The sequence below is a fragment of the Paenibacillus salivarius genome (genome assembly GCF_051307165.1).
In the GTDB taxonomy this organism is placed as follows: domain Bacteria; phylum Bacillota; class Bacilli; order Paenibacillales; family Paenibacillaceae; genus Fontibacillus.
The window spans coordinates 1418020-1615000 of record NZ_CP195592.1; the positions used below are offsets into that span (position 1 = coordinate 1418020).

158 protein-coding genes, 3 tRNA genes, 2 pseudogenes and 2 other annotated features (2 of these 165 running past the window's edge) are annotated in these 196981 nt (G+C 46.8%); of the genes and pseudogenes, 136 read left to right on the forward strand and 27 right to left on the reverse strand.

The annotated features are described in order from the left end of the window. Positions 1-559: the 5' portion of a glucosamine-6-phosphate deaminase gene (gene nagB, locus ACSFXJ_RS06305; protein WP_435924353.1), read on the reverse strand. It extends 170 nt beyond the left edge of the window; 559 of the gene's 729 nt are visible here — the first part of the coding sequence; the start codon lies at positions 557-559; its stop codon lies beyond the left edge, outside the window. Continuing rightward, positions 552-1436 (reverse strand): MurR/RpiR family transcriptional regulator, encoded by an 885-nt coding sequence (locus tag ACSFXJ_RS06310; RefSeq protein ID WP_435924354.1) that lies wholly within the window; start codon positions 1434-1436, stop codon positions 552-554. Before ACSFXJ_RS06310 ends, nagB begins: the two co-directional genes overlap by 8 nt. 184 nt (positions 1437-1620) lie before the next feature. On the opposite strand from ACSFXJ_RS06310, the gene ACSFXJ_RS06315 reads away from it, so the two are divergent. From ACSFXJ_RS06315 to ACSFXJ_RS06325, 3 genes are all read left to right on the forward strand, one after another. Then, a complete protein-coding gene (locus ACSFXJ_RS06315; protein ID WP_435924355.1) occupies positions 1621-2067 on the forward strand; it encodes a MarR family winged helix-turn-helix transcriptional regulator in 447 nt (148 codons plus the stop codon). Positions 2068-2207: 140 nt separating this feature from the next. Beyond that, complete coding sequence (gene glpK / locus ACSFXJ_RS06320; RefSeq protein ID WP_435924356.1) at positions 2208-3698, forward strand: glycerol kinase GlpK; 1491 nt, start codon at positions 2208-2210, stop codon at positions 3696-3698. Positions 3699-3814: 116 nt separating this feature from the next. Then, positions 3815-4039: a helix-turn-helix domain-containing protein gene (locus ACSFXJ_RS06325; RefSeq protein ID WP_009225122.1), complete on the forward strand. Its 225-nt coding sequence runs from the start codon at positions 3815-3817 to the stop codon at positions 4037-4039. A gap of 153 nt (positions 4040-4192) precedes the next feature. Here the strand turns inward: ACSFXJ_RS06325 and ACSFXJ_RS06330 are convergent. The 3 genes and pseudogenes from ACSFXJ_RS06330 to ACSFXJ_RS06340 form a co-directional block, all read right to left on the reverse strand. Then, positions 4193-4405, reverse strand: a pseudogene (locus ACSFXJ_RS06330) (TM2 domain-containing protein); the annotation flags it as partial. A 244-nt stretch (positions 4406-4649) separates the two neighbouring features. Further along, positions 4650-5390: a hypothetical protein gene (locus ACSFXJ_RS06335; protein ID WP_435924357.1), complete on the reverse strand. Its 741-nt coding sequence runs from the start codon at positions 5388-5390 to the stop codon at positions 4650-4652. Positions 5391-5392: 2 nt separating this feature from the next. Beyond that, positions 5393-6571 carry an SPFH domain-containing protein gene (locus ACSFXJ_RS06340; RefSeq protein WP_435924358.1) on the reverse strand — a complete coding sequence of 393 codons (1179 nt, stop codon included), beginning with the start codon at positions 6569-6571 and terminating at the stop codon, positions 5393-5395. A gap of 202 nt (positions 6572-6773) precedes the next feature. Here ACSFXJ_RS06340 and ACSFXJ_RS06345 point away from each other — a divergent pair, with 202 nt between their 5' ends. Genes ACSFXJ_RS06345 through rbsB form a run of 6 tightly spaced genes read left to right on the forward strand, consistent with a single transcriptional unit; the run spans position 6774 to position 12432 of the window. Beyond that, on the forward strand, positions 6774-7754 hold the full coding sequence (locus tag ACSFXJ_RS06345; protein WP_435924359.1) for a LacI family DNA-binding transcriptional regulator: 981 nt from the start codon (positions 6774-6776) through the stop codon (positions 7752-7754). Between the two features lies 1 nt (position 7755). After that, on the forward strand, positions 7756-8634 hold the full coding sequence (rbsK, locus tag ACSFXJ_RS06350) for a ribokinase (protein WP_435924360.1): 879 nt from the start codon (positions 7756-7758) through the stop codon (positions 8632-8634). Then, on the forward strand, positions 8635-9036 hold the full coding sequence (gene rbsD, locus ACSFXJ_RS06355; RefSeq protein ID WP_435924361.1) for a D-ribose pyranase: 402 nt from the start codon (positions 8635-8637) through the stop codon (positions 9034-9036). A gap of 12 nt (positions 9037-9048) precedes the next feature. Further along, positions 9049-10530, forward strand: a complete 1482-nt coding sequence (locus ACSFXJ_RS06360) for a sugar ABC transporter ATP-binding protein (protein WP_435924362.1) — start codon at positions 9049-9051, stop codon at positions 10528-10530. A 1-nt stretch (position 10531) separates the two neighbouring features. Continuing rightward, a complete protein-coding gene (locus tag ACSFXJ_RS06365) occupies positions 10532-11500 on the forward strand; it encodes an ABC transporter permease subunit (protein WP_435924363.1) in 969 nt (322 codons plus the stop codon). A 14-nt stretch (positions 11501-11514) separates the two neighbouring features. Next, entirely contained in the window at positions 11515-12432 is a 918-nt protein-coding gene (rbsB, locus tag ACSFXJ_RS06370) for a ribose ABC transporter substrate-binding protein RbsB (protein ID WP_435925689.1), read from the forward strand. Between the two features lie 2044 nt (positions 12433-14476). Here the strand turns inward: rbsB and ACSFXJ_RS06375 are convergent. Then, positions 14477-15832 (reverse strand): dipeptidase, encoded by a 1356-nt coding sequence (locus tag ACSFXJ_RS06375; RefSeq protein ID WP_435924364.1) that lies wholly within the window; start codon positions 15830-15832, stop codon positions 14477-14479. A 168-nt stretch (positions 15833-16000) separates the two neighbouring features. Between ACSFXJ_RS06375 and ACSFXJ_RS06380 the strand changes: the two genes are divergently transcribed. From ACSFXJ_RS06380 to ACSFXJ_RS06420, 9 genes are all read left to right on the forward strand, one after another. Further along, a complete protein-coding gene (locus ACSFXJ_RS06380) occupies positions 16001-17188 on the forward strand; it encodes a peptidylprolyl isomerase (protein ID WP_435924365.1) in 1188 nt (395 codons plus the stop codon). Positions 17189-17328: 140 nt separating this feature from the next. Beyond that, complete coding sequence (locus ACSFXJ_RS06385) at positions 17329-18900, forward strand: response regulator transcription factor (protein WP_435924366.1); 1572 nt, start codon at positions 17329-17331, stop codon at positions 18898-18900. Then, positions 18900-20693 carry a sensor histidine kinase gene (locus ACSFXJ_RS06390; protein WP_435925690.1) on the forward strand — a complete coding sequence of 598 codons (1794 nt, stop codon included), beginning with the start codon at positions 18900-18902 and terminating at the stop codon, positions 20691-20693. Before ACSFXJ_RS06385 ends, ACSFXJ_RS06390 begins: the two co-directional genes overlap by 1 nt. A 187-nt stretch (positions 20694-20880) precedes the next feature. Next, complete coding sequence (locus ACSFXJ_RS06395) at positions 20881-22176, forward strand: ABC transporter substrate-binding protein (RefSeq protein ID WP_435924367.1); 1296 nt, start codon at positions 20881-20883, stop codon at positions 22174-22176. 202 nt (positions 22177-22378) lie between these two features. Next, a complete protein-coding gene (locus ACSFXJ_RS06400; RefSeq protein ID WP_435925691.1) occupies positions 22379-23233 on the forward strand; it encodes a carbohydrate ABC transporter permease in 855 nt (284 codons plus the stop codon). Beyond that, positions 23230-24054 (forward strand): carbohydrate ABC transporter permease, encoded by an 825-nt coding sequence (locus tag ACSFXJ_RS06405; RefSeq protein ID WP_435924368.1) that lies wholly within the window; start codon positions 23230-23232, stop codon positions 24052-24054. Before ACSFXJ_RS06400 ends, ACSFXJ_RS06405 begins: the two co-directional genes overlap by 4 nt. A 60-nt stretch (positions 24055-24114) precedes the next feature. Beyond that, positions 24115-27177 (forward strand): glycoside hydrolase family 2 TIM barrel-domain containing protein, encoded by a 3063-nt coding sequence (locus tag ACSFXJ_RS06410; protein WP_435924369.1) that lies wholly within the window; start codon positions 24115-24117, stop codon positions 27175-27177. 157 nt (positions 27178-27334) lie between these two features. Continuing rightward, positions 27335-28087 carry a class I SAM-dependent methyltransferase gene (locus ACSFXJ_RS06415; protein ID WP_435924370.1) on the forward strand — a complete coding sequence of 251 codons (753 nt, stop codon included), beginning with the start codon at positions 27335-27337 and terminating at the stop codon, positions 28085-28087. Next, complete coding sequence (locus ACSFXJ_RS06420; protein ID WP_435924371.1) at positions 28084-29076, forward strand: MBL fold metallo-hydrolase; 993 nt, start codon at positions 28084-28086, stop codon at positions 29074-29076. The genes ACSFXJ_RS06415 and ACSFXJ_RS06420 overlap by 4 nt, the downstream gene beginning before the upstream one ends. Positions 29077-29150: 74 nt before the next feature. Here the strand turns inward: ACSFXJ_RS06420 and ACSFXJ_RS06425 are convergent, their stop codons facing one another. After that, positions 29151-29723, reverse strand: a complete 573-nt coding sequence (locus ACSFXJ_RS06425) for a phosphatidylglycerophosphatase A family protein (protein WP_435924372.1) — start codon at positions 29721-29723, stop codon at positions 29151-29153. 172 nt (positions 29724-29895) lie between these two features. On the opposite strand from ACSFXJ_RS06425, the gene ACSFXJ_RS06430 reads away from it, so the two are divergent. From ACSFXJ_RS06430 to ACSFXJ_RS06440, 3 genes are all read left to right on the forward strand, one after another. Continuing rightward, positions 29896-30954, forward strand: a complete 1059-nt coding sequence (locus tag ACSFXJ_RS06430; RefSeq protein ID WP_435925692.1) for a GerMN domain-containing protein — start codon at positions 29896-29898, stop codon at positions 30952-30954. Positions 30955-31040: 86 nt separating this feature from the next. Then, positions 31041-31802 (forward strand): ribonuclease PH, encoded by a 762-nt coding sequence (gene rph / locus ACSFXJ_RS06435; RefSeq protein WP_435924373.1) that lies wholly within the window; start codon positions 31041-31043, stop codon positions 31800-31802. Beyond that, entirely contained in the window at positions 31802-32437 is a 636-nt protein-coding gene (locus ACSFXJ_RS06440; RefSeq protein WP_435925693.1) for an XTP/dITP diphosphatase, read from the forward strand. Before rph ends, ACSFXJ_RS06440 begins: the two co-directional genes overlap by 1 nt. A gap of 298 nt (positions 32438-32735) precedes the next feature. Here the strand turns inward: ACSFXJ_RS06440 and asnB are convergent, their stop codons facing one another. Then, entirely contained in the window at positions 32736-34586 is a 1851-nt protein-coding gene (asnB, locus tag ACSFXJ_RS06445) for an asparagine synthase (glutamine-hydrolyzing) (protein ID WP_435924374.1), read from the reverse strand. 131 nt (positions 34587-34717) lie between these two features. On the opposite strand from asnB, the gene ACSFXJ_RS06450 reads away from it, so the two are divergent. From ACSFXJ_RS06450 to ACSFXJ_RS06475, 6 genes are all read left to right on the forward strand, one after another. Beyond that, on the forward strand, positions 34718-35038 hold the full coding sequence (locus ACSFXJ_RS06450) for a hypothetical protein (protein WP_435924375.1): 321 nt from the start codon (positions 34718-34720) through the stop codon (positions 35036-35038). Positions 35039-35058: 20 nt separating this feature from the next. Next, positions 35059-35409, forward strand: a complete 351-nt coding sequence (locus tag ACSFXJ_RS06455; RefSeq protein ID WP_435924376.1) for a hypothetical protein — start codon at positions 35059-35061, stop codon at positions 35407-35409. 82 nt (positions 35410-35491) lie between these two features. After that, positions 35492-35565, forward strand: a tRNA-Arg gene (locus tag ACSFXJ_RS06460). 492 nt (positions 35566-36057) lie between these two features. Continuing rightward, positions 36058-36468, forward strand: a complete 411-nt coding sequence (locus ACSFXJ_RS06465; protein ID WP_435924377.1) for a hypothetical protein — start codon at positions 36058-36060, stop codon at positions 36466-36468. Between the two features lie 178 nt (positions 36469-36646). Beyond that, positions 36647-37051 carry a hypothetical protein gene (locus ACSFXJ_RS06470; RefSeq protein WP_435924378.1) on the forward strand — a complete coding sequence of 135 codons (405 nt, stop codon included), beginning with the start codon at positions 36647-36649 and terminating at the stop codon, positions 37049-37051. Between the two features lie 168 nt (positions 37052-37219). Next, entirely contained in the window at positions 37220-39289 is a 2070-nt protein-coding gene (locus ACSFXJ_RS06475) for a hypothetical protein (RefSeq protein ID WP_435924379.1), read from the forward strand. Positions 39290-39868: 579 nt separating this feature from the next. Here the strand turns inward: ACSFXJ_RS06475 and ACSFXJ_RS06480 are convergent. Then, the gene (locus ACSFXJ_RS06480) at positions 39869-41023 is read right to left on the reverse strand and encodes a tyrosine-type recombinase/integrase (RefSeq protein WP_435924380.1); all 1155 of its coding nucleotides are present in this window, start codon (positions 41021-41023) and stop codon (positions 39869-39871) included. A 1204-nt stretch (positions 41024-42227) separates the two neighbouring features. On the opposite strand from ACSFXJ_RS06480, the gene ACSFXJ_RS06485 reads away from it, so the two are divergent. After that, a complete protein-coding gene (locus tag ACSFXJ_RS06485) occupies positions 42228-42461 on the forward strand; it encodes a hypothetical protein (protein ID WP_435924381.1) in 234 nt (77 codons plus the stop codon). Between the two features lie 160 nt (positions 42462-42621). Here the strand turns inward: ACSFXJ_RS06485 and ACSFXJ_RS06490 are convergent, their stop codons facing one another. Continuing rightward, positions 42622-43362, reverse strand: coding sequence for a Crp/Fnr family transcriptional regulator (locus ACSFXJ_RS06490; protein WP_406879771.1), 741 nt, complete (start codon positions 43360-43362; stop codon positions 42622-42624). Between the two features lie 143 nt (positions 43363-43505). Between ACSFXJ_RS06490 and ACSFXJ_RS06495 the strand changes: the two genes are divergently transcribed. From ACSFXJ_RS06495 to ACSFXJ_RS06510, 4 genes are all read left to right on the forward strand, one after another. Next, entirely contained in the window at positions 43506-44561 is a 1056-nt protein-coding gene (locus ACSFXJ_RS06495) for an S-layer homology domain-containing protein (RefSeq protein WP_435924382.1), read from the forward strand. Between the two features lie 1186 nt (positions 44562-45747). Continuing rightward, positions 45748-46803 carry an S-layer homology domain-containing protein gene (locus ACSFXJ_RS06500; RefSeq protein WP_435924383.1) on the forward strand — a complete coding sequence of 352 codons (1056 nt, stop codon included), beginning with the start codon at positions 45748-45750 and terminating at the stop codon, positions 46801-46803. Between the two features lie 14 nt (positions 46804-46817). Further along, positions 46818-49151 (forward strand): fibronectin type III domain-containing protein, encoded by a 2334-nt coding sequence (locus tag ACSFXJ_RS06505; RefSeq protein ID WP_435924384.1) that lies wholly within the window; start codon positions 46818-46820, stop codon positions 49149-49151. 71 nt (positions 49152-49222) lie between these two features. Beyond that, positions 49223-50260 (forward strand): hypothetical protein, encoded by a 1038-nt coding sequence (locus ACSFXJ_RS06510; RefSeq protein ID WP_406879775.1) that lies wholly within the window; start codon positions 49223-49225, stop codon positions 50258-50260. A gap of 529 nt (positions 50261-50789) precedes the next feature. On the opposite strand, the gene ACSFXJ_RS06515 is transcribed toward ACSFXJ_RS06510, so the two are convergent. The 5 genes from ACSFXJ_RS06515 to ilvB all read right to left on the reverse strand — a co-directional run bounded on the left by ACSFXJ_RS06515 (position 50790) and on the right by ilvB (position 56620). After that, positions 50790-52121, reverse strand: coding sequence for an IS1380 family transposase (locus ACSFXJ_RS06515; RefSeq protein ID WP_028540286.1), 1332 nt, complete (start codon positions 52119-52121; stop codon positions 50790-50792). 123 nt (positions 52122-52244) lie between these two features. Further along, positions 52245-52838, reverse strand: coding sequence for a RadC family protein (locus ACSFXJ_RS06520; protein ID WP_406879776.1), 594 nt, complete (start codon positions 52836-52838; stop codon positions 52245-52247). 321 nt (positions 52839-53159) lie between these two features. Next, positions 53160-53369 carry a hypothetical protein gene (locus ACSFXJ_RS06525; protein WP_435924385.1) on the reverse strand — a complete coding sequence of 70 codons (210 nt, stop codon included), beginning with the start codon at positions 53367-53369 and terminating at the stop codon, positions 53160-53162. Positions 53370-54399: 1030 nt separating this feature from the next. Then, on the reverse strand, positions 54400-54876 hold the full coding sequence (ilvN, locus tag ACSFXJ_RS06530; RefSeq protein WP_435924386.1) for an acetolactate synthase small subunit: 477 nt from the start codon (positions 54874-54876) through the stop codon (positions 54400-54402). Beyond that, the gene (gene ilvB, locus ACSFXJ_RS06535; protein WP_435924387.1) at positions 54788-56620 is read right to left on the reverse strand and encodes a biosynthetic-type acetolactate synthase large subunit; all 1833 of its coding nucleotides are present in this window, start codon (positions 56618-56620) and stop codon (positions 54788-54790) included. Before ilvB ends, ilvN begins: the two co-directional genes overlap by 89 nt. Positions 56621-56736: 116 nt before the next feature. Here ilvB and ACSFXJ_RS06540 point away from each other — a divergent pair, with 116 nt between their 5' ends. Then, positions 56737-58791: a LuxR C-terminal-related transcriptional regulator gene (locus tag ACSFXJ_RS06540; protein WP_435924388.1), complete on the forward strand. Its 2055-nt coding sequence runs from the start codon at positions 56737-56739 to the stop codon at positions 58789-58791. A 25-nt stretch (positions 58792-58816) separates the two neighbouring features. Here ACSFXJ_RS06540 and ACSFXJ_RS06545 read toward each other — a convergent pair whose 3' ends face one another. The 4 genes from ACSFXJ_RS06545 to ACSFXJ_RS06560 all read right to left on the reverse strand — a co-directional run bounded on the left by ACSFXJ_RS06545 (position 58817) and on the right by ACSFXJ_RS06560 (position 60442). Further along, the gene (locus ACSFXJ_RS06545; RefSeq protein ID WP_435924389.1) at positions 58817-59245 is read right to left on the reverse strand and encodes an EamA family transporter; all 429 of its coding nucleotides are present in this window, start codon (positions 59243-59245) and stop codon (positions 58817-58819) included. Positions 59246-59318: 73 nt separating this feature from the next. After that, positions 59319-59392 (reverse strand) — tRNA-Gly (locus ACSFXJ_RS06550). A gap of 63 nt (positions 59393-59455) precedes the next feature. Then, positions 59456-59833, reverse strand: coding sequence for a PilZ domain-containing protein (locus ACSFXJ_RS06555; protein WP_435924390.1), 378 nt, complete (start codon positions 59831-59833; stop codon positions 59456-59458). A gap of 129 nt (positions 59834-59962) precedes the next feature. After that, positions 59963-60442 carry a glutathione peroxidase gene (locus ACSFXJ_RS06560; protein ID WP_435924391.1) on the reverse strand — a complete coding sequence of 160 codons (480 nt, stop codon included), beginning with the start codon at positions 60440-60442 and terminating at the stop codon, positions 59963-59965. Positions 60443-60674: 232 nt separating this feature from the next. Between ACSFXJ_RS06560 and ACSFXJ_RS06565 the strand changes: the two genes are divergently transcribed. Next, entirely contained in the window at positions 60675-61631 is a 957-nt protein-coding gene (locus ACSFXJ_RS06565; RefSeq protein ID WP_435924392.1) for an L-lactate dehydrogenase, read from the forward strand. Positions 61632-62180: 549 nt separating this feature from the next. Here the strand turns inward: ACSFXJ_RS06565 and ACSFXJ_RS06570 are convergent. Continuing rightward, positions 62181-62254 (reverse strand) — tRNA-Arg (locus ACSFXJ_RS06570). 148 nt (positions 62255-62402) lie between these two features. On the opposite strand from ACSFXJ_RS06570, the gene ACSFXJ_RS06575 reads away from it, so the two are divergent. From ACSFXJ_RS06575 to ACSFXJ_RS06845, 55 genes are all read left to right on the forward strand, one after another. Continuing rightward, positions 62403-63326 (forward strand): hypothetical protein, encoded by a 924-nt coding sequence (locus ACSFXJ_RS06575; protein ID WP_435924393.1) that lies wholly within the window; start codon positions 62403-62405, stop codon positions 63324-63326. 153 nt (positions 63327-63479) lie between these two features. Continuing rightward, complete coding sequence (tig, locus tag ACSFXJ_RS06580; protein ID WP_435924394.1) at positions 63480-64874, forward strand: trigger factor; 1395 nt, start codon at positions 63480-63482, stop codon at positions 64872-64874. 327 nt (positions 64875-65201) lie between these two features. Continuing rightward, a complete protein-coding gene (gene clpP / locus ACSFXJ_RS06585; protein WP_435924395.1) occupies positions 65202-65792 on the forward strand; it encodes an ATP-dependent Clp endopeptidase proteolytic subunit ClpP in 591 nt (196 codons plus the stop codon). A gap of 12 nt (positions 65793-65804) precedes the next feature. Then, entirely contained in the window at positions 65805-67061 is a 1257-nt protein-coding gene (gene clpX / locus ACSFXJ_RS06590; RefSeq protein WP_435924396.1) for an ATP-dependent protease ATP-binding subunit ClpX, read from the forward strand. A 90-nt stretch (positions 67062-67151) separates the two neighbouring features. Next, on the forward strand, positions 67152-68264 hold the full coding sequence (ispG, locus tag ACSFXJ_RS06595; RefSeq protein ID WP_435924397.1) for a flavodoxin-dependent (E)-4-hydroxy-3-methylbut-2-enyl-diphosphate synthase: 1113 nt from the start codon (positions 67152-67154) through the stop codon (positions 68262-68264). Between the two features lie 595 nt (positions 68265-68859). Beyond that, positions 68860-70578 (forward strand): ATP-dependent protease LonB, encoded by a 1719-nt coding sequence (gene lonB / locus ACSFXJ_RS06600; RefSeq protein WP_435924398.1) that lies wholly within the window; start codon positions 68860-68862, stop codon positions 70576-70578. A 114-nt stretch (positions 70579-70692) separates the two neighbouring features. Beyond that, a complete protein-coding gene (gene lon, locus ACSFXJ_RS06605; protein WP_435924399.1) occupies positions 70693-73029 on the forward strand; it encodes an endopeptidase La in 2337 nt (778 codons plus the stop codon). Between the two features lie 14 nt (positions 73030-73043). Beyond that, positions 73044-73670 carry a ribosome biogenesis GTP-binding protein YihA/YsxC gene (yihA, locus tag ACSFXJ_RS06610; protein ID WP_435924400.1) on the forward strand — a complete coding sequence of 209 codons (627 nt, stop codon included), beginning with the start codon at positions 73044-73046 and terminating at the stop codon, positions 73668-73670. 173 nt (positions 73671-73843) lie between these two features. Further along, complete coding sequence (locus ACSFXJ_RS06615) at positions 73844-74431, forward strand: non-ribosomal peptide synthetase module (RefSeq protein WP_435924401.1); 588 nt, start codon at positions 73844-73846, stop codon at positions 74429-74431. Positions 74432-74751: 320 nt separating this feature from the next. Then, the gene (gene speD / locus ACSFXJ_RS06620; RefSeq protein WP_435924402.1) at positions 74752-75153 is read left to right on the forward strand and encodes an adenosylmethionine decarboxylase; all 402 of its coding nucleotides are present in this window, start codon (positions 74752-74754) and stop codon (positions 75151-75153) included. Between the two features lie 203 nt (positions 75154-75356). Further along, positions 75357-76724 carry a glutamyl-tRNA reductase gene (gene hemA / locus ACSFXJ_RS06625; protein ID WP_435924403.1) on the forward strand — a complete coding sequence of 456 codons (1368 nt, stop codon included), beginning with the start codon at positions 75357-75359 and terminating at the stop codon, positions 76722-76724. Between the two features lie 171 nt (positions 76725-76895). Then, on the forward strand, positions 76896-77543 hold the full coding sequence (locus ACSFXJ_RS06630; protein WP_435924404.1) for a precorrin-2 dehydrogenase/sirohydrochlorin ferrochelatase family protein: 648 nt from the start codon (positions 76896-76898) through the stop codon (positions 77541-77543). Between the two features lie 5 nt (positions 77544-77548). After that, a complete protein-coding gene (hemC, locus tag ACSFXJ_RS06635) occupies positions 77549-78514 on the forward strand; it encodes a hydroxymethylbilane synthase (protein ID WP_435924405.1) in 966 nt (321 codons plus the stop codon). 5 nt (positions 78515-78519) lie between these two features. Further along, positions 78520-80067 (forward strand): uroporphyrinogen-III C-methyltransferase, encoded by a 1548-nt coding sequence (cobA, locus tag ACSFXJ_RS06640; protein WP_435924406.1) that lies wholly within the window; start codon positions 78520-78522, stop codon positions 80065-80067. Between the two features lie 47 nt (positions 80068-80114). Next, positions 80115-81119, forward strand: a complete 1005-nt coding sequence (hemB, locus tag ACSFXJ_RS06645; protein WP_435924407.1) for a porphobilinogen synthase — start codon at positions 80115-80117, stop codon at positions 81117-81119. 31 nt (positions 81120-81150) lie between these two features. Then, entirely contained in the window at positions 81151-82452 is a 1302-nt protein-coding gene (gene hemL / locus ACSFXJ_RS06650) for a glutamate-1-semialdehyde 2,1-aminomutase (RefSeq protein ID WP_435924408.1), read from the forward strand. Between the two features lie 47 nt (positions 82453-82499). Beyond that, positions 82500-83360, forward strand: a complete 861-nt coding sequence (locus tag ACSFXJ_RS06655; protein WP_435925694.1) for an RluA family pseudouridine synthase — start codon at positions 82500-82502, stop codon at positions 83358-83360. Positions 83361-83571: 211 nt separating this feature from the next. Next, on the forward strand, positions 83572-84954 hold the full coding sequence (locus tag ACSFXJ_RS06660) for a LysM peptidoglycan-binding domain-containing protein (protein ID WP_435924409.1): 1383 nt from the start codon (positions 83572-83574) through the stop codon (positions 84952-84954). A 180-nt stretch (positions 84955-85134) separates the two neighbouring features. Further along, positions 85135-85403: a binding site (T-box leader), on the forward strand. Positions 85404-85462: 59 nt separating this feature from the next. Further along, complete coding sequence (locus tag ACSFXJ_RS06665; RefSeq protein ID WP_435924410.1) at positions 85463-88135, forward strand: valine--tRNA ligase; 2673 nt, start codon at positions 85463-85465, stop codon at positions 88133-88135. Between the two features lie 131 nt (positions 88136-88266). Then, positions 88267-89640 carry a bifunctional folylpolyglutamate synthase/dihydrofolate synthase gene (locus ACSFXJ_RS06670; protein WP_435924412.1) on the forward strand — a complete coding sequence of 458 codons (1374 nt, stop codon included), beginning with the start codon at positions 88267-88269 and terminating at the stop codon, positions 89638-89640. Continuing rightward, a complete protein-coding gene (murC, locus tag ACSFXJ_RS06675; RefSeq protein ID WP_435924414.1) occupies positions 89591-91024 on the forward strand; it encodes a UDP-N-acetylmuramate--L-alanine ligase in 1434 nt (477 codons plus the stop codon). Before ACSFXJ_RS06670 ends, murC begins: the two co-directional genes overlap by 50 nt. Before the next feature lie 188 nt (positions 91025-91212). Beyond that, positions 91213-92340: an SPOR domain-containing protein gene (locus ACSFXJ_RS06680; RefSeq protein WP_435924416.1), complete on the forward strand. Its 1128-nt coding sequence runs from the start codon at positions 91213-91215 to the stop codon at positions 92338-92340. 140 nt (positions 92341-92480) lie between these two features. Further along, positions 92481-93272, forward strand: coding sequence for a Maf family protein (locus ACSFXJ_RS06685; protein WP_435924417.1), 792 nt, complete (start codon positions 92481-92483; stop codon positions 93270-93272). 185 nt (positions 93273-93457) lie between these two features. Beyond that, positions 93458-93898 (forward strand): hypothetical protein, encoded by a 441-nt coding sequence (locus ACSFXJ_RS06690; RefSeq protein ID WP_213468892.1) that lies wholly within the window; start codon positions 93458-93460, stop codon positions 93896-93898. Between the two features lie 198 nt (positions 93899-94096). Further along, entirely contained in the window at positions 94097-97582 is a 3486-nt protein-coding gene (locus tag ACSFXJ_RS06695) for a hypothetical protein (RefSeq protein WP_435924418.1), read from the forward strand. 169 nt (positions 97583-97751) lie between these two features. Continuing rightward, positions 97752-99344, forward strand: coding sequence for a copper amine oxidase N-terminal domain-containing protein (locus ACSFXJ_RS06700; protein ID WP_435924420.1), 1593 nt, complete (start codon positions 97752-97754; stop codon positions 99342-99344). Between the two features lie 178 nt (positions 99345-99522). Continuing rightward, positions 99523-104535: a hypothetical protein gene (locus ACSFXJ_RS06705; RefSeq protein ID WP_435924421.1), complete on the forward strand. Its 5013-nt coding sequence runs from the start codon at positions 99523-99525 to the stop codon at positions 104533-104535. Between the two features lie 125 nt (positions 104536-104660). Then, positions 104661-104975, forward strand: coding sequence for a hypothetical protein (locus ACSFXJ_RS06710; protein WP_435924422.1), 315 nt, complete (start codon positions 104661-104663; stop codon positions 104973-104975). A gap of 311 nt (positions 104976-105286) precedes the next feature. Next, positions 105287-106054: a hypothetical protein gene (locus ACSFXJ_RS06715; protein ID WP_435924424.1), complete on the forward strand. Its 768-nt coding sequence runs from the start codon at positions 105287-105289 to the stop codon at positions 106052-106054. Continuing rightward, positions 106054-106950 (forward strand): DNA adenine methylase, encoded by an 897-nt coding sequence (locus ACSFXJ_RS06720; protein WP_435924425.1) that lies wholly within the window; start codon positions 106054-106056, stop codon positions 106948-106950. Before ACSFXJ_RS06715 ends, ACSFXJ_RS06720 begins: the two co-directional genes overlap by 1 nt. A gap of 873 nt (positions 106951-107823) precedes the next feature. Further along, positions 107824-108006, forward strand: coding sequence for a hypothetical protein (locus ACSFXJ_RS06725; protein WP_213468899.1), 183 nt, complete (start codon positions 107824-107826; stop codon positions 108004-108006). Positions 108007-108066: 60 nt separating this feature from the next. Then, the gene (locus ACSFXJ_RS06730) at positions 108067-108288 is read left to right on the forward strand and encodes a DUF5348 domain-containing protein (protein WP_213468900.1); all 222 of its coding nucleotides are present in this window, start codon (positions 108067-108069) and stop codon (positions 108286-108288) included. A 15-nt stretch (positions 108289-108303) separates the two neighbouring features. Beyond that, positions 108304-108831, forward strand: coding sequence for a hypothetical protein (locus ACSFXJ_RS06735; RefSeq protein WP_435924426.1), 528 nt, complete (start codon positions 108304-108306; stop codon positions 108829-108831). Positions 108832-108868: 37 nt separating this feature from the next. Then, the gene (locus tag ACSFXJ_RS06740; protein WP_435924427.1) at positions 108869-109519 is read left to right on the forward strand and encodes a hypothetical protein; all 651 of its coding nucleotides are present in this window, start codon (positions 108869-108871) and stop codon (positions 109517-109519) included. Between the two features lie 33 nt (positions 109520-109552). Next, positions 109553-110242, forward strand: a complete 690-nt coding sequence (locus tag ACSFXJ_RS06745; RefSeq protein ID WP_120463234.1) for an HNH endonuclease — start codon at positions 109553-109555, stop codon at positions 110240-110242. Positions 110243-111337: 1095 nt separating this feature from the next. Continuing rightward, the gene (locus ACSFXJ_RS06750) at positions 111338-111763 is read left to right on the forward strand and encodes a hypothetical protein (RefSeq protein ID WP_120463233.1); all 426 of its coding nucleotides are present in this window, start codon (positions 111338-111340) and stop codon (positions 111761-111763) included. Continuing rightward, on the forward strand, positions 111760-112590 hold the full coding sequence (locus ACSFXJ_RS06755) for a hypothetical protein (RefSeq protein ID WP_435924428.1): 831 nt from the start codon (positions 111760-111762) through the stop codon (positions 112588-112590). Before ACSFXJ_RS06750 ends, ACSFXJ_RS06755 begins: the two co-directional genes overlap by 4 nt. Positions 112591-112594: 4 nt before the next feature. Beyond that, the gene (locus ACSFXJ_RS06760; protein ID WP_435924429.1) at positions 112595-113284 is read left to right on the forward strand and encodes a hypothetical protein; all 690 of its coding nucleotides are present in this window, start codon (positions 112595-112597) and stop codon (positions 113282-113284) included. 995 nt (positions 113285-114279) lie between these two features. Next, positions 114280-115122 (forward strand): hypothetical protein, encoded by an 843-nt coding sequence (locus ACSFXJ_RS06765; RefSeq protein ID WP_435924430.1) that lies wholly within the window; start codon positions 114280-114282, stop codon positions 115120-115122. A gap of 233 nt (positions 115123-115355) precedes the next feature. After that, positions 115356-115577: a hypothetical protein gene (locus ACSFXJ_RS06770; protein WP_293654496.1), complete on the forward strand. Its 222-nt coding sequence runs from the start codon at positions 115356-115358 to the stop codon at positions 115575-115577. A gap of 31 nt (positions 115578-115608) precedes the next feature. Beyond that, a complete protein-coding gene (locus ACSFXJ_RS06775) occupies positions 115609-120735 on the forward strand; it encodes a hypothetical protein (protein WP_435924431.1) in 5127 nt (1708 codons plus the stop codon). Between the two features lie 789 nt (positions 120736-121524). Further along, positions 121525-122496, forward strand: coding sequence for an amidoligase family protein (locus ACSFXJ_RS06780; protein WP_435924433.1), 972 nt, complete (start codon positions 121525-121527; stop codon positions 122494-122496). Between the two features lie 110 nt (positions 122497-122606). Then, positions 122607-123119: a gamma-glutamylcyclotransferase family protein gene (locus tag ACSFXJ_RS06785; protein ID WP_435924434.1), complete on the forward strand. Its 513-nt coding sequence runs from the start codon at positions 122607-122609 to the stop codon at positions 123117-123119. A gap of 4 nt (positions 123120-123123) precedes the next feature. After that, positions 123124-123396, forward strand: a complete 273-nt coding sequence (locus ACSFXJ_RS06790) for a hypothetical protein (RefSeq protein ID WP_120463222.1) — start codon at positions 123124-123126, stop codon at positions 123394-123396. A gap of 180 nt (positions 123397-123576) precedes the next feature. Continuing rightward, entirely contained in the window at positions 123577-125709 is a 2133-nt protein-coding gene (locus ACSFXJ_RS06795) for a stalk domain-containing protein (protein ID WP_435924435.1), read from the forward strand. 238 nt (positions 125710-125947) lie between these two features. After that, positions 125948-130225 carry an InlB B-repeat-containing protein gene (locus ACSFXJ_RS06800; RefSeq protein WP_435924436.1) on the forward strand — a complete coding sequence of 1426 codons (4278 nt, stop codon included), beginning with the start codon at positions 125948-125950 and terminating at the stop codon, positions 130223-130225. A gap of 271 nt (positions 130226-130496) precedes the next feature. Beyond that, positions 130497-131408, forward strand: a complete 912-nt coding sequence (locus ACSFXJ_RS06805) for a hypothetical protein (protein ID WP_435924437.1) — start codon at positions 130497-130499, stop codon at positions 131406-131408. A gap of 302 nt (positions 131409-131710) precedes the next feature. After that, the gene (locus tag ACSFXJ_RS06810) at positions 131711-132337 is read left to right on the forward strand and encodes a hypothetical protein (RefSeq protein ID WP_435924439.1); all 627 of its coding nucleotides are present in this window, start codon (positions 131711-131713) and stop codon (positions 132335-132337) included. Positions 132338-132363: 26 nt separating this feature from the next. Next, positions 132364-133140 (forward strand): hypothetical protein, encoded by a 777-nt coding sequence (locus ACSFXJ_RS06815; protein ID WP_435924440.1) that lies wholly within the window; start codon positions 132364-132366, stop codon positions 133138-133140. A 62-nt stretch (positions 133141-133202) separates the two neighbouring features. Continuing rightward, positions 133203-133931, forward strand: coding sequence for a hypothetical protein (locus tag ACSFXJ_RS06820; protein ID WP_435924441.1), 729 nt, complete (start codon positions 133203-133205; stop codon positions 133929-133931). Positions 133932-134119: 188 nt separating this feature from the next. Beyond that, entirely contained in the window at positions 134120-135172 is a 1053-nt protein-coding gene (locus ACSFXJ_RS06825) for a phospholipase D family protein (protein WP_435924442.1), read from the forward strand. A 580-nt stretch (positions 135173-135752) separates the two neighbouring features. Continuing rightward, positions 135753-135965, forward strand: coding sequence for a hypothetical protein (locus tag ACSFXJ_RS06830; protein ID WP_162944282.1), 213 nt, complete (start codon positions 135753-135755; stop codon positions 135963-135965). Between the two features lie 155 nt (positions 135966-136120). Continuing rightward, positions 136121-136531: a hypothetical protein gene (locus ACSFXJ_RS06835; protein ID WP_120463212.1), complete on the forward strand. Its 411-nt coding sequence runs from the start codon at positions 136121-136123 to the stop codon at positions 136529-136531. A gap of 1050 nt (positions 136532-137581) precedes the next feature. Continuing rightward, positions 137582-138490: a tyrosine-type recombinase/integrase gene (locus ACSFXJ_RS06840; protein ID WP_435924443.1), complete on the forward strand. Its 909-nt coding sequence runs from the start codon at positions 137582-137584 to the stop codon at positions 138488-138490. Next, positions 138483-139940 carry a hypothetical protein gene (locus ACSFXJ_RS06845; RefSeq protein WP_435924444.1) on the forward strand — a complete coding sequence of 486 codons (1458 nt, stop codon included), beginning with the start codon at positions 138483-138485 and terminating at the stop codon, positions 139938-139940. Before ACSFXJ_RS06840 ends, ACSFXJ_RS06845 begins: the two co-directional genes overlap by 8 nt. Here ACSFXJ_RS06845 and ACSFXJ_RS06850 read toward each other — a convergent pair. Next, entirely contained in the window at positions 139909-140163 is a 255-nt protein-coding gene (locus ACSFXJ_RS06850; protein ID WP_435924445.1) for a hypothetical protein, read from the reverse strand. The two genes, ACSFXJ_RS06845 and ACSFXJ_RS06850, sit on opposite strands and share 32 nt — an antisense overlap. 440 nt (positions 140164-140603) lie before the next feature. On the opposite strand from ACSFXJ_RS06850, the gene ACSFXJ_RS06855 reads away from it, so the two are divergent. The 12 genes from ACSFXJ_RS06855 (at position 140604) to ACSFXJ_RS06910 (ending at position 154462) form a co-directional block, all read left to right on the forward strand. Continuing rightward, entirely contained in the window at positions 140604-141095 is a 492-nt protein-coding gene (locus ACSFXJ_RS06855; RefSeq protein ID WP_435924446.1) for a hypothetical protein, read from the forward strand. 544 nt (positions 141096-141639) lie between these two features. Beyond that, positions 141640-142452 (forward strand): WG repeat-containing protein, encoded by an 813-nt coding sequence (locus ACSFXJ_RS06860; protein ID WP_435924447.1) that lies wholly within the window; start codon positions 141640-141642, stop codon positions 142450-142452. 229 nt (positions 142453-142681) lie between these two features. Next, positions 142682-145240 (forward strand): UvrD-helicase domain-containing protein, encoded by a 2559-nt coding sequence (locus ACSFXJ_RS06865; RefSeq protein WP_435924449.1) that lies wholly within the window; start codon positions 142682-142684, stop codon positions 145238-145240. 114 nt (positions 145241-145354) lie between these two features. After that, on the forward strand, positions 145355-146884 hold the full coding sequence (locus ACSFXJ_RS06870) for a PIN domain-containing protein (RefSeq protein WP_435924450.1): 1530 nt from the start codon (positions 145355-145357) through the stop codon (positions 146882-146884). Between the two features lie 261 nt (positions 146885-147145). Further along, entirely contained in the window at positions 147146-147862 is a 717-nt protein-coding gene (locus ACSFXJ_RS06875) for a hypothetical protein (protein ID WP_435924451.1), read from the forward strand. An 89-nt stretch (positions 147863-147951) separates the two neighbouring features. Further along, complete coding sequence (locus ACSFXJ_RS06880; RefSeq protein WP_435924452.1) at positions 147952-148356, forward strand: recombinase family protein; 405 nt, start codon at positions 147952-147954, stop codon at positions 148354-148356. Positions 148357-148600: 244 nt separating this feature from the next. Continuing rightward, entirely contained in the window at positions 148601-149278 is a 678-nt protein-coding gene (locus ACSFXJ_RS06885; RefSeq protein ID WP_435924453.1) for a hypothetical protein, read from the forward strand. Between the two features lie 27 nt (positions 149279-149305). Next, positions 149306-150664 carry a hypothetical protein gene (locus ACSFXJ_RS06890; protein ID WP_435924454.1) on the forward strand — a complete coding sequence of 453 codons (1359 nt, stop codon included), beginning with the start codon at positions 149306-149308 and terminating at the stop codon, positions 150662-150664. 239 nt (positions 150665-150903) lie between these two features. Then, the gene (locus ACSFXJ_RS06895; protein WP_435924456.1) at positions 150904-152514 is read left to right on the forward strand and encodes a TIGR02391 family protein; all 1611 of its coding nucleotides are present in this window, start codon (positions 150904-150906) and stop codon (positions 152512-152514) included. A 237-nt stretch (positions 152515-152751) separates the two neighbouring features. Continuing rightward, positions 152752-152937 (forward strand): hypothetical protein, encoded by a 186-nt coding sequence (locus ACSFXJ_RS06900; RefSeq protein WP_068786871.1) that lies wholly within the window; start codon positions 152752-152754, stop codon positions 152935-152937. Between the two features lie 115 nt (positions 152938-153052). Next, positions 153053-153469, forward strand: coding sequence for a hypothetical protein (locus ACSFXJ_RS06905; RefSeq protein ID WP_435924457.1), 417 nt, complete (start codon positions 153053-153055; stop codon positions 153467-153469). 18 nt (positions 153470-153487) lie between these two features. Further along, entirely contained in the window at positions 153488-154462 is a 975-nt protein-coding gene (locus ACSFXJ_RS06910) for a hypothetical protein (RefSeq protein ID WP_435924458.1), read from the forward strand. A 99-nt stretch (positions 154463-154561) separates the two neighbouring features. Here ACSFXJ_RS06910 and ACSFXJ_RS06915 read toward each other — a convergent pair whose 3' ends face one another. Beyond that, a complete protein-coding gene (locus ACSFXJ_RS06915) occupies positions 154562-154813 on the reverse strand; it encodes a single-stranded DNA-binding protein (protein ID WP_435924459.1) in 252 nt (83 codons plus the stop codon). A 239-nt stretch (positions 154814-155052) separates the two neighbouring features. Here ACSFXJ_RS06915 and ACSFXJ_RS06920 point away from each other — a divergent pair, with 239 nt between their 5' ends. Beyond that, positions 155053-155874, forward strand: coding sequence for a hypothetical protein (locus tag ACSFXJ_RS06920; RefSeq protein WP_435924460.1), 822 nt, complete (start codon positions 155053-155055; stop codon positions 155872-155874). Between the two features lie 262 nt (positions 155875-156136). Here ACSFXJ_RS06920 and ACSFXJ_RS06925 read toward each other — a convergent pair whose 3' ends face one another. Then, positions 156137-158302, reverse strand: a complete 2166-nt coding sequence (locus ACSFXJ_RS06925) for a hypothetical protein (RefSeq protein WP_435924461.1) — start codon at positions 158300-158302, stop codon at positions 156137-156139. A 240-nt stretch (positions 158303-158542) separates the two neighbouring features. Here ACSFXJ_RS06925 and ACSFXJ_RS06930 point away from each other — a divergent pair, with 240 nt between their 5' ends. The 4 genes from ACSFXJ_RS06930 to ACSFXJ_RS06945 all read left to right on the forward strand — a co-directional run bounded on the left by ACSFXJ_RS06930 (position 158543) and on the right by ACSFXJ_RS06945 (position 164811). Further along, complete coding sequence (locus ACSFXJ_RS06930) at positions 158543-161296, forward strand: type I restriction endonuclease subunit R (RefSeq protein ID WP_435924462.1); 2754 nt, start codon at positions 158543-158545, stop codon at positions 161294-161296. 111 nt (positions 161297-161407) lie between these two features. Further along, positions 161408-162010: a restriction endonuclease subunit S gene (locus ACSFXJ_RS06935; RefSeq protein WP_293654519.1), complete on the forward strand. Its 603-nt coding sequence runs from the start codon at positions 161408-161410 to the stop codon at positions 162008-162010. Continuing rightward, positions 162007-163560, forward strand: coding sequence for a type I restriction-modification system subunit M (locus ACSFXJ_RS06940; protein WP_293654520.1), 1554 nt, complete (start codon positions 162007-162009; stop codon positions 163558-163560). Before ACSFXJ_RS06935 ends, ACSFXJ_RS06940 begins: the two co-directional genes overlap by 4 nt. Before the next feature lie 3 nt (positions 163561-163563). Then, positions 163564-164811 (forward strand): restriction endonuclease subunit S, encoded by a 1248-nt coding sequence (locus ACSFXJ_RS06945; RefSeq protein ID WP_435924463.1) that lies wholly within the window; start codon positions 163564-163566, stop codon positions 164809-164811. 32 nt (positions 164812-164843) lie between these two features. Here the strand turns inward: ACSFXJ_RS06945 and ACSFXJ_RS06950 are convergent, their stop codons facing one another. From ACSFXJ_RS06950 to ACSFXJ_RS06965, 4 genes are all read right to left on the reverse strand, one after another. Beyond that, the gene (locus ACSFXJ_RS06950) at positions 164844-165194 is read right to left on the reverse strand and encodes a hypothetical protein (protein ID WP_435924464.1); all 351 of its coding nucleotides are present in this window, start codon (positions 165192-165194) and stop codon (positions 164844-164846) included. 76 nt (positions 165195-165270) lie between these two features. Further along, entirely contained in the window at positions 165271-165963 is a 693-nt protein-coding gene (locus tag ACSFXJ_RS06955; RefSeq protein ID WP_435924466.1) for a helix-turn-helix domain-containing protein, read from the reverse strand. A gap of 15 nt (positions 165964-165978) precedes the next feature. Continuing rightward, on the reverse strand, positions 165979-166662 hold the full coding sequence (locus tag ACSFXJ_RS06960) for a helix-turn-helix domain-containing protein (RefSeq protein ID WP_435924467.1): 684 nt from the start codon (positions 166660-166662) through the stop codon (positions 165979-165981). A gap of 167 nt (positions 166663-166829) precedes the next feature. Further along, a complete protein-coding gene (locus ACSFXJ_RS06965; RefSeq protein ID WP_127505973.1) occupies positions 166830-167033 on the reverse strand; it encodes a helix-turn-helix domain-containing protein in 204 nt (67 codons plus the stop codon). A 339-nt stretch (positions 167034-167372) separates the two neighbouring features. On the opposite strand from ACSFXJ_RS06965, the gene ACSFXJ_RS06970 reads away from it, so the two are divergent. The 30 genes and pseudogenes from ACSFXJ_RS06970 to ilvE form a co-directional block, all read left to right on the forward strand. Further along, positions 167373-168761: a stalk domain-containing protein gene (locus ACSFXJ_RS06970; RefSeq protein WP_435924468.1), complete on the forward strand. Its 1389-nt coding sequence runs from the start codon at positions 167373-167375 to the stop codon at positions 168759-168761. 242 nt (positions 168762-169003) lie between these two features. Beyond that, complete coding sequence (locus ACSFXJ_RS06975; protein WP_435925695.1) at positions 169004-171289, forward strand: S-layer homology domain-containing protein; 2286 nt, start codon at positions 169004-169006, stop codon at positions 171287-171289. A gap of 236 nt (positions 171290-171525) precedes the next feature. Beyond that, a complete protein-coding gene (locus tag ACSFXJ_RS06980) occupies positions 171526-172131 on the forward strand; it encodes a hypothetical protein (protein ID WP_435924469.1) in 606 nt (201 codons plus the stop codon). 130 nt (positions 172132-172261) lie between these two features. Further along, complete coding sequence (locus ACSFXJ_RS06985; RefSeq protein ID WP_435924470.1) at positions 172262-173599, forward strand: hypothetical protein; 1338 nt, start codon at positions 172262-172264, stop codon at positions 173597-173599. Positions 173600-173619: 20 nt separating this feature from the next. Then, positions 173620-174351 carry a hypothetical protein gene (locus ACSFXJ_RS06990; RefSeq protein WP_435924471.1) on the forward strand — a complete coding sequence of 244 codons (732 nt, stop codon included), beginning with the start codon at positions 173620-173622 and terminating at the stop codon, positions 174349-174351. Between the two features lie 174 nt (positions 174352-174525). Further along, complete coding sequence (locus ACSFXJ_RS06995; protein ID WP_435924472.1) at positions 174526-175944, forward strand: DNA primase family protein; 1419 nt, start codon at positions 174526-174528, stop codon at positions 175942-175944. A gap of 76 nt (positions 175945-176020) precedes the next feature. Further along, positions 176021-176329: a hypothetical protein gene (locus ACSFXJ_RS07000; RefSeq protein WP_435924473.1), complete on the forward strand. Its 309-nt coding sequence runs from the start codon at positions 176021-176023 to the stop codon at positions 176327-176329. A 293-nt stretch (positions 176330-176622) separates the two neighbouring features. Continuing rightward, positions 176623-176865, forward strand: coding sequence for a hypothetical protein (locus ACSFXJ_RS07005; protein ID WP_435924474.1), 243 nt, complete (start codon positions 176623-176625; stop codon positions 176863-176865). Between the two features lie 38 nt (positions 176866-176903). Then, on the forward strand, positions 176904-178742 hold the full coding sequence (locus tag ACSFXJ_RS07010; RefSeq protein ID WP_435924475.1) for a recombinase family protein: 1839 nt from the start codon (positions 176904-176906) through the stop codon (positions 178740-178742). Further along, a pseudogene (locus tag ACSFXJ_RS07015) lies at positions 178697-178834 on the forward strand (Maf family protein); the annotation flags it as partial. The gene ACSFXJ_RS07010 and the pseudogene ACSFXJ_RS07015, both read left to right, overlap by 46 nt. Positions 178835-178909: 75 nt before the next feature. Then, positions 178910-179581: a RadC family protein gene (radC, locus tag ACSFXJ_RS07020; protein ID WP_435925696.1), complete on the forward strand. Its 672-nt coding sequence runs from the start codon at positions 178910-178912 to the stop codon at positions 179579-179581. Between the two features lie 38 nt (positions 179582-179619). Beyond that, positions 179620-180654 carry a rod shape-determining protein gene (locus ACSFXJ_RS07025; RefSeq protein ID WP_435924476.1) on the forward strand — a complete coding sequence of 345 codons (1035 nt, stop codon included), beginning with the start codon at positions 179620-179622 and terminating at the stop codon, positions 180652-180654. A gap of 106 nt (positions 180655-180760) precedes the next feature. Next, entirely contained in the window at positions 180761-181630 is an 870-nt protein-coding gene (gene mreC / locus ACSFXJ_RS07030) for a rod shape-determining protein MreC (RefSeq protein WP_435925697.1), read from the forward strand. Further along, on the forward strand, positions 181627-182157 hold the full coding sequence (gene mreD, locus ACSFXJ_RS07035; RefSeq protein ID WP_435924477.1) for a rod shape-determining protein MreD: 531 nt from the start codon (positions 181627-181629) through the stop codon (positions 182155-182157). The genes mreC and mreD overlap by 4 nt, the downstream gene beginning before the upstream one ends. A 77-nt stretch (positions 182158-182234) precedes the next feature. Then, entirely contained in the window at positions 182235-182897 is a 663-nt protein-coding gene (gene minC, locus ACSFXJ_RS07040; RefSeq protein WP_435924478.1) for a septum site-determining protein MinC, read from the forward strand. A 3-nt stretch (positions 182898-182900) separates the two neighbouring features. Beyond that, a complete protein-coding gene (gene minD / locus ACSFXJ_RS07045; RefSeq protein ID WP_435924479.1) occupies positions 182901-183695 on the forward strand; it encodes a septum site-determining protein MinD in 795 nt (264 codons plus the stop codon). 6 nt (positions 183696-183701) lie between these two features. Then, the gene (locus tag ACSFXJ_RS07050; RefSeq protein WP_435924480.1) at positions 183702-184853 is read left to right on the forward strand and encodes an FtsW/RodA/SpoVE family cell cycle protein; all 1152 of its coding nucleotides are present in this window, start codon (positions 183702-183704) and stop codon (positions 184851-184853) included. Between the two features lie 105 nt (positions 184854-184958). Next, a complete protein-coding gene (locus tag ACSFXJ_RS07055) occupies positions 184959-185843 on the forward strand; it encodes a peptidoglycan DD-metalloendopeptidase family protein (RefSeq protein ID WP_435924481.1) in 885 nt (294 codons plus the stop codon). After that, positions 185836-186693, forward strand: coding sequence for a M50 family metallopeptidase (locus tag ACSFXJ_RS07060; RefSeq protein ID WP_435924482.1), 858 nt, complete (start codon positions 185836-185838; stop codon positions 186691-186693). Before ACSFXJ_RS07055 ends, ACSFXJ_RS07060 begins: the two co-directional genes overlap by 8 nt. 68 nt (positions 186694-186761) lie before the next feature. Next, positions 186762-187955: an Rne/Rng family ribonuclease gene (locus tag ACSFXJ_RS07065; RefSeq protein WP_435924483.1), complete on the forward strand. Its 1194-nt coding sequence runs from the start codon at positions 186762-186764 to the stop codon at positions 187953-187955. A 55-nt stretch (positions 187956-188010) separates the two neighbouring features. Continuing rightward, positions 188011-188098 (forward strand) — a sequence feature (ribosomal protein L21 leader region). 13 nt (positions 188099-188111) lie between these two features. Further along, positions 188112-188423: a 50S ribosomal protein L21 gene (gene rplU, locus ACSFXJ_RS07070; RefSeq protein WP_044481735.1), complete on the forward strand. Its 312-nt coding sequence runs from the start codon at positions 188112-188114 to the stop codon at positions 188421-188423. A gap of 14 nt (positions 188424-188437) precedes the next feature. Then, positions 188438-188770: a ribosomal-processing cysteine protease Prp gene (locus ACSFXJ_RS07075; RefSeq protein ID WP_435924484.1), complete on the forward strand. Its 333-nt coding sequence runs from the start codon at positions 188438-188440 to the stop codon at positions 188768-188770. 19 nt (positions 188771-188789) lie between these two features. Next, on the forward strand, positions 188790-189101 hold the full coding sequence (gene rpmA, locus ACSFXJ_RS07080) for a 50S ribosomal protein L27 (protein WP_435924485.1): 312 nt from the start codon (positions 188790-188792) through the stop codon (positions 189099-189101). Between the two features lie 177 nt (positions 189102-189278). Next, positions 189279-190022 (forward strand): Spo0B domain-containing protein, encoded by a 744-nt coding sequence (locus ACSFXJ_RS07085; protein ID WP_435924486.1) that lies wholly within the window; start codon positions 189279-189281, stop codon positions 190020-190022. A gap of 14 nt (positions 190023-190036) precedes the next feature. Further along, the gene (gene obgE, locus ACSFXJ_RS07090; protein WP_435924487.1) at positions 190037-191353 is read left to right on the forward strand and encodes a GTPase ObgE; all 1317 of its coding nucleotides are present in this window, start codon (positions 190037-190039) and stop codon (positions 191351-191353) included. Positions 191354-191532: 179 nt separating this feature from the next. Beyond that, on the forward strand, positions 191533-191970 hold the full coding sequence (locus ACSFXJ_RS07095) for an ACT domain-containing protein (RefSeq protein ID WP_435924488.1): 438 nt from the start codon (positions 191533-191535) through the stop codon (positions 191968-191970). A gap of 1039 nt (positions 191971-193009) precedes the next feature. Beyond that, positions 193010-194296: a homoserine dehydrogenase gene (locus ACSFXJ_RS07100; protein ID WP_435924489.1), complete on the forward strand. Its 1287-nt coding sequence runs from the start codon at positions 193010-193012 to the stop codon at positions 194294-194296. A gap of 17 nt (positions 194297-194313) precedes the next feature. Beyond that, positions 194314-195282, forward strand: a complete 969-nt coding sequence (thrB, locus tag ACSFXJ_RS07105) for a homoserine kinase (RefSeq protein ID WP_435924490.1) — start codon at positions 194314-194316, stop codon at positions 195280-195282. Next, entirely contained in the window at positions 195279-196175 is an 897-nt protein-coding gene (pheA, locus tag ACSFXJ_RS07110; RefSeq protein ID WP_435924491.1) for a prephenate dehydratase, read from the forward strand. The genes thrB and pheA overlap by 4 nt, the downstream gene beginning before the upstream one ends. Continuing rightward, positions 196175-196981 carry the 5' portion of a branched-chain-amino-acid transaminase gene (gene ilvE / locus ACSFXJ_RS07115; RefSeq protein ID WP_435924492.1) on the forward strand. The gene runs 72 nt beyond the window's last position, so 807 of the gene's 879 nt are visible here — the first part of the coding sequence; the start codon lies at positions 196175-196177; the stop codon falls past the right edge of the window. The genes pheA and ilvE overlap by 1 nt, the downstream gene beginning before the upstream one ends.

Genomic DNA, 196981 nt, shown 5'->3' on the forward strand with positions numbered 1-196981 from the left:
AACCGATTCCCATCGTTATCGCATGGGTAGGGACATCGTCCAGGGACGGGAAAAACCGCGCGTTCGCTTGTCTTGTCCGTGCATCCAGTTCCACGATGTGAGTGGGCCCCTGCAACACGTCGCCCGGCTCGTTAAAGCCGATATGCCCGTTATGGCCGAGCCCGAGCAGCTGCAGATCGATTTGCCCCGCAGCTTCGAGAAGCTTGTTGTAATCGTCTGCGGCCTTCGCCGGATTTTCAGCGTTGCCGGAAGGAACATGCGTATTTTCCGGAAGAATGTCGATATGATTGAACAGCTGCTCGTTCATGAACGTTCGGTAGCTCTTCGGATGGTTCTCGGCTAGTCCGATATATTCATCCAAATTGTAGCTGCTGGCTTGCTTGAAGCTGACGACACCTTCGCGGTACAGTTCGATCAGCTTTCCGTAAACGCCGACAGGCGTGCTTCCGGTGGCGAGCCCCAGGTTAGCCTTGGGATTCGATTGGAGCAGGCTGGCGATCAGGCCGGCGCCGGTCTCGTTAAACAGCTGTTCGTCCTTCACTTTGATAATGTTAAGCATGAGTATTGCCCTCCCTGCGTTTTCTGTATATTTGAACGTTTTGATAAGAGCTTTCCAGTTTGGGAATGAAATCCTCGAAATTCATACTTACCATTCCCGTAAACAGGATATCGATTACATGCAGCTGCGCGATTCTGGAGGCCATGTCTCCGCGGCGCATGCCTTCCTCCAGGGAAGAAGAAAATAAAGCGATATCTGCCAATGAAGCAAGCGTGCTGCTACCGTATTGGGTCAGCGAAATCGTAATGGCTCCGCTGTCTTTGGCGCATCTTAACGCGTCGATCGTTTCCGGGGTTTCCCCGCCGTAAGAAATCGCAAAGGCGACATCTCCCGGGCCGAGCGCGGATGCGGAGGTAATCTGCATGTGGGAATCGGCAAAAGCGGTGCTGTTTTTTCCGATTCGAATCAGCTTTTGGTAGAAATCCTGAGCGATCATGGAGGATGTCGCCACGCCGTAGAGGTCGATGCGGCCTGCTTGGCACAATGCTTCGACAGCCCGGCGGAGTTCATTCATATCCAACAGGCGCGTCGTGTCCGTGATGGATGCCAGATGATTGGCTTCCATAGCCTGGACGATTTTATGGAGATCATTCCCCGCAATGACGTCCTGGTATTGGGCTTCCTGCGGTTTATGGGCAAGCTCGCCGGCCAGCTTCATTTTGAAATCGGGAAAACCTTTAAAGTGAAACGTTTTGCAGAAACGCGTCACGGTCGAAGGGCTGATCCCGCAAATGTTCGCCAGTTCGGTAATTCCGAGGTGGACGACATTGGCAGGCGCTTCGATTATATATTCGCCAAGCCGCCGCTCTTGGGGCGGAAGCGTATCCAAGTTCATGGCGAGTGCGTGTAGGATCGGTGTCGACAAATGATTCACCATCCATTCGAATTGAAAATAATTTTTATTAATAACGATAAAATCATGAAAATGATTTTGATTTCATCATAAGACATTCGTTTTATAAATACAAGAGGAGTTTTCCCCATCCATGCAACAATCCTTGTCATTTCGACGGGGAAATAATACACTGATGGTAAGCATCTTACTAAAAGGTGGGCATGTCGTGGATTCAAATTTTGATCCTTACATTGATCGGCTTCTGAATGCCTGGTCGAAAACGTTCCGCAAAATGCAAAGTGAAATTATGCACCATACTGAGCTCGGATTAACGGGGCCTCAGTACCATATGCTCGCCTTAATCGCAAGAAACGGGTCGTGCAATGTCAGTTATTTGGCGGACAAACTGGATGTAAAACCTAGCGCGATAACGGTAATGACGGACCGCCTGGTTCAAAGCGGTTATGTGGCAAGGCGCCATGATGAGCAGGACCGCCGGTCGGTGTTGCTTTCGGTAACCGAAATGGGGGCCGAAGTTTATAAGAAGGCAGGAGAGCGTTCGCGTAAGGTTCTGCGCTCCTATCTCGAGGATTTGACGCCCCACGAACTGGATGTGCTGATCGGCGTGATCGAAAAGTTCGCGCGGACGGAGCACAACCACGCCAAACCGTAAACAAAAGGAGCTTGCCGCAGGCAGGCTTCTTTTATTATTGAAGAAAACTTCTTTACGAAGAGAAGTAGCGCTTACATCTTGCCCGGAGGTATGATAGAAACATTAAGCATACCAATACAATGGAAAGGGAGGAATCCGGTTTGGAAAAATACATTCTTGCTTTGGATCAAGGGACGACGAGCTCCAGGGCGATCTTGTTCAACCGGGAAGGTGCGGTCGTACACTCGGCCCAGCGCGAGTTCCCGCAATATTTTCCCAAGCCCGGATGGGTGGAACAACAGCCCAATGAGATATGGGGCTCGATTCTGGCCGTCATCGCTTCATGCTTGTCGGAATCCGGCGTGAAGCCAAAGCAGATCGCAGGCATCGGCATCACGAACCAGCGGGAGACGACGGTGATTTGGGATAAAGAGACAGGGGCTCCGATTTACCCGGCGATCGTGTGGCAATCGCGGCAGACGGCGGAAATTTGCGAGGAACTAAGAGCGGCCGGACTGGACGGCACATTCCGGTCGAAAACCGGACTCCTGATCGACCCTTATTTTTCCGGGACTAAGGTGAAATGGATTCTGGATCACGTCCCGGGTTCGAGGGAGCGGGCCGAAAATGGCGAGCTGCTGTTCGGAACGATCGATACTTGGCTGATTTGGAAGCTGTCCGGAGGCGCGTTGCACGTCACCGATTTTTCCAATGCTTCGCGGACGCTGATGTTCAATATCCACGAATTGGCATGGGATGACGAACTGCTAAAGCTGCTTGACGTACCAAAGGCAATGCTTCCGGAAGTCCGTCCGTCATCGGAAGTTTACGGAACGACCGTCCCGTACCATTTCTTCGGCGAGCGGATCCCGATTGCCGGAGCGGCGGGCGATCAGCAAGCGGCCTTGTTCGGCCAAACCTGCTTTGAGCCGGGGATGGTCAAAACGACGTACGGCACCGGATGCTTCATGCTGATGAACACGGGAGAGAAGCCGGTCGCTTCCGAGCACGGCCTGATTACATCCATCGCCTGGGGAATCGACGGCAAGGCGGAGTATGCGCTGGAAGGAAGCATCTTTGTCTCCGGATCGGCGATCCAGTGGCTTAGGGACGGTTTGCGCATGTTCCGGGACGCCAAAGACAGCGAAGCTTATGCTTCCCGCGTGAGTTCCACCGAAGGCGTGTACGTGGTGCCCGCATTCGTTGGCTTGGGCAGCCCTTATTGGGACAGCGATGTACGCGGAGCCGTGTTCGGTTTGACCCGCGGGACGACGAAGGAGCATTTTATCCGGGCAACGCTTGAATCGCTGGCCTATCAGACGAAGGATATTCTCGGAGCGATGGAGCGGGATTCGGGATATGCGGTCCGGAAAATGAGAGTAGACGGCGGTGCCGTTTCTAACGGCTTCCTGATGGAGTTTCAGAGCGATATCCTGGATGTGCCGGTGGAGCGTCCGGTCGTTAGGGAAACGACGGCGCTGGGAGCCGCGTTTTTGGCGGGGCTTGCGGTAGGATACTGGCAAGATCGTGAGGAAATTTCCCGGACCTGGAGCCTTGACCGCCGCTTTGAACCAAAGATGGAGACCAATGTCCGGGAAGCGCTTTACGGAGGATGGAAGAAGGCGGTCCGTGCGGCGATGGCCTTCAAATAAAGCCGCCCATTTTGGTGCGTTACGGCACCATTGCCCCTGTATCTTCATAAAATGTGTTGACTGTATCCCTTAACCTTGTTAAACCACAAAACCCGAGCAAGGAGGGGTGACGCATTTTGAAGAGCAGCGATCGTAACAGTAAATTTCTGTTGACACATCGTGAACGGGAAGTTTTCGAACTCCTCGTGCAGGATAAAACGACGCGCGACATTGCGGGCCAGCTGTTTATCAGCGAGAAAACCGTCAGGAACCACATATCCAATGTTATGCAGAAGTTAAATGTAAAGGGTCGTGCGCAAGCGGTTGTCGAGCTGATCAAGCTTGGGGAGTTGAAAATCTGACGGTTTCTCAAGGGCAGAAAACCGCAAACCTTCTTTCTGTTCCGCCTCACCCGCGGAGCGGAAAGAAGGTTTTTTGTGTCACGAAAAAAAACAAGGAGCCGAGCGGGAAAAGCCCTCGTTAGCTCCTTGGTTAAACCGTTGATAAGTTTATGATCAGGAATATCGTCTGCTGTATTTTGCATGAAAATTCTCTTCATTAGAAGCCAAGTAAACAATACCTTCGATAAATCCGACAATAGCCGGGATATACGTCCAGCAGAAAATTAGATAGACGATTCCCCAGCCGATGCGGCCTAAGTAAAACTTATGAATACCGAGACCGCCTAAAAATATGCCCAGCAACCCGGCAACGACTTTACTCTTGCGAACGGTATATACCGGCTGAGGCTGCCCATATGGAGGCTGCGGCTGGTAATAAGGCTGTCCTTGTCCGTACGGCGGCGCTTGCGGCTGGCCATACATCGGTTGCTGCGGAGGTTGGGCATACTGTGGTTGCTGCTGCGGGATAGGAGTTAATTCCCCGCCGCAATATTGGCATTCCTTGGCGTGTGCAGCGACTTGCGCTCCACAGGATGGACATTGATTCGTATTCATATTCACATCTCCTCGATTATTTAATATTCAATAATTCTCTGTTCTTGATTAACCTGTGCGTATCGTCAAGCGTCCTTTTCATTTGTTCAGGATCCGAATCGGCATCGTCCAGCTTGCTTTGCAGAAAAATAAACTGCAGGTTATTGCGAACGGTCTGTTCGATTTCAATAATGCTATGATTATCAACAATTCTGCCAAAAGGAGTGGAAGCCTGGATACGTTCTTTCAACTCTTTAAACGATTGAAGTACTTGCGAGAAATCCGGGTTCCCCCGTTTGCTGTGCAATACATTTTCAATATCCATTAATTGAGCAAGGATCGACTGGCTGTGTCCGCGTTCGAACGTGTCTCTCTCGCGTTCCAGCGACGTCCGTTTGGCAAAGAAGCCAATTATGGAAATTGAGAATATAAACAGCGAGAAAATAATAAGTTCCCATACGATAAACCAGAAGATACTTCCTGCGATGAGGAAGCCCGATAAGAGATTGGCGATGATCGCATATAAGAACGACAAAAGGATGACTGAAGATGTATGTACAATTCCGAAGCGTCTGGCAAACTTCTCCGGCACAAGAATTGCCGCGTTGATAATTCCCAACCCGAGGATCAGGGTGAATAGCATCGCTATTGACTTGCCGGGTTCAAGGATGGCAAATAAAGAAAATCCATGGTAGAAAGCGAGCAGTATGGCGATGTCAAACAGGAAACAACCGGCGATTTTCAACAGTTTGGTAATTGAAAAGTCATTGTTGTTCATCTTCACCCCTCCAAATTCGTGCCGCATTGAGCGCAGAACTTTGCTTCGGGCGCATTTTCGTGATTACAACCAGGGCAACTCTTTGTCATCATGGATGTGCCGCATTCGGAGCAGAATTTAGCGTTTTTATCAAGCAAAGCATGGCAGGAGCGGCATTCGACTTTTTCCGCGGCCAGCTGATGCCCGCAGCTGTTGCAGAACTTGGCGTTTGTTTCATTCGCTGCCCCACAATTTTGGCAAGACGTCTTAGGGACTTGGGTATTGATTACATTCCCGGCCGTACCCGCAAATGAACTGCCGACAGCCAATCCGGCGCCTGCCCCGAGACCTAATCCGATTCCGGCTGCCGCGACATTCCCTCCGCCTTCATTCCCGGCTGCCGTTTCCATGACGTCGAACGATCGTTTCACTTGATAGCGATTATCGCCAATAATATCAAAGGCGGCCTTCTCGCCAAGAATTTTATTGATCGTATCGAAATCTTCATCAGGAAAATTCACCGAGGACAGAAAGAAGTTAACGATCGATATTCCGAATCGTTCGAATTCGCTGGAAACGCTGAACTCCGCAGAGCTTGATAATTCTTCAAGAAGCGGTGCAATTTCGAGTACGGATATTTTCCGGTTAATAATCGTATCGGAGATTAAAGTCTTTACACGTGTTACGGTGATCCCTTTGAAAAAATTAGTGACGACGTTGTATTTAACAATATCGCGGTCACCCAAAGCACCGATCAGCTCGGTTAAAAATACCCGGTAATCCGAAATTTTGATCCCGAATTGACCGAACGCACGCACTCTAAGCCGTATATTATATTTAGGATCAATTAAGCTGATGGGATCGCTCGTCCCCCATAGAAGATCCAGTTTGACCGTTCGGTTGATAAAGAAAACTTCTGCCGTGAACGGCGTTCTCTTGCCGAACGGAAGATTAATCAACGGTTGAAGCAACGGAATATTGTCGGCGTTAAGCGTATGCGTGCCCGCTCCGAAATAATCGAGTGCTTTGCCGCCCTTCACAAATACGGCGATTTGACCTTCAGCTACGATGAGCTGAGTACCATAAACAAAGCTATCACCCGGGTATCGATAGACAAGCCAATCACGATTGGCAATACCGTTAAATTTGATGACATCGATAATAGCCAGAATTTCTCCCCCCCAAGGACCTAAAATCGACAAATTTCTCTATCCTATTGTAGTACAAATATCCTTATTTGGGCAATGATTCTTCTATAAATAGAGTCGATGGTCGTGCTTCCGAAACGTGTTGTCCTCAATCTTGATTGGTAATAAGCCCCTGGACTTTTCGTCTTGCTAAAGCGGATTCAATATGCTATCTTATATGTGTAACCGGTTCCACACTAAGGAGAGAAGAGCTGGAATGGCAACCATTAAAGATGTAGCAAAACACGCAGGCGTGTCGGTAGCGACCGTTTCGCGGGTGATCAATGAGACGGGTTACGTTCATGAAGATACCCGAAAGAAAGTTGAAACCGCTATCAGGGAACTGCGCTATGCGCCGAACGAGGTCGCAAGATCTCTTTATAAACGAAAATCAAGGCTCATCGGCCTGCTTTTGCCGGACATTACGAACCCGTTCTTTCCCGAGCTTGCTCGCGGGGTAGAGGATGAGATGCAGGAGAACGATTTTCGGATTATATTCGGCAACAGTGACGAGAAATTACACAAAGAACGGGAATATATTCAGACCTTTGTACAAAATAACGTGGTAGGCGTTATTGCATCCACGAATTATCCGGATAGCGATACGTACCGGAAGCTGGACATTCCGGCCGTGTTTTTGGACCGGACGATGGATAACCGGCCCTCGGTTTACTCGGACGGCCGGGAAGGCGGCAAATTGGCCGCCAGCGAAATCGTCGCCCGGGGCAGCGGCAAGGTGACGGTGATTCAGGGCCCCAAGCATATCCGGCCGGCACAGGATCGGTTTCAAGGCGCGGTGGACCAGCTGAGCGATTTGGGGTTGCGCTTTAATGTCATCGAAACTTCGTCCTTTTCATTTACGGAGGCGGAAACCTGGGCCAAGGAATTGTTCGGCCGATATCCCGACACCGACGGCGTGATCGCGAGTAACGACATCATCGCCGCGGCCGTATTGCATGAAGCGCTCCGCCTTGGAAAAAGGGTTCCGGAGGACGTGCAGATTATCGGGTTTGACGATATTCCGTTAAGCAGCCTGGTGACGCCGTCGCTGTCGACGATCCGGCAGCCCGCTTACGATATGGGAAGAGCAGCGGCAAGGCTGCTCATTCAATTGATAGAACATGAAAAAATCGAAGAACATACCATTCAAATGCCCGTTTCGTTCACGGAGCGGGATACGACCAGAAAGGGTGATTGATATGGCTAAAATCGTGGTGGTAGGAAGCTCTTCCATCGATCTAGTCGTGACTTCTTCAAAGCGTCCGGGAGCCGGTGAAACGGTTCTCGGGGAGAGCTTTAAAACGGTGCCCGGCGGCAAAGGAGCCAATCAGGCGGTCGCCGCCGCCAGACTTGGAGCCTCGGTGACAATGATCGGCCGCGTGGGAGACGACAGCTTCGGCCAAGATATTTTGAACAATTTTAAAAGCAACGGTGTTTCCACCGACTATGTGGAACCGGTTACACATATGGAAAGCGGAACCGCCCACATCATTCTGGCGGAGGGAGACAATAGCATTGTCGTGGTCAAAGCGGCGAACAATGAAGTATCACCGGAATATATCGACCGCTCCATAAATGCTTTCGAAGGAGCCGATATGGTGCTGATCCAGCAGGAAATTCCGGAGGAAACCGTAACTCATGTCAGCCGGATCTGCCGAAAGAACGGCATTCCTTTGCTTCTTAATCCTGCACCGGCCCGGGCCTTGGATGACGAAGTGATCGAAAACGCGGCTTACATTACTCCCAACGAGCATGAAGCGAACATTTTATTCCCGGGTCTTCATGTATCCGAGGCGCTTCGCAAGTATCCGAACAAGCTGTTTGTCACGGAAGGCAGCCGGGGGGTCCGTTACTTTGACGGAAACGAAGAGGTGCTCGTCCCTGCTTATAAGGTGGAGGCCGTGGATACGACAGGGGCAGGGGATACGTTTAATGCGGCTTTTGCCGTTGCCCTGGCCGAAGGAAAGCCGGTTCGCGAAAGCGTGCGATTTGCCAACAGGGCCGCTTCCTTATCGGTAACGAAGTTCGGTGCGCAGGGCGGAATGCCGACGCGCGAGGAAGTGGAGGTGCAGATGTAAATGAAAAAATACGGAATCCTAAATAGCCATATTTCCAAAGTGCTGGCCGATCTGGGTCATACCGATACGATCGTGATCGGGGACGTCGGTCTGCCGGTACCGGAAGGAGTGCCGAAGATCGACCTGGCGCTTACGCTTGGTTCGCCGAGTTTCGAGGATACGGTGAATGCGATCGCATCCGACATGGAGATCGAAAAAGCCGTCGTTGCGGAAGAAATGCGAAGCGACAATCCGGAAGCTTTCCGATATATCCAGGAAAAATTTGCAGGCCGTCCCGTGGAAAAGTATCCACATGAAAAGTTTAAGGAATTGACGCGGAAAGCGAAAGTCGTTATCCGCACGGGTGAAGCCAAACCGTATGCCAACATTATTTTGCAATCAGGAGTTTATTTCGGTTCATAAGGAGGGCCCGTTATGCAGATTCAAATGAAAGGGATCCACAAAGCGTTCGGATCCAACCAGGTGCTGTCGGGGGTGGATTTTGAGCTGCGGGAAGGCGAAGTCCACGCCCTGATGGGAGAAAACGGTGCAGGTAAGTCCACATTAATGAATATTTTGACGGGGATGCATGCCAGGGACGAAGGCGTCATTCTCATCGATGGCGAGGAAACGTATTTTGCGAATCCGAAAGAAGCGGAGCGAAGAGGCATCGCCTTTATTCACCAGGAGCTTAATGTATGGCCTGATATGACCGTACTGGAGAACCTGTTCATCGGGAGGGAAATTTCTTCCAGGTGGGGGCTGCTAAAGACCGACGAAATGAAGGCGCTTGCAGAAGCGCAATTCCAAAGACTATCCGTCGACATCCCGCTGAATTCGGAAGCGGGCGAATGCTCCGTGGGCCAGCAGCAAATGATTGAAATCGCCAAGGCCCTGCTGACCGACACGAAAGTGATCATCATGGACGAGCCTACATCGGCTTTGACGGAAAGGGAAATCCAGAAGCTGTTTGAAGTCATCGAGTCGCTGAAAAAAGACGGTGTTTCGATTGTGTATATTTCGCACCGGATGGAGGAGATTTTTACGATCTGCGACCGGATTACCGTCATGCGGGACGGCAGGACGGTAGATACGAAGGATATTCCGGAGACTAGCTTTGACGAAGTCGTCAAAAAGATGGTCGGCAGAGAGCTGACCGAACGGTATCCTGCCCGCAATCCGTCCCCGGGCAAGGTAGTGCTCGAGGTGAAGCATGCCTCCCGCAAAGGCTTGTTCCAGGACATCAGCTTCCAGGTCCGGTCGGGCGAGATCGTCGGATTTTCGGGATTGATGGGTTCCGGCCGTACGGAAATCATGAGAGCTTTGTTCGGTCTCGACCGGCTGGATAGCGGCGAAGTTTCCGTATTCGGCAAGCCTGCCGTGATCCGGAAGCCGGCCGACGCGGTGAAACTCGGCATCGGTTTCATTACCGAAGACCGCAAGGATGAAGGACTCGTGCTCGATTTCTCCGTTCGGGAAAATATGGTGCTTCCGAGCTTGAAGAGCTTCACATCCAAGGGGCTGATTTCGGCGCAAAGCGAAAAATCCTTCGTGGAATCGCTGATCAAGCGGCTGCACATCAAAACCCATTCATCGGAAACGGCGGCCGGCAATTTATCCGGCGGCAACCAGCAGAAGGTGGTCATCGCCAAGTGGGTGGGGATCGGCCCGAAACTTCTGATCCTGGACGAACCGACCCGCGGCGTCGATGTCGGGGCCAAACGGGAAATCTATCAACTGATGAATGAACTGACCGGCCACGGCGTAGCCATCATCATGGTTTCCTCCGAGCTGCCGGAAGTGCTTGGCATGAGCGATCGGATCGTCGTGGTTCACGAAGGCCGCATCACGGGGGAACTGAGTAAAGAAGAAGCGACGCAGGAAAAAATTATGACGCTTGCGACAGGGGGACAGTAACATGACAACAAAGAATGCAGTAAGCACAGCCAAAGGCTTTCAACTCTCGCAATTCACGCAAAAATTGGGGCCGCTGGTCGGACTGGTGATTTTGATCGTCATCGTTTCGATTTTGAATCCAAGCTTTTTGGAACCGCTGAATATTTTAAATCTGTTTCGGCAAGTATCGATCAATGCCTTGATCGCATTCGGAATGACCTTCGTCATTTTGACCGGGGGCATCGATTTGTCCGTCGGCTCCATCCTGGCGTTATCCAGCGCCTTCGTGGCCAATATGATGGTTGCCGGCTTTGATCCGATTCTGGCGATCATCATCGGTTGTTTGCTTGGCGGCGTGATGGGGATGGTCAACGGTCTATTGATTACGCAAGGGAAAATGGCCCCGTTTATCGCGACCCTGGCCACAATGACGATTTTCCGGGGACTGACTCTCGTATACACCGAGGGGAATCCGATCACCGGGCTCGGAGACAGCTTAACGTTCCAATTGTTCGGCCGGGGCTATCAGTTCGGCATTCCGGTACCGGCGATTACGATGATTATTACATTTGCCATACTGTGGGTCGTACTGCACAAAACATCTTTCGGGCGCAAAACTTACGCCATCGGCGGCAATGAAAAAGCGGCGACCGTATCCGGGATTAAAGTATCCCGCGTGAAAATCATGATTTATACGCTGGCGGGCTTACTGTCCGCACTGGCCGGCGCCATCCTCACCTCCCGTTTGAACTCGGCGCAGCCTACGGCGGGAACTTCCTACGAACTTGACGCGATCGCGGCGGTCGTCCTGGGCGGAACGAGCCTTTCCGGCGGCCGGGGACGGATCGTGGGCACACTTATCGGCGCGCTGATTATCGGTACGCTGAACAACGGTTTGAACATGCTCGGCGTATCCTCCTTCTACCAAATGGTCGTCAAAGGGATCGTCATCCTGATCGCCGTGCTCATTGACCGGAAAAAATCCGCATAAGGAGGAAACGAATGATGAAAAAGCTAACGATATTACTTGCGGCGTTTCTGTTGATCCTGACCACGGGTTGCTCCCTTGAACCTCCGGGTTGGGCCAAGCCGAAAACGGGCGGGGATCTGAAAGATATGAAAATCGGCTTGTCCGTTTCAACCTTGAACAATCCGTTCTTCGTTTCCCTGAAGGACGGCGTAGTAAATGAAGCGAAAAAGCTCGGGATCGAAACGATCGTCGTCGACGCGCAAAACGACTCGGCGAAGCAGAGCAACGACGTGGACGATTTGATGCAGAAAGGCGTCAACGTGCTGCTGATCAACCCGACCGATTCGGCCGCCATCTCGACGGTCGTGCAATCGGCGAATAGTTTGGGCATTCCGGTCATCACCCTGGACCGCTCGGCGGATCAAGGGAAAGTGGAAGCGCTCGTCGCCTCGGATAATGCCAAAGGCGGAAAAATGGCGGCGGAATATATCGTAGAAATGCTGGGCAAAGGCGCGAAGGTCGTTGAGCTCGAGGGCGTTGCCGGAGCATCGGCTACTCGTGAACGCGGCAAGGGCTTCCATGAAGTCGCGGACAGCGAGTTGAACGTCATCGCCAAGCAAACCGCGGATTTTGACCGTGTGAAGGGCCTCAATGTGATGGAGAACCTGCTACAGGCGAATCCCGACGTACAGGCGGTATTTGCCCACAATGACGAAATGGCGCTGGGTGCGATCGAAGCGATCCGCAGTTCCGGGAAAAACATCCCGGTCATCGGTTTTGACGGCAACGAAGACGCGCTGAAGTCGATTCAAGCGGGCCAAATGACAGCCACCGTGGCGCAGCAGCCGGAACTGATCGGACAACTGGCCGTGCAAGCCGCCTACGACGTGCTGCAAGGCAAGACGGTAGAACCGTCCATTCCTGCTCCGTTGAAACTGGTGACAAAGGAATAGGCTGAGAATATAAGGGCAACCAGAATAGCAAACCGTCATTCTAAGATCGCTTAAAGCGGGCGGATTAGAATGGCGGTTTTTTTATTGAATTTGGAAAGTATTCTGTAAAAAGTGCCAAATGGCGTATCCCATACTTAAAGAATGCCCTGCACGATTTGATGCGTCTATCAGGAAAGGTTCCATCGTAAGTCGATCGATTGCTTGTCGCTAACGGAACTCAGCGCCGTTATTTGAGTAAAATCGCCTTGTTTGGGGGCGTAACGGAACCCAGAGCCCTTATTTGTGCGAATTTGGGCCGGGGCGAGTGGTTTTAGACAAAATAACGGCTCTCAGTTCCGTTGCGAACGAAAACGGCCCGTTTGCCACGGAATAGAGTCGCTGAGTTCCGTTACGGATGGGGAAATACTAGATTCCGTGGAACCGAGACAGAAGTAGTTTTGATGTGTCCATACGGATGGGGTAACGCTCGATTCCGTGGGGTCGAGACATAACGGATTGGGTAATGCCCGATTCTGTGGAACCGAGACATAAGTAGATTTGATGCGTCTATCCGGAAAAAGTCCGTCGTATGTGCCGATCCCTTGCCTAACGGAACTTAGCGCCGTTATTTGAGTAAAATTGCCTTGATTGGTAGCGTAACGGAACCCAGAGATCTTATTGGTCCGAGATTGAGCCGAGACGAGTGGTTTTAGGCAAAATAACGGCTCTCAGTTCCGTTGCGAACGAAAAACGGCCCGTTTGCCTCGGAATAGAGTCGCTGAGTTCCGTTACGGATGGGGGAGCGGTTAATTCCGTGGGCCGAGATAGAAGTAGATCTGGTGCGTCCACCCGGATGGGGTATTGCTCGATTTCGCGGAACCGAGACAGAACTAGAATTGATGCGTTGCTGAAAAGGTCAGTCCTATGTGCCGATCCCTTGCCTAACGGAACTAAGCGCCGTTATTTGAGTAAAATTGCCTTGATTGGTAGCGTAACGGAACCCAGAGCCCTTATTTGTCCGAATTTGAGCCGAGACGAGTGGTTTTAGGCAAAATAACGGCTCTCAGTTCCGTTGCGAACGAAAAACGGCCCGTTTGCCACGGAATAGAGTCGCTGAGTTCCGTTACGGATGGGGGAGCGGTTAATTCCGTGGGCCGAGATAGAAGTAGATCTGGTGCGTCCACCCGGATGGGGTATTGCTCGATTTCGCGGAACCGAGACAGAACTAGAATTGATGCGTTGCTGAAAAGGTCAGTCCTATGTGCCGATCCCTTGCCTAACGGAACTAAGCGCCGTTATTTGAGTAAAATTGCCTTGATTGGTAGCGTAACGGAACCCAGAGCCCTTATTTGTGCGAATTTGGGCCTGGGTGAGTGGTTTTAGGCAAAATAACGGCTCCCAGTTCCGTTGCGCACGAAAAACGGCCCGTTTGCCTCGGAATAGAGTCGCTGAGTTCCGTTACGGATGGGGGAGCGGTTAATTCCGTGGGCCGAGATAGAAGTAGATCTGGTGCGTCCACCCGGATGGGGTATTGCTCGATTTCGCGGAACCGAGACAGAACTAGAATTGATGCGTTGCTGAAAAGGTCAGTCCTATGTGCCGATCCCTTGCCTAACGGAACTCAGCGCCGTTATTTGAGTAAAATTGCCTTGATTGGTAGCGTAACGGAACCCAGAGCCCTTATTTGTCCGAATTTGAGCCGAGACGAGTGGTTTTAGGCAAAATAACGGCTCTCAGTTCCGTTGCGAACGAAAAACGGCCCGTTTGCCACAGAATAACGTCGCTGAGTTCCGTTACGGATGGGGAAGTGCTAGATTTCGTGGGGGCGAGACAGAAGTAGTTTTGATGTGTCCATCCGGATGGGTAGCGCTCGATTCCGTGGAACCGAGACAGAAGTAGTATTGATGTGTCCATCCGAATGGTCAACGCTCGAATCCATGGAACCGAGACAGAAGCAGAAGGCGCATCCAAGCAGAAGGCAGAACGGCAGAAAAAATGGGTACGGGGGAAGGCTCTCCCCTATACCCAATACTCTAGAAGTTGAAAAGTTGAAGTTACAGCCGGCCTACAGCGATTTCAGATACTCCACAATCGTGAGCAGCCCTTTGTCGAAATTCTCCAAATTGAAGTGTTCGTTCGGCGCATGCAGGTTTTCGTCCGGCAGCCCGAAGCCCATCATGACGGACGGAGCCGACAGGACGCGGGATAAAGTTTCCACGATCGGAATGGAGCCTCCGTCCTTCGTAAACAAGGCGCGGGTTCCGTATACGCGCTCGTAGGCGTCGGCCGCTTTTTGCAGCATCGGCTCGGAAGGATCGATCGTGAACGCCCGGGCTTTCTCGGTCGCCTTCACTTGGATGGTAGCGCCCTTTTGCAGATTTTCGCGAAGATGCTTATCGATTTTGTCGATGATATCCTGCGGGTCTTGGTCACCGACCAAACGGCAGGTGATTTTGGCGTGGGCTTCCTTCGGGAGTACCGTTTTGGTGCCTTCTCCCTGGAATCCGCCGTACACGCCATTCAATTCGAGCGTCGGACGCGCGCCGGTCCGCTCTACGAAGGAATAACCTTCCTCCCCATAAAGATCCGTCAACGCCAGCGTCTTCTTCAGTTGTTCCTCATCAAACTGCTGCTTGACGAATTCTTCGCGCAGCTCCGGAGTCAGGTCGGGAACGCCTTTGTAAAAGCCTTCGACCGCAACGCGTCCCTGTTCATCATGAAGGGAAGCAAGCAGGGAGACGAGCGCATGCAGCGCGTTCGGAACTCCTCCGCCATAGGTACCCGAGTGAAGATCCGTATTGGCGGTATATACGGACACCTCCATGGCGCACAAGCCGCGAAGCCCGATGCAAATGGCCGGCTTGCCCGGCGCGAGCAGCGCGGTGTCCGAGATCAGGACGACGTCGGCCGCCAGTTTGTCCTGATGGGATTCCAGGAAGGACGGGAGATTCGGGCTTGTGATTTCTTCCTCGCCTTCGATGCAGAACTTGATGTTGACCGGAAGCTCTTTTTCCTCTTTCAAGATAGCCTCGACGGCCTTAATATGCATGAACACTTGTCCTTTGTCATCGGTCGCCCCGCGGGCATACAGCTTGTTGTCCCGGATGGTCGCCTCGAACGGCGGCGATTCCCACAATTCGAGCGGATCGACCGGCTGCACGTCATAATGGCCGTACACCAGGACCGTCGGTTTTCCGGGGGCATGCAAATGCTCGGCGTAGACGACGGGGTGTCCGTTTGTCGGATGAATCTCGACGTTCTCCATTCCTGCACGGCGCAGGGAATCGGCAATCCATTCGGCCGCTTTCAATACATCTTGTTTATGCTCCGACAAAGCGGAGATACTGGGTATCGCAAGCAGTTCGCCTAATTCTTTCAAATGAGCTTCTCTGTTGTTTTGAAAATAGGTTTGATAATCCATGTGGTCAGTTCCTCCCGAACTTATTCTCCCCATTATTTTACACCACATTAAAATAAACTTAAAATTATTTGAGGTTTTTTTATATTTCATTAAGGTAAGAAGGGAATAATTCTGTTATTGTCAAATAGAAGAAGAGAAAGCGAGATAAGGAAGGGAGTCATTCGAATAATGGACGAAAAGGAAAACAAGGGTTTGGACTCAACACGGGAACCGGAGGATCAGCAGGAACCGGCTGAACAGGAAACGGTAACCGGGGAAGGAGCGGCGGAAGCCGGACAAGCCCCTGTTGAGGATACAGAAGAAGATACACAAAAAGATACGGACAACGACGGGATCATTCCGAATCTCCAAGAAGGTGAGGCGCTTGCGCTCATGACGCCGATTGGCGAGAATCCATCTGCCCATTCGGGAGACGGAGACGGAGGCGGAGGCGGAGGGAAATCCCGCAACCTCGTTTGGCCGATCGTTTCCGCGGTACTTGCCATTTTGCTGGTGGTTGTGCTGATCAAACCGCCGTTTGCCTCGAACAAGGCGGAAGCGGTAGCGACCGTCAACGGAAAGGAAATCACCAAGGATCAACTTTATGAAGAAGTGTCGAAGGCCGGCGGTGGCGAAGCCGCTCTGGATACGCTGATCACCAAGGAATTGATTTTCCAGGAAGCGGATAAGAGTCAAGTTGCTTTTACGGAAGCCGATATCGATAAGGAAATCCAAGACTACATCACGCAATTCGGTTCCGCCGAAAACTTGGATCAGGCGCTTGCGGCAAACGGAATGTCGATGGAGCAACTGCGCGAGAACATTCAAATGAACGGTTTGTTGACCAAGCTCCTGGAACCGCAAGTGAAGGTGACGGATGAAGATATCAAGAAGACGTTTGATGAAAACAAGGCGTCTTTCGATACGCCGGAACAAGTCCGTGCTTCCGTCATCCTGGTTAAAACCGAAGCGGAAGCCAACGAAATCATCAAAGAGCTGAATGCAGGGCAAGATTTCGCCGAACTGGCCAAGAGCAAATCGCTGGACGAATATACGAAGGCGAACGGCGGAGATCTGGACTTCTTTGCCCGGGGCGAGCAGGAGGAAGCGGTTGAAGAAGCGGCCTTCAAGCTGGCGAAAGGCGAAATCAGCAGCGCGGTGAAGACCAGCCAAGGATATGAAGTCATCAAAGTAACCGACCGTAAAGAGGCACACTCGGCAACACTGGAAGAGAAGAAGGACGAGATCAAAAAACAATTGGTCTCCCAAAAAGTGTCCGAGCTGACGGGCACCTGGCTCCAGGATGTCCGCAGCAAAGCGAAGATCACGAACACCTTGACGGATCAACCGGAGAGTGGAGCCGCAAAGGCTGAATAAGAAAAATATGCTTTTAGCAAAAGCCCGAATAGAGCCTTATCTGTTCGGGATTTTTGTCTTTCCCTGAAAAGTTCCAATGGTGCGTGCGAAATGTCAGTGATATTATTTGAGGGAAAACGTTGTTCAAAGGGGGCATGAACATGGGATCGGTATGGAGAGTGATCATTGTCGACGACGAGCTCCTGGTCAGACAGGGTATCAAGCATCTTTTGAACTGGGAGAAGGAAGGATATCGGATCGTCGGCGAAGCATCCAACGGATTGGAAGCGCTTGATTTAGTCCGTGAGGCTAGACCGCATCTGATTTTGACGGACATCGTGATGCCGGTCATGGGCGGCGAGGAGTTCGTCAGAATCGTGAAGGAGCGCTATCCGGAAATTGAAGTGATCGTCCTCAGCAGCTTTAGCGAGTTCGATTATGTCCGCTCCACCTTTCAGAGCGGGGTGGCAGATTATATCCTGAAGCCGAAGCTTGAAGCGGATGCTCTCCTGGCGGTTCTGAACCGGACGACGGTCAAGATGGCGGCTTTGCATGAAGCAGCGGCGGAAGATACGTCAGAGAACGGATGGCTGGATCAAGCCGTAGAGAAGCTGTTGACCGGCTACGGGACGGACTTGGACCCGGAACGGGTTCGCGTGAAGTTTCCGTTTGAGCGGTTTATCCTTTTTGGATCAGAGATGAAGAATGTGAAAAATAAAGAGGCGCGGAAGCGGTTTGTTGCCGAGCTGGAAACAAGAATGGGGCGGCTTGACGCAGGCAATACCGTCGCGCTAAATCTGAAACAGGCTCCGGAAGAGGTGCTGTATCTTTTGAATGTTGAACCTGCAGAGGGAGAGGAACTACTGCTAGCCCTTCGGCGGGTCGCAGAGGATCTCGTGATGCAAACGGAGCGGGGCGCCCGTTTTTTGATCAGTCAAAGCTTCACGGATTTTTTTCGGCTTGGCGAAATTTACCGGGAGCATTATTTGAAGCTGGTTCGTTACGGCTTTTATTTGCCCGATCGCATCGTTCTAGAGCACGATCGTCTGCCGATCAGGCCGGCGGCCTCCGCCGGGTTCGATATGGGGGATCTGACGGAAAAGCTGAGAACGAGACAGTTTGCCAAGGCGTTCGCCGACTTTCGGGCCTATATGACCCAGCAGGCAAAAGACTACACCGCGGATATTTTTGAATTTAAGTCATTGCTCGGCAATTTCATATTCAATGTAACGACGACGCTCGGAAAAATGAAGTTCGAAATCTCCCGCCTGGAGAAGGCCAAATACGATTATTTCCGGGCAATCGATGAAGCGGCGTACGCTACCGACACGATCTCCGTGGTCGAGCAATTTTTGGAGGAAGCCGGGGCCATCGTCGCCGACCAGCCGCATCAGGCGAACTCGAACATGGCGAGCCTGCTGGAATACATCCATGAGCATTACGCCGAGCCGATCACTTTGACGGAGGTTGCCAAGCATTTTCATTTTAACGCCTCCTACTTATCGAGCAGCTTTGCTTTGCATAACCAGGAAGGATTTAATGAATATTTGAACCGCATTCGTATGGAAAAAGCGATAGAGCGACTGTTGATGACGGATGACGCTATTTCTGAAATCAGCGAAGGCGTGGGATATTCGGATCAAAGCTATTTTACGAAGGTATTCAAAAAGCTGACCGGGATGTCGCCCAGCCGGTATCGGCGTCATTATGCGGCGGAGATGCGCAAACCATGATGAAACGATGGTCGGATCAATTAAAGAAACAAGGCATGTTCCCGAAGCTGTTTTTGGTGACGCTCGTCAGTATCGTAACGGTTTCGCTTCTTACATTGACGATTACGATCAATATGTCGGAAAAGCTGTTTATTCGAACGTTCAGCATCACGAACGGAAAACTGCTGAACCAGATGAAATCGAATCTGGAGACCTACAACAGTGCCGTCGCGACCAGTGCTACGATGATGGCGCAAAACGCGGCGATCCGCAGTTATTTGTCCGGAGGGGAGACGGATGCCGTGGATTTGGCTATAAAGACGTACAATATGACGCAGGGGATGAAAACCATCCGCTCCAATTTCAGCGCTTACGATGTGGGCATCATGATCGTCGGGATTAACGGCAGGAGCTACACCACGAATCCCTGGTATTGGCCGGTAACCGCCGAAGACCTTAAAAATCATCCCATTACGAGAATTACGAAGGAGAATCCCAAACAAATCATGTACCAGCTATACCGGGATGATGCGGGAAAGGAAGATCCCGATGCTCCTGTTCTCGTGGCGACGAAGGCGCTGTACGAACCGTCGAATGGAAGCGTTTACGGGGTGATGTACGTTGCGATTCACGACCGGAGCTTCCAGCCGTTTTACGCCAACTTTACGAGCGAAGGAAATGACGTCCTTTTGTTGAACGAAGAAGGGCTCATCGTTTCAAGCAATCGTGAAGACCTGATCGGATTGGAGGATCGGGGACTGTTGAAGAAGGCGTCCGAGAAGCCGGCCGCCGACGGAAGCGAATACGGAGAGACGGCTTGGGTCAACGGGAACGAAGTGGTCGTGCTTTCCGAGTATCTGCCGGAGTTCCGTTTTTACCTGGTGAATCTGATCGATAAGCAGGCGGCGATCGGACAAATGGTGAACGCAAAAGCCGTGTTCCTCACGACCCTGGCGATAGTGGCCATTTCCCTGGTCATCGTCTTCCTGATCACCCGCAAGATGACCAGGTCACTACGCTTGCTGGTAGAAGAAATGTCGGGTGTGCCGATGCACGGTTTCGATCGGCGCATCGACGTAGCCGCCAGCGGCTATGAGGTCAGGGAGCTTGGAAATGCATTTAATTTTATGCTTGATGAATTGAATGATTACGTCAGCCGGCTGGTGGAAACCCAAAAGCAGCAAAGAAACGCGGAGCTGGCGGCGCTGCAGATGCAAATCAACCCGCATTTTCTGTACAATACGCTGGCATCGATCAAGTTTCTGGTGCGGCAGGGCCATAAGGAGAGGGCGGCCGATACGATCAACGCGCTGATCTCCCTGCTCCAAAATACGATCAGCGATGTAGAATCCACCATTCCGGTCCGGCAGGAACTCGAGACGCTGAAGCATTATGTTTTCATCAATCATGTGCGATATGGCGAGAAGATCCGGGTCCATTACTATGCGGAGCCGGAAAGCCTCGACTATCACATGCCCAAGCTGGTCCTTCAGCCTTTCATAGAGAATTCATTTTTTCACGCCTTCAATCAAAAAGAAGAGGGAAGCATCATCATTATGATTGCCGTTCAAGAGGATCGCCTGGTTTGCGAAGTGGCGGACAACGGGGATGGGATGGACTTGGAAAATCCGGAGGCCGTGGACGAGCCGTTGCCCGCGCCGAAGAGAAAGCGGCAGTTGTTTTCAGGCATCGGCATCCGGAACGTGGACGAGCGTATAAAATATCTGTATGGCGAAGACTATGGAGTAAACATTGCGGGTAGGCCGGGCGAAGGAACCACGGTCACCATTACGCTGCCGTTAATTAAAATCTAAAATATTTACAAAAATACAAAGATAGTGCCAGCAGGCGGGACCGCCACTACAGCAGGACCCAAGAAAAGCACAAAAGTGAACAAAGATAGTGCCAAAGAAAGCGGATACAAAAGTGCTAAGATGGAAGCGTATTGAGGAAGCGCTTCCATTTTGTTTTTATTCAACGAACATGAAGGGGGTTTATGCATTGAAAAAGTTACTCTCCATTCTGTTAGCCAGTGCCGTTGTATTGTCCGCCTGCTCCTCGGGAGCCAAAGATTCGGGCTCGGGAGGCGAAGATGCCGCTTCGAAAACGAAGGAAATTACCGTATGGGCCTGGGACCCGGCGTTTAATATCGCCGCGATGAACGTAGCCAAAGAAACGTACGCGAAAATCAATCCTGACGTAAAAATCAACATCGTAGAGAACGCTCAGGCGGATATCGTTCAAAAGCTCAATACGGGGCTCAATTCCGGCTCCACCAAAGGGCTTCCCAACATCGTGCTGATCGAGGACTATCGTGCGCAAAGCTTTTTGCAGGCCTACCCCGACGCCTTCCATGAACTGACGGATGTCGTGAAAGCCGCGGATTTCGCGGACTACAAGATCGGGCCTACCAGCGTGGACGGCAAGCAATACGGCGTTCCGTTCGACTCGGGGGTAACCGGGATGTACGTGAGGACGGATTATCTGGAGCAAGCGGGCCACAAGCTGGAAGATCTCCAGAATATCGATTGGAAGAGATACATTGAAATCGGCAAGGCCGTGAAAGAGAAAACCGGCAAAAGCATGATTACGCTGGATCCGAACGACTTGGGATTGATCCGGATGATGATTCAGTCCGCAGGCGCCTGGTATACGGCGGAAGACGGGCAGAAGCCTACGATTGCGGATAACGCGGCGTTGAAGGAGGCGTTCGCGCTTTACAAAGAAATGATGGACGCGGGCATCGTGAAGATAAACTCCGACTGGAGCCAATTCGTCGGGTTTATAAACAGCGGCGAGGTCGCCACGGTACCGACGGGGAACTGGATTACGCCTTCCGTTAAAGCCGAGGCTTCCCAATCGGGCAAGTGGGCGGTCGCTCCGCTTCCGAAGCTTGCCGAGACGCAAGGTTCCGTAAATGCGTCCAACTTGGGCGGCAGCTCCTGGTACGTGGTGAACATGGACGGCAAAGAGGCCGCAGCCGAATTCTTGGCAAAAACCTTCGCCTCCAACGTGGAAATGTATCAGACGCTGAACTCGAAAATCGGGGTCATCGGTACGCTGAAGGCAGCGGCAAGCGGTGAAGCTTACGCGGCGGCGGACGAATTTTTCCAGGGGCAAAAAGTGGTTTCCGATTTTGCGGCTTGGACCGAACAAATTCCGAATGTCAATTACGGCATGAACACGTACGCGATCGAGGACATTATGGTTGTGGCCATGCAGAACTACCTGGGCGGCAAGGATCTGGACACCGTGTTGAAAGACGCTCAAGCGCAGGCGGATACCCAAATTCGGTAACGAACCTTTGAATCGACTTCTCTGCCGTCCTTCTCCTTGCGGATTGCGGACATTTCCGCCACGCACGGGGAAGGGCGGGGGGGAGCCATCCTCCGATGATACGAAGGAAGACGTTAAACATAGAAGGGTGTGGAGCGATGTGAAAACGGTCAGTGCCGAAATCAACCCGCGGCGTCGCAGCCGCTATCATGCACAGAGGCGGATGAGCTTGACGGGATGGATGTTCGTTCTGATTCCGATCCTTATGATCAGCGTTTTTTATTTTTATCCGATGGTTCAAGCCTTTATCTTATCCCTGAAATCCGGAAAAGGCAGCAATCTGAGTTTCGTAGGCTTTGACAATTATATCCGGCTGTTCAGTGATGCAAATTTCATTACGGCTGTAAAAAATACATTCCTTTATTTAATCGTGCAGGTCCCGATCATGCTGGTGCTCGCGATAATCATCGCCGTCCTGCTCAATGACGACCGGCTGAAGTTCAAAGGCTTTTTCCGCACAGCGATCTTTTTGCCCACCGTGACATCGCTGGTCGCTTACTCGGTCGTCTTTAAATACATGTTCGGTCCCGACGGCATCGTCAACAAATCATTGCTTAACCTGCAGCTCATTCCAGATCCGATCCAGTGGATCACCGATCCCTTTTGGGCCAAAGCGACGATTATCATAGCGATCACCTGGCGGTTTACAGGCTACAACATGATTTTTTATTTGTCTTCCTTGCAAAATATTGATAAATCCGTATATGAAGCTGCAAGAATCGATGGGGCTGGAGCGGTTACCCAATTTTTCAGAATTACGATTCCGCTCTTGAAGCCGATTATTTTGTTTACGACAATCACATCGACAATCGGAACGCTGCAGTTGTTTGACGAGGTGGTCAACATTACCAAAGGCGGTCCGGGCAATGCGACCATGTCGATTTCCCAGTATATTTACAACCTTTCTTTTGAATACACGCCGGATTTTGGCTATGCCGCCACCGTTTCCTATTCGATCGTTTTGATGGTGGTCATTTTAACGATGCTGCAGAACAAGATTGGAGGCGATAAGCGATGAACCGGACCAAACGCGGATTTACGTATCTCTTCCTGGGAATCACCGCCCTGATCTCGGTCTTTCCGTTTATCTGGATGGTGGTCAGCGCAACGAATCCTTCCGTTGAAGTGACAAAAGGAACGCTGATCCCCGGGTCGCATTTAATGGTAAATTTAAAAAATCTGTTCGGTACCGTGGATATGTGGGGAGCGCTTTGGAATTCCGCGAAGATTTCGATCGTGACGACCGTGCTGGCCCTGCTGGTCGCTTCCGCTGCGGGCTACGGATTTGAAATGTACCGCAGCCGCAGCAAGGACATCGTGTTCAACATTCTGCTCGCTTCCATGATGATTCCGTTTGCCGCGATCATGATACCGCTGTTCCGGATGTTTGCCAAGCTGTCTTCCGTCGTGCCTTTTCTCGGCATCGATACGGCGGCTTCCGTCATTTTGCCGACATTTACGACCGCGTTTCTCATTTTCTTTTTCCGGCAGAGCACGAAGATGTTCCCCAAGGATATGATGGAGGCCGGGCGGATCGACGGCCTGTCCGAGCTGGGCTTGTTCTTCCGCATCTATATGCCGACGATGAAATCGACTTACGCGGCCGCAGCGATCATCACCTTTTTGAGCAACTGGAACAATTATCTATGGCCGCTCATCGTGCTGCAATCCCCGGAGAGCATGACCGTACCTTTGCTGATCTCTAACCTGGGCTCCGGGTATGCACCGGACTACGGCCTGATCATGTCCGCGATCGTCATCACCACGCTGCCGACGGCCATCGTCTTCTTCGTCATGCAAAAGCAATTCGTCGCGGGGATGACAGGTTCCGTGAAATAATGATATGAATGGATATGAATGAATTATTCTAATACCACTTATGGATGGGGGATGCACGAGATGAACCAGAAGTCCGCGCCCATACAGCCTTCTACCGAATGGCTGTCGGATGTCAGCGTATTTGCCGTAGGCCGGGTACCGGCCCATTCGGACCATCGCTATTACGAATCGATGGCGGAGGCGGAGCGATACGGCGAAATGAAGCTTCGGCACAGCCTGAACGGTAGCTGGAAGTTCAGTTACGCCAATAATCCCCGGCAGCGCCAAGCCGATTTTTATAAGCCTGAGATTTCCTGTGCAGGCTGGGACTCGATTGAAGTGCCGGGACATATTCAGCTTCAGGGGTACGGACGCCCGCAGTATGTGAATACGATGTATCCTTGGGACGGGTACGAGCTTCTTCGGCCTCCGGCAGTTTCGGAGGAGCATAACCCTGTGGGAAGCTATGTCAAGCATTTCTCGGTCCCGCCGGCATGGAGAAATCAGCCCGTGCATATCTCCTTTCAGGGTGTGGAAACCGCCTTTTTCGTTTGGCTGAACGGAGAGTTCGTCGGATATGGCGAAGACAGCTTCACTCCGACGGAATTCGACTTGACCCCTTTTCTCGCCGAGGGAGATAACAAGCTGGCGGTCGAGGTGTATCAGCGAAGCACCGGAAGCTGGCTGGAGGACCAGGACTTCTGGCGGTTCTCGGGCATTTTCCGCGACGTTTATCTGTATACCGTGCCGTCGGTGCATCTACGGGATCTTTTTGTCCGCACGGAGTTGGACGAGAGCTACGAGCAAGGCACGTTGAAGGCCGAGCTTCAGCTTGAAGGCGGGCCGGCATCCAAAGTAGCCTATGTGCTGAGAGATCCGTCGGGAGCCTCCGTGGCTCAGGGCGAGACTCCGGTCTCTGGCAGCCTGGTACAGTTTGAGCTGGCAACCGGGAGAGTCCGTCTATGGAGTGCTGAGGAACCGAATTTATACACCCTTTACGTTTCCGTTTATGACGCATCGGGCCTGCTGACCGAAGTCGTACCGCAGCGCGTCGGGTTTCGCAAATTTGAAATGATCGGCAATATCATGCATCTGAACGGAAAACGGGTCGTTTTCAAGGGCGTGAACCGCCATGAATTCAATCCGCGACGCGGGCGGAGCATCACCAAAGAGGATATGCTATGGGACATCCGGACGCTGAAGCGGGCGAACATTAATGCGGTACGGACCTCACATTACCCGAACCAGACGCTTTGGTACGAACTGTGCGATGAATACGGCATATACGTTATCGATGAAATGAATTTGGAAACCCATGGTTCCTGGCAGAAAATGGGGGCGGTCGAGCCCTCCTGGAACATTCCCGGCAATTTGCCGGAATGGCGGGACATCGTTATGGACCGGGCCATCTCCATGGTCGAACGCGACAAGAACCATCCATCCGTCCTGATCTGGTCTTGCGGCAATGAATCCTATGCCGGCGAGGTAATCGTCGATGTGGCGAATTACTTCCGTAAGAAGGATCCGACGCGTCTGGTCCATTACGAAGGGGTATTCCATAACCGCGATTACGATGCCGCGAGCGATATGGAGAGCCGGATGTACGCCAAGGCCGCGGATATCGAGGCGTATTTGAACAACGATCCGCCCAAGCCTTACATCAGCTGCGAGTATATGCACGCAATGGGCAACTCCGTCGGGGGATTGCACAAATACACGGAGCTGGAAGGCAAATATCCGATGTACCAGGGAGGTTTCATTTGGGACTACATGGACCAGGTGCTGGTGAAAAAAGACCGTTACGGTAAAGAGTTTCTGGCTTATGGCGGGGATTTCGACGACCGGTCCACGGACTATAACTTTTCCGGAAACGGGATTGTGTACGCTGACCGTCGTTGGTCGCCGAAGATGCAGGAAGTGAAATATCTTTACCAAAACGTCAAACTGCTGCCGGACCGCAACGGCGTCTTGATCCGCAACGAGAATTTGTTTATCGGGACGGAGAAATACGAACTCGTTTATAGTCTGAAGCATGAGGGAGCAGAGGTTTGCCGGGGTACATTGTCCGACATGCGGGTTGGTCCCGGGGAGGAGCGTTATATTAGGCTTGAGCTCCCCGAAACTGAAGACCGGCCGGGAGAATACACGGTGGACGCCTCCCTCGTGTTGAAGGAAGATACGCTTTGGGCCGAGGCCGGTTATGAAACGGCTTTCGGGCAGGTCGCGTTCCTGGTGGAAGATGAAGGGGAGCCGCAATGGGCAATTTCGGAAGCGGAGATCCGGCAATTCCGCGTGGTCGAGGGGGATGTGAACATCGGCATGCACGGGCTGGATTTTTCGATTCTGTTCTCGAAGCAGGCCGGTACCTTGATTTCGGTAAACTATTCGGGCCGGGAAATGATCGCCGCGCCTCCGGCTCCGTTGTTTTGGCGAGCCATGACCGATAACGACAAAGGAGCGGGGCTTCCGTTCTCCTCCGCGGCCTGGTATGCCGCAAGCCTGTCGCGGCGGCTGATCGGCTGGGAACTGGAGCAAGGCAGGGACTTTGCCGCGGTTACTTATACCTACGGACTCAACATTTCCGAAAAAGTGCGGGTTGCTGTAACTTATACGGTGCTTGCGAATGGCATCATCCGGGTGAAGGCCAGATATTTCGGGACTTCCGGGCTGCCGAAACTGCCTATTTTCGCACTGTCCTTGAAGATGCCGGCCGATTATTCAAATTTGGATTGGTATGCGATGGGGCCGGAGGAGAATTATATCGACCGCCGTCATGGCGCCAGATTGGGATGTTTCCGGAATCGTGCGGCGGACAACGTCTCAGATTATCCGGTGCCGCAGGAATCCGGCAATCGTACCGGGGTTCGCCGCGTGACGATAACGAATGCCTTGGGGCAGGGGCTTACGGTATCCGCGTCCCCGTCCGCGCCGGTGGAGGCGAACATTTCGCCGTATACGGCTTTTGAGCTGGAACAGGCGAGCCATCATCATGAACTGCCGAACGTGCATTATACCGTGCTTACGATTGCCGGACGCCAGATGGGCGTCGGCGGGGACGACAGCTGGGGGGCTCCCGTCCTGGACGAATATGTCATCGATCCTTCCGGTGACCTTTCTTTCGAATTTACGATTTCCCGCGTTTAACCGGACAAAAATAGGCATGTTGGCCGCTCCGAACAGATTCTGTTCCGGGCGGTCTTTTTTGATTTTTGTCCTTTGTTTCGGAGGGGGTCAGGAGGTACAATGAAAGCTATAGATCAAATAGACAGCGAAGCATGGTTATGGACGGGAGGAGAAAAGGTTGGCGGAATGGTACGAAGAAAGCTTCGGCGAGGATTATTTGCTGGTGTATAAGCACCGGGACATACAAGGTGCAAAGCGGGAAGTACATAAAATGATCGCCTGGCTCGGGCTTGGGCAAGGAGCGAAAGTACTTGATCTTTGCTGCGGCATGGGCCGGCATTCCATGGCGTTGCATGAAGCGGGATTTGAGGTCACCGGCGTCGATCTTTCTCCGGTTTTGCTCCGGGAGGCGAAGAAGAACGACCCGGAAGGCAAGGTAACCTGGCTCCGGGCGGATATGCGGGATTTGCCGCTCGAGGGCGGCTTTGACGCGGTCGTGAATCTGTTCAGCTCCTTCGGCTATTTTGAGCGGGATGAAGAGCATGTCCGGGTACTGAAAGAAATTGCCCGGGTGCTGAAGCCGGACGGCCGGTTCATTATCGATTATCTCAATCCAAGATACATCGCGGACCATTTGGTTCCGGCTTCGGAACGGACGGCTGAGGGCCAGCTGATTTCCGAAAGGCGAGCCATCGAAGAGGGCTACGTCAAAAAATGGATCACCATCACTTCGATGGACGGTCGGGACGCTTCCCCGGACAATCCCAGAAAATATATGGAACGGATCAAGCTCTACGAGCGCGAGGACTTTGCGGCGATGCTGAGTGAAGCGGGCCTGACGCTGGATCACGTTCACGGGGATTACGACGAGGGGGAGTTTGATCCCGATCAATCCCCGCGGATGATTATGGTAGGGCGGGTGAGCGCATGAGCAGGCCGGAGATTGAAGTATACGCCGAGGAGGAACTAATCCGGGTCCGGATTTCCATGGCTCCGCCGCTCCGCTGGGTCAACGGCTACCTTCTGCGGGACGGCGAAGGCGTAACGCTGGTGGATCCGGGGCCGAGAACGGACGTCACCGAAGCCGAATGGCGAGCAGCCTGGGAAGAGCTTGGGATTTCTCCCGCGCGGGATATCAAAAAGATTGTGCTGACGCATCACCATCCGGACCATTATGGGCTTGCCGGGTATTTACAATCGATGACCGGCGCCCGGGTATACATGTCGCGCAGAGCCCATGAAGAGACAATCCGGATGTGGGGCGAAGGCAGTAACGTAAACGGCGAATTGCTAGACCTTTTCCGTAAGCATGGGATGCCCGGCTCCTGGTACGGACAGCTTCCCGCCCATATGGAGAGCTTCGTTTCCCAGGTAACGCCCGCGCCCGACGTAAACTATCTTACCGACGGCGACATCATATCCATGGGCGGACACGGTTGGACGGCGGTAGAGACTTACGGGCATGCGCCTGGACATCTGTCCTTTTATGATCCTTCACGTAAAATCATGCTTTGCGGGGATGCGATCCTGCCGCAAATTTCACCGAATGTCAGCTTGCTTCCGGGCAGTGATCCCCAGCCGCTTCAGTCCTTCATCGAATCGCTGGCCAGGCTGGAAAAATACGAGGTGAACAAAGCGTTCCCGGGCCATCGGAATCCTTTCACGCATTTTACGGAGCGGGCAAAAGCCCTTATCCTCCATCATGAAGAGCGGCTCGCCAAAATCGAAGCCCTTCTCGCGGAGCGCGATCAGAGCGGTTTTGACGTCTGTAAGGCGCTTTTCGGCACGGAGCTCGGCATTCACCAGATGCGGTTCGCCATGTCGGAGGCGCTGGCGCATTTGTACGAATTGGTCCGCCGGAATGCGGCCGAAATGATTCCCGCGGCGGGCGAAGCGGAGGTACTGTTTCGCAAACGCTGATACCTAACGAAAAAGGGCTCGTCCCCCCAGTCGGCAAACCGGTTCGGGACAGCCCTTTTTTGCATCATTTGTTTTTAGCGAACGATGTCCTTGCCAATCGTATCTTCGCCTTGCTCGAGCTCCCGCTCCGTCTGTTTGCGGTGCGCGATGCGGCTGGCTGCGGAAGCGGCGACCGCCCCGACGATATCGTCCAGGAACGTGTTGCACGGTCCGAGCGTTTTGTCGTTCAGCCGTTCCAGCACGCCGGGCTTCAGCTTATCGATATAACCGTAGTTGGTAAAACCGATGCTCCCATACACATTTACGATGGAAAAGGCCAGTATCTCATCGACCCCGTATAATCCTTCATCATTTGAAATCATATCCTGCAATTCCGGAATAAGCAGTTCCTGTTCCGCGAGAATGTCGAGCTGGATACCGGTAAGCACCGCGTTTTGGACTTCCCGCTTGCTCAGTACCTGCTCCACATTGTGCACGCATTCTTCCATCGTCAAATTCGGGTAGTATTTTTTCTGCAGCAGCAAAACCAATTCCGCAATTTCCTCGAGCTTGATGCCCCGTTTTTCCATCCAGAATTTCGTGGCCTCCGCCACCTTTTTACTGTTCAGGCTATATGGCGCTTTCGCTTTCCGTTGTTCCATTTCCATTCTCCGTCACCTACTCCTCAAACATAGCTTCCAGCTATGATGCAGTTTGTCCACCTTGCTCAAAAATATAGTTATTTTTCGAAAAGGGGGCTCGTATACATCTTAATAGAGGTTGTTCAAAAAGTCATCTTTTGGACAGAACCCAAGACTAGGTTTAGGAGGATATCCGGTGATGAGATGGAATCTTCGATTACGTAATACAGCCGTTTCGGGGGCGCTTGCGATCCCGCTGTTGTTGTCGGGCTGCAGTCTGCTCGGGGCGGGCGCGCCAACGCAAATCGATCCGCCCCCCGGGGAGACGGAGCTCCAAATGCTGCAGTCCCTGGAATCAGAAAGCCAGACAAGCCTGCAGACGGAGGAAGCATTGACGACCGTGTATCTGAAAAACGAGCAAGGCTGGTTGGCCCCGGTTTCGCTGCATTTGCCGAAAGGGGAGGCGGAGACGAAACTAACCCGCATGCTTGAGATGTTGGTGGTCGGGGGGCCTTACGGCTCAGCGGTTCCGGCCGGATTTGACGGTGTGCTTCCGGAAGGAACGGAGGTCGAAGCGGTAACGTTGAAAAAAGACGAGAAGCTTGCGATCGTGGAATTCAACAAATCGTTCGGGAGCTATCAAGCTGCCGATGAGCGGAAAATTCTTGAAGCCGTGACCTGGACGCTTCTCGGAGATCCGGAAATCGAAAGCGTTCAGCTATGGATGGATGGAGCCAAGCTTAATGAAATGCCGGTAGACGGGACGCCGTTGGATCGTCCGCTTAGCCGCTCCTTCGGGATCAACCTGGATCCGGGAGACAACCTGACGTCGCAAACCCGCCCGGTTACGGTGTACTTTTCGGCTTCTACGCCGGATGGGGTCCCATATTATGTTCCGGTGACCCGGTTTGTTTCCGCCGACAAGGATGCCGTACATGGGGCGCTGGGAGAGTTGATCGAGGGGCCATCCCGAGGAGACGGTCTCGAACAGGTGCTTACCGGCAATACGGTCGTGAAATCGGTGGAGCAAACGGAGGACGGGGTCATTACCGTATCCATTGAAGACGATATGTTCGAGCCCGGCGAAAAACCGCCTGCGCAAATGCTCCAATCGCTTGTGCTTACCGTGACGGAAAACGCCCCGGACAAAAAGGTCCGGATCTGGCTTAACGGGCAGAAGGACGTTATCGGCATGGACAATCAGAAGTACGGCGAACCGGTGCTCCGGCCGGAGATGATCAACGAAATTCCGCTGTGACTCCCATGAATGGAAAGATGCTTTTATGCCTACACTTTGGTAGAATAGGGAAAGCATGTAGACAGCATGAAACGTAGGAGGCAGTAATGATGAGAATAAACGGGCGTGAGGCGAACGAGCGGCGGCCGATGAAATTGACCGTGGACATAAACAAATATGCGGAAGGCTCCGTATTTATCGAGGTTGGCGACACGAAGGTGCTGTGTACGGCCACGGTGGAGGAGAAGGTTCCGATGTTTATGAAAGGCCAGGGGAAAGGCTGGGTAACCGCCGAGTACTCGATGCTCCCGCGGGCGACGCAGACCCGTAACCAGCGCGAATCGGCCCGGGGCAAGCTCAGCGGCAGAACGATGGAAATCCAACGGCTGATCGGACGGGCGCTCCGCTCGGTCGTCGATCTTCAGGCGCTTGGAGAACGGTCCATCACGATCGATTGCGATGTGATCCAGGCGGACGGAGGAACCCGGACGACCTCGATCACGGGGGCGTTCATTGCGCTCGCTTTTGCCGTGAACAAGCTGGCGGTAAAGCATTCTCTCCCTGTATTTCCGATTACGGATTATCTGGCGTCCGTCAGCGTAGGCGTCGTCGGGGAGCAGAAGCTGCTGGATCTCAATTATGAGGAAGACTCCAAAGCCAAGGTCGACATGAACGTGGTCATGACCGGCCGGGGCCAATTCGTGGAAATCCAGGGAACCGGGGAAGAAAAGCCGTTTTCACGGCAAGAGCTGGACGGACTGCTTGAGCTTGCCGAGAAGGGAATCCGGGAAATGATCGAGCAGCAGCGCGAAGCGTTGGGGCCGGTCGCCCTTAAAATCCGGAATGGTGAATCAGGAGCGAGCGTATGATGCAGGCAAAAGAGTCCGTCATTATCGTCGCTACCCGAAATCAGGGCAAAGTTCGCGAGTTTGCCCATGCGCTGGAATTTCTCGGAAAACCGGTCAAAAGCATGTACGATTATCCCGAGGTGCCCGAGATCGTAGAAGATGGAGAAACGTTCGCCGACAATGCCCGCAAAAAGGCCAAAACCGCCGGCGATCTGCTCGGCCAACCGGTGCTGGCGGATGATTCCGGACTTTGCGTGGATGCATTGGACGGGGATCCGGGCGTGTATTCGGCCAGATATGCCGGAGAAGGGGCGGCGGACGAGGACAACAACGAAAAGCTGCTGGCAGAGCTGGAAAAGCGCCGGCAGGGCGAGGATACGCAGCAGCCGCTGTTGAGCCCGGCGCGATTCGTCTGTCATCTCGCCTTGTATGATCCGGCGACGGGCCGGTTCACGGAGGCTTCCGGTGAAGTAGAAGGCTGGATCACATCCGAGCCGGCCGGAGGCGGAGGATTCGGCTATGACCCATTGTTTTATTTGCCCGAATACGAAAAAACGATGGCCGAGCTGACGCTGGAGGAAAAGCAGGCGATCAGCCATCGCGGCGCCGCGCTTCGGAAGCTTGCAGACAAGCTGAGCCAGGCCGCTCGTTTATAAAGAGAAAGAACCTTGGTTCCGGAGGGAACCAAGGTTCTTTTTTTGCTGGTGTATGCCGGATTTGAGGCGGGTCGGGTCGGGTCGTATTAACGGGAAAATGTCCCGATAATTAAGCAGTAAATTCAATATTTCAATAATTAGCCGGAAAATCTCCCGTTATTTTGGTTAATGATCCCTCTTTGCAGTCAATCCGGTTTATTTAGCAGGAGGATTTCCTGTTATTGATTGCAAAACCTTTCGCTGATTAAAAATAGCTGGAGAAATTCCCGCTAGCGCGTTGGAATCATTCCGATCCGAATCATCTAATCGCAACCTTATACGTCTCAAGCCAGAAATTGACCTGAGTGAGATATGCGAACAATTGCGGGCCGGACATCAGTTGTCCAAACCAGGGCAGGTTGGACGACGATTCCGGGGAGGCTGCAATTTCACGGATCCGGGCAGCATCGATTAGCGGAAGAATCGGCGAGGCCGGATTGTCGAGGATGTCGAGCATCCGGTTTTTGACGGCGTCCAGATAGGCAGGATTATGCGTTTTGGGATAAGGGCTTTTTTTGCGGTACAGTACATCATGAGGCAGAACGCCTTCCAATGCTTTGCGCAAAATGCCTTTTTCCCTGCCGCCGGTCGTTTTGATTTCCCATGGGATATTCCAGACATATTGGACCAGCCGGTGATCGCAATAAGGAACGCGGACTTCAAGCCCTGCCCCCATGCTCATCCGGTCTTTGCGGTCAAGCAGGGTTGGCATGAACCGCGTGATGTTCAAGTACGACATGTTTCTCATTCGCGCCTCTCCGGGCGTTTCGCCTTTGAGATGGGGCACTTCCCCCAGCGCTTCGTTATATCGGTCCGCCACATACTGTTCGGGGGTGATCCACTCGCGAATTTCCGGGGACAGCAGACCGGCACGAAGCCCGGTGGCTACCGACCAAGGGAATGTGCCTGAGCCCAGCAGCTCTTCCCGGTGAAACCACGGGTATCCGCCGAACACCTCGTCCGCGGCTTCTCCTGAAATGGCGACGGTAGCTCCTTTTTTGATTTCCCGGCAAAACAGCAATAGTGACGCGTCGACATCCGCCATTCCGGGCAAGTCGCGGGCCAAGGTCGAGTCTTCGAGCGCGGCGATCAGCTCGGGCGTGTCAAAGGTGATCGGGTGATGCTCCGTGCCGAGCTCCTCCACCATCCGTTTAATCCAGGGGGCGTCCGCTCCCGGCTGGTAGCTGTGCTCCTGAAAATACTTATCGTTATCCGTATAATCCACCGAATACGTATGCACCTGACCCTGCCCGGTCCTGCGGTAATAATCGACCGCCAGGGCGGTAAGGGCGCTTGAATCGAGACCGCCCGACAGCAGGGTGCATACGGGAACGTCGGAAAGCAGCTGGCGCTCCATCGTATCCTGCAGCAGCCGGCGGATCGCCGCGGCGGTTTCGTCGACAGGGTCAAGATGCGGCTCGGCTTCCAGCTTCCAGTAGGTGTAGGATCGAAGCCCTGAGCGATTGAAAATCATCGCGCTGCCTGGCCGCAGTTCCTTCATGTTTCGATATACCCCATGCCCCGGCGTTCTCGCGGGTCCGATCACGAAAATTTCGGCAAGTCCTTCCGGTCCGACAATGGCCTCCACTTTGGGATGCTTCAGGATAGACTTCGGTTCGGAAGCGAAAATAAGCGTCTCCCCGGCTTCGCTGTAGAACAAAGGCTTTACGCCGAGCCGGTCTCTCGCAAAAAACACATGCTCCCTCGCGCTATCCCATACGGCAAAGGCGAAAATGCCGTTTAGCCTGTATACGCAGTCCGGCCCCCATTCCATATAAGCCTGCAGCAGCACTTCCGTATCGCATTGGGTCCGGAAGGTCTTGCCTCTGGTTTGCAGTTCCTTTTTCAGTTCCGGAGCATTGTAAATCTCTCCGTTATAAACAATGGTATATGTGGCCTCGTTCTCCTGAATGATCATCGGTTGGGCCCCGTTCGCGGGATCCATGACACTAAGACGCCGATGACCGAAAGCCACGGGGCCGGATATCCATGTTCCCTGGGCGTCGGGCCCTCTTTTTTCCAGGCAGGAAGTCATCGACACGACCAATTCGAGCTCCGATTCCGTCGACAAATTCCGGTTCCATTCGATAAATCCGGTGATTCCGCACATGTTTGGTTTCTCCTCTCTTTTCCGGGTGAAAAGTAATAACAAATTATGCCCGCCCAAAGCATAAAATGTCTGTCCTAAAAGGAAAACTACAAGCAAATGAGGGACTTTGCCCCAGAATGGGAGGGTTGAATGTGGTAAAAAATACGTACTATGTTTCCTTGCAAGGCCGGTCGTTGCTGGATGATGAAGGTGCATCGAGTTACGAATGGGCCATCCTAGCAACACCGGAAGAAGCTGACATGATAAGTCACATGTTGGAGCAAATTGATGAAAAAGAAGTCAGCACGTTTTTAGCGTACACCTATCCGTGGCCGGATTCCCCGGAGGACGATGTCAATGCAAGTTACCAGAGCAACATTGATGCCCTGTATAAGGAGATATACCGGCTTGGAACCCCGGAAACCCGGGAGCAGCTGGAACGCGGGATGGGTTTCGGAGATGGCGGAGAATAGCGGGAGGAGTTGGGTAGCGGATGTACTATATTAAAGATGCGGCATTTCGGCGAGTAACCGAGCTCGAAGGAACCCCCTGCGCGGAAATTCAGGTACGGCCGGGAGCGGTCGACGATCCGGATCTCTTTGTGTATATTGCCCGTTCGGAGGAGGGGCCCCGCTCGGAATTCGAAATCATCCGCATGATCCGCAGCGATGCCAGCCTTGAGACGGACTGGTTTGATAACAACATGCACCAGGCCACCGCCACCGTCGCCGAGGAGGAATTCTGCAATACAGGGTGGCCGGCTCCCGAAAAACAACGGAAAGAATTCCTTCAACGTCTGCTTGCCCATGAAGGCATTTCCGACCGATTGAACAAGGAACTCTAATTTTCAAAAGATAACCCTTTGAAAAAATCAAAGGATGCGCTATAATAAATAACGCATCCTTTTTTACATAGTTCATTTTCATGTCCCAGTAGCTCAGCTGGATAGAGCAACGGCCTTCTAAGCCGTCGGTCGGGGGTTCGAATCCCTCCTGGGACGTTTTCCGTGCATGCTTCGGGGCCCGTGTCTACGGGCCTCTTTTAGTACTAATCGAATGTTTAAAGCGCTAAAGCGTTTTGTCTCTGGCGTCCAGAGAGGGGTATTTGGACAGCCGATGGACAGCTGAAAGACAATGGGCCATCTTCTTCGGAAGGTGGCTTTTTTGCGTTTGTACAAAGGGCTGCAAAAGGTCCAGCCACCAAGGGCGTGTGGCGAGAAGCAGCAGTTCCAAGATGAAAGAAACCCCTTGACTGGCTCGGGCCATATGTAAAAATACTGAATGTTTATTCATTATCGTGAATAAAGGGGCGCGAGAACCCATGTTCCTATTGCGGAAGAGCGCGGCCTGGGGTGCTCGTCGCCTACTTCCCAGGCTAGCATTGCATAGGGTCTAATAGGGAAGAAAGTCGAAAGGAGTGATCCAAGTGCCAGAAGTCTAGAGTAAAGTTAACTGCACAACCAAATCAAATTAAAGTATAGGAGGAAGATTCAATGAAAAATCAATTTAAGGTTACTTATCGTCAGCAAGTGGGGAAGGTTTATTGGATGCACGAAGAAATCACTCAAGCCGATCAGGTGTTTCCATTGAAAACTAAACTTAGTGGTATGGGTGTTTTGACAGAAAACGATCTGGCCTTTGAAGTGGATTGTCCTGAACTTGAGGAACGCTTGCTTAACAATCGATTTTATGAATTGGATAGTCAAGGAATCCCGGACGAATCTTCTGAAGACTACCCGTTTTATTTGATGCAAGTGCATATTGACGATCAAACCTTTGAGATTGACCCGCAAGAGATCATCCATCACCCGATTTATGAGTTTTACAAGGAACTCCAACGGCATTTCCTAAATCCGAAGGTCATGTTCGATAGGGGGATTATATTTACCGCTACTCTTTACTAAACGAGGGGGAGGCACCCTCTCCCTTTCATTAAAACAAGTCTTTTGTTGACGGATGCCGCTGGTAGTATTCTGTGACCCCCTTGCTCTATGACAACCGAATAGATAACTTCCATGCCTGAAATCCTTGATGGTAAAATATGGATATAAAAACGAGTAATCCATTCAGGAGGTAGACGGGATGAAGGTTAAAGGAATTCTTAAAATGTCCGTAGTTCTCGGTGTCTCAGCTACAACGCTTCGTAAAATGATGCAGCGTGAAGACTTTCCGGTAGATAAATCCGAAGCAGGTTGCTGGGAGTTTGACACTGACGAAGTGTTGCCTTGGTTTAAAAGCCACTACGGATATTTGGAGGGGTTTCAGAATGGAAGTATGGTCACGGCGAGTGGTTTAAAGAAGAAGCTCAAAATAAACCATAAAACGGTTACCCGATGGCTATATGAAGGAATGCCGCACCAAAAGGTTAATCCCAGTTTGGTCGTGATCGACCTAAAAGAAGCGGCAAAGTGGCTAGCAAAACATTCAGAATCGACAAAAATCTACAGTGAACGACTGGAACAGATTATATCCAGCCATGAACACTAAAAACGTACGGTTACAAAAAAAGCGGCCCACGAGGGGCCACTTCAAGGTGATGGACATTCGGTGCTACGAATACCATCGGTGTTGCAATTAGGAGGCGATATTCTGACGCCCCTATTGTAACACCTCCTTGTAGGGCCAACAAGATATATACACAAGGAGGAAACAAGCATGAATAAAGAAGATTTATATGCTCTGGATGAAAATGAACAACATGAACTAGATAACTTTAACATCTGTGACCGGGCAACATTTCAAGCGCTTTTAGATGAGTACGGTGACAAGCTTGATGATGAACGTATAATCAATGCGGTTGTAACCACTGGAAAATGGGATCGTAAAAAAGACCTTAAAACACTTGGAATTATATTTGCTAAATTTAAGGCTAAGCAGGGATTGATCGAGTCTAGTAAAGAGGCAAAAGAGCAAGAGGCAGATCGATTTGTGGATGAAGTCGTTAAAAAAGCTAAAAGAGCATACCATGATCTTCCAACTGGTGTTGTAGAGAGACCTGATGGGTACGAAATTTTAGATATTACTAAAGACGGGCGAGTTATTTCTAGACGATTGACAAACTTTGTATTCAAAAACATTCGCAAAGTACAGATGGATTCGGAAGAAAAAGTGCTTCTCGTTGATATTAAATGCGAAACACAAGCTGTAGGGAAAAACATTATTCTCGATGCGGATAGAACTGTTGAGCGAAAAAAGCTGCTCGCTACGCTCAGAAAGCAGGTTCCTGAAGCTAATATCATTACTACCAAAACAGAAGAAATAGATGAATTGATGACTCACGTAGCTAAGCAAGCTCAGGGAACTGCTATTATTGAGGATTATATGGGAATGTTCTATCACAAAGAAAGTGAAAAATATTATTATGTTGTCAATAAAGTAGGCGGAGGATACACATACATTAAACCCTCCACTATGAACGTTCCAGACAGTGATTTAGTTCTAATCAAGGGTCGTCGGCATGAATCCAACCAAGTGTCTGTACGAAACGTACTGTCTGACACATCTTGGTACAATGCAGCAACGGAACTCCTTTCCATCGTTCCTGCTTCATTGAAGAATCATAAGTCCCTGCTTATGCTCTCTTGGTTCTTTGCTGCACTGGTAAGTCCATGGATGCATAGGGAGCTCGGGCTAAAACTCCCCATCCTATTTATCTATGGAGAGCCCGGAAGTGGGAAATCTACTAACCTGAACCTAATCACTACCTTCTTTGGAAACCCCAATAACGATAGTGTTTCAATGAGTTCCACAAACCAGCCTATCCGGGATGCTATGAGTTGCACCAATGCCTTTGCAATGCTCACAACAGAGTATAATGATAAGGCGAACAATATTACATCGATCATTTTTATGCTGAAGACACTATATGATCGTAGCTCCTATTCAAGAGGTCAAGTGGATCGAAATGATAACTACCCACTACAAGCCCCATGGATCATGCAAGGGAATATGAGAGTCAACAATCAGGCAGTGCAGGACCGTATGCTTCAAATCCTCATTCAAAAGTCAGATCAAAGTCTTGACCGTAAAACAATCAACCAAGCATTACAACGTAAACTTGAGAATACGAAGTTCATTGAGGGTTACCTGCCATACCTTCTGGATCGACAAGATCAATGGAAAGACTGGCATGAAAAAGCATTGCTCTACGTTCCAGAGGACATAGATTCCAGGCAGCTTGACATCACAACCACGCTGGTCATTGGGCTGATGATGATTCAAGACTTGCGTAGAACATTGGGAATGGCTGAGTACACAGCACAAGAAATCGGACAAGTTATTGGACAGATCACTCAATCACGTCTCCAGAACCAAATCCAGCCACAGCACATTCAGTTCCTTGAGCATCTGCAGACCTATCATACTGATCCGCAGATTTACTCAAAGAAAGTGAATGGGGTTAGTGAAACCTACGGCTTTGTGTTCAACCAAGCGTGGTGGCTCAACAAGTACGAGGACTTTTGCAGAGGCAAAGGAAATGACTTTGACAAAAACGTGATTCTAGAAGGCCTGAAGATGCTCGGAGTAACCACTAACAAAACGATTTCTGTACGTGGAAACAAGGCAAAGTGCATCGCGTTCAATCCTCATGAACTGGAAAAAGCCACCCAAGGAATCATCGAAGCGGATGCATGGGTGGAGAACCCACAACAAATCGTAGTAGACTATGATTTTAAAACAGAATCCGAAGACGATGCTAAACAGCCAAAGTTGACAATCAATTAATCAAACTGTCTTTATTCGGAGGACATCCAGCCACGGGGTGTCCTCTTTACTTTGTAAAAGTAGTCCAGCCACACAAAAGTATGGTAACCTGAAGCTAGTTACCCTTAGAATAACGCAGACAAGGTTCCACTTGAAGAGTTAGAACTTCCACGGTAACCTCCGGGTAACCAAGCTTGGTTACCCTCAGACGAACGCAGACAAGGTTCTCCTCAAAAAAAGTAACCTAAAAAAGAAAAAAATAATATATATATAACAAAAAAAACTTTACTCGGTTAAAGAATAAACTTTAGAAGAAAACGAAAAGGCACTTTAAACAAATAAAGTAAAAAGAAAACGTAGAGAAAAGAGTCCACTGTGGCTGGATAAAGCACCCTAAAACGGGGGGGGGGGTAAAGTTTGTAGTTAGAGGTTACAGTTTTGTTAGGAAACCGTAGACAAGGGGTCCCTAAGGGTAACCCGACAAGGTTACCTTCAGGTTACCCTCAGAGGCAGCTCCCCGTAAACAAAACCCTTCTAAGGGTAACCTGACCCGGGTTACCCTCAGAAGCAGCAGTTGGTGGCTGGACAAGCCGAAGCCCCCTACCCTTCGGCAGGAGGCTCTATAACCAGTACTGGTGTTCTCGAAAGCTGTGTCAAGACTTCTGCAACCCCGTCCTCCATCTGTGGAGTTACGTGGGAGTAAATGTCCAGGGTTACTTTGGAGGAAGCATGTCCTAGTCTTGCAGAAACCGCTTTGACGTTGACCCCGCTTTCCAAAAGAAGCGTTGCGTGAGTGTGACGGAGGTCGTGGAACCGGATCTGTGGCAAACCACTCAGGTCCAGAAGTCTGTACCATTCTCGGGCAAAGTTCCTCTGACTTACAAAAGTACCCTTCCACGTTCTAACTACAAAGTCCTTCGGTCTGTTAAAAAGCCTTTCGTCCTTCTCATGTTTCCGCTCTTTGTGTTTCAAAAGTTCATCCATTACGTGCTGTGGCAGGATAATGTCCCGATAGCTGGAGTCTGTCTTGGGGTCACCAACCTTGTAACCCTTCATGTCGCGACTGATGGATGAATCTATGGTTAGGCGGTTCTTTGCAAAGTTAATATTCTCCCAACGAATAGCCAATATCTCCCCCTGTCTAGCTCCAGTGTAAGCAGCTAACAAAAAGGCGATGTACCACCGGCTTTCTCTTGCAATGCGTAAAAAGGTTTGAAGTTCTTCCATCGTCCAGACGTTGAGGTTACGTTTACGTGCAGATCTCGTTACCTTTGGAGGTGTGACATCTTTGACGGGGTTAGCAGCAATCAGTTTCTGTTTGGCCGCTTTGCTAAGTGCTTTAGAGAGCATATTATGCACATGTTTAATCGTTTGTGGAGACTTGCCCTGGTTTCGGAGAGCTTTGTACAGCTTTTCAATATATCCTGCGTTTAAACCGCTTAACTTCACATTGCCAATCTCAGGACCAATATAGTTCTCCAAATAACCGAACAGGTTCTTGAGCCAGCTGGGTTCATAGTTGTCGCTTTCTGCGTCAAGCCAATACTTAAGGTAGTTATAAAGGCTCTCGTCGCTATGCTTTACAACCATATGTTGCCCAACCTCATAGGCCATTTTGATCAGGCCCTGTTCTGCTTCTTCCTTGGTTTCAAAACCGCTTTTGGTCATCCTCCGCTTCTTACCGTCAAGTCCATAGCCAAGTGGCAAAGAGCATTCCCATTTACCATTTTTGCGTTGTCTTACATGTCCCTTCATTGGACCACTCGCCTTTCCTCGATTTTGCGGTCCGATTGTAACCCACGGCTCAACAGCCAACAATTCCACCTCAAGCGGCTTTTAGTCAATGATTCTTAGGGCATGCTGGCTCCGCTGTCCATAGGCAGCAGTTGGTGGCTGGATATTCTCATAACCTCGTCCCGGCAAGAAGCTGACATCGTTACTTGGCCTTAATCAAAACCTCAGTCGTTCAAAAAGCGAGTGTACTTTAGACGAAAGCACAGTGAGGAATAGCGCCTAAACGTACTCTGCGACCAACGCGACCTAAAGCGGCAAGAGAAGTGGGGTTGAGTATACAGAAGTTTCAAGACACTAGGTTCCCTATGAACATAGGAAACTGCTACGTCTTCTCTGAATAGGGGGTACGGTTACCGTGGGCCAAACGTTTGGCTTTTCTGGTTTTGTGGTTGACTTGCCGGGTAAAGTAGCCTTGAAGTCACAAGAGACTAAGAAAGTGCCAAAAAAGCACCACGTTCGGTAAGCCCTCCGAACCTATGGGTCAGAAAGACTTTGGATTTTCCCTATAGACATAGGAGATACCCTATTTTGAAGCTTCAAAGTCTCCACCCCCGTTATCTAGAGACTCGGAAGCAAAAGTGTTCAGAAGAAAGCTCTTTGTTCACTCGCGCAGTCGAACGTTATCGAAAGATCACTAGACTTGTTTGACCAGAGAGGCTTGTATAAAGGGCAAGTCGGCGTTTTGAATGCTAGGTCCGGTTGCTTCCGGAGTGGCTGGACCTTTCCAATCTTCGGGACTCCGAACAACGCCTTAAGCCCTTTGTCCATGTAGCAAAGGGTATATTCATGAGAATAGAGGGAGTGAATACACCCTCGAATACGTGTTAAACAACCTGTCCCTTATGTTTAACACGGAGACAAAGTTTGCCCGATAGCCAGCATCTTAGTCCAACTGTTAAACAGGCATCTCTCCTTGTTTAACAATCAGCTTAAATACCTTTCATTCATATGATTTTCTTCTATTTGTTAAACAAGAACTTCACTTTAATACTCCTTGTTTAACAAATAGTCAAAAGCTCTCCCAATGAAATTTGCTTAGGCCATTTGCTAAACAGACATTCCTTCTTGTTTGACAAATAGCTAAAGGTGAATTCGACAATGATTGACAAAATGCCCCATTGAAAAGGTACAATCGGCCCATCAAGTGAGGGGGAGTGATGGGCTCATGGAGCGACTCATGAGGAAGAAAGACTTTCAGGCTTTGATGGGGGTACAGAGTAAAACAATCACAGGATGGTTCGCGTTGGGGCTACCACATTATAACCCTTCTATCAACGTTTGCTATATAGATCTTGAGCAAGCCATTTTGTGGTTTGAGCGGCAAAAGAGTGGTGTACTCCGTGCCCGTGGGCAAAGGCTTGAAGAAGTATTACTTGCAGACAAAGTTCTTGTTGGGTAACATTGGGGTATAAAAAGTACAGGAGAGTTAAGGACGAACCCCCAGTTCTGAAAACACCATAGAGGATCAACAAGCAAAGGACCACTCAAGTAGCCAGAGTGGTCCTTTGCTTATATTTGTGACTTGCAACACAAAAACTTTGTAGTGTGAAACACAGAAGTTAATTCATGCTACTGGTATAATAACTGCAGTAAGAATGCCACCTCCGAGCATCAGTTGGACCTGTTCCCCCAGCAAGCTGGTACAACTTTTTGAGATCTAAAATAGTGATCATTCGTTCACGAAGTTGAATGATTCCATCCTGTTGTAATTCTTGTAAAGCTCTAGTGGCAGATTCTCTCCCGATTCCAACCATGTTGGCTAGATGCTGTTGTGTGGTTTTCCAGTCGATTAGATATCCATGGTCAGTTTGTTTGCCAAAGTTGGCATAGAGGTCCAGCAAGAGGTTGGCAATACGTACTCGTGAATCAAGAAAAGCTAAGTACTCGATCTTTCGATCAGCTTGGGCTAGACGGTCACTAACTATGTATAATATTCGTCTGAGAATTTCGGGTTGTTCAACTATGAGTTCTTCTAGAGCTTTGATTTCGATTTTCCAAAGCATAGTTGTCTCAAGAGCCGAGACGGAAGCTAGTCGTCTCTTATCATGATGCACCGCTTCTAGTTCTCCGATTGGTTGTCCCGGAAATTGATGACCCAGAACAATGATCCGATCATCTTCTTGTCTGAAGATTTGTAATGTTCCACTTTTAACGATGTACATCTCATTAGCCAGGTCGCCTTGATAAAACAACACTTGATTCTTAGTTAGGGTAAGGCTACTAAACCTTGATAATACTGATAGTTCGTCCTGAAAATCAATACCTTCAAAGAAAGGCGTATGTAAAACACTAGTATACATAAGCAAGCCTCTTTTGACAGTAGATTGGTGACTGACATGCAGGTGAATCTAAATTCGATTATATCAGCTAAATAATTGTGAGAGAAACTTTCGTAAGATAAAATTTACATAACATTCTAACGGAAAGGAAAGGGTGAGTTAAAATGAAACGTACTAAAGTTTTAACCGTAGCGTTTCTGGCAGCTTCGTTGGCATTCGGATCCCTTGCCTCTGCTGCTTCTTTTAAAGACGTTAAATCCAGCCACTGGGCATATAATACAATCAGTTGGGCTACGGATTCTGGGATCGCAAAAGGTTATCCGGACAATACGTTTAAACCAAGCCAAGCAGTGAGTGAGGAAGAGTTTTTGTCGATGCTGATTCGGTCTTACAAAGACCCAGCAGACGTTGCTTCGCCGCCATATTGGTCTTACAAATACTACTTGACAGCAAAATCGCTCAATTACCCTGTATCAAATAACCGGACATCAGTTATTACTCGTACTTGGGTAGCTGAAATTGTTGCAGCAACTCAAGGCAAAAACTACTCGGGAACAAATGCCATTAAGTACATGTTGGCTAATGGTTTGGCTAATGGTAAAGCAGGGAACACAGTAGAAGGATATAAAGGGAGTGACAAACTCACTCGCGCTGAAGCCGTAACATTTATTAAGAACGTTATTGATAAACGTGCAAGTGATGAACTTTTGGCTCGTCCAACTGTTCCAAGTGACCCAAATGAAATTGGCCAAGTGCCTGGAGGCAACACCAACCCAACTAAGCCAGACCCTGAAATTGGTAAAGTTGGCGATGGTGAAGATAAGGTGTTGTTGGATCGTGCCCAAAAGGTGGCTAATGCTATCAGGGGTACTGGATATCAAGTTAAATACAACACTGAAAGTGCTGGAGTATTTATTAAAGACCTATCTAATGGCAAAGTATTCTTTGTTTATTATAATGATAGTTACAGAGACCCTAAATACGGTGTTATAATGCAGTATGATAATCTAAATAAAAATGATGGCACAGCCAACATTCGTGCAGACTATTTGGATGCAATTGTTAAGGCTATGAATGCTCTCGGTGTAAAAGTAGGCTCTGACTTTAAATCGGCTTTGCAAAAAGCTGAAAACACTGGAGAAGAACAAACATTTAAAGCAGGTGGTGTAACGTACCACATCACGCCAGCTAATTTGGGTTCAGGTATAATTTCGGAATAAGGCCGATTGAATCAAGGCCCCTCTAGAGTGTTGGACTCCAGAGGGGCCTCAGTATATCTCAAGAGAGCAGGCAAAACCTCTTACCGAGATTGATTTGGTGAGAGGTTTTGCCTATTTCGAATAACCCTATATTGACCCAGCCGTTTTTATTAATTTACAATTTATTACAAAATGATAGGTAGGAGGTTAAATATGAAGAGAATACTCTCTGTGGCCTTATCTTCTGCACTTGTTGCGTCAAGCATTTTGGCAACAATCGATGGACGAGTCCACAAAAAGTCGCTGCAGACCCGATAGACCCTTCAATGAGTGCTTGTCCAAATATATTTAGTCCAAGCATTATGGCGGAGGGCGCACCAGACCCGGTAAGCAGCATTAGTTCATAACGAGACCCTTTAGGATTCGATATCTTGAAGGGTCTCATTTTATCTATTTCAGTATTGAAAGTAGTTCTTTTTATTTGAAGACCTTTAGTTGAGCTACGGATTTAGAATGAATATCCGGACTTGGGGACTTATGGCCAAAGAAGTTTGGCTTCAGCTGGGAAGGCTTTGCGGAAAGCCCCATCCCACCCTCCTTTTCGTCCATTCTTATTAACCCAATTGAGAAGTTGATGATACGCAGTATACTGATTCTTTCTTTTTAGTTCCTTAATGGCTTCTCCATACGTCCACTTGGGCTTCCTAAGGAGTTTGAGAAGATGTCTTAGGACCAGGTATGAAATTTGAATAGGGTTCACCAAGTATCACCTCCATAGTCTGATTAATATGTTACACGTTATTCCACCGCACATTCTATAAAAAGTCAATAGCCCTTGCTCATTATTTTTAGAGCAAGGGCTATTTGTGTTCTATGACACAGTTCCTTGGTGTTCCATGATACGGATGATTTGAATGAGTAAAGTTATCATATTCTTAGCTAAATGCTTCAAATATATATAATTGACAAAATAATCCATTTTGCTGGTAGAATCCCCGTAGAAACACTGAGGGGTGGTGTTGGTGGTTGAACTGAGACGCAAAGAGCTTGTCAAATGGCTTGGCATCTCCGACAGAACTCTGAGTAGATGGATTAAGCGCAAGCTCCCTTTCACCATAGTCAGAGAGGGCTTTCTGGAGCATCAGGTATTTGACATAGAAGAAGTACTGTTGTGGATGAATCAACAATCCAAGGAGGTTAAACGAAAATGAAAACAAAATTTACAAAATCCGTATTGACAGCTATCTTGGCCTTGGCTCTCATGGGACAAGCTAGTGCTCTTGCAGCACCAGGTGGTTTTAAGGACGTCCCATCCAGTCATTGGGCTTACAACACGATCATGTGGGGGCAACAAAACAAGGTGGTCGAAGGGTTTCAAGATCAAACGTTTCGTCCTTCTCAAGGAGTCAACGAAAGCCAGTTTCTAGCCATGTTACTTAGATCGTTCAAGATAGACATTCCTGTTGCACAAGCTGGCGAGAACTGGAGCACACCATACTACACTCTGGCGAAGTCGCTTAATTATCCAGTGACAGGCAACGTAAATGCAGTGATCACCCGGACAAGTGTTGCTGAACTGGTCGCTGCTACTCAAGGTAAAAACTACTCTGGGACAAATGCGATCAAGTATATGCTAGCAAAGGGTCTTGCGCAAGGTAAGACTGGAAATTCTGTGGATGGATACCAGGGAAATGATACTCTGACACGTGCAGAAGCTGTTCAATTTATTAAGAACGTCTTGGACAAGCTGGATACTACTGAACTTCTTCCTCGTCCAACCACACCAAGTGATCCAAGTGAACTGGAAGGTATCCAAGATGGTTCAAACACGGTGGTTGACCGTGAACTCGAAAAGATCGGTAAGGGTGAGGATCAACAGTTGGCTGGACTCGCAACGAAAGTCAACAATGCGCTGAAAGGCACAGGGTTTAATGTATTCTACAACGTTGAGCAAGGAGCACTTGGCGTAGATGATCCCAAAACGAATCGTATAATGTTTTTATACTTCAAAGAGCCTATGTATGATGGGACAATTATCCAATATGCAAACCTTGCCAATGAAGCTGGGACGGAGTGGATTCCAGAATACGTTGATGCCATTGTCAAAGCTATGAATGCCCTGGGTGTTAAAGCGGATGCTTCTTTCTATAAGGCATTCAAAGAAGCTGTATATAGTGGCAAGGAGAAGAGTTTCAAAGCTGGCAATGAAACACTGTATATTAAGCCGTCCAAAGGTGCTGGAGACGGTTTTATCTCTAAATAATGGAGGTGATCGTCATGAGAAAGATCATTTCATTTGTGTTATCAGCCTCTCTGGTTTCTGGCATTATAGTGGCTGGACTGGGTATTGAACCTCGGAATATCTCTGCTAAGCCTCTTGACCCTTCTCTTGCTGCTTGTACTTCAATCTTTCTGCCAAGCGTTAAGGAAGAGTTTGAACGGATGGATCTTAAATCAACAATTACTATTGGTGGACTTGGTGGAAGCGGGCAAACATATCCTCTGGATTGGAAGAAACTTGATCAAGAGAAATTGGTTGTATACGGTGGGCCTGAGGATATTCAGAAAGATCCTGACTACAATCAGGATTATGATTCATCCACTAAACAGTACCGCTATTTAGGTTATGGGTCAGGTAAGAACGCTTATTTCAACAAAGATTTCCCACCAGATGCCACCGCAACAACTGATGTCAGTACCCGTGACTGGATCAAAGAACCCTGGGAAAAGACTCTCAATAGTTCATATCCTAACAAGCAGGCCGAGTGGTATTGGCAGACTTCATCAGAACAACGTGCCGAATGGCTCAAAGGCATCTATGACAAGTACACCAAGAATACAGTCAATAAAGCGGGCAATTGGACTAAGTTCCCTAAACCCTGGAATGAATATATCGACCAGTTCTTTGTATGGCAACAACAGCCTGGCCCCTTGTTCCCCGGTACAGTCACAGGTTGGCATACCAGAGGTTCAACCGATTGGTACGACACCTTCTATATTTCTCCTACGGAAACACTCGTCGGGGACATGGCAATTAATCCTTTCGATGCTCAAGTGAACGAAGCCAATCGTACCGTGGGGATTAACATTTGGAGTAACTTCCAGTACAGACAAACAGCTGATCTCAAGTACAAGTTCTCAGAAGATGCCGATGGAACAAGATTACTTGAAACAGACAAGACACTTCCGGCAGAAGCCTTTGACGGATATGCTTCAACTGGAGCCAAGAAATATCCAGCCATCACATCGATCAAAGCTGATCTTTTAACTCCAGTCACCGCAAGTAGTATTTGTAAAGATGCTGAAAGAATTGCGAATGTAGTCAACACCACACCTAAAGTTATTCTCGATCATGCCTATACACAAGAAGCTAAGACACTCATGGTTGGAATCTTCGGGGACTATGCAGAAACTACCAAGAGCATACCGATTCCAGAAACCGCATGGGAAAAGTTAGCTTTAGGTGAACAGGTCTACCTTACCGTATCAATCAACAGCAAGAAGTCACCAGATGAATTATTGTGGGAAAATAACAAAGCTGTTTGGCTCCTTTCCGCTGGGACATTCAAGACCCCGCCAATCTACTTCAAGGATATTACTAAAACTTCGTCTATTGCCTATTGGAATCCGTTGCCAGAAGAAACCGTCGATCATTACGAACTCACCTGTACGGATACCAACACCATGAGAAACACTGGTAAAAACGCCGAGTGGGCACTCACTGGATTGGCGCCAAACACGACATATAACTGTAAGCTGGAGGCGTTTAACCCGGAAGGGCAAAGTGGTGGCATCGAGGAAGGTTCGTTCACTACCCTGCCAGATGATACGGTTACTCCTCCACCAGCGGATGGTGTAACTACGCCACCTAGTCCGGGCGGTTCTGGTAGCGGCTGGAAAGAGATTGGTCTAATCCGTGAAATTGGGGCTGTGAAACAGTCCGAGCCGATCTCCACGGCTTATCCGAAGACAGTCAACGACTATTCGGCCATCAAGTCCAATACGAGTTTAGCTAACACCTACACTCCATATTTTGGCGAAAAAATTGGTATGTATGCAATACCGAACATTGGAACAGCAACTTACACATGGAACTTTTCTTACACGGATAGCGAGTGGGATAGTTGTAAGTCCACAGACTCCGAGGGCAAATGTGTTGGTGGGTCTGTATCCGTAACCCGTACTGCCACAGACAGCTGCACGGTTAAGTACCCAATGGCTGGACCTACGGGTCTTGGGTCTACAACCTCCAACCCAATGGGTAGAACGGTTGCCATTACGACAAAATGGGGCAAAACTGGGGTAGCCAAAGTCACTGACGTAGAATCCGGCGAATGTAGAGGCTCACACCCCAGAGACCCGAGCCCATACAAGTTCACATATTATTACCCAACCATGATCGAGATTGCGCCTACGCTCTTGATCGACAAAGGATTTGATCCAACTTACCAAAAGATTGAAGACGCTTGGAAAGATATGTGGATTTCGATGGAAGCGTCCAGCTACTCCATTGGTTCTGATGGACGTTCTCTTTCTGGAACAGCTAGTCCAGCCACCATCAGTTTCAAGATGCTCTGGAGCCGTTATGGAAACATCGGAACAGGAGGTTAATAAAAGCAACACAGGGGGAGGTTCAATCGGGCCTCCCTCTTTCTATTACTTTAAAGATTGGAGGACAACCCATGAATCTATCCAGACATTATTATTCACCACATAATCAATTGCCGTTCCTCTACGTGTTGTACCAATATGATTGTCTACACACCAAGGACATGGCTCGATTGCTCCATATGAACAGTGATGTTGTGTCGAGGTATATGAAAGCCTTGGAAGAATCCAGTTATGTTAAAAGTTATCGATATCAATCCCGTGTTTATTGGCATTTAGTCACTGATGGAATCGCCTACTTGGAAAAACTTCTGAAAGAAACTTTGCCTATTCATTACGGTACTGGACACCCTTCTAGAGAACACAAGCAGAAGTTACATCACGATTTACATGGGACTCTCTTTGCAATGAGTATGGTGGAGCAAACCGTCCCAGACGAGACTGGCTTGATCACTTGGATTGGTCCGACTTTGACTAAAACACTGTATCCCAAGAGCATGGACAATGGCTTTGTTGAAACGATTGTGCCATTCTATAATCCTGATTTGTATTTGGAGTATGTGTGCGAAGGTCGAATCGGATGCCTAAACGTTGAGATTGATGCATCTAGGCAAACAGCATCTGAATGGAAGATGAAAGTACAGAAAAGCCGTGTGAGTGTACTTATGGGCTTCTATCGTTCAACTACGGACTGGCTCACCATTGCCTTTGTGACACTTCGTGGAGAGCAATTCCTCCAGAATACTCTGGCAATACTCGTAGACGAGTTTGTTGGGCATGTGAATCCGGTCTTGGTGGTGGCTACAACCTTTGAGCAACTGTCAGAACAAGGACCCTATGCCCCGATCTGGTTGTCTAACGATGGAACGGATACCAAGTATGCTTTAAAAGATTTGACAATCTTGGAATGGAATCATGAGGAAAGACCCTTGCTGATCGGGACCAATAGCTGGCTGGATGCTCTGAAAGGTGGAAGGCTTAATCTTTACACATATGCAAACCCTTGGATTAGCAAGGTCCGGCCATGGAATGAATATATCCCGCAAGAGGAACGGAGAGCGGCAAGACTGCAAGAGAAGTTAGACGCTAGACGAAATGCGAGTGGAGAATAACTTGAGGGTAAATTCAGGGCTTTAGACTAAATGACATAGACAGTCGGAGTTTGAAACATCTTGTACGGCTAGAAGAGAAACATGGTCAGAATGATGCGGATATATATTAAAAGTAATAGCAGGATGTAGGTGTGTTCAGTTATAGATTATGTGGGAATATTTTGTGGCTGGCTTGACTAGTGACAAGTATGTATGAGTATGTGCGAATCGCTGTGTACCTTGTTTTACGGTTTGAGTGGGCTTGTGACTTGGTTCTAGTTAAGGTATAAATGGGCCAAAGAAAGATTTTGTAAGGATGGGTGACACAGCGACGCATATAGGCATAAAAAGTTACCTGAATCCGTGATATTTGCTAAATCGTTCTAATGTGACGGATTCAAAATCAGATTATACTCTCCTGGAGATGGCCACCGGGATGGATTTGCCAATCCTTTGAAGCTTCAATGAGGCCTGAACGACAAATTTGTGCATGCCAGATAAACCTGCGAAATTGCAGGTTTTGAGTAAAACGATTCGTTTCGATCCATGCTCATGCAAACGCGTGGTAAATCCGCTCCAATACGGGGGACCATGGGCTGTTCTTGCCAAAGTTAAACCATATCCCTCGGGCGTGTCGTATCAACCGCACCGCCATGTAGATGATATTCTGGATCACCGTCCGAATCCGGCGTCGCTGCACATTGCCGCGTATAGGCGCATCGTCTTTGCGCAGACTCTCCTGCCCCATGATGCGCAGCAAATTGTACGCAAACACGCCTGCGTGCAACACGAGATGATTGGTTTCAAATTTCCCGGACGGCAACCGTTCCAAATCCAGATCCGTCTTGATTTCACTATGAAATTGCTCGCTGGTGCCGTGATCCCGGTATAACTCAATCACCCGCCATGGTGCACAGCGAAGCGAAGTCCAGTATACATCCACTTCCAGTTCGGGAACCAGCAGGATTTGTCCATCTCGGTCAATCGTTCGCTCGATCACATGGAAGACTTGTCGAAGAGGGCGGTCAAATCCTTTCTCCGGAAACTCGATGAACCCGACATATTCTTTCTTGCCTTCGCGTTGCTCGCAGCAGATGCCCGAGGTCTCGGCAACGTGCAACCAGGCCTCCTTGGGGTCCCTGCGAAGGTTCACTTTGATGATGTAGTCCACATTCTCACGGTGACACACATGCAGATTCTCGAGGCTGTCGTTTCCTGCATCCATGCGCACGAGCATCGGCTGATCCGTGATGCGCCGTGCATAGGCAATACTTTGGGTCAAGAATGCCGCGGTGCCGTTCTGGACATGGGTGCTGCCTTCCCGCAATTCGACATTGACGCCGTACCCCTCTTGCCCCAGATAGGCAAAGATCGGCGCATAGCCGTCCACGCCTTTGTACGTGCGGGAAACGCCTTCTTTCTTGGTACCGGAGTTGTCGAAGGGGGAAACGTCGATGTCCAGCGGGATGTAAACACGAGATCCGGCCTGAACTCCGGTCAACGGCGCCTGGATGCGACGGATCAGATCAGCGGATTCCTCAAGCAGAATCTCGTTCCATCCCGCCTTCGTTTCCGCCGCGCGCTCCAGGCGTTGGCGAAGCGTCGGGCTGGAGGGCACGCGCTGCAGTTGCAGACTGATCTGAAAGACATCGTCGTTCCGAAACGGCTCAATGTGATCGAAATCGCTTTTCCCTTGACACAGCAAGCCGATGTAGCTTTTCATCACGTCGGAGTGAGAATGATACGGATGTTCTACATCTGTGAGTCGGGTATGGTTAAGGCGTTTTGTGAGTTTGGTATGTGCCAGCAAGGCACCGACGGTAGCGAGACCGGCATGGGTGGACAGAATGAGTTCGTTGGATCGGACAAAACGGATTTTCATCATGCACCCCACAGGTGAATGGCTTTGAAGGTTCCAAATACTTGAATAATTCGCCTTCTTGGCTGCATTTTCCTGTGTCCGCCTCAGGATTTATTTGTTCAAGTTCACGGATTCAGGAGTTAGTTAATAGCCTTGTTGTTTGAGTGAGATATAGTTGTTGTTGCCGAATATGATGTGGTCGAGTAGGTCGATGCCGATGATAGTTCCAGTTTGTTGGAGTCGCTGAGTTACAGCAATATCTTCTTCGCTAGGTGTTGGGTTGCCGCTTGGATGGTTGTGGGCACATATAACGCTAGCGGCGGCATAGAGTATAGCAGGACGGAAAACCTCTCGTGGATGGACGACTGCGGCATTAAGAGTGCCAAGACTGATTTGTTTGCAAGCAATGAGTCGATTCTTGACGTTCAGGTAAAGGCAGTAGAAAAGTTCTTGGTTGCGGAATGCAAATTTGCTACGGAGTAGTTCGGCTACATGTTCAGGTGTACGAATTAGTTTGGGTGTGCGTTGTGGAGCGGTCATAAAGTGCAATAGGGATTTGATACTTTTAATCTGGTGGATGGATAGACCAGAATACTTGGCGAGACACGAAGGGGTTGTTTCAAGAATATCTTCGGCAGTCGGGTACAGTTCGAACAGTTTGTCTACAGACGTCTTGTTTAGCGAAAGCGCGTGACTGAGCATCTGAGATAGTCCTTGGTGGCTTTGTAAGTTTAGCATACACGGTCTCCTTTGAGTTTTCTGCCTGGATTCTAACATACGTATACTCTTTGCACAATTACCTTGCCCCCGAGACGTTTGTTCCAAGTTCGACTTACCAAAACTGAGAGAGGAAGACACCGACAAAGGCTTGCTGGGCTTGGAAGGTACTCGGAGACAGCCGTTGAACAGCCCGTGGACAGCAAACGGACAGCAGAGACTTGGAAGTGAGAGCTAAACAAGTCTCTCCCGTTCATCCCCACTATCCCTCAGAAAGTCTGGTACGGGTTCTCGGAGAATTATCCCCATGTTCTCAAGTTAAAAAGGCAGTCTTTTCGACAGTCAGCCTTCTAAGCCGTCGGTCGGGGGTTCGAATCCCTCCTGGGACGTATAATAAAGAGCCAGTTCATTGAACTGGCTCTTTTTACGTCCAGGGATGAGAACCTCGTGGAGTTCGTCGGAGTGAGACGGTCCGCGCGTGGCGAGACCGGCGAGCGGAGTCTCGCGCCGAAGGGCGAGTACCCCGACCTGGGACATATACAGCCAGTTCATTGAACTGGCTCTTTTTACGTCCAGGGATGAGAACCCTCGTGGAGTTCGTCGGAGTGAGACGGTCCGCGCGTGGCGGACCGGCGAGCGGAGTCTCGCGCCGAAGGGCGAGTACCCCGACCTGGGACATATACAGCCAGTTCATTGAACTGGCTCTTTTGGCGTACCGGGGATGAGAACCCCCGGTGAGGTTCGTCGGAGTGCGACGGTCCGCGCGTGGCGGACCGGCGAGCGGAGTCTCGCGCCGAAGGGCGAGTACCCCGACCTGGGACATATATAGAGCCAGTTCAGAACTGGCTCTTTTTACGTCCAGGGATGAGAACCCTCGTGGGATTCGTCGGAGTGAGACGGTTCGCGCGTGGCGGACCGGCGAGCGGAGTCTCGCGCCGAAGGGCGAGTACCCCGACCTGGGACATAACACAAAGGCTCCTATTGCGGAACTTTTGTCGTACCAGGAGACTGAAACCCCCAAGTTGAGGTCAACGAAGTGAGGTTACCTGTTGAATTGTGTACGATATTTCATACAGAATTGCACGAAATACGGAAAATCGCCGAATTGTGTACGATATTTCATACAGATTTGCGCGAAATACGGAAAATCGCCGAATTGTGTACGATATTTCATACAGATTTGCACGAAATACGGGAAATCGCCGAATTGTATACGATATTTCATACAGATTTGCACGAAATACGGGAATTCGCCGAATTGTGTACGATATTTCATACAGAATTGCACGAAATACGGGAAATCGCCGAATTGTATACGATATTTCATACAGATTTGAGCGAAATACGGAAAATCGCCGAATTGTGTACGATAATTCATACAGATTTGCGCGAAATACGGAAAATCGCCGAATTGTGTACGATTTTTCATACACATTTACATTTAAAACGGTTGCGTATGGTGAACTATGGTGGACCGATGGGCAGAGCCTTCGCGCCGGATCGAGAGTAATCGTCCTGGGACGCCGCAAAAAGAGCCAATTCATTTAGAATCGGCTCTTTTTGCGCCCAGGGATAACAACCCTTAGCAGCGCGACATGGACGCTTCACCCGTCCGGCTTAACGAGATGATTCCGTACGGCGAGAGCAGCCGCCAGACGGCTTCATTTTTTGCGGCTTCCCCCGTCACTTGGATCATCAGGGAATCCGTTCCGACATCGGTGACCGACCCGTGAAACGGCTTTAATACCGCGAAAATTTCCTGCCTTTGCTCCGGCTTGCAGCGCAATTTGATCAGCATCAACTCGCGGGAAATTTTGAAATCTTCCTCCAATGGAGCGACTTTGATAACATCGATCAGTTTTCTCAGCTGGACGATGATTTGATCGCGCATCTTGCGATTCCCCGCCGCGATGATGGTCATCCGCGATATTCCCGGCGTCTCGGAGGCACCGACGGTAATGCTTTCGATATTATACCCGCGCCGGCTGAATAATCCGGCGACTCTCTGCAGAACCCCCGCCTGATTGTTGGTCCATACGGCGATCGTATGTCTTTCCATCTCCATCACCCCCTATGATCATATCCTTGAGGGCCATTCCCTGCGGTACCATGGGATAGACCAATTCATCCCGGTCCACGACAAAATCGATCAGCACGGGACCCGGATATTCCAGCGCTTCTTTCCATGCCTCCCGAGCCTCTGCTTTGTTGCTTGCCCGCAGCCCTTTGATTCCGTAAGCCTCCGCAAGCTTCACGAAATCCGGGCTGCCCGACAGGTCGATATGGCTGTGCCGCCCGTCGTGGACAAGCTCCTGCCATTGCTTGATCATGCCGAGGGTCCGGTTGTTAATCACGACGATTTTGACGGGGATGCCGTTAATTGCGCAAATCGCCAGCTCCTGGGCGCACATCTGCATTCCCCCGTCCCCGTTGATGGAGACGACCACGCGGTCGGGACAGCCGATCTGGGCTCCGATCGCGGACGGAAAACCGAATCCCATCGTCCCGAGACCGCCGGAAGTGATGAGGCTCCTCGGCCGGATGTACTGCCCGAATTGGGCCGCCCACATTTGATGCTGTCCTACGTCGGTCGTAATAATGGCCTCGCCGCCTGTTGTGGATGCGATCAGTTCTATGACATATTGGGGTTTCAGAGAAACATCGCTGTCCGCATAGCGGAGGGGATGACTCCGTTTAATCTCTTCGAGTTCCTTGATCCATGCGGAGCCGGCTGTACGTTCCCGGGATGTCACCGAATAACCGCATGGCTTGAGTTCGGTAATTAGTTCGGACAATACGGCCCGGGCATCGCCGACCATGGAAATGGAGTTCCGCACCAATTTGCCCATTTCCGCTGCATCGATGTCGATATGGGCGATTTTGGCTTGCGGCGCGAATCCGTCGAGCCGCATCGTCAGACGGTCATCGAACCGGGAACCGACCGATATCAGCAAATCGCAGGAAAGTATGGCGCGGTTTGCGGCGACGCTGCCGTGCATCCCGGCCATGCCAAGCGCCAGGGAGTCGTTCGTCGGGAAGCTTCCGAGCCCGAGCAGCGTCGAGGCGACGGGGATACCGAAACTTCGCGCCAATTCGGCCAGTTCCCGTTCCGCCCCGGCATGGATGACTCCGGCACCGGCAATCAAAAGCGGTCTTTCGGATTCCCGGATCGCCTCGGCCAGGGCATGTACGTTTTTCGTCGCAATGGGAGGTGAAGGGATATACCCCCGGATCGATACGGATTCCGGATATACAAATTCGGTCGAGTCTGAGGAGACGTCTTTGGGAATATCGATCAAAACAGGTCCTTTGCGTCCCGTGTTCGCCAAATAAAAAGCTTCCCGCAAAATTCGCGACAGCTCCCTGACGTCCCTTACGGTGTAACTATGCTTGGTCACCGGCTGGGTGATCCCTACAATATCCGCTTCCTGAAAAGCATCGGTTCCGAGCAGGCCGGTTGCGACATTTCCGGTAATGACCACCAGCGGCACGCTGTCCATATAGGCCGTTGCGATTCCGGTTACGAGATTCGTCGCGCCGGGACCGGACGTAGCCAAACAAACTCCGGTGCGTCCGGTTGCCCGGGCGTAACCGTCGGCGGCATGGACGGCCCCTTGCTCATGCCGGGTCAAAATATGCTTAAACTCCGGATTTCCGTGCATGGCGTCATAAATGTAAAGGACGGATCCCCCGGGATATCCGAAAACGCACTCCACTTCCTCAAGCAGCAAGGTCCGCAGCAAAATTTCCGAACCGCTGATTCTTTCCTTTTTCATCAATTTTTCACGATCATAACGGGCCATTGCTCATCTCTCCTTTCCCCAAAAATCTAACATGGCGCCGGCCTGGAGAGTACTACCCATTCCGTTACTTTGATAGTATACTTTTGGCTAAACTTGTAATTTGGCGGGGGGATAGCATGGAAACGTATGGTGAAACGATGAACCGGATCGGCGAAGCGGACTTTACCGGCCGGGAGTTCGAGCTTGCTCTTTTTCGGGCCATGCTACAACAAACCGAACCGGGCGCGGAGCGGATTATCAATGTTTACGGAACGGGAGGAATCGGCAAAAGCGCGCTTGTATCCCGGTTTTTCAAGGTAGCGGAGGAGACGGGAGTTCGCTGCATCCAAATTCAATTAAGGGATTTGGTCGGCGATGCGGAGCTGTTTCGGCAGGAGCTTGCCTACGCGCTGAAACTTGATGCGGCCGAGGTTGACGGAAACGCCGGACTTCCCCGATTGCTAAAGGAATTGCATGCCGCGGCGGATGGCGGGAGGCTGGTGCTTGCCCTGGATCAGTATGAAGAGGTCGGGAGTATGGATCACTGGCTGAGAGAATCCTTTTTCCCCCGGTTAAGCTCCGACATTCTTGTCGTCATCGCCGGCCGCTACCCATTGGGAGGACCTTGGACGCTCTCCCCGGTTTGGCGCAAGCTGATTGTCCCGCTCCCCCTCGGTGGGCTTCAATATGATGAAGTAAAGACGTACCTCAATCACCAGGGAATTATGGATGACGAAAAGATCGACCGGCTTTGGTTTGCCACGAGCGGGAATCCGCTATCGTTGGCCTTGCTGGCGTCGGACGCGGCGAAAAGCGAAGGCGGCCCGCTTCAGGCCAAGATGCGGCGAACCTTTGACCAATTGCTGGAGTATTGGCTTCAGGAGGTGCCCGGTAACCGGCTTCGCTCACTCGTTTATGCGGCTTCGGTTCCGCGTTTTTTTGACCAGGAGCTGCTGCAGGCCATTATCGGAGAACCTGTGCCGGAGGATGCATTTTACGACCTTACGCGCCGTTCCTTTGTCAGTGATTCCCGCCGGGGCTGGCAGCTTCATGATTTAGTCCGTCACCTGGTGCAGCGCGCGTTTCGGGAACGGATGCCGGACACCTTTAACCAATACCGCGAACGGTCGGCGGCCTTGCTTTCGGCCCGGATTAAGGCAAAACGGGAGGCAGGCCTGACGGCCGCCGGAGATATTTATGAATTGATCGGACAAAAAGGGAACCCGATCCTCCGTGCCCATTTTCGCTTCAGCCGAAGTTCGGAAAATTATTGGGAAGAGGTTACGCCACATACGCTTCCGGAAGTCGAGCATTATATCGACCGAAGAAGAGTCGACCGTAGAACGTTCAGGATCTCCTGCTCCGATGCGGAAAGCGATACGGTATTCCGTTATGAATTGGAAGGGGAAGCAAGCCTGCTACGCTTTTCGGGGTGGGAACCGGAAGCTCTGGTTTCTTTCGGGGGCGATGCGCTAAGGCTGCTTCGGAACCCGGACGGACAGGTGATTGGACTGGCAGCCATGCTGCCGATCCGGGAAGATACGCTGCCTTATTTACGACAGTCCCCTGTTTCGGGTCCGTATTTCCGCTCGCAAGAAGCAGATGCAACATCGTTCGCGGACGACTCCCAAAAACCGGGCAGGTTCGTTTTCGCCGTGGATGTCGTCAATCCTGAAATGATGGAACTTCGATCGGAAACCGTTAATCTGATGATGGAACATATCCTTTCGGGAACACTACTGGTCGCTTCGCCGCCGGCGCTGACCTTTTATGCGGATTCCCATCGCAGCTTGGGGTTCGCCGCCGTCCAAGACATTCCGAATCAGTACCGTTACAACGATGAGATTGAGGCAACTACCTATCGGATCGATACGCGTGGGAATAAATTGGCTGCTTTTCTGGAACAAGTGGCGAGTTTCCGATCCAGCATGGACAGCGGGAAGGAAAGCGGCGGATTTTCAGCGAGCATAAACGGTTCCGGGTTGTTCGGGTTCACCCCCCGGGAGGCGGAAGTTGCGGGGATTTTGGCCACGGGGGCGACCAATAAAGAAATCGCGGCCTCACTGTTTATCAGCGAAGCCGCAGTCAAGAAGCATATTAATGCGATGCTGCAAAAAACAGGCCTGAAAAACCGGACGCAAATCGCCGCGGCGCTGCTGGAGGCATTCTCGGACCGGGAACGGAAAAATTAGGCGCGGAAAGCGACTGTCCCTATGCTTATTTGATCGCCACGAGCAGCGCTCCGGCTGCAATGAGAACGACTCCGATCACGCCGGTCCAGGAAATCTTTTCGCCGAGAAAGAGAAAGGCCAGCACGACGGCGATCACGACGCTCAGTTTATCGATCGGTCCGACTTGGGACACTTTCCCGTACTTAAGAGCGAGAAAATAGAACAGCCATGAAAGGGCCCCGGCGATACCGCTCAGCACGATGAAGGACAACGCCTTTTTTTGGGCGATGATCTCCGCCAACTGCGTGAACTTTCCTTGGACGGCTACGACTCCGATCAGGAACAACGCCATGATGACCGAGCGGATCGCGGTGGCGGCATTGGCATCGAGATGCTGAAGTCCGATCTTGCCGAGAATGGCGACCAGCGCGGCGCATACGGCCGATAACAGCGCATAGACTAGCCACAGAGGCATCTCAAGTATCAGCTCCTTTATGAGATTGTGTACAAGAAAAGCCCTTTGGATTCCAAAGGGCTTTGAATATGTATGGAGCGGGTGAAGGGAATCGAACCCTCGCCTCAAGCTTGGGAAGCTGGCATTCTACCATTGAACTACACCCGCGTTTAGCGACTTAAATATTATATCATATCCATTTGAAAGATCAAGAGTTCGCGTCACGACCGCCTAGAATACGACGATTCTGCGGGCGGCCGCCAGGGCGCGGAGTTCGATGTTGAGCCGCTCTTTTTCATCGTTGGTCAGCATCAGGGATAACCCGTAATGGAACAAATCGTCTCCCTGAGCTTTCTGCCAGCGAACGTGTCCGGGGAACGTATATTTTTCATCGCTAAGTTGAATATGCATGGCTACCCCGATGGTATGATCGGCGGAGTGAAGATCCAGCGGCGTCCGGATCCGGCATCCGGATTTGCTGATGTCGATCAATTCGGCCTCGGCGAGTTTGCTGGTTACGGGCATGTTATTAATGGATGTGATTTCAATCCAACAATCCATGGGAGGTTTCATCGTGTATCGAAACGGTTCCGTTCTCCGTGTTTTCATCTATGCAAGTTAACCTCCTTTTACACAATATTTTGATTTTAACAGATTTTGTGACGTTTGAGCAGTGAATCTCAGAAATTGCGATATGCAAAAAAAGAGCCGCAAGCTTTGGCTTGCGACTTTCCGGGATTATGCGAGCAACTGTTTGATATCCGATTCCAGTTCCTCGGGCTCCGTCCGGGCACTGTATTGTTTCACGATCCGCCCTTCGCGGTCGATCAGGAATTTCACGAAGTTCCATTCAATATCGCCCGTATGATATGGGGCCGGCGTATTGTCCACGAGATACTTGTAGAGCGGATGGGCGTTTTCGCCTTTAACATCGATTTTGCTGAACATCGGGAAGGTTACCTGGTAGTTTAGCTCGCAGAAGCTCTTGATCTCCTCCTCAGTGCCGGGTTCCTGCCCGGCAAATTGGTTGCAAGGGAAACCAAGCACGGCGAACCCGCTGTCCTTATACGTGCTGTACAGGTGCTGGAGCCCTTTGTAATGGGGGGTTAAGCCGCAGGCGCTGGCCGTGTTGACGATAAGCAGGACCTGGCCTTTATAAGGCGCTAAAGTAGTATCCTTTCCATCGATGGTTTTGACGCTGAAATCGTATATTGTCATTTATTAACCAACCTCCTTCAAAAAATTAAAGCGATTATTTCTGATTTTATCCCATTGAGCCGCATGAGGACAATTTTATGAGATTTTTTAAAAATTCGTTTCAACGGCATGTCTTTTTCTATGATAAAATTCGCGGATTATGTACATGATGAATCGGTTATAATCGAAAAAAGCGCAGTTCAGACGCGGAAAAGAGAGATTTGACCAAAAGGATAAATGGAGGCGGGGCAGGATGGCCAGAACGTCTAGAAAAGTTACGATTGTCGGTTCGGGTCTGGTGGGGGCGGCATGTGCGTATTCCATGATCAACCAATCGGTTTGCGATGAAATCATGATGATTGACCGTACCTTTGACCGGGCGGTGGCGCAGGCTTTGGACTTGTCGCATTGCATGGATTTTACCGCAAGCCGGACGAAAGTCTATGCCGGGAGCCTGGAGGATTGCGGCGACGCCGACGTGGTCGTGATCACCGCCGGGGCCAATCCGAAAGAGGGCCAAACCCGGCTCGACGTGCTTGAGGAAGCGGAAAAAATCACGACCGAGATTGTGGGAAGAATCATGGCTAGCGGTTTTGACGGCGTGTTTGTCGTGGCCGCGAATCCGGTGGATATCGTTACTTATATCGTAAAAAAGGTTTCCGGTTTTCCTCGTCACCGGGTTATCGGGACGGGGACCTCGCTTGATTCGGCTCGGTTAAAAACATTGTTGTCCGACGTTTTTTCGATCGATCCGCGCAGCGTAAACGGGTATGCGCTCGGGGAGCACGGAGAGTCCCAATTCGTTGCCTGGTCCCACGTAACCATCGGCGGGAAGCCGCTATTGCATATTTTGGATCAGCACAAGGAGCGGTTCAAGGATGTTGATTTGAAGGAAATCGAGCGAAAAACCAAGGATGCGGGCTGGGAGATTTTTACCCGGAAAGGCAATACCCAATTCGGAATCGGCAACGCGCTCGCATATATCGTCCGCTCGATCTTGAACGACGACCACAAAATTATCGCCATTTCCGTCATCCTCGAAGGAGAGTACGGAAAGAGCGAGGTTTGTGCCGGGGTCCCCGCGATCATAGGCGGGGGCGGCATCCTGGAAGTCCTCGAGCTCAACCTGACTCCGGAGGAACAGCAAAAGTTCGATCATTCCTGCTCTATTTTGAGCCGTGCGATCGAGAGTCTTTCCGGTCGGGGGTAATGCCGAATAGTAATTTGTGTGCGGGCTCCGCTTGCCGATGGAGGGAAGAACGGATAACTGCAAACATTATTTTAAGTATTTAAAAACTCCGATCTTCGTCAATTTGTGCGAAAACTCTCCATTTTTCACGAAATGCAGCAAAAGACATGCAAAATGGACATTACGTTAGACCGCCTAGCTTCGCCGAAGCCTTTACGGGGGTTATTCTACTAAAACGACAAATGGCTCCTACATGTAGGAGCCATTTGTATAGAAGAAACGTCCCAGGAGGGATACTCGCGCATCGGCGCGAGACTCCGTTCGCCGGTCCACCACGGGGACCGCCTCACTCCGACGAACCCCCACGGGGGTTCTCGTCCCTGGACGTAGAAAAAGCCAGTTCTTTTGAACGGGCTCATTTTATACGTCCCAGGAGGGATACTCGCGCTCCGGCGCGAGACTCCGTTCGTCAGTCCACCACGGGGACCGCCTCACTCCGACGAACCCCCACGGGGGTTCTCATCCCTGGACACAAAAAGAGCCAGTTCTTTTGAACTGGCTCTTTCTATACGTCCCAGGAGGGATTCGAACCCCCGACCGACGGCTTAGAAGGCCGTTGCTCTATCCAGCTGAGCTACTGGGACATAAGAAAAACAGAAGCAGAAAATAGTGTACCACAGCGAGTTAGGAAGCGCAAGAGGTATTTGAAAAGTTTGCCGGGGACGGGGGCCGATTTTTGCCAACAATAATCTCTATGCTATAATCTCAGGTAATTAGACCGGTTGAAAGGAGGTGCCTTATATCAGCGATACTCGGAACAACGAGAAGGACAACATTGTTTTATTTCCGAAAACATTGGATTTTTATCAAATTGAGCTGACTCGAATGCTGGAGACGGAGCGATACGGAGAAGCGGTGGATCTGCTCGAGTTTTTGCTGCAATGCCAAGGTCAGGATCCGAGACTCTATGATGAATGGCAGGCGCTCCTTAATTGGCTGAACGATGCGTTTCCGATGCTGCAGAAGAACGCTGCGGAAAGCGACGGGGATGACGAGTACGAAGAGGAAGCGATGGCCAGGCAGCATTTGGAGGCGAAGCTGGCCGAGGATGAACATTATGCCGAAAGGCTGATTCGAACGGTGACGGACAAGCCCGTTTCGGAACAGACTTTTCTTGCGTTGGAGCAGCTCACGTATTTAGATCGGCCTGAGGTCGACGAAGAATTGATTGCTTGGCTGAGCCGCAAAGAATTGCACCCGCTTCTCCAATACCGGGTTCTCCAAACGCTAAAGCGAAGAGGCACGCACGGAGCAATCGCCTTATTTCGACTCGGAGAGTACGTGGAAATTGAGATTGAAACGGTTCCGCTCAAACCGGAAGATTTTCCGGGGCCCATTCAGGCTGTGCTTGAGCGTGTCGGCGATCAGACCCAGGTTCATGACCCGACACTTTTTTATTTTGCCCAGGAGCTTTGGGGCGGATTTATTATGGCGATTTACGGAACGAAAGACTATCGCTCGCTGCTTGGGGATGAGGATGCCGTTATCGATATCTGGGCGGCGGCGCTGCATCAAATGGTTGCCGAAAGCCTTCCCGGAGGTTTGAATGACGAGGAAATACGCGGTCTGTACGGGGTTACGGATCACCTTAGGCTGAGATACGAGCAGGCTTGCCGGACGATGCGCCAATTTGTGTCATTAGGGCTGAAAGGTTAAAGCTCTTGTAAAAAGATGTATTGTTGTTTATAATGTAGTGGTTATTCTGAACGTGGAATAAGGACAGCTATACTGGAACCTGGATAGCTGCTTTATCGCGATTCGGTTTCAGTATTTAAGAGTATATGTGAAATTTGGAGGGGAAGGCATAAAATGAAAGCAACTTGGGAAAAAATAGAGAAGAACCTCGGCGTTCTCGAGGTCGAAGTGGAAGCGGAACGTGTAGCCGCTGCACTGGATAAAGCTTTTAACAAAGTGGTTAAAAAAGTAAACGTACCTGGTTTCCGCAAAGGTAAAGTACCTCGGGCGATTTTCGAATCCCGGTTCGGCGTGGAGAGCCTGTACCAAGACGCCATCGATATTTTGCTTCCTGAAGTTTATACCGAAGCGGTTGATCAAACTGATATTTTCCCGGTAGATCGCCCGGAAGTGGACGTTGAGCAATTTGCTAAGGGACAACCTTTCAAATTCAAAGCAAAAGTAACCGTGAAGCCGGAAGTCCAACTTGGCGATTACAAAGGAATCGAAGTTCCTGCCGCCGATATCGCTGTTACCGAAGAAGAACTGAACGAAGAGCTTACGCGCATGCAAGAACGTCATGCCGAGCTTATCGTTATCGACGAAGAAGCGGCTCAAAACGGTGACACCGTCGTTCTCGATTTTGACGGATCCGTTGACGGCGTTCCTTTCGAAGGCGGTAAAGCAGAGCGTTATTCCTTGGAACTGGGCAGCAACACCTTCATTCCCGGGTTCGAAGAGCAGGTTGTCGGAATGGCTACCGGTGACTTCAAGGACGTAAACGTAACGTTCCCTGAAACATACCATGCGGAAGAACTGGCCGGCAAAGAAGCCGTTTTCAAAGTAAAAGTTCACGAAATCAAACGCAAACAGCTTCCTGAGCTGGATGACGAGTTTGCTAAAGACGTAAGTGAATTCGATACGTTGGACGAGTATAAAGAAGACCTGAAGAAACAGCTGCAATCCCGCAAGGAGAGAGAAGCTGAAGCAGCTCGCGAAGGGGTTCTCGTAGACAAAGTCGGTGAGAACGCGGAAGTTGAAATTCCTGAAGCGATGGTGCAAAGCGAAGTTCAAAACATGGTTCGCGATTTCGACAACCGTCTTCGCGCACAAGGGATGAACCTGGAAATGTTCCTCGGATTCTCCGGTCAAACGATTGAAGATCTGCAAGGTCAAATGAAGGACGATGCAGAGAAACGCGTTCGCAACAATCTGGTTCTGGAGCAAATCGCCAAAGCCGAAAAGATTGAAGCTACCGAAGAAGAAATCAACAAGGAGCTTCAGGATATGGCTGAAGCTTACAAACGCAGCCCTGAAGAAATCCGCAACATCCTTGCGGCTAACGGTTCGCTTGGCAGCTTGAGAGAAGACGTGCTTCTGCGCAAAACGATCAAATTCCTGATCGAAAACGCGAAGGAAGTACCGGCCGAGAAAGCCGAAGAAGGCAAACCGGCAGCCAAGAAAACGACCAAAAAAGCGGCAGCCAAGGCTGAGTCGAAGGACGAAGCGGAAGAAGCATCCGAAGAGTAAAAAAAGGGAAATCATCCGTCAGGTTTTTCCCGAGCGGATTTTGAATAACAAAAAGCAAAGTCAAGGCACGTATACTAAATGCGTGCCTTCATTTTTCACTTTTCGACATACAATTATTACCAAAGTCTGTCCTTGAACAGGCGCTTACATATTGTATTTTCGAAAACATAAACTATAATAGGTGTTTAAAAAGTCAGGTTTTCGGCATCGGGAAGGTTGAATGACTTTTTAAATTCCCCCTATAATGGGTGAAAAATGACATGCGCCTTTGAACGTGATAAAATATTGTAGGGCTAAGGAAATTGATAAAGAAAAGAGGTTGGTCACATGAGTCTGGTACCTATGGTCGTGGAACAAACAAACCGGGGAGAACGGTCTTACGATATCTATTCTAGACTGCTCAAGGATCGCATTATTTTCTTAAGCAACGCGATTGACGATGACGTAGCCAATCTCGTAATCGCCCAGCTGCTGTTTTTGGCGGCGGAAGATCCCGAAAAGGATATTCATCTGTACATCAACTCACCGGGTGGTTCTGTAACTGCCGGGATGGGTATATATGATACGATGCAATACATCAAGCCCGATGTGTCAACGATTTGCGTAGGCATGGCTGCCAGCATGGGTTCGCTCTTGCTTACGGCGGGCGCACCAGGCAAGCGATTCGCTCTTCCTAACAGCGAAGTGATGATCCACCAACCGCTTGGAGGCGTTCAAGGGCAAGCCGCGGACATCAAGATTCATGCCGACTGGATTATCAAGACACGGGAAAAGCTGAACCAAATCTATGTGGATCGGACGGGTCAACCCCTGGAAAAAATTCAGCGCGATACCGATCGTGACTTTTTCATGAGCGCGGAAGAGGCTAAGGCCTACGGGATCATCGACCAGGTCATCAATAAGCCCATTAAATCCTAAAGGGGTGTTTACATGTTCAAGTTCAACGATGAAAAGGGACAACTGAAGTGCTCGTTCTGCGGCAAATCGCAGGAACAAGTCCGCAAGCTGGTTGCCGGACCGGGCGTTTATATATGCGACGAATGTATTGAATTGTGCACGGAAATCGTGGAAGAGGAGCTCGGTCATGAAGAAGAGCTCGATCTGAAAGAAATTCCGAAACCGAAAGAGATCCGGGATATTTTGGATCAATATGTCATCGGGCAGGAACAAGCCAAGAAATCGCTCTCCGTTGCCGTTTACAACCACTACAAGCGGGTAAATACGCAGAGCAAAATCGATGACGTCGAATTGCAAAAGAGTAACATCCTATTGCTTGGACCGACGGGGTCCGGTAAAACGTTGCTCGCGCAAACGATGGCTAAAATTTTGAATGTACCGTTCGCGATCGCCGATGCGACTTCCCTCACGGAAGCCGGTTACGTCGGCGAAGACGTGGAGAACATTCTGTTGAAGCTGATCCAAGCTGCGGACTATGACGTGGAAAAGGCCGAACGCGGCATTATTTACATTGACGAAATCGATAAAGTGGCGCGCAAATCGGAGAATCCGTCCATTACCCGCGACGTTTCCGGCGAGGGCGTTCAACAAGCTCTCCTGAAAATCCTCGAGGGTACGGTGGCTTCCGTTCCTCCGCAAGGCGGACGCAAGCATCCGCATCAGGAGTTCATCCAGATCGATACGACGAATATTTTGTTTATTTGCGGCGGTGCCTTTGACGGGCTGGAGCAAATGATCAAACGCCGGATCGGCAAAAAGGTGATCGGATTCAACGCGGCTAGCGAAGGACAGAAGGAGCTCAAACCGGGCGAATACTTGACGATGGTGCTTCCGGAAGACCTGCTCAAATTCGGATTGATCCCTGAATTCGTAGGACGCTTGCCGGTAATCTCGACGCTCGAGCCGCTGGATGAGAAAACCTTGGTCCGGATTTTGTCCGAACCGAAGAACGCTCTGGTGAAGCAATACCAGAAGCTGCTTGAGCTCGACAACGTTAACCTCAAGTTTGAACAAAAAGCGCTCGAAGCGATTGCCCGCGAAGCGATCAAGCGGAATACGGGAGCGCGCGGACTCCGTGCGATCATTGAAGGCATTATGCTTGAAATCATGTACGAAGTGCCTTCACGGGAAGACGTGACGGAATGTGTCATTACCGAAAAAGTCGTGCTCGAGAAAACGGTACCCGAGCTGGAAGAACCGAAGAACAAGAAACAAGAAGAGAGTGCCTAAGGCATAATGCCATAGCTGCGACAAAATAGATGCCGAATTCTCCACCCTTGTTTTCGGGGTGGAGCTTTGGCGTTATGGGGGAGACCTGAAATGTTCTTGAGACAGGATACGCGGCCGGTTAAGGTCGGGAATCTGACGATCGGCGGCAGTAATGAAGTGATTATTCAAAGCATGTGTACGACCAAAACGGCGGATGTGGCCGCAACGGTGGCGGAAATCCTTCGTCTGGAGGAAGCCGGCTGCCAAATCGTACGCGTGACGGTGAACAATGAGGAAGCGGCTGCGGCGATCAAGGAAATCAAGAAGCAGATTCATATTCCGCTCGTAGCCGACATTCATTTCAATTATAAATTGGCGCTCCAAGCGATTGAAAACGGGATCGACAAGGTTCGGATCAATCCGGGCAATATCGGCCGGCGCGAAAAGGTGGAGGCCGTAGTAAAGGCGTGCAAGGAACGCGGAATTCCGATCCGGATCGGGGTCAATGCCGGCTCGCTGGAAAACCATCTTCTGGAGAAATACGGGTATCCGACGCCGGAAGCGATGGTGGAAAGCGCCTTGTACCATATCGGTATTTTGGAGGAATTGGATTTCCACGACATTATTGTGTCGCTGAAAGCCTCGGACGTCCCGATGGCGATTGCGGCTTACACAAAAGCGGCGGAAGTGATTCCTTATCCGCTGCATCTGGGCATTACGGAAGCGGGAACGTTGTTCTCCGGTACCGTGAAAAGCTCGGCCGGGATCGGTGCGCTGCTTTCCATGGGCATCGGTTCCACGCTCCGGATTTCCCTTAGCGCGGATCCGGTAGAAGAGGTGAAGGTGGCACGGGAGCTCCTTAAAACATTCGGGCTGATATCCAATGCCGCGACATTAATTTCGTGTCCGACTTGCGGACGTCTGGATATCGATCTGTTCTCGATCGCCAATGAAGTCGAGGAGTACATCTCGAATTTGAAGGTGCCGATTAAAGTTTCGGTCCTTGGATGTGCCGTTAACGGTCCGGGGGAAGCGCGCGAAGCGGATATCGGGATTGCCGGCGCGAGAGGGGAAGGCCTCTTGTTCCGGTACGGCGAAATGATCCGCAAAGTGCCTGAAGCCGATCTGCTGAACGAGTTAAAGAAGGAAATCGACCATATCGTTGAAGTTTACGAAGCGACGGGCGAGATTCCCGGACGCAAGGAGCATCGGGCGTTAACTTAATAATTAGAATGAGCGCAGTCTGCAGATCGCAGGCTGCGTTTTTTATTTTTTCGAAGGCTTGCAGGTGAATCCCCTCATCGGGCTTGGCTAACGAAACATGGTAACCTTTTTCGGACAGAATAAGTGGTCTGTGAATTTTAAAGAAACCAGGTAACGCTATTTGCTGAAAAAGAGCTTCATGTGAGCATAAAAACGGCAAATAACGATCCCTAGTTTCGTTAGATTGTATTTCTTACCGAATTGCGCCAAATAAGAATACGCAGATTCCTTAGCACAAGTGATGGCTACGGTGTGCAACACACCACCGCACATGTCCTCCATATACATTCGCATAGCGTTCGCACACAATAGCCCAGACACAGTAACAAAGCGCCGTTTTGCACATCATTCTCCGAAACATTGCCGTAAACTCCCTCACTCCATCGACAATTTTCGCTTACCAAACAGCGCAGCCGCCGCGGCAATATCCTATGCAAAGCCAACACGGCGTCTTAGTTCCAGGGCTAGCCTGCATTCTGGCAAATTTAACGTTTTATGATGGAGCGAAAGGGCTATACTACCAAGTATCAGTCAAAAGTGGGGAGGCTATCGTGACATGGAACTGAGTGTTATTCTGATGTCCGTACAAATGTTTTTCGCCGTAGTGATCGGCCTGTATTTTTGGAATCAGCTCCGAAGCCAGAAGGGAAACCGCACGGCGGTGGACCGGGAATCGCGCAAGGAGATGGAGAAGCTTCGCAAGCTGCGAGCCGTAACGCTGACCAAACCTTTGGCCGAGCGGACTCGCCCGGCTTCGTTAGGCGACATCGTCGGCCAGAAGGACGGCCTCCGGGCATTGAAAGCGGCGCTTTGCAGCGCAAATCCGCAGCATGTCATCATTTACGGGCCGCCGGGCGTAGGCAAAACGGCAGCGGCGCGGGTCGTGATGGAGGAGGCCAAGAAGAATCCGGTCTCCCCGTTTAAAGCGGATGCGAAGTTCATGGAGATCGATGCGACGATCGCCAGATTCGACGAGCGCGGCATTGCCGACCCGCTGATCGGTTCCGTGCATGACCCGATCTATCAGGGGGCCGGAGCGATGGGGGTTGCAGGGATTCCCCAGCCCAAGCCGGGAGCGGTGACGAAAGCGCACGGGGGGATTCTGTTCATCGACGAGATCGGGGAGTTACATTCCATCCAGATGAACAAGCTTCTGAAGGTGCTGGAGGACCGCAAAGTGTACCTCGAAAGCGCCTATTACAATTCCGAGGATACGAATACTCCGGCGTATATTCATGATATTTTCCAGAACGGCTTGCCCGCCGATTTCAGACTGGTCGGAGCGACGACGCGTTCGCCGCAAGAAATTCCGCCGGCGCTACGTTCGCGGTGCATGGAAATTTATTTCCGTCCGCTGCTCCCGGAGGAAATCGCGCAAATCGCGGAAGACGCGGTGAAGCGCATCGGTTTCCAGCCATGTCCGGAAGCGGTCGACGTGATCAAAAAATATGCAACGAACGGCCGGGAAGCCGTTAATATGGTGCAGCTTGCCGCCGGCCTTGCCTTGACGGAAAAGCGGGATCATCTGCTCGCCGCGGATCTGGAATGGGTCGCGACCAGCAGCCAATTGACGCCGAGACCGGACCGGAAAATCCCGGCCCGACCGGAAGTCGGGGTCGTGAACGGTCTGGCGGTGTACGGCGCCAATATGGGCACCCTGCTTGAAATTGAAGCCACAGCCGTTCCCGTCCCGAAAGGAACCGGAACCTACAATATTACCGGTGTCGTGGACGAGGAGGAGATCGGCGGAGGAAGCCGGACCTTGCGGCGTAAGAGCATGGCCAAGGGATCGGTGGAAAATGTACTGACCGTGCTGAAAAGGGTAGGCCTTGATCCTTCGGGATATGATCTGCACATCAACTTTCCTGGGGGGACTCCGATCGACGGTCCGTCCGCCGGGCTCGCCATCGCGACGGCGATCGCCTCGGCGATCAAGCGGATTCCGGTAGACCACCGGATCGCCATGACCGGTGAAATCGGAATCCACGGGAAAGTAAAACCGGTCGGAGGCGTGGTGGCCAAGGTGGAAGCAGCGTTCCAGGCTGGTGCCACGACGGTGCTGATCCCTAAGGATAACTGGCAAACCCTGTTTGAAGGTCTGGAGGGACTCAGCGTCATTCCGGTAGAGTCCGTCGGCGAAGTGTTTAGACATGTGTTCGGGGCCGAAGCGGAACAGGATTTCGGTATGATCGCCGGCGGGGAATTGTTTGCGCCCGCGCCGGCACCGGCGTCTTTCCTGCACGCGGAATCTCCTCCATCCGGCGGCGTAATTTAACGATGTTGTTCCGGGCGGCTGCCGTTAGAGCAGCCGCTCTTCATTGGTGTTTTCAGGCCGCATTTGCTAAAATGGAAATGATATCTAACGAGAACGTCTGGAGGTGCGAAAGCGATGGGACCCCATAAATCCAAAGGCCGTCGTTTTCCTTTGCTGCCTTTGCGCGGTCTTCTCGTCTACCCGAGCATGGTTCTGCACTTGGATGTAGGCCGGGAAAAGTCTGTGAAGGCGCTGGAAAAGGCGATGGTCGACGACAATTTGATTCTCCTCTGTTCTCAATCCGAAGTGAACATTGAAGAACCGACCCAAGAAGATATTTTCAGAATCGGAACGGTAGCGAAGGTGCGTCAAATGCTCAAACTTCCGAACGGCACCATCCGGGTGCTGGTGGAGGGCATGGAGCGCGCGGAAATCGTCGAATATTTGGATAATGACGAATTTTACGAAGTGATGGCGAAAGAGTGCCCGGAGGAGGAATCCTCCGATCCGGAAGTCGATGCTCTGATGCGTACGGTTCTTACTCAATTCGAACATTATATCAATTTATCCAAGAAGGTGACTCCAGAAACGCTTGCCGCGGTTTCCGACATTGAAGAGGCGGGCCGGCTGGCGGACGTCATTACGAGCCACCTGTCCCTCAAGATTAAAGACAAGCAGGAGATTCTCGAGACCATCGATGTCAGAAAGCGGCTCGAGAAGCTGCTTGATATTTTGAACAACGAGCGTGAAGTTCTGGAGCTGGAGCGGAAGATCAGTCAACGCGTCAAGAAGCAAATGGAGAAGACGCAGAAGGAATATTACCTCCGCGAGCAGATGAAGGCGATCCAGAAGGAACTCGGCGAAAAGGAAGGGCGCGCCGGAGAAGTGGAAGAGCTGCGGGCACAGCTCGAAGAGAAGAATCTGCCGGAAAAAGTACGCGAAAAAACGCAGAAAGAAATCGACCGGCTGGAGAAAATGCCTGCTAGTTCGGCCGAGGGCGGCGTGATCCGAAACTATGTGGATTGGCTGCTCAGTCTCCCGTGGAACGACAAAACCGAGGACGATCTCGATCTGGCCAAGGCGGAACAGGTATTGAACGAGGATCATTACGGCTTGGAGAAACCGAAGGAACGCGTTCTCGAGTATTTGGCCGTTCAAAAGCTCGTGAAAAAGCTGAAGGGGCCGATTCTTTGCCTGGTAGGACCTCCGGGAGTAGGGAAAACCTCGCTCGCCCGTTCGATCGCCCGTTCTTTGGGACGGGAATTCGTCCGCATCTCCCTTGGCGGCGTCCGGGATGAAGCGGAAATCCGCGGCCACCGGCGGACTTATGTCGGCGCCATGCCGGGACGCATTATCCAAGGGATGAAAACGGCGGGAACGTTGAACCCGGTGTTCCTGCTGGACGAAATCGACAAAATGGCCTCCGATTTCCGGGGCGATCCTTCGGCGGCATTGCTTGAGGTATTGGATCCGGAGCAGAACAATACGTTCAGCGATCATTTTATCGAGGTGCCTTTCGATTTGTCGAACGTCATGTTCGTGACTACCGCCAATGCGGTGCATAATATTCCGCGCCCGCTGTTGGACCGGATGGAGATGCTTTATATTCCGGGATACACGGAGATGGAGAAGTTGCAGATCGCGACCCGCTACCTGCTGCCGAAGCAAAAGCGGGAGCACGGCCTTGAGCCGGAGCAGCTTGAAATCGGCGAGGATGCCTTGTTGAAGACGATTCGGGAATACACCCGCGAATCGGGCGTCCGTAACCTTGAGCAGCAGGTTGCCGCGTTATGCCGCAAGGCCGCCAAAAAAATCGTATCCGAAGGCGCGCAGCAGATCGTGATCACGCCGGACGAGGTCAAAGATTATTTGGGAGTTCCAAAGTATCGCTACGGCGTGGCGGAGCTGGAGGATCAAATCGGCACGGTCACCGGGCTGGCCTGGACCGAAGTCGGCGGAGAAACGCTGGTTATCGAAGTGACGGTCGTCCCGGGCAGCGGAAAGCTGATCCTGACCGGGAAGCTGGGAGACGTTATGAAGGAATCCGCCCAGGCGGCCTTCAGTTATACGCGCTCCAAGGCGACCGAACTCGGGCTTGCGACGGATTTTTACGAGAAGAACGATATTCATATCCATATTCCCGAAGGCGCCATACCGAAGGACGGTCCTTCGGCCGGGATTACGATCGCAACCGCGCTCATCTCGGCTTTGACGGGACGCCATGTTTCCAAGGATGTGGCGATGACCGGCGAAATTACGCTGCGCGGACGGGTACTGCCGATCGGCGGATTAAAAGAGAAATCATTGGCCGCCCACCGGGCAGGCTACAAAAAGATACTGCTTCCGAAGGATAACGAGCGCGATTTGCGCGATATCCCGGAAAGCGTGAAGGAAGATGTGGTTTTTGTACCGGTAGCCCATATGGATCAAGTCCTGGAGCATGCGCTCGTGGAACAAACCGGCCTTCATTAGAGAGGATTGGAACGATGAAAGTAACCAAAGCAGAATTTGTCATTAGCGCCGTGGGACCGAATCAATACCCCGAGGACGCCTTGCCGGAAATTGCCCTGGCAGGGCGTTCCAATGTAGGCAAGTCTTCGTTGATCAACCGGATGATCCAGCGCAAAAACCTGGCGCGAACCAGCTCGACCCCGGGAAAAACCCAGCATCTGAATTATTACCGGATTAACGATGAGCTTTATTTTGTCGACGTGCCGGGATACGGTTATGCCAAAGTATCGAAATCCCAGCGCGAGGTTTGGGGGAAAATGATCGAGAAGTACCTGACGGAGCGGGAGCCCCTTCGGCTGGTGCTGCTGATCATCGATGTGAGGCATCCGCCGACCAAGGACGACGAATTGATGTACGACTGGCTGAAGCATTTTGATCTTCCCGTATGCGTCGTCGCGACAAAGGCGGATAAAATCCCGAAATCGAAATGGCAGAAACATTTGAAGGTCATTCGCGAAGGACTCGTGCTCCGCGCCGGCGATCCGATCATCTTGTTTTCCTCGGAAGAAGGGATCGGTAAGGATGAGCTGTGGACGCACATTTTGAAGTTCGCATATCCGGAGAAATTGGCGCCCGAATCGGCAAACGAAGAAGGGATTTGAAGAATGGCTGGCAGGAAAGTGAGAATGAAAGGTAAATTTTGCAGTTAAAAACGGCTTAAACCGATTTTTTCTGAAAAATGGCTGGATTTTACGTTTTGGCCGCTGAGCAAATGTTTTAAGGAGTAGTGTATAATTATTTAAAAGGTAAGTTTAAAAGAATTGAGGAGATTTTTATGGCTCAGCGGTTAGCCACAGAGTATGTTAATGCCAGTTTGCGTTTGTCGGAAGTACAGATGTCGCAGTTTGTTCACAAGGTTTACGATCCTCATGTTCGTCAGCGGGTGAAAGTGCTGGAGAACGGCGGTCAGGAGGTCGTGCTGGAGGATGACGGCGGCGAGGAAGTCCATCTGCCTTTTGACCGAAAAGACGGTTATTATGTCTGTGAATTGTCTTTCCGCTTGGAAAAACCTCATTTAACGAACGTGATGAGACTTCTGTTTGCCGCTTTCAAAGGCAGCGGTATGGTGACGCGGATTTATAACGGATTCATGATGATGTATTATTATCAGGACGGCCGGGTACGAAAGATCGTGGAATATTCCCGGGAAACCCATAAGCTCGTCTACGAACATAAGAGTACCGTCGGAGAGCTGCAGCGGATATACCGGAACAACGATGTGGAACGTGAAATCGATTCGATACACATAACCATTAATGCTTTGCTGGACCAACGCATTGCCGCAAGCGATAATGAGACGGTTAACCGGATTGACGATGAGCTGCGGGGTTGCAGCCGCCGCTTGTTCGTTCTGGAAGCGTGAAGCTGAAGACGAGATAAAGCATGAAACCGCCATTGAGGGCAGGATTTCCCCCCCTCGAACGGCGGTTTTTTTTCTCTGGAAGGCGCGGTAATTCGCACAAAACGGACGGAACGAGAATAATATTTACCTGGGATCAAAAAAGTATTGCAATTGTCAGGGATAGGTGGTATTTTTAATCTCGTTGAAAAGAATATAGGAACCAGGATTCACTCAGGACATGGAGATGTTGCGAGAGATTTTTCCCTCGGGAAGTGAATGACGTAGGTCCTAGCGGATGAAATTTTCAAAACATTTTATTCCTAGGAAGGGGGAACCGGAAGATGGAATATTCAACTTTCGGAAGACACGTTGCTGTTGATACTTGGGGAGTCGACTTTGAGGTACTGAACGACGCGGAGCTGCTTACGGCTCATTTGGTGGAAGCCGCCGAATATTGCGGTGCCACGGTGCTGTCCGTGCAATCCAGACAGTTCGAGCCGCAAGGTGCCACGGTGCTTGTTATGCTGTCGGAGAGCCATCTCTCGATTCACACGTATCCTGAGAGAGGTTTTGCTGCGATTGATTGCTATACTTGCGGCGAAATGGTTGACCCGCAGCTTGCGATCGATTACCTGGTGTCCGTTTTGAATCCGGAGAAAACCTACGCGAAGAAACTGATTCGCGGCTTGGGCGAGCTTGAAGTGGAAACGCCCGTCGTAAATCAACAAATTGAATTTGTCTAATTTATAATTGATAAAAATAGGGTAAACTTTTAATGGCCATGGAATTTTCCATGGTCATTCGTTTTGAGCAAATTTTACAATTCATAAATAATTCATAAAAAACTCATCCAATTTGCAGGGTAACGGACTGGCTCTGTGATATAATTAACATAGTTTCAATGCAGAAGATGCTTTGACATCCTTTAGAGGCAGGTGAACTTGCAATGCACGTTGTTGTAGTCGGGTTGAACTACCGGACGGCGCCGGTGGAAGTCAGAGAACGTTTTTCGTTTGCGGAAAAGGATTTACCACAAGCGCTGCAGGAGCTCTCGCGTACGAAGAGTGTATTGGAAGGCGTTATTATCGCAACCTGCAACCGGACGGAAATCTATGTCGTCGTAGATCGATTGCATATGTGCGGATACTTTATTCGCGGATTTATGGAGAAATGGTTTGGCATTCCTCGCGAGGAATTCACCAAATATTTATATATTTATGAAGATGATCGGGCATTACGCCATCTTTTCCGGGTTGCCTGCGGTCTTGACTCCATGGTCCTGGGAGAAACGCAAATTTTGGGTCAGGTCAAAACGGCGTTTCTTCTGGCACAAAGCGAAAAGGCAACCGGCCAATGGTTCAATATGTTGTTCAAACAAGCGATCACGCTGAGCAAGCGGGCCCATTCGGAAACCGCGATCGGCGAAAGCGCCGTCTCCGTCAGCTACGCGGCAGTGGAGTTGGGTAAGCGGATTTTCGGCAGCTTCAGCGGCAAGAAAGTACTTATTCTCGGAGCAGGGAAAATGAGCGAATTGACCGCCAAGCATTTGAGCGGCGCGGGGGCCGAAGAGGTATTCGTCGCGAACCGGACCTATGCGCGGGCCGAGGAGCTGGCTTCCAAATTCAACGGAACGCCTTGTTCCATGCAAGAAGCGATGCAACGGATTGCGGAGGTCGATATTTTGATCAGCTCTACCGGAGCGGAAGGATACGTCATCACGTCGTCCCAGGTGGCCCAGAGTATGAAGCAGCGTCCGAACCGGCCGTTGTTTATGATCGACATTGCGGTTCCGCGGGATATTGATCCGGCCGTAGGGGAATTGCAGGACGTATTTTTGTACGATATCGACGACTTGGAAGGCATCGTGGAAAGCAACTTGGAAATGCGCCGCAGCGAAGCCGCCAAAATCGAAAATATGATCGAAGAGGAAATATCCGCATTCGGAAGCTGGCTGCATACGCTGGGACTGAAACCGGTCATTCGCGCGCTGCAGGAGAAATCGAATGCGATTCATGAAAGTACGCTCGAAAGTATGTTTAACAAGCTCCCCGAGTTGGATGAACGTCAGCGCAAAGTCATCCGGCGGTTGACCAAAAGCATCGTCAATCAGATGATGCACGATCCAATCAACCGGATTAAAGAAATGGTCGGCGACGAGAAGGGTGACGAGGCCCTGGAATTGTTTACGCACATTTTTGCGCTTGAAAACCAAATGAAGCTGCTGGCCGAGGCCGAATCCGGCAAAGAAAGCGGCGCTTCCCGGGAAGTATTGAACGAGAAAGCTCCGTTGTCCCTGGTAGAGGCATCGGTATAGCACTCGCGCCCTGGGCCTACCGTTTTGTTTCCGTGTTATGCAGGCAAGATGCACCGGAAAGAAGCGGGCGGCACAGGGCTTATTTGCTGTTTGCGGACGCGTTCCGCTGGAAAAATACAGATGCGTACAGTATGCTATACACAATACGTGCTTGACCGGGAGGGACTACTTTTGCCGCATTATGTGCCTGTAATGCTCAATTTGGAGGGTCGGCGCTGCGTGATCATCGGCGGCGGGACCGTCGCGGAGCGAAAAACGTTCTCGCTGCGGGATTCCGGCGCCGAGCTTGTGATCATCAGCCCTTCGGTGACATCCGGGCTTCGAGATTTAGCGGAGCAGGGCAGGATCACCTGGCTGGAGCGAGGCTTTCAGGCCGGAGACCTGCAAGGCGCCTTTCTGGTTTATGCGGCTACGGACCGTTCTGACATTAACGATGCCGTAGTGCAGGAAGCGAATGAGCGGGGCATTCCGGTCAATCACGCCGGGGACGGAAGCAAAGGATCGTTTATTACGCCGAGCACCGTACGCCGGGGGGACCTGGTCGTGTCCGTCTCCACCTCGGGCGCCGGGCCATCCGTTTCCCGGGCGTTGAGCCGGGAAATCGACGAGCGTTTCGGTTCGGATTATGAAATCTATATGGAATTTTTGAAATTCTCGAGATCCGTCGTTAAAGAACGGGTTTCAGATGTAAAGCTGCGGGCCAAACTGTTGAAATCGCTGGCGGACATGGATGCTTTGACAGCGATCCGAGAAGGCCGCTTTCAGCCGTGGAGCGAGCAGGAGCTTCTGGCATGGATCAATGGACACCGGGAGGAATAGAAGAAATGAAACGTACAATTGTGGTGGGAACCCGTCAAAGTCAGCTGGCATTAACCCAAACGGGACATGTTATAGACGCCTTGAAGGCGATATGCGAAGCCCATCGGCTTCCCTATGATTTTGAAATCAAGAAAATCGTGACGAAGGGCGATCGGATTTTGGACGTAACCTTGTCCAAGGTCGGAGGCAAAGGGCTGTTCGTGAAGGAAATCGAACAAGCGATGCTGGACGGCGAGATCGATTTGGCGGTACATAGCATGAAAGACATGCCTTCCGAGCTGCCGGAGGGTTTGACGAACGGTGCCGTACCCAAGCGGGTGGATCCGAGAGACGCGTTGATTGCCAAGGGAGGATTGGGACTGGACGAGCTTCCTAAGGGGGCGAAGGTAGGTACCAGCAGCCTGAGAAGATCCAGCCAGCTTAGCGCGTACCGTCCGGATCTCGTGCTGGAGCCGGTTCGCGGCAACATCGATTCCAGGCTGCGGAAGCTGGAGACCGAGGGGTTCGATGCCATTATTTTGGCGGCGGCCGGGCTGTTCCGGATGGGATGGCAAGATCGGATCACCTCCTATCTCGATACGGAAACCTGTTTGCCTGCGGTCGGACAAGGGGCGCTCGGCATTGAGTGCCGGGAAAACGACAAAGAAGTGAGACACTTGCTGTCTCTCTACAATGATCCGCAAACCGCCTGGACGGTTGCGGCGGAACGCGAGTTTCTCCGCGTGCTGGGCGGAAGCTGCCAGGTTCCGGTGGGCGCTTACGCGGTATTGGGTAAACCATTACAGGTGGGCAACGATGGCGAACCTGCGGGTGAAATCATTTTGACCGGCATGGTAGGAACGCCGGATGGCCGGGTTATTTTAAAAGAGACGATGGCTGGGAATGATCCTGTTCTGCTGGGCAAAACCGTGGCGGACAAGCTCATTTCCAGGGGAGCGGACGAAATTTTGGCGGCGGCAGCCGGGGAGTGATAGGAATGACGGGGAAGGTATATCTGGTCGGGGCTGGTCCCGGCGATGCCAGGCTGATTACGATTAAAGGGCTGGACTGCCTGAAAAAAGGGGACGTCATCGTATACGATCGGCTGGCCAATCCGAGCTTGCTCGGAAAAGCGAAGCCGGGGGCCGAAAAGATCTATGTCGGCAAGCGAACGGACCGGCACACGATGAAGCAGGAGGATATCAACCAGCTGCTCGTGGATCTTGCTTTGACGGGAAAGACGGTCGTCAGACTGAAGGGCGGGGATCCGACGATTTTCGGCCGGGTCGGGGAAGAAGCGGAGCTGCTGCGCAAGCATGGCATTCCGTACGAAATCGTCCCGGGCATCACAGCCTCCATCTCGGTGCCCGCATATGCCGGCATCCCGGTAACGCACCGGGATATGGCTTCGTCGCTATCGATCATCACGGGCCATGAAAGCCCGGACAAACTGGATTTATCGATAAATTGGGAAAAAGTGACCAACGCGACCGGAACCCTGGTGTTCATGATGGGTGTGGCGAAGATCGGATATATCAGCAAACAGCTGATCCACTACGGCCGGCCGCCGGAAACGCCGGTCGCCCTTATCCGCTGGGGCACGCGCGCCGAGCAGGAAACGCTGACCGGTACGCTGGCGGATATCGAACGGAAGGTACAGGATGCCGACTTCAAGCCGCCGGCCGTCATTGTCGTCGGTGAGGTCGTCAATCAGCGCGAGCAGCTGAAGTGGGCCGAATTTATGCCGTTGTTCGGCAAACGGATTCTCGTGACCCGCTCCCGTTCCCAAGCTAGTGAACTGGTAAGGCAGATCGAGGATCTCGGCGGAGAGGCGTACGAGTTTCCCGTAATCGATTTTGAACAGCCGTCAGGCGAAGCATTGCAAAACACGGATGCGGCTTTAAGCCGATTGCCGGAATACGACTGGGCTTTTTTCACGAGCGTGAACGGGGTCGAGTTTTTCTTCGGGCATTTGGAAAGACTCGGACTGGATATCCGCAACCTGCATAAAGCGAGGATCGCGGCCGTCGGTCCGGCGACCAAGGAGGCGCTCCGGCGCTACGGCATAGCCGCGGAGGAGCTTCCGGCAAGCTATCAGGCGGAAGGGCTGATGGAGGCTTTCGGCGGGGCGTTGACGGCAGGGCAGCAAGTGCTGCTGCCGCGGGGCGATCTTGCCCGCTCCTGGCTGCCTGAAGCGTTACGCGAGCGGGGGCTCGCCGTCACGGAGGCGGTGATGTACGCCACGGTTCCGACCGGGGATGATGATGAAGAATTGGTAAAACTTATTCAGAAGGGCTCTATTCATGCCGTTACCTTTACCAGCTCATCCACAGTAACGAACTTTATCGCCGCGCTTCGCCGTATGGGATTCGAGGATCCCGTACGGGCATTGGAAAAAGCGGAGATCGCCTGCATCGGGCCGGTGACGGCTGCGACGGCGGAGAAAGCGGGCTTGCGTGTCGGCACCATGGCCGAGGAAGCGACCATCGATAGCCTCGTAGCCGCCCTGTGCGATTGGAAACAAAGCGTTGAAAATAAAGGATAGATGGTAGGAATAATTGAATAAATAAGAAAATCGGGAGGTTATTCATCATGAGTTTTCCTATAGTCAGACATCGCCGATTGCGTCAATCTGCCGGCATTCGCGCCATGGTCCGCGAAACGGTATTGACGGTGGACGATTTCATTATGCCGGTCTTTGTCACCTACGGCAGCGGCGTCAAAAATGAAATTTCATCGATGCCGGGGGTATACCATTTTTCGCTGGATACTTTGGAGGAAGAAATTAAAGAGATCGTCGATCTTGGCATTCCGGCCGTACTGCTGTTCGGCATCCCGGAAAGCAAAGACAGCGTCGGCTCGTCCGCCTTTGCCGAGGATGGCATTGTTCAGCAGGCGACCCGAAAAATCAAAGCTTGGTATCCCGATCTTTTAGTCGTTGCCGATACGTGCTTGTGCGAATTTACCGACCATGGCCACTGCGGGATGGTTCATACCTTTGAGCGGGACGGTCATGTATGCGGCGATGTGCTGAACGACGAGTCGCTTGACCTGCTCGTTCGAACCGCCGTTTCCCAAGCTGAAGCCGGAGCGGACATTATCGCGCCGTCCAACATGATGGACGGATTCGTACAGGCCATTCGCGCCGGACTTGATGAAGCGGGCTTCAGCCATATCCCGATCATGTCGTATTCGGTGAAGTACGCTTCGGCGTTCTACGGGCCGTTCCGGGAAGCGGCGGACTCCGCGCCTCAGTTCGGCGACCGCAAAACGTATCAGATGGATCCTGCCAATGCGCGGGAAGCGCTGCGGGAAGCGGAGAGCGATGTGCTGGAAGGCGCGGATATGCTGATGGTAAAGCCTGCGCTTGCTTTTATGGACGTCCTGCGGATGCTCCGCGATCAATTTGATCTTCCGCTCGTTGCCTACAATGTCAGCGGCGAATATTCGATGGTCAAAGCCGCGGCGCAAAAGGGCTGGATCAACGAGCGCGCGATCGTAACGGAGATGCTGCTAGGAATGAAGCGCGCGGGTGCGGATATCATCATCACCTATTTCGCGAAAGATGCCGCACGTTGGCTGCGGGAAGGAAAATAATTATTCGGCTTGATAAAGGAGAGGAATCTCGATGAGTGAAAAGATCGGTCGCCGCAGCGAAGAACGGTCGCGGCAAGCTTTCGAAGAAGCAAAGCGGGTATTGCCGGGCGGGGTTAACAGCCCGGTCCGGGCGTTTAAATCCGTCGGCTTGACTCCGGTATATGTAGAGCGCGGGGCGGGCTCGCGGATCTATGATATCGACGGCAACGAGTATATCGATTACGTGGGGTCATGGGGACCTCTGATCATGGGACATGCCCACCCGCAGGTCGTATCGGCCTTGCAGGAAACGGCGGCCAAAGGCACCAGCTTCGGGGCGCCAACCCTGCTTGAGACGGAAATGGCCAAACTGGTGGCGGAGCGCGTGCCTTCGATCGATATCGTCCGGATGGTCAATTCCGGTACGGAAGCGACAATGAGCGCGATCCGTCTGGCTCGGGGGTACACGGGGCGCAGCAAGATTTTGAAATTCGAAGGCTCCTATCACGGGCATGCCGACAGCTTGCTGATCAAAGCGGGATCCGGCGTTGCGACGCTGGGATTGCCCGACAGCCCGGGTGTTCCGGAAAGTGTAGCCGCAAATACGATTACCGTACCATATAACGACTTGGCTTCGGCAGAGCTTGCATTTCAGCGTTTCGGCGCGGAAATCGCCGGCGTCATCGTCGAGCCCGTGGCGGGCAACATGGGCGTGGTGCCTCCGCAGCCCGGATTTCTCGAAGGGCTGCGCCGTTTGACGACGGAGCACGGAAGCCTGCTCATCTTCGATGAAGTCATGACAGGGTTCCGCGTCCATATCCATTGCGCTCAGGGACGTTTTGGCGTGACGCCGGATCTGACCTGCCTCGGCAAGGTCATCGGCGGAGGACTTCCTGTAGGGGCGTATGGCGGCAAACGCGAAATCATGGAGCAAATCGCTCCGAACGGGCCGATTTACCAGGCGGGGACCCTGAGCGGCAACCCGCTGGCCATGACGGCCGGGTTCTCGACCTTGTCGTTGCTCACTCCGGACGTATACGACCGTCTTGAATCGCTGTCGGCAAGACTTGAGGCCGGTTTTACGGCTAATGCCAAGGAACGGGGTATTCCATGCACCATCAACCGCGTCGGCTCGATGGTTTGTCCGTTCTTTACGGACAAGCCGGTTACCGACTTCGAATCGGCCAAGAGCAGCGATCTCGATATGTTCCGCCGCTATTTTGCGGCGATGATCGAAGAGGGCATCAATATCGCGCCTTCGCAATTTGAAGGGATGTTCGTTTCCGGCGTGCACACGGAATCGGACATCGACGCCACAATCGAAGCGCACCGCCGGGCGCTGCAAAAGCTGTGAGCGTACGCCGGATTTCCTGGCACAGGCGCGGTGAGTGGCTGGAGCTGATGCCGGGCAAACTGAATCCGCCGGAGCAAGGGGGCCGCTATGAAGCGGCCCTGCTTTGGCTTGAACGCGAGCTTGGAATGCCCGTCAAGCTGATCCGGTCGCTTGATGCGGCCGAAGGGATCAAGCTTGCCGGCGACCGGCTGCGCCTGCGGGTATTTCCGCCGGAAAACTCGCAATATGCCCCGGCTGAGGAACCGGTCTCGGTTTTGTTCGAGGACGATTTCTGTCTTGTCGTGCATAAACCCGTCGGAATGAAGGTGCACCCTGACGGGGCAAGCGGCGAGCCGTCGCTGGCGAATCTCGTCTCGGGACTTTATTATCGGCGCGGAGAGCGGATCGCACCCCAACACATCCATCGCCTGGACGAGAATACTTCCGGGCCTGTGCTTTACGCCAAAAACCGGTTCGCTCAGCTTAAACTGGACGCCGCTATGGCTCGCAAGGAAATCGGCAGAAATTATGTCGCGCTTGTGGAGGGACACGTAAGTCCGTCACTGGCACTGATCAACGAGCCGATCGGCCGGGACAGGCATCATGCTTCGCGCCGCCGGGTTTCCCCTTCTGGCAAGGAGGCGAAAACCCGGGTCGAACTGGTTGAAACCTTTCCGGGCGGAGCCAGCCTTGTCCGGTTGATACTGGAGACGGGAAGGACTCACCAAATTCGCGTCCATTTAAGCCATGCCGGCCATCCGCTGATCGGCGACGCCCTTTATGGGGGAAACACGAAGCTTTTGCCTTATCAGGCGCTTCATGGGGAAAGCCTTGCTTTCCCGCATCCGTTGACGGGTGAGCAGATCCGGGTGGAGGATCCCTTGCCGGAAACATGGGACCTGGTCATAAAGAAATTGCGTACCTTTTAAGAATCCGCGCAGCTCAAGAAATCCGGGAGCGGGCGTCAAACGCAGGGACGTTGAACGAGGATCGATTCCCGTTGAACATCAAACCGCCATTCCGCCAAAAAGCAGGCATGCACTCTTTTTTCAAGCATATAGATAAAACGAGCGATGATTGGACCATGCATTTTACCGGATACGAAATCATGTTTGGATATGCTGAAAGGAGGTAACATTTTTGGCGGATCAATCCTATGGTCTGAGGTTCGATATTTATGAACGAGTACATTTGTCGGAGAATGTGGCCGGTATCGAAGAGCTGGAGGAAATTGAGCTGATCCCGAGAATTCAAGTCATTTCGGGGGACGAATATGCTTCTTTGCGCGGTCATCTGCTGCTTTCGGGTCTTTATCGCGGAGAGGGAGGCCCTCAGGAGCTGGAACACTGGATTCCGGTGGAAATCACGATTCCGCTTACCCGAGTCGGCAGACTCGAAGACATTGCGGTGGAGATCGAAAATTTCGATGTCGACCTGCTTAGTGCCCGCAGTCTGAACATAACGGGCGTGTTATCCTTAAAGGGCATCGAAACCTCATCGTTGACCACGGAAGCCGAAGAATGGAGAGACCGGGAACTGGTCGTCGCCCATGAGCCAGGAGCGGAGGCCGACCTGCGCGGGGATGAGGAGGCTGAACGGGAAGCCGAAACGGAGCGGCAGTCTTTTAACCCTTATAGCGTAGAGAACTTCGAGCGGAGTTATACCGAGCACTTCCGGGCATGGGAGCGCGAAGCCTTACCGGATTCGGATGCTGTGGAACCGATCGAATCCCAGCACAGGGACGAGCAGCAATCGGTACTTACATGGAACGATGCGTCATCGCCTTTGTTTGCCCAATCCGTTGCGGAGGACAAGGAGGGCGGTACGGAGGAGCAGAACGATATTCAGAGGGAGCCCGAACTGACTGAAGACGATGTACTGGAACAGGAATTGGCCGGCGTCATCAAGGCGGATGCCCGCCAGGACGTCACGGTCACGGAGATCGTTCTGGACGGAACGGCGGAAGAGAATAAGGACGGCCCGAGCAGGGAAGACGAGGTTTTGGCTCAAGTTTCGGAAGAAGCGTCCAATCAAACGGAGCAGGAGATTCCTGTATACGAAGCTTCTGTCGAATCGGAGAACGGGCAAACGGTTTTTGCCGAAGCGGAACCCGCCGATCAGGCCTCTGAAATCCGGCCGGAGGCTGAAGAAAAGAAGGAACTTAAAATTGCCCTTGGCAGTAAAAAGAGTGCGGACAGCAGTCAGGACAATCAGTTCGGCATCACCAAGCTGTTGTCCGCGCAACGGGTAGAATCGGAGAGCGCTCCCCACAAACCGGAGGAGACTGCGGTTCCCGCTGCAGTGGAGCAAGGCGACGGCGAGGAGGTACGCTGGAAGAGCCTGTTTATCGGCAATGCCCAGGAGCAGACGCCTTTCCGCAAAGTCAAACTGGTTATCGTTCAACGGGAAGAAACATTGGATGAAATTGCGGAGAGATATCAGCTCAGTTCCAGGGAACTGCAGCTTTACAACCGGCTGTCCGAGCAAAATTTGGCCGAAGGCCAGGTATTGTACATCCCCTGACAACGTTTTAAACTTCATCCGTTAAAGCTGCACGGAATATCGTGCGGCTTTTTTGATGATTGCGGAATTTATAAGAAAGAAGTTTTTCTTGCGCCAGGTTGACTCAGGTTTAGATTCAAGCTATTATGATAAAGATAAATGCTAAGATTACCCTAAAAGTACGTTTTCTAAAAAGCTGATTTAAAGACTTGGAATGGGAAGAGTAGGCAGTGAGCCCTTCAGAGAGCGGAATTGCAATGCTGGAAAATTCCGCAGGATGCAGCTGTACGAAGTCGCCCGGGAGTCGTCCGTTTGAACCGTAATTTTTTTCGTTATGTGTAGAACGGGCCGGCCGCAGCCGTTATCTGCATGAGTGTCGCAAGCTGGTTTTTCGGTTTCAGCGAAATCGGGAAAATGCAAGCCTGCGAAACAAAGGTGGTACCGCGAAAGTAAAGCCTTTCGTCCTTTGAGACGAGGGGCTTTTTGTGTTTTCTAGCCTAGTTTATTTTGTAACGGAGGTTTGAACCCAATGACAGAAAACCATGAGCAATCTTTGTCGGCGGAAATGCCGACCACGTACGACCCCAAAGCGGCGGAGCAGAAATGGTACCGCTATTGGATGGAAGGCGGCTTTTTCAAGGCGGGCCAAAAGCCGGACGCTAAGCCGTACACCATCGTTATTCCACCGCCCAACGTAACGGGGATGCTCCATTTGGGGCATGCGCTTGACTTTACTTTGCAGGATATTTTGATCCGCACGAAACGGATGCAGGGCTATGACGCGTTGTGGCTGCCCGGTACGGACCATGCGGGGATCGCCACCCAAACCAAGGTCGAACAAAAACTGCGTGAGCAAGGTAAATCGCGGTATGACCTGGGGCGCGAGAAATTTCTGGAACAGGTATGGGAATGGAAGGACCAATACGCGAAGACGATTCATCAGCAATGGGAGAAGATGGGCTTCTCGCTCGACTACTCGCGTGAGCGTTTCACGCTGGATGAGGGACTTTCCAAAGCGGTCCGCGAAGTGTTCGTCAAGCTTTACGAAAAAGGGCTCATTTATCGCGGCAAATATATCATCAACTGGGATCCTGCCGCCAGAACGGCCCTTTCCGATATCGAAGTAGAGTATAAGGAGGTCAATGGACACCTTTACCATCTTCAGTATCCGCTGAAGGACGGAAACGGGCACATTACCGTGGCGACGACCCGGCCTGAAACGATGCTCGGCGATACGGCGGTAGCCGTTCATCCCGAGGATGAGCGTTATAAGGACCTTATTGGCAAAATGCTTGTTCTGCCGATTACCGGCCGGGAAATCCCGGTCATTGCCGACGAATACGTCGATAAGGAATTCGGCAGCGGCGCGGTAAAAATCACCCCGGCCCACGACCCGAACGATTTTGAAGTCGGCTTGCGCCATGACCTGCCGCAAATCATCGTGATGGACGAGAGCGGCAAAATGAACAAGGAAGCGGGCAAATACCAAGGGTTGGACCGCAGTGAATGCCGCAAACAGATCGTCAAGGATTTGCAGGAGCTTGGCGTCTTGATCAAAATCGAAGATCATGTCCATCAAGTCGGACACAGCGAGCGGACCGGAGCGGTGATCGAGCCATATCTTTCGACGCAATGGTTCGTAAAGATGAAACCTCTCGCCGAAGCGGCGATTGACGCGCAAAAATCGGGTAAAGGCGTTAACTTCGTTCCAGACCGATTTGAAAAAATTTATTTGCATTGGATCGAAAATGTCCGTGACTGGTGCATTTCCCGCCAGTTGTGGTGGGGACATCGCATCCCGGCCTGGTACTCGGAAGAAACCGGGGAGATGGTCGTTGCTCGCGATGAGGCGGAAGCGCGGGCCAAACTCGGACGCGATGATCTTAAACAGGACGAGGACGTACTCGATACCTGGTTCAGTTCCGGCTTGTGGCCGTTCTCGACGCTCGGCTGGCCGGACGGAAATAGCGAGGATTTCAAAAAATACTTCCCGACGGATGTACTCGTGACCGGCTATGACATCATCTATTTCTGGGTTGCGCGCATGATTTTCACTTCGCTCGAGTTTACGGCCGAGCTACCGTTTAAAGATGTGCTGATCCACGGTTTGATCCGGGACAGCGAAGGACGCAAGATGTCCAAATCGCTCGGCAACGGTGTCGATCCGCTCGAAGTGATTGAAAAATACGGTGCCGACGCCATGCGTTACATGATCTCCACCAGCAGCACGCCGGGTCAGGATCTCCGGTTCCATTGGGAACGCGTCGAGCAGGCCCGCAACTTTGCGAACAAAATTTGGAACGCGTCCCGGTTTGCCTTGATGAACCTGGAAGGCTTCAGCGTAGACGATATCGATATCAGCGGCGATCTTGCCACGGCGGATCGCTGGATTCTTCATCGCTTCAACGAAACGGCACGGGAAGTGACCCGTCTGATCGATGCCTACGAATTCGGGGAAACCGGCCGTCAGCTGTATAACTTTATCTGGGACGATCTTTGCGACTGGTATATCGAATTTGCAAAATTGTCCTTGTATGGTGAAGATGCGGCGGCAAAACGTAAAACCCAGTCTGTTCTCGCCTATGTGCTTGATCGGACTTTGCGCCTGATCCATCCGTTCATGCCGTTTATTTCCGAGGAAATATGGCAGCACTTGCCGCATCGCGGGGAAACCATTACGCTTGCGGAATGGCCGACGTACGATGCTGCGCTGGAAGCTCCGGATGCGGTTCAGGAAATGAACCTGCTTGTCGACGTCATTCGTGCCGTACGGAATATTCGCGCCGAAGTAAACGTGCCGATGAGCAAAAAAATCGAGCTGCTTGTTAAGCCTGCATCCTCCGAGCTGCTTTCCATCGTGGAACGCAACGCCCATTATATCCGCAGATTCTGCAATACGTCCCAATACGAGGCTTCCCTTGAAGCATCCGTGCCGGACAAGGCGATGACCGCGGTGGTTACCGGGGCCGAGCTGTATTTGCCGCTTGCGGGCCTGATTGATATCAGCCAGGAAATCGCGCGGCTGGAAAAGGAACTCGACCATCTGAACAAAGAGGTCGAACGCGTGGAGAAGAAGCTCGCCAACGAAGGCTTTGTCGCCAAAGCGCCGGCGAAGGTCATCGAAGAGGAACGCGCCAAAATGGCCGATTATTCCGACAAACGCGATAAAGTTCTGGCCCGGATCAGTGAATTGAAAGGCTAGAAAGCTGTAATAGTATCCGGCTGCAAGCATGCCCCGGCAGGTTGAAAGGGGCTGGATTATGCGAGCAGCCGGATTCCTTGTTGTTTTCTATGACGATATCTGTATCCAACAATCAAATGAAGGTGAAAATCATGGGGGCAAATATTGAAGAAAACGGGGCCGCATTGAAAAACTACAACGAAGCGGTCGATTGGATCAATGCGCTCATTCCTTTCGGCATCCGTCCTGGTTTGGACCGGATCGAATTGCTGATGGAGCGTTTGGGAAATCCGCATCGGAGGCTGAAATTCATTCATGTCGCAGGAACGAACGGAAAAGGCTCTTCCTGCGCTTTTTTGACCCGTACGTTGCTGGAATGCGGGTATACGGTGGGTACATTCACCTCTCCTTACATCACGAAATTTACGAACAGATTTCAATATAACGGTGAGGATATCCCCGAGGATACCTTGCTTGAACTGACCAATCGGCTGATTCCGCTGGTTCGGGAAATCGCTGCCTCCGAGCTTGGTTCTCCGACCATGTTCGAGGTCAGTACGGCGATTGCCATTCTATATTTCGCCGAGGTTTGCTACCCGGATGTCGTAGTATGGGAGACAGGCCTTGGGGGAAGGATGGATGTTACCAACATCGTAACCCCGATCGTTTCTTTGATTACGAATATCGGATTTGACCACACTGACGTTCTCGGCGATACGATCGAACAAATCGCACGTGAAAAAGCGGGGATCATCAAGCCCGGCGTACCGGTCGTCAGCTGCGTGGAACAGCCCGAAGCGATTCAGGTTTTGAAAGATACGGCGGCGGATCGGAGCAGCACGCTTTATTTGCTGAATGAACATTTCACGTACGAGCGGCTCGAGGTCAGCGAAAAAGGCCAAGGCATATTGTTCCGCGGTCCTTTCCGGACTTTGGGGCTGAAGATGTCGATGCTGGGCGAACACCAGTGCAAAAATGCGGCGGGCGTTATGATGGTTCTCGAGGTGCTGCGGCAGTATATGGCTTTTGTGCTGGAGGACGAAAATGTGCGGCAAGGCTTTGAACGCACTTTTTGGGCAGGTCGGCTGGAACAGGTCGGGTCCGATCCACGCATCGTCCTCGACGGGGCCCATAATCCGGAGGGAGCGGAGATGCTTGCCCGGAGCCTTCCGGAAACTTTCCGGTACCGGAAACTTAATTTGATGATGGGGATGCTGGCCAACAAGCATCATCGCGAGTATTTGCAGCATATATTACCTATAGTGGATACACTTATACTGACCGAGCCCGATTTTCGCCGGAAACTGGAAGCGGAGTCGCTCTATGAGCTGGTCCGGGAACTGAAAGACACAGAGGCGAAGCCAGGATTGGAAGTTATTGTTGAACGTGACTGGAAAAAGGCCCTTGAGCTGTTGCAGTCGCGGACGGAACGGGAAGATCTTGGGGTAGTCACGGGCACGCTGTACATGATTTCGGATGTGCGGGCAACCCTTTTGCATCAAACCGATTCTGAAAAAGGCTGGTGACATTAAATTGGTAAATACGATTGAACAACATGTGCATTTTATCGGTATCGGAGGGTATGGCATGAGCGCCATCGCCCGCGTGATGCTGGAGATGGGTTATACCGTGACCGGTTCGGACGTCGCTTCCCAGGAACTGACGGAGAAGCTGGCGGCCAATGGTGCGAAAATATACATCGGGCATACGGCGGAGCAAGTACACGGTGCCGATTTGGTCGTTTATTCGACCGCCTTGCCCAAAGACAATGTAGAGCGCGTGGAGGCCGAAGAGATGGGGATTCCGATCCTGCATCGTTCCCAAATGCTTGCGCGCTTGCTGAACGAACGTCAGGGCGTGGCTGTAGCGGGAGCGCACGGCAAAACGACGACATCCTCGATGATCGCGCTCGTGATGGAGCAATGCGGAACCGACCCGACCTACATTATCGGCGGCGAAATTATGGATATCGGCACGAACGCCAAAGCGGGCCAGGGAAAGTTTGTCGTAGCTGAAGCGGATGAAAGCGACGGATCGTTTTTGCAGTATCATCCGGCTTTGGGAGTCGTTACGAACATCGAGGCCGATCACCTCGAAAATTACGGCGGCGACTTCGGCCGGTTAAAAGAGGCTTACGTCCAGTTTTTGAATCAAATCAAGCCGGACGGCAAAGCGGTCGTATGCGGCGATGACGCGAATATCAAAGAACTGCTTCCGAAGCTAAGCTGTAAGGTGATTACGTACGGAATTGACGGAGACTCCGATTATCGTGCTGAGAACATCAACCTCGGCGACCGCCACGTCACTTTCGTGATGAAGCATGGGGACCGCGAGCTCGGGGCCGTAGAATTGTCGGTTCCGGGGAAACATAATGTGTATAATGCGATGGCGACGATTATCGTTTGCCTGGAAGCCGGCATTCCTTTTGAGGCCATCACGAAAGCCATCACCGGCTTTCATGGGGCGAAGCGGCGCTTCCAGGTCCTTGGCGAAAATAAAGGCATTCTCATTATCGATGACTACGCGCATCACCCGACGGAAATCGAAGCGACGATCGCCGCGGCCAAGGCAACCGGCAAACGCATCATCGCCGTATTTCAGCCGCAGCGGTACACGCGAACGTTTTTTCTGCTGGATGCCTTCAGCAGGGCTTTCGGCGAAGCCGACGAGGTCATCATTACGGATATCTATTCGCCGGCCGGGGAAAAACAGATCGAAGGCGTTCATTCCTCCAAACTGGTCGATCTGATCAAAACGAACAGCAATCCGGGGGCCAGATATCTTCCGACAAAGCAGGACGTGATCGCCGATCTTCGGGATCGCCTGCAGCCTGGCGACCTTGTCCTCACCATGGGTGCCGGGGACATTTGGAAAGTCGGCGACGAGCTCGCCCGTACATTGTCCAACTGAAAAAAATGAGGGCAGTCCGTCTCTTCCTGAGGCGGGCTGTTTTTGATTTTCGGGACCGCCCAAACGACCAAGGATACGGGGTCGTCAGCATTCCCACGATTCGGTTTCTTTTTGCGGATTAGCTGGTATATAAGCGTTTCTCCATTCATATTGTATTTTTAGAAGAATGGACAAGGAGCGTGCGGACCGTGAACAAGGCCAAAATGACTTTCCGGTTTGACCAACAGGGCCGGCAAACCCCGGAGGTGCGGCCGATCCATGCCATGCCGGCAAAAGTAAACGAAGTTGAGGAACCATTCCTGGAACCTCAGGAACTCAAGGAACTTGAAGAACTCAAAGAGCCCGCGGAACCCAAGAATACAGAAGAAACACAACATTTCCGGCCGGTGGATCTGGCTGACGACTGGGGAGACCCGTTTACCGATTATACCGGAACCGGAGGAGCCATTTTGCCGGCGGCTTATCAGCCAGGCCGGACGCACCGAACTTCCTGGTGGAAAGTGGCCGGCTCGGTAACGGGAGCCATCGTAACGGGCGCGTTGTTCGGTTTTGTCGTTCTGTCTATGTTTACAGGAGAAGTCACCGTTCCGATCCCGGGCATTTCCACCTCCGTCAAGAGTACGGCGGAACAGCCCGCAAGGGATCTTTCCGTCTTCGGCCCGGTCAGCAATGGGAATGCGGATGAAATGCTGGTCAACATTGCTCTTCCTTCACAAACTTATTATTTTTTGCAATATGGAGTATTTAGTACGGCCGAAGGGGTGGAGCTGGCGCAAAAGGAACTCCAGCAGTCGGGAATCGCGGCGGCCAGGGATACGGTTGACGAAAAGCGGGTATATGCGGGGGTTTCAAACGATCGGGAACAAGCCAAGCTGCTCAGCAGCCAACTGAAAACAGCCGGAGTTCACCTGATATTGCATGAAATGGCGCTCCCTACGTTTATGGAAGCGGCATACGACGGGGATGTGACTCCGCTTGAACGTTATTTTTCGCAGAGCGCCGACCTAATCAGCCTGCTTAGTTCCTTGTCGGCCAGCCGTCTCGTCGAGGCGGCGCCCCAAGCTTTAAGCGAGGCCGAGCTCAAGGAGCTGGGACAAAAGCATCAGCTATGGACGGAAAGCGCGGCGGCGATCCGCGGCAATGAGCCCGAAGCCTTCGCGGAGGAAGCGGCAAAGATGGAGAAGTCGATGAACAGCGCAATCGAAGCGATGGCCGAATATAATAAGAACGGCGCAAAAACACTTTTGTGGGAAGTTCAGGACGAGGTTATGGACTTCATTTTGGCCGAACAAAAAATGGCCGGAGCAAAAGGCTGATTTTTCAGATAACCCTAAAATATCCTAAAAAACGGCAGCGGATTGGTAATACTTCCCCATGCCGTTTTTCTGTTTGTATTGGCACCGAATTAACCTTATAATAAGGAAGTGTCAAAAATTGGCGAAGGAGAGTGGGCGCTTTGGAGACTTCCACAACACGACGTATTATTCTAGCATCGACATCCCCGCGCCGACGTGAACTTGTGTCCTCTCTACATATTCCGTTTGATGTCGTGCCGAGCCATGCCGACGAGTCGACGCCGGAGGACTGGACTCCCGAGCAAATCGTGAAGGAGTTGGCCAAACGGAAGGCGGACGCCGTTTATCGTACACTCGATTCTTCGCAACGCCAAGGAGTTATCGTAGGCAGCGATACGATCGTTGTCAGGGACGGCGACGTACTCGGAAAACCGAGGGATGAACAAGAAGCCGCTTCGATGCTTCGTTCTTTGCAGGGCCGGAGCCATCTGGTTTATACCGGCGTTGCTTGCGTGGACGGTCTGACCGGGACAAGCCTGGTGGATTATCGCAGGACCGAAGTCACGATGAAACCGTTAAGCGAGCGGGAGATCGCATCCTACGCCGCGAGCGGAGAAGGGTTGGACAAGGCCGGGGCGTACGACACCACAATGCACCTTGGAGACATTGGTCAGTATCGTGTATTATCTCAGTCGCCAAGCGGACAGCCAGAGGTAATTGTGGGACATACTGTCAGTAAAGTAACGTTTAGACCTATGAGTGACGCGGAAATCGAAGCTTATGTAAAAACTGGTGAGCCACTCGATAAGGCAGGAAGTTACGGGGCACAGGGGTTGGGCGCTGTTTTTATTGAAAAAATTGAGGGTGATTTTTTCAGTATTATGGGACTTCCCTTAAACCTGTTGTACCAGATGTTGCTGAAGTTTGGTATCAGTCCATTTCAAGAAAAGTAAAGTTTACCCGACAGAAGGTGCTAGAAATATTTAGCACCTTTTTCGTATTTCTCGAGCGAAGACAAGGCTTCACACTATGTGTGGGGCTTTGCCTTTTTTATTTAAGGTTTTTCTTTTCAAGTCGACCTCATTCAAGCTAATGTATTAAAAACGATAACCAGACGTAACTTGGAGGAATGAGGATTGTGGCAAATATTACGGGATACTGGAGCCAAGGAGAAATCCTTTATACACATATGGAGGAAGAAGGGATTGTTTTCTTTCCTAACGAAACAGGATTATTGATTTGGTTCAACCCTTATGTAGAAATAATTGATACATTTCAATGGGCACAACAGAGCGGGAGAGTTTCACTTATAGGCAAAAAGCAGATTATCTTTCGAGACGATGAACTCTCTGAAATAAAACCTTCTGATCTTTGTGTCGCTGACGTTTTAATGAATATGGTCAGGCGTAAGTCAATCAATAGCGGAACTGTAAAGACACTTGAATTTTCAGAGCAAATTGGGTATTCACCTTCAAGTCGATTTGGCTACATATGTAGAGATATATGGGGTATGGATCATTACAAAAGTAAGCAAGAAGTAATATTGAGATACGGTGATTTCTCGAAAAGTCGGAATTGAAATACAAGATAAAGGCAGCTTTGAATTCTCAAGCTGTCTTTATTTTTTGCACCTAACGTACTACGAGTGAGTATTTCTTCAAAAAGAATTTTTAGGTACTTGAAAATCCTCGATACTTCAACATCTGAAATTAAACCTAAAACATATTAAGTAGTGACATTTATAAACAATGCAAACCAAAAGGACGGAGGGATAAAGTTGAGCCAACCAGAATGGATCGAGGAGTATCCTATGGACATGAATTATGAACATACCTCGCCTACCGAGCTAAGTTTGAACGCTCTAGCGGCAATGGCACAGGACTTTGCAGCTTTAACTGGACTTAGTTCGAGTCAATTGCGACACCATCTTATAGAAAGGACATTACTGCCGCTAGCTGCGAAGAAAGGAATGACCGACGATATAATCCTTTCTCATAACAACGAAGATGATAATTACAAAGCGTTAGTGTGCGAACTATATCCGAATTTGGTTAAGTTCGTTGATAATGCAGATCAGTCAAAGAATCGTCCATATTTACAGGAGCTTCTTACAGTAGCAACGTCATTAGTTGTTTGGAACGAAATCGAGAATAAAGTAAAGACGAAATCAATCGAGACGAAGGAGTTTCAAGAATTTATCCAACAAGTATGTGAAACGGCAGTTTTTTTCGAGAACGAGGTAATTCCGATAAGTGATTTTGTAAGATCGGTCGCAGTAGAGCGTCATTCTATTGATAAGAGTGATTTTGAAATCATTACTGATTTGATCGGGGTATTAGAAGCCTTGGATACTATTGAGAAGGGGAATTCGCCAGTTGATCCTGAAAAGGCTACTAAGCCGACTCAAGATAAGCAAACCTATATCAGAGAGCTTGCATCAAAGGGTTTTTTCCCGAAGGATAATAAGACTTCTGTTGCAGGAAAAACAGGTATTCATGACACTCTGATTGGCTTAATCAAGCTGTTCTACTCGGAGTCACCAGTTAGTAGTCTTGGCTTCAAGGATAAAGTGTACATGGTCAATCAATCCCTTTTGGAGTCCAAAGGTGTTAACCCAAAAGGAGTCGATATCTGGAACGCAGCAACGTACACTCTGGACGAAGATTTGATGTTCCGAGTATTCATCAAAGAAGACGATCTTTCATTTACTGTTCTGATAAAGTTACCAGTAGGAGTCACCAATTTTGATTTCTCGAGAAAGTCCAGCGAATTGGACGCTATCCCGTTATTATTCAGTAACATGAATCCTTCAGCGGGAACCGTCTATTCCAGTTCCTTAATGAAACAACCGAGAGTCTGTAACTTAGGCTCAACGAGGAAAGTTACGGCAGCCTATGACTGTATCGAGATGGTTTTATCCAAGGACTTACTGGCATTCCGAAACGCCAATTGGTCGTTGCGGGATTACATCAGAGCTTGTCAGGGCGAACAGAACGACTTTGCTTCATTCGATGATTTGTCTTTAGGTGAGAAGATCGTTGTCGGTGTTATGCCAGGAGCTTTGAAAGCCGAACGATTTGACTGTTCAGGAAAATACAATGGGAGCGGTATTGTAGGTGGAGGAGCCGGTTCAGGTAAAACCGCAATGTATGACAGTTTATTGGTGCAATCAGTTGCCCTGCAGGGGGTTGAAGGAAACGGCTCTGTGGTTCTCATCGACCAAAAGGAAGAATGGGTTCCGATTTGGAGGAAGGTATTTAACAGCTTAGGAGTACCGTTTTATGGTTTTGACGGAGAAGTCCTGAACTCTGCCGAATTGAAGTGGGTCGACATCAAGCGTGGGGAAAGAATAGTCGAGAATATTCCCTTTAAGGTCAATGCTTATATCGGGGGTATCCTTTTTGCCAGAGTGGTTTATCAAACGATTCAGGTTATTCTCAAGGAGACAGGCTGTTCTGACATTATCGAGTTTAATAAAGGCAATCACAATTACAAGGGAATCACAAGGCTTCCGCGCATCTTCTTTTTGGTCGATGAGCTGAATTCTCTTTATGCAAGCATCAAAGGTGATCCTGCAATTCCGCAGAGTGTTTACAAAGGATTAATTTTAGCAAGGTTGACCAGAACAAGCGGCTTTCACTGGTTATTAGGTGGTCAAGATCCGAGTAAGACGCTAATTGCCAGTGACGAGCGAAGCAACTATAACTACAATATCTTCGGTAAGATGGCAGACGAGCGTTATGAGTATTTCGGGGTCACTCAGAATCAAGCGGTTCAAGGCTATGAGGAGAAGCATGGTACCCTCGATAATCCGAATCCAATCCTAAGCCAGGGGGTATTTTACGCGGGACCGAAAGGGAAAACGGATTTGGTTAAGAGTTTATTTGTTTCGAAGGATGAACGTCTAGATGCAATCAGAGACTTAAATTCTTCACTCAGCGGCATGCAAGAATTGGACAAAATCGTAAGGTTGGCTTTGGCTGAAGGTTATTTTGATGCATTTGAAGTTACATTAGGTAAGCCCAATAACATTGTGTATGCAACCCTCCGTAATTTAGGGGTTATTTCGCAAAAGGAATTTGAATATTACACCGAACGTGTATTGAGCGGAAATAACAATGACGCATCGGACGTACTTGATGATGCATTGAATGTTTACGAAGCCGATTCTGTTAAAAAGAATCCAACCCCGACCAACGTAGTTGAGCAGAATCGCCCACTCGAGAAAACATCTAGTGGGACGATTCTAACCGAAAGACGAGAAGTACCCGATGATCACTTGCAATTGAAGAATGCTCGACCTGTATATCAAAATCACGTCATCCAAGATCCATACGTTTCACCAAGAGAACAGAATGCTTTTTCAGCAATTTATGAAGCTCAGATTGATCCCGAGGTAAATCCATTTGAAGTATTCAAAGTTGAGAATCGAGATAACCTCAATCCGATCTCATCTATGACTGCATTCAGAATGATGTCGGATATGCTTATGAAGCAGATTAAGCAAATGGCTGGAGATTTGAAAAGGATTGAAAGTTTTGAGGTCACTGGTAATGGTCTTATCATCAACGATGTTGCATTTAGACCAACATTCAGTCAAGAAGTATTGAAATCCATGCCATATGCAATAAGGGTGAAGGCAGAGAAAGGGAATGTCGTAGAGCTATTCCATTTCAAAAACATCTTTAGGTTCAAAAATTTAGTTTGTCTTCGAATTGATAATGCCCGGCTTGCAGAGGGTCGTGTGAGACGCGAAATTGGTTGGGGTCAGAGAAAGTCATGGTTCAAGCTATTCGACCATTTCCGTCATCTTAGTGAACTGTATATCGGTGGAGAACTTATTGCGGATGAGGAGACGGCTAAAGAGTATGACAATCGTGGTCGCGGCGGATTCACGTTAACGGAAAAGTTGAGAAATGCATTCGGTCTTGGGGTAAATGTGGTTTCGTCCTCTCACATGGAGCGGGTTTGGGATTCAAAGCCGGTAAGAGTCATGGGAAGTGCGGTAGGCTGGACATTAGCCTTCAAGGGGATGACGCTTGCAGCGAGCTTACTCGGTCCTTGGGGTATCGTCTTCGCAGGTCTGGCAGGTTATAAAGCCTATCAGGAACTAAGAAATCGCCAAGGACATAAACAAACTCAAGTGCCAAAACATCTTCAAGGGAAAATGCCAATTCAACAACAAAGGCAAAGTCAGTGGCAATGGCAACAGCAAACTCAGGACCCTAGATATCGTCAAGGGACAAAGCGAACTAGACGCTGAACTGGCAACTTGACTTTGCGGATTAAAATTGACTTAACAACTCGGTACATGAGCTTATGGATGATTGTTTAATTTATGCTATTGAAAATTCATTTAATTTCAGGACAAGTTATCCAAGCTAATTTATATTACATGCAAGGGAATAACAAGCGTAAAGGAGGAACGACCAATGCCATCCTATGCAAATGAGGAAACCATGATTTATTCATCGACCGTATACACCAGACATAGTAAGCCAAAACGGTCTTTTAGCTTTGTCATCAAAGGTATGATAATAAGCGCAGCATTTCTTGCTGGTATAGCTTCAGGAGGGATTTCGGCTCTTGCAGCACCGACTCCCTCCATCCCTCCAACCATCGCCGCGCAACAAGTCCAAGTCAATTTCGAAGATGAGGCGACATTAATAGCCAATCTCAACATGGCGGTTAAAGCGATTAAGGAAGAGGGCTGGACGATAGAAAGATTGACTAAGATCATGGATCAATTAACCATGATTGAGGACAGGCTATTTGACGGGAATATTTTTAAGGGGAAAGAGGAATTTAGAAGCCCTCTGAAAACTGCTCTTGCTGAAACTGAAAAAGTGTTTACGGCTCATGGGGCTGATGGATTGTCTACCCTTCGCGAGAATGATGCTCCTGAAAGATTGTATCGAATGCAGGAAATGCTTGGAATGAAATCTACTCTGAATAATGTTAATTTAGCTCCAGTTGGTCAAAAGAGCGAGGTAAGGATAGCTTCGGCAGTCAAGGACGAGGTAACAGTCTATATCGATGGTGTTAAGCAAAACTTCCCGCAGTCAGCAATCGTTAAGAATGGAAATACTCTAGTTCCCATGAGAGGGGTATTTGAAGCGTTAAAAGCGGACGTAAAATGGGATCAGCCAACTCAAACAGCTACAGCAACTAAAGGAAATACTACGATCAAACTCACTATTGGACAATCAACGGCTTATGTTAATGGCAAAGCAGTCCAGTTAGCCGCTAAAGGCGAGACCATCAATGGCTCGACAATGGTTCCCCTCCGCTTTGTTAGCGAAGCCCTTGGGGGAGAAGTTAAATGGGACTCGAAAACAATGACAGCTTATATTGAAAGTTCAAAAGTATCTGATTCGGGTAAGCAACAGGTAGTTGACGGCATTTCTGTAAAGCACGGCAAACACACATACGCTAGTCGAAACCAGAGTGAGTACGATCAGGTAATGAAAATTGTTGAGAATGCGGTAAAAGGCTATGACGAATCTGGTTTTGGAGGCGTTTATCAAAAGTACTATTACGAATACCTCGATGGAGCCAGATGGTCAGGCGATAAGTCTGATCGATCCGACCGAAATCGTGGATTGTATGCGGCAGAGAATTCAATTGGTGATTTAGTAAAGGCTGGAGTCAGCAAAGAGCAGATTGTAAAGGTCGACACAATAGCTTCAATAGCCTACGATCTGTTACGAGGGGTTCCAGACCCTAAAGACGGTTCTCCGAGATCCGCTTACGATGCACTTGCGCGTTCCCCGCGAATGACAGATTGCGATTCTGATAGTCAGGTATTTTCAGCAGTATTTGACGCGATGGGTTACAACACGATGATTGGCTCCAGTCCAAATCATGCTGATCCATATGTAGAGATTGATGGAATCTGGTATTCAATCGTATCAGGTACGTTCACTAAAGCAGGAACCAGTGCAGAAATTTCAAAGTTCTTGAAGGAGAATCCAGATAGGGGAATCCATACCCAGCCGACTTTCGGAGCAGCGATAAGCAGATAATATTATCGATATGAGGCGATGTCATTCACGGCATCGTCTTTTTAATTTTGTGAAGATTTTTCAAGACCTAAGCCCAATTTCAAGAGTTGGCGGGACATCTAACTTATAGATACAAGCAAAAGACTGTCATCCAAAACAGTTGAGCAAAACAAGAACAGCAAAAGGGAGGAAATGAAGGATGAGAAGGATAGTTTCCAGCATGTTAGTCCTCGCCCTGCTTCTTTCGCTATTCGCAGCATCAGCCTTTGCGAGTGAAGTTGAGCCTAACGAAGTTGTCCAGAGCGAAATAGAAGCAGAAGGAGGCACACAGCCCGAAGGGGGCGATTCAGTCAATGAAGCCATCCCGACCGAAGATGAACCCAATGATTTAACCAGTCAGACCACTCAACCCAATGAGACCGCACAACCCGAAGAGACTACAAATACAGTCTCTTCCGACAACACAGCCCGAACAGTAACAGACGGTCTGCATGTTGTAGTTTATTACGAGTCCGATCAAGGCTCCTACATCCCCGAGTTTAACATGGAACTATGGAATGTAGCCGAAGACAAATTGATAAGTAGTGCAGTAGGTAACAGCCAGAACTTCAGTAACGGCAAGTACAGTCTAATCTTCAATCACCCAGGCTACAAACTTGGCGATCAGTTTGCTCTAATCCTAAGAAGTGCTGACGGTATCGTTGAAGAGATCAATTTCAATGGCTACAGCGTGAAGATAAACACCCACTTCAAATTCGGCATTGAGCCATTCGTTTATTATGAAGGGGTAAATGACGAGAAGGTTCTCCAAGACCTGACCGCCACGAAGCTCAGCCCCATCGAGGCTTCCCTCAAGACCAACGGAAAAAAGATTGGACTGCAGCTCCAATCTGAATCAGGCACACCCTTGAAGCAGCTACCAGTCAATATCAAGCTATTGGAAGGCAAGGGAACCCTAACAGCCAAGTCAAATGACAGCGGTATGGTTTGGCTCGACAGCAACAAGCTAACTTGGAAATTCCTCGTTTCATCGGAAGGCAAGATCGCCAAGAACGGATCTAACGGTAAAGCCGAAATCGAGCTTCCTTCTACCGTTATAGCCAACACGCAGAAGAGCGTCCTGACTTTCCCGATCATATTTGAAAATCAGGTAACCAGCGGCACTATGAAGGTAAACTTCACGACCGATGCCAATACAGACCTGAGTAAAGCATGGTCAGAATTCGATATTGCTCTTTCCGATCCGAATGGGGTATCCAGTACTTTCTCTGCGAATCTGGACACTACGGAGATCGAAGGCATCGCAGACGGCAAATACAAGGCATCGATCACATCCAAGTATGCGGAGGTCAAGCTCAATTCCGATGCCCTTGTTACCCTGAGTGATGGTAAAGGGGGCATCGGGGGCATCGTTAAGCCGAAACATTTCCTTGAAATCAGTAAGGACGGCAAGCCCTACAACTTCACCGTCATCAACGTTGAGAAGGTTGCCGACAAGCAATACAAAGGCACTAATCCAATCTCATTCGCGGTAACGCCGGGAGAATCGTTTATGATTAAGGATAGCGATACAGGTAAAGTAGAGACAGTCGCCATCGACGCCAACTCCCCGATCACTAGAGTCGTTTTAGGTGCAGGAGTCGTTTTCGGCGGTTCGGCAAGCACACCCCATACAGGGGATGACATTATCTATTTAGTAATTGGTTTTATCTTGTCATTGAGTGTAGCGGCAGGATGTTTTGTTCTCTACAACAGAAAACGTAAAAATTCCTCACCTAAGATTTCGGCATTGAGTATTATGCTGGCGGTCGCGTTGGTAGCTCCGCTTTTTGCCCCTTCAGGGGTTCATGCAGCTTCATCGGATGCAAACGTGGGAGGTACTCCACCTGCATCGGGCGGTGCTAATTCATCAACTGCGGCAGGAACGTTCCAAACCTCCGAGCGGATCGCCGTTTTGCAGTTTGGTTTCATCCCGAACAAGGTCAAATCGGATGGTAAAGGGGTTCTGAATCCTGATTCGAAGAAGGCTGATCTCGAAGATCCGTTCAAGTTCAATTATGAAGACCTGTTGTTCTACATGGCTCCGAGCAAGACTTCGGACAACTTATTCCGTAAAGCTGGCTCAGGCTTAATCACCTTTGAGCGAGGAACTGGAGTATCGACTCTTTACGGAAACAACCCACTCTATCCAGATAGCCCTAAAGGTCAGAGCCATGCCGAGTTGATGAAGCGTACTTTGGATTACGCCGACAAAGCCATAGCCAAATCGAGCAACATCAACTACTTCGAGCAAATCATTGCCGATACGCTGTACAATATCGCTCCGAGCGATTCGAACCGTACTCTTTCCGGTGAAGGTAACGTGAAGGTGATTGGCGATTCCCTGAAAGGGATGATCGAAGCCTACATTCTCCGTCACGGTAAACAGGATGCTGGTGAGCAGTTCGACGCCCAGGTCATTGGCAGTCTGATGTTCTCGGGGTATCTGGACTTGATCAAGTCAAAAGGAATCTTGAAAGGCGAGGACTACATCACTTTCGAAAAAATGATGCGTGACAAGTTCAACAAGAATGAACTGATCTTCTTCGCCCAAACAGTTGTCGGCATCTCGGTCAAGGATAGTCGCAGTGCATATGATCGTGACTATGCCTTCATTTCGATGCATGATGCGACAGATTGGTATCTCTGGACTAGACAAAAAGCTCGTCCGACGGATTCCGTTCTGCAGGGGTTAACTGCAAATCGAGAGTTTGAAGCTGTCTCGAAGGGTGGAGCAACATCTGCCGAGCAAGGTTCCCAATCACCATACAAAGAGAACGGTAACCTCCCGAATACGTTTAGAACGTATGCCCGAGACTTCTACGCCAGAACGTTGAAGCCAGTAAGTTCGGCAATCCCGATGTCATCGGACGCTTCAGTCAACGGATTTGGCGGTTGGGGTTATCAGCCTTGGGGTTACGGAGACGGAGAAGCTGCGAAAAAGCCTGCAATCACGGCTGAGTTGAATGTCACTGTAATTGACAAAAACGGTAACCCGACAAAAGAAACATTCACGGTTCCAGTCAATGGTTGGTCAGAAGAAAGCCAGAAGTATTTGGGTGATTTGAAGTCGGCAAGTGATGTATTCATCGTAGGGGGTATGTCTGTAGAGCATAATGGCAAGACCTATGACATTCTTCGAGACGAAAGAGCTAAATTTGAACTTATTGATATGAGGGACAAAGAAAATATCAATAAGCGTCAGCTTACGAAAGGAGCAACTGGAGAAGAGGGGACAATTTCCATTCCAACGTCTGGATCAGACCTTTGGGAAATTGAGCTTGGGTGGGACACTCCGCTTCCACTTGATCTGCATAAGTATTTAGGCGGAACGACTTCGTTAGCTTCTTCTACTGTCGAGAACAAATATGAAGGTTCGGATGCTTATTCCAATGCTCAACTTACTTTGTACGTGAAAGCCAAAGAGGACACAATTGAGCCAATCGCTTCGAACTACGATGTTCCTCAATGGAGACTTTCGAAGTATTGGGATAACATCTCAGATAAAGGCATCAACAAAGCGAAGTTCAATTTGTCTTTACCGATCAGCACGTTCACGAACCCTAAACTTAGTCCTTCTGGAAACACATTGTTTAGCTTAGTCGATCCGGACTTGAGCAGTACACCTTGGGCATTAAGCCGAGCCAAACTGTTTAATGATACACCAACCAAAAACATCTCGGTATACAATCCTTCTGCATCGTTCAATCTAGCTGGCGATCTGTTAGCTGTTCGAGATAACAATTCGGTAGCCAACATCAAGCTGGCTTCATGGTTGAACAATTTCAGTTTGTTCGATGGAAGGATCGCTTCAGCAAGTACAGGTGTAGCAGAGAATAAGGAAGTCGTAACGAAGTCGCATGATTTTAAGTATGGGGTAAAAAGCCCTTATTCCTCCTACACATACAGCGAGACGAGATACAATTGGGTTTCGACACAGTATGGCGGCTATTTTGTTCCATACACTTGGTCGGGATCGGCAACCCCGTCGTATCTGACGGCAGACTATGAAACGAGCATTCGCTTTAATCGTTACATTCCGAAAGATAGTTCGGCTCCCATAGCGATAGCTGATGCTTCCGATTCAGCTAACGGTATGTTCTGGCAAGCTAATCAAGGTAAGGAAACCTTAAAAGTGAACCCAGAGGTTCTATACGCCTATGATGATGCGTCTGGAAACACAAGTGTAGCCTTCGCCGCGGGCGACAAATTGAGGGAAATTCGCCCTGTGAGCTACAATCTAGCGCAATTCGTTAATGTTGAGGTCAAACCAGAGGTAGTCGGCGCAAGTACAGCGACCGATGCAAATGCCAAAGCCTTAGCGAAGAATCTGAATGCTGGAGGTAAGCAGGTTATTTATAAGGGGTCTGCGATCACTACGAACTTCGAAGTGAAGGGCGAATTGGAATTGAAGACCTTTGCCATCGACATCGGTTCTTCTGCCCTTAAGAACGCTTGGAATCCATCCTCGGCTTATAGTACGGATGCCATCAATGAAACCTACTTGAGCGAGTATGCAACCAAGGATGAGGCTACTGGTAAATGGCAAGTAACCTTCGATGCTGATGGCAAACTGGTGATCGACAATAAGGAGTATGGCGGTCAATCTGCCAAGCTGACAGTCATTGAGTCGAGTAAGGCTATCAAGGAACATACTTTGGAAGTGCGCGGCGGCAAATTGGTTGGGGTTGATGGCAATCGAAACTTAGACAGCCTTTCTCAAGAATTGAAGGACGCTCTCACTCGGATGCATATTCTCGGTAACGATAACATCTTCAATTCCTTCGAGAGCGGCAGCGGTGATAAGCTTACTGAGCAAGCCGTAGCGACTCTCGGTAATGCAGTGAGGGGTTCAAATGATTTGAAAGTTGGTTCTGGATGGTATGCAGAAGATACGACTACCTTGGTCGTTCGTGTCTATACAACAACCTTCGAATTGCCGAGCCATATGTATGTCGACAAAATACCGATGGAGATTCTAGGGCTTGAGGTATCTGGCGACAAGAATCAATTTTTCAGCAAGGGCTTCACTGGACATACGAAGCTGATCTACAAAGTTGGTCATGTCGGCATGGTGTTCGACAGTTCCAAGGGCGACTTCGGCGGTAAAAGGTCGATTGACTATGTTGTCGGCAACACATCCGTAATGGACACGTTCAGTACAGTTCAATAAAGCTCTACCTTTATGGGAGGTGTCGAGAAATCGGCACCTTCTTTTTGTTCGGGGTTCAATTCACCTTCATTTCAAGTTATAGTAGATACATTTATTTTCTACCAATCTTGAAATGAGGTGATGTAATGGCTAAATTATCCGAGTTGTCGTTGTATGCCAGATTCAAGTGGGCGGTTCCCGTCGTTCCCACAGTTAAGAAGGAAGAGGGGTTCTTCAGTGATCCAAAGCCTTGGGATTTTGAACAGCCAGTGTTGGAGCTTATTGAGCAGATGTTTGTTGAAATCGAGGAGTTCTTTTCATCAAGGAACATGCCAGTAGAAGTGGCTATCTACGAAATCAGGGAAGTATTCGACCGGCTCTATGTCGAGATGTACAGCCCACATCAGGAAGTCTACCTGATCGTGGAGAAGTACAAGAAGCTATCCGAAAACCTGTTCTAACTATATGGCAAGGTGTGGAGAAAATCGGCACCTTCTTTTTATGGACGATTATTTTATGAGCGCTAGGTTATCTTAGTTCGACTTTCGTGGGGTTCCTGCAGCAGATCATCACTAAATCGTTCAAGCAAGAGTGGGTTCCGTTGATTCCCCTCCATCCCTCCAACCTTTGAATTAAATTCGCACATCTATGATTTACAGGCAATTGTATGGAGTTGAGATGACAAGGGGCTTGCATAATTGAACTTCAACACATGATTCAAGAGTCAACAGCTTCTAAGTGATTAAAATTCAATCACTTGGAGGTAAGCGGTATGAATGAGAAAGATTTAATGGTTTCATATGAGGTTCAGGGGAACGATGAAAAGATTGCTGAGTTCAAAGGAAGTGCAGCTAAGGAAGCCGATGCTATATGGGGCGTCGATGTGTTTTATGGATGGCAGTCAGCATCCGGTCGTGAAAAGAACGTGGTGGAAGTCACTTGTAAGCTGGACGGTCAGAAGTTCTATTATCTACTCGAAGACTTGCGGGATATCAAGCAGACGGATCTGGTTATTAAGAGCCTTGGTTCAATTGCACTCATCAAGCGTAGCTACGTTAAACACTTTGTTGATGTTGCTGACGGAATGATCATGGAGAAGAAACAAAAATTGATGGACTGTATCGATGTGTATGTTCCATTTGATTTAGGGTCATTGAATGCCCTGCAGCACTATCGACTTGTTTATCGGCACTTTCAGGAAAACCAGGAGAAGTTCCCTTCAAAGATCAGCAATTTGTTTAACTCTGAGGAACATGAAGGAGCAATCCTTGATGTAGAGTACCCTGTCGATAAAGAAGGGGTTCTGACAATTGCGTTTTTGCGTGAAGACTTTAGGAGTCTGTTCAGTATTCGGAATGACAATGAATACAATCAAATTCTTGATGGTCTACATTCTCTTGGGGTTCTGATTCCGAATTCAGGCAAAAAGAAAAAGAAGTCGGAGGCATTCACATTTGAACGCACCTTGTCAAAAGGGGTTGAAGTGAAATTCTTCATGATTCGTATTGACCCATCTTTATTCAAGGGGGAACTAGCGTAATGGCAAATAGACCAGATCCGTTCCCGACCCTTGGCGGAAAATCGCAGATCATTGATCGAATGGTTGAGATTTTCCATTATTGCATTGAAGAGTATGGTTTGACAGGAGCAGTCGATTATTTCATGGGTGGTAATCGGCTTTTCCTCCACCTTGATTGTGACCAAATTAAGTTCAAACTGGCTAATGAGATCGATCGAGGGGTTGTCGCCTTTTTCAAATGTTTGCAAGACCCGTATAAGACTGATCAACTAATCGATTCAATTTGGAAGCTGGCGGATTATGTTGATACTGAGGAGCGCTTTACAACTGCTTGTGAAATAAGGCTGGATGAGCAAACCGATGAAATTATCTCAGGCGCTTTGACGTATATCGTTACCATGCATAGCAGGGCAACAAATAGACAGGATTTCTGCAAAGCAAACGTAGGAACCAAACTAATTCTTTCTAGTCTGGACAAGTTGGTAGGTTTCGATGAAATCATTGGCGATGTTCAGATTTACTGTGGAGATTATAAAGAACAGTTCCATAAGTATAAGCATCGGGAAGACCTTCTTGTGTGGTTAGATCCCCCGTATCTGACTACGGAAGCTGTTGAGGGGAAGAGAGGTAATCGAAAGAAAACAAAAGCTACAAACGGTTATGTCCATCCGTTTACTAAAGAGGATCATGAATTAATGATCGACAACATAACGTCACCTGAATGTAAGAACAAGATTATTGTAAGTGGCTATAAAAATGATGCTTATAGGCGACTTGAGCAGAATGGGTTTTACAGGTATTTCGTTGGAACGGTTCACGTCCCGAGTTCAGGGAAAGGTAAGATGATTGCCGAGTATATTTGGAGTAACGTCAAGATTCCAGATTGGGTTCTTGACTGGACACATAATGCCGAGTAGAAGGATTGAACTTCCTCCATCCCTCCAACCTGTTGAACTCGAAATATGCTGATTCTGTTGATTTATTTTGATTTGGCTTAATAATCCTCGAGAACGGCAATAACGACAGTCTTATACAGTAACGATTAGAAAAACACTCTCGACCAGGCAATCTGCACTGAGAGTGTTTTTCTTTATGCCTAAAGGAACAAATTGGTCGAATTCTTGCAATTACGAGAACTGTAATTGACAGCATGTTGTCGCAAACCCCTTCTATAAACACACTTTCTTGAGCAGAGAACTTTTCGAACTACCGCGAGATATATGTTAAAACACACTTCACCCCTTATTTGGCGCGGGTTTCTTGCAAGTCGTGTCGAAAGCTGTCAGTAAGATCGGCGAAGAGGAGATTTCGAGGGCATTCCATGTTCGGTTGAAGGAGTCGATGAAATTACGAGTTAATCAACATCGGATCGATATTCTATGATCCCGTTTTTCCGTAACTCCTAATTTTCTTCGAATGTAAGTCTATTCCAATAGCGGTCGCTATGCTCCCTTCAGCGGCGGATTTTGCTCGGCGGTCAAAATCGGCTCTTATAGCCGCCCTCTCCCTTGGCAGGTCTGTTACCCTTAGTTTTGCCCTTTCGGTCGCTTACAGGGGCATTCAGCGCGTCCTGCTCGGTTGTCGCCCTGCCGCTCTGTAGGGGTTCTCGTTTTTCCAGTCGTACCAAGGGTTTTCGGGCTTTTGGGCGGTAAAAAACTCTTTGAAAAATCGGTAAAAATGACTTGATTACCCGTTAAATCTACGCTATACTCACAACAAATTAAAAGTATTAAATTTACTAAAAAGTAAATTTAAGTAAATAAAAAGAGGAATCAGGGAGGATGATGAAGATGTTTACAGTTTTGATGGTTTTGGGGGTTGTTTTGTTTCTGCCATTTGTACTTCTGAATTTGGAACTTGTGAAGATTGGTTTTAATAGAGAAGTGCCGATTACTCATCGAAACATTGCCGGATATGCACTAATCATTGAAGCGGCAGTAATTGGGATCTTAGCCGTGCTTTTAATCTTGTAATTTGCAACAGTTAACGTGAAGCCTGTAAAAGAACACGATGAAACGAGAGGAGTGAACTTCATGGCAGACAAAGTTCCTATGCAATATGATGCTGATGCAGATCGGTGGTATGTGATTCTCAATGATAAAAAATGCTGGATGCATTGCGGTGAAGGTTTTGAGCTTTACATTTGTGGTGATCAAGTTCCATGTCGGCTTGAACTAGACCATGAATGGTATGTAGTCATTCAAGGTATCAACTTCAATTTAAGAAAAGGAACTAAGTACATGGTTAATGTATAAGAGAGGGGTAAAAATATGGCACGTCTTGCCTATATCCGTTGTCAAAGAAAACAGGAGATCGAAGAGTTCGAGCAGCAAGCCCAAGCAGATAAGGTATTTATTGATTTGGCTGACGAATACGGCGTTACTCTAGGTAATTCGCTTGGAGTAATGTTCGATAACCTAATGGATGGCGACAAAGTTATTGTTCGGAAGTTGAGTGAACTGGCAGATACCGTAGCGGAATTACGTTCATTAATGGTGACTTTGCGTGATATTGGTGCTGAGATAGCACCTTTGAACTCAGTCAGTTCTGGTGTACTTTCGGATGAAGGTTTCGAGATGCTCTCATTTGTAGAAACGTTTATAAAGGAAAAAGAGAAAATACAGCGGGAACGACAAAGTCGCCAAGGAAGACCTGTTCAACCTTATCCTTCAAATTTCCTTGAAGTCTATACGGGATATCGAAATAAGGAATTTAACGGCTTAGAAGCAGCCAAGAAATTATCCGTCAACTATGATAAATTTCGTGAGCTGATAAAAGTTTTTGAACTAAGGGTTTAATTTGGAAAGGAGAGAGTTGGAGGTGATAACTTTTAGTGTGAATCCGACAGAAGAGCAGATTGGGGATGCTGGAGCATCGGTAGTATCTAAGAAGAAGCCTGTTGCCCATTACAGTCGCTTTGAAAGTTTAGGGATAAGCGAAGGTTTTGTTAAAACGGTTGATGGGTATTTGGATCAACCCATAAAAGTAGGCGCATTTGGATATGTGGTTGAGAAAAATACAAAAATGGCTATTAGCAGCAAGGAGGTTCCGATTCTGACGGTTGATGAAATTGAAGCCGGTCGTAAAGGCGGGGTATCGGAAGCAGTTTTTAAAGTAAAGGACTTTTCCGATAACGATAGATGGCTCGAATCACTGGATACAGATTATGAAGTAATAAAGGCTGTGTTTGATTTGGTGGAAATCGAGATCTATAACCATAAGAAGAAGTGGTTGCGATTGGTTATAGAAATTGCTTTAAGAACAGGAAGATCAAAAGATATTGATTATCTTGGAAGATTGATTGAAGAATTCAACGATTTTAGCAGACTGCCGCTTGTATCGCAAGATAAAGAGTGTTTCAAGTCGTTTACCAACCCAAGCATGATTCAGAAAGTCATCATCTATTTGGAAGAACACAGTCTGAGGGATTTAGTAGGGTATATCATTACAAATAAAAAGGCAGCTGATGCTGTTGGATTGTCTTGATGTGATTAACTCATAGTTGAGGAGGGGTTAAAAGTGATCATAACTAACATGGAGAATGGAAGCATAACTTATAAATCAACTGGTTTATGTCTCGGCAGGAAAATCAAAATTAGACATTCGTGGGAACCGAGCCAGAAAAAGATGGTATATGCATATAACCGAGCAATTGAAGTTTTTCCAGGAGTTGCCCAGACAACATATGAAAACTATACAATTCTTGTACATCCGGAGAGCGGGGAAGCATATTGGTTCAACAATCGACTCTACTCAGCAACATATGAGGAAAATAAATTGATACTTGCTAAGAAAGAGAAATCTCTTGTTGTTTATAAAGATGGGGTTTTTTATCCCACTGACAGAAGCTTTTTATTGAATGGCTATTCTAAAGCAGGAGGGAACAACAAATACAAATGCATAAAACTTGGTACTAGGAAGAGGGGACATTTTATTCCCAGAATACATCAATTGGTCATTCTAATGTGTTTCGGATCGGAAATGGCAATCAATGCACTGGGGCAAAAAGGTCGGATATTTGATATTAATCATATTGATGGTGACCCAACTAACTGCCGACTGGATAACTTAGAGATCGGAACTAGATCGTATAATAAAACACATTACGAAAAATATCTAAGAGAACGTCCAATGTTAGTAGTTCGTAACGGAGAAGTTGTATTTGCTGAATGGTGTTTAGGCGAATCGGAAGATGAGCAGTGTGGTTAAGATATACGAATGATTAGGAGAAGTAGTTAAATGTTAAGAAAATGGTCTATAGTGTAGCGAGACTCGTATCCAGAGATCTCGCTATTTTTATCCTCTCAGGGGTATTGACCGAACTTTATCGGAAATTCTGGACTAACATGCACCGCCGCGAAGGTTTTATCGTGGTTCTAATTAAAACTTTGATTTTTAAGAGTAGCTTAAGAACGGGATATTTGAAGTGAATTCCTGAGAAAATAACTGAGTTAATTTAGAAGAGCGAATCCACTTTTCATAAACAGTGAAGTTTGGTTATCCAACCGAACAGAAATTGAATAAATAAGCGAAGTGGAATTAGAACAGCGAACAGAAATTTTATACAAGGCGAAGTGGATTCAGAAGGAACGAACAGAAGCCTTATATAGTGTCGAGCCGATATACCCAGCCGAACACAATTTTATAAAAGATATGAGCAGTTCAAAAACTGAGTCAGAAACGCATATGAAGAGCTGGGTCTTTTTATTATGCTGTCACATCAAATACCAGTTCTAAGATTTGTTTAGACTACTCGTTCCCTAAATTATGTTCTTAATCGAGGCTTTAGTGTGTCTCTATCTGATCCGTTTATTAGATAGGTCGAAATAAAAATATAATCCAGAGTTGAATCATGACCTTCTAGAACCATATTCCTCCCAACCCTTCGGAAAACTGTTGATTTCTCGTCAGTTGAATTAATATCCCTCTACTCTTTCCTGACATAATTTGATTTAATCCGAACCAATGTGCAGCAACAAAAATAATCTTGAGATAATTTCGGTTTACTCACGAAATAGGATCGCATTCAGGAATTGAAAATGAAGCAAAATTACAGTACTTACAAGCTCACTTTCTCAAAACTGACTTAAATTCAGATTGTGCTTTCAGTTTAGCCCTGATTTTCCTCTCTGGCTCTAGGGTTTTTCATTTCAAAAGAAAATCAGAGGACTTACGTCAGCCCGATATGCGGCTAATTTAAGTAAGTCGGTATGGAATTAACGAAAGATGCTTTTATTATGTCGTTTCACGCCGATTTAGCCGAATACCAGTCGAAAGTATTACATGAAGAAAGGATTTGATCGAATGGATCAGCCAAAGAAAATGTTGTGGTGGCAGATAACTGAAGCTGTTTCGACAATCGAGAAAAATCTAAAGTCGAAGGAGTTCAATGATGCAGACAGGGAGTTAGAGTTTCAGAAGTATAAGACCATTCAAACTATTATTTTATCATTAGGAGAACTCAGCAATCTAAGTGAGAAGTCAAAACTAAGGTACGAGATGTGGATAAACAAAAGCACAGGCAGAAATTCTTCAAAACAGGCAGCGAAGTACGGCATAACGACTGACTCATTACGATCCAAGATCATTTACTTTGATAACAAACTCAGAGTTTTGGTGGGTGATCAGACTATTGCTTCAATAGTTTCCGCTACATCCGCAGAGCAGCTAGTAGCAATAATGAATCAATTTATACAAAATGCCAAGGAGAGAAAGGGCGTGTTTATGTGATCTTCCCAAAAAAGCTGGAGAATGCAATTATTACAGTTAAAAATAAACTGCCAGAGAGCGACCCCTTCTCAGATACAACGCAAATCCAACAAAGTAAATTGGATGCTCTGATGGGGATCGTGAACTTTGTAAAGCAGATGAATTACATTAAAAGTCCGAGGGTAAAGGAGAAATTCTCCTTCTTCCTTCGATCCAAATATGATTATCAGGAAACAGCGACCCACTTCGGGACATCTCGTAATTCGATTGATGTTATGGTATCACGGGTTTCGCGGCAGTTAGAGTCACTTGTCGGTAAAGAGACCATCGACATGATACTTCAAGATAAGGTATCGGAGGCGTTAAGAGTATTCAGGTCAGGGATATTAAACGAATCAGCAAAGGGGTTTTTCTTGCCGGAAGCGGCAAAGTATTTGCCCGAACCCAAGTATCGAATGTTCAGTTCCCTAGAGGAATGCAGTTCTGAGATTCGTTTTTTAAATGTTCTAACAGAACATGGAATGAAAAACACGATTGAGGAGTGTGATCAGGAGAAATTGGCACATATTCTCTATCTGATTTCGGATAATTCTAAGAAATTGATTGAGGAAGCAGGCGATGATAAGGTTCTTCAGTCGTATTTTGAGAATGGGCATCATAGCCGTGAGATAGTAGCCATTGAACGCCAAGCTATCTTGAAGTTATTTAATGGAGAATTCAGTACGACGGACAATGGTGAACCCATAAGTAACAAGTATCAAGTCGAGAAAGCACTCGATGAGGTACGGAGACAACACATATTCCATGATGCCGGTTCAGGGCTTGAGTTGGCTTCCAAGGAGGGGTAAGCACATGTATTTAAAGGCTATTCCGCTATACAAATTACCTGCTGATACTTCTGTTCATTTCCTCAAAACCAACCTTGAACAAATGAAATATGATGAAATGAGTGAGTTAGCGGCAGCTCCATATCGAGATGAGAACTGGGTAAGGCTTGCATATTCTGTTTCAATAACAGCCTTTCGTCCATATATTGATGAGAGCTTTGCAGAAATAGTGGAGAGGAAGTCAACGGTCGATCAATTCGCTTATGGGGATTGCAAGATAGTCAACGCGGTATCGGCTGTAAACTGCTTATATTTCGACACTTCGTACCGTTCCCCAGGAACTTGCGATTGTTCACGCGAATTCAAATTCTTTTCAGGAGAGCATTTCCTCGGAGGCATCGGGGTATATGCGATTAATTTGTCTTTTGATAGCACTTCAGGAGACAAGCTACGATCAATTACCTCAATAGCAAGATACTGTCTCCAGAGTGGCAATCCCTTCGATCGGTTGCTAATAGCGGTTGTAAAGCCGGATAAATGGGAGCTTGCTTTTGTTCAATTAATAAAACAGTTTCCACCAGTTGCAAAAACAAGATCCTGTAAAGTAACGACCACCTTGTTTAATAATCCAGTTGATTTTTTCCAAGCGATACTCAGCGGCGGAGAGGTAAAAGATACTTATCATGAGCAACACAGGTCAAGGTTTAGCTTCTAGTAAGTAGACTTAGCATAATTTCGGAGTTTTTATTCTTTGGTGTACATTTTATAACCGTTCTTCTGCCTTGTACCAAGAATATAGGTTCATTAAAGAGTAGATGATTTCCACGCAAATCACAATGAAGCGACATTCTTGCATTATGTTTGTTTCTGGCGAGTATGTTTCAATGGAATGCAACCGAGTATACTCACTAACACACATTAATTGCCGTATCTTCAAGTATCTCACCCTTCGGAGTATGAAGCACTTATATATTTTCATTTAGTCATTTCTTTTCATGGATAAAATGAATTCCAGTCTGAGAGTTCATGAATTTCAGGAGTGGATAGCTGATCAATTTTATAGTAAGTAGAACCCGAATGCCGAATAGCTACCCAATTCATCATTTAGGTTCACTTCATTGCCCATACGCACTTCCATATTACTGCATGAGGGTTTAGATCTAGGAGGTTAATGAAGGGATTGAAAATAATAAACTGAAGGGATGATCAGAGATGCAAAAGGTGGTTGACTTGAAAAAAGGTTCTATGGGCAGCGTAGAGGATCGGAGAAAATCATGGTTGTGGTTAGAACTTGCGTTTGTGTTTAATGCTATTTTTAGTTTCATTACTCTAATGATCGTGAAGTCTGGTCATTATTCTGGCAATGGTTTTTTGGCTAGTTGCTTTATTGCTGGACTAATCTTTGCTGTCTCTACAGTAGTGACATTATTCTACTCTAAGATTAACAACAAATGGAGGTACTTCATACTTATCCAATGTTCGATCATCACTCTATACTTCACTCTGTTCAAGATGCACCTAATTATTAATTGATCAACAGATTGAATCCCCCTCGAACATAGAGGGGGATTTTATTTTGTCTTTAGCAGAAGGTTTTTCATTTTAAGAGTTGTTTCCAGATAAACCTCATAACTACTATAAGCCATTAGTGAATGGAGATTAGTAATTGGTTTTGATTGTTAATGAGTTCAGACCGAAGGGGCGGATAATGTGAGGTGGAGGATAAGAGTCTTATTTCTGATCTTCTGTGCTTCTTTTTTCTACTTAAGCTCTGGAGTATTCGCCACGGCAGATGCAGATATAAAATCTATCGAGATTCCTTCAGGCGATAAGAAGCATATGCAAGACGTTTGGAGCAAATTAGGGAATGGGGGAAGTCATCTCAACCTTAAGTTTGAAGCTAACACAGGAGACCATCCTGATTCTCGACTTCTGGTCTACGATGGTACGAGCGGAACGGTAAAATTCAACAATACCAATTTTCAGGATGCAACTGAAAAATCACGGAAAAGAGTGCTAAGGGAATTCGTTGAGGTGCTTCAGGGGTCGGCAGTCTCGGATCAAACGCAACAAGTAATAATGAGTTCAATATCTGCTTTGAACAGCGAAGTTTCAATGCTACTGATCCCTTTAGTTACGGAAAGTGCTTCAGCAGATATGTATACTGCAATGATATGGATCAATCCGATCTTGCCTTACGTTAGAGTAGTTTTCGGCATAGGGGCGATCTTACTTACAATTTATTTGATTGCAACATCGATTGCCGATTTGTTTTACATTGGACTACCTGTAGCAAGAGAGTCAATGGATTTGAAGGCAGATAATAAAGGGCAAAAGAAGCCATTTGGAATTAGCGATGATGCTATTTCGGCTGTTAGGGAAACAGAAGCTTCATTAAAATCATCAGGCAGTTATAAAAATGCGTACATGCTTTACTTCAAACGAAGGATTTTTACTTACATTGTTCTTTCACTCTGTCTGCTCTATCTAATCGGCGGAGAGCTTGGCGGACTTATTGCATGGCTCTTGAGCCTAGTAAGTGAAGTAGTATAAAACATTAATCCTCTCATTTCATGAGGGGATTTTTTTTAGCTTAAGTAGCAGTAATGCCGAAATCGTCGAGTTAAGAATCCTCCAGTGGTTCATTTATCACCCTGCAACACATGAAACCTAGAAATACCTTTGTTTGACCTTTGAGATTAACACAACTTCGACATCTGATTTTGCAGAAGGATTACAAAAGTAGCACATAAATAAAACGATTTTCAGAAAAGGAGATGACGGGAATGAGGGGTATTGAGAGCGGTCAGGTCAATGGGTTCGTAATTAATCACGGTGAAGGTGTCGAAGCGGATACGCATTCAGAAGAACTCGATGACAAGGAGTTTTTAAAGTTTCAGAAAAAGATGATCCGAGCCGAAAAGTGGCTAAATCGCTTAGAGAAAATAACTGCATGGTTGGATCGAGTTCAGCACTGGGCTGAGGAGCGAGCTTCAAAATCAAAATAAAAATGAAGGGAAATGGATGGAGGTGGAAAGGTTGCAACCTAAGCGGATAAATCGATTTGTAGCGGCGCTTATCGCCGTATTTCTTCTAATAGCATCTACACCACTAAATTCGGCTTCTGCAGTCGGTAGTCCTTCAGCCGACTCCCCAAATGCTATGGCACGTTCGATGATTGACTTCTTCAGAAAAGACAGAACGGAGCTTGCTGTAGACAGGGTTTCTAGAGATGAATTGATGGTGTACGGGGTATTTTTATCAAATTTCTTTGTTCCAGGGAAGACAAAATTAAGTGATATGGTCGATGATTCGGCAGACAAGCAAGACACCATTCCAAGGATAGTGAGCAATAAGTTCTTTGGTTCACCTGATAACTATAAGCAGATCATCAACGTAAACAGTAAATTATACAATGCGATCATGGAGGTATTCCAATCCTCAAAGTCATCCTTCGGTCTGTTTAAGTCCGTTCCTCAAGATGGGTCACTCCCAATGTCAGGAGAAGACTTTTATAACAAACTGGCAGGAGTAGACACGAATCGAAAAATATATGCAAAGAATGGCACAAGCGATAATGTTGTAATGGATTTGAACGATAAAGCAACACGAGCAGCTATTCAAGTACTGTTCTCGTATTCGCCAGAGTTGATTTTGGATAAGGAGAAGGGACTCAGGGCGTTAACCGCCATGTATATCGATGGATTAGGTAACATTTGGGGAGCTTACGATAATGTCGCAATAGAAGAGTATGTACTGGTTCTTCCTGCAGCATTAAATCCAGTAGTCTTTTCTAAAACTGCTAATGGGGGTAAGTTTCCGGTTGCAAACGTTTTTGTTATGGGCGGTATAGTTAATATTACGGAAAACATTCTAGACGGAAAGCCTTTCATGACCCCTTACTACAATATCAAGGATTATTTTACAAATGGGTCAAAGGCAGAAATCACGATGAACAGAAATAATATGCTGAGTATCTTTGGTATTCAATCGCATTCCAGTATGACAAAGCTATCAGGGGGTTCAGCATTCCGAAGTCTGGGTGATTCAGACACTTTGATCATGAACAGTGATAAGGTTATCTCTAATCCATATCAGGATGTTCAGAAATTTATTCAAGCAGAATCGAGTATAATTTCAAATAGTAACTCGTTTATCTTTCTGACTATTGATGCAAGTAAATTCACCAATGGACAGAAATACTTTGTAGATGAAGAAGCACTCAACAGTGATCAGAAGGATACTTTGTCCAAATACTTATTCGGTGGCAGTGTTTTTTCATTGGATGAGTTAGCAGACGATATGTACTATTTCAACGTACCGACTGGAGCCAGCGGCGGTGAAGGTGATTGGAAAACCGATGACGATGCTTTGATGATGAGACAGAAAATGTTCGCCAAAGAAGTATCGGGTCAATATCAGTTTTATCAAGGCTCTTACTTCTCGTCACCTTTCAACGCCTTTCTTCATTATTACTATGATAGCAAGAGTTCAGGTGACGAACAGGATGAAGTAGATTTTTTAGTGAAATGGCTTCAAGATAATACGACCAATAAAACAGTAAGTTCAACTTCTGCTGAGTTTAAAGCGTTAAAGAGCTTTTTGGATTCAGGGGATTTTGGTACCGATGATCCTGATACAATTAACGCCGCGCTAAAGCTATTGAAATTCGACAGTAATAATTTCGTTTATAATGTGTTGCCCTCATCGACACTTGTTGAAGAGAATATTTTGCGTTCAGGTTGGTTCAAAACGACGCTCATTTCGCCAACTAGTTTTGGTTTGAGTGAATATGATTCTTTTCTGGGGTATATTTCGACCGCAATAAGAAAAAGTGCATTCTTTAGCCAGTATAAGGGATTTGAGGATTACCCCTACTTTGAATTTAATGGAACGGGGTTCTTTCAGGCAGGAAATGGCGGCAAAATCGTTGGGCATGATACTGTCAAAGGATCGAGTAAGAAGGTTGTCGGGAAAAACGGACAAAATGCAATTTCTACCCTGTTCTATAATTCTATGGTGTATCGAGTATTTGGAATGAATAGTACCTTTACCAAGAAATTAAAGAGCAACATGTACGCTGGAACCGAAGTTGACGGCGTTCTTGGTAAATATACTACTCGAACTGCAATCATGAATGATGTCAATAACTACCCAGGTATCTATTGGGGTTACATGGTGCAACTGCTCGGCATAGAAAAGAGTAAAGACAGTAAAACTGGTGAGGAAAAATGGGATAGCAAACGTTTTGAGAATGACTTATTACCAACAATTATATTGAATACGATGAGTGGAGGATTAGACCTCGTTACTATTATTGGCGGTTCGGGGGTTGTTGCTTCTGAAGAAAAAACTATGCAGGAAATGCAAACCGATATCGTCAAGAAGATTTATGGTCTTCTCTCGGATGGACCAAATCATTACAGAGATAAACTGATCAAATCTGCACAAGACAGTTGGATTATATCCACCCATAGGAGCATTACCGGTTCGTGGATTGGAAATATTTTAAGTGTGAGCGCAGGCGGAAACGAATCATATGCTTCAATTGTTGGTTACATCAATACGCCTAGTTTAACGGAGTTACCTATAACTTCTTGGTTATTGGACGATTACATGTCAATATACTTGTTACTGATCTTATTTGTTGCGATGATCGTGATAATAATGGTCATAACACATGTGCGTTCTATTAGAGAAGGGGTATTAATCTTCATCGTAATGGCTTTCGTACTGATAATTCCTCAGTTCTTTATTTCAAGTGTAGTAAATATATCAAATACAGCAGGAGATAAGCTGTATTCTGGAAGATTTAATTATTGGGCAATTACTCAGCATCAGCAAGCACTGTCTTCTATGCGTAATGTAAAGCTTATGGATGATGAGAAAAACTATATTATTGCTCAAAACATGGAGTTAGCTAGAGAAGCATATTCCTCAGATGTTGGAGTTCGGGTTAAATGGATGTCACCTAAGAAAGATGATGTTTTCGATGATATGTTTAACAAAGGGAAAATTACACAAACGTTAAATGAAAATCTGAACATCTTTAGATGGTTATTCAGCAGTTTTATTAACCAAGAAGAGTATGTTTTCAATGATCCACTGGTCACCTATTTATACAGACCATATAACGCTATAGCTAATGCAGCCAAAAATTCATATTCCAAACTTTCAGAGAACGCTGTGCCAAGAAATGAGGCTGCCAACAAATTATTAAACGCTAAAGAGTCATCCTTCGTCTTCCCTGAGTACAGATTCAAGTCTTTATTGGACGACAATAAGAAAGTCCAATATTCTGATCAACAAAATCAGTTAATAAAATCGAGTGCAACACTATCAGTCACCGATAATTCTGAAATGGAGGAGAGCTATAGGTATTGGGCTTTGAATAGTTCCGATGTTTCAACAGCCATTTTCCGAAATGATATCAACTCCAATGCAGGATTACGTTCTGCGACAGATGAGCATTCCGAAGCTTTCCTGTTATCAACTGAAAGTCCGTTTTATTACTTTTACAATGCATTGAAGAGCAGATATTCAAGAGTTGACGGAGAGTTCAAATCAGCCTTACTTTCCAAAGAAGTGTTCAGGGCTTCAAGTGATGACCTGAAGGTAAATAATTCAATGAGGGATTTCCTCGACCTCGAGGGGTTATTTACTTACGTGATTCCTTATTTGTATCAAGGAAATGACTATGTATACAGGTGGACGGCTACGAACGGGAAGAGTGTCGATACCTTTAACTTCAAAAACGCAGTAGAGCCTACCGATCCTGCGATGAAGGCAAAATTTAATGAAGAGGCGAAACGGAAAGAAGACTTAAAAGCTGTTTGGAAGCTGTATTCACCTTGGGTTGATCAGCTTTATTCCCTTGATATTATGGGAAAGCAAGTTCCGATTGCCAATAAAAAAGTGTATGTTGCTGATACGGCTAACCCAGGTGCATATGATGATGCCGGAAGACCGATGATCTTTTCTGAGGCAGATATGTATGCGAAGGGGTATAATTACTCTCAGCTTACTGATGTGGAGCGGCGTATTCAGTCCACATTAAACTCAACGTATAAAGACTTATTGTATTTGACGAATTATCATGATTTTGACAATGAGGTTCTTATTACGGCAGCAGCAATGATGGCGACCTTCAACTTTAATCGCGAGTTCTCTGAAAATAGGCTCCTTGGAGAAAGTAGTACGTTGTACCCGCAAAATTTTGAGCTAAAGAACTTTAATTATGATGCTTTCATGAGACTGATCCTGATGAATTCTACTGGTGAAGCTCTTATGGACGATCAAGACCTGTACGCACGAGTTCTTGAAAAAACGTCGATATTCTCAGGATTACTTTTAATCCTGTGTGATTTGATGGCTGTCATCGTTGTGCCAGTAGCGAAGTTATTCGTATTGCTGTTGCTTTTGTTCCTAACCCTTGCGATCTGTTTATCAAGTGTGTTAGTGCCGCCTGAGAGATTGATAAGAACAATTAGTAAGAATCTATTTATACCTTCTCTTATCTTCTTAGCGGCGAGTGTTGGATTTGCATTTGTAATCTCGCTATTTATGGGTGAAGGGTTAACGGGTTATGTTGGAGGAAGAACGCCATCACTTGGAGTTAGTGATCCTTCAATAGTTATGTTATTGATGGTGGCTGTTGACGTTTTGTATGTCTTTACCCTTTGGAAAATTGCGAAGTTACTCATCGCATCATTGAAGTCGTATGTGATTTCAACCGTTTTTGCAACTGTAGGGCTTGCAGTAGGTGCAATGACTGCATTCAAACAATACATGCATTCATCGATGAGCAGGACATTTGATGGAGCACTAAGTCATGCGCTCGGTTCAAAAGGTGAGAATGCAGCTAATGATGAATTGAATAGTGGTAATAAGCCTTCAGGTTTGAGATCAAGATTCGGAAAAGGAATGATGTATAACCACGGTCAGCCTAACCTGATTCATTTAGATGATAATGAAAAGAGCAGCCCTTCAATTAAAGGTAGAGATGGACAATCGAATAATGCCGTACTACCTAATGAGAAAGATCGTAAGTTTGAAACATATATTGATGATCTGTCATCCCGAAGAGCTGGGAGTACTGATAGGAAGGACGATGGGAAGCGGAAGCAAGTTAAGGATTCTGTTGGTAAGGTTGAAAAGTCAAAATAAATTCAGCAAAAGAAATTCGAGAAGAAAAGATTGGACACTCGGAACCTTTTCAATAGAAGAGGTTCCAATTTTTTTTGTTTGAGAAGTAGTAAAAATAGGGAGCTAAGAGACTCAAGGTGACTCTTTATTCTGGCTCTTGAAGTTAAAGGTAGAATTTATATCGTATATTTCAATGAAATGATGTATCTTGTCCTTTATTCGCAGATGGGGTATATTGGAACTAATAAAATATTCTTTGGAAGCGGAAGCACCGCAGACAAGCCTTTTAACGGGCGTAGTCTGCGGTTTTTTGCGTTTCAAATTGGAGGATGATTCTTATGAAGTGTTGTTCATTCTGTTCCCGCAAGGCGGAAGTACTGTTTAATCACATGACTCATGATCTTGGATCACTTTGCGTGGAATGCTACATGATACTACACGGATCATGTGGAGTTTGCCGCAGCAGCTTTCTACCTGAAAAAGTGATGTCTGATGTAGATTATCAGATTCAGGTTAAATTCATTGGTACAGGAGAAAAGAACTTTATGGTTTGTAACCAATGTGACTCGGAAATTCGTTTGCGCTTTCCGTTGATGTTCGCATGAGGGCATTGGGGGCATCGGTTTGATTTATATTATAGCTTTCAAAGTGATCACCTTTCACTAAGGTGATCTTTATTTTTGACTTTAGATAAATTAGGCTCAACATTTTTTTCAAAAACCTATGAAAAGTGCGTCAAAAAGTAACTTCAAACCTGAGAAAAGTTACATAACTAACCAGTTAATTATGGTTGGTTAGGAGGCTCAGGGAGTGCATGTTGAATACACCAGTTTATCATTCGGATTTGAATTAGAGTTCACCGGGATTAAGCGTTCAGTGGCAGCCTATGTTGTCGCGGACTTCTTCGATACAGGTAGACCAACACAAATTGGAGGATGGGGTCATGATAATTATGAAATCAAGGATCGATCCGGACGGATATGGAAAGTCGTTAAGGATGCATCAGTTCAAGCGGTTCGACAAGAGAACTCCGAAATAATAATCGTATCGGATGATTATCAGTGTGAACTTGTATCCCCCGTCTTGGGATATTCTGATATTCCTTTATTGCAGAGATTAATTCGTGAATTGAAGGAAAGCGGCGCACTTGTAAATAAGAGTTGCGGTTTACATGTACATGTAGGAGCTGAGAGATTTTCGCCAAATAACTTGAGAACTCTTTGTAATATTATCTACGCAAAACAATCTTTGCTGACTAAGGCATTGGACTGCAGACAGGAGCGGCGTAGATACTGCTTGGATCTTTCAGATGAATTCATTAAGAAACTCAATAAGAAAAAGCCAAAGACGATGGGGGAGTTTGCAGAAGTTTGGTATCACGGGTTCAATGCCTTAGCCTTTCGTCGAAATGATCGATATAACGACTCCAGGTATCGGATATTGAATTTGCACCAGTTATTAAGCGGCAGATTAAAGACAGTAGAGTTCAGGCTATTTAATGGGACTCTGCATGCCGGCAAAGTGAAAGCAAGTATTCAGTTGAGTTTGCTTATCGCGGCTCAAGCTCTGAACCAAAAGAAAGCAACCAGTCGGGTAACAGTGCCTGACAACGGGAATGAGAAGTATTCATTTCGTGTATGGCTTCTCAGACTTGGTGGTATTGGTGATGAGTTCAAAACCATGCGTCATCACCTACTTAAGTACCTTGAAGGTAATTCTGCATGGAGGGAGCCGCCAACGAATGATGACGCTCGGGGCTTGTCAGATGTCGAAGCGCAGTAAGCCCCATTCGGGGTATTCTTGGGCGATCCTGACCGTTATTGAACACTGTACAACCAATCGTAATCCAAGGTAAACTTACCAACTAACTATTGATATTGGAGGTACCGAGTATGAAGCCTTATGTAGCTTACGGGAGCAATATGCACATTAAGCAAATGAAGATGCGTTGTCCTGATGCGTATATCATCGGGATTGGGTGTATTGAAGATCATGAGCTAGTGTTTAAACGCGTAGCCACCATCTCTAAACATATCGGACTATTTGTACCTGTTGTGTTGTGGATGATCTCCGAAAGGGATGAAATCGCTTTAGATCATTATGAAGGCGTTTCAGTTGGACTCTACAGAAAAGAGATCATTAAGATAAAGTTAGAATCGATTAGTGTAAAAAATGACGTGTTTAATGAAAGTGATCTTCCAATTGAACTAGGAGCGATGGTTTATATCATGAATGCCGAATCAAGACCAATATCGGCGCCTACTCGGATATACTATGAGACTATTCTTGAAGGCTACCAACAGAACAACATTGATGTTCGCCCCCTTTCTGTTGCAGCTATTAAAAGCGATTATAGGGACACGGATTATTATGAAGGTTTTGAGATAGATCGTCGGAGGAGGTAAGTGTTTGAGCCTACAAATAGTAATGACTCATGGGGTTCGAGAGATTGGCTGTAGGGATTGGCAACTGGTTATTTCATTAATCATCAAGCACTTTTATGGCAAAGAAGAGTTTCTGTCTTTTAAGACTGTTGGGAAGAAAACGGTAGTTACGAATGGGAATGACGGTCATTTACTCACTATCGACAACAAGAAGTTATTTTCAGAAGTAGTTTGGGCAGTATACGGCGATGAGGGGAAGATGAAGTATTATACATTCATGCTTCCGCATGAGTATTAATCACGTAAGTAGCGAGAGTTTGAAATTGTAGGATCGATGTGACTTAAATACAACAGACTATTATTCTGGTTCTTTATATAATGAAGATGATGCCTTCTAAATGGAATGGAGTGGGAATAAGGGACAGATACACAGTTCCTTCTTTTAAAGTTTAGCGAATCCTGTAGATCGGAGGTCAATATGAAAACGAAAAAGTTAACAGCAGTAATACTTGCATTCTCAATTATTTTAGGGGGTCAAGGCGCACTCGCGGCGCAGTCTGAAAAACCAGTTCAAATTACTTCTGCGGACTTCAATTATTCCAAAGAAGCTAAAGATGCTCTGGCACACGTGAATAAGATCCGAAAGGAAGCGGGTCTGGATGAGGTTAAGCTCAATCCGTATCTCACAAAAGCCGCAGAGAACCATGCAAAATATTTAGATTTAAATGATGACACGGGTCATGATGAAGTGAAGGGCAAGAAAGGGTTTACTGGTGAAGAACCAAAAGACAGAATTTTAGCTGTCGACGGTTCGACTGTTGCGCAAGGCTCGGGCGAGGTAATCTCCTATTCAGAAGCAACTGTGGAAGGTTCTATCGATCTTATGGTAGGCACAGCATACCATAGAAATCCATTCCTAAACCCGTACACTTCGGAGATTGGTATTGGATTGGTTGGCAAGAAGTTTGTGATGTTGTATTCGGCTAGAGCAAGTACAACCAAGATTTCAATGTATCCTTACGATGGTCAGAAAAATGTACCCACAACATTTACAGGTGCTGAAAATCCCAACCCGTTGAAAAAATTTGGTGTCGATAGATCAGGATATGTTATTTCTTTCTACCCGCCACATGTACTAGACACTAAAAATATCGACGCAACTATCAAAGACAGTAAAGGAAACAGTGTTCCATTCTTCTCCGAGTGGTATTCGGGCTACTGGTTCTTTTACACGAAAGAACCGTTAAAAAATGGCGAAAAATATACGGTGTCAGTAAACTATAAACCTCTCTATGAGGAAGAGTATGAAGGAAAAACACTCAACAAAACTTGGTCTTTCACAACTGCAGGAAGCTCATCTAACAGTGGTTCTGATAATAAAGTATTGAATTCAAATGATGGTTACTCAAAAGAAGCAAAAGAAGCCTTAGATTACATCAACAAAATCCGTAAGGATGCAGGACTCAGCGAAGTAAAGCTGAACCCATTCCTAACGAAAGCTGCCGAGAATCACTCGAAGTATATGAATATGGGTAATCCTTACGATCACGATGAAATCGAGGGACGTAAAGGATTCACTGGTGTAGAGCCTAAAGATAGAGTACTTGCCGCTGGAGGAGACTCGAGGTTATCTGGAGGAGTGTTTGAAGTCCTTTCTGCTAGTAATTCTTCCGTAAAACCGTCAATTGATCGATTGATTGGAACCTCTTATCATAGGACTCCTTTTTTAAATCCCTTTACAATGGAAATAGGGGTTGGACTTGACGGTAGATTTTTCACAATGTTAGCTTCATCAAATGATTCTAAGGCAACAAATACATCCATGTATCCTTACAATGGACAAAAAGATGTACCTACAACTTTTGTAGGAGCGAGTGAAGATCCAAATCCATTAAAGAAATTCGGTATTGAAAGATCAGGTTATGTGATTTCCTTTCAACCACCCTATATTCTAGATACTAAAAAGATTGATGCAACAATTAAGGACAGCAAGGGGAAAAATGTACCGTTCTTCTCCGAATGGTATATGGGCTTCTGGTTTTTCTATACGAAGGAGCCACTTAAAAATAGTGAAACGTATACGGTATCTGTGAACTACAATCCGTTGTATGAGGAAGAATTTGAAGGAAAGACACTCAATAAGACTTGGTCTTTTACAACCGAATCAGGAAGAAACAATGCATCTAACCCCTCAACTGGTGGAGATGTTAACCCACCACCGAGCGGTTCAACTTCTGCAATCACGGGTAACTTTAACAAGGACAATGTCGGTGTAACAATTAATGGAGATTTGGTAAGTTTGAGTCCTCCCGCGAAGATCGTTGGCGGCAGCACCTTCATACCACTTCGCGGAGTGTTCGAGAAGCTCAACTCCGAAGTGAAATGGAATAATGATAAGCAAGAAGTGACTATTGTTCGAGGAAGTACTACTGTTAAGCTCACAATCGGCAGTAAGACAGCGTATGTCAATGGCAAGGCGATTACACTTTCGACAGCTCCGTTTATCAATAACTCATCAACCTATGTACCTTTAAGATTTGCTAGTGAATCTATTGGAGCCGAAGTAAGTTGGGATCAAACAAATTTTATTGCAATCATTAAATCAGAATAGTTCACCAAATTGGGGTCAGATGCATGAGCATCTGGCTCTTTTCTTTATGTGTGCAGTGATCTCTCAGTTAGGGGTCACTGCATTTTTTTTATGCTGATCGAAGCACGATTTGATGGGAATTAGTTACTACAAAAATTTCAAAATGTTGTAGAGTTTGATTGATTTTCAGGATAGTCATCATGAGCAAATTTATAAGACCAAGAGAAAAAGAACAAGTACAAGTAAGGAGATGAAGGATGTGGCAAACAGTAAACAGGAAAGAAAAAGGATCATCTCAGTTCTCTTGGTGATCGCTCTGCTTATTGGGCTATTCCCAATGAGCGCTCTTGCTGATGATCAACCAAGCGACACCGATTACGGAAATGAAGTGAGCGTAACGGATGCCGTATACGGCGAAACCAGTGTTACGAATGCAGTATACGCTTCCGATCCGAGTCATTTCATTTACGAGTTAAATCCGGAATGGATGAATGAACCTTATGCCTATATCAGAGAGTATGTCGGACCAGGTGGAGATGTGACCATCCCCGACACAATCGAAGGGAGACCAGTAACAAGAATTTTTGGAGCAGCATTTCTGGGCAATCAAAGTATAAAGAGCGTAGTTATACCTGAAAGTGTTGAGCGGGTCGAGGTAAATGCGTTTGCATACAGCTATGGAATTAAAAGCATCACATTTAAGAATCCAGATACGATAATTGGTGACAAGAATGGTTTGTATGACTGGGACATTGTGATTCCATACCAAGCTACAATTATCGGTCATAACAATTCGACAGCAGAAAGTTTTGCCCGTAAACGAAACATCAAGTTTATGAGTATTGATGAGCCTTGGATTACAGAAACAGACTATGGATCACAAGATGCATTGTCTCACTTCCATCGAGGTGAGGATGTTGTCGTGAGCGAGCTGTTCCAAAGTAGTGAGTTGGCCAATTATTTCGCGCACTGGATGGGCGAGCTATGGGGACTATGGACAACACCAGTCTGGAACGGAACGACCAATGATACAATCAATAAGCGTGATGTAGAAATGAGGATGCAAAGGTTCTACCAGAACAAAGGACACTTCTCATTCGGCTCCGATGATTTCAAAGGAATCACAAGCTTAGAGGGTATGCAGCTATTCAAGGACAGTATCCTCAATGATCCCAAGTTCTCAGATAATGCAGTATTTCAGTTTAGCGGCAATCAGCTTCGTGAAGTGAATGCCCTGAGCTTCCTGAACGGGGTAAATTTTCTTGATCTCAGCAATAATCAGTTGGAGAATATTGAGGGACTAAGCGGTCTTGAAAGATTAAGTCACTTGGATCTGTCAAATAACAATCTAACCGACCTTGATGGCTTAAGTAATTTAAGAAGGCTTATCGAGCCACAGACAGCGGCGACAACGACCAGTGTTCTTGATTTCAGTCATAACCGGCTCTCGAACATTGAGGGGCTAAACAATGTAAGCAAGCTTGATACACTAAATGCAAATAAGGTTGATTTCAGTTACAATTTCTTGACCAATAGTAACATTCCCATTTTATCGAAGCTGTTCAAACTATTCCACCAAGTAGCAAAACCTCAGTTGCTGTTCGACTACAACTATCTTTATATTGACGATCAGGTAACTGGGAAACAGTTCTACAACGATTGGTTAGAAATATCCGGTCTATCGAGGGGCGATGAACGTGCAAGCACTCCGCAATACAATTATCGATTCGTTAAAGGAGCTGACACGTTAAGAGTCGAGCACCGCGTCAAAGGAACAGATGAGCTACTGGCATTTGAGGAATATTCGACAGACGATAAGACCTTGGACTTGAATGCTTCCATCACGTACAATGCCAAGAATTTTGAAGGTTATTCCCTCATTGGCGATTCAGGTAAGTATGTTCTAAACAAAGATCATATTTTCACTTCCAAAATCGGTACAGAGCGTCATTTGGTGAATTCAAGAACTGGATTATCGATCACCAATGTAGGACTGCCAGAAGATATGACCAGTTCAATTACGGATGAAAGTATATTGACCACTACGGATACCGCAGGCGAATTCAACATTGTCGGTAAAGGCACTACAGAGGTCAATATTTTTAGCGAGGGGGTATCTCATGGCATTTATCCGCTCACTTTCGACACCTTTGGAAGCAAGGACAATGTCATCGTTTTCTATTACCAATCTTCTGCTTCATTAGCGAAGCATAAGTTAATAGTCGGTATGGAGGGGCAAGGTACAACCTTTCCTGCATCTGGCACTTACGAATACGATGACGGAGAATGGGTTTCCATCTCTGCTCGGAATTCAGTACCAGGATATGAACTTGAAAAATGGGTGATTGATGGCGAAGATTACTTTGACCCGTTTGGTTATGGGGTAAGTTTGAAAATGGACAGCGATAAAACAGCAATAGCTCACTTCAAGCAAAACCAACCACAGCCTACACAGTATACGCTAACGGTTAATCAAGTTGGAATGGGAACAGTTACTCCGTTCGCAGCTGGCAGTGTTACGAATTTTCCCGAGTTTGAATCGGTCAGCCTGATGGCTAATCCCTCGCCAGGATATAAGTTCGAGAAATGGGTCGTAAATGGGCTTGAGTCAGACGATCAGAGTATCACCTTGTATATGGATCGCAATGTTATCGCAATAGCGCACTTCATCCCCAGTGCATCACCGTCCAAGGAATTCAAGCTGACCGTTGAAGTGCTTGGTGAAGGTACGGTCGATGTTCTAAATGAAGAAACGAAAGAAGTGTTCCAAGATGTGCGCGGTAAAGTCGGACAGTTTAAGGAAAGCACTGAAATATCCGTATCAATGCTTCCCGAACAGGGGTATAAATTCACTAAATGGGTGATGGATGGTCAGGAAGTAGTTAAGGAGTCGCTTTTGTTTAAGATGGATGAGGACAAGATCGTTCAAGCCTATTTTGAACCAGTCGTTCCATCGCCTGAGCCAAAAGGTGGTATAACGGTTGAATTTGTTGATTGGGAAACGAACAGTAAGCTCAAAGAAGATGTAATTCTGTCGGATTTGCCGTTAGGTGATCATTCATATAGAGCTGATGCGTTTATCGGGGTATATAAGCTAATCGGAGATTCAGTCAGAAATGTTTTGCTAACAGCAGTCCAGCCGTTCGGAAAGCTGACCTATTTCTATAAGAAAGACATTGTCATTCCAACACCTGAACCAGAACAGAAGCCAAATCCTGAACCGACACCTAGCCCTGATCCAGAACCAAAGCCAACGCCAGAACCGAAGCCAGAACCGAAGCCAGAACCGAAGCCAGAACCGAAGCCAGAACCGAAGCCAGAACCGAAGCCTGAGCCAAAACCAGAGCCAACACCAAAGCCGACGCCAGAACCGAAGCCAGAACCGAAACCGGAACCGAAGCCTGAGCCAAAACCAGAGCCAACACCAAAGCCGATGCCTGAACCGAAGCCAGAACTTAAACCAGAGTCGAAGCCCGAACCAAAGCCAGTGCCGAAACCTGAACCGACACCAGAACCCAAGCCGGAATTGCCAAAGGTAGAGTCACAGCCGGAGCCTGAAACAAAATCGAATGAAAAGGATCAGGATCTTAATCCAGATCGAGAAGGAAGCCATGTGACCACAGTGCCTACTCCAGTGGTTGAAAAGAAAATGGATACTTTGCTCGTTGAAGCTGTAGATCATGAGTCCGAGGAGCTTCTCCAAACTGAGGAAATCGATACATTGCACTTTGGTTTGAATGAGGTCAAAGCTCCCATTATCGCTGGCTACTCCTTGATCGGATCGGATAAGCAAACGGTATTTATCAGCAAGAATGGTGAATCTTTAACAGTTACCTTCAGGTATCTGAAAGAAGCTGAGCCGAACCAACAGTTCGGTGTTGTATATGGGGTTGTGAAGGACGCGAACGGTATTCCTATGCAGGGGGTTAAAGTCGAACTTCATTCCGATCCACGAATTACGTTTACTAACGAGTACGGCGAGTACCGCTTTGAGGATGTCGAGCTTGGAAAGCATACGGTTATATTGAAAAATCCATTTACCGACAAAGAAATTTCTCGGATCAACGTTGTTGCGTACAAGGACTACAGAGACTCAGATTCGACTACGGTCGAATCGGTGCAAGTAGCAGAAGAAGTAAAACGGTCAATCGAATTAAATGAGTCAATGAGTACGCAGCGGATTGATTTTGTTATTGAAGTTTTTGAACAACCAGAACCGGTAGCGTCTGACAAGAAGTTCCCTATCATTCCGATAGTGGCGGCTCCCCCGCTAATCATTATTCTTCTGGCGTACTCCAGAAGAAGGAATGTAGTTATTTACAACGGAGCTAATCTGCTGATCAAAAAGATTAGGGTGAAGGCGAAGCCTGAAACTGTCATTGATCTTACTGGTTATGCTGCAAGTGCATTCAAAGTGGTTTTCCGAAAGCCAAATAGCTTCAGGAATATTGATTTGTACATTAAATATGGCGACACCATTACGCAAGTCGAGTTGGCAGACGATCTAAACTTCATCGTGTTTTCTCCAGAGAATTAAATACAACAATACAGAAACACCTCGCGCTAAACGAGGTGTTTTTCTTCTGTTCAGGGGTATAGATCCCGCCGCGCGAAGGTTTTCGAGAATTTTTGAGTTAACATCGTCCGACCGATGTTCTTATGTTCGTTAAACACAAAGCAGTGATAATTAGCTTGTTAATCGGGTTTTCAAATTTATCTAAGCAACATTTTTATAGCTCGTTCTCAACCAGTAACGGTTTCATGAGCTGTGAGGGGATAAATCTTATTAACAACAAGAGGAAAGGGTGATGAAAATGAAGCTTACTTGGAATGAAAAAAGCACCTTAACCAAGACAAAGGACGAAACGCAAACTCCACAATCCGATACAATTGACGAACTGCACTTCTCGTTCTTCTCCACTGGCGAAAGCGAGATCAATGCTGGCATCGGGGTAAGCATCGATCCGAGTCATAATTTCGATCAGGCGATACCAGATACTGCATCGTCAGTTGAGGAAGCTAATTTAGCCGAGGCAGATGTCGATGATACTGTACCAACAATGGAAAGCGATCCTCCTGAACATCAAACCGGCGAACCTGACATTCCCGCGGCAGAGCCGGAGAAGGAACCCTCATCCGGACTGATTATTCATTCTGACGAGTCAACAGATTCAGAATCCAATGAGCTTGAACCTAATTTTGTCCAGAAGAGCGCCAAGCTTTTCACTGAAGCACGAAGAGCTATGGATACTATTAAAATTGATCCTGCAGTACTTGAACCCAAATCTATTACTCCAGCACAAGACTCGCTCTACATCGAAGCCGATGTAGATACGATAATGTTTCCTAATGAACAGTTTGAAAATGACTATCAAGCTAAAAGTATTCCTGCCATAGAGAAAATTGTTGAAGTTCAGAGACCTATCGATGCAAACAAGAGAACAGCGACTCATACTCAAGGTACTAAACCAGTAAACCGTTTATATCGGTTTTTGCATAATGGGGTCAAGGAGATAATCAGTAAGATCGTAACAGCAATAAAGATTATATTGGCTAGTATCGTGCTTATCTCAATAGTGTCAGTTTTTTATGTACATTATGTTGATCCGAGTATACCAGTAACCGAGATTCCAATGCAGTCTTACACTACAGTCAAAGAGTTGATTATTGCCATATATAAAGACATCTCGGAGTTTGTCAGGGAAGTAGCAAATAAGTAAATCATAGCTTCAAACCTATTCCACCCCACCCCTCCAACCCAAGCACTAAATTTAGGAAAGGGATTGGGGCGTTTCTTTTACATTCTACTGACTGGGATTTATAAAAGATGCAAGTAAGTTACACATACCGAACACAACTTTATAAAATTCCGAAGGTTGTTTTATAAAAGCTAAGCTGAAAGTCGCTTATCCCTTCTTTCGTATGTAGAATCTAGTCGAATTAAAGAAGGGGTTCGAGAAGGAAGTGGAGAATATTTACTATTATAGATTCAATGAATAGCTACGCAGAAAAGAGTGATTGAATGACGAAGAAAAATAACCCGCTCGATGAAAAAAGCTCAGAGCAGCTTACTAATATACTAAAGGATTTATTTGGGGATAGCGATCCGTTCCCAATGTTGAAAAAGGAGTACAAGCCGCTCCCCTTAAAGAAAAAGGGTGATATTGAGTATGAAGTCAGGTGGCACACGACTGATTTAGAAAAGGATGGACATAAGGTCATCCATGTAGCCCAGAACCGATTCGGGGAAAGTGTCATGATCTACCGCTTAATGTATGGTGACGGTATGGATGATGTAAACATTCATATTAAGGTGAAGGTCATATCCAAAGATGGGGTAAAAGCTCCAGACTCGAACGTCCACGTACATGTTGAGAACAAACATATGGATATCGCGGATATAAAGATTGAAGGAGAACGGGTTAACAGAGGTTACGGCTCGATCATGATGGAAGGGCTAATGAAGATTGTCCATGAAATGCAAATCAAAGTTATTACAGGATGGATTTCCTCTGTAGATTGGGATCACATAGACAGATCGGAACATTTCTACAGAAAACACGGTTTCGACTGCCAACTCGATCATGAGAATAAGAAAGGTACCATTCTTTGGGTAAATAACGAGATTGTGAATGATGAGGATAATTAAGCTGTATGGTAAAGGAGCACCACAGAATGGAAAAAATAATAGAGCAAGCAGAACTGTTACAAAAAACAGTAGAGTGTAAAGAATGGTCGGGACCGATTCTAACACGCGTATTTAATAAGACTGGGGTTCCAGGATTCGAACTTGGTTCTTTAGGGTCAGCGGGTTTTCTTAAATATCAAGATAGATATTTTTTGGTAACTGCAAGTCACGTATTAAGTTTAGTCTCGGAAGAAAAACGGCTGACGGATGTTGTAATTCCCTATCAGTATGGAATCGAAACGAAGTATTTGACGCTTATTAAGCATGTGGATGATAAAGAAAGCGATATTGCAGTAATCGAGATAGATCCCCAATCGGCTCGGTTAATGGAACAAGAAAATAGAAAATGTTTTTTAGACCATACATTAATTGATGAAGATCCACTTGGTTATTTTGACAAAATCTCAAATGTTGTTTTTCTACACGGTATTACTGGTGAAGAAACGAATATAAACCATGAAGATTTCATTGTCGATATGGAAACGACTCCTTATACAACTTATATAGAACGGGTCGATGATGCATCTAAAAGGATTGTGCTATTGGCGGGTACGGATGGAATTAACGAATTTGGTCAACACGGTCATAAATTGCCCGCTTTCAATGGAATGAGCGGTTCCTTTGCATATTCATACAGGTGGGAAGATATTACGAATCCGTTCAGACTTCTCGGTATTTTGGCAAATGGAAATAAGGAAGCAGGATTCTTATGGGTAATTCCGTTTAACGAAGTAACTGAGTTAATTGAAAAGGAGTTCTTCTAAAGGATAGCGAAGTGGAATACCCATCCAAATCATGTTAGGATGGTTGAGGAGAGGTGATGGTTATGCGAGATAAGGCGAACCAGGTATTGAAACTAATAAGCGAATTAGTAGTTTTAAAGGAAATAAATTCTGAGTTTATCCAGAAGAGTATAGACAGTAAGCAGAATATGGAATGCAAGCGTTTAGCCTTCAGTCGCTCTTTATACGATGGGGTATTAAGGAGTTCATCTCAAATAGTCAATGCGCTCTTACAAGATGAGCCTGATCTGTACTCGATTAAAAGATATTACTTGAAACCTATGCTTGAGGACTATATCAATCTTTATAACATCGAGAAGTTCGGTAAAGAATATGCCCGAGCGATGCAGGTGCATTTCATGTCTGAGGATTACGATATTGATTCAAAGTACAGAGAAGATTATGCTCAGTTAGGGGTAAGCTTCAACAAAGAAAAGGAAGATAGCAAAACCCATGTTCTAAAGAAGATTGGGGATCATTTTAAGAAGCTTCCATCGGAACTGAAAGGTCAGTTTAAGGAATCAGGTGACAAGAAGATTTTGCCGGTTGGTTCCCGTTTATACCTTGCTAATTTGCCAAAGACAAATAAACTTTCTGTAAAGGCATTCTATGATTATGCCAATGTACATCATCACTTTGACCTTCGGTTTGACTGGCTTGCAGAAGAAGATGATTCGAAATTCACCGCCACACTTTTGGTGAAGTTGGAAGAGTACGTTACGAAAAGCGCTCAAATCTTTCATAAGTTATTCGACATCAAACCTCAGAAGTAATCTATTTAGCAAGAAGGTAAATAAAAGGCAGTATAGAACTCTTTAATGGGATCTATACTGCTACTTTTGTTGTTAGGTACAAATTTTCAGTGAGTCTCATAAAATTTTATTAGGCTTTGTCATAATGCAAAAGTGACTGGAATATACATAGGTAGGTTAGAACAATCAAACATAAAGGAAGAGGATACATGAGGATTTTGAATAACATTGATTCCAGACATTTTGATGAGTTAAAGCAACTTGTAGATGGAACAGACGAACTGCATATTGTCAGTCCGTTCCTGATGGAATCATTTGATGTTTTCTTTGACGAGATTATCGCTTCTTCAGATGTGAAGCGGATTGTACTGGTAACAACCTTAAAGGACAATGATCCTGACCTGCTGAAAAAGGCGGATTCTTTACATTCATTTCTTTTAAATTGTGTTACTCATTCCATTGCTTTTCGAGTTCATGTAGACAATAAGCTCCATGGGAAGATTTATATCGCACGAAAGAATGGAATCCCTCTGAGGGGTATTATCACTTCTGCAAACTTTACAGATAGTGGGCTAAACAAAAATCATGAGTGGGGCGTACTAATTGAGGATCAAGAATCGTTGAAGAAGGTTATTGCCGATATCTTCAATGTTAGCAGCCACGCTCTTACTCACGAGGAGCTTAAAGGCATCATAGAAAAGATTGACAACTATACTGAAAATGTAGCAGCTCAGCAGAAAACAAAGATTGACCTTGAGGTGGGTCATCTCTTTAAGAAGAAAACTGTGGAACTTAAATCAGATGTTCGGTATTTCATTAAGCCTGTCGGTTACTCCGACCGTCCATTCGCAACAACAAGGAAACTGAACAGCGGTATAGAAAAAATGCATTTTGCTCGAAGACCTAATCCTGTCCGAATCGGAGACATCTTAATCTGTTATGGGGTTGGCACAACGAAGCTCTTAGGTTATTTTGAGGTAGTCAGCGATCCTTACATTTGGGATAGCACAAGCAGATGGTCATGGGAATTAGAAGCAAAGAACTTATGTCCAGAGTATAGTGAATCTTGGGTCACATTTGATAATACGATATCCAGTGTCGTAGCATCTTATGACCATGTTAATCCTGTAACCAATGTTGGCGGAAGTACACTTAGAGCATTGCAACGTGGGTCAGACAGAATACAACTGACCGATGCATTTGCTAAGCATGCCATAGAATTAATCGAAGGAAGTGTAAAATCAAAGAAGGTGAGTAGATGAAAGCCTGGGCAAATATCGACATTCCATTGAAAACGTACACCGTGCACCTTGACCATGATTTATGTCAGTATGTCACGGAAATGAAACAGAGAACCGAGCTTGGATGGAAGAAACAACAGGGGTCAGGAAACTGGAATCTGTTTCGGTCAAAAGAGGAAGCCCTAGACATTTACGATATTAGCTACAAGGAAAAGCTAACCTTAATCGAGTGTAGTAACTGCAGGTAAAGTAGTTGGAAAAGCAGTACAGAATTCGCATGTCGAGTTCTGTACTGCTTTTTCTTATTCTCAGAGATGATTCTGATTTAGCAGTTAATAAATCATTAAGCCTATAAGTACAGGACATTACTGTCCTCCAAATCTTGGAGTAAGGAAGGATGATAACCATGAAGTTCCTCATGAGCGTAGAAAAGAGCTATAAGCGTTACAAGCGATTATTACATTCAAAAGGTATCGATCGACGGACGAAGATGATCCTCAGTGAGAAGCACAATGCCCTTCGACGGATTATCATATTCCTGTACGGAGATTTCTTAGATAACACTACAATTCATAATCAGAAGTGTGTGGAGATTTTCCAAATGAACAAATTCAGTATTCCTGAATCGGCATCCGATCTCAACTTGCCGGAGGACACACTAAGGAAGATTCTAACCAGTGTTGATGTAGAAATGATGATGACTGTCGGTAAAAGCACAATCGAGAATATCAACAGGGCTAGGACTGTTTGGGATATTCATAAAGCCATGAGGGGCTTCAATAAAATGTTAAAACGGTACTCTATTTCTGCATAACTGTTCTAGCAAGTGTATTTTTCATTCATGACATTGATCCAAATTTGGCAGTTGCTACGACATCAATCTTATACAAGTAGCCGATGCCCTTTTGTTGCGTCATTTGGGGTTCGATCTTCAATTACTATATTTTTCCGAAGAAAGGATTTGATCGAATGAAGTTCTTATCGAGACTTGAGAGTAATTATATTCGCTACTCGGATTTGATGAGTTCAAGTGGGGCTGATCCGATGTTGAGACCGCTCATTACGGAAAAGTTCAATGCCTTAAGATTTATTGCGTTCTTTATGGTTAATGACTTCACAAGTCGCTTGTCTGGTCAATTTCAGCTTTGCGTAAAAAGCTATATTTCAAACAAGCGTAACCTTAAAGCTGCAGCAGCTCAGCTACGCATTTCAGAAGAACAATTAAGAAATACCCTATCCGAAGTCGATAATAAGATGCGCGTCTTTGTAGGCGAAAGGACGATTGAAAATATAAATAGGGCAAAAACGGTTCGGGGTATCCAAAGTGCAATGAGTCACTTTCATAATAATTGGAAAGGTTTCTCGGCTCAAAGTTCCTGATCTCGACGTAGCCTTGTAGAATTTATTTTCAAAAATTGTAAGTCTCCTCCACGAGGTTCACAAATCGATTTTCTTGTACTGGTGGCTTTGGTATCGAAATTAAATCGATTACAAGGCGTTTAATTCATTATGGGGTAAGGCTTATCGCTTTTTGCTTTGTTGTCGTTCAGGTTCGGCTCTGATTACATTACAATAGAAGGAACGCGTTTAAATTGCGGTTGGGACGCTGTTGGCTTTTACGTTGGTAATAATCAGCGAATCATGCTATATTACCAAACAAATTTCTATTGTATGAATCGATGTAAAGGATGATCGATGTGGACTTGAAACAAAGAGTGGCTTTGTTCTACGGGCTTCGGTGGGAACCATACCGAGAGATGTGTTTAAGAATAATAAACGAGAAAAATATATTGATGGATACTGATATGAATCATGCGGTTCGCACACTTAAGCGAAGCGATCTCGAGGATATTGAACATACATTACTTGAGTTAATCGAGGAGTTTGAAAAGAAACAGTGTTAAATATCATATGGGTTGGAAAAAGGCAGTATAGGACTCGTTCATCGAGTTTTATACTGCCTTTCTTTTATAGCTCGTAAAAATAGTTGCTGGAATGTTCGAGGGCAAGTCCAAATTTAGCATCGGTATCTAGATTAACTATATAGAAGTAACGGATACGCTATTGCCTTTTGGTCGCCTAATCCCAAGGATTTCCCTTCAGGGGTATGGCTCCCGAATGTCTTTCTTCTATATAAGAAGAAGCGATTCGTTCTTCGTTCCAAAGGTTCGTGCCAATAGTTATCAGGATCGTCTTAAAAGAACACATTTCCTTCTTTTAATCGTCTGCCGCGCTAATGGTTTCATTCATGTGTCGCCCGTATGAATAATTCCGAGCAAAAAGGGGGACTGCACAACTCGTCATACAATACCCATTATGTGACGAGTTCGTAAAAATCGGTTGCTGTTTCGGCTCAAAAATCCTATTAATTCGTCGTACATTACCTTTTCTAAACTTGTCGTATAAGACGCTATAAGGGGGTGAAAGCCTGTGAAAATCGATGTCTTGGTCGTTCGTTATCTGCAGCATCTTTCAATAGAAGAAAAATCCGAAAATACGTTAAAGGGTTATGGTATGTGTTATAAGCGATTTATTCAATGGTTGAATTCCTCTTGGGGTGAAGTCACCGAAATTGAAGATGTCTCACAAACCATAATCAGGGATTTTAAGTCGTTCCTTGAGTCCAGGATCGACCGAAGATCTGGAAAACACTTATCTCCTATAACAATTAACCATTACCTGACTGCGCTCAAGTCGCTTTTTCTATTTGCGAAAAGTGAGGGTATTAGGTTTAGATCAGAACCGATCAGTGCGATTAAGCTGATTCCGATTGCGCGGCAGAATGAGACTCGCTGGCTCCGACCGGAGGAAGTTAAACGAATAATGCATGCCATAGAGAGGTTGGAGCGTACCAGTGATAAAAGAAAAGCTCTCTATAAAGCCGTTATTGCAATTTTAGTCAATTGTGGTTTACGGGTCGAGGAAGTTTCTGACTTATTGATAACCGATGTTATCCTCCAATCTGGCTTAATCATCGTAAGAAGCGGGAAAGGCGGGAAATATCGGCATGTTCCCTTCAATCAAAAGACAAGAAATATTCTTGAGCGGTGGCTATCGTTCCATGATGGCAGATCACTGTATTTATTTTATTCTCAACGGAGTGCCCACATGTCGACTCGAGCCATCCAGCACATGATTGAAAAATTGTCCGAGCTAACACAGATCAAATTCACGGTTCATCAGCTCCGGCATACGTTTGGTAAGCAGGTTGCAAATTTAAGGGGAATAGAGTCGGCAGCAACATTATTGGGTCATTCGGATATCAAGACAACGAGGCGGTATGTAGAGCCTTCAATGCAAGAATTAAGGAGCGTTGTCGAGGAGATTGAGTTTGATTAATTTGGTCGGGGGTAAGGCAATGTATCGATTTCGAGAACTTCAAAAGTTCATCAATAAAGGCGTAGCAGCTGTCGAACGCAAAAAGCCCTCATTCAATGAGCCTAAGCCGATTATTCATGAATGGTCACCGAACAATTTTCGTCGGCTTATTATCGGGTTCGATTGGGCAGTTATTCAGCATTTTGTTACGAGTCAGCGTTTGCGAACTTTAATTGAACGCGTTGATTTAAGGGCAGTATGTAAAAAAGATGAGGAGTTATTAGTTTCGGAATCACATAAATACAAGTCGATCCTTTCTTCGGTTATCTCAGGGCGCGTTCTTTCTTCTCTTGAGGAGATCGTTTTTTGTACTGAGGAGTATCCCAAGAGGATGCTTTCCAGTGACACTTTTCTCAAAGATCTGGTTGATGGAGATACGAATTACAATACTCGCTTTCCTAGACTTCGGCATATTTCTTACTGTTCATGTAGAGTGGAAAACCTGTGGAATTCTCTTGAAAGGACAAGAAAGCCAACTAAATTATTACTGGACGCAATTAAGGAAGAAGGTATCCAGATTCAACATTTCATCGAACCGCATGTAGAGGATTGGTGGTCTGGAACTTCGCTTCGCCCTCATTTCTACAGTATGGACTCAAGTATCCTTCAGGAGTATTTCGATAAGTTGAAGAATGAAATAGTAGTTGCAAAGCTCACTGAGCGGTTAGAGAAGATCATTAATAAGAATGATTTCGAAGCAATTGAAAAGTATAGCTCTACTATCAATTTGGTTATCAAGTGGGGGTTCGACTTAATCGACAAAGGGCAACAAATATTTAATGAGGCTTCAGTAGGCTGTCAGACAGAATGGGCGCAGTATCTGTCATTTGAGAATGTATGCCGGGGTGTCCGTTATGAGCTTTTCAAGAGTCCTGAATTTATCAAAGTGGTTATGCGGATTGATTTCGAGCGCATCGTTAAAGCCATGAGGGGTTACGGTGTTGATGAAGGTGACGTCCAAGTTGTACAAAGATTTCGCGATACGGTGATCAATCACATTTTGAAAGCAGAGGATGATTATGAGCTAGAGATAAATAAAGAGAGCATCGCTTATAGCCTGTTGATCCTGCAAAAATTAGTAGGTATTACATTCGGTCAGGTTGTTAGTATCATCTACCTTTCGTTTATCAAGTACCTGACCCAAAATTCGGTCAAGAATGCTCAATTCCACTTCGGCAGATTGAAAGGGCATATTCCAGATTTGACGTACACTCGACCTATGATCGAGTACTGGAAAGACCAACTTGTAGCTGGAATAGGTAAGAAAGCGATGGATGCCATTGGAGCAAATGAAGTGTTGGTTGAGCAGTTCGACGTTCGCGCTAAATATATTGAAGCTATCAAGATGTTAAATGGCTTATCGGTGGCAGGGGATGTGATCAAGGATGGATTTGTTGGGACAACTCCATAAAAACAATGAAGTAATCGCCGCGGCGGTCTATATATCGGTAGTAAACATGGATCGAGAGGAAGCTGAACGAGTTGTCGCCGCGCAGCTCCACGAAATTCATTCTTTCGCTGATCAGCACAGTATCGTCATCATCGATTCCTACATTGAAAGAGAAGGCAGCGATGCAGAACGGAACCGGCTTCGTGAGGACGCAAGAACTGGTCGGTATCGAGTAGTTCTTCACTGTGGGGATATTAATTCGGATAGTTTCTATGTATTGGGGGTCGATAAAATCAATGTTCTGCGGTACGAAGGATTATGAAACCGTAATAAGGGAGAAGGTTACTATGGCTGAAAGTAGTGTAAAGGAGTTCAGAGATGAGTGCATGAGCGTAATTTCTAAGCTAGAGTCATTACTTGAAATTGGTTTTAGTAATGGCGAAATCAAGCCGTATGATATTTCTGCGCTAAAGGAAAGAGTCTTATCAATCAGAACGGATAATGACATAAAAAGGTTTATGGATGGATGGGACTTTATAAGGTTACAGAGTCTCATTCGATTATGCGGCAAGGTGTGTTGTAAACATGTCATTGAGCCAAACACGATAATGCAAATTTTTACTTGTAATGGTTGCCCGATTTTCTCGTTCGAGAAGAAATATTTATAGAAAGGGGTTCTCGGAAATGATTGGAAGACCGGATAATTTAATGATTGCTCTATTTATCGATAAGCACCAGAGATGTCATTCTGGAACGTTAGTTGGTAACTACAGTGAGTTCCGCCCCGATGTGAATCTATTAAACAGTCGGGAAAGGTTTCAAAAATACGATGAAGATAGCAAGTATATTTGTATAATGCTTCATAATTGTATACGTACCCAAAAGGATTTCAAGGAAGTAATTGGATTAACAAATGAGAACGTACAGATAAACTGGATAATAATCTTTGATGCCTTGGATCACATTCTCAAGCATTATACTGCGATGTCTTCATCTGGACTGCCCATAATCCCAACTATGCCATCTATTAAACAGGATGCGATTAAAATTAGACATTACCTAAGAAAACGGAAGGAAGAATTCGATTTGATCAGTTTGTCGGCTTTGAACATCCCTGCACCGATGGAGTTCGGGATGCAATTGAGAAGAGTGGTTGTTGAACTGGGACTCCGTTAATTTGATTATTCGGTAAATGAAGGTGTCGATAAAATCCTCACCTATCGTTTGCTGGCTGATCATTTAATTGATCGATTAAAGCTCGTTGCCAGTTTTTCATAATATCTGCCTAAGAAAAAAGACGGGTAGATAGTTGGTATTGAAGAATTTTTAATAAATCTACAGTTCAAATGAATTTCAGCACATGATGGCAGAAACAAAACATATAAACAAGACAACGACTGTAAAGAATCAAACAAAGATCGAGCAGAGAAAGAACAACAATCCAGAACAGGTAAGCTCCTGAGGATATCTATACGACTTCTCCGATTTCCCTCCATCCGACCATCCTCGACTAGATAGTCGGACTCAACGGTAATCACACTTCACAGAGGTGTGATTTTTTTTTGCGTTGTACTACTTCAATAGGGGTTTCACGATCTTTTCATGCGAACTTCTTCTTTGATTGAGTGAGTTGATAACAACTTACGGAGTTGGCTCAAGAGTCGCAGACATAAGAGTAGAAACAAATATTAATGATCAAATATCAAGGAGGAAAAATGGTATGGAAAAACTAGAGTCAAAATTCGGAGAAGTAGTTGATCGCATCGGTGGATTGGGAATCGTCGTAAACAAGGACAATGAAGAAGGGCTGGCTTGGTATGGTCTGTATGGCTTAGTGAATGAGGAAGATGAATTAATAATACCCTGCGAGTATCTTAACTTGCAAATGGTTGGTCACGGTTTGATTAGGGTTGAGAATCAGAGCGGTATCTACGCATATTTGGATCATCAAGGGAAAGAAGTAGTTCCCTTCTCGAGGGGTTACAAATTTGCCGGATCTTTCATTAATGGGTTAGCAATCGTGGGCAAATACACCGAGCAGTTGGATGACTTTATCGATGCCATATTTGAAGATGATGATTTCGATCAATATGATCTAATCGATGACCCAGTGAACGGCACTGAACGTTCCCCTTTATTCTGTATTAAAGAGTGCCCCAAATATTTCGGTTTCATCGACCAGTTCGGTAACGAACTAATCCCATTACAGTATCAAGATGCCAAATGCTTCTACAAGGGGTTAGCCGCAGTCAAAGATTCGAGTGGCAAATGGGGTTGCATTGATACCGCTGGAGAAGTAGTGATTCCTTTCGAGTACGATGATATGATGAACACATTCCATCCCGGATTCGAAGGTTTTATTGAAGGGGCGATAGTCGTAAAGAAGGATGGCAAGTGGAGAACAATTACGAAAGAGAATATCCCTGTAATTCCACTTGAATACGATGAAGTACTCTCGCGGTATATCCATGTAGCGGTTGTGATGAAGGATATGCGGAGATTATGGAATAGTTTGAAGTATAGTATCAATTAAGGGTTCGATTTATGAAGACAATAAATCAATGCAAGCGGTCACCTAATAGGGGGTGCCGCTTTTTTATTTTCTTGAAAATGCGTAAGACTTTACGCGCGGGATTTGTCGATTGTTGTTTACAGAAAGCAGGAAAAAAGGCTCTCGATGGTGAATATTTACAAGACAATAGTACTATTTCGTGAGCCGCGCTCACATGTGATAACCAACCAGAAAAGTATTGGAGGACTTAATGGTATTGAAGAACTTGGTTGATAAGCTGACAGGCAAAGACAAACTGTTGGAAGAGGTTACTCATCTCCGTAGTAGGCTGGACAAAGCCAATTATGAGAATGCTATTATAGCGTCCAAGCTTAATAAAGTTAGTGATGATTTCGCCGCGGCAAGGAAAACCATCGAGAAAATGCAGCAAATAAATTCTGAAATGGTGACAAAGTATAAATCACTTGAGCAAGAATTCTATAGGAGGGATTCTGATTTTAAGAAGCTGCAGAAAGAGTACTCTGATCTATCGGACAGTCATGGAGAACTCTCGAATCAACTAACCGCGACTAAGAATAATTATAAAGCCCTGCAGCAAAAGCACCTTAAGATCGAAAGTGAACATTCTTATTATAAGTCGAGATTCGGTGAAATCTTAGAAATCCAGATTCCCCAATCAGATAATCCTGTAGCGAAGACAGATTGGGACAGCAGCTTCTTTGAAATTGCTGAAAAGATAAAAGGTAACCCATTCAATGAAAATCAGGTTGAAGCTATCCGATACGGTATGGAAAAGCATCTTCAAATTATTGCAGGTGCTGGTAGTGGTAAAACTGAAACGATCTGTGCGAAGGTTGCTTACCTTATTCAGATGAAGAATGTTAACCCCAATCGGATCTGTATGATGACTTTTACTCGTAAGGCTAAAGAAGAGATGGAAGGACGAGTAAATCTCTTCCTTGGGGTGGAAAATTCAAAGGTCAATGTCAGTACTTTTCATGGCACTTTCATGAGCTTGTTCAATCAGTTAAAGAGGCAGAATCCTGCTTATTCCTCAATAGGGATTCAAAACGGAAATGCTGATGAAGGCGAGTTTGAGTACAAGAGAGAGCTGCGTAAGCTGATTAACAAATACAGACTGTTTAAGTTTGACAAGGAAAACGAAAAGACGATTTTTGATCGTATAAGCTTCTGGATTAATATGGGGTTCTCAGTTGACCAAATGACCGATTATATCGAGAAGCATTTCGACAGTGTTATTGATGATAAGGAAGATGTTGCTGTTAGCGTCCGCTTCAACATGATGATTAATGAGTTGAATCAGGTAAGGAAGGAAAACGAGATTGTTGTATATGATGACTTCCTAATTAACTTATACGATGCGTTGCTTCAGTATCCAGAAGCAAGAGAGTTCGTTCAGAACAGATACGATTATATCTTCATTGATGAGTTCCAAGATATTAATCCGTTACAGATGGAAACGGTCAAACTAATTTGTCCTCCAACAAGTGCTTCGAAATTAATCATAGTGGGGGACGATGACCAGTCGATCTATGCTTTTAGGGGGTCAGATCCTAGCTATATTAAGGATTTTCCAAAAGTCTACACCACTCATGAGATAAGATTGATGAGGAACTATCGCTCAAAGCGGAAGATTGTTGATGCTGGTAACTGGGTTATCTCTGAAAATAAGCATGATCGCATACCCAAGTCGATGGATGCATTCCATAAAGATGATGGCGAAGCGATCATCGTAGGCTGTCCAGATACCAAAGAAGAAGCTCACTGGATTCTGTCGAGATCTCAGGAGATCGGTAAGCTAGAACCCTTTGTATTGGAGGGCAAAGTCGATCCCATCAACTATACAAAATCGACAGTCTTATATAGATCAAGAAGACAGCTTCAAAGTATGTTCCAAGCCTTAGATGTTAAAGGGGTTCCGTATGTCATCGAGAAAATGGACGATGTTATGGGTATCTTTTCTATTCAGGATTTTAATAATGCGTTTGGTATGTGGCAGGAGTTGATGGCTTCAAGGGGGAACAAGCTTCAATTGTGGAGGTCCATTTTGACTAACGCACTAGGACACCATTTCGTCAGTAAGTACGCTATAGAACAGTGGTATCAAAACTTGGACATCGCTACTTTATCCGACGTTATTCGCGAGGCTTGTGCGCTAGTCATTGAAAAGTCTAAAACCAAGGACACGCTCCCACTAAAACAGTACCTGACTCTTCTTATTAATCTGAAACAAGATAAGCCGGTTAACATGAAGGAAGTCGCGGAGCAATTCTTAGCTTTTCCTAGAGTTAAGGATAATGTGACTGATGAGGAAAAGGAATGGATTCTTAAGGAACTCGAAAAATACAGCACTTGGAATGACTTACTCGGTTTCCATGAGAGGATGAAGCGGCGTAAAGATGAAATGAAGGAAAATCTGGAGAAGTACCATGACAAAAAGTACAATGCCCTGTATTTCTTAACGATTCACGGAAGCAAGGGGTTAGCCTTTGAAAATGTATTTGTCATTGGTTGCAATGATGGGGGTCTGCCTTCAAAATATGCCGAAGAACTCAAAGATGTGGATGTTCAATCGTGTAGAGAAAAAGCTGAACCACCGACAACGATGGAAGAAGAACGAAGACTAATGTATGTCGCAGTTACAAGAGCTAAGCAGAAACTGTATGTGACTTTTCCAAAGACAATTCAAGAGAAGCCATGTGGGCGATCGAGATTCTTAAAAGAACTGAACTTACCGATTATCGATTCTGATAAGGTCAGTCCAGTTCACGTAATAGCTGCCCCTTAATGGGCAGCTCGACACTAACAATGCATAGGCTGTTATGATTATTTGTCCGAATAGTTTCAATACTCGTACTTTCCGCTGTTGAAGTCAAGCTGGAAAGATAAAGGGGATATCACAATGAAGTATTTACTGCTTGACACCAACATCTATATCGACATGATCGTATCTAGGAATAAATCACATACGGCAGATTCCTACGAGACGTTGAAAATGTTGCTGGATCATGATCAAGTTAAGATTTTGTTACCTGCTATTATTGAAACTGAAGTAAAGAGACATATTGCTGGTGAGGTCAAGAATGTAGGTAAATTGGTGGAGGAAGCTGGGAAATCAATTGATAAAGTTTATTGGATAAATCACGTAGAGGAGATCAGGAAGTATAATGAAAAGATTAGCCCGTTAAAGCAAGCTCTTGGAAATATGGTTGATGAGTTTGGAAGAAATGAAGAGCGATATATAAATGATGCTACTCAAAAGATAACGGGATTATTGCAATACAGAAATGTGATAAGACTTGAGGAGAACAGAGATTTATTACTAAAAGTTCAGAGAAGAAAACTATATAAGCAATGTCCGTTTCATATCGAGGGTAAGGAATCTTGGGCAGATGCTACGATTATTGAGACTTTAATAAATATCCGCGATTTTGTGACTATTAATGATGAAGATCGGATTTATTTTATCACACGAAATCACAAAGACTTCTCAAAAGGAACCGATAAGACGGAGAAAGAACAGATTCACCCACATATCGAAGAGGCACTAAGACAAAATAACTTACTTCAGTTATTCAACTACAGGTTACACTACAGTAAAACTTTAATTAAGGATTTTTCCGAAGAGACCCAAGAAGCTAACATTTATCAACAATTGATAGAAGAGGAGGAAGAGGAAAGAAGGCAGATGGTCGAGGATTCTCGTCGAGATTTGAATAAAATGGAAAGAGAATCAGTTGGGTTGTCGTCATTATCCTCTGATGATGCATACATAGAAGGTATTAGTGAGAGCACTGAGGTAGAAGAGCTAACTAATACGATTGATTCTTTGCTTTCTTCTTTAGGTGCCGAGATTGAAGATGCCATTGATGAGTACTATCAGTTTGAAACTGATAGCAATGCTAAGCCTATTGCGGACTTAGTTGCAAAGATTCAGATTTATAACGTAAACTCGCCGTTCTTACAAATCAATCATGATATTAGTTTCACGGAAGAAGAAGTAAGAGATGCAGTTATGGAATTCGTGAATGAACACTTGTTTTCATTAGAAGATCTAGAAATCACTCGAGACAGTATAAAATACAAGGATTACTTTGCAGTTGATGAGTTGTTAAGCTTTATTGATCTTGAAGGTAATACAGTCAAGCTATTTGTGGAAGGTCAACTCGATCCGAGGGATGACGATTCGGATTCTTTATGGGTTGTGCTCCATAAGAATGCAGAAAAAATTTCAGAAGGTGAAATCGAAGTGTATTATGGGTATATAAACTTCGATGAAGACGGTGGAGCCGCTGATGGTTCAGAAGAGTCAAAAACATATCGACTTGAAAAAGTCATTCGTGATCTATCAGAAGTTGTTCAGAAAAACAGAGATTCTGTTAACAAGATGAGAGATGATATTAAGACTATGAGGGGTCTTCTTGCAATATAAAAAATATCAAGTGGTGGTGTCTCCCAAAGCACCATCTTTTTTTATTGGGCATATGTCACTAAGCTAAAGAGCGTGTAGCGTTGTTCAGAAAACTGGTTCAGATAGCTCGGCGTGGGGCATCTTCACGGTAATGCGCATTCAGTAAAAAAAAATAATCTAAAGATGATGTCTCCCCGACATCATCTTATTTAATTTCTACATATTGCTCAAGAGTCACAGGCAAGATAGTGTACGCAAATAAAAACTAGGAGGCAAAACAGTATGATGAACCAATTTCTCGCGATTGATGGATGGAGCAGCTCGAACCCAAATTTGACCGGAAAGGTTATGGACAAACCAGGTGTAGGACGATCAGCCTTCGTCACACGGAAACAGGAGAACTCAATTGTGGTTAGAGTCTTTAACAATGGCTTCATCGTGGCGACCTACAAATTTCCGAAAGTAGATCTCCCATTCAAGTCCAAAATGCACCGCTGGCTTAACATGGGTTTCTGTGGGGAATGGCATTACAAAGAAGGGCAAAACAGAGGAGATTACTTCATTAGAGCAGTATTGGCTGGACTCAAGCCAATTGGATTTGTTACCGTAGCCAACCATGACAAGAATGATTACCATGAGCTGGCTCGACAATCGGATTTAGTGTCCAAGGAAACACAAATTGCTGATCAGAAAACAGTTGGCTTTGCCCTAAGCGGCACCATTAGCCAGCACTTGGATTTAGAAGCCCTCATCAAATCGTATGAGCTGCTGGAAGAGGCTCGCTACGGTGAAGTGAGAGGTTACTTCATGAATCAGTATGTTAAAAGTAAAATCCGAGCCTTAAGTAACCAAAAGCTATCAGATTACCTTTTGGACTATGATTTCGCTGATCCAAAGAGTGATTATGACCTAATCTTTTCGGGCTTACTGTTCGGTCACCCTATCGAATCGACATTTGCAAGCCTTGTCGGAAGCATGGTATACAACAACAAGTCCTAATCCCTCTTAGGGGTATCCTCTTTCGATGCCCCTAAAGAACAGCCCAAAAACATTCGATCATACAAACCTAAACAAATGGAGGAATTACAATGAATTATTACGTCTATGCAAGAAGTGCAAAGCAGTCTCCCAAAGCAATCAATGCCCAGGTCAAAGAGTGCATGAAGTATGCCAATGAAAAAGGGCTTCTCATTGATGAAGTATTCATCGATGACGGTTTCAGCGGCTTAAGCAAAAATCGACCGGGCTTCAATAAGCTCCTAAACACCGCCAAGAAAGGAGATACAGTAATTGTTTCTACAGTGTATAAATTGTCTCGTGACATTTTTACACTTCATCTACTTATAGGAGCGATGCGGTACAACTTCGTATTTTTAGATCACTTGGACTTTTCAATAGATGATGATTCTAAAGTGCTCGAATTATATTATAGCTTCTGGTGGCAAGAGTGGTTAAAGCGAAAGGGAAGTCGGGGTAAGGGGATCTCAAAATGATATAAGACTGACAAGCCGCCACATTAGTTGGCGGCTTCTTTACGTCTTTGACTTCCCTTATGGATTCTTGTTGATCCATTTAACACGTCCATAAAGAGAAGGGTTTATCAGATAATTTGTCGAAATATTACAGCTAATGAGGCAAAAGAACTGGCGTCATGGGATAGCCGTAGAGAAAGATCGTGAGAATAGGTCATGCTGAATAGATTATCAAGAGATTGTGGATTAGGAGTGCTGCTCAATAATGTTATTTACACCTGACTATATTGAAAATTTGCTAAGAAGTTTAAACCAAACATGGTTCCAAAATGAATTGGCTATCCTTTACAGCAACTCCCGAACCGAAATGAACATCAGAGACAAGTTCAATCTGCTTTTTGCAAATGCCCTTAAAGACGATAACGATTACTTTATCCAGCGTGAGTGGGAGAAGCGGCGTGATTTGGCAATAATTCGATACCGTAACAAACAGACAAATCCTGTAGCATTATTTGAATTCAAGGCGCGACATGCATGGTTCATTGCTAGTACTGAACGAGGGAAAAAGAATGGTGAAAGTGGTTATGAAAAGGTGTTTTATGGGGACTCAGGAGTAAGAAATGGTGTACTACAGGATATCAATAAACAGGCTACATATTCAGAGAAGATCCCCTGTTACAATATTTTGATTGGTGTAAATCCTTTGAGCAGAATTCCTAATAAGTACAGTGTTTTCAGTAAGGATTGCAAGGAGATCAAGCGTATTAACGAATCTTTTAATAAATTCGGTAGCGCGGCGAGGATTAAGGAATTGTGCCACTCTAATGTTAAGAGATTTTGCAATGAACGAGATCATAGTTTCTTTGCATTGGAATACAACATTGGTGAGGCGCTCGATATCGAGTGGGAAATGCTCTTATGGGGTATCTATAGGAATCCTTGATCGTTTTATTTGAAAAGGGGGTATTCGATGGCGAGTATTAACGAACTCATAGATGCCATAGTTCAGGTACTACTTGAGGAAAAGGCATACGACATACCGACTGTTTGCACTAAATATGGATTGGAAAGCGGAGATGAGTCTGAGGCATTTAGCAGTAGAAGGGTTTACGTCCAAAAGAGGCTCAAAGGTAAGGATCAATTATTCCTCTTGGACTTAGCTAAGCGGATTATAAACGACTACGGCTCAAAGGCAAACTCATTATCAAGGTTGGTTCTTCGACTTAATCCAACGGGACTTTATACAATCAGTGAGATCACAAGGCGAAATATCATGGATGAACTCCATGCCAGAAACAATATCCCAGGTAAATACGAATTGGTCGACTTCTTGAATCGGATATGGGATTTGGACAGCATGCCTTCAACTGATTCCCGCTTTAAGACCGCTTCAGGTGATATATGGCAACATATGATCAACAATTCGGACTGGGATGAAGTCTACTTATATGAGAAGTACTTAGAACTAATGATAGCGCCTGATGAAATGTTTATAAAATTCTTAGAACAGGTCGTACATCCATTGGTTCGACAACAGGACGAGCAGGGTGAATATATTGAATTTATCGATAAGCATTTAGTAAATGACGGATATAAGTTCAATTTGGCGGACAATATTTCAGGGTTTCCAGTCTACCGTATCGATAAAGTGCTTGATGGGGTAAAAGGCAATGTGAAAAATCTGATCTTCGCCGCGGTGGGTCAGAAGCCTGAAATTGTCATTAGTGACTCGATTAATAATGACATAAGAATTGTAAAGCATGAAGAAAACTGCTTAGTCTACGACCGAAATATTCCGAATACCGGTCTTTATTGGGCTGATCTTGTAACATGGTGGGCAGATATGAATGGGGTATCGGAGCCAAATATCGAGACGGAAAAACAGCTTTATGTGCGTTTATTTCAAACATTAGCATCTCCACCAGAGAAGCTACTATTTAAGAGTTACTTCAAATGTTTTAAGGATTTGTTCGATAAGAACTTTCCTGCACTAATACCTCAAGTCTATTTACATTATGATCCCTACACGATAAAACAGCGAGCAGGAAAAGCGTATTTACCAAGACAGCGTATGGACTTTCTCCTACTGTTTTCAAACAAGCAGCGTATTGTACTTGAAGTAGATGGAAAGCAACATTATTCTGATGAAGATACATCAAGTCCCAAAAAGTATGCCGAGATGGTGCAAGCCGACAGGGAATTAAAACTCAACGGGTATGAGGTCTATCGATTCGGCGGGTATGAATTGATGGACGAGGAAGCGGGAGCAAAGATCGTTAAAGAGTTCTTCGAAGGACTGTTCAAGAAGCATGGGGTTAAGCCATCATAACTTTCAATGCAAAATGACCCTCATCGATAATCTTGAAATTAGTTAACCGGCATTGAGTAATGGATAAGCAATGAATTGATACGAAATTCAATAGAAGTGGCTATCCTAGATGGGTAGTCAATCTTTCTTTTCCCGAACGTGTTTTTTGTTGATTCGTACTTTTGGAGCAGGAGTTAAGACCTTTGTTGGTGAATATTTACAAATGCTAGTGAATTCAAGGTTTGGAGTGATTGATCGATATGACATCGGAGATACAATGTCCGTTATGCGGATATTATGCAGTACTAGAAAGAGACGGTTCTGAGGTATACCAGATAAATTGTCCGAGTTGCGGTGAGTTTAATATTACCCAAGATTGCTTTGATGATTTACCAGCTGAACGTAAACTTCAGCCGCAGTTGATGAAGGTTTCGGCATTTATCCGATCCCGAGCTATCAATAAAGATCCTATACCCACATTATTCATTGATGATCCAGGCGATCATTCCGAGGGGTATTCGATTCAACAAATCATTGACCAGTTCCCATCCATTACAGATCGTAAGTGGAAAGCCCTGAGTAATCTTAAAGGACTTTCAAAATATTTTGGCGATGCAGTTTTGATTGAAACCAAAGACTACCCTGTTTTCTACCCTGAGGTAAATCATGAACAGCCTTGCCTAATGATGATGAAAACATTGGTCGGAGAAGGTCTGGTTACAGGTGACGCAAAGTTCCCAACTCATCTCACAGTAACGGAAAAAGGTGTATCCCAGCTAGAAGCTCAAGCTTCTTCTACAGCACCAGTAGTTACCCTTCCAGCACCTAAGGCTCCTGTAATTGAAGAGCCGACTCAAGTTGCTGTTCAACCGAGTAAATTGGAGGGGCTTCACCCAAGAGTGCTGGAGGTCGCCCAAAAGCTTTTCCAAGATGGACATTTCCGTTCAGCTGTCCTAGATACGTATGTAGCATTGGATAATGATGTTCAAAGGAAGAGCCGTCTTGCCGCTACAGGTAAAGCTTTAATGGATAATGCATTTTCTAAAAATAGTCCTGTTCTAAAGTTAAGTGATGCTCCAGACGCGCAATTAGGTGCGATGTTACTATTTTCGGGAGCAATTATGGGAGTTCGGAACGTCTTAGCGCATGATCAAAAGGCAAATCCGTCAGAACAAGAAGCATTAGAGCTGCTTCACTTTGCTTCGACTCTGTTCAGGAGACTAGACCAAGCGGTGAATGTTGAAGCAGAGAAGCTTATGGTTGAAATTTCTCAGCTTTCGTTTAAGCTTGACGGTAAAGCATCCTATTCGAACAGCGCCCAAATTAGGAAGTACCTTGCTCCTTCAAGGGAGTATGTTGACAATGGGTTGCATAGGATATGTTTCGAGAAGATCCTTATGTTAATTAGAAGCGGATACTTCAATGACCAAAATGCGGGTATCGATTTGTTACTGGAGTGGGATGAAACACTTCTCGACCATGTAACCGATGATGATCATATTGAATTAATCACTTACATTTATAAGGCAGCTGGTGGCTCATATCCGTCGAACTCTGCTGTAGATTTGATTAAAGGTGGCTTTAAGCCAATAGCGAGGAGTCTTAAGTTATTTCAGAAGCATTTACTTTCTAGCCCTGAGTTATTTCATGAGATATTGGAGAAGATTTGGTGGAAGGACGCCTTTTTCAGATCGATCGCAACATATGCTGATATAGAGTTTCTGAACGCATTCCTCAATAAAGTAGTCGATAGAGAGTTTGTGTTAAATCGATCTGACTTGAATAATCTGAGTTATGAGTTGAATCACGTAGGAAGAACGGGGATTAGAGAACTAACTGACAAGATCGACAAGATGAACAAGGAATCTTAATATTGTAGCAAGAAGTCACTAGAGAGATATATTCCACAGCTGTCGTGAAAATCGGCAGCTATTTCTTTTGTAATGGATGCTTTATTGTCGTTAAGGCAGCTTGAGGTCTTTATTTAATCCCAATCTTCGACTCATATATTCAATCACATCTGTGAATCACATATCTCCAATTACTTATGCAAATGCTTCCAGTTCAGTATAATGAGCTTATGACAATATTCTAAGGGGGTTAACCGGATGAAAGCATCACAGGACTTTATCAAGCAATTGGAGTTATTGTATGAACAGTATGAGCAAGAAGTAACGGAGAAGCTGAAAGCGGGTATTCTTAAAGATACCACCGCCAAGACATACCTAACCCATTCAAGCAACTTTGTCAGATGGTGTAGAAATGATTTTGTGCCTGGGGACAGAAATAAGTAGTGTAGCCGTGTTAGCCGCGGCAGACTAACAATATGCTGTTAGCCATGCCAAATCATCTGCAGATTACAGAACCATATGCAATGATATGGAAAATACGGGATAAGGGGGTATCACAATGCCTGTTCCAGATAAGAAAATTGTCGTTAGCAAGTTGGAGAAAAAGTACGGCTGTTCCTTCTCTATGATTAAGGGGAAGAAAATTATGTATCAGGGAATTGTGGATGAAGAACAAATCGTAGTTTGCACACCACACTCCAAGATTCATACAATCGGTAAAGGTTGGTTCGACCTTACGATAAAACAGGTCGAACTTTTGGATGAAGCGGACATAGCAGTTTTAGCGGTTCGTTTGGAAGATGGAAACATCTATATTGTAGACTTCAAAGAACTGCGAAAAATGATGACTCTAGACATTCAGATTGTGAATCCTAGAGAAGGTGAGCATTGGAAGTTCTATATTTGGGGAAATAACATTCAAGTGAGAGGTAGTTTGGATAAGTTTCAAGCAGTGCCTGAACGAATGATATCATAACGACTTGAGGTAAATGGTATGACAAAATTATTTCTACATAGTCGAGAAATGCGAAGCGTATTTCAGCTCTTAGGTGAGCACGAGAATGATATAAGCTACAGTGTGGCATGGGGGTTGACGCAGTGCCCTTCATTTCTGAAGGTCTTTCTCCAAAATGTTCTTAAATGGAACGGTGATGTTAATGAAGTTGAAATTCGGATGCAGGAATATGAAAAGGGCAAAGGATTCACTGATATAGAAATTGAGTTGGCCCAAGAATTTCACTTAATTATTGAGGCGAAGAGAGGCTGGAATCTTCCAGACATCACACAGCTTCAAAAGTATGCAACCAGAACATCCTTCATACAAAATCCTTGCCATGATAAGCGACTGATTGTATTGAGCGAATGCAGCAGGGATTACGCCAAGCACCGTGTCCCAGATCAAGTAAATGGTTTTCCGGTTGAGGTATTATCATGGAAGGACTTTTACCATTATTCCAAGCTGGCACATCCACTCGGAACACATGCTGAGAAGCGGTTATTGCAAGAACTGAATGTTTATTTGGGGAGCTTGATGACAATGCAGAAGCAAGACTCGAATATGGTGTATGTAGTATCTGTTGGAGCTGGATCTCCTGATGGTTGGTCAATTTCATGGAGAGACATTATTAGCAAGAAGAGGAGATATTTTCACCCTGTCGGCGGTAATGGATGGGTAAAAGAGCCACCTAACTACATTGCATTTCGTTATGATGGAAAATTGCAATCGATTCATCACATAGAAGGGTATGAGGTTGTCACTAACATGTCTAAAGTTTTTTCGGAGGCGAAAGACGAGGAGTGGAAACCAAGTTTCGTATATCACTTAGGAGTTCCATTTGCTCCAAGTAATGAAGTTAAGACCGGAAACATATACCCCAATGGCAGAGTGTGGTGTATGTTGGATACATTGTTCACTCGCTCAACGATATCCGAAGCCAGAGACCTCACAAAGTCGCGTCAAAATAGTTAAAGGATATTCATGCTGGTTTCATCTCAGCAGCATTTAGACAAATGAAAAGAACCGAATCGATGTTGTATGGGTGCACACTGATTCGGTTCTTCTTTGTGACTACAATTTTTTGTACATCTGCTGATTCTGCGGCGTTTTTCCTAATGTTTTAAGGGAGCTCTTCGCTTCGTTCAGAGAGTAGTTGTAGAACATGGAACCAAGCTTAGTACGATTGCCCTTAGCGATCCTGTTCCATTCAAAGCCCCGAAACAGGTCTTTGACAAGGAACTCCTCACCTTGATCCAGACTTGGAACAGTTGCTTTGGCAATGTTCATCAAGTCCTCCAGAGAAGTGTTTTTATCGATTCGCATTTTGCATTCTCCTTTCTGTTCGAGATTTTCTTATAGTAGCTTATAGCAAGTGGCTAGTAGCTAGTAGCTTATAGTTACATAGTACATCTTCTTTCTATATCCGTCAAGTTGTATTTATTTGGGGTATGCTCAACAATTACTTGCATTAAATCACCGTCCAAGTTAGAACTACAACAACCTCAATGAAAGGCGGTAACGTCCTATCTCATTGAAAATGTAAATTCTAATTGGAGGTTGTTATGGGCAGAAAAGAAATCATAAAGACGTTAGGAGATCATTTTGGAGTAAAGCCTAAGTACTTGGGGGTTCCGAGCTTCATTTATCAGATTGAGACTGACACGGAGATTTACTCGATTGACAGAGCGGGCAAGATCACGACTTCGAATGGCAAGGAGGTTGATCTCGACAGCGTATTAACTGGACAGGCTGCTGCCATACAAGACGAACCGCTCGAACCCACTGCACCAGTTGAACCGGTTGTTCAAGTTGATTCAGGCGATCCAGCCGAGCTCACGGCAATCTCAAACTCCCCACTTGAAGTAGTTGTACCGCTGGAAGGTCATACAGGGGTATCCCTAAGAAATTTGGTTAATCTGCTTTACAGCAAACAAGTGCTTGTAAAGAGAGCACTTGGTATTGAAACGAATATTATCGAAGAGAATTTTGCTAAAGCCATCAATGATGCTGATGTCGATACATTGGAAAGTTTCAAGACAGCGATATCTGAAATTGGCGAACAGAACTGCCCAGGCATCACATTCAGTTTTGACAGTAGTACGATCATCTTTAAGTTTTTCAAAGCAGAATGCAGTCCCGAAGAGATGCATGCCTATACGCACCTTGTCGGATTGCTGAACCAAACCGCGATGAAGCTAAAGTATACTTCACCCAAAAGTAAGGACACCGACAATGATAAGTTTACCTTCAGACTTTTCCTGATCCGGCTCGGTATGGTGGGAGAGGAGTATAAAACAACCCGCAAAATATTGTTGGCGAATCTTGAGGGTCACTCTGCATTCAGGGGTGGCAAAAAACCAGAGAGGGCTATGGCTGATGTATGAGTAGTGTAATATAACGAAGTTGAGAGCCAAAGACATGATTTCTAGTTTCAGGAAGGGATAAATCCACCACCTGTCGAATTTTTATCAAAGAATTCGTTAGGTGGGGTATTATTATTTGATGGTTTTCTGTTGTACGAATTAAAAAAGAAAGTAAAAAATGAACCTTAAGTTGATGTGCTACATAGTTTAGGTTGCCCACTGTCTGATAGCAAATGAATCAACCCTGTCAAAGTCGAATGACAGGGTTGATTTTTGCGAAATATTAACTGGCAGGCTTCCGTTTTCTTTTGACTTTGTCTGCCTTTAGTTCTTCAACAACCTCAGCGATTGATAAATCATATTTCTTGATGGCAAAATCGACCACCAATATCAATTCCTCGTAAGTCCACATTACGACTTTCTTTTTATACCTCCCGGCAAGATCCTGCAACACGGCTACAAATCCCTGTTCAAGTTCCCCTGCTACCACAATTCCTAAAACATTGACAGTAGTGTCCTTACATTTATAAACAAACTGTTGAAGCATCTCATAAGCTTTTGTGTCTGTTGGTTTTATCGGCTTCCTCTCGTAACTCTTGGCTATCCCTACAAATACGGCATCGTCCATACCGAGCATTTGGATTGTAAAACTGATATCGCCGTATTCTTGTCCATGATGAGGATGTAATTTGTGATCTGTAAACGTTACAAATGGTTTCATTATGCAGCGGACGCTTTTTTCATGCTGACAGGCTTGGCAGGCATCGACACTATGTTTAGAACATTTTTCTGTAAGTAAGCTCAACACTTCAGCAAGTTCTTCGCGGCGTTTAGGGGTAATTCTCCGATCCCAAACGGGTTTAAATTGTTGAAGTTCTCTCACTTTGAACATGACTTTCGAAGAGACTCTAGATGAGTAGTGCACGACATTGTTTTGAAGATAGAAGGATTCTTCTTCGTGCGAAAATCCGTCATCCGGAAAATACTTGCTTATGATCTTTTCAGCAAGTTCGACTAAAGTTGATTGAGGGTTAATTACGACTCCATCATACCAGGAGTCGATTCTAACCTTATGATCCATTAAGCAGCGAACGTTATCCTGTTGAAGTTCAGTATAACAGAATGAACATATGACCTTTGGAGCCTGTCCTCTTTTTACGGAAACCGTTAACAAGTCGGTGTTTCCGCAGTTATTACAGGTGATATCTGCATAATGGTCGCAACTATCGCAGTAAGGATAGAAGTGGGTAATGGTATGCTTCTTCAGTGAACCTACAATTTTATCAACATTTAAGACGTGGAGCTTGAAGCTATCAATCTTTTTTACCTTACAGGTGACAACTGCCTTAATGACTTCCAAAATAACTTTTTTCTCGTCATTTGTAGTTGTGAAGGCAACAAGATCGGGATCTTCATCAAGTCCAAATGATTCGAACTTATCATCGATTTCGCCATTTTCCTGTATGGAGTTAATGTAATTCATGATCTGTCCGATTCGCCAAATCCCCCAACGTCTCATTTCAGAGGCTTTAAGCTGACGGGTAAGATAAATCTTGCCTTTGTCATTGTTGACCCCAAGAGTTGAGAAGAAGTCTCCGTCCTCGTCGATTGCTTCTTGATAAACTGAACTTGGCGAGTCGTACCCATCAAATTCTGTAAGTTGACCAACTTTATTGCCAAGATCACTGTCAGCTAACGTAACTTTGCTTGGCTTACCTGATTCGGGGTCAGGATTGCTCAAAGTGGTTCTTTTCATTGACTCTTTGCTAAACACACTGTCGACAATCTTTTTGGTGATGTTCACAGGTGAGACGAAGCAGTCAAAGGCTCTTTCAAGAGTTTTGGATATTGTTCCAACCAATGACTCAGTAGGTATACTAATGCTCACAAAGCGTTGATCAAAGTTGATCCATAAGAAGCCGAACTTCAATTCGTAAATAAAATCGGACTGTTCGGTTTCAGGATTGATGTAATTATATCTTTCTTGATATTGTAATGAGATTTCTACCGTTTCGTGATTGACAACTGTTTGGTCAATAGCAAGTAGTCCAAATATGTTGTCATTGGGGTAAGTGATTGGCTTGAGCAACTCATTCATTTTGGACACACCAGTATTATTCTTGTGATCTGCAATGAATGAGGATGAACTTAGTTGAGGGTTATGCGGACGCAGCATGAACAGCCGAAAATTGGGTCTTCGGCTGTATCGATTATCTTCAAAACAGGTTTCGATATCAGATTCAGTTATCTCTGGTGAGATAGCCACAATCTCCACCAGTTTTTGTTTGTCAAGTCGCTCCAAAGCCACTTTTAAATCTCGTTTAACTTCACGTTTGACAACTACCCGATAACGGTTGATTAAATCCTGCTCGTCTACCTTTGAATATAACAGGTGACGTATAACTCCGTTCTGGACATGAAGTAATTTATCTGCGTGTTTTTCCGACATAATAACCCCCCTCTAAGGAACATTGAATATTAAGACTATTGTATCACATTTCCAGAATTGTGATGAAGAATGTCAATTAGGAGGCATTGGATCAGACCCTGCTGTATCTTTAGCGAGAGCAATACATTGAAAGAGAAGATTATTAATTGGGGCTTTAGAAGGATATCGGCTGGGAATTGTAGAATATTGTAAGACTCCTGTGTATGAGTGGGGTAAAGAACACCTAAGGAGGTTTTACATTTGTCCTATCAGTCGGAAGCCCAGCTTGAGAAAAATCTGATCGAGCAACTTGTTCGTCAAGGCTACGAACGAGTGACAATAAATGACTACGATTCGCTTTTAGGAAACTTTAAACAGCAACTGAATAAGTTCAATGAAAAGAAATTAAAAGGTCAGCCGTTAACAGATGCGGAGTTCAGCCGATTCTTAACTCAGATTGATGGGAAAAGCATTTTTGACTCAGCAAAGATTCTTAGGGATAAACAGGTGTTCCAGCGTGATGACGGAACAGAGGTTTATCTTGAGTTGATGAATATCCGTGACTGGTGTAAGAACATTTTTCAGGTCACCAATCAGACAACAGTCGAAGGGACATATAAAAACCGTTACGATGTAACAATCTTCATTAACGGATTACCCGTAGTACAGATCGAGTTAAAGCGCCGCGGCTTAGATTTTAAAGAGGCGTTCAATCAAATTCAACGGTATCGAAAACACTCCTTCAGGGGGTTATATCGTTATCTGCAGATGTTTGTTGTCAGCAATGGGGTTGATACGAAATATTTTGCAAACTCCGATGGTGACATCTTATATTCACATACCTTTTTCTGGTCGGATGCAGAAAATAATCGGATCACCAATCTGAGCGATTTCACTTCCAACTTCCTAGAAAAGTGTCATATGGCGAAGATGATCGCCCGATACATGGTATTGAATGAGACCGAGAAGCTGTTAATGGTCATGCGACCGTATCAGGTCTATGCAGTTGAGGCACTTATTAAGCGTGCTTTGGAAACTAAGAACAACGGTTATATCTGGCACACAACTGGTAGCGGAAAGACATTAACCTCATTTAAGTCGAGTCAAATCCTTGCGAACGAACCGCATATAAAGAAGGTCTTCTTCCTTGTTGACCGTAAGGATTTGGATAGTCAGACATTAGCTGAATTCAACAAGTTTGAACCGGATTCGGTAGACATGACAGACGATACTGAAAAATTGGTGGCACAAATTTCGGACTTAACGAAGCCGTTGATCGTTACTACAATTCAAAAGATGGCGAACGCAATAAAAAATCCTCGATATGAGGAGATCATGAAGCCATATCAACAGGAACGGGTTGTCTTCATTATTGATGAGTGTCATCGCAGTCAGTTTGGTAAGATGAAAAGACTCGTTGACAATCATTTTAAAGAGGCGCAGTACTTTGGTTTTACTGGAACACCTTTGTTCGAAGAAAACAAAAGCCAAGACGGTCGGGTAACCGCCGATATTTTTGAGAAATGTCTACACACGTATCTGATTAAAGATGCTATTCATGATGGCAATGTCTTGGGGTTCTCGGTGGATTACATCCAAACGGTTGATGTTTCGATTAACGAAAAAGATCAGACCCGCGTAAAAGGAATTCTGACTGATGAAGTCTGGATGCATGATGATCGAATCCGTTTGATCGCTGAGAACATCATAAACCATCATGATCGGAAGTCACGCAGTAAGGGGTATACAGGACTATTCACTGTGGATAGCATCCCGATGCTGGTTAAGTACTACGACACCTTCAAGTCCATGTCACATAACTTGAAGATTGCCGGCATTTTCACCTATGGACAGAATGAGGACAGTGAAGGCGATGGACAAGACGAGCATTCTCGGGATAGCCTTGAACGTATCATCAAGGACTACAATGCTATGTTTGGAACCAACTTCTCAACAGATAAGTACCAAGGATATTTTGCCGATGTTTCTCGTAAAGTCAAGACTGCTCAGATCGATATCTTACTGGTAGTCAACATCTTTTTGACAGGATTCGACAGCAAAACTTTGAATATCCTCTACATGGATCGCTTCCTGAAATATCATAATTTGATTCAAGCCTTCTCCCGCACCAATCGGACTGAGAAAGCGACCAAACCTTATGGAAATATTGTATGCTTCCGCAATCTCAAGGAAGATACGGACGAGGCAATCAAGTTGTTCTCAAAGACAGATAGCGTCGATGATGTCCTGATGAAGAGTTACGAAGAATACCTTCAAATGTTCAGGGCAGCTCTGGTAAAAGTCAAAGCTCTTGCCGCTACGCCAGCGGAAGTAGATGCTTTGGAGCGGGAGGAAGAAAAACAAGAGTTTGTGGTTAGTTTCCGTGAGCTTACCAAATATCTGACTCGTCTCCAAACTTTTACCGAGTTTGAATTCGACCCGGCTCGATTGGGTATTTCTGAACAGGAGTACCAGGATTACAAGAGCAAGTATCTCCGTATTTATGATGAAGTTAAGCGCGGCGGGGGTAAAGAATCGATCTTGGCGAACGTTGACTTCCTAATCGAGCTGATGCATACAGATCGGATTAATGTTAGTTACATTATGAATCTGATCCGCAACATTGATTTCGATAATCAGGAGCAGCGAGACAAGTCAGTAAAAGATATTGTCGATGAGATCGATCGGGCTGACAATGAGCAACTCAGACTAAAAGCCAATTTGCTGAAGGACTTCTTGCGGAAAGTAGTACCAACGTTAACCAATGCAGATTCGGTAGACGATAATTACAATGCCTTCGAACAAGAAGAACGTATGAAGGAAATTGAAGCATTCGCCAGTGAAGTGGGGTTATCGCCAGAAGTAATCCAAAGCTTTGTACAAGAATATGAGTACGGTGGGCTAATTAACCAACAAGAGATAAGTGATGCTGTCAGGTTGCCATTCCTTCAAAAACGAGCAATGATTCAACGGATTATTGAGTTCATAACTGAGCATACCAAACGATTTTCATAATGCTATTTATAAAAATAGCAGGAAAGGACTTGCCTTTTCTGCTGTTTTTTATTATGATGAAATTATTGATTTTAACGCTATTTGAGTAAATAGCAAAAGGGGAGGGCTGGTTTGAATTTAGAACAATGTGCATCGGTGGTACAAGGGGCATTTTTATCCCGTATACAGACGTCACCTTCATTGGAGGCAGTAAAGCTTCCGGTCTACACGATGAAAGAAATGAACGAATGGTTAAGTCCTGATCCCACATCGGTAGAGAATCAGCAAGATGCTTCTGATGTTCATGTAGATCAAGGGCGTTTGGTATCTTTGCCACTCGCCAAAGAGGGTTTAGTCCTAATAAGCTTGACTGGACAACGAGCTGTAGCATTGCAGCAGGAGCATGCCGGAAAGTTGATCCCTTCTAACTTTGCCATCATTGAGCCTACAGGTGAATTGAATCCTGACTATTTGGAGTGGTATATCAATGAACATCCAGATTGTCGCAAACAATTGAAGATCGCAACGCAAGGTTCCAGTATAGCAGCTTTGTCGATTCAAATGCTTAGGACTTTGGAAATTATTTTGCCACCTATGGACGATCAAGTGAAGATTGGTAGCGTCCACAGATTATTACATCGAAAAAATCGACTACTTCAGGAGAGAATCGTATGGGAACAGCAATATATCAAACAGTTATTGATGGGGTATCTAAAGGAGGAGGTAAACAGATGACAACGACTGAGTTACAACGTCATCAACAAGCCGAGTTACATAAGAAACTTTGGGACATGGCGAACGACCTTCGAGGGCAACTCGAAGCATATGAGTTCAAAAACTATATCCTTGGTTTAATCTTTTACCGTTATTTGTCTGACAAAACGGAAGATCGGGTTAATAGCCTTCTTCAGGAAGACAATATTTCTTACAGAGATGCTTGGAAGGATCAAGCATATCGAGACGCCTTAAAAGATCAGCTTATTCAGGAAATTGGCTACGTTATCGAACCAGATTACCTGTTTTCAAGCATGATTGAAGAAATTGGTAAGGGTGAGCAAGGGAAGTTCGATATTGAAATGCTGCAAGCAGCAATCAACAAAGTAACCGAATCTACACTCGGAGCGACGAGTCAAGATGACTTCCAACACCTTTTCGATGACATGGACTTGGCTTCCTCGAAATTGGGTCGTGATGTAAAGTCTCGTTCCAAGCTGATCGCTAAGGTCATGGTCAACATCAATGACATTCCTTTCTTACATGATGATGTGGACATTGACGTTCTGGGCGACGCTTATGAGTATTTGATCGGACAGTTTGCTGCCAATGCGGGGAAAAAAGCTGGTGAGTTCTATACTCCACCACAAGTTTCCAAAATCATTGCTAAGATAGTTACACTGGGTAAGAATGACTTAAGAAATGTCTATGACCCGACTTGCGGTTCAGGATCGTTGCTCTTGAGGGTTGCCAAGGAAGCGAGAGTCAGAAAGTTTTACGGGCAAGAGAAAACCTCAACTACTTATAACTTGGCTCGTATGAACATGCTCCTGCATGATGTGTCTTATCATAACTTCGATATTCAAAATGCCGATAGTTTGGATGAACCGCGGCATCTTGATATGCGCTTTGAAGCCGTAGTAGCAAATCCTCCATACTCAGCAAAATGGAGTTCTGATGAAAAGTTCCTGCAAGATGAGAGGTTTAGTGCCTACGGAAAACTAGCTCCCGCATCTAAAGCCGATTTCGCTTTTGTTCAACATATGATTCATCATCTTGATGATAACGGAACAATGGCAGTTGTCCTTCCTCATGGGGTATTGTTCCGCGGCGCGGCAGAAGGGGCTATACGTAAGTACCTGATTGAGGAAAAGAACTACTTGGATGCGGTGATCGGCTTACCAGCCAATGTTTTCTTTGGAACATCGATCCCTACTTGCATATTGGTATTCAAGAAATGTCGAGAAGCGAATGACAACATTCTTTTTATTGATGCTTCCAACGACTTCGAGAAAGGGAAGAACCAAAATCGTCTTCGTGATGAAGATGTTGTGAGGATTGTTGAAACATATAAGGTTCGTCAGTCCATCGAGAAATATTCGTATGCCGCTAGTATTGATGAAGTCAGAGCGAATGACTATAACATAAATATCCCTCGTTATGTAGATACCTTCGAGGAAGAAGAGCCTGTAGACATTGAAGCAGTGCGTGTAAGGTTGAAAGAGATTGATGATGAGATAGCTGAAATAGATACCGAATTGAAGAGGTATCTCGAGGAGTTGGGGGTGTAAGGGGTGGATAACAATATACAGCAGGCTACGCCAAACTTGCGTTTTGCTGGATTTAAAGGACCTTGGAAAAGCACGACATTAGGTCATCACATAAAAGAGTACAAGCAACTACAGAAGGGAGGTGGCAGTGTTCCTATTGCTACATCATCAAGGAGAGGACTCTTCTTGCAAGGCGAATACTACAGTGGAGATCGGTCTTATGTAAGTGAGGACATACAGTTTAAGATAGTTCCTAGAGGTTATATGACATATCGCCATATGAGTGACGACTCTATATTTCATTTTAACATTAATAATATTGCTGATGAGGTTCTTGTCAGTCCTGAATACCCTGTTTTTACAACAAACGATACTTTGAGTACAGTGTTTATCCATAAATATCTTAATTCGTCCAAACGATTTAGGAAGTTTTGTGAGATGCAGAAATTAGGAGGAACAAGAACGAGGCTTTACTTCAATAAATTGGTTCAATTTAGTTTATGCTTACCTTCAATAGAGGAGCAACAAAAAATTGCTTCCTTTTTCTCTCTCCTTGATCAAAAGATCGAGAAGCAGCAGGAGAAGATCGAACAATTGGAGTTGTTCAAGAAAGGTATGCTCCAGAAGATTTTCTCGAAGGAGATTCGGTTCAGAAATGAGAATGGGCAGGAATTTCCCGATTGGGATTCATCGGTCTTAGAGGAAATAGGTTCGTTTATTAGAAACTACAGCTTTTCACGCAGTGTTGAGGGAGAAGGGGAATATCAACATATTCATTACGGTGATATTCATTCTAAATTATCGGGAGTGATTACGTCACAGATGGGGCTTCCGTCATTAAGTATTGATACAGAAGCAACAACATACACACTTCTTAAAGACGGAGACGTAGTATTTGCTGATGCATCTGAAGATACTTCTGATCTTGGTAAAAGCGTTGTTCTTCTCGAAGGTGGCAATAGAAAAATAATTGGCGGGTTACATACCCATTGTTTTAGACCAGATAGCCGGTTAGACTCGTTGTTTTTGCACTACTTTACACAGACTACTGAATACAGGAAGTTTATTAATGTAAATGCAAATGGGGTATCAGTTTTTGGACTGTCAAAGCCAGCATTATCAAGTCTAGAAGTTCCACTTCCTGATATTAAAGAGCAAAGAAAGATATCGAGTTTTCTTTACAAGTTATCTCAGAAGATTGAATTGCTTAAAAAGAAAAAGACCGAGTTAGAAGCTATGAAAAAGGGTTTTATGAATCAAATGTTCGTCTAGAGCAAGGGGAATGCCCCCCTTGCTTTTTATTTCTATTTGTTGTTATTTACCACCCAACAATGCCCCTTAACATCCACATAGAAATCCCATGTTTCCGGATCGAAATCGACTCCATTTTTCTTTGCTCCAAGAAAGCTCACTGCTTCAAGTACGATCTCATCGTATCCAGAGCGCAATTCCTCAAACTCAGACATCAACTGTTCAATCTGTTTTTTCTTAAGTTCAATCAAATCGATTATTTCCCGTAGCGACTCAGTTCTTTGTTTAGTAAGCACTCCAATGTATTTGCCGTGTTGTTCGATAATCCTATCGTTTTGCTCATAATCGTGATACTTGAGTCTACTGAGTGGTTGACGAGAAAGAAAATCATAAATTTGAGCCAATTCAACATCTCCCTGTTTTTAAGACCATTATACACATGCATCCTGCGGACTTCTAAAGCCGCCAACAATGGCGGCTTTAAGCTTTCACTTGTATCAGGTCATTCCCGTTAACATCGAGCAGTTCGTATGCTTTCCCTACCATGTCTTTGTCGCGGTCGAACAAGTGAATCGACTTTTCATGAATCCCACTCGTCGCAGTGACAAAATTCATTTGCTGTACCATGAATTCAGAATTACAGAGTACAACTACTTTATTGCTATATGTAGTAAGCTCTTGCTGAAATAAAACTGCTTTTTCTGTTACTTCAGGAGAGTATACAGCTGGCTTCCCATCGGCAGCCTTCATATCTCGGTGATCAACAAAGACACTTAGTTCTTCTTTCTTAAAGGCGTTGCATAACCCCAGCAAGGTTTTCGACATATGGTCTACATGTTGACCATTTAGCAATCCAGTTACCTGAAATGACAGAATCCGTTTATCGCTATCCACATGATATTTGAACCGTTCAGAGAGCGGAACAGTAAAGTCATGCGGTTGATATGCAGGGGTATCGGAAAGCCTTTCGACTGCAAACATATACGAAATCGACACATTCAATGCTTTAGCAAGTCTTTCGATATTATCCAAACTGATATTACGTAATCCTCGCTCTACACCACTGAGATAGCTCCGATCCATCCCAGCTCGATGAGCCAACATTTCTTGGGACATGCCGCTTCTTGCTCGGAGTTCACGTATTCTATTCCCGAACTGAATTCTTACATTCACAAAATCCACCTCAAACTAATGCACTTTAATTAAGTCATTCCCGTTAATGTCGAGTAACTCGTATGCCTGTCCGACCATGTCTTTATCACGACCGAAAAGAGGGACTGTAGGAATACCACTTTCTTGGGTAATTCGATTTAATTGATGCACTTGAAATTCAGAATTACAGAGCACCACAGCTTTACTGCTATATAATAGCAAGTTCCGATGAAAAGCAATTGCCCGTTCAGATACTTCTGGCGAGTAAACTACCGGCTCCCCGTCAGAAGCTTTCATATCTCGGTGATCAACGAAAACGTTCAGTTCACCTCTCCCGAATGAACTACAGATTCCCATAAGGGTCTTGGACATAAAATCCACATTATCTCCAGTAAGTAATCCATAAACCTGAAAGGCGAGAATCTTTCGGTCACCATCGAGTTGATATTTAAACCGTTCTGTGAATGGTATCGTGAAGTCATTGGGTTGATATGCAGGTGTTGACGAAAAGCGTTCGCTTGAAAACATATATTCAACCGATACAGTAAGCGCCGCGGCGATCTTTTCGATATTAACCAGGCTCACATTGCGTTCTCCTCGTTCGACACCACTTAAATATGAACGATCAAGCCCTGCGCGATAGGCAAGTATCTCCTGAGACATACCACTTCTCGCCCGCAGCTCTCTTACTCTTTGACCAAATTGGTTTCTTATGTCCACAAACAAAAAGACCTCCTTCCCATATTCTTCTTAATAAGTATATCGGGATAGTAGGTCAAAAGTTATAGATATGATGGATAATTTTGTCGAGGTTGTGTTCCGATGTGACTTAAAGTCAACTGACTAAGGAGCAGGTTCTAAATATCATGATCTAAGGGGGATCTGCTTTAAACAGGCGGGCGTCTGTCTTTCCACTCATCAATTTTTCGTGGATCAACCTTAAGAACTTCGCAGATATGATGAGCGATATTCACTGCAGGGATGGTTATGCCACCTTCAATGTTTTGATAATGCCGTAAGGATATATTAACAGCGCGGCTAACGCTTTCTTGGCTGAGTTTCTTCTTTTCTCTTGCTTCTTTCAATTTCATTAAAGGAAACACCACCTTGCATTCGTTTCCTTTATGTTAGGGAATTCGCGAACTTTTGATAACGACTAATACTTCACGAAGGATAGTTCGTATATTATAATCAGAAATATATGTCGAAATGCCCACTCTGGCAAGGAATAATGGGGAAATGTCTAGAAGGGTGATTAGACATTGTTTATAAAACTCTAAAAGGAGAGGATGCAATTATTTGTTGAGCGGAGATTTTTTTTTTTGATTTTCAGAATCAGCTGAGAAGAGTAAAGACTAAGTTCAGTAATTTTGGCTATTAGAGCAATCGCTCATGATAAGCATACAACAATGAAAATGGAGTGATGGAAAATGAAGAAGATGTCTATGATGTTGGTCTTGTCTTTAGTTATTTCCCTATTTTCTTCACTGACGGCTTTGGCTGATAGTGGAGTGAAAGTAGAGACGAAGCAAGGTGGTTATGTTTCAATCTCAAATGTAACTGATAAAAAGCAGTTTATCGATGAAGGTTCAGGTGTTGGAGATACGGTTTTCGTAACTGATAAGCCGGTAACGCTTACCATTACCGGGAAAGACCCGCATCCGAGTATCAGCTTCCTTCCTGACGCGAAGCTTGATGGTGAATCCTTTATTATGGGAGAAGCATCTGAGGATATCACTGTAAAAGGGAATACCGCAAGTCTCAGCAAGAAGGGCTACTATGGGGTGAACGTGCGCTTCGGAAGCGAGTTTTCTCCCGATACGGTTGCCGAATTTGTTGTTCAGATTGTTGGCGAAGGAACTGCCAGTAATGATCCCAAGGCTAACTCCGAATCCGGTAATAATACAGCGGAACAAGGTATGTCGACAGTAAATGTTCTTAATGAAAAATCGGGGTATAAGATTAAATTCCCAAGCAGTTCTTTGAAGCTCCAGACTGTTAAGGGAAATGACGATGAAATTGGCGGTTTTGAAGTCTCTGCGATTACATTGAAGAATCCGAAATTTGAGAAGGACTCTAACGTATTCTTGTTTGATCTGGTAACTACAAACCAAAAGGCACATTCAGTTTATGTGAGCGTCGACAGCTATTTTGGTGGTCAAATGAAATACGTAGACGAGGAATTCAAAGACGGTAAAGTTTCAGTATTTATGCCGAGTGTTACATTCGAATCTGTTCTTACAGACGATGTTTTAGTTGCATCTATAGAGGTTTATGACAAAGATCGTAATGTGATCGACTCGTTTAAGAATATTTACTTCATGTATGAAGGATTCAATCGTTACAAAGTGGTTGATGCAGATACAAATCAGTCGAGCAAGCCTGTATCTGCCAAGCCAACCGCTTCCAAGGTTATCGTCAATGGCAAAGAAGTATCATTTGAAGCCTATAACATCAATAATAACAACTTCTTTAAGCTTCGCGACATCGCATCTGTTGTGAATGGCACTGTGAAACAATTTGAAGTTAAATGGGATCGAGCAAAGAATGCAATTAGCCTTCTTTCCGGCAAAGCATACACTCCTGCGGGTGGAGAGCTTAAAGTATCTGCTAAGCCAGCAACTAAAGAAGCTAAACCTACTTCTTCCACATTATATATTGATGGCAAGGAAGTAAGCTTGGTCGCCTACACTATCGATGGTAATAACTACTTCAAGCTCCGCGATATCGCAAAAGCGTTCAATATTGGTGTTACGTGGGATAGCAAAACAAATACAGTTGGAATCGACACGAAGATTGATTACAAAGACGAAGAGTAATTGACCATCAGGGTTCAATTTTGGATGGTGCTGTAATAGGCACCATCTTTTATTTAACAATTACCAGTTACGATATTTCGAAAATCGTTAGTTAAACTTTTTACAGAAAGTTGGTAAAGAAAATGAGAAGGCGAATAGTACTCATCCTCTTATTCATAATAGTTATATCGACCAACATTTTTCAGAGTTCTTCATTTGCAGCCAATAGTAACTCCGATGAAATTATCTCTATGTCAGGTCATATGGTATTAAAGAAAGATGGAACAGTTTGGACTTGGGGAGACAATATCTTGGGTCAACTTGGGAATGGAACTACCGAAGAGAGTTCTGTTCCAGTTCAGGTAGCGAATTTGAATAATGTTATCGCTATATCAGCAGGTGTCTATCACAATATGGCTCTAAAAAGTGATGGAACAGTATGGGTTTGGGGTGCATATAGCGTTATTCCATCAGGGAACGGTGCGTTTTATGACGGAATAATATCAAAACCAATTCAGGTACCAGGAGTAACCAATATAAAAGCGATATCTGCTGGCGGCTGGCATTCAATGGCATTGTCCAACGATGGAACAGTTTGGGTTTGGGGCACTAACTCTCGAGGTGAGTACGGGAATGGAACATTTATATCGGACGTGAAGCCAGTAAAAATGCAAGGCTTAACTGATGTAACAGCCATTGTTGCGGGTGGTCAAATATCAATTGCTCTTAAAAGTGATGGAACTGTATGGGGAGCAGGGCATAATACCTGGGGAGAACTTGGTACAGGTGCTAAGAACGCAATGAATTTGACTCCAGTGCAAGTTCAAGGGTTATCCAAAGTAAAAGAAATAGCATATAATGCAGGCACAATGCTCGCATTAAAAAATGATGGAACAGTTTGGGGATTGGGAAATAACGATAGTGGGCAATTAGGGAATGGGACTAAAGAAGATAGCGTGTCAAGCCCTGTACAAGTACAAGGTCTAAGCCAAATTAAACATATATCCGTAGGAGGCAATCATGGTTTAGCCTTAAAGGATAACGGGACTGTATGGGCATGGGGGTCAAATTTCTCTGGTCAGTTGGGGGATGGAACATTTAATAATAGTGTGACTCCCGTACAAGTTTCAGGATTGACTAACGTTGAGAAGATAGCAGCTCTTGGTTTGACTTCTTTTGCATTAAAATCAGATGGAACAGCATGGATTTGGGGTGATCGAACTTCTGAACTTGGTGATAATTCCGGTGGAAGAAGCCCTATTAAAATGGACATGAGCAAGATTGGAAAACCTAATGGACAGCCAAACGGACCAGACACGCCGGGTAATTCTAATAATAATACGCAACGTCTTACTATATCCCAACATAAGCAAGCAGAAGTGAAGCCACCTCAGAATAGTGATGATTTAATAAATCAGGAGCAAGCTAATCCGTCTGATATTAACCTAACCAACTTCACAGAGAAAAATATATACAAAGGAAATCAATTCGCGGATATCCGTGGCACTGAATGGTATGCTAATGACGTTCGCATTAGTTTTGAACTTGGATTAATGAGCGGAAAAAGTAGTACAGTATTTGATCCGAGTGGGAAGATCCTTGTATCTGAGGCGATTGCTATAGCGTCCAGAGTCCATAATATTTATCATGGTGGCAACGGTGAAATTAATAATAACGGATCGAACTGGTACGATGGAGTTGTGTCCTATGCTATACAGAACAAAATCGTTAATGAGAAGAGCTTTACTAACTATAATAATCCTGCAACGCGTGAACAATTAGCTTATATTTTCTCCAATGCATTGCCTGACAGTGTATTCAGCAAAATTAACAATATAACAGCTATTCCAGATGTAAAATTAAATAGTAAGTATGGTTCTGATATTTACAAACTGTATAGTGCCGGGGTGCTCACAGGATCGGATGAAAAAGGTAGCTTTAAGCCGACTTCTAATATTACCAGGGCAGAGGCTGCAGCAATCATAAATCGGGTTGTAAAGCCTGATAACAGGGTGAGGCTAGGCTTTTTAGGACTTGGTGGTTCCGATAGTAATAACCAACCAACTGCTAATACCAACGGCACGATATTATTGAATATTTCTACGGATGTAAACACAGATTTAAGTATGAAATGGACAAGATTCATGATGTCTTTAACCGACAGCAAGGGACAAGAACTGACTGTTCAAGTCAGTATGGATAAGAATGATTCATCATATGGGTTCGAACCTGTAATCTATGGGGTTGCTGATGGCAAATATAAGGTCAGCTTAGTTTCTAGTGATTACGCAAATGTAGAGTTTAAATCAAACACAGTTCAAGTTGTAAATGGTCATGCGTCTTTGGATGTTGTTGTAAAGCCAAGATATGTTCTGGAAGTTGGTAAAAACGGCACTCCATATAAGTTCTCGGTCATCAATGTCAATAAGGTTGCATCCAAAGTATATAGTGGCGCTAAATCAGAATCCTTTGGTGTCTCTCCCGATGAATCCTATATGATTCAAGATAAAGATACAGATGAAGTTTTTACTGTATATATTAATGGATAAGCCCGATAACGAGTTTTCTAAGATGGTGTCTTAACTTGCACCATCTTTATTTTTCTAGAGTGAAGATACCATATGATGATCGAAAATGTGGGTCATCAACTTTTTGAGCGGAAATTATCACTATTGATTCAAGAAATTGAGGGCAGTTGGGGCATGGGTTTTTGTTGTTGAGCAATTAGAGCCATTCGAGATACAATTAGTGGATAAGTATTCCATTCCACTAACAGGGGGTAAAAATGAGCCTACCTTATGATAGAGAAGCCGAGTTGAAAGAACGCTTCAACCAGTTCGTAGCCAATAAAATAACTGGTTCCGATGAAGATTACTATTCCCGGCTGTCAGTTGAAGACTTCGAAGACATAAAGACTACGTTGAAAGACATCCATAACATCATTACATACAAAACGACCATCCGATTCATTGATTGGGTAAGTGATCGTTTCCCTTATGTGAAGCAGAATAATCAAGTCTACTTGGATCAAGTACTCCAAACCAGACCGAATGATAATGGTTACGATCTCGTAGTTTCTGGAGAGGTTAACATTATTGCCGAGATCAAGTGCAACAAGCCGATCAATAACGGATACAAATTTGGTTCCGCCCAGAGGAACGGACTCATAAAAGACATTAAGGGTCTGCTTGAAGGAAAATCAAAAGTGAAGTCGATTGATCCCGCGGCAGCATTCAAATTTTTGGTGATCTATGATTTTGGCGACCATACTTTATCCGCCGCGCAACACTTAATAAAGAATTTGCAGGCTGATCTTAAGGAGAAGGTCGAAATTTACGAAGATAGTAATCTGCTAACAACAGATAAGGTGTATGTCGTATTCATTAAGTAAAGATTGGAAACAGGTCGTAACCACTTATCCGATTGGAAGGTGGTTTTTCTATAATTGAGCCACAAAGATCGATGGGTTAAAATATAGACAATACTACCAATGATTACTTCATGTGAAAGGAGAATTACGAATGGATATCATAAGATTAAACGAATTATTACCTTTAGACAAGAAAGTCACAACTATTCAAACAGGTTCGGAACTTTTGCTTGCATATGAACTCGACAAGTATGCCAAATCCTTACTTAACAAAAAATTGGTTTTATCTGATGTAACAATATCAGAGGAATTGCTCATCGGTGAACACTTCAGTTTCGTATGGCATAGCGGGCTTGATGTGGGGTTCACGCCAGATAAAGAGGTTCTGGCGGAATGTTCGGTAGGAGATTTCTTTCTAGATTCGATCGAGAATGTTGTATTTAAGAAATATACTGATGATGAAGCGGTATATGATTATGACTATGACACTAAGGCAAATAGGATAATGAATTATGACAGTAATAGATCAAAGGCTTATGTAAGTTTAGTAGCTTATATTTTTGTTAGAAGTTATAAGGATAGTGTCAAAGTCCCTCAAATAATTATTGATCATAAAAAGCGATTTCCTAACCAATTCGAATATATTGATCTCTATATACTTATGAGATATGGTAACTGTCTGCTGGAAGGACTTCTCGATATAAAGTTTTTGGAGCCAAAGAGTCATAAGAAGTTGAGCCACGAGAAAAGTATAGATCAATATGCTGAAGGCAGAGAAAAGATACAGGAATATCAATTTGAATGGATAGCCTATGTGAAACACTGGAATCAAAGAGGATGGATGAATGAGCCTTACAGTGTAAAACAAAAGTTTACCAGCCTTTCTTCAGAATTTGAAGTTGGAGATGTGGTCTTACTTTATGAAAGAGATAACAATCAGCGTAAATATAATGGTGAGAATGAGGAAATAGGTAAACTTTTATCTTGTTACCCTGCTGTAATTCGGGAGTTCAATAAAAATTTCTTAAGGTTAACTTACTATCCAAGAGTTTATACCCTTCTAAGTGAAGAGATGAAAATTGAGTCTTTCAATTTAACACCGGAAAACCTTCGTGAAATAAATATGTTATCGTACGAGCGAGTGAAGCACTTTAGAAATCTTGTTGGTGTAAAGAAAAAGAAGGAACTATTTTTCGGTGAGAAAACTTACTTTATAGGACAACCTGAGAAATTCGATTTGGTTAATTTAGGTGTAGGTAGGTACACGTATGATGAAAATAAATTTATAGTGACACCTATCGAACATGATGGAAGTTATCAATTTATCTTTACAGAAGAAGGTATAAGGTTTGCTTACCTTTCAACTATTGATACAATTTATCATGTGTTTGATGATTATGAGGTAGAGTACAACAAAAAACGGTTTCTGGATAAACATTACTACTCTCATAACCGGGAGCCAGGTTACTCAATTAAAATAATTAAGTAAAGAAGGAAGGGTGAAACAGGATGGAACCTAAAAAGAAGAAGGAGAATGGAAAAAAGACTACATACAATAATAAAATTCTAGCCTTAGGTAATGAATTGCTTGGATTAATGCCAGATAGTCGAAGAGATTCTCTTGGTTCTTTATCACATACGTTACATTTCGAATGCTTACTTGGTTTTAATTCGATCCCCTCAAGGCGTTCAATAGGTGGAAAGGGTATAAAAGGCACCTGTGCAACACCGGTAGGGATTACCTTGCGTACAGACATTGATATTGATGATGTTCCAGTAATTGATGTTTTACTTAATAATAAAACTGGGATCAATCCAGAACAGATTAATAAGCGAAAAGTGTATGCGAAAGAAGAATTTAGTCTTACTTATTATGAATTTATGTTCTTAATCATAAGAGATTGTTACGCAGGTTTTTTTACAGTAAAAGGTGAACCGAAGCGGGGGTTTGTTTCTTTTAATTTTAGGGCAGTAGAAAATGGTAATGCCAAGTTACCTACACCCATGATTCAAATAAAGAGAAATCGTAGAGAAAGAACCGAATATGAGAAACTTCTAAAACCAATTACTGATAATATCGAGCCAATTGATGAACTTGAACCTGAACGGGGAGTGTGGAAAGTAAAATCAGCTTACGCGGAAAAGTTTGGTCCATTATTGGAGCATCTACTGAAAAAGAGAGAAGAAGGCAAGAAGCGGATAGCACAAAGCATGAGGGAACTGCATTTAACATCCAAATAAAAAACCTGACTACAGTGTAGAATACCTTTGGTGATCTACACTGTTTTTATTCATCCTAAATAAATTAGGGTCATTTTTTTTTTTTTTTATTATGCAGGAGTTGAGACGAAAATTGGGAAAGTGCTCAAGAGTCTCGGAGAGATAGATAATCAAACCGAGAAAGGTGTGCTTAAAATGGCAGCATCATATCAAACTCTTGAAGTCATGAAATCCTGTGTTTCACCAATTACAGAACAATTCGATGAGCGGCTCGCTCTTAAAGAACGGGGGATTACTTACGGGAAGAGGGATCTAGAAATAAACGCAAATACCTTCGCCACTTACACATTAAGTCGAATGCATCTCGTTCAGTTAGGTAATGCGCAGATTTATGCCTATAGCAGTAAGGGGTATTACATCGAAATGAACGATAGGATGTTAAAGGCGATCTGCCGCGGCATTATACATGAAGCAAAAACGGATATCTGGTGTCGGAAATGGGAGGGGGAGTACTTCGAGGCTTTAAGGAGAGAGATACCATTTGTTGAAGAAATGAATCCCGAAAAGGGGCTTATTAACTTAACCAATGGCATGTTAAATCTTTATTCGATGGAATTTGTTAATCATGACCCAAGCTACTTATCCACCATTCAAATTCCGATTGAATATGACGGATCAGCATCGTGCCCGAAGTTTGAGGAATTTCTATTCGACATCTTTGAAGGTGATGGTGAGCGTATCAAGCTTGTTCAGGAAATAATGGGATATTGCTTTATTCCGGACGTTAAGATTCAAAAAGCGTTCTTCTTCATTGGCTCGGGATCAAATGGTAAGAGTGTACTGTCAGAAGTCATCCGTCACCTTATCGGAATTGAAAATGTGTCAAATGTCTCGTTAAAAGATCTCGGTGGTCGTTTTGGAATGCAAAACCTGCCGGGAAAGCTGGTGAATGTTTCGACCGAGAATGAATTTGATCGGAAATTCAACACTCAGAACTTCAAAATCTTAACTGGTGGAGATGCGGTAAATGTCGAGCAGAAGTTTAAGGCTTCTTTCAACACACGATTATTTGCTAAGACGATTGTTTTGCTTAATAGTATGATGGATTCCAACGATTTAACGAACGGGTATTTTAGAAGACTTCAAATCATTCCATTCAACAAAATCTATCGGGAGTTACGGGCGGGCGAAGCACCTATTGATGGGGTAAGCTACATGGACAAGTCTTTGCTCGATAAGCTCCTAACAGAATTACCAGGCATACTGAATTTTGCAATGAAAGGCTTGGCACGTTTAATCGATAACAACTTTAATTTGACCGAAAGTAAAGTGTGTGAAAAAGCATTAGAGGATTATAAGGTCAGTCAAAACCCGATCCCCGAGTATTTCAATGCGCGGGTATTTTGGGCTGAAGGTGAACAGACCTTAAGATCAGACTTTAAGCGAGATTTTTCAAGGTGGGCTGAAAATAACGGTTTAGATAATGTGAAGTCGATTGGCTCCACAAAGTTTTGGGAACTGTTCAGCAGAGTTCTCATCGAGAAAGGTATTAAAGTACGCGAGAAGAAAGTCAACGGTGATTTTTATGTCGAGGGGCTTGGGATTTACTTTTAGGGATTCAGCTTGCGTGATACTAGGCAAGTTTCTTTTGTTGTGTAATAACAAATTATCAGTTTAGGAGGAACAAGAAATGTCAGCATCGATTGAGAAGGACATTGAAACACTAAAGGCAATTGGTTATGCAGTTATGACGGGTTATAAAACCCGAGAGGAACTAACAATACTTATGACACATCCATTTTTCAATAAGGAATTGGTTTACTTTAAATTGTGGTATTCAAATCCGTATACGACTGGTCCTAAAATATGCATTAGTAACTTTAACAGAAGTGGAGCGAGGTTAGTGGTTAGGAAAATACAAAAACTTTACGAGATGGGGTTAACACCGAAACATATGCAGCTTGCCTGCGGGCTTAAGTACCCAAGATCTAGAATGTAGAATTTCAAATATGAAGCACTTATTTCTCTGACTGTTTTTAGTCAGGAAGTAAGTGCTTTTTTTTTATTTTGACTTCAATTGATTTTTGCCCTTTTGGAGTTGACTAAAACTTACGAACATTTTTCAAGAGTCCACAGCAGAGAGACATGGAGTTATCGCTCCAAATATCGTGCAAACGGAGTGTTAAACATGTCTGTAGTCATTAGTAAGTCAATCAAGTCAAGAAAGTCCTTCCTCTCCAAGGTCTGGTATTCCAACATGTCAGTGTTGCGGGTCATTGGAGGTGCATTATCTTGATCAAAGTGAAGTTGGATAATGCAAATAAGTTGGTGTATGTCTGGATGACTGAGCAGGATAAGGATTCAGCGGAATTTTTGGAACTCAAGGAAGATCTCAAGACGAGAAAATTCAAGTCCTATAAACTGATCACATTCTTTTCTGGAACTGAGGATATCCTTGTTGGTCTTGAAAAGTTAGTGCTTCAAAATGCACTTAAAAACAAAGTTGAACCAGTTTTCGATACCAAGGTACAATGACCCAAATCCAATGAAAATATAAGAAATGGGGTATCAATATGACTAATTTTAAGGTTGTAAATTCTGGAGATAAGTGTTTGTTGATTGGTTATACACGTATCAGCCGCGATGAAGATAGAAAGAACTATGCTACAATTATTGCCCAAAAGAAGATAATTGTGAATCATGCAAAAGAGGTATTTGGAAAAGAAATTTCTGAAAAGAATTTGTACGAAGATGATAATTACAGCGGATATTCATTCAACAGACCTGATTTTAATCGGATGTTAGAAGATATTAATTTTGCAATTGAAAATGGGTATCAAGTAGTACTATTGGTAAAGGATATATCGCGTATAGGGCGGCATAATGCTTATACATTGCTATTTCTCGAAGATATGAAAAGGCTAGGTGTTCGAGTAATTCTAATAAGTGATAACTACGACTCATATGTTGATGATGACTCGATACTCGGAATTAAAACGTGGTATAATGAGAGGTATGTCAAAGATATAAGCACCAAAATAAAAGATAACAACAAGACAAAAATGATTGATGGCAAGTATTTGTCAGCAGTTCCTTACGGCTACAAGAGAGATCCGCTTGACCGAGAGAAAGTAATTATTGATGAAGAAACTGCTTGGGTAGTTAAGAAGATCTTCGAAATGTATTTACAAGGGGACGGCTACAGAAAAATTTGTATTTATCTGACTGAAAACGAAGTACCTACTCCATCAATGGTTATCCAAAGAAACAAAGAAGCTGAAGGTAAAGTTTACAAAAAAGATGTTACACATGTTTGGGTTCAGCGAATGGTTCAAAGAATCGTAAGAAATGACTTTTACATTGGAGTACTTCGACAAGGTAAATATAAGCTTGCTGAGATTAATGGGAAAATTCTGAGGGTCGATCCGTCCCAGCACTATGTGTTTGCAAATAATCACGAACCTCTGGTAAGTGTGGAGGATTTTGAACTTGCACAGGAGATCGCTGAAAAACGTCTCACCATGCACTATAGAGGTTCGGGACATAAGCATGTAAACCTATTCACTGGCTTTCTTGTTTGTGCCGATTGCGGACGCGGTTTTGTTGCTCTTAATAAGGAAGGTAAACATAAGTCCTACATATGTGGGACATACAGAAGAGTAGGTAAAATAGCTTGTACAACACATTACATCTTAGATCGAACATTGCTGCTTGCAATAAAAGCCCACCTTGTTGTCCTCAGAGAAAAACTGAGCGATGCAATTAGTGGTTTTGATGGTAAATTGAAAGATCAGGTGAAGAGAACCGACAATCTAGATAAGTCCCTCCAGAGGCTAAATTCAAGTCTAAAGCAACTTTCTGATGAACTGAAAGTAACAATGAAGCAGAGGATAAATGAAGTTGCTCGACGCCCCGAAGATGAGGAAATTATCTCAGAAGCATATGCAGAAATTGAAGCTGAGAAGCGATTGCTAATCAAAGATATTCAAAGGCAGATTGATGATTTAACTGAAATTAAAAAGCAATCTTCAAGGTTTCATGAAGGCTCAGTTACTGCTTTGAGCGTTCTTGATGAACTAATTGGAAAAGAGATGTTTGATCGTAAGGATCTTGGTTTGTTGGTTGATAAAATAATTGTTAACGAAGACGGAGAGCCTACAATTTACTTGAAAGCCAATATTGAGAAATTGCTACAGTACGAAGGTGGGGATCATGACCCTGATGGTAACGGTGGCGGCTATAAAGCCACCGTTACTTATAAAGCGGGGGCGGTAATCAAAACATTAGTTTCTACTTTAGCATCAAACTTTTATGGCGGGGAACTCGTCAATGATACTGTCGGCTTAAAAGAACCATCGTGCACTACAAGGCTGGGGCTTATGCCATCCAAGGGCTGGGAGCCACGATCGTAACCGGCATCGAAGGCTGCTACTTCAACGTGGTCGGCTTGCCGTTGTCACTGCTTACCGAAATGCTTTCTTCATTCGGAATCCAAGTGTTATAAGAATAAGCCAGGAAGAGATAAAGCATATCCTTCCGACATGAAAATGGAGGGATATGCTTGAATCATGAAATCTATATGCTGCGGGATCTTCCCGACGAGGAACGCCCCAGGGAGCGCATGCTGCGTTATGGAGCCGGCGTTTTAAGCCAGACTGAGCTGCTGGCGATTTTACTTCGGACGGGAACGCGAAACGAATCGGCGATTCATATGGCGCAGCGCCTGCTGGCGGAAATCGGCGGAATACGCGGAATTATGGATCTTAGCCTTGATGAATTGACGAAAATGAAAGGAATCGGGCCGGCAAAGGCCGTCCAGATTAAAGCGGGGATCGAGCTGGGGCAAAGATTAGCCAAAGCCCGGACCCCGGAGGCGCGCATTATCCGCAGTCCGCGGGATGCCGCCGATCAGGTCATGGAAGAATTGCGTTATTTGCAAAAAGAACATTTCGTTTGCCTCTTTTTAAACACGAAAAACCATATCATTGCTCAGGAAACGCTGTCTGTAGGCAGCTTGAACGCATCGATCGTTCATCCTCGCGAAGTGTTCCGCGCCGCCATCAAATGCAGCAGCGCGTCAATCGTATGCGTCCATAATCACCCCAGCGGAGATCCTTCGCCCAGTCCGGAAGACATTAGAATGACGGATAGGCTGTGCAGGGCGGGTGAAATTGTCGGCATCGACGTGCTGGATCACATCGTGATCGGAGACGGTTCATTCGTCAGTTTGAAGGAGCAAGGCTTGATGTAATATACTAGATAAGATACAGAAGGAAAGGGAGATACAGCATGTTGGGTGGCTTTACAAAAGATTTGGGAATCGATTTGGGTACGGCAAATACCTTGGTTTATATTCGCGGGAAAGGGATTATTGTGAGGGAACCTTCGGTCGTCGCGATTCATACCGATACTAAAAATATTGTGGCCGTAGGCGAATCCGCCAAGAAGATGATCGGCAGAACTCCGGGCAACATCCGGGCGATCCGTCCGATGAAGGACGGCGTTATCGCCGACTTCGATACGACGGCAACGATGATCAAGTATTTTATCCGTCAGGCGCAAAAGCAGCGCTCCTTATTTCAACGCCATCCAAATGTGATGGTCTGTGTTCCTTCCGGAATTACGGCTGTTGAACAACGCGCCGTGGAAGATGCGACGAAGCAGGCCGGAGCGCGCGAGGCTTATACGATCGAGGAGCCTTTCGCTGCGGCGATCGGCGCGGACTTGCCGGTGTGGGAACCGACGGGAAGCATGGTCGTGGACATCGGCGGCGGTACGACGGAAGTAGCGGTCATCTCCCTCGGGGGCATCGTTACGAGCAAGTCGGTTCGTGTGGCCGGAGACGAAATGGATGAATCGATCATCCAATATATCAAACGTCAATATAATTTAATGATTGGCGAAAGAACCGCCGAACAGCTGAAGATGGACATCGGCTCCGCGCTTGCGCTGGAAAAGGTGGAAACGATGGAAATCCGGGGTCGCGACCTCGTAACGGGGCTTCCGAAGACGATCGCGATCACGTCCGATGAAATTACCGAAGCGCTCAGCGATACGGTAAGCGCCATTGTCGAAGCCGTAAAAGTCACCTTGGAAAAATGTCCGCCGGAGCTTGCGGCAGATATTATGGACCGGGGAATCGTCCTGACGGGCGGAGGCGCGTTGCTGAGAAATCTCGACAAGCTTCTTGCCAGCGAGACGGGAATGCCCGTCATCGTCGCCGACAATCCTCTTGATTGCGTGGCAATCGGTACGGGAAGAGCCTTGGACAATATTCATATGTTTAAGTCAAAAAGCAGTTCCGCGCTTCGTTCCAAACGTTAAACCGGGGAAGAACGAGGCTGCCCTAATGATGAAGCGGCGCCGCCCCGGTGGGCGGCCAGGCCGTTTTTGTCTGTGTATATCATTGTAAGTTTGGAGGGGGCTAAAACTGTTTAAGCTGCTTGGCAACAAAAGACTGTTTATTTTGTTGATGGGACTCATTCTTTTTATCGCGGTTATGGGCTTTACTCTCGGATCGAGAACCAACTTGTCTTGGCCGGAGAAATTCGTGAAGGATACGGTGGGCTTCATCCAATATGTGTTTCATAAGCCCGCTGGCTATATAGCGGGCTTCTTTGAAGATGTTTCCGAACTAAAGGCGCTGCAGGAAGAAAACGAGCAGCTCAAAATCGCCCTCGCGCATTATACGCGAGATAAGGCACGGTTTAATTTTATTGAACAGGAATATAAGCGCCTGCAGGATGATCTCGATTTTACCAAACAACAGAAAGAACTGTACGATTACACCTGGAAAATTGCGCAGGTGATCAGTGTCAACAATGATCCGGTAAATACAACCATCGTCATCAATATTGGAAGGCGTGAAGGCGTCAAAGAAGGCATGGCGGTCTCTTCCTCGGAAGGCCTTGTCGGCGTTGTCAGCCATGTCAGCAATTTCAGCTCGACGGTAAAGCTGGCGACCACGATGGATGCCCGTGATCCGAATTCGAACGGAATCGCGGTAACGGCCCAGGGGAAGGAAAACGATGTTTTCGGGGTGATCGAATCCTACGACAAGGAAACCGGAACCTTTTTGATGAGCCGGATTGAAGATACGAAGACGTTAGCGAAGGATGATCTCATCGTTTCTTCGGGCATCGGCGGCGTATTTCCGCGAGGAATGATTATCGGCAAGGTGAAGGACATCCAGGTAGGCGAATTCGGATTGACCTACACGGCGACGATTACCCCGGCGGCCAGCTTTGCGGATTGGAAGGAATTGTTCGTCGTATTCGTTCCGGAGGCTGAGAAGGAGTGAAGAAGCGCAAATATATTTTGATTCTGCTGCTGTTTCTCCTGTTCATCGTTGAAGGAACGATCGTACCTTGGCTGGTCCCCAATGCGTGGCAGACCCGGATCGTTCCTCACCTTGTCTACGTAGCGATCCTGTTTTTCACCGTTTACGAAAGCCGTCATACCGGGCTTATTTTAGGGCTTTGCTTCGGACTGCTGCAAGACGTCGTCTATTACGGCGCGATGATCGGGCCTTATTCGTTTGCGATGGGATTATGCGGATACCTGTTCGGGCTTCTGTCCAAAACGCGGCAGGCCCCGCTTCCGCTCATGATGATTATCGTATTCATCGGGAGCTTGCTGCTGGATTCGATATTATTCGGGACGTACTCGTTGTTCGGACTTGTCCATCAGCCGTATTCCTGGGCCCTGATGAATCACATCATCCCTAATATGTTCGTGCAATTTATATTTGCTTTGATCGTGTACGTACCGCTCCGCCGGCAGCTGGAAATCATCACCAAACGGCGTTCTGCCGAAGACAAGACTTGATTGCTGCGAGTTTTACGCGGGCGCAAGCAGGAACTTCCCGCCTTTGCACGAATTGAATAGGGAGGAGGGACAGGCTTATGACAGTAAAATCCAATCATGTTACGATCAAGGGCATCAAGGATGGCCTGGTTTTCCTGCTTGACGACAAGTGTGAATTCGGAACTCTCTTGGAGGAACTGCGTTATAAACTGGAGCACAGCCATCAAAGCATTTTGACCGGTCCGATCATTCATGTTGACGTAAAGCTGGGGACGCGGATCGTTTCGGAAGATCAGAAGGAATCTATTCTCGATATATTGAGTCAAAAGGGGAACCTGCTCGTCCGTTCGTTCGAGATGCCTGAACCGGCGGGGAGCCCGGGTTCCGATAACATATTGAAAACGATGACCGGGATCGTCCGCTCCGGCCAGGTGCTGCATCACAAGGGGGATCTCTTGTTCCTGGGCGACGTGAATCCGGGGGGGACGGTTGCCTGTACGGGGGATATTTTTATACTCGGGGCACTGAGAGGAATGGCGCACGCCGGGTATGAAGGCAATGAAGAGGCGGTCATAGCGGCCTCTTATTTTGCGCCGACGCAGCTGAGGATCGCCGACGTGATCAGCAGGCCCCCGGACGAGTGGGAAAACAGGGAAACGAGCATGGAGGTCGCTTTTTTGCGCGACGGGAAAATGCAGATCGACAAAATCGGTAATATGCTCCGGATCAGGCCGGATTTTAACGCGTTTAAAGGGGTGTAAATTATGGGAGAAGCTATCGTTGTCACATCCGGTAAAGGCGGTGTAGGGAAAACGACGACATCGGCCAACATCGGTACCGCGCTTGCGCTGTTGGGGAAGAAGGTATGCCTGGTGGACACGGATATCGGGCTGCGCAATCTGGACGTCGTCATGGGACTCGAAAACCGGATCATTTATGATTTGATCGATGTAGCGGAAGGGCGCTGCCGTTTGAATCAGGCCCTCGTCAAGGACAAGCGTTTTGATGAATTATATATGCTGCCCGCGGCTCAAACCAAGGACAAAAATGCGATTACCCCCGAACAGGTGAAAGACATCGTTCTTGAACTTAAAAAGGAACATGAGTATGTTATCATCGATTGTCCCGCGGGGATCGAGCAAGGATTCAAGAATGCGATTGCAGGCGCGGACCAGGCCATCGTGGTAACGACGCCGGAGCATGCCGCCGTCCGTGACGCGGACCGGATCATCGGTCTGCTGGAAAGCTCCCATATTTCATCGCCGAAACTGATCGTCAACCGGATCAGAGCGAACATGGTGAAATCGGGAGACATGCTTGAAATCGAAGACATTTTGCAAGTGCTGAATATCGACTTGATCGGCATCGTACCGGATGATGAATTGGTCATCAAAGCCGCCAACTCCGGCGAACCGACCGTCATGAACCCGGAATCGAAAGCGGCGATCGCTTATCGCAATATCGCCCGCCGGATTTTGGGGGATACGGTTCCGTTGATGCTGCTTGACCAGAAAAAGGGCGTGTTCACGCGTTTCAAAAAGTTTTTTGGAATGGGCTGATTTTCGTTGTTTTTTAAACTGAAAAAAGTGGACTGGCCCATGGTGGGCATTCTGGCCGTGTTTATGGTGTTCAGCGCCTTGCTGGTCCGAAGCGCGATTGCTCCGTACGAAAACCAGTTCCATGCTTATGATCTTAAAACGCTTATGTTTTACGCGGCGGGTTTTGCCGTCGTGTTCGGAATGGCTTTGGTCGATTACCGGACGCTGCTGAAATACAGCTGGTATATTTACGGGGCGGGCTGCGTCATGCTCGTGCTCGTGTATCTGTTCGCTCCGGAAATCAACGGGGCCCGGAGCTGGTTTAAGCTCCCGGGCGGATTGCAATTTCAGCCTGCCGAACTGGTCAAGGTGATTCTGATTCTGACTACGGGTTACATGCTGGGTAAGCGAAACGGAAAGACGCTGCGCTTCAGAAACGATGTCATTCCGGTCACTGCGATGACGCTTCTGCCTTTCCTCCTGGTGCTGATTCAGCCTGACCTGGGCAATGCGATTATTTTTCTCGTCGTATTGGTTGCGATGCTGTGGATCGGGAATACGAAATATTCCCATGTCCTGATCGGTTTAACGGTCGTCGTGGCGGCGCTCATTGCCTTTGTGACGATTTTTAACACCTATAATTTGCAAATTCAGGATTATTTGAAAGAGCACAACAAGCTTCACTGGTATCAAAGAATCAATACGTTCATCAATCCCGATCAGGCTTCCAGCGATGAGAAGCATCAGTCTAATTACGCCCAGATCGCAATCGGATCCGGGGGACTGCTCGGCGACGGTTATATGAAAGGCGAGCTGAAAAATAAGAAATTCGTACCTTATCCTTATTCGGATTCGATCTTTGTCGTCGTCGGCGAAGAATTCGGCTTCATGGGGGCCGCCGTGCTGCTCCTTATTTATTTTCTGTTTATTTACAGGATGATTCTCATCGCCTTGAATTGTATCGACAAGCGGGGAGCGTACATGATCGTCGGCATCGTCGCGATGTTTCTGTTCCAGATTTTCGAAAACATCGGGATGATGATCGGCCTGATGCCGATCACGGGGATCACGCTGCCGTTCATCAGTTACGGGGGCACCTCGCTGCTCATCAACATGCTGTGTATCGGACTTGTGTTCAGCATAAAACTGCATCAAGAGAAATATAAAGTGGAAGAATAACCGGTGCCCGGGGCGCCGGTTTTTTAGTTGTCCAGACCCCGTTCATATTCCGGCCAAGCCTCTCATACATATAAATCACGAGATTTGACCGGGAGGGTGCATAATATGGACGTGAAGTCGAATGTGCGAAAACGTCGCGAGGAACGTATCAGGCAGTTGACGGCGGGGGATTTAATCGCAGGGTATAACGCGAACGGCAGCGCTCCGACCGGTTCTCAGGCAGGCGGCGGCCGGGTTGAAGGACAAGCTTCACAGCCCGTTTATACGGAGGTTCGCGAACCTGATCCCGAGCTGCTGTGGAAAAAGGGACAAGGGCGCTGGAACGATTATGATTTGCAGGGCCTGGGAGATGATGGCGGCTTTTCCGGCGGGAGAAGGGCCTCTTTTTGGACGATGTTGTTTTTGAGGATCGTGATCGCTTCTCTTCTGTTTGGTTTCGTTTGGGGAATCAACCGGTACCAGCCGGAATGGTCGATGCCGGTCCGCCTCTTTGTGGCGAAGTCGCTCACCCAGGAAATGGACTTTGCCGCGGTGGAAACCTGGTACGAGAATACGTTCGGAGGAGCACCGTCTTTTATCCCGATTTTCAGGCACCAGGAAGAAAAGGGGCTCAAAGTCGGGACGGCCACGGGTTTTACGGTTCCGCTGAGCGGCAGGATCGCGGCTTCCTTCGCCATCGACTTCAAGGGGGTGGAGATCGTCCCTACGGGGGATTCGGGCGCCCGCGAGCCGGTTAAAAGCGTAGAGACGGGGCGCGTCCTCGGCGTGGCCCGCGATGCCTCCGGCGGAATGACCGTTACCGTCCAGCATGCCGGTGGGTATATTTCCGTATATGGCCATTTGGACAACGTTTCAGTCGGAAAAGGAGATTGGCTGGAAGGAGGCGACCCTGTCGGAAGCCTTTCGTCCGAGCAGGATGCTACCCTTTATTTTGCCTTGAAAATGAATGATCGTTACATCGATCCCACGGATGTGATTCCGTTTGATTAAATGGGGCGGCATGACGATTTCATTTCACCCTCTTTTTGTGCTGATTATGCTCGCCTCCGTATTTACCGGCCATTTTCTGGAGCTTTTGGCCCTATTCGCGATAGTCTTTGTCCATGAACTTGGCCATGTCGCCTGCGCGCGGATGTTCGGCATTCGGGTACTGTCCGTACAAATGCTTCCTTTCGGCGGGGTAGCGGTCATGGAGGATACCGGGACATTAAACGCGGGCAAAGAAATCGCGATTGCGCTGGCCGGCCCGGCTCAAAATGTGCTTCTGATCGGAATATCCTGGCTGCTTCATGCCTCGGGAATTTGGGAGGGGCCGTTCTTCTCTTATTTTGTGGAATGCAATATGCTGATCGCGTTGTTTAATTTGCTGCCGATTTTGCCTTTGGATGGAGGAAAGGTGTGCCAGGCATTGTGCGGGATGGCCCTTCCTTTTCATGCCACGCTGGTTTGGTCGCTCCGGATCAGTCTCGTTTTCAGTATTCTGGTTATGGTTTACGCCACAATTCCGCTGATTTTCGGCTTCGGCGCCCTGCAGTTCAATTTGCTGCTGATCGGGATGTTTTTGACGTATTCGAATTGGACGGATTACCGCAACCTTCATTACCGGTTTTTGCGCTTTTTGATGAACAGGGACAGCTCCTTTGCGCGCCATTTGCTGAACGGCAGTTTGGCACAGCCGATTGTGGCCGATAAATCGAAACCTTTGGACGGCTTGCTGCGTCTGTTTAAAAGAGAAAAATACCATTTTATCTATATTATGAACCCTCAAGGGAACATAGTGGCGGTTGTGCCTGAACAACGGGTGATTTCCTCGTTTTTGCGGGGCGATCCGGGAGCATGAAATCACGACAAGCCATGGTATAATGGAGAATATTGTTCCGAGTTACAAAAAGAGTGAGGGTGAGATCAATGAAACAGTTGATTATTCACTGCGGCCCTGATTCCACCCAGATGGCGCTGCTGGAGAAAAATAAGCTGGTGGAGTATGCTGCGGAACGGTCCCACAAGAAGGGGCTGGCAGGCAGTTTTTTTAAAGGCAAAGTCGTAAACGTAATTCCCGGAATGCAAGCGGCTTTTGTCGATATCGGACAGAAGAGGAACGCGTTTCTTTATATCGATGACGTGCTTCACCCCCATTTGGAAAAACAGCCGAAACAAAAACCCCCGATTTCGGATTTGTTGAAACCCGGCCAGCAACTGATCGTGCAGGTGGTTAAAGAGGCGATCGGCAACAAAGGCGCGCGGGTAACCACGCATTATTCCCTCCCCGGACGGTGGCTCGTATATATGCCGAATGCCGGTTATGTGGCCGTATCCAAAAAAATCAGCCGCGAAGACGAGCGGAACCGCTTGAAGGAGATCGGCGAGGAGATGCGCACGGAAGAGGAAGGGTTGATTCTCCGGACGATTGCGGAACATGCCGAACAGGAAGCGATCGCCGAGGATCTGGCCTCGCTCCGAGAGCAGTGGGAGGCGATTTTGGACAAGGAGACTACGGCTCCGGCTCCATTCACCCTGCATGAAGAGTTGAGCATGGTGCAGCGTTTTATCCGGGATGTTTACAGTCCCGAAACGGATGAGCTGATTATGGATTGCCCCGATCAGGCCGGTGAAGCTTCCGCCTTCCTGACCACCATGCTGCAGGGAAAAAACCCGAACATCCGCCTGTATAAAGGGGAGCCTCCGCTTTTTGATTATTATGGAATCCGCCAGCAACTGGATAAGGATTTTCAACGGAAGTTATGGCTTCCGGGAGGCGGGTATCTTGTCTGGGATACGACGGAGGCGCTGACGGTCATCGATGTCAATACGGGGAAATTTACCGGCGGGGAAAATTTGGAGGATACCGTTTTCCGGACGAACCTGGAAGCGGCGGGGGAAATTGCCCGGCTCGTCCGTTTGCGGGATACCGGAGGCATTATTATTATCGACTTTATCGATATGAACCGGGACGAACATCGCGCGGCCGTCATGAACAAGCTGGAAAGCTCATTGGTCGGGGACAGGACGCAGCATCATATTTTGGGCTGGACCAAGCTGGGCTTGCTCGAAATGACGAGAAAAAGAATGCGGGAACAACCGGTATTTTTAAACAATGATTGATTTCTGCGTAAGGCCATGGTACTATATTCAAGTATGTGTTATGAGTTGTCTTGTGCACATGCTGTAACCGCTCCGATCGGGTTTGAAGACCGTCCGTCTTTATTGGGCGGCGGCACCTGAATCAGGCGAGTCTGAGACATGAGGAGGTGCAAGCAAATGTACGCAATTATTGAAACCGGCGGTAAACAATACCGCGTTCAAGAAGGCGATGTTCTTTACATCGAAAAATTGAATGCTGAAGATGGTGCAAGCGTGACGTTCGATCGCGTTTTGGCAGTATCGAAGGGCGAAGGTTTGGTAACTGGCGCTCCATTGGTATCCGGCGCAAGTGTAACGGCGAAAGTCGAAAAACACGGCAAAGGCCAAAAAGTCGTCGTTTACAAATACAAGCCTAAGAAGAACTACCACAAAAAACAAGGTCATCGTCAACCTTACACGAAAGTGACCATCGAGAAAATCCAAGCGTAAGCAGGTGTGCGGTAATGATTATCGTCTCCATTTTACGCGACAGAGATAACGGCATTGCCGGATTCAAAGTATCGGGACATGCAGGCTACGCCGATCCGGGAGAAGACATCGTATGCGCCGGTGTGTCGACCGTCACCGTAGGTACGGTCAACGCCATCGAAGAGCTAACCGGGACCGTCATGGACGCCGAAATGAAACACGGCTTTCTGAATGCGGTACTTCCCGTCGATGTTGATTCGGGTCAAGCTAGTCAAGTGCAGCTGCTGCTTTCATCCATGGTCGTTATGCTCCAAGGTATCGAAGGCTCATACGGAAAGTATATTCAAATAAAAGACGTGAATATTTGAAGAAGGAGGTAGATGGACAATGTTGAAATTGGATCTTCAGTTGTTCGCTTCGAAGAAGGGCGTAGGCTCCACGAAGAACGGACGCGACAGCATCGCGAAACGCCTTGGCGTGAAACGTGCTGACGGTCAAGTGGTTACCGGCGGAAGCATTCTCGTTCGCCAACGCGGAACGAAAATTCACCCTGGCAACAACGTGGGAATCGGTAAAGACGACACTCTGTTCGCGAAAGTGGACGGCGTCGTAAAATTCGAACGTTGGGGTCGCGACCGTAAGAAAGTGAGCGTCTACCCAGTGGAAACCGCTCCTGTAGCGGCTGCAGTAGAAGCTTAATAGCTTTGCTGACTTCGGCGAGGCTTCCGAAAAGCCCTTGGCATGTGAATGCCGGGGGCTTTTTTTTGTGAGGAAGCCGCATATTTTGAAACGTGATTTGGACAAGGTTTGTGGTATACTTGGATATGATGTCAGGGTGGAAACTTCACCCAATCTGTCAGAGGAACGGGGAAACTCATGAAACATCGGTTCACGGTGCCGGCGATCACGGCGGCGCTCATCCTTGCTTGTCTGGTCCTCATGTATTTCTTCCATGGGGCTGTGAGCTTCATACTCCTTGGAATATGCCTTATCCTTGTAGTAATAGGGTATATCAAGTATATACAGAGACAGGCGGACAGCGAGCGGAAAGCGTTGCTTGAATCGCTGCAAAGAACGGCGTCAGCCACGCTTACTCATCACAGACATGATTGGATGAACGATTTGCAGATTTTATACGGGTATATTCAACTGGGCAAATATGATAAACTGGCGGGCTGTGTGGAAAGAATAAAGGAACGGATGGCGGCGGACAGCCGGATTTCCCGATTGGGAATTCCGTCGCTCGTTTTTTATTTGCATTCGTTCCGCGAACAAAATAAGTCGGTTCAGCTTGAAGTATGCATCCAGGAGGATTTGCAGCTTGGAGAATTGCTCTCGACGGAGGACGCGGATCAATTTACGGAAGCGATTATCGCCACGATCCGGGCCTATCAGTTTACGGGACGTTCCTCGTGGGGAGAAGTTCTTGAGCTTAAATTATCCTTATGGCGGGAAGACGGGGAAATCCTCGCCGTGTTTGAACGGGAAGGCGGCGATCCCAACCAAGCCGCGGTATTAAGGCGGCACCTGGATGAATGGAGTTCCGGCAAACGAGTGCTGGCCGAGCAAATGGACGACAAAATGTCGGCCTTAAGAATTCGGGTAGCCTGCGCAAACTAGAATGAGGTGAATGCATGTTTGTAGATAAAGCGAAAATATATGTGAAGGGCGGAGACGGCGGAGACGGAATCGTCGCGTTCCGGCGGGAGAAGTACGTACCGGAAGGAGGACCGGCCGGCGGAGACGGCGGGAAAGGCGCGGATGTCATTTTTCGGGTCGACGAAGGGCTTCGGACCTTGATGGATTTCCGCTATCAGCGGCACTTCAAGGCACAGCGAGGAGAGAAGGGCCGCAACAAGAGCCAGCACGGGGCCAATGCGGAAAACATGATCGTTCGCATCCCGCCGGGGACGGTCATCATCGACGATGACACCCAAGAGGTGCTGGCGGATTTGACGCGCCACGGCCAACAGGTCGTCGTAGCGAGAGGCGGACGCGGCGGACGCGGCAATATCCGCTTTGCGACGCCGAACAATCCGGCTCCCGAGCTTGCGGAGCATGGTGAAGAAGGCGAAGAGCGCTGGATTGTGCTCGAACTGAAGGTGATGGCGGATGTCGGTCTCGTCGGATTTCCAAGCGTGGGCAAATCCACCTTGCTGTCCGTCGTGTCGGCGGCAAAGCCAAAGATCGGGGCATATCATTTCACGACGATTACGCCGAATCTCGGGGTCGTGGATGTCGGCGAAGGGCGAAGCTTCGTGATGGCTGACCTTCCGGGCCTGATCGAGGGGGCTCACGAGGGCGTGGGATTAGGCCACGAGTTTTTGCGCCATGTGGAACGAACTCGGCTGATTGTCCATGTCGTCGATATGGCGGGTTCGGAAGGACGGGATCCGTTTGAAGACTGGCTGAAAATCAACGAAGAGCTCAAATTGTACAATGCCGATCTGGAAAAGCGTCCGCAAATCGTGGCCGCCAACAAAATGGATATGCCCGAAGCAGCGGAAAATTTGGAGAAATTCCGGGAGCAGGTCAAGGATGTACGACCGGATCTGGAAATCATGCCGATCTCCTCATTAACACGCCAAGGCATTCAGGAGCTGCTTTACCGGACGGCCGATTTACTGGATCAAATTCCGGAGGCTCCGGCGATTGAAGAAGTTACCGCTCTGGAAGAACGGAAAATTTATAAACTGGACAAACAGGAAGACAACAGTTTCACGATCCGCCGGGAAAATGAAACGTTTGTCGTGGAAAGTCCGAAAATCGAGCGCATGATGAAACGGATGCAGTTGAATACGCATGACGCCATTTTGAAGCTTGCCCGCACGCTTCGTCATATGGGCGTGGACGATGAACTGCGCAACCGCGGGGCCAAAGACGGCACATTGGTTCGAATCGGAGATTTCGAGTTTGAGTTTGTCGAGGGAAGCAGTTACTATTATGAATAAGTAAATATAAGTTGGCTAAACCCTACAACCATTTCAATAGTTCAACTTATTAAGATTGGGCAAGTGCGGACTTGCTCAATCTTTTTTTTATTTTTTCGCGAATACCGATTGCCACCCTCGCCGCTTTCCGTTATAATGTCCACTATATGAAAACACGAGTCTACAAGGGGAGGACGTTTGTGAACGAACGCTACTATTTGGTCCGCGAGGATATTTTGCCGGAGGCCGTCATCAAGACGCTGCAGGTCAAACAGCTCCTGGCTTCGGGCGATGCCAAAACGGTCCATGAAGCGGTGGCACAGGTCGGCTTGAGCCGCAGTGCTTTTTATAAGTACAAGGACGGTATTCACCAACTGAGCGATATTGAAAGAGAGAGTATCGTAACGATCTCCTTCGATCTTGAGCACCGTTCGGGGGTTTTGTCCAAAGTGCTCTCATTTATCGCCGGTTCGGGCGGCAACGTGTTGACGATTAATCAGAGCATCCCGCTCCAGGGAAGGGCGAATGTCGTCATTTCCGTGGAAACCTCCCGGCTGACGGAAGAGTTCGACGTGATGATGGAGCATCTGCACAGCATTCCGGGCGTACGGCGAACGCAAATCGTCGGTCAGGGGTAGACGATGAAAGGACTGTATCGGCTGGACGTATTGGAGTCCTGGCTGTCTGCTTGGCGCTTACTCGGTAGCCGAATCTAGCGGAAATTAGTGCTTGGCGTTTAGCGCGATAGCGACTCTAACGGAAGCCGGCGGTTGGCGCATAGCGATAGCGACTCTAGCGGAAGCAGGCGGTTGGCGTTTACGCGATAGCTCTAGCGGAATTCAGTGCTTGGCGCTTACGTGATAGCCAACTCAAACCGAAGCTGGTGTTGGCGCATTCCGCCAAACGGACTAACGGAAGTCAGCGCCGTTATTGCAACGAAAAGCTGTAGATGTTCAAAACTAACGGAACTGAAAGCCGCTATTTTCTATTAAAGGGGCATATTTCCTTCGAAATTCGTCAAATAAGAGCCCATGGTTCCGTTAGGTACGGAAATGAAGCCGAATAGGCCACAATAAGGGCTGTGTGTTCCGTTAGGTATCCGTTCGAGTTTGGCATTTCACATACGGGTACATGCAAGAGCAAGCCAGATAGCGACGGACGAAGGTCATTAGACACAATACCGGGAGCGTCTAGCGAAAAGAGAACATGCGAAGGGTAAAGAGGCTGGAGAGCACTAGGGAGTGCGCGGTCTACTTGCGGAAGCAAGATAGTGAGCGACGGACGAAGCTCGTCAGACGCATTACCGGGAGCTTCTAACGAAGAAAGAACATGCGAAGAGTAATGGGACTGGAGAGCATTAGGGAGTGCGCGGTCTACTTGCGGAAGCTCGCCAGACACATTACCGGGAGCGCCTAGCGAAAAGAGAATATGCGAAGGGTAAAAGGCTGGAGAGCATTAGGGAGTACGCGGTCTACTTGCGGAAGCAAGCTAGCGAGCGGCGGACGAAGCGCATCAGACGCATTACCCGGAGCCTGACAAAAAATGAAGATAAAGCGAAGGGTAATGGGGCTGGGAAGCATTAGGGAGTGCGCGGTCTGCTTGCGGAAGCAAGATAGTGAGCGGCGGACGAAGCGCACCAGACGCATTACCCGGAGCGCCATGGGAGGGACAACATAAATGAAACCAGTTAAAGTGGGACTGCTTGGTTTGGGAACCGTAGGCACAGGGGTCGTCCGCATCGTGGAAGGCCATCAGGAGGACCTGAGCAGTCAGGTTGGTTCTCCGATCGTGATCGAAAAGATTGCGGTTAAAAGTCTGGATAAGAAGCGGACGATCGACATCGACCGCAAGAAACTGACGGAAGATCCGTGGGAAGTGATCCGGGATCCCGAAATCGACGTGATCGTCGAAGTGATGGGCGGGATTGACGGTACAAAGGAATATATCCTTGAAGCGCTTGACCGCGGCAAGCATATCGTAACGGCAAACAAGGATCTGATGGCGCTGCACGGCACTGAAGTTTTAGCTAAAGCCCAGGAGAAGCAGTGCGATGTGTTTTATGAGGCAAGCGTAGCGGGAGGTATTCCGATCATCCGGACGTTGATCGAGGGCTTTTCTTCGGATCGGATCATGAAGATCATGGGGATTGTGAACGGGACGACGAACTATATTTTGACCAAAATGAGCCAGGAAGGCGCTTCTTATGAAGACGTGCTTCAGGAAGCCCAGGAACTCGGCTATGCCGAAGCTGACCCGACGTCGGACGTAGAGGGACTGGACGCGGCCCGCAAAATGGCCATACTGGGAACCTTGGGATTCCGCACTAACGTCGAGCTGAAGGATGTGCAGGTGCGAGGCATTTCGACCGTTTCGAAAGAGGACATTCAATACGCCAAGCGTCTTGGGTATGAGATGAAGCTGCTCGGAATCGCCGATCGTCAGGACGATGAATTCAGCATCAGCGTTCAGCCGACCATGGTCAAGAAAACGCACCCGATCGCTGCGGTGAACGGAGTGTTCAATGCGGTATATGTATATGGCGAGGCCGTAGGCGAAACGATGTTCTATGGTGCGGGAGCCGGAGAAATGCCGACAGCCACTTCCGTCGTGGCCGACCTGGTCGCGGTTGTGAAAAATTTGAAGCTGGGCGTCAACGGGCTCAAAGCGATCGTCCCTTATAAACCGAAGAAGTTAAAAAGCGACGATCAAATCATGTTTAAAAACTTCCTGCTTTTGCAAGTGGCCGACAAGGCTGGGGTACTCGCCCAGATTACCCAGGTTTTCGCGGAGTACGAGGTTAGCCTTGACTCGGTTGTCCAGTCGCCGAATGCGGAAACTCCGGATGCGGAAATCATGATCGTGACCCATAATGCCAGCAAGGCAAGCATGGATCAGGTGCTTCATCATTTTGAAACTATGGATGTCATTCGCCGCGTTAAAAGCGTATACCGTGTCGAGGGCTAACAGGAAGGAGACTTGCAATGATCCGAAGTGAAGGTGTGCGGGTGAAAATCCCGGCCAGCACAGCGAATTTGGGACCGGGATTCGACACGCTTGGAATGGCGCTAAGCCTCTACGCATGGATTGAAATGAAACCGGCGGAAGCAACCGTTTTTCATCTGCATGGAGATAATCTGGGCGGGCTTCCGACGGACAAGAGCAATTTGCTGTATAAAGTAGCTCAGTCCGTTTTTGACGAAGCGGGGGTATCCATTCCCGAACTGGAATTTTCGATGTACTCGGATATTCCTTTGACCCGCGGGTTAGGCAGCAGCGCTTCGGCGATTGTCGGTGCACTGGTCGCCGCCAACCTGCTGATCGGCTCGCCGCTCTCCAAGGGGAAGCTATTCGATATGGCGACAGCGCTGGAGAATCATCCCGACAATGTGGGGGCATCGCTTTACGGGGGTATCATTAGTTCGATCTGGGACGGGGAACATGCGGAAGCAATGCGCATAGAGCCGCCGGAAGACCTTGAGGTGCTGGTGGCCATTCCCGACTTTCAACTTTCGACCTCGAAAGCGAGGGAGGTGCTCCCTAAGCAGATCAGCATGGCGGATGCCGTATACAATGTAAGCAGGGCATCGCTTTTGACGGCGGCTCTCGCTTCCGGCCGACTGGACTTGATCGGCAAAACGATGCGGGATCGTCTCCATCAGCCTCACCGGGCTGCGCTTGTCCCCGGCATGGTCCGGATTTTAGAAGAGGCTACCGAGCATGGCGCGTTGGGAGCGGCGCTCAGCGGGGCAGGGCCTACGATATTGGCCTTGGTGGACCGCCGCAGTCCCCGGAAGGAAGAGCTTAAGCAATTTTTGCTGGAGGTTTTTGGCAGCGAGGGAATCGGGGCGGCAACGCTTTGGTTGAAACCTTGCACAGAAGGGACTACCGAGCTTACTATGGTAGAAGGAGCTTCATTACTGGATATAATTAAAGGGGAAGTAAGAGCATGAAACGTATAGCTTTACTGCCGGAAGGTTCGGTGTCTCACGAGGCTGTGCTTCACCTGTTCGGCAACGAGCCGGTGGAGCTGCTTCACTTCAAGCAAATTTCGGATGTTTTTTTGGCTACCGCAAGCGGCAGGAGCGATTACAGCGTCATTCCGATCGAAAATACGATAGAAGGTTCCGTGAGCCTGCACATGGACTGGCTTGTCCATGAAGTGGACATTCCGATGCAGGTCGAATGGGTTTATCCTTCGATTCAAAATCTGGTCGGCCGGACGGAGGAACTCAAGTCTTCCGCGGACGGGGAGATAGATTACTCCAAAGTAACCAAGGTGCTATCCCATCCCGTAGCCATGGCCCAATGCCTTCAGTTCATCCGTTCCCGCATGCCGCATGCGGAATTGGAGCATGTCGGGAGCACATCCGAAGCGGTTGAACTTGTAAAACAGCATCCCGGGTCCGGTTGGACGGCCGTTGGAACCGCTTTGGGCGCCAAACGGCACGGACTCGACATCATTGCCGAGAGAGTTACAGATCATGACAATAACTATACCCGCTTTGTATTGATAGGGCCCGAAGCTTTGAACAAGGTGCCCTCGGCGAAATATGAATCCAAGACGAGCATTCTCGTGACTTTGCCGGAGGATTTTCCGGGAGCGCTGCATCAGGTGCTGTCGGCTTTCGCCTGGCGCAGGCTGAACCTGTCGCGGATCGAATCCAGGCCGACGAAAAAACGGCTCGGAAGTTACTATTTTTACATGGATGTACTTGCAGAGGTTGACTCGGTGCTGCTGCCGTCAGCCATCGGGGAAATTGAAGCATTGGGATGTCAGGTGCGTATTCTCGGCAGTTATCCCAGCTATTCATACGAAGGATTAAAATCGGAGGTGCAACGATAGTGGCAGAACAATGGATCTATCTGGACGGACAATTCGTAACAAAAGAAAACGCAAAGGTTTCCGTATACGATCACGGATTTTTGTACGGAGACGGCATTTTTGAGGGAATTCGCATCTATAACGGCAACATTTTTAAGTGCAAAGAGCATCTGGACCGCCTATACGACTCGGCAAAATCCATCATGCTGCAAATTCCTTTGACTTATCAGGAAATGGAAGATGCGCTGGTAGAGACGCTCCGCCGCAACGAACTTCGCAACGGATATATCCGTTTGGTCGTTTCCCGCGGCCCGGGCAATCTTGGTCTGGACCCGAATCGTTGTCCGAAAGCCTCGGTCATTATTATCGTGGAACAGCTCGCGATATATTCGGAAGAAGCCTACAAAACCGGGCTCAAGACCGTGTCCGTATCCACCAGACGGAACATTCCGGACGCGCTGAATCCGAAGATCAAGTCCCTGAACTATTTGAACAATATTTTGGTGAAAATCCAGTCGAACCTGTCTGGAGCGGGCGAAGCGATTATGATGAACGCCCAAGGCTATGTGACCGAGGGTTCGGGGGATAATATTTTTATCGTCAAGAACGGGGTCATCACAACGCCTCCTTGCTATTTGGGGGCCCTTGAAGGGATTACCCGCCAGGCGATCATCGAGATTTGCAACAACAAAGGCTTCAAGATCAAAGAGGAGCCGTTTACGCTTCATGACGTGTACGTGGCGGACGAGGTATTCCTGACCGGAACGGCTGCGGAAGTGATCGCGGTTCGCGAAGTAGACGGACGAATCATCGGCGAAGGTCACGCG

Excerpts from the sequence above, each read along its gene's own strand:
- ACSFXJ_RS06540 (WP_435924388.1), top strand. The coding sequence starts at position 56,737 with ATGGAAACGTATGGTGAAACGATGAACCGGATCGGCGAAGCGGACTTT.
- ACSFXJ_RS06565 (WP_435924392.1), top strand. The coding sequence starts at position 60,675 with ATGGCCAGAACGTCTAGAAAAGTTACGATTGTCGGTTCGGGTCTGGTG.
- hemA (WP_435924403.1), top strand. The coding sequence starts at position 75,357 with ATGCACGTTGTTGTAGTCGGGTTGAACTACCGGACGGCGCCGGTGGAA.
- ispG (WP_435924397.1), top strand. The coding sequence starts at position 67,152 with ATGTTCTTGAGACAGGATACGCGGCCGGTTAAGGTCGGGAATCTGACG.
- ACSFXJ_RS06475 (WP_435924379.1), top strand. The coding sequence starts at position 37,220 with ATGAATAAAGAAGATTTATATGCTCTGGATGAAAATGAACAACATGAA.
- ACSFXJ_RS06490 (WP_406879771.1), bottom strand. The coding sequence starts at position 43,362 with ATGTATACTAGTGTTTTACATACGCCTTTCTTTGAAGGTATTGATTTT.
- obgE (WP_435924487.1), top strand. The coding sequence starts at position 190,037 with ATGTTTGTAGATAAAGCGAAAATATATGTGAAGGGCGGAGACGGCGGA.
- ACSFXJ_RS06705 (WP_435924421.1), top strand. The coding sequence starts at position 99,523 with ATGAGAAGGATAGTTTCCAGCATGTTAGTCCTCGCCCTGCTTCTTTCG.
- ACSFXJ_RS06410 (WP_435924369.1), top strand. The coding sequence starts at position 24,115 with ATGAACCAGAAGTCCGCGCCCATACAGCCTTCTACCGAATGGCTGTCG.
- ACSFXJ_RS06730 (WP_213468900.1), top strand. The coding sequence starts at position 108,067 with ATGGCAGACAAAGTTCCTATGCAATATGATGCTGATGCAGATCGGTGG.
- ACSFXJ_RS06865 (WP_435924449.1), top strand. The coding sequence starts at position 142,682 with ATGGTATTGAAGAACTTGGTTGATAAGCTGACAGGCAAAGACAAACTG.
- ACSFXJ_RS07065 (WP_435924483.1), top strand. The coding sequence starts at position 186,762 with ATGAAACAGTTGATTATTCACTGCGGCCCTGATTCCACCCAGATGGCG.
- ACSFXJ_RS06835 (WP_120463212.1), top strand. The coding sequence starts at position 136,121 with ATGAAGTTCTTATCGAGACTTGAGAGTAATTATATTCGCTACTCGGAT.
- ACSFXJ_RS06770 (WP_293654496.1), top strand. The coding sequence starts at position 115,356 with ATGAGGGGTATTGAGAGCGGTCAGGTCAATGGGTTCGTAATTAATCAC.
- lonB (WP_435924398.1), top strand. The coding sequence starts at position 68,860 with ATGGAACTGAGTGTTATTCTGATGTCCGTACAAATGTTTTTCGCCGTA.
- yihA (WP_435924400.1), top strand. The coding sequence starts at position 73,044 with ATGAAAGTAACCAAAGCAGAATTTGTCATTAGCGCCGTGGGACCGAAT.
- ACSFXJ_RS06715 (WP_435924424.1), top strand. The coding sequence starts at position 105,287 with ATGAATGAGAAAGATTTAATGGTTTCATATGAGGTTCAGGGGAACGAT.
- ACSFXJ_RS06860 (WP_435924447.1), top strand. The coding sequence starts at position 141,640 with ATGGAAAAACTAGAGTCAAAATTCGGAGAAGTAGTTGATCGCATCGGT.
- ACSFXJ_RS06970 (WP_435924468.1), top strand. The coding sequence starts at position 167,373 with ATGAAGAAGATGTCTATGATGTTGGTCTTGTCTTTAGTTATTTCCCTA.
- ACSFXJ_RS06420 (WP_435924371.1), top strand. The coding sequence starts at position 28,084 with ATGAGCAGGCCGGAGATTGAAGTATACGCCGAGGAGGAACTAATCCGG.
- ACSFXJ_RS06310 (WP_435924354.1), bottom strand. The coding sequence starts at position 1,436 with ATGGTGAATCATTTGTCGACACCGATCCTACACGCACTCGCCATGAAC.
- ACSFXJ_RS06405 (WP_435924368.1), top strand. The coding sequence starts at position 23,230 with ATGAACCGGACCAAACGCGGATTTACGTATCTCTTCCTGGGAATCACC.
- rbsK (WP_435924360.1), top strand. The coding sequence starts at position 7,756 with ATGGCTAAAATCGTGGTGGTAGGAAGCTCTTCCATCGATCTAGTCGTG.
- ACSFXJ_RS06525 (WP_435924385.1), bottom strand. The coding sequence starts at position 53,369 with ATGAACTGGCTGTATATGTCCCAGGTCGGGGTACTCGCCCTTCGGCGC.
- ACSFXJ_RS06470 (WP_435924378.1), top strand. The coding sequence starts at position 36,647 with ATGAAGGTTAAAGGAATTCTTAAAATGTCCGTAGTTCTCGGTGTCTCA.
- ACSFXJ_RS06385 (WP_435924366.1), top strand. The coding sequence starts at position 17,329 with ATGGGATCGGTATGGAGAGTGATCATTGTCGACGACGAGCTCCTGGTC.
- ACSFXJ_RS06805 (WP_435924437.1), top strand. The coding sequence starts at position 130,497 with ATGAAAATGAAGCTTACTTGGAATGAAAAAAGCACCTTAACCAAGACA.
- cobA (WP_435924406.1), top strand. The coding sequence starts at position 78,520 with ATGACGGGGAAGGTATATCTGGTCGGGGCTGGTCCCGGCGATGCCAGG.
- clpX (WP_435924396.1), top strand. The coding sequence starts at position 65,805 with ATGTTCAAGTTCAACGATGAAAAGGGACAACTGAAGTGCTCGTTCTGC.
- ACSFXJ_RS06725 (WP_213468899.1), top strand. The coding sequence starts at position 107,824 with ATGTTTACAGTTTTGATGGTTTTGGGGGTTGTTTTGTTTCTGCCATTT.
- ACSFXJ_RS06655 (WP_435925694.1), top strand. The coding sequence starts at position 82,500 with ATGCCGGGCAAACTGAATCCGCCGGAGCAAGGGGGCCGCTATGAAGCG.
- ACSFXJ_RS06455 (WP_435924376.1), top strand. The coding sequence starts at position 35,059 with ATGTACTATATTAAAGATGCGGCATTTCGGCGAGTAACCGAGCTCGAA.
- ACSFXJ_RS06520 (WP_406879776.1), bottom strand. The coding sequence starts at position 52,838 with ATGCTAAACTTACAAAGCCACCAAGGACTATCTCAGATGCTCAGTCAC.
- ACSFXJ_RS06425 (WP_435924372.1), bottom strand. The coding sequence starts at position 29,723 with ATGGAAATGGAACAACGGAAAGCGAAAGCGCCATATAGCCTGAACAGT.
- rbsB (WP_435925689.1), top strand. The coding sequence starts at position 11,515 with ATGAAAAAGCTAACGATATTACTTGCGGCGTTTCTGTTGATCCTGACC.
- hemB (WP_435924407.1), top strand. The coding sequence starts at position 80,115 with ATGAGTTTTCCTATAGTCAGACATCGCCGATTGCGTCAATCTGCCGGC.
- ACSFXJ_RS06980 (WP_435924469.1), top strand. The coding sequence starts at position 171,526 with ATGAGCCTACCTTATGATAGAGAAGCCGAGTTGAAAGAACGCTTCAAC.
- ACSFXJ_RS06480 (WP_435924380.1), bottom strand. The coding sequence starts at position 41,023 with ATGAAGGGACATGTAAGACAACGCAAAAATGGTAAATGGGAATGCTCT.
- ACSFXJ_RS07085 (WP_435924486.1), top strand. The coding sequence starts at position 189,279 with ATGAAACATCGGTTCACGGTGCCGGCGATCACGGCGGCGCTCATCCTT.
- ACSFXJ_RS07075 (WP_435924484.1), top strand. The coding sequence starts at position 188,438 with ATGATTATCGTCTCCATTTTACGCGACAGAGATAACGGCATTGCCGGA.
- rbsD (WP_435924361.1), top strand. The coding sequence starts at position 8,635 with ATGAAAAAATACGGAATCCTAAATAGCCATATTTCCAAAGTGCTGGCC.
- ACSFXJ_RS06825 (WP_435924442.1), top strand. The coding sequence starts at position 134,120 with ATGAGGATTTTGAATAACATTGATTCCAGACATTTTGATGAGTTAAAG.
- ACSFXJ_RS06985 (WP_435924470.1), top strand. The coding sequence starts at position 172,262 with ATGGATATCATAAGATTAAACGAATTATTACCTTTAGACAAGAAAGTC.
- ACSFXJ_RS06665 (WP_435924410.1), top strand. The coding sequence starts at position 85,463 with ATGACAGAAAACCATGAGCAATCTTTGTCGGCGGAAATGCCGACCACG.
- ACSFXJ_RS07025 (WP_435924476.1), top strand. The coding sequence starts at position 179,620 with ATGTTGGGTGGCTTTACAAAAGATTTGGGAATCGATTTGGGTACGGCA.
- ACSFXJ_RS06500 (WP_435924383.1), top strand. The coding sequence starts at position 45,748 with ATGAAAACAAAATTTACAAAATCCGTATTGACAGCTATCTTGGCCTTG.
- ACSFXJ_RS06830 (WP_162944282.1), top strand. The coding sequence starts at position 135,753 with ATGAACAAATTCAGTATTCCTGAATCGGCATCCGATCTCAACTTGCCG.
- ACSFXJ_RS06915 (WP_435924459.1), bottom strand. The coding sequence starts at position 154,813 with ATGCGAATCGATAAAAACACTTCTCTGGAGGACTTGATGAACATTGCC.
- ACSFXJ_RS06900 (WP_068786871.1), top strand. The coding sequence starts at position 152,752 with ATGAAAGCATCACAGGACTTTATCAAGCAATTGGAGTTATTGTATGAA.
- ACSFXJ_RS06925 (WP_435924461.1), bottom strand. The coding sequence starts at position 158,302 with ATGTCGGAAAAACACGCAGATAAATTACTTCATGTCCAGAACGGAGTT.
- rpmA (WP_435924485.1), top strand. The coding sequence starts at position 188,790 with ATGTTGAAATTGGATCTTCAGTTGTTCGCTTCGAAGAAGGGCGTAGGC.
- minC (WP_435924478.1), top strand. The coding sequence starts at position 182,235 with ATGACAGTAAAATCCAATCATGTTACGATCAAGGGCATCAAGGATGGC.
- ACSFXJ_RS06940 (WP_293654520.1), top strand. The coding sequence starts at position 162,007 with ATGACAACGACTGAGTTACAACGTCATCAACAAGCCGAGTTACATAAG.
- ACSFXJ_RS06710 (WP_435924422.1), top strand. The coding sequence starts at position 104,661 with ATGGCTAAATTATCCGAGTTGTCGTTGTATGCCAGATTCAAGTGGGCG.
- ACSFXJ_RS06910 (WP_435924458.1), top strand. The coding sequence starts at position 153,488 with ATGACAAAATTATTTCTACATAGTCGAGAAATGCGAAGCGTATTTCAG.
- ACSFXJ_RS06700 (WP_435924420.1), top strand. The coding sequence starts at position 97,752 with ATGCCATCCTATGCAAATGAGGAAACCATGATTTATTCATCGACCGTA.
- ACSFXJ_RS06365 (WP_435924363.1), top strand. The coding sequence starts at position 10,532 with ATGACAACAAAGAATGCAGTAAGCACAGCCAAAGGCTTTCAACTCTCG.
- ACSFXJ_RS06885 (WP_435924453.1), top strand. The coding sequence starts at position 148,601 with ATGTTATTTACACCTGACTATATTGAAAATTTGCTAAGAAGTTTAAAC.
- ACSFXJ_RS06965 (WP_127505973.1), bottom strand. The coding sequence starts at position 167,033 with ATGAAATTGAAAGAAGCAAGAGAAAAGAAGAAACTCAGCCAAGAAAGC.
- ACSFXJ_RS06820 (WP_435924441.1), top strand. The coding sequence starts at position 133,203 with ATGCGAGATAAGGCGAACCAGGTATTGAAACTAATAAGCGAATTAGTA.
- ACSFXJ_RS06390 (WP_435925690.1), top strand. The coding sequence starts at position 18,900 with ATGAAACGATGGTCGGATCAATTAAAGAAACAAGGCATGTTCCCGAAG.
- tig (WP_435924394.1), top strand. The coding sequence starts at position 63,480 with ATGAAAGCAACTTGGGAAAAAATAGAGAAGAACCTCGGCGTTCTCGAG.
- ACSFXJ_RS06875 (WP_435924451.1), top strand. The coding sequence starts at position 147,146 with ATGATGAACCAATTTCTCGCGATTGATGGATGGAGCAGCTCGAACCCA.
- ACSFXJ_RS06990 (WP_435924471.1), top strand. The coding sequence starts at position 173,620 with ATGGAACCTAAAAAGAAGAAGGAGAATGGAAAAAAGACTACATACAAT.
- ACSFXJ_RS06510 (WP_406879775.1), top strand. The coding sequence starts at position 49,223 with ATGAATCTATCCAGACATTATTATTCACCACATAATCAATTGCCGTTC.
- ACSFXJ_RS07055 (WP_435924481.1), top strand. The coding sequence starts at position 184,959 with ATGGACGTGAAGTCGAATGTGCGAAAACGTCGCGAGGAACGTATCAGG.
- ACSFXJ_RS06615 (WP_435924401.1), top strand. The coding sequence starts at position 73,844 with ATGGCTCAGCGGTTAGCCACAGAGTATGTTAATGCCAGTTTGCGTTTG.
- ACSFXJ_RS06335 (WP_435924357.1), bottom strand. The coding sequence starts at position 5,390 with ATGAACAACAATGACTTTTCAATTACCAAACTGTTGAAAATCGCCGGT.
- murC (WP_435924414.1), top strand. The coding sequence starts at position 89,591 with ATGTGCGGGCAACCCTTTTGCATCAAACCGATTCTGAAAAAGGCTGGT.
- ACSFXJ_RS06905 (WP_435924457.1), top strand. The coding sequence starts at position 153,053 with ATGCCTGTTCCAGATAAGAAAATTGTCGTTAGCAAGTTGGAGAAAAAG.
- rplU (WP_044481735.1), top strand. The coding sequence starts at position 188,112 with ATGTACGCAATTATTGAAACCGGCGGTAAACAATACCGCGTTCAAGAA.
- ACSFXJ_RS06515 (WP_028540286.1), bottom strand. The coding sequence starts at position 52,121 with ATGAAAATCCGTTTTGTCCGATCCAACGAACTCATTCTGTCCACCCAT.
- ilvN (WP_435924386.1), bottom strand. The coding sequence starts at position 54,876 with ATGGAAAGACATACGATCGCCGTATGGACCAACAATCAGGCGGGGGTT.
- ACSFXJ_RS06895 (WP_435924456.1), top strand. The coding sequence starts at position 150,904 with ATGACATCGGAGATACAATGTCCGTTATGCGGATATTATGCAGTACTA.
- ACSFXJ_RS06870 (WP_435924450.1), top strand. The coding sequence starts at position 145,355 with ATGAAGTATTTACTGCTTGACACCAACATCTATATCGACATGATCGTA.
- ACSFXJ_RS06670 (WP_435924412.1), top strand. The coding sequence starts at position 88,267 with ATGGGGGCAAATATTGAAGAAAACGGGGCCGCATTGAAAAACTACAAC.
- hemL (WP_435924408.1), top strand. The coding sequence starts at position 81,151 with ATGAGTGAAAAGATCGGTCGCCGCAGCGAAGAACGGTCGCGGCAAGCT.
- ACSFXJ_RS07010 (WP_435924475.1), top strand. The coding sequence starts at position 176,904 with ATGACTAATTTTAAGGTTGTAAATTCTGGAGATAAGTGTTTGTTGATT.
- ACSFXJ_RS06430 (WP_435925692.1), top strand. The coding sequence starts at position 29,896 with ATGAGATGGAATCTTCGATTACGTAATACAGCCGTTTCGGGGGCGCTT.
- ACSFXJ_RS06720 (WP_435924425.1), top strand. The coding sequence starts at position 106,054 with ATGGCAAATAGACCAGATCCGTTCCCGACCCTTGGCGGAAAATCGCAG.
- ACSFXJ_RS06920 (WP_435924460.1), top strand. The coding sequence starts at position 155,053 with ATGGGCAGAAAAGAAATCATAAAGACGTTAGGAGATCATTTTGGAGTA.
- ACSFXJ_RS06735 (WP_435924426.1), top strand. The coding sequence starts at position 108,304 with ATGGCACGTCTTGCCTATATCCGTTGTCAAAGAAAACAGGAGATCGAA.
- ACSFXJ_RS06465 (WP_435924377.1), top strand. The coding sequence starts at position 36,058 with ATGAAAAATCAATTTAAGGTTACTTATCGTCAGCAAGTGGGGAAGGTT.
- ACSFXJ_RS06380 (WP_435924365.1), top strand. The coding sequence starts at position 16,001 with ATGGACGAAAAGGAAAACAAGGGTTTGGACTCAACACGGGAACCGGAG.
- ACSFXJ_RS06975 (WP_435925695.1), top strand. The coding sequence starts at position 169,004 with ATGGTATTAAAGAAAGATGGAACAGTTTGGACTTGGGGAGACAATATC.
- ACSFXJ_RS06505 (WP_435924384.1), top strand. The coding sequence starts at position 46,818 with ATGAGAAAGATCATTTCATTTGTGTTATCAGCCTCTCTGGTTTCTGGC.
- ACSFXJ_RS06545 (WP_435924389.1), bottom strand. The coding sequence starts at position 59,245 with ATGCCTCTGTGGCTAGTCTATGCGCTGTTATCGGCCGTATGCGCCGCG.
- ACSFXJ_RS06810 (WP_435924439.1), top strand. The coding sequence starts at position 131,711 with ATGACGAAGAAAAATAACCCGCTCGATGAAAAAAGCTCAGAGCAGCTT.
- ACSFXJ_RS06345 (WP_435924359.1), top strand. The coding sequence starts at position 6,774 with ATGGCAACCATTAAAGATGTAGCAAAACACGCAGGCGTGTCGGTAGCG.
- ACSFXJ_RS06890 (WP_435924454.1), top strand. The coding sequence starts at position 149,306 with ATGGCGAGTATTAACGAACTCATAGATGCCATAGTTCAGGTACTACTT.
- ACSFXJ_RS06485 (WP_435924381.1), top strand. The coding sequence starts at position 42,228 with ATGGAGCGACTCATGAGGAAGAAAGACTTTCAGGCTTTGATGGGGGTA.
- pheA (WP_435924491.1), top strand. The coding sequence starts at position 195,279 with ATGAAACGTATAGCTTTACTGCCGGAAGGTTCGGTGTCTCACGAGGCT.
- ACSFXJ_RS06560 (WP_435924391.1), bottom strand. The coding sequence starts at position 60,442 with ATGACAATATACGATTTCAGCGTCAAAACCATCGATGGAAAGGATACT.
- ACSFXJ_RS06555 (WP_435924390.1), bottom strand. The coding sequence starts at position 59,833 with ATGAAAACACGGAGAACGGAACCGTTTCGATACACGATGAAACCTCCC.
- ACSFXJ_RS06785 (WP_435924434.1), top strand. The coding sequence starts at position 122,607 with ATGAAGCCTTATGTAGCTTACGGGAGCAATATGCACATTAAGCAAATG.
- lon (WP_435924399.1), top strand. The coding sequence starts at position 70,693 with ATGGGACCCCATAAATCCAAAGGCCGTCGTTTTCCTTTGCTGCCTTTG.
- hemC (WP_435924405.1), top strand. The coding sequence starts at position 77,549 with ATGAAACGTACAATTGTGGTGGGAACCCGTCAAAGTCAGCTGGCATTA.
- ACSFXJ_RS06815 (WP_435924440.1), top strand. The coding sequence starts at position 132,364 with ATGGAAAAAATAATAGAGCAAGCAGAACTGTTACAAAAAACAGTAGAG.
- asnB (WP_435924374.1), bottom strand. The coding sequence starts at position 34,586 with ATGTGCGGAATCACCGGATTTATCGAATGGAACCGGAATTTGTCGACG.
- ACSFXJ_RS06760 (WP_435924429.1), top strand. The coding sequence starts at position 112,595 with ATGTATTTAAAGGCTATTCCGCTATACAAATTACCTGCTGATACTTCT.
- ACSFXJ_RS06375 (WP_435924364.1), bottom strand. The coding sequence starts at position 15,832 with ATGGATTATCAAACCTATTTTCAAAACAACAGAGAAGCTCATTTGAAA.
- ACSFXJ_RS06795 (WP_435924435.1), top strand. The coding sequence starts at position 123,577 with ATGAAAACGAAAAAGTTAACAGCAGTAATACTTGCATTCTCAATTATT.
- ACSFXJ_RS06855 (WP_435924446.1), top strand. The coding sequence starts at position 140,604 with ATGATTGGAAGACCGGATAATTTAATGATTGCTCTATTTATCGATAAG.
- ACSFXJ_RS06400 (WP_435925691.1), top strand. The coding sequence starts at position 22,379 with ATGAGCTTGACGGGATGGATGTTCGTTCTGATTCCGATCCTTATGATC.
- ilvB (WP_435924387.1), bottom strand. The coding sequence starts at position 56,620 with ATGGCCCGTTATGATCGTGAAAAATTGATGAAAAAGGAAAGAATCAGC.
- radC (WP_435925696.1), top strand. The coding sequence starts at position 178,910 with ATGCTGCGGGATCTTCCCGACGAGGAACGCCCCAGGGAGCGCATGCTG.
- ACSFXJ_RS06750 (WP_120463233.1), top strand. The coding sequence starts at position 111,338 with ATGGATCAGCCAAAGAAAATGTTGTGGTGGCAGATAACTGAAGCTGTT.
- clpP (WP_435924395.1), top strand. The coding sequence starts at position 65,202 with ATGAGTCTGGTACCTATGGTCGTGGAACAAACAAACCGGGGAGAACGG.
- rph (WP_435924373.1), top strand. The coding sequence starts at position 31,041 with ATGATGAGAATAAACGGGCGTGAGGCGAACGAGCGGCGGCCGATGAAA.
- ACSFXJ_RS06495 (WP_435924382.1), top strand. The coding sequence starts at position 43,506 with ATGAAACGTACTAAAGTTTTAACCGTAGCGTTTCTGGCAGCTTCGTTG.
- ACSFXJ_RS06995 (WP_435924472.1), top strand. The coding sequence starts at position 174,526 with ATGGCAGCATCATATCAAACTCTTGAAGTCATGAAATCCTGTGTTTCA.
- ACSFXJ_RS06880 (WP_435924452.1), top strand. The coding sequence starts at position 147,952 with ATGAATTATTACGTCTATGCAAGAAGTGCAAAGCAGTCTCCCAAAGCA.
- thrB (WP_435924490.1), top strand. The coding sequence starts at position 194,314 with ATGATCCGAAGTGAAGGTGTGCGGGTGAAAATCCCGGCCAGCACAGCG.
- minD (WP_435924479.1), top strand. The coding sequence starts at position 182,901 with ATGGGAGAAGCTATCGTTGTCACATCCGGTAAAGGCGGTGTAGGGAAA.
- ACSFXJ_RS07100 (WP_435924489.1), top strand. The coding sequence starts at position 193,010 with ATGAAACCAGTTAAAGTGGGACTGCTTGGTTTGGGAACCGTAGGCACA.
- ACSFXJ_RS07000 (WP_435924473.1), top strand. The coding sequence starts at position 176,021 with ATGTCAGCATCGATTGAGAAGGACATTGAAACACTAAAGGCAATTGGT.
- ACSFXJ_RS06440 (WP_435925693.1), top strand. The coding sequence starts at position 31,802 with ATGCAGGCAAAAGAGTCCGTCATTATCGTCGCTACCCGAAATCAGGGC.
- speD (WP_435924402.1), top strand. The coding sequence starts at position 74,752 with ATGGAATATTCAACTTTCGGAAGACACGTTGCTGTTGATACTTGGGGA.
- ACSFXJ_RS06360 (WP_435924362.1), top strand. The coding sequence starts at position 9,049 with ATGCAGATTCAAATGAAAGGGATCCACAAAGCGTTCGGATCCAACCAG.